The organism is Methylacidimicrobium sp. B4, assembly GCF_017310545.1.
Classification (GTDB): Bacteria; Verrucomicrobiota; Verrucomicrobiia; order Methylacidiphilales; family Methylacidiphilaceae; genus Methylacidimicrobium.
The window spans coordinates 1913441-2142855 of sequence record NZ_CP066203.1; the positions used below are offsets into that span (position 1 = coordinate 1913441).

Here is a 229415-nt window from a genome sequence, read left to right on the forward strand (position 1 = left end):
CGCTCCGCTTCGGGATGGACCGAGAGATGGGGGGCTTGGCTCCCGGACGCCGAGCCGATCTGGTGCTGCTCGACGACCAAGGGCGGGTGCGGAATACCTGGCTCGGCGGGGAGCTGCTGGTCGAGGAGGGTGAGAGTACCCCATGCCTGGAGAAGTCCCTGGCCGCACGCTACCGCTATCCCCGCTCGGCCTACCGGACGGTGCGCTTACCGAGGCGAAGGCTCTGCTCGCCGCGCTTGCCGGAAGGGATGAAGCGTTTCCACCTTCTCGGGATCGAGCCGCCGGGCATCCTCGTCCGCCATCGGGTGGTGGTGGCTTCCGGTGCCGAGATCTCCCAACGGCTCAAGAAAGAAGACCTCTGCTGGCTCGCCGTGCTCGAGCGCCACGGGAAGACTGCGGAAATCGCCTGGGGTCTCTTGGAAGGATTCGGCCTGCGGCATGGGGCCGTGGCGTCGACGGTGGGCCATGATGCACACAATCTCCTTGTCGCGGGGAAGCGCGTGGAGGAGATGGAATTGGCCGCCCGCACCTTGGAGAGCGCCCAAGGAGGGGTCTGCGTCGTCCTCGGAGAGCGCATCCTGGCGCTGGTCGAGCTTCCTGTCGCGGGACTCCTCTCCGACCGGAGGATCGACGAGGTCGCCGAGGCGATGCGGCGATTGAAGGCCGCTTGGGGCGAGGTCGGCTGCCAGCTCCCCTACATGGGCTTCAACTTGCTCTCGCTCTCGGTGATCCCCGAGATCCGGCTGACCAACAAGGGGCTCGTCCTGGTGCCCGAAATGCGCCTCGTTCCTCTCTGGGAAGAGATCCGCGAGAAGAGCGGGCGCCGCAATCGCCGGGGCGATCAGGCGGTGCCGAAGCCGACGCCCAGCTCGGCGAGCCAGCGCCGGTAGGCGATGGCAAGGCGGTCGGAAGGAAGGTGGAGCTCCACCTGGAGATCGAGCGGAAGGAGCTCGGGCCGCTGCGACTCGACGACCGGTCGGTCCTGGGCGAAGACCCGCTCCTGGTGGGCGCGGATCTCCTCGGCGGTAGCGCCTTTTTCCGGGTCCCAGAAGTGCCACATCCAGAGAGCGCTTTCCCGCGGCCCGATCGGGTGGACCGCGGCGAGGATCCCATACCTCTTCTTCCCCTCCCCGGTCTTTTGGAAACGAGCGACCAGGGGTCGAAGAATCTCGTAGGTGTAGGAGACGGTCTGTGCCTGGCCGCTCCCGTCGGGATCGGGTTGCCAGACAGGAATGTCGGCGGCGATCCATCCGCCTTCCGGCCTGCGTTCGACGCGGTAGGCGGGAATCTCCGGCCGCCTCGGATCGCCCAGGATGCCCTGGTGGACGATCGGCAGGTGGCCCACGTCGAGAAAGTTCTCGAGGAGGCGGGGAGCCGAGGCGTTCACCCCATAGGGGCCGCAGCGGGTCTTGGCGAGGGAAAGATCATCCCATTCCGGGAAGGATGGGGGATTGCCTGGGCAAGTGCCGAGGGAGACCCAGATGGCACCGTAGCGTTCCATGGCCGGGAAGGGAAGGATGTGGGCGCGCTGCGGTGGGCGGACTCCCGGGTGGGCCGGGATCGCCACGCACTGGCCCTCTTCAGAGTAAATCCAACCGTGATAGGGGCAGTGCAGGCAGCTCTGCGCCACCTTGCCCAGCGAGAGGCGGGCACCCCGGTGGAGGCAGAGATCGGGCCAGGCATGAATGCCATTCGTTCCACGCCAGAGAACCAGCTCTTGCCCCAGCAGGGAGGCGGCCAGCACCTCTCCCTCGGGTAGCTCTTCCGAAGCCGCGATCGGGTGCCACTCGTCGAGGAGAGCGTCTCTCATCGTGACCTTCCATAGCAGCTTGCGTACCAAGGGAGCGAGTTGACCCCGGCGCTCCATCCCGTTGCGCATGCAAAGCTCCTTTGCCTTGCCGTTCGCGCACGGGAAAAGCCGGCAGAGGAGAAGGGAAGATCCGCAAACGATCGGTCTGCTCCGCCGTTGCTAGGCCCGCCACGAAAGGAGTAAAGCCCGTTCGCTCTCTTGCCAAAAGGCGGGGAGCTCCTTCCCTGGGCGTGGTGAAGAATTCTTGTTGCGCGGCGGGGGCTTGCGCGAAGGAGCCGTCTTCTTGGGTCGCGGCGGTGAAGCGTGTTCGTTCCGCGGGGACAAAGGAGCGATCTTGGGAAGGTAGGGATCGAGCTTGTGCGCTTCGGCATCGAGCTTGGCGGCTTGGGTCCCATTCCCCTCGACGTGGTAGACGAGTGCCTGGTTGAGCAGAAGAATGGCGAGCAGCCTCTTTTGCTGTTCCACGATCTTGCCCGCGCCCCGTCCGGCTTGGATATAGGCTAGCCAGGAATTGAAGGTCGTGTCGGTTTGCGCTTGGCTCAGCGCGCCGCGCTGAATGCTGATCGCCCGGGCAATCGTCTTGTGGGCCTCCGCATATCTTTTTTGCAGCGTGTAGACGACTGCCAAGTTGTTGTAGCGCACCGCGACTCGGAAGGCGAATCCCAACATCGATGAGGCCGACTGGAGCTTCTTGGTCGGAGTGAGCTCTCCACCCGCCTGGAGCGAGGCACCGATCCTCACCTCCTTTTGCGCAATGGCTTCGGCCTCGGAGAGCTGCCCGGCGGCGATCCGCTCCCCGACGGCTTTGCCTTCTCCAGCAGGACCGAAGAGAATCTGAGGAGCTGCGAGGAGAGGAGCCGCCTTCCTGCTCCCTTCCGCCGTATGGGCGGCGTAGAGGAGTCCCTTGCCCACCAGCAGGGCGAGCGCGAAAAGGAGAAGGGATCGGCGCGGACCAACGCAAAGGGTAGCAAGGAGCCCGCGTGCCGGAGCACGGGGAAAAGAGCCCTGGAACCAAGAAGGCACCGGAAGCTTCGCTCGATTCGTGATCTTACCGGTTTCAGCTCGAAGGAGACAAGGCCAATTCCCGTCCAGGCGTTACACGTCTTGAGCCGTCGGCAAGAGGATAGAGACCGCTTCAAGCGAGCCTCGCATGGTACCAGGCACCGCTCTGGTTCACGCGAATGGGCATGCCGAAGGCGGTGCTCAAGGCGACATCAGTGAGCGTCTTGGCCTTCTTGCCCTGCTGCACCATCCTGCCATCCCGCAGCAGCAGGACTTGATCGATTTCCGGCAGGATCTCCTCGATATGATGGGTTATGAGCAAAAGGGTCGTGCCGGCCTGGGCCAAGGAGCTCAAGCTTTCCAGGAAGCGTCGGCGGCTGACGAGATCGAGGCCTTCGCAGGGTTCGTCGAGCAGCAAGGCCCGGGGGCGGTGGACCAGGGAGCGGGCGATCAGCACCCGCCTCGCCTCGCCGCTCGAGAGAGTGGCCATCTCGCGGCCGACAAGATGACCCGCGCCGAGCAGGTCGAGCGCCTGGAGCGCCCGTTGACGCATCTCCTCGGTAACGGAATGGTTGGGGCCCAACCCGCGTGCGGCAAAGAAGCCGGAGACCACCGCCTCGAGAGCTTCCAAAGGCGGATCGACCGTAAGATCGCGCTCGAGCGCGGGCGAGACGATGCCGAGCAGTCCCCGCAGCTCTGCCACGTTCCAACGGTCGCGGCCCAAGACCCGCACTCGGGCCCGACCATCGTCGCAGGCAGAGGGATAGATCTCGCGCGCAATCAGCTTCACCAATGTCGACTTGCCGGAGCCGTTGGGCCCGAGGATGGCCGTATGTCGGCCGATCGGCAGTCGCAGGCTGAGCCGGTCGAGGATCCACCGCTCACCGCGCCTCACGCTGGCTTCCTCGATCTCAAGCAACGGGCTCTCGAAAGCCCCAGCGGGGAACGGTTCCTGATGGGTCATGCGGCCATTCTCTTGGCGGACGGCAAGGCTCGCAAGCCTTGGGCTCAAGACGTGCTCGGCCCCAGAAAAGCACCCACTCGACCGGGCGCAGGCGTAGGCGTGGCTCCAAAGGAGCATCCGTCCCTCGTGCTCCGGCTGGCTGCTCGACTAGAAAAGGAGGAATGCCAAAGTCACCGGAGTCCAATGGTCGCGATCCTTTCCTGGTTGCGCAGAGCTTGGCCTGAATGCGGCAAGCCCACTCCGATCGTCGACTCAAGCCCAATCTTCCCGCTTTCCCAGCAAGCGCCGTATCGTCCACGAAGAGAGAAGGAGGTTCCTATGCCCACGACATCTCTTGGAGCCCATACGGTAAAGGATTGTCGTGGTGAAAGTGCTCTCCTCCTCGACCCGAAAAATCGACCTTGTGGACAAGGTGGAGATCGATCGCGAGGCGGGCGCTCGCCTCCCCGGCCGTAGTCCTTCTGGTGGTTGGCAAAAAAGGTTCAACCGCTTGTCTATTGGAGCATCAGGGTGGTTCTCCTGGCAGCTAGCCGCCATTTCTCACGAAGGCCGACCAAGACGGGAAGCAAAAAAGCCGGCAAAAGAGCATAGGAAAGGCCGCCTTTCCCTGGCATACAGTGCGTGAACGAGACGTAATTACAACCAGGAATGAAAATGGCCGTTCCGGACAGAGGGGATCCAAGGGACTTTCGGGTTTACCGCGCGTTTTTCGCGTCGGGGGAAAGCGGGATTTCCCTAGGTCGGGTTTCGTCGAGCGATGGGGGTGCGATCCTCTGACGAGAAGCGGATCGGAAGATCGGTTTGTTAAGACGGCTGGAGCGTTGCTTCCGGGATCGACGCCATCGACCCAGGCCTTCCTTTCTTGCGCGAAAGCTCGCGCTGGTGAGAAATGGCGGATAGCCAGCTCTCTGGCTCGCAACGCCGTCCTCAATGACGCCACCCCAGAGAATGAGCAGATGGATTCCGGTGCATCGCCGATGGGTCGCGGCGTTCTGGGGCATGGCGAGCGTCGCTTTCGCCGCCGCTGTCCCCCATGGTTGGACCCACAGTGCGCGGCTCGCCTCCAACTCGGCGATGATCTTGTCAGTGATTTCGAAAGAGAGGCTTGTCCGGTCCTGGCCGGAACGGGGGCGAGCGGCTGAACCTGACATCGCGGCTCTCCGCGACCAGCGCCGCGAGCCTCTCTCGCGACCTCCAACCCGTCACGGCAGACCCGGTAAAACTTTCCCTCTGGGGGGAGTTGCGGGGTCTCCCCGCAGATGAGGGTGCGCTGGCGACCTTGGCGCCGGCCAGGGAGCAGGCCTTCCCCAAAGGGCCGCTCAAGTTCCTGATTTCCAGTCGGCTGCAGATGTGATAAAACCTCTGCTGAATTCTATGTAAGAAGAGGAAACCTCACGAAAGATGACCTCGATTAGCGCCCAACGGACCCGTGCCCTTGATCTCCTGAAAACCCGGGGAATGCTCCGGCTGAAGGATTTCGTTGCGGAAGGGATCGGACCGGAGACGCTGGCCCGTCTCATGCGGGAGAAGGCGGTCGTGCGTCCAGCCCGGGGCCTTTATCAGCTCCTAGACGCGCAGATCGAGGCCGCCCACATGCTCGCCGAAGCCGCGGTCCTGGTTCCCAAGGGTGTCGTCTGCCTGACCTCGGCGCTCCAGTTCCATGAACTGACGCTGCAGATGCCGTCTGCCGTATGGATGGCAATCGAACGGACCGCTTGGCGGCCCAGAATCGATTATCCGCGAATCCGCTTTGTGCGTTTCACCGGGGCAGCGCTGACCGAGGGCATTACCCGCCACCGCATTGAGAGTACCAACGTCCCCATCACGGATCCGGCCAGGACGGTCGTGGACTGCTTCCGCTATCGGGCCAAGGTCGGTCTCGACGTCGCGATGGAAGGGCTGCGCGAGGGCCTTCGCCGTCGCCGCTGCACGCCCGACGAACTCTGGCGTTACGCGCGGAAGGCTCGAGTCTGGTCGGTGATGCGCCCCTACGTCGAAGCGATGGCAGCCGATGCCACGTAAACCTCGAAATGTCGGCGCATCAGTACGGGCGCGACTCCTCGATCGGGCGCGCGTCCAGCGGTCTGACTTTCAGATTTTGCTGACGCGCTACGCGCTCGAGCGTCTGCTGTACAGGCTGAGCATTTCAGGGCATCGCGACCGCTTCGTCCTCAAAGGCGCAATGCTCTTTGTAACCTGGGTTGCCGATCTGTTCCGGTCGACCCGCGATCTCGATCTACTCGGCTACGGGGACAATGAAGCCAAGGCGATCGCTGAGACTTTCCGCGCCATCTGTGCCCAGCCGGTCACCGATGACGGTGTCGTATTCGATGTCGCCGGGCTGGAGGCAGCGCCGATCCGTGAGGAGGGAGAATATGGCGGCGTGAGGGTGCGCGCGAGCGCTACTATCGATGGTGCGCGGATCCCGATCCGGGTCGATATCGGCTTCGGCGATGCCATCACCCCGGCACCGGTCGAAATCGATTACCCCGCTTTGCTGGACGCACCCGCGCCGCATCTTCGGGCCTATCCCGTCGAGACGGTCGTGGCGGAGAAGTTCGAGGCGTTGGTTACGCTCGGTATGGCCAACAGTCGTCTCAAGGATTTCTACGACCTTTGGCTGATCGCGCAGACATTCGAGTTTCATGAGTCAACTCTTGTAGAAGCTGTGCGATGCACGTTCGAACGGCGTGCGACGAAGCTGCCGGTCGATATCCCGATCGGCCTGAGCGATGAATTCGCGGAGGCATGGGGCGCTCAATGGCAAACCTTCCTGGGGCGTGAGCGCATGACTGCCGTACCTGGCGCGTTTTCCGCCGTCATCGCCGATCTAGGGGCCTTCCTGATTCCGTTAGCAGGTGCGGCCGAAGACGGGCGGGTGTGGCTTCCTGGCGGACCATGGTTGCAACCAGCTTCTTCGACTGATGCAAATGAAATGAAAAGCGAGTGAACACGCTGCCAAGCCTCTTCGCTGTTTCCCGTGGGTAGAGGGGGAAGATCGGGCTGCAGCTTTCCGGCTTTGAGAAACGCGGCAATTCTCCGGGAGCGGAAGCTCCGAAAGCCTCCGGCCATCCGCCGCCAAGGAGGATCAAGGAAGTCGAAGTGTCCTTGACGGCTTCCTCTCTCCCCAACAATCCGGCGAAGACGGATGGCAAGAACCCCGCTTCTTGCCATCCCTTAACGGAAAATCTGGTCCCCTTACCCACTCAATTCAGCGAGGAGCCATCAACTTCAACCGTTTCTTCTACAAGTACACGCCGCCGCCGAAGCTGGAAGACATCGACCGGGAGTTGAAGCGCGTGGAGGCCGAGATCGCCGCCTTGCGTGGCGAGGTGACCGAATGAGCCATCCCGCAACCGACCCAGACTCCCTGCTGACCGAGATTCGCGCCTTGATCGAAGAGGCGCGCATCCAGGTTTCCCGGGCAGCCAATTCCGCGCTCACGCTCACATACTGGCGTGTCGGTCGGCGCATTGGCGTTGAAATCCTGGGCGGCGAGCGTGCCGCCTATGGAAGCCGGATTATCGAATCGCTGGCGCGACAATTGGAATCCGAGTACGGGCAGGGGTTCGGCGAGAAGAACCTTCGCCGCATGGTGCAGTTTGCCGAGGTGTTCCCGGAGGAGGCAATTGTCGTATCGCTGATACGAGAATTGACCTGGACACATTTTCTGGCTCTGCTGCCCCTGAAAGACCCGCTCGCCCGCGAGTTCTACGCCGAAATGTGCCGCGTGGAACGCTGGAGCGTTCGCACACTGCGGCAGAAAATCGACGGCATGCTCTTCGAGCGTACCGCGCTGTCGAAGAACAGCGAGGAAGTCGTCCGGCAGGAACTGGCCGCCTTGCGCGACGGTCGCATGACGCCGGACATGGTGTTCCGCGACCCCTACCTGCTCGACTTTCTTGGCCTTTCCGGCTCGTACAGAGAGAAAGACCTGGAAGCCGCCATTCTGCGCGAGATGGAGTCTTTCCTACTCGAAATGGGCAGCGGCTTCTGTTTCGTCGAACGCCAGAAGCGCATCAGCGTCGGCAAGGATGATTTCTATCTCGATCTGCTGTTCTATCACCGGCACCTGCACCGGCTGGTGGCCGTGGAACTCAAGCTCGAATCCTTCCAGCCCAGCCACAAGGGGCAGATGGAGCTTTACCTGCGCTGGCTGGACAAGCATGAACGCGCCGCCGACGAGGAACCGCCTATCGGCCTCATCCTATGCGCGAGCGCCGATGCCGAGCAGGTGGAGCTCTTGCAACTGGACGAAGCCTCCATCCGGGTGGCGGAATACCTGGTTCAATTGCCGCCGGTCGAGGTGCTGCGCGAGCGCCTGCATCGCGCCATTGCGCATGCCCAGGAGCGTGTCGCGGCGCTGGCGGCCCCGAAAGGAGACCCGGCATGAGCCACTACAAACCGTATCCGGCCTACAAGGATTCCGGGGTGGAGTGGATTGGGGAGGTGCCGGAGCATTGGGAGATTGCCCCGATCAAGCGGTTAGGAAAGCTCAAAGGCGGAAGCGGATTTCCACCGGAGATGCAAGGACGGCTTGGTAATGAACTTCCGTTCTTCAAAGTTGGCGACTTAGGGAAATCTCTCGACGGGGTACCGCTTGGGGAAGCAAAACACACAATTAGCCGGGAAGAAGCAGTGAAAATAGGTGCCACGATCTTCCAGAAGAATACTCTCGCTTGGGCAAAGATGGGAGCCGCATTGTCGCTGAATCGGCGACGAATTCTTCTATCAGATTGCTGCCTCGACAACAACATGAAGCCTCTTCGCTGTTTCAAGTGGGTAGAGTCGGAAGATCACCGGCCCTTCCGAATCCAGTTGCAGCGCCGCAGCGAAAAGCTTGTTTGCGTCCATCCCGCAAGCATCCACGAGGCAGCCCGGTCTGGCCATCCGCCCTCAAGGAGGATCGACGAAGTCGAAGCGTCCTTGACGGACTGCAGCCTCCTCTCTGCCCACAGATCCGTCGAAGACGGAGGGCAAAAACCCCGCTTCTTGCCATCCCTTAACGGAAATCCGCTCTCCCCTTACCCACTCAATTCAGCGAGGAGCCAGTACATCTAGGGTTTAACCTTGCGCCCCGGCGGACCATTCAGACGCTCTGCTCGTTCACGTCCGCCGAGCTTGAGCGTTGGGTGCGCGGGGGAGCATCAGCTCCGATCCAGCGCCCCACTTACCAATGACCAAGCGAGATGAGGAGGCATGGCTGAGAACCAGTTCCCAATGCAGATGGGTCGCGGGATCACGTTCTTCGGGCACTGCGATATGCCCGTGACCCTGGAGGATGTCCAAGCTCTCGACGCCGATTCCTCGGCCGGCTACGAGTGGCGAGTCGGGCTACCGAAACGCACGCTCGAAGAAGGGGCCATCTCGCTGGCCGGGGCCGCGAGCGTGTTGAGCGGGGAACAGGAGTTCCCGGCCTTAGCGAAGCCTCCAGACGCAGAGCGCTTGCGTCTTCTGGTCCAGTTGGCCTGGATTTGCTCGGCCTGCATCCACGACCGCCAGTTCGCTGCCTGCCTCTCCGGCATCTGCGCGCCGCCTAGCCAGATCGACGTTGTCGATGAGCAGCAGTTCACCAATCCATGGCAGCGCACGACGCAGGCCAGCGCCGCGATCGACTGCGCGAAGCACGACCGCGGGCGCGAACGGATGCGGCAGCAAGGGTGGGACATCGTGACGGTCCGGTTCATTGAGATTCGAGCGGAGGCGGCGTCAGTGCAGCGAACAGCGCAAGGATGATGGAGGGCGACGGTGAAGCGCGAGGAGTTGCGGGAATTGCATTACATCGCGCCTATGGTTAACGTATGTTCCATCCTTCAGCGCGGAATCCTGTCAAACAGAAGGGCCTCGAGGATTGACCATGCTTCGGTGGCGATGCCGGAAGTCCAGGCTCGACGAGCCAACGTTGTCGTCGCCGGCAGCCGAAGGCTGCATGAGTATGTAAACCTGTACGTATGCGCCAGGAATCCGATGCTTTACAGTCGGCAAGAACAGCACCTCGACCTCTGCGTACTCCAGATAAGCACGGATGTGCTGGACCTTCCAGACGTGGTCGTGACGGACAGAAATGCGTCGAGCGTCTACGTTCGGTACGCGGCTGCGCCTGCTGGTCTCAGCATCGTAGTTCGAGAGTGGACCTTTGCCGAGTACTGGACAGAGCCGGATCCCACTGTCCAATTGAGGAAGAAATCCGCCAAGTGCGCCGAAGTTCTGGTTCCGGACAGGGTGGACCCACGGTTCATCCTGGGCGCCTATGTCTCGTGCCAGGTCGCAGCGGACAAGCTGAAGAGCCTAGGAACCCGAATCGGCATCAGCATCCATCCGCACATGTTCTTCCAATAGGCAGGGCGTCATGGTGAACGTGCTCATCGATGACATCTTCAAGTCCAAGGCGCAGACCTTGGTGAACACGGTCAACTGCGTGGGTGTCATGGGCAAAGGGATCGCTCTCGAATTTAAGAAGCGATTTCCCGAGATGTATGAGGACTACGTGCGCCGTTGCAAAGCCAAGGAGGTTAAGCTGGGGCAGCCCTATCTCTACCGTTCCCTTCTGCCGCCGTGGATCTTGAACTTTCCGACAAAGGATCATTGGCGCTCGGTGTCCAGGCTGGAGGATATCCTCGATGGTCTTGACTACCTCAAGCGGCATCTTCAGGAATGGGGAATCACCTCGCTAGCCGTTCCGCCTCTTGGATGTGGTCACGGTCGTCTGGAATGGCGGGTTGTAGGACCTGCACTCTACCAGCATCTCAAGCGCCTGCACATTCCCGTGGAACTCTATGCCCCATGTGAGACGCCGCACGAGGAGCTGCAGGCGACCTTCCTCGAGCAGAGGCTCATCGAGAAAATGGCGGCGGCAAGCAGCGATCGGGCGAGCCTCATGAAACCAGCGTGGATCGCGCTCGTGAAGATCCTGCAGGCGATCGAGGCCGAGCGTTACCATTATCCCGTCGGCAGGACCTCGTTTCAGAAGATTGCGTACTTTGCCACGGAATCGGGAATCCCTACCGGGCTTTCCTACCAACGCGGTAGCTATGGCCCGTACGCACCTGAGCTCAAGACGCTGGTGACGCGTCTGGTGAACAACGGCCTCATCCGAGAGGAGCGTCTGGGACGGATGTTCGCCGTGAAGACGGGACCAACCTTTGCAGATGCGTGCCGCGCCTGCGAAGGGGAGTGGTTGGAATGGAAGGATACGATTGAGGCGCTTGCCGATCTCTTCCTGCGGATGGATACGCGGCAGGCGGAGCTTGCTGCGACGGTTCATTTCGCGGCAAAGGATGTCGCGGCAAAGAACCCCGAGGGGCCGAGCGAATTGGACGTGCTGCATGAGGTGATGCGGTGGAAGCAGAAGCGGCGTCCAGCTCTGGAGGCGACGGAGATCGCCGCAGCCATCCGGGGCCTTGGCATGCTGGGCTGGTTAAAGGTGAGGTCGAGCTCGGAGTTGCCGGTGAGCGAGGAGATGGTGCTCGGCCTCTAGCGCCGACCGTCAGTCCTTGGCGACGATCTGCCGATCAAGGCCGTTTTCCTGCAGCGGGCGAGAGGCCACTTCCCGATGAGATCGTCGACTCAGGCCCAATCCTCCCGTTTTCCCAGCAAGCGCCATATTGTCCACGAAGAGGGAAGGAGGTTCCTATGCCCACGAATCTCTTGGAGCCCATATCAAGGTTTATCGTCGTAAAAGCGCTCTCCTACTCGAACGGGAAAATCGACCTTGTGGAGAAGCTGGAGATCGATCGCGAGGCGGGCGCTCGCCAATATTGGATCTTCGACCGCTCCGAGCAAATGCTCCCTCTCTACCGCTTTTCCGAGAATGGGGAGGAGCCAGCGGCCCTCCTCAGCTTCGACCAAAGGGGGCTCCGCCGCTCCTCCCGGAATGCTCCTTGGAGCTGCCAAAGGTTCGGCAGGCCTTGAGGATCGGATGGGAGGCTCAGCGTCCTCCCCGGCCGTAGCCACTCCGGGGAACGGCTCACTCCCCGGCGGGAGCCCGGGGCACGGCTTCCCTCGCTTTGTCGACCACAAAGACCGCTTCCCGCAGCGCTTGGGAGGCGTCCTCCCGGCTGTAGCTCTCGGTCGGGATGAAGTCGATGTCTCCGGAGAACGAGAGCTCCCGCTCCTTCCGCAGCCGGGCGGAGATCCGCGCGAGCTCTTCCAGGTGCTCCTGAATGGGCCCGGCCAGGGATGCTCGATGCGCCCGCAGGAGCCGCGAGACATCGTGTACGTGGGGAGGCTCGATTCCCGCCTGGCGGAGGACGGCCTTCAAGGCGAGCTCGACGGCTTCCTGCGCCTCGCGGACCACATCGGAGTAGTCCTCGCGCTCGAGCAGATGCGCTAAGAACGCGATCCGTGCCTCGGCCTTCCGAAGGTAGCTCTGAGCCAAGGATTCGCTGGTCATCGCCCCTAACCGCCATTTCTCACCAACGCGAGCTTTCGCGCAAGAAAGGAAGGGCCGAGTCGATTGCGAGGATGTTCGGCGAGGAAAGGGTCTTCGTGAGTGGGGATGGAGCAAGATTTTTGCTCGATTTGGCTTAATGCGAGCTCTATAAAGGGCAAAAATCCGCTTTGGGAACAAGGCTCCGCCCGATGGGAGGCTCTACTGCAGGGGGAAGCGCTCTGGTTTTCAGGGATGCTCAGCAACGCAGCATCTGGAAGACGTGGGTGAAGAGGTGCTTCCAAGGATAGGCGCTGCTCATCGACAAGAGGACGCGTCGGACGCTGACACGGACCAGCGTGCCGATCTTGACGAGCTTGAGCCGGAGGGTGTCGACCTGGGCGTTGGCCCACTCCGTTCCTTGCAGAGCCAGCCGTCGCAGCGCTTCGACCAGGGCATAGGCCAAAGCCGAAAAGTAGAGGCGAAGCTGATTGCTGGCCATTTGCGCGGTCGAGAGGCGCTCGGCAAAGAGGTAGAGCTGTTTTCCCGGTAGGGACGCTCCTTGCGGAACGCCCCCCGGACAGATCCGTGCAAGCCCGATTCAGGCACACGGCTCCCACCTTGGGTGCTTGACGGCGAAGCGACGCTCGGGCCAAGGATGCAGAATACGCGGTGGTGGCAGCCAGGCATCAACGAGTTTGGGCATTTGCTTCCAGGTCAACTGACCGCGCTGGCCACGCCGTGACAACGCGCGCTTCCAGAGCTGTGCAATGCGAACCCGAAACAGCCGCAGCGCCGGATAGTTCGTCGGCACTGCGTGGTATGCATAAAAGCCCCTGACCACCTGCGCCAGCCATTTTCCTTGATCAGGAATCGGCTGGTGCCGCCTTCGCTGCAATTCCTCTTTCACGCGCTGTATCGTGCGCTGCAGACGGTCGCGGCGGGTTCTTCGCAGAAGTTGGAAGCCACCCGTGCGCTTCTGGCCACAGATCATGGTAAAGCCGAGAAAGTTGAAGGTCTCCGGTTTGCCCCGACCACGTTCTTTTCGATTGAGAGCCGCAAAACGGCCAAACCGAATGATCCGTGTCTTGTCCGGATGCAGTTGCAGCGAGAATGCCTTCGACCGCGTCCCCATCTCCGCCAGAAACCGCTGGGCATCGGCTTCATACTCAAAGCCGAGGACACTATCATCGGCGTAGCGCACTACGATCATGTCCCCGCGGGCGTGGCGTTTCCGCCACTGTTGCGCCCAGAGATCGAACACGTAATGCAAATAGACGTTGGCCAACAGGGGCGACACCGTCGCACCCTGAGGCGTGCCTGCTTCGCTCTCCGTGACAACCTCCGCCTCCAGTACTCCCGCCTTCAGCCATTTGCGGATCAGACGGAGGATGCGCTCGTCGCCGATTCGATGCTCCAGGAAACGAATAAGCCATTCATGACTCACCGTGTCGAAAAAGCTTCGATAATCTGCGTCGAGTATCCAGTTCACCTTCCGTCGTTGAATGCCGGTTGCCAAAGCATCCAGCGCATCGTGCTGACTGCGCTTCGGCCGGAATCCATACGAGAACCCGAGGAAATCTTCCTCGTAGATCGCATTCAGCACCGCCACCACCGCCCGCTGGAGGAGCTTATCCTCCAACGACGCGATGCCCAACGGCCGCTGCCGCCCATCCGGCTTTGGAATGTACTTCCTCCGGCTGGGCAGTGCCCGGTACGCGCCCCGACGAACCCGATCATGCAGACCTTGCAGATTGCTCTCCAGGTTTGCCTCGTAGTCCGACCATCTCACCCCGTCCACTCCGGGAGCCGCGTTGCGCTTGAGTGCGTAAAACGACTGACGGAGTAGATCGACGCTGATATGGTGGAGCAGCGCAGTGAACCGTTCCTTCTTCCTCGCCTTTGCTACTTGCCGTACACGCTCCAGCGCCTGTGACACGCGAACCCGGCCCTGAGTCCGGTCCGTGCTTTGCTGATGCGTGTTCCCCTCGGTCCTCGCCCTTGGCTCCACCGGCTCCGCCGCCGGTTTCCCGGCCTTGTTCGTCGGCTTCTCAGCTACTATGGCGAGGTCAGACTTCTTGGGTCCGTTCATCATCGGCTTTGGCTCCTCACCTTCCCGATGCGGACCGGTAGTGCTTGCCGGTCAGGCCCAAGATCTCCCGGTTCCCGTACGAAGAGCGTGCGCACATGCCAGGTTCTAAAGACCACGCCGAACCGATCGAAGGCTCGCGTTATCGCCTCCGGCCGTGTTGCCTTCCACGTCAAAGACCGTGTCAGCGTTCGGAACATAAACCATTTTCGCGGCTCCATGGCTGGCCTGTGCGTACCCTTGTCAACGCTTCACCGTTGTCCTCACGGTCAACGGCGCATGACTCAGGGCCACTGTGATTCGCTATTTCTTCAGTGTAGTGGACTTGCACCACCTACTCTTCGCCGGTTTTGCCGGCGCACCCTTGATCCGATTCTCCATCTCTCCGCGCGCGCAGTAGAGCTTCTCGTAGAGGGCCTGGGCGGGCCACTCCTCGGTGGAGAGAGAGGTGACGACAAAGCGCGGATTCTTTCCTTTCTCCAAGTACTCAGCTTTGGAGACCACTCGGCGCTCCCTCGACCAGCTACTCAAGGTGCGATAGGCAAACTCGGAAAAGACGCGAGCCGGTTTGCCCGTGGACTCGTGCAGACGACGGGCCTGCTTCATCGACGCCTCAATGGGTCGGCACAAGCGCTCGTTGCGAATCAGGCCGAAGAGGAAGTCGACCTGATTGGCTTCGCACCAGGCCATGATCTCTTCCCGGCAGAAGCCCGAGTCGGCCCGGAGCACGATCTTGACCTCGGGCCAATGGGTGCGGAGTTGTCCCACGATCCGGATGATCTCGGCAAGGGATCCCTCCGCCGCATCCTGGTTCGATGGCCGAAGCCGCACGCCGAGGAGCTGATCTTCGGCGAAGATGTAGAGCGGCAAATAACAATACGCATCATAATAGCCATGGAAGAAGCGCTCGGGCTGATGGCCGTAAAGAGGGATGTCGGTCGCATCCAGATCGAGCACCACCTCCTTGGGAGCCTGGGGATGCGATTCAAGGTAGAGATCGACCAACAGCCGGTCGATCGCTTCGGCCGAGTAGTCGATCTTGTGGTAGCGTTCGCTTCGACCTACCAGTTCCAGGCGGTTGAGCGTACTCTTGCCCGCCAGATCCGCTTCCAGATCCCTTTTACCGCTTAGGAGAGCCACCAAAGGATCGGTACGCAGCTGCTCGTGGTCATTGAGATCCTCGTAGCCCAGCGCAATCCCGAAGATGCGCTGCGCTAGCATCTCCCGCACCCGATGCACAATGCGCCCCGGATGGCGTCGATCCCGGAAGCAACGCTCCAGCCGTCTTAACAACCCGATCTTCCGATCCGCTTCTCGTAAGAGGATCGCGCCCCCATCACTCGAAACCCGACCCGCGGTAAATCCCGCTTCCACCCGACGCGAAAAATGGGCTGTAAATCCAAAAGTCTCTTGGCTACACTCTGTCATCGAAGGCCGCTTTCCTTCCTGGTTGTAATTACGTATCGTTCACGCACTTTATACCAGGGAAAGGCGGCCTTTCCTATGCTCTTTTGCAGGCTTTTTGCTTCCCGTTTTGGTCGGCCTTCGTGAGAAATGGCGGCTAAATCTCGATCGGCTCCCCTGGGCGATGCCCCGGCTGGAGCTCCCAATACCAGGCGTTGCCGCTCCAGATCCGCCGCGCCCCATTTCGCGCCAGCCGCTCCTTCATCCGCAGCAAGGCCTCTGCGAGCACCCCTTGCGGATCCCAGAGGATCCTCGCATCCTCCGTCATGTCGAAGAGGATGGGGCTTCCCGCGGCAAGCTCCGCAGGGGTCTTGAAGATGGGTGACCACTCGGTGAGCACCCCGAGCGCCCGCGCCTCCTCGAGAGCGGGGGAGAGCTCCTGCTCGATCGGCTCCCATTCGGCAACCCGCGCCATCCTCCCGTGGGGAAGAGGCTCGGCGACGATCAGGAAGTCGATGTCGGAGTCGGGGCGCATCTTCCCGCGGCCCACCGACCCGAAGACGGCCAGGGCGAGGAGCCGCGGCCCGTAGGCGAGGCGGACGGCCTCCAGGAGCCGCTGCACTAGATCCTCGAAGCGGTGCGGGAAGTGGGGATCCAGGACCGTCTCCATCCTCTCGTATCCTGACACGAGCCTATCAGCTTGACGCAGACCGCCACAATCCCTAGATTTTGATCATGACCGGCACCGCCCTCACGCTCCGCGCCTTCCCCGATCTCTTCCCGGACGAGGACGCCGCGCGGGGGTGGTTTGAGCGCGCCCGCTGGCCGGACGGCCCGATCTGCCCGGTGTGCGGATGCGTCAACCGCGCCTGCTGGCTGCGGACGATCCGCCGCTGGCAATGCACCGCCTGCCACCGGCAGTTCTCAGTCACCGCTGGCACGCCGATGCACCGCACCCACTTGTCCGTCAACCACAGCCAACGGGAGTACGCCCGCACCGACTCCGCGGCCGGCCACCGCGTCCACGTCAACCGCGTTGAATCCTTCAACGGGCTCCTGGGACGCGCCGTGGTCGGCCTCTTCCATTTCGTCTCGCCCAAGCATCTCGGACGCTACGCCGGCGAAGCCGCCTTCCGTTGGAACCGCAAGGCCGACGCCTGCCTGGAGCGCATGGCGATGCTGGTCCGGGGCGGCGTTGGGCGCACGCTGCCTTACCGCTTTCTCACGGGAACCGCCTGATGGCCCGCACCAAGCCCGAGCATCCGCCCGTCCATCGGACCGACCTGCTGCCGTCGAACCTGACGGCCAGCAAAGAGGCGGCCGTGCGCGCGCTGCTTAGAGCCTACCGCCGGGGTGCGGTGCTGCTGGGCCGGGAAGAGTGGCGGCTCTTCTTCGAGACGGGCCGCTTGGAGAAGAACCACGACGTGGACAAGGTCACCTTCGCCGCCGTCATCGGCGCGGCCAACCGCGTCCAGATGGCCCGCTGGCAGGTCGTCGGGCAGCTCCAGGGCTGGATCGGCAACCGGGCCAACGAGTTCCGCGAGACGGTCAACCGGAGCACGCTGGCACCCGCCACCAAGCAGATGCTCCACGCCATCAACGGCCTGGGCGCGTGGTTCTGGCGCGGCGAGGTGGCGAGGAGAGACACGGGCGAGGTGATTCCGGTTTCCGTGCGACGGCTGGCGCGCGCCATGATGCGCCACTGCATGGCGCGGCATCGCCGCCCGGACCTCTCGCGCATCTCCATGCGCCTCGACCACCGCGCGGGGAGCATCGCCCGCCCCATCCAGGCGACGCAGCGCGGTAAGGTCGGCTGGTGGGTGAGCCTCTCCACGCTCGAGAAGGGGCGCAAGATCGCCATCCCGCTGCTTACCTACGACTACCATGCCACGCGTCCTGGCCGCGTGACCAACGGCATCCAGGTGAACGAGCGCGAGGGTCGCCTGAGCTTCGGCGTGGTGACCGACATGGGCGAGGTCTGCGCCAAAAGCCGCGCCGCCTACGACGGCCACGGCGCGCTGGCGCTTGATTTTGGGCTGTCCACGCTCTTGGCCACATCCGATGGCCGGCTGCTCGGCCAGGGCTGGCTCAAGCGGCTCAAGCGGTACGACGCGCTGCTTGCCGTGATCGCGGCCAGCCAGCAGCGTGCCGGACGCAGGCCGCGGGAGAGCCAGCGGTATCGGGCGCTGGTGGAGGACGTGCGCGGCTTCCTTCGCACCGAGGTCGGCCGCGTGCTCAACCGCCTTGTCGAGCAGGGCAAGCCCAAGGAGTTGGTGCTGGAGCGGCTCGACTTCCGCCACTCCGACCTCTCGAAGCGGCTCAACGCGATCCTGCGCAACTGCGGACGCTCGATCGTCCAGGAGAAGTTGCGCGACCTGGAGGAGCGCTTCGGAATCCCCTCCGCCGAGGTCAACGCCGCATACACCTCTCAGGCATGTTCCCGTTGCGGCTATGTGGACAAGCGGAACCGCCGCGACCAGAAGACCTTCGTCTGCCTTTGGTGCGGTCACCAAATGCACGCCGACCTCAATGCGGCGGCCAACATCGAAGCGCGCCGTGCGCGCCCCAATGGCTGGCTCTTCCAGGGGAAGGCTGCGGTCCTTGCCGAGCTCGTGCGCGAGTTCGGGGAGCGACCTGTCCGGGCGCTGAGCCTGGGCAGAACCGGGAGCCGGGGTGCCCCCGCCGACCCACGATCCACCAATCCCTACTTCGGTGGAGTGCCGTTGCCCGTGGTGAGGTCATCCGAACGCCGCGAGGCGTCCATGAAATCGCCCGATACTCCAGCCCTTGTGGCTGCCTGAGTCAACGCGATAGTACCCTCCTGACACAGCTCTTCCTCGCCGGCGAGGAAATGGCGGCTAGACAACGAGTTGTCGAAAAGCGAAGATTGGCTTTGCGATGACCGGTGTCCAAAGGCAGGCGGAAGCAGAAGGCGAATTCCTCTTTGCTCCGCGTCCGGTCCACTCCTCATCCCCCTCTGACAGGAAAGGGGCGGCTTGCGCCTTGGGAATCCGCTCATGAATGCTTCCGAAGCCACGATGGCGGTCTTCCTCGATTTGGAGAACGTCGCGCTGGGCGCCCGAGAGGCGGCCTGTCCCAAGTTCGATATTCAGAAGGTGCTCGAGCGCCTCTTGCTCAAAGGGCAGATCGTGGTCAAGAAGGCCTACTGCGACTTTGAGCGCTACAAGGAGTTCAAGCGGGCTCTGCATGAGGCGGCCTTCGAGCTAATCGAGATCCCGCACTTGAGCCAATCGGGGAAGAACTCGGCCGATATCCGCATGGTGGTGGATGCGCTCGACCTCTGCTACACCAAGGGCCACGTCGACACCTTTGTCATCATCAGTGGCGATTCGGATTTCTCCCCCCTGGTCAGCAAATTGCGGGAAAACGCCAAGACGGTCATTGGGATCGGCGTGAAGAACTCCACCTCCGACCTCTTCCTCAACAACTGCGATGAATTTCTCTATTACGACGATCTCTGTCGCAATGCCAAGGAAGCCCACGCAGCCTCCGAGCCCCAGGAGAAGAAGCCCCGAGGCCGGGGGAAAGCCGCAAAGCCAACAGCCGATAAGGCGTTGGAGATGGTCGTGGAGACGCTGGAAGCCCTGGTGCAAGAGCGAGGCGAGGACGAGCGAATCTGGGGATCGATGATCAAGCAGGCGATCAAGCGCCGCAATCCCGGCTTCAATGAGCGCGCCTACTCCTTTCGGTCCTTTAACGATCTTCTGCTCGAAGCCCAGAAGAGGGGGCTGCTGAAGCTCCAGCCCGATGAAAAATCCGGAGGGTACCTCGTCTATCCCTCCGAAGAGCATGGGTCCTAGAGCCTCTGCTCTTGATCCCATCCTTTGGGTGGGCTCGGCCTTTGGCCGCGATTGACGGGAGGAGGGTGCCGCGCGATCATGGGCCTGCGTCTCGCAGAGCGTCCTCCGTCGCTTCCGGGCACGATCGGCCCGCCCTTCGAGATGAGGAAGGTTCGCCCATGATATCGAAGCATGGCGACATGACGCCGGTTGTCGATCTGACCCGCGAAAAGGGTACGGGCCCCATTCGGACGCGCCGCCCGCTCTACGTCGATCTTCTGCCCCCTTGCCGAGCCGCCTGCCCCGCTGGAGAGGACATCCAGGGCTGGCTTGCGCTGGCTCAGGCCGGGAACTATCGGCAAGCCTGGGAGCTCCTCGTCCAGGAGAACCCTCTTCCCGCCGTTCACGGGCGGGTCTGCTACCACCCTTGCGAGAGCCATTGCAATCGGGGTGACTACGACGCCCCGGTCTCGATTCACGCGGTCGAGCGCTTCCTCGGGGATCTCGCTTCCGCCGAGGGCTGGCCCTTTCCGCCATCCGCCGCACCGACCGGAAAGCGGGTGCTGGTCGTCGGAGCGGGCCCCTGTGGGCTCTCGGCCTCCTACCATCTCGCCCGCCTCGGCCATGCGGTCGAAGTCCACGAGGCGGGCCCCTTGGCCGGAGGGATGATGCACTTCGGGATCCCCGCCTACCGGCTTCCCCGCGCGGTTCTGGCCAAGGAAGTCGAGCGGGTCGAGCGGATGGGGGTCCGCTTCGTCTTGGGTCACAAGGTCGAGGACCTCCTCTCTGAAAAGGAAGCGGGCGGTTTCGACGCGGTCCTGGTCGCCATCGGCGCCCAGGTCGGCAAGCATGTCGAGATCCCCGCCCGTGATGCGGCGCGCGTGCTCGATGCGGTCTCCCTGCTGCACCAAGTAGCCGGAGAGGAGCGTCCCTTGCTCGGACGGCGGGTCGTGATCTACGGCGGGGGCAATGTGGCCATGGATGCGGCGCGGACGGCCAAGCGGCTGGGGGCCGAAGAGGCGCTCATCGTCTACCGGCGGGACCGCGCCCATATGCCGGCCCACGCCTTCGAGGCCGACGAGGCTCTTTCCGAAGGGATCCGAATCCGGTGGCTCACGACGATCCGGGAGATCGCGGGTGAGGAGCTCGTCGTCGAGCGGATGGAGCTCGGGCCCGACGGCCGGCCCCGGCCGACCGGCCACTACGACACGTTGCGGGCCGACGCGGTCGTGCTGGCGATCGGGCAGGAGACCGACAGCCGCTTCCTCCGGCGGGTTCCCGGGATCGCCTTCGGGAAGGACGGGGCGGTGATCGTGGATCAGAACCAGATGTCCGGATATCCCGGCATCTTCGCCGGGGGCGACGCGGTTCCGGGCGATCAGACCGTTACGGTCGCCGTTGGCCAGGGCAAGAGAGCGGCCCGGTCGATCGACGGCTGGCTGCGCGGGAGCGGGTACGCCGAGCCGGCCCCTCCGCCGGGCGTCTCCTTTGCGATGCTCCATCTTCCGGTCTATCGCGATGTGGCGCCGGGCCAGCAGCCCGAGCTGCCGCTGGCCGCGCGGACGAGCGATTTCGCGGAGGTGGTGGCGGGGCTCTCCGAACTCCAGGCTCGCCGAGAGGCCGAGCGCTGCTTCTCCTGCGGAATCTGCTTCGAGTGCGACAACTGCTTCGCGGCCTGCCCGGAGGAGGCGATCCTCAAGCTGGGCCCGGGCCTGCGCTACCGCTTCCTCTATGAGAAGTGCACGGGCTGTGCGGTCTGCTTCGAGCAGTGTCCCTGCCATGCGATCGAGATGGTCCCCGAGCCCGGGCCTGCGGGAGGCCGGGCATGACCGCGCGAACCGCGAGGACGCGGCGGACGATGGACGGCAACACGGCCGCCGCCGATGTCGCCTACCGGACGAGCGAGGTCTGCGCGATCTACCCGATCACCCCGTCCTCGACGATGGCGGAGCTCGCCGACCAGTGGGCGGCCGAGGGACGCAAGAACCTCTGGGGGAGTGTTCCGGTCGTCCAGGAGATGCAGAGCGAAGGGGGGGCGGCGGGGACCGTCCACGGAGCCCTCCAAGGCGGAGCACTGACGACCACCTTCACCGCCTCCCAAGGCCTCCTCCTCATGATCCCGAACATGTTCAAGATCGCGGGCGAGCTCACCCCGACGGTCTTCCACGTCGCGGCGCGGTCGGTCGCCACCCATGCGCTTTCGATCTTCGGCGACCACTCCGATGTGATGGCGGTGCGCATGACGGGCTTTGCGCTCCTCGGCTCGGCCTCCGTCCAGGAAGCTCAGGACAGCGCCCTGATCGCCCTGGCGGCCTCCCTCGAAAGCCGGGTGCCCTTCCTCCACTTCTTCGACGGCTTTCGCACCTCGCACGAGGTGAACACCCTCGAGCCGCTGGCCGACGAGCCGCTCCGGGCGCTGATCCCAGACGAGCTCATCCGCGCGCACCGGAGCCGGGCGCTCAATCCGGAGCATCCGTGCATCCGGGGCACCGCCCATAACCCCGATACCTTCTTCCAGGCCCGGGAGGCGGCGAGCCCCTTCTACGCCGCCCTGCCCGGAATCCTCCGTTCGGTCCTCGACCGCTTCGCCGAGCAGACCGGCCGCCGCTACCGCCTCTTCGAGTATGACGGCCCGGAGGACGCCGAGCGCGTGATCGTCCTGATGGGCTCGGCCTCGGAAACCGCCCGGGAGACCGCCGCCGCCCTCCGCCGGCAAGGAGAGAAGGTGGGCGTCCTCCAGGTTCGCCTCTTCCGCCCCTTTGCCGTTGACGACTTCCTTTCCTCGCTCCCGCCGAGCTGCCGGGCCCTTGCGGTGCTCGAGCGGACGAAGGAGCCCGGGGCACCGGGGGAGCCGCTCTTCCTCGATGTGCTGGGAAGCCTCGCGGAAGCCTATTCCCAAGGGAAGCGGCCTCACCTCCCCCGGGTCATCGGCGGCCGCTATGGCCTCTCCTCGAAGGATTTCACCCCCGCGATGGCGAAGGCGGTCTTCGACGAGCTCCGGAGCCCCGCGCCCAAGAGCCGTTTTACCGTCGGCATTACCGATGACCTTTCCCAATCGAGCCTCGAGGTCGACCCCGGCTACTCGATCGAGCCGGGCTCGGTCGTTCGCGCTCTCTTCTACGGCCTGGGCGGCGACGGAACGGTCGGGGCCAACAAGCATTCGATCCAGATCATCGCCGAGGAGGCCGGCCTCCATGCCCAGGGCTACTTCGTCTACGACTCCCACAAGTCGGGGGCGCTGACGGTCTCCCACCTCCGGTTCGGGCCCGAGCCGATCCATTCCCCCTACCTGGTCTCCTCGGCGAGGGTGGTGGCCTGCCACTGGTTCCCCTTCCTCGAGCGGGTCGACATCCTCTGCTCGGCGGCTCCGGGGGCGGTCTTCCTCCTCAACAGCCCTTACGGGCCGGAAGCGGTCTGGGATCATCTTCCCCGCTCGGTCCAGCGGCAGATCCTGGAGAAGCGGCTCCGCCTCCATGTGATCGATGCCTCCCGGATCGCCCGGGAGGCGGGCCTCAAGGGGAGGACCAACACGGTCCTTCAGACCGCCTTCTTTGCCCTCGCGGGCATCCTCCCGCGCGAGGCGGCGGTGGAGCAGGTCCGTCAATCGATCCGGCGGGCCTACGGCAGCAAGGGGGAAAAGGTCGTCGCCGAGAACCTCCAGGCGGTCGACCATGCGCTTGCCAACCTCCACGAGGTGGTCGTTCCCGAGGAGGCGACGAGCGCCTTCGATCGGCGGCCTCTGGTGCCGGCAGAAGCCCCCGAGTTCGTCAGGCTCGTGACGGGCCCGATGCTGGCCGGGCGGGGGGATGAGATCCCCGTCAGCCTCTTTCCCGCGGACGGAACCTATCCTTCGGGGACCGCCGCCTTGGAAAAGCGGAACGTGGCCGACTTCGTGCCGGTCTGGGAGCCCACGATCTGCGTCCAGTGCGGCCAGTGCGGCTTCGTCTGCCCCCACAGCGTCATCCGGGTCAAGTATTATGACGAAGCCCGGCTCGACGGGAGCCCCCGCTCCTTCCCTTCCGCCCCGATCAACCTCCGGGGATACCCCGGGGTCCGTTTCACCCTCCAGGTCTACGTCGAGGACTGCACCGGCTGCGGGCTCTGCGTCGATGTCTGCCCCGCCTATAGCCCGAGCAGGCCGGGGCTCAAGGCGATCCACATGGAGGCCAAGCAGCCAATCCTGGAGGGCGAGCGCGAGAGCATCGCCTTCTTCGAGCGGCTCCCGGTCAACGATCGCTCCGAGGTCGACTTCTCGAGCGTGCGCGGAGTCCAGTTCCTGGAGCCCCTCTTCGAGTTTTCCGGCGCTTGCGCCGGCTGCGGGGAGACCCCCTACCTCAAGCTCCTCTCCCAGCTCTTCGGAGACCGGCTCCTGATTGCGAATGCGACCGGCTGCTCCTCGATCTACGGGGGAAACCTTCCCGTCACCCCGTGGGCCAAGAACGGCGAGGGGAGGGGACCCGCCTGGTCGAACTCCCTCTTCGAGGACAACGCCGAGTTCGGCCTCGGATTCCGGCTGGCGGCCGACCAGCTCCGGGGCCGGGCCGAAGGGCTGCTCCGCGGACTGGCGAGCTCGGTTGGCGAGGAGTTGACCCAGGAGATCCTCTCGGCTCCGCAGCTCCGGGAATCGGAGATCCGCGCTCAGCGCCAGCGGCTCGAAGCTCTCCGCAGCAGGCTTGCACCGCTGGCCCCGGCGAGCCCCCAGGCCCGCGAGCTCCTCTCGGTGATGGATCACCTGGTCCGCCGCTCCATCTGGCTCGTCGGCGGGGATGGCTGGGCCTACGACATCGGCTTCGGGGGCCTCGACCATGTGCTCGCCACCGGCCGGAACCTCAACGTGCTCGTCCTCGATACCGAGGTCTATTCCAACACGGGGGGCCAGGCCTCCAAGGCGACTCCGCTCGGAGCGGTGGCCAAGTTCGCCGCCGCGGGAAAGCGGGTGCCCCGGAAGGACCTGGTCCTGCAGGCGATCGCCTACGGCAACGTCTATGTGGCCCAGGTGGCGATGGGGGCCAACCCGCAGCAGACGCTCCTCGCCTTCCGGGAAGCCGAGGCCTACGAGGGTCCCTCGCTGATCCTCGCCTACAGCCACTGCATCGCCCACGGGATCGAGATGGAGCGGGGATTGCGCCAGCAGGATGCCGCAGTCGCCTGCGGCTACTGGCCCCTCCTTCGCTTCAATCCCGCGATGCGCGCGATCGGCGAAAACCCCTTCCGCCTCGACTCTCCGCGGCCGACGCTCCCCTTTCGGCAGTACGCTTACCCGGAGCTCCGCTACCGGGCGCTCGCGATGAGCCGTCCCGCCGAGGCGGAAGAGCTGGCGAACCGCGCCCAGTCCCTCATCCTCGAGAAATACGGGATCTACGAGCAGCTCGCCGGCTTCCGGGAAGGGAAAGCCCCAGTTCCCGCACGCGCCCCGGCCCCCGTCGCCTCGGAGGAGACCCGATGAACCTCGCGACCCGCTACATGGGCCTTTCCCTCCAGAACCCGCTGATCGCGTCGGCCTCTCCCCTGACCGGGGAGCTAGACGCGATCCGCCGGCTGGAAGATGCGGAGGCGGGGGCGGTGGTCCTCCCCTCGATCTTCGAGGAGCAGATCCGGGCCGAGCAGGAACGCTGGGAGCGGCTCACCGCCGCGGGAACCGAGAGCTTCCCCGAGGCGCTCACCTACTTTCCCGATCCGTCCGCCTACCGGGTGGGGCCCGACCGCTACCTTGAGCTGATCCGGGAGGCGGTGGAGGCAGTGGACATCCCGATCGTGGCCAGCCTCAACGGGGTGACGAGCGAGGGGTGGATCTCCTACGCCCAAGGGATCGAGGAGGCGGGGGCCGACGGCCTCGAGCTCAACATCTACTTCCTTGCCACCGATCTTTCCGAGGAGGGCCAGGCCGTGGAAGAGCGCTACCTCCAGATCGTCCGGACGGTCCGGGCGGAAGTTTCGCTCCCGCTTGCGGTCAAGCTCCTCCCGGCGTTCAGCTCCCTCGGGAACATGGCTCGCCGCCTGATCGAGGCGGGAGCCCAGGCGCTCGTCCTCTTCAACCGCTTCTACCAGCCCGAGATCGACCTCGCCGCGCTTCGCCTCGTCGATGACCTGGTCTTGAGCCACCGGAGCCAGACGCGCCTCCCCCTCTTCTGGATTCGCCACCTCCGCGGCCAGATCGACGGCTCCCTGGCCGCGAGCAGCGGGGTCGAGAGTGCCCGGGAGGCGATTCAATATCTCCTTGCGGGAGCCGATGTCGTGATGACCACCTCCGCCCTCCTGCGGGAGGGGATTCCGCACATGAAGCGCTTGGTGGGCGGCCTCCGCGACTGGATGGAAGAGCACGGATTCGTCTCCGTGGACGCGATCCGGGGGCTCTTGAGCCGGGAGCATCTGGCCAAGACCGAACCGGCGGCCCGCGCCCGCTACATCGACATCCTCCAGCGTTATCCGGCGGAGCAGGGGCTGTGGGATTGAACGGAGCGGTTGATGCGACGGCCAGGCACGGTCAGTGCTGGCCGACCAGCTCCTTGATCGACTGGAGCATCTGGATGAGCACCTGCTGGGCGTCTCCGTAGACCATCCGGCAGTTGTCGGCCAGAAAGAGCGGGTTCTCGACCCCCGCGTAGCCCTTCCCCTGGCCGCGCTTGATCACGTAGACCTGACGGGCCTTGTCGACGTCGAGGATCGGCATCCCATAGATCGGCGAGCCCTTCTCGGTCCGGGCCGCGGGATTGATGATGTCGTTGGCCCCCACCACCAGAGCCACGTCGGTCGCGGGAAACTCCTCGTTGATCTCCTCGAGGCCGACGATCATCTCGTAGGGGACCCCCGCTTCGGCCAGCAGCACGTCCATGTGGCCCGGCATCCGGCCCGCCACCGGGTGGATCGCGAACTTGACGTCCGCTCCTTCCTCCTGGAGCCGCTTGGCCAGCTCGTAGAGCTTCTGCTGGGCGTGGGCGGCGGCCAGCCCGTAGCCCGGAACAAAGATCACCTTGCGGGCATAGCAGAGAGTCGCCGCTGCATCCTCGGTGCTGATCGGCTTGAGCTGGCCGGTGACCTGGCTCGCCTCTTGCCCCGCATCGCCGAAGTTGCTGAAGAGGATGTTCCCGAGCGAGCGGTTCATGGCACGCGCCATGAGCAGGGTCAGCAGGCTGCCCGCCGCTCCCACGACCGTCCCGGCGATCATGAGCGCCGGATGGTTGAGGACGAACCCCTCGAAGCCGACCGCGATCCCCGTGCAGGCGTTGCAGAGCGAGATGACGACCGGCATGTCGGCTCCGCCAATGGGGAGCGTGATCAGCGCCCCGAAGAGAAGAGAGAAGCTGAAGAAGAGCAGGAGGAGATCCGGATTGGGGAGGAGAGCCGGCATTGCGGTGCCCGAGGCGACCGCCACCAGAAGCACGAGCCCGTTGCCGAGCTGGAGGAAGCGGGGCCGCCAGGGCTTGCGCAGCCTTCCCTCGAGCTTGGCCCACGCGATGAGCGACCCCGAGAACGAGAAGGAGCCGATGAAGCCCCCGGCGATCGCGATCGCAAGCCGGACGTTGCTCACGTCCGGGTGTGCGAGCAGCTCGATCCCCGCGATCGCGGCGGCCGCCGCTCCCCCCATCCCGTTGTAGAGGGCCACCATCTGCGGCATCGCGGTCAGCGGAACGCGCTCGCCCCGCCACCAGGACCAGCCGACTCCCAGGAGAAGCGCAAGACCGGCGAGTAAAAGGTTGACCGGCAGATGGGCCCGGGCCTCCCCGCCGACGCCGAAGACGTAGAGGAAGCTTGCCAGCGTCACGACGAGCATTCCGATTCCCGCAAGCACGATCCCGGAGCTCGCCGTGGCGGGCGAGGACATCCGCTTGAGCCCGTAGATGAGCAGGAAGGCCGTGACCAGGTCACAGAACTGCAGAAGGAACTCCATCGCTACCTCTTTCGCTCCGGCTGGCCTTTCGCCGCCTTTCCGGAATGGAACATCCGGAGCATCCGGACGGTGACCACGTATCCTCCGGCGGCGTTCGCCGCCCCGAAGAGCACCCCGAGGAAGCCGATCGCCTGCTCCGCGAGGGTCGTTGCGTGGAGCAGCGCGTAGAGCGCTCCCACGACCACGATGCCGTGGATGAAGTTGGAGCCCGACATGAGCGGGGTGTGGAGGATCGCGGGCACCCGTGAAATCACCTCGTAGCCGGCAAAGGCGGCCAGGAGGAAGAGGTAGATCGCCAGAAACCCGGTGAGCGCGGTTGGTCCATCCATGGATAGGTTCTCCGATTCGAGTAGGAGGCTCTTATGTGCCCGGCTGGGTGGAGGGCTGGGCGCATCGCTCCCGGCTTTCCGTAGTCGCGGGGGCTTCCTCCGACTGGTTTCTCCCGAGGTGCCGGGAGGCTTGCCGCTGGAACATGCCGGGAAGTCTAGTGAGGCCAGTGGGGCTTCGCCAACTACAAAGAGCGCGGAGCGCAAAGGAAAGGGCCACGCGGGCTACGCAACGGCGGATGACGATGGGGAAGCCTCGATTCCCGCGGATGGGGAAGCGAGATGCCTCTCCCTTTCGGAAGTCGAGGGGGCACCGGATCCCTCGCGAGGCTTCTCGGCCTCGATCCACTTCACGATGTCGAGGTAGACGTTCTCCTCCGCGAGCAGGGAAAAGCCCGCCGTCCGGACGGTGCCCACGGTCTCCCGATTGAGAGCGGGACCCACGAGGCGGGAGAGGGGGGTCATCCCGTCCAGGAGAATGCCCACGGGGCCGATCCGGCTTCGCACATGCTCGAAAAGGAAGAAGCGGCCTCCCGGTTGGAGCACCCGGTAGATCTCTCGAAGGCCGGCCAAGGGATCGGGAACCGAGCAGAAGGTGCAGACGGCCAGCGCCTCCTCGAAGGAGGCATCGGCGAAGGGAAGGTGCTGGACATCGGCTTCGCGCAGATCGATCTTGCCCGCATAGCGGCCCGCCTTGACCGAAGCCTGGGCGAGCATGGCGGGGCTGATGTCCACCGCCGTCACCGACAGCCCGCTCGGCAGGTAGGCGAAGTCATTCCCGGTTCCGGCGCCGACGAAGAGGAGCTTGCCTTCCAGTCGCGCGAAGAGCCGGCGCTTCTCCGGGCCGAAGCGCTGGTCGTCGGCCCAGGTGAGCCGGTCGAAGAATCGGCTCGCCGCATCCCACTTGCTTCGCGTCGAGGAGCGGGCCTTCTCGAGCGATTCTCCAGAAGGACCGTTGACGGGCCCACGCAGGATCCGGTCGTAGAGATGGACACCTGCTACCACGATCGCTCCGAAGAGGGCCCCGACGCCCAGGGCGCCGGGCCAGGTTGGGGAGCCGGCTCCCATCGAGTCGCGCATGGCAAAGAGCATTCCCCCATACATTCCGATCCATGCTCCCGGAACCATGGTCTGGAACATGCCAAGCAGGGGCCCGAGAACGAGCCCGAGCAAAAGGTGGATCGCCATGCCCAGGGCCATGCCGAGCACCATCGCGAGCACCATGTCGAAGCCGGGTCCCACCAGCCCCCGGACGGCTCCGGCCACGATCGTCCCGGTGAGCATGCCCGCCAGGTAATCTCCGAGCGGGAAGAGGGAGGAGCGGCTCAAGCTCTGGTCATCCTTCGGCACGGCGCGGGGCGTTTTGGGCAGAGTCAATGCCTCATTCTCTTTCCGACGTCCCTTTCGGACAAGGCGGAAAAGCAACCATGGGGAGAAGCGCGAGGGCGGGTCAGGGAGGCCTTTGAGAAGATACGGCTCCGCCATCGCCCCATCTCAATCGGTTCTGCTTGTCTCCCTCTCGCGATTCCGGATATGACAGCTCGGTTGCAAGGCGGGCGGACCAAGAGGAGGAACTTCGCATGAACCCATTTTCCGGCATTCTCTCGACCCGGCGCTCGCTGGGTCCCTTGCTTCTCCGCTTGGGCCTGGCAATCGTCTTTTTCCCCCATGGGGCGCAGAACGTCCTCGGCTGGTTCGGGGGCAAGGGGCTCTCGGGCAGCACGGCCTTCCTCCATCAGGCTCTCCATGTTCCCATGGTCTACGCCCAGGCCGCGGTCTGGACCCAGCTCTTGGCGCCGCTTGCGCTCGCTCTAGGGTGCTTCACCCGGCTCGCCGCGTTCGCCCTCGGAGGGACGATGGCGGTGGCCGCCCTCCTCGTTCATCTCCCGTACGGATTCTTCATGAACTGGTTCGGGACCCAGGCCGGAGAGGGGTTCGAGTTCCATATCCTGGCGATCTCGGGCTGCCTCTGCCTGCTCTTTACCGGGGGAGGCTCCCTCTCCCTCGACCACCGCGTCTCAGGCGAGCTCTGAGCGGGGGCTCCTCCCTTCCTCGACGGGCTCGACATGGACCGTGACCGAGGCCTGCGGCACGGTCCGCCGGACCACCGCCTCCATCCGGTCGCAGAGCTCGTGCGCCTCCCGGACGGCGAGCGATCCCGGAAGGACCAAGGTGAACTCGACGAAGACCGTCCGGCCCGCCCTCCGGCTGCGCAGCCCCTGGACCTGCGCGAACGGCGGGCCTTCCCGGGCGAGGCTCGCCTCGATCGCGGCCACGGTCGCGGGCGAGAGACCCTCGTCGATCAGCCCGCCAAGCGAGTCGCGCACGAGCCGGTAGCCGGTCCAGAGAATATTCCCCGCCAGGAGCAGGCCGAGCAGCGGATCGAGCCGCCAGAGACCGGTGAGCTTGGCCGCGGCCAGCCCGAGGACCATCCCGAGGGAAGTGACGACGTCGGTCCAGAGATGGATGCCATCGGCCGAGAGGGCGGGGGAGCTCTCCTTCCGTGCCCGGGCCAGGAGATACCATCCCAAGGCGCCATTGACCACCGTCGATCCGGCCGAAAGCGCGATCCCCTCGGTCAGCCGCGGAAGCGGCTCAGGCGAGAAGAGCCGCCGGAAAGCGCCCAGGAGGATCAGCACCGCCGCCACCGCGATCAGCCCTCCCTCGAAGCCCGCCGAGAGATACTCGGCCTTCGTATGGCCGTAGGGGTGGTTGCGATCGGGAGGGGCCGAGGAGACGCGCAGGGCCAGGCTGGCCGCCGCGGCTCCGGCGACGTTGACGACCGACTCGAGGGCATCGGAGTAGAGAGCGACCGAGCCCGTCAACCGGTAGGCCAGGAACTTGACGGCGAGGACCAGCAGTCCTACCCCCAGGCTGAGCGCTCCGGCGGCCGTCGCCGTCATTCCGCTACGCTAGCTCCACCATCGCCTTTCGGCAAGCCGGGCGGACCCGGTCAGGCGGCGACGGCGCAGAGGCCCTGCTTCTCGGCGAGCCGGCGGAAGGGACCGTCGGCTTCCAGCAGGTCGGCGTAGGTGCCGCGCTGCACGATCCGGCCCCCGTCCAGGACGAGGATCCAGTCCGAGGAAGCCAAGGTCGAGAGCCGGTGGGCGATCACCACGACGGTCCGCCCCTGCTCCAGCGACTCGATCGAGCTTTGGATCTGCCTCTCGCTATGCGAGTCGAGGTTCGAGGTCGCCTCGTCGAGGATCAGGATGGGCGCGTTCCGGATGAACGCCCGGGCGATCGAGAGCCGCTGGCGCTGTCCCCCGGAGAGCCGCACCCCGCGCTCGCCGATCTTGGTGTGATAGCCGTGCGGGAGCTGGGAGAGGAACTCGTGCGCCCCGGCCATCCGGGCCGCCTCCTCGATCTGCTCGGGGGTGGCGTGCGGGTTGCCGATCGCGATGTTCTCGGCCGCAGTCAGGTTGAAGATCACGACGTCCTGGCTCACCAGCGAAAAGAGTCCCCGGGCATCCTGGAGCTTGAGCTCCCGCAGGTCCTGCCCGTCGATCCGGATCGCTCCCTCGACCGGGTCGTAGAACCGGAGGAGAAGGCTCGTGATCGTGCTCTTGCCCGCCCCGCTCGGACCCGCGATCCCGACCTTCGCCCCCCGCGGGACGGTGAAGGAGACATCCTCGAGCACGAGCCGGTTCCCGTAGTGGAAGGAGACATGATCGAAAACGACCCCCTCGCGAAACTCCCGGACCGGGATGGGATGCTTGGCTTCCTGGACGCTCGCGGGCGTTTCGAGCAGCTCGCTCAGCCGCCGCGCGCTCATCGCCCCTTCCTGGATCTTCACGTTGGCGTCGGCCAGCCGCCGGATCGGGGCGAAGAAGAGGAGGGCGCCGTTGGCGACCACCGCCATGTTGGCGATGCTCACGTGCTGCCAGACGACCGTCAGGATGAGGAGCGAGAGCGCCAGGCTTGCGATCACGTCGATCGAGGGGCTGACCAGCGAGCTCGAGGTGTTCATCTTCGCGTTCTGCCGCGCCAGGTCGTTGGCCTGCTTCCGGAACCGGTCGGCGTTCCGCTTTTCCAGGGAGAACGCCTTGATCACATGCACCCCCGCCACCGATTCCAGCAGGAGGTTGTTCTGCTCGACCGCGGTCGAGACGATCTTGGCGGCACTCTGGCGGACCCTCCCCGAGAGCATCAGCGCCGGGATGATGCAGACCGGGATGAGCAGCCCCGCAACCAGGGTGAGCCGCCCGTCGATCGCCGCGCACGAGATGAGGATGGCCAGCAGGGTGAAGGGGTCCTTCGCGACGTCGGTGAAGAGGATGCTGATCGACTGGTAGAACCCCTGCGTGTCGTTGAGGATCCGCACCGAGAGGTCCCCCGTCGTCGACCGGTGGTAGAAGTCCATCGAAAGCGTGTGGAGCTTTTCCAGGACGGCGGTCTGGAGGTCGGCCACGATGCGCCCGGCGGCCAGGTTCATGAAGTAGGCGTTGGCGAGCCGGAAGAGCCCACGCACCAGCGCGACCCCCGGCAGGAGCAGGAGGCCCCCAAGGATGCGCTTCCCGTCGAGCTCCGCTCCCATCTTGGGCATCCACTGCCGCAGGATCTCGGTGATCGATTGCCGGGAGTGGTGGGGATCCGCTGGTGCGCCCAGCCCGGGCGCACCCAGGAAGTTGTCGATCGCGGCCTTGAGCACGAAGAGGTAGGTGCCGTTGATCGAGGCGAAGACCAGGCCCGTGAGCACGCCCGCGGCCAGGACCTTCCAATGCTTGCGCAGGAAGGGCGCCGAGAATTGCAGAACCTTCCAGAGCTCCCGCATGTGTCCTCCTTTATCGAGTCCTCCGAACGGCGAAGCAAGCGGGATTTCTTGCGGCGGTTCCTTGGCGCCGGGCTAGGCTCTTCCGTAGCGGTCCTCGAAGCGGACGATGTCGTCCTCTCCCACGTAGTCGCCACACTGCACCTCGATGATCACCAGGTCGATGAGCCCCGGGTTCTCCAGCCGGTGGGTGACTCCCGCCGGGATGTAGGTCGACTCGTTCGGGCGGATGAGCCGCTCGCTCTCCCCCTGGGTCACCTGGGCCGTCCCCGAGACGACGACCCAGTGCTCGCTCCGGTGGTGGTGCATCTGGAGCGAGAGCGCCCGTCCCGGCCGGACGACGATCCGCTTGATCGCAAAGCGCGAACCCTGCTCGAGGACGGTGTAGGTCCCCCACGGCCGGTGGACCGTCCGGTGGAGGAGATGGGCGGGGTGTCCCCGCCGCCGCAGCTCGGCCACCACCGCCTCGACCTCCTGGTCCCGGTCCTTGGCGGCGACCAAGAGCGCATCGGGGGTGTCGACCACGAGCAGGTCGCGGACGCCCAGGACCGCCGTCAGGCGGTCGGGCGCATGGACCACGCACCCCTCGGCCTCCCGGAGGAGCCCCTCCCCGACGACCCGGTTCCCCTGGGCGTCGGCGGGAAGGAGGCTCGCGTAGCTCGACCAGGAACCGACGTCGCTCCAGGAAAAGGAAGCCGGCACGACCGCCACCTTCCGGGCCTTTTCCAGGACCGCGTAATCGACCGAGACCGACGGGAGCGAGCCAAACTCCTTGGGGAGCTCGACGATCTCCTCCTTTTCCTGCGCCCCGCAAAGAGAGGCCTCGACCCCCTGGGCGATCTCCGGGGCCGCCTCGGCCAGAGCGGCGAGGAAGGAGTCGGCCCGGAAGCAGAAGATTCCCGCGTTCCAGAAATGGCGGCCCGAGGCCGCAAAGGCTTCCGCCCGCTCCCGGTCGGGCTTCTCGATGAACCGGGCGACCGAGTGGCCGAGCGGAGCCCCCTTGGAGATCTCCTCTCCCCGCTCGACGTAGCCATATCCCGTGTGCGGGCCCTGCGGCACGATCCCGAAGGTGACCAAGTACCCGAGCCGGGCGAGCTCGGTCGCCCGGGCCACCGCCTCCCCGAACCCGGGTCCCTCCTCGATCAAGTGATCGGCCGGCAGGACGAGCAGCGTCGTCCCGGGCCCAAAGCGCTCCTGGAGCCACCGCGCCGCCGCTCCGATCGCCGGCGCCGTGTTCCTTCCCACCGGCTCCAGAAGATAGCGGAGCGGAGCCCCTTCCCCCTCTCGCGCGGCGATGTCCCTGGCTTGGAAGTAGTAGTCCCGGTGGATCACAGTCAGGGGATCGGCCGCCCCGGGAAGGGAGCGGGCCTGGGCGATCGCCCGGGCAAAGAGGGAGCGGCCGCCCGGGAGCTCAAGAAATGGCTTGGGCCTCCCCTTGCGGGAAAGCGGCCAGAGGCGGGTTCCGGCCCCGCCCGCCAGGATGACCGGAACGAGCGGTTCAGGGGTGCTCATGTGGGTGGCTCCCCTCCGGGCTAACGGGCGACCCGCGTCTTTCCAGCGCCCGGGGGCGCGTCCTTCTAATAAGAGAGTCCGGCGGAAGAGGCAATCGGAATTGTGCGGGCTCGCCTTGCCGGTCGTGGGTCGTGCGATCAACCGGATCGAGGCGCGGTGGGTCGTGCCGACGGGGCAAAACGCGATCCCGGGTTCGAAGGCGATGGGAGGCCTTTGGCAGCCGATCCTCGCCCGCCCCGCCCTGCTAGCCGGCAATTGGGCTGCCTCGGCAGATCCCAGAGCCGCCATCTCTCCGAGCGGCCTCTGGATGAGGAGGCTCAATGTCGGAAGAGGCCCAAGGCCAAGAGAGAGAGCATGAGGGCGACGAGCCAGTAGAACTGAGTCCGTAGCGCCTGCTCCACCCGCTCAAACCGGTGGTGCACGTCCCGGCGAAGCTCCTCGGATTGGGCATTGGCGCGTTCGAAGCGCTGGTCCATTTCCCGGCGAACCTCCTCGAATCGGGCATCGACTCGCTCAAACCGCTGATCGGTCGCATTTCGGAGCTCCTCGAATCGGGCGTCGACCCGCTCAAACCGCTGGCCCATTTCACTGTTGAGCTCCTCGAATCGGGCGTCGACCCGTTCGAACTTCTGGCTCGTTTCGGTTCGGAGCGCGCTCAGTTGGCCGTCGACCTGCTGGAAGCGCTGATCAGTCGCATTTCGGAGCTCTTCGAACCGGCTATCGACTCGCTCAAACCGCTGGCCCATTTCACTGTTGAGCTCCTCGAATCGGGCGTCGACCCGTTCGAACTTCTGGCTCGTTTCGGTTCGGAGCGCGCTCAGTTGGCCATCGACCTGCTGGAAGCGCTGATCGGTCGCATTTCGGAGCTCCTCGAATCGGGCGTCGACTCGCTCAAACCGCTGGCCCATTTCACTGTTGAGCTCCTCGAATCGGGCGTCGACCCGTTCGAACTTCTGGCTCGTTTCGGTTCGGAGCGCATTGAGTTGGCCGTCGACCTGCTGGAAGCGCTGATCGGTGGTGTTTCGGAGCTCCTCGAATCGGGCGTCGACCCGCTCAAACCGCTGATCGGTCGCATTTCGGAGCTCTTCGAACCGGCTATCGACTCGCTCAAACCGCTGGCCCATTTCACTGTTGAGCTCCTCGAATCGGGCGTCGACCCGCTCGAACCGCTGGCCCGTCTCTCTCCGGAGCTCATCGAGCTGCTGGCCGACCTCGCGCCGAAAGCCATCGAGCTTGGCTTCGATCGCCCCAAGGCGCTGCTCGACCGTCCCCAAGCGCTTGTCGATCTGCTCGTAGGCCCCTTCCAAGTGGGCGATCCGCGTCTTGAGGGTGTCGGTGGCGACGGGCATTCCGGGAAAGAGTAGCCTCTTGCCCAATGGCGGGCAAGGATGCGGGGAGGCTTGCTCCACGGATAAGGCCTCGGAAAGCCCCGAGGCGCGACCGGTGACGCAACCGGAGGCGCTTCGGGCGAGGATGGGCGAGAAACTTGACTGATCCTCTGGGTTGGGCGATAAGGAAACTCCCCCTCCCAGGAGGCTCTCGAGCGAGCGGAGCGGGCGGCTCTGCCTTGAGGTCGGCTACGCGATCACGCGGAAGATGGATGAATGCAAAATCAAGAACCAACGGGAATGGGATGAGGAAAACAAAGAGACGCTCACCATTGCGGACGCTTCTGGCGACAGCCCTCTCTGCGGCGCTGGCGCTGGGATGGGTTTCGGCTCAGGCGACCGTGGTTGCGCCCCTCCAGCTGCCGGGGCATGGGAGCGTGGTCGCCGGTAGCGCCTCGACGACAGGGAACTATGGGGCTGGTGGCACCGGACACATCATGGTCGGAGCGGCCAACACGGTCATCAACTGGGGCAATAGCGGCGGGACGATCGGGACTGGCCAGCCCGGGGGCTTCAATATCGGGGGAAGCGGGCATCTGGTCATCACCAATCCCGGCCAAGCGCTGCTCAACGTCGACGTGACGGGCAGCCCTTCGCAGATCTTGGGCATGCTCAATGCGAACGGCCCGGTCTTTGTCGCCAATGCCAATGGCATCACTGTCGGGAGTGGGGCGATGATTGTCGCTCCCGCGGGGATCAACCTGATCGCGGCAACCGTTGACGAGCAGCTCTTCGCCAGCACGGGGCAGCTGCCGATCCGCTTTGCCGCCTCTGGGCCATTGACCGTAGCCGGGAATCTCGTGGCCGCGGGAGGACCCGGGAGCTCGATCTTTCTCGCGGGCTCGGGTGCGGTGAACATCCTGCCGATCCCCAACGGGGCGGCACACTACTTCAAGCCCGGGACCAACGTGACGGTCGTCGGTGGGGTGGGCGGGACGCTCAATACGGCTACCGGCATCTTTACGCCGGCGGATGGCGCGGGAAGTGCCACCCCCTCGGCTTCCAGCCCGACGACGGTGACCCTCAACCTGGGCACCTCGGCGCACCCGTATGATCTGCGTCTCAGCGGTCCCAACGGTGCCACGCCGACGGTCGGAACGCTAGTCCTTGCCAATGGGAATATCGTCAACAACGGGGTGCTCACCAACAGCACCGGGAATGTCGTCCCGTACCTCCAGTGGACGGGAACGCTCACCAACAACGGGACGCTCCAGGCCCAGGTGGATGCCGCCGGGGTGGCCGGGCTGACCACCTTCTACGGCAACACCCCCTCGCTTCGCCCCTACGGTTCGCTTGTGAACAACGGGACGATCGCCACCAACAGCTCCGCTCCGTTGTACATCCGCCTCCCCGGGTCGGTGACCAACAGCAGTGGTGCCACCATCTCCAACGTGGGCGGCGATGTCCGGATCGATTCGGGCTACGGCTTCGCCAATCTGGCCTCGGGAGGCATCGTGAACCATGGATCGATCGTTGCTCTGGATAATGTCACCTTGATCGCGACCAACAACACGGGGAGCGGGCTCTATCCGATGGGCGGAGTCTATAGCGACGGGTCGATTCGAATCCTGGACAGTGCGGCGCACGCGAACGCGGCGCTGACGGTCGGGAGTACGACCGGCAACGCCTTCCTGGGTGGGACCGTGACGACGCCGAACGATGCGGCCGGATTGGCGAATGTCTATCTCTTCTCCGGAGCGAAGCCGCCAGCGACGTTCACGCTCGGAACGAATCTCAAGACCAACGCTGCGCAGTTCACTGGCGGCAGCCTGACGGGTGGGGGGACGCTCACGACCAACACCCTCTTCCTCGATGACTTCGTGGGGAACGTGAACAATGTGACCTCGCCGACCAACGATCTGGCCAACGGGTTCCACGTGGCCAACGGGTCGTCTGGGAACACAAACCTGATCGTTAGCTTGCCGACGACGAGCCAGGGGGCGATCGGGCGTCAGGTGGTGAATCTGAACGTGGCAGGGAATGCCACTCTCTTTTCCCATACCACCTCGACCTTCGTAAACGGGAGTGGTTCGACGGGAACCCTCCCGACCGAGGCGAACGTGGGCAGTAGCCTGCTCGTTCAGGCGAGCGGCAACCTGACGGTGAACCCGAGTGCATCTGGGCCTTTGAACTACGCGTTCTCCAGCGGCGCACTGGGCACTCACGGGTTCGTCTTCCCGGGTGGGATCGTGCTGATCGCGGGGAACACGCTCTCCTTGAACACGGTGGTCGACAACGGCTATGCGCCGACGGTGGGCGCGGGCCAGGGGATCTTCTTCCAGGCCCCGAAGATCATCACGACTGGGGCGCCGGTGATCACCAATGGCAACGCCTGGGTCAACTTCAGCACGCAGCCCTCGATCGTGCCGGCGATCTACGGGGTGGCCGCCGTCTCGGGCTCGACGACCAACTTCACGATCGTGCCCGATGCCTCCGCCTTCCATATCCGCCCGTACACGCCCTAAGGGTGTAGCCAAAAGGGATTGGGGATTCGGGGAAGGGGGGCTTTGGGCCCCCCTTCCTGCTCTCTGGGGCGCCGGCGGAGCCCGCGCTCCTCTAACAGGGGAGGGCAAGGAAGCGGCTGAGGCGCTAGCCGCCATTGCTCACGAAGGCCGACCAGAACGGGAAGCCAGAAAGCCGGCCAAAGAGCCTAGGAAAGGCCGCCTTTCCCTGGTATGCAGGGCGTGAACGAGACGTAATTACAACCAGGAGCAGAAGCGGCCGTTCCGGACAGAGGGGATCCAAGGGACTTTTGGGTGTACCGCCCATGTTTCGCGTCGGGGGAAAGCGGGATTGCCCTAGCTCGGGTTTCCTGCGATGGGGGTGCGATCCTCTGACGAGCAGCCGATCGGAAGATCGGTTGGTGAAGACAGCGGGAGCGCCGCTTCCGGGATCGACGCCGTCCGGGGCGCATAGTGCATCCGCTGCGGGAGATGCGGGTGCCGCGCATCTTCGGGAGGGCGCTGGGCTACCGAGGATCTCAATGACCCCGAGCAGCTTGCGTACCGATCCTCGGGTGGCTCTCCTAAGCGGCAAACGGGATCGGGAAGCGGATCTGGCGGGCAAGAGCACCCTCAAACCGCCTGGAACGGGTCGGTCGAAGCGAACGCTGCCACCAGATCGATTTCCTCGGCTGAAGCGATCGACCGGCTTTCGGTCGATCTCTCCCTTGAATCGCATCCCCAGGCTCCCAAGGAGGTGGTGCTCGGGTCGGATGCGACCGGCATCCCTCTTGACGGACAAGAGCCCGAGCGCTTCTTCCTTGGGGTTTCCGATGCGTATTGTGATTTGCCGCTCTCGATCTTCGCCCAAGATCAGCTCCTCGGCGTGCGGCTTCGGAGATCGAACCCGGATGCGGCGGAGGGATCCCTTGACCGAGATCCTCCGGATTGGGGTACCACTCCGCACCCATGGGCCCCGAGGGCAAGATCGTGCTCCGGGCCGACTCGGGGCTTCTGCCGGGAAGAGATCATGGCCTGGGGCGAAGCCAATCCGGTCGACTTCCTCTTTGGCCTGATTCGCAGCGAGCGCTTGTACCCTCCCATTGAGGCATGGATGGAGCAAGCCCATCGTCTGCACGAGTCCACGGGCAAGCCGGCTCGCGTCTTTTCCGAGTTTGCCGATCGCCCCTTGAGCCGCTGGTCGAGGGAGCGCCCAACTGCTCTCCAAAGCCGAGTAGTTGGAGAAAGGAAAGAATCCGCGCTTTGTCGTCCCCTCTCTTTCCACCGAGGAGGGGCCCGCCCAGGCCCAGGTCGACCCCCTCCGGCTCAAGCGCTGCAAGATCGGCACGCTGCCCTGTCAGCGTCCGACGCGTCCTCTTGTCGATGAGCAGCGCCTATCCTGGGAAGCCGCTCTTCCCCCAGGTCTTCCGGATGCTGCGTTGCAGAGCATCCACAAAAACCAGAGCGGTTCCCCCGGCAGCAGCGCCTCCCATCGGGCGGAGCCTTGCTCCCCAAGCGGATTTTTGCCCTGTACCGAGCTCGCAATCCGCCAAATCGAGCAACCATCTTGCTCGATCCCCGCGCACGAAGACCCTTTCCCCGCCGAAGTTCCTCGCCATCGACCCGGGCCTTCCGTTCTTCCGCGAAAGCTCGCGTTAGTGAGAAAAGGCGGCCAGGGCGAGCGCGATACCGGAAACGCCTTCCCGGGCGGGATCGCGCGCATTGCGGGGAAGACGCTGACCGGGAACACCATGGTCGACAACGGTCGGCCTCGAGCGTGGGGGCCGGCAGGGGATCTTCTTCCAGGCCCCCCCACCGTGATTCCGGCTCCGGTGATCCCCGGCGGCAATGCGTGCGTCCGCTGCAGCACGGCCCCTACGGCCCTTCCCACGATCTCCGCGGGCGATCTCTGCCGTGCACTTCTCGCCGGTCGCCTGGAGGGTCGTGACCCATCCCGCATCTTATCGCATCGGCTCCTGGGAGGCGAAGGGGGTGGCCAAGCCGATCTACCGTTTCCGGGAAAGGGAGGCTCTGGGCTCCTCTTCCTTCTTCCCGGGCGCCGGCGGAGCCCGGGATCCTGTTGCGCAGGGATGCCCCAGGAAGCCGCTCAGTCCTCAATCGAGAACTGCCTCTCCAAGGGGCTTCCCGGCCTCCCTCCGGTTGCGTCCCTCACGGGCGGCGGGCGCGCATGGGCGGAGCGTTCGTTCGCAAAGAGGCCCCAGAGGGCCCCGGGCAAGCTGCCCCGGAGGTAACCGAACGCGTTCGAGGCAACGGTGGATCGAATTTTTTCGCAAAACCAACTTGACGCATCCCCCGAAGTTACCCGATAACAGGCACCACGATGACCCTCGAGTGAGAGGTCGGGGTGGCTGTGCCAAGCGGCATGCGACCAAGGAATGAGACAGAATGATGGGACGAGGCATTCCAAAGCTTACAACCAAGGGGAATATGAAGAGGAAAACAAAGAGTTATCTCTCGGCACTGCGGACGCTGCTGGCGACAGCGGCCTTTGCGGGGCTGGGATTGGTTTCGGCTCGGGCGACGGTCTTTGGACCGCTCCAGCTGCCGGGACATGGGACGGCGTCGGGCGCGGGGGTATCCTCCGTGGGTCCCATCGTCAGCGGAACGCAGACGATCGGCTTGAATGCGGGCAACACGGTGATCAACTGGGCCGCCAGTGGAGGCACGATTAACACAAGCCAGCCGGGGGGGTTCAACATCGGCCAAAGTGCAACGTTGCACTTCTCGGGAGGTTTTGCTCCGCGGGCCGTCCTCAACGTGGACGTGAGCGGAAGTCCCTCGCAGATCTTTGGAACCTTGACTGGTGCGTTCAACTACTCGATCTTCGTGGCCAATGCGAACGGGATCACGGTGGGACCGAACGCGGTCATTTCGGCTCCGGCGGGCTTGGGCCTGATTGCGGCGAGCGTCAACACGGCGCAGTTCCTGATCAACGGCAACATCCCGGTGAGCTTTGCCAGCTCGGGTCCCTTGACTGTGCAGGGCAACCTGCAAGGGGTGGGTGGCTTCGTCCTGCTTGCGGGCTCGGGAGCGGTGAACGTCTCGCCGACCCAGAGTGTTTTCGGCACGACGTTCGCAACCAACAACGTGACAGTGATCGGCGGGGTGGGTGGGACCATTGTCCCGGCGTATAACATCGCCCCGACGTACACCCCCTCCGACGGTGCGGGGAGCCTGACGCCTTCGGCGACCACTCCGACGACCGTGACGCTCAACCTGGGTACCTCGGCGTTCGCGTATAACATGACGGGCCTGACGGTTCTGGCTAACGGGAACATCGTCAACAACGGTGTGCTTGGTGGAGTGTCCAACGCGCTCGGAACGGGTAACGGCAACGGTGGCGTATCCACGCTTCAGTGGACGGGAACGCTCACCAACAACGGGACGATCAATGCGGAGTTGGATAGCTACTTCGTCGGGGGCCAGGTCAACTTCCAGGGCAATACCTCGAGCTATCTTGCCTATGGCGGCTTGGTGAACAACGGGACGATCGCCACCAATAGCGGTAGCACGCTCTATGTCGATCTGCCGGGGACGATCATCAACAACGCGGGTGCGACGATCTCCAACGTGGGCGGATCGGTTAGCCTCTACGCGGGCGACGTGGACCTTCCGCTCTTCACTGGAGTGGGTGGTGCGGTGATCAACCATGGCTCGATCGTTGCATATCAGACCGTGGATCTCGAGGCTTCCAACTCGAACGGGACGGGGCCGAATCCGGGAGGTGGGGTCTTTAGCAATGGGTCGATCCAGTTCCTGAGCCCGAGCGCCCACAACAATTCCGAACTGTTTGTGGAAAGCTACACCGGCAACGCCTTCCTGGGCGGGACGGTGACGACTCCGAACGATCCGGCCGGCTTGTATCAGGCGGTTTTCCAATCCGGGCCGAATCCGGCTAACCTGTTCACGCTCGGAACCAACGTCACAGCGTACTATTCCTACTTCTATGGCGGGAGCCTGACGGGTCCGGGAACGCTCACGACGGCCAACCTCTACCTGGATGACTTCACGGGCAACGTGAACAACGTGACCTCGCCGACCAACTACTTGGCGAACGGGTTCCACGTGGCCAACGGGTCGTTTGGGAACACGAACATCACCATTGACTTGGCAACGACGAGCGAGGGAGCGGTCGGGCGTCAGGTGGTCAACCTGAACGTGGCGGGCAACGCGACGCTCACGTCCCACGACACCTCGACGTTCACGAACTCCTTGCTCGGGGTGACGCTCCTCCCGACCGAGGCGAACGCGGGCAGCAACCTGCTCGTTCAGGCGAGTGGCAACCTGACGGTGAACCCGAGCACGACCGGGCCACTGGATGCCTCTCTCTCGAACGCCGCGTTGGGCGTCAACGGGTTCGTCTTCCCGGGCGGGATCGTGCTGATCGCGGGGAACACGCTGACCTTGAACACGGTGGTCGACAACGGTTATGCGTCGACGGTGGGTGCAGGCCAGGGGATCTTCTTCCAGGCTCCGACCATCGTGACCACGGCTCCGGTGATCACCAGCGGCAATGCGTGGGTCAACTTCAGCACGGCTCCTACGACCGTTCCGGCGATCTACGCGGCGACTCCCGCCGTGAACTTCTCGCCGATCGCCTACACGATCGTGGCGAATCCTTCTGCCTATCACATCCGCCCGTACATGCCCTAAGGGTGTAGCGAAACGGATCTGCGGATTCGGGGAAGGGGGGCTTTGGGCCCCCCTTCCTGCTTTCTGGGGGCGGGTTGGGCGGAGCCCGCTCTGCCTTTCGGAAGCGGCTAAGGCGCCAATCGAGATTGACCCGTCCAAGGGCCTTTCCCTCGGGTCCGGTCGGGGGCTCCCTTGCGGGAGGTAGGCGGGCGACGGAAAATCATCGACAAATCGCCTCGGAAGCCCTAGAGGAGACCCCAGCCTTTTCGCACACGGCATGCCTTGGGTTTCCTACGCCGATCACTTTGAAGATCTCCTCCTCCACCGGTCGCTCGAAGAGGTCTCAGGGGGATTCTACGTCGATCTCGGGCCGGCCGATCCGGTGAAGAACTCGGTCACGAAGCCCTTTTCCGAGCGGGGATGGCGAGGCGTGAACGTCGTCGCCGATCGGAGCCTCTTCGAGAGCTTTTGCGCGGCGCGACCCGGCGATCTCACTCTGCTGGCGAGGTTCGCCTCCGAGCCGGGGGGTGGGCGTTCCGAGGAGGGCCTGATCCTCGAGGGAAAGGGGGGTGCCTTCTCCGGTCTGGACGCCGTCCTGGCCGAAGCTCCGCCCGAAGCCATCCACTTCCTGATCGCAGCGAGCAGGGGATGGGGGGACCGGCTCCTTCGTCGCTTCCCCTTCGCGCTGGCCAAACCGTGGATCGTGCTCCGGAGGGGGAGCGGCTCGGCCGAGGAGCCGAAGGCTGCCGTCGACGGGTTTCTCCTTTCCCAAGGGTATGCGCTTGCGCGTTCGGACGACGGCGGCCGCTTCTACTTGGCGCGAGAGCGGTCGGAGAAGAGAGTGCGGCTGGCGGCCGACCCCGGCGCCGGCGACGATTTCCTCCCCTTCCGCTACGCGGAGGAGATCGAGGGCCTCCGTCGGGAGCGGGCGGAGCTGCTTGGCCTGACGAGGCTCCTTTCGGGAGAGAACGAGCGATTCCATCGGGCGCGAGCCGCAAACCCCCTGCGCCGGCTGGAGCGGGCGCTGCGGGGGGTCTTCCGCAGGAAGGCGGGCGGCGAAGTGGGAGCGCCGCCGATCCTTGAGGCGTCTTCCGCGGACGGAGGCGCGCCGGTTTCCCCTCCGGAAGGCGGAACGGCGGCTCCTGCGGTGGGAGCCCTGGAGGTGCATCGCCTCTCGGGGGTGGGGAGGTACGGCGACCCGATGCCTGAGAAGCCGCGGATCCTGGTCCTGCAGCTCGACCACATCGGGGATTTCGTGACGAGGCTGCCGGCCTTCCGCCTCTTGCGCTCCCTATGGCCCGAGGCCCAAATCGACCTGATTTGTGGCCCCTGGAATCTCCCCCTGGCCAAGCAGAGCGGCTACTTTCAGCGGATCCTTCCCTTCGCGTTTTTTCCTGAGCAATCGGCCCAGTGCCGGCCGGATCCCTCCAGGGTGCGGCAGATCGGATCGGAGTTCGGGGCGGTCGCCGGAAGCCTGGGCGACTATGATCTCGCGATCGACCTGCGGATGGGAACCGAGACGAGAGGGCTCCTGGGCCTTGTCCCAGCCAAGCTTCGGGCCGGTTTTGCGGCTCCCGAGGCGGATGTCTTCCTGGACATTTCCCTGCCGGACCCCCGGGTCTTTGCGCCGGGGGAGAAGAACCGGCAGGGGCTCAATTGGGAGATTTCGGCTCTCTTGCTCGTCCGCGCGGTGGAAGCGGCCCTGATCCCGGCGGCGGCTGCCGCGAAGGCGGAGCGGCCGGGAGGACCACCGGCCCAGCGGCTGGTCGCGGTCGCGCCGGGGTCGGGAAGCACGGCCCGGAAGTGGAGCGTCCTGCACTACGCCGAGGTCTGCCGGAAGCTGACCCAGGAGCACCGATGCTCCATCCTGCTTCTGGGCGGCGCCGGCGACCGGGAGGATGCGGATCGGATCGCGCAGGGCATCCCCTCGGAGCGCTGCCGCAACCTGGTGGGCAAGGTCGCCCTCGCGGATCTGGCCGGATGCCTCTCCGAGGCGCGGGTGCTGGTCGGCAACAACTCGGGTGTGAGCCATATCGCGGCTTCGCTGGCTGGCATCCCGGTGGTGATCCCTTATGCGGGCACGGTCGACTTCCGGGTCTTCCATCCGGTGGGGAAAAAGGTGAGCGTGCTGCGGGTCCCCACCTCCTGCTCCCTCTGTGCTCTCTTGCGGGCGGAGGAGTGCCCTCATGCCCTGGCCTGCCTGGAGAGCATCCCCCCCGAAGCGGTGATCCGGGAAGTGCTCTTTTGGTTGGGAGAGGCGGAGGCGTAACCCGGATGCGGCACCGCATGGAGGGAGGCGACGGCCCGGGGCCGCAGGGGGCCGGAAACGCTGGTTGGGCCGAGGTCCAGGATGCAGAGGAAAGAAGGATGTCGAATCCGCCAGGGAACGCGGGCGCCGCTCGCTCCGGGCCCCGGGAATGGGCTTCGGGCGCCGACCTCCTCGGGATCCTCCCCTGGTTTCCTCTTCCCGAAGAGCTGCCGATCTTCCTGGACGAACCGTTCGAGCGCGGGCTGCACATTCCCTTTGCCTGCTGGCTGATGGCCGCGTTGCGTCCCGTCCGGCTCGTCTACGTGGGGAAAGTGAGCAGCCTCTACCTGGCATTCTGCGAGGCGGCCAAGGCCGCAGGCATGGCGACACGCGCCTGGGCCGTAGATGCGGGAGGCGGCTCGGCGGCCTCCGGGAGCGTGCTGGAGCCCGAGGCCGATGAGGAGCTGCGGCGCTTCCACGACCAGAGCTATCGCGGCTTTTCGGAAGTCCTTTCCCCGGACGAGGCCCGGGCTCCTGTGGAATTCCCTGAGGGGAGCATCGACTTGCTCTGTCTCGGCGGCTCTGGGGCATACGAAACCGTCCGGGAGGAGTTCCGGTGGTGGCTGCCGAAGCTGAGCCCGCGGGCGGTCGTCCTGCTCCCCGGCGCAACCGATTACCGGAGCCAGTGCGGCGCGTGGCGCTTTTGGAAGGAGGTGCGCTCGGCGTATCCGTCGGCTCTCTTCCCCCACGGCCGCGGGCTGGGGGTGCTCCTGAGCGGCCCGGAGCCGCACGACACCTTGCGCGCGCTCGCCCACCTCCGGGAAGCGCAAGCCGCACGGGTGCGCTGGTTCTTTGCCCGGCAAGGGGAGCGGTGCATGCGCGGGATCCTCGAAGGAAGGATGTGGCGCACGCTCTCCTTGGATGCGGAGGCTCTGGTCCGGAAGATTGGGGATGACCCCCTGTGGCGCCTGCTTGGCCGGAGCCGGTTGCTCTCGCGAGGCGCGACCGAAGCGCTGGGGCAGGCTTCTCTGCTTGCCGGTGAGCTGCTGAACGACAGGCTTGCGCTGGCGGAAGGAGAGCCGAAGGCGCGGGCCTTGGAAGCCTCGGTCGAGCGCTTCCTCTCCTCAAGATCCTTCCTCGGCTTTTTGCGCTTGCGACGGTGGATCCCGCTTCCCCGTGCGGACAGGCGCCGGGAGAGCGTTGCGGATGCCCGGCGGGCGTGGCAGAGGAGTGTTCTGGTGGCGCAGCGCTACCGGGAGTTCCTGCGCGCCCGCAGCCCCGAGGAGGCCCCTCGGTGGCGGGACAGCCTGGGATACCCCTTGGAGCCCGGCGTGAGCAAGGAGCGGGTGCGCGAGCGCTATCAGGAGGAGCTCGAGCGGTTCCTCGCGGGCGGCGACCGTCTTCTTGTGCCGTCGCCGCCCGAGCCCGAGCTCTCCGTCGTGCTTGTGCTCTACAATCAGGCCGAGCTGACCTATGCCTGCCTCCGCTCCCTTGCGATCCACCTCTGCCCCTCGGCCGAAGTGGTCGTCGTCGACAACGCCTCCTCCGATCGGACGGGGGAGCTCCTGGAGCGGATCGAGGGGGCCCGGATCTTCCGCAACCGCGAGAACCTCCATTTTCTGCGTGCGGCCAACCAGGGTGCGGCGGCCGCGCGGGGGCGGCTTCTGCTCTTTCTGAACAGCGATGCCCAGATCCTCTCCGGCACGGTCGAAGCCGCTCGGCAGACGATCGAAGGCGACAGGGGTGCGGGAGCCGTCGTCGGACGGCTGGTCAACCTCGACGGGACCCTGCAGGAAGCGGGGGCGTTCTTCCTTCGGGATGGAATTCCCTGCCTCTACGGAGCCGGAGAGAACCCGCAGCAAGGGGCATATCTCTATCGGCGGGAAACCGACTACGGCTCCGGCGCCTTCCTCCTGACGCACACCCCGCTCTTTGGGGAGATGGGGGGCTTCGACGAATGCTTCTCCCCGGCCTACTGCGAGGACTCCGACTACTGCCTGCGCCTTTGGGAGAAGGGCTGGCGGGTCCTCTACGAGCCGGAGGCGGTCGTGCTCCACTGGCTGCACGGGAGCTCCGCGTCAGGCCAGGCCCGGGAATGGGCGGAGCGGAACCGGACGACCTTCGCCAAGCGTCACGAGCTCTTTCTTCGCGATCGGCAGCCCCATCGGCCAGGCTTCCGTCCTTCCCTGGCCTTTCCCCGCCCGAAGATCCGCCTGCTCTACATCGACGACCGGGTGCCCCGGCCGGAGCTGGGGTCGGGATTCCCCCGGTCGAATGCGGTCCTGCGGGCACTGGCGGCCTGGGGAGCGCAGGTCACCCTCTTTCCCATGTCCGGGTGCTCGGAGGAGTGGGAGGAGATCTACTGGAGCGTGCCGCGGGAGGTGGAGGTGCTCCGTGACAGGGATGCCTCCAGCCTGCAAGCCTACCTGGAAGCTCGGGGTGGCGATTCCGACTGCGTCTGGGTCTCTCGGCCTCACAACATGGCCTCTTTCCTGGAGGCCGCCCAAGGCAGGGGCTTCCGTGGGCGGGCACGCCTCGTCTACGATGCCGAAGCCCTCTTTGCGTTCCGGGAGATCCGGGAAGCGGAAATCCTGGGCGGGAAGCCGCTGCCCAAGGAGGAACGATCCGCACAGATCAGCAAGGAGATCGCCTTGGCACGGAGCGCTGACCGGGTCGTGGCGGTATCGGAGGTCGAAGCCCGCGAGTTCCAGAGGCAGGGAATTGCGGATGTACGGGTGATCGGCCATGTCCTGGAGCTTGCCCCCACCGCTTCCCCCTACGAGCAGCGCCAGGATCTGCTCATCGTTGGGGCGGTGCATGCCTTATCCAGCCCCAACGGAGACGCCTTGGTCTGGTTTGCTCGCACGGTGCTGCCCCGGATCCGGGCGGGGTTTCCCGATGCCCCACCCCGGCTCGTGGTCGTCGGCTACGGCACCGATGCTCCGGAGCTTCGGCGCCTTCTGGGCCCGGAGGTCGTAACGGCGGGGACGGTCGCCGACCTGGCTCCGTATTACGAGCGGGCCCGGCTCTTCCTCGCTCCAACGAGGTTCGCCGCGGGCATTCCGCACAAGGCGCACGAGGCGGCGGCGCGCGGGGTCCCGATCGTGGCCAGCGACCTGATCGCCGGGCAGCTCGGTTGGATCACGGGGGAGGAGCTCGTGAGCGCCCCGGTGGACGATCCGGCTGCCTTCGCGGAGGCTTGCCTGAGGCTCTACCGCGATCGCTCGCTCTGGGAGCGGGTCCGGGCCGGCGCTCTGGCCGCCGTGGCTCGGGATTGCGATGCCCAGCGGTTTTCCCAAGGAATCCACGCGCTTCTGGAGGAGCTGGTGGGAGAGGGGAAGCGGCGGTAGTCCGGCTCCGGAAGGAGCCGGGAGAGCCCGAGCCCCGGGTGCAGCGCAACTCCTGCCTACGGGGCCGAACGATTTGGATGCCCAGCCGGCTCCGTAGGCAAGAGCCGCTCGAGCGCGCGCAGGTTCCCGGCGTACATCGCGAGGCTGCGCTCATGGATCCCGGGATCGGGGCGAAGCTCGCGGAAGTGGCCCTGGAGCCAGTCGCGGTAGATCGCCTGGAGATGGGGAACGGCTTCCTCCCCGAGCGGTTCCACCCGGGGAGGAGCCTCGCCACCCGGCTCGGGGGGCCTCTGGCCCTCCATCGGCCGGTAGCCAACTCGGCGCATGTTCTTCGGGCTGCCGATCTCCGTGTTCCCGCCGTAGGCGGTCGCAACGACGGGTTTCCCCAGGGAGAGCATTTCGGCGATCGAGACTCCAAAGCTTGCGTTCGCATGGAGGGAGAGGAGTGCAGTCGAGGCGAGCAGAAGGCCGAGGAATTTCGGCCGCGGGAGCATGAGTTGCAGCAGAAGGATGTCGGGTCTTGCCGAGGCATCGGCGACGAGCCGTCCGAAGTAGCTGGGGTTGCGCTCGACATGGCTCACCTTGAGCAGCAGTAGCCGATCGGAAGACGGGGCGGGAAAGGCGCGGAGGTAGGCCCGGAGCGCCAGCAGCGGGTTCTCGCGGTCGGGATCGGCTAAGAAATCGGCGAGGACCAGGAAGACGCACTTGCCTTCCAAGCCGAGGTCAATGCCGATCGAACGGTCGGCCCTCGTTTCGATCGCATCGACATCGGCATTGAGCCCGGCGACGCGCACCATTTTGCCGGTGGAGCGGCGAAGAGTCGCCGCGTCGAACTCGGACGGGCACCAGATCTCATCCACCAGGGATGCTCCCTCTCGAGCCGCCGCCGGATCTTCCTCGAGCGCTCCGCTCCAGTAGGCGATGCGGAGCTGGGCGAAGCGGCCGATTTCCGGATGGAGTTGCAGGACGGCCCGGAGCTCGCGGCAACGGGCATGCACGATCGCGATCGGCGCGTCGCTTCCGGGCAGGGAAAGGGGAAGAGGGCCACCAAGCTCGGGCGCTCCGCTCGCATCGGGCACGTGGATGGCGCGGTAGGGATAGCCCAGGCGCTCGAGCGCCCGCACCGTGCTTCGAGCCGCCTCGGCAACGCCATTCGCCTGGAGGAAGTGGCCGTAGACGTGGATCCGCGGCTTTTGGTCGACGGAGAGACGAGGCCGGCGTTCCTCCCGGCTTCGCTCCAGCAGCCGGTTACGCAGGCCGCGGGCGACCCAGTAGCGGGTGGCGCGGCGGAGCAGGCCTCGCTTGCGCCGCAGCCACCGTTCCAACGCCCGTCGCAGGTGCGTTTCCCATGGCGGCTCCTGGGTCCACCAGCCGCGTGAGGGGAAGAGCGGGCCGAAGCCGAGGGCCGAGCGCCCCACACTCTCGAACCAGGTAGCCAAATCCTGGACAAAGAAGCCCGATTCACACCGGAAGGTTTCCCGAAGGCCCGGGAGGGCATCGAAGGTGCGGCCGAGGAAGATGGGAAGCCAGGGGTAGGCCTTGTCGGGGAGCAGGAGGAAGTCTCGAAGCGCTTCCTCGAGGTCTCTTCCCTGCAGGCCGGCTTGAACGGCCGCTTGGAAAGCGGGCTGCTGCCGCAGCCAGTCGAGGAGGAAATCGGGGATTGCGGAACCCTCCGAAAGTCCGAGCCGGGACTCCGGCCGATCCTCTCCCTCGGGGGCTTGATCTCGCAACGAGGAGAGATGGTCCCGGATCGGCGCCAAGGCGGCGGACGGGACCTTTCCCGACGAAGCACGACTCTCCCACGCTCTTTCCAACTCCGGCAGATGCCTTTCCCATGGCGGCTCCTGGGTCCACCAGCCGCGTGAGGGGAAGAGCGGGCCGAAGCCGAGGGCCGAGCGCCCGACGCCCTCGAACCAGGCGGCCACATCCTGGACGAAGGAGCCCGATCCGCACCGGAAGGTTTCCCGGAGGCTCGGGAGAGCCTCGAGGGTGCGGCCGAGGAAGATGGGAAGCCAGGGATAGGTCTTGTCAGGAAGGAGGAGGAAGTCTCGAAGCGTCTGCTCGATCTCGCCCGCCCGCCCTGCGTCTCGAGTGATCGGCCCGAAGACCGGCTGCTGCCGCAGCCAGTCGAGGAGGAAATCGGGGATTGCGGAACCCTCCGAAAGTCCGAGCCGGGCGGGGACCCGGCTCCATCGCTCGACCCCTTCAGACCGCAAGGCGAGAAGGTAGCCCTCGATCAGCGCGGATAGGTCGGGAGGGAGGGGCTGGTCGCGGGAGCGGGTGTCCCATTTGGAAAGGATCTCCGGCTTCTTCCAGTCGAAGCCGCTGAAGTGGAAGAAGCGGACCGGCCGGCCATCGGCGCATTGGGGAACCCCCCCTTTTTTCCAGGAGAGCCCGCGATTGGGCAGATTCCAATAGGCGAGGTTGTAGCCGGGATGGCGCAAGATCAGAGTTTTGGGGACGAAACAGGGGACGAAGTTGAGCCACGACTGGTCGTAGCAGGTCCTTTCAAGGCAATCGTAGGTGAGCCTCCGCTCCCACCAGTCCAGGAAGGAGCGGGTTTCGGGCGTCTCCCGCATGGCGAGGAAGCCCCCGTTGTAGCTGCCCGCGCGACGGATAGCCTCCTCCGTTGGCTCAAGGTCGTCCTGGGGAAGCGGCTCGAGCAGATGCGGGGTGAGCAGGAGGGGATGCTGAGAAAGGGCCTCCTGGGCTTCCCGAAGCTCCGAGAGGACCCAGATATCGGCGTCGAGGTAGAAAACCCCATCGAAGCCCTCGGCGAAGAGTCGGCGGAACCCAAACGGCTTGATCGAATTGGTCGCTTCCATAAGGGAGTATCGCACGAAACGGCTGGAGAGATCGGGTATGGCGAGCTCTTCGATCGACCGTTGGCAGGCCAGCCCGTCTGGGAATCCGGCCAGCCCGTCTGCGCAATCGATGAGGAAGAGGTGGCGTTCCCACCCCGGGTTGTGGCGGGCCAAGCCGGCAAAAAGCACCCGCGCATGGGCGATCCGATCCGGAGTGGCCAGGGAGAATACGGCGATCCTCTTCAACTTTTTCCCGTTTGGGATGCTCCTCTCTCACCGGAGCAGAGGTAGACTATCTGATCGGGTCCACTGGCCAAGGTCAAGCGGCTACTTTGCCCTGGATTAGGCTGCGAGCAGGAGCGTCATGGCGTTGCCGTCCCAGCCTTCGGCATCGCCGAGCACGGTAAAGCCAGCAATCTGACAGAGCATCCGCAACGCCGAAGGCCTCGGAAGCCACCACCAAGGGCCGAAATCGTTCATCCTCCACGTCGGATTCTCCCGAGTCAATCCTACCGCACCATCCGCGACGAGGCGTCTCCAATGGCCGGAAACGGCCTCCTGCTCCGAACCGGCCAATGCGGGAATGAAAAGGCAGGCCGCATCCGGAACACGGAATGAACCCTCGGCAAGAGCATACTCTCCGCGGGCGACCAACGAGTGGAGCACGAGGTGCTCTTGGGTGATCCTGTGGAGGGCGCGCAAAAGCCGCAGCGGCTCGGGGATATGATAAAGCACTCCGGAGCAGTGGACCACTTCGAAGAGAGGGGGATTCGGCCCTTCGGCGAGCCGAATGACCTCGGAGCTCAGGCAGGCAACCGGGGGCAGGTTGAGCTGGATCCTCCGCTCCTCGAAAGCGGCCCACCGCGGCTCCTCCGCGGGTGCCACATCGATCATCGTCAGAGCGCGCGCTCCGAGGCGGTGGGCAACGGAGACTCTCTCGTTCACCGTGCCCCAGAGCCCGCCCACGTCGGCAAAGGAGCGGCCAGAGACCACGCGGGCAAGGAAGGCGTCGCGCGGATCGCTTTCTGGCAAAGGCTCAGGCCTCATGGACGCTCGGTTTTCTTCGCGCATCTGCTGGGGAGCTCTTGCTCGCGGAGCACCGCCCGTGAATCGGGCGAATCCTAAATCGAACGGCCGCGCTGGAAAAGCAGGGAATCGAGCGGATCGCAAAAGGGGGATGCCGAACACGGTTCGGCTGGGGGAGCCGAACGGGCTTCCTATCCTCGGAACAAGGCCTTGCGGATGCTCCGCAGCTTCCACTCCCATCGCCGGAGGCGAAGCCCCAGGTGCCAGATCCGGGAGCGTTGGATCCGGGCAAGCTCGTCGCGCGCCTCTCGAAGTTCCTCCTTCTTCTGGTGGAGCTCCACCTCTTTCTGGTGGACCTCCGCCTCCTTCTGGTCAAGGAGCGTCTGAACCCGGTCCCGCTCGCGGCGGGCCGTCTCTCCTTCGCGCCGGAGGACGTCGGTTTGTCGAAAGTTTCCTTGCAGGAGCAACAAGCTTTCGGCAAGCCTCGGGGTGAGATGGGCGATGTAGGGGCTGGTAGCTGCGAGCCAGCTTGCAAAGTGGCTTGACGTGCTAAACATGCCCTCTGCGCTCCTCCGGTACCAGAAGAGGGGTTCCGGGACCACCTCGAGTTGGAGCCCCGCGAGGGCCGCTTTCGCAAAGAACTCCCAGTCCTCAAAAGCGACTCCGTGCTCCTCTCTAAAGCCGCCGATCGCCTCGAAGGCATCCCGCCGGACAAAAGCGTTGGCATCACCGAAGACGTTAAAAACGACACCCAGGGAGAGAGAAGGACCCAAGGGGGCGAAAATATAGTGGTTCCTCCCTTCGCCGCCGAATCGCTCCTTCCCCTCAAAGTCCCGCTGGGTGGCGGTCAGGATCGCCGCGCCCGTGTGCCGCGCGACCCGGACGAAGGTGGAGATTTCGTGGGGCTCGGCCAAGTTGTCGTCGTCCATGAAGAGGAGGAACTCGCCCTTGGCCTCCCGCGCGGCCCGGTTCCGGGCTGCTCCTAGATAGAGATTGGGCTGACGGATGATCCGCCAGTCGCGCTTCGCGAACTCGGGTTCGATCTGAGCGAGGAAGGCTGCGGCTTCCTGGGTGGCGCTGCCGTCGTCGACCAGGACGACCTCGAAGTTCGGGTAGTCCTGGGCCCGGAGCGAGTCGAGCGCCTGGGAGAGAAGGGCGGGGCGATCGTGGTGGACGAGACAGACGGTGACGCGCGGGAGATCGGCCCTTTCGGGATTCTGATCCGAACCGTCCCGCGAGGAAAGCCCTTCCAGCCAGCGGGCCCACTCGTCCCGAACCGCGAACGGATCGACCGGGGGTTGCGGGACCGAAATCCCCCGGAGCCATGCGTCCCGGATCCTGGCGGCCAGCGCGTTGGGGTTGGCGGCAACGAGCCGCTCCCGCTCCGCTTCGGGCAGATCCTCCGCGATTCCTCGCGCTCCAAAATAGAGGAAGGGAATACCCAAGAAGGCGCACTCCCAGGCGGAAAAGGGGACGCCCTGTGCCGTCGAGCTGACTATGGCGAGGCGCTTGCCCTTCCCAAGGTAGCCGAGCGCCTCCGTGCGCTCCATGCGGTCTAACCATTCCCAGGCGAAGGGCCAGCGAGCCGCCCTCCGGGCGAGATAGTCTCTGCCTGGTTCGCTCTCGATTCTGCCAGAGGGGCCCAGGAAGACGATCCGGAGGTTCCCGTGGGGCGATGGCTCCAGTCGCTCAAGGGCGTCGCAAAGGAGCCGAAGCCTCTTGCGGGATTCGAGTGGGCCGAAGAGGACGATCTCCTCCGGGGTGAGGGTTTCCCGGTCTTGGCGCCGCAGAGCCACCAGAGACGCCGGGAAAGGAGGGGGGAGGACGTGGCAGGCTTCGGGGAAGCTCCAGCCATCGGCTTGGAGCGCCCGGAGCAGGGCGCCGCTCGTAGCGACGACGCCATCGGCGAGCCGGGCGCTCTCCCTCTCCAGGAAATCGGCGATGAGGATCTCGTAGTCTTCCACAAGCTCGGCATTGTCGAGGGTGCGGCGCAGGGTCGGGCTGTGGATCGCGACCCCCAGCGGAAGCTGCTCGAAGGCCAAGCCCTGGTGCTTGGCCAGGAGAGCGTAATAGCCCAACCCGCCCCGGTCGCAAAAGAGTACCCGGTCGAATTCGGTCGCATGCTCCCGGAGCCATCGGTAGGTCTTGTAGGCCCTAGACGAGGAGCGCGGCCATGCGAAACAGCGCTCGGAGGGTTCCGGCAACGGAGTCACGCGCACTCCTCGACGGGAGTAAAGTTCCACGAGCCGAGCGAGCTCGATGGCCTCGGGCGGTTGGTCACGGGCGAGCACGACGGTGACTTCCCGACCCGCCTCCGCCAGGGTTTCGGCCAAGGAGGAGACCAAGGAACCGAGGCCACTGCTCGGGCCGAATCCCGCAAGCTCCGTGGTCGCCAAGCAGATTCGGGGGCGAACCTTGCCGGGAGCGGGAGGGTTGGAGAGGGGAAGGGAGTCCATCAGGGCGACCAGGGTGGGGCGCAGGCGGGGAGCTCAGCGCCGCGGACGGCTGCCGCGCAGGCCGTGTCGGAAGGGAACCAGAGGGAAGAGCCCTGCGCGCGGATGCCTGCGTTCATGCTTTCACCGGGGCGGCTAAGCCCGAAAGAGCATCAGCCGCTGGTTCCGCGGATGGTCCCACTCCCCAATGTAGTGGGGATTCCAGCCGTGCCGGGAGCCGAGCTCCTCCATCTCTTTCCGGGTGTAGGCGAAGTAGCCCAGGGAGTGGCTGGCGCGCGGGTTTGGGCTCGGAGCTGCCGCTTCGAAAAAGGTCGCGTAGAAGACCCCGCCTGGGGCCATGACGCGGCGGAGCTGGGCAAGGCAGCGCTCGAGATCGCGCCGGCAGAGGTGGGTCAAGAGCGATTGCGCTAGCGCCCACTCCGGCCGTCGCGAAAAACGGTGGAAGGCGAAAGAGCCCGAGGCGAGAAGCTCCGGCCGCTTCTCCCGGAGGAGGTCAGATCCCAGCTCTCGCTTGCCCGCTTCCAGGAGGAGAGGTTCCTTGTCGATGCCGAGGTAGTGGCCGGGCTCCAGATAGCGGATGAAGCGGATGCCGCCCCGGAGGCAGCCGCAGCCGACGTCGAGCAGCAGATGCTCGGGCCTGAGCCCCTGATCGACCAGGAAGCGGAACTGGAGCTCGCCAATCTCCTCCCAGAGGCCCCCTACGTACTCCTTGGCCCCGAGAGCCCGGATCCCCTCCGTTCCTTCGGGAGGTAGGTCCTGAGGGAGGCCGACCGCTTGACGCCAGAGGCTTCGCAGGGTGGAGATCGCTTGTTCCCCGAAGCGCATGAAGGGTTCTATACCCGGTGGGGGCAAGGGCGAACAAGGGGATTCCGGCCCATCGAGGAGAGCCAAGAAGGCCATGACTTTTCGCTTGCGGCGCCACCGAAGCCAGAGCAGCATTTTCCTCTTATCCGGATGAAATCCAGCGCTGTCCTGGTCTTGGGCATGCATCGCTGTGGGACGAGCGCCCTGACCCGCTGTCTTGGCCTTCTGGGTGTCGAGCTCGGTTCGGAGATCATCCCTCCGGCCGGTGACAATCCGACCGGCTTTTGGGAGGACGGGAGGTTTGTCGCCCTCAATCAGCGGTTGACCCAGCTCGTGGGAGAGGAGGGGGATCGCTGGTGGGAGCATCTCTTGCCTCCGGAAATTCCGCTCTCCTCCCCTGGGGTCTGCTCCTTGATGGCCGAGGCGGTCGAAGAGATCGAGGGGAGGTTTGCCTCTTCCCCGTGGTGGGCCGTGAAGGACCCGAGGACCCTGCGGGCTTTCCCTTTTTGGGAGGAGGTACTGCGCCGAGCGGGGGTGGAAAGGGAGGTGGTGCTCGCCGTCCGCCATCCGCTCGCCTGCGCGCAATCGCTCCTGCAGCGCAACGGTATTCCCGAGGAGAGGTCTCTGCTGCTCTGGACAAGCCAATATCTGGCGCATTGGCCGCGAGTGGGGGCCAGGCCCTTTCTGGCGGTCGATTACGACCGGCTCCTGGAAGAGCCGGAGCGGGAGCTGCGGCGGCTCTGCGGTCGGCTGGGATTGCCCTGGTCCGAGGCGGCATCAGTGGAGGCGCGCAAGTTCCTCCAACCCGGCCTCCGGCATGCCCGGTTTACCCTCCAGGACCTGAGGGATCGGCCCGGTGTTCCGCCTCTGGTTGTGGAGAGCTTTGAGGCGCTCGAGGAGCTTTGCGCCGATCGCGAGCCGAAGGCGGCTTCTACCCGGATGGCGGCTCTGCACGACGAGTTCCGTCGGACGGTTCCGCTGCTGCGCGCTCTGGAGGTGGAGATCGCGGTCGCACGGCGGTCGGAGCGGGAGCCCTTAGTCTTGGCGATGCGCCGGCTTGTCGAGGCGCGCGAAGCGGAGCTGGCCCGATTGCGGGAGGAGCGGACCCGGTCGGAGCGGGAGCTCTTGGACCTTCGCCGGCTCGCGGAGGCAAACGAAGCGGAGCTTGCCCGGTTGCGTGTACTCCTAGGGGAGCGGGAGCGGGAGCTCGCTCAATGGCAGGAGGAGCGGGCGCGGTCGCGGACTTGGCGATGGGTGGACCGGCTGCGCGGTTGGGAGCGCTCCTTTCGCCGGTGGCGCAAGCTGCGATCCGGTCCGGAACGCTGACCCGCGGCGTGGGAGGGTTCGGTGCCCTCCGCGGGCCTTTTGCCCATGGAAGAAGTGAGGCGAACCAGGGGATCGGGTGCCACGAGGAGAGCCGAGACAAGACTTTCCTCTTGCGGTGCTACCGAGGCCAGAGCAGCATGAGCGGATTGTTCCGATGAAATCCCGCGCCGTGCTCGTCTTAGGCATGCACCGCTGTGGGACCAGCGCCCTGACCCGCTGTCTTGGCCTTCTGGGTGTCGAGCTCGGTTCGGAGCTCATCGAGCCGGCTGCGGACAATCCGACCGGCTTTTGGGAGGACGGGAGGTTTCTCTCGATCAATCAGCGGTTGACCCAGCTCTTGGGAGAGGAGGGTCGCTGGTGGGAGTATCTTTTGCCTCCGGAAGTTCCCCTCTCTTCCTCTGGGGTCCGCTCCTTGATCGCCGAGGCGGTCGAAGAGATCGAGCGGAGGTTTGCCCCCTTCCCCCTGTGGGCCCTCAAGGATCCAAGGACCCTGCGGGTGCTTCCGTTTTGGGAGGAGGTGCTCCACCAAGCGGGGGTTGGGGGGGAGGTGGTCCTCGCCGTCCGCCATCCGCTCGCCTGCGCGCACTCGCTTTTGCGGCGCGACGGCATCCCAGAGGACCGCTCCCTGCTGCTCTGGACGAGCCAATATCTTGCGCATTGGCCGCGGCTTGCGGCGAGACCCTTTCTGGCGGTCGATTACGACCGGGTCCTGGAAGAGCCGGAGCGGGAGCTGCGACGGCTCTGCGGCCGGCTGGGATTGCCCTGGTCCAAGGCGGCGCTGGCGGAGGCGCGCACATTCCTCCAGCCCGAGCTCCGGCATAGCCGTTTTGTCCTCCGGGATCTGAGGGAGCGGCCCGATGTTCCCCCTCTGGTCGTGGAGACCTTCGAGGCGCTCGAGGAGCTTTGCGTCCATCCGGAGGCCAAGACGGCTTCCGCCCGGATGGCAGCGCTGCATGCCGAGTTTGGGCGAATGGTTCCGCTCCTGCGCACTCTCGATGGGGAGATGAGCGTCGCGCGCCGGTCGAGGCAGGAGCTCTCAGCCGTGCGTGGGCTCGTAGAGGCGCGCGACCGGGAGCTCGCCCAATTGCACGAGGAGCGGACGGAAGCGGGGAGCTGGCGATGGCTCGACCGGCTGCGGGGGGAGCGATCCTTTCGCGGGTGCCCCAAGCCGCGATGGGCTCCTCCGCTCGCGCTTCGCCAACGAAATGGTGAGAGGAGGTCGGCGGCGCAGGAGGTTGCGCACGGAGACGCGGGCGGGCGAAGGGAAATAGCTTCCGGCGGCGCTCTCTTGGGGCTCTTGCCCTGGCATCCCCTCGCAGCGGAACGCCCCCTCTTCCGTTCCGGGCTCTCGAGCTGGACGGAGCACATCCCCTTTGCGTTCTGGCTGGTGGCGGCTCTTCGGCCGAAGGTCGTGGTCGAGGTCGGGACGACGAGTGGGGATTCCTATCTGGCGTTCTGCCAGGCGATCGAGGCCCTTTCCCTGCCCGCTCGGGCTCATGCGGTCGATGCCTCGAACGAAGAGGAGGGGAGGTGTGGAGGTGGCTGTGATGAGGAGCTCAAGCGATGTCACGACGAGCGCTACGGCCGCTTCTCGCGCCTGCTCTGGATCCAATCTGATGGGGCCGTCTCCTTCTTCTCGGAGGGGAGCATCGACCTCCTCCATCTTGCCGGTTGCCCCCGCTACGAGGTGATGCGGGAGGAATTTTCCCGCTGGCGACCCAAGGTGAGCCGGGGCGGGGTCGTCCTGCTTCCCGGCGTGACGGAATGGCGCAACGGCTGCGGCGTCTGGCGGCTTTGGAACGAGCTGCGGGAGGTTTACCCCTCCTTTCTCTTTCCTCATGCCGGCGGACTCGGGGTGCTGCGGATCGGCCCGGAGGCTCCGGAGGCCATTCGGAGGCTGGTCACTCTTTCCGGCAGCCGGGCCGCGCGGGTGCGCCGGTGCTTTGAGCAGTTGGGGAAGGAGGTCGCCTCCGGATCGGCCGGAGGGGCGGAGCCGCGGGAGCGCGGCCGGGGCTCTTTGGAGCCAAAAAGCCCGCGGGACGAGACCCTCGCAGAGCCCGCATTGATTCTTGAGGCGATTCGAAGAGATCCAGCATGGCGGCTTCTCAGGGGGATGCGCATGCTCTCCCGGCGCTCGGGAGAGCTCTTGACCCGGGCGCATGCGCTCGCCCACGACTTGGCCGACGAAGGGCTGCCGAGCTCCAGCCGGTGGCAAGCGCTGGCGGCGCTCGAGCCGGCGGTGAAAAGCCTTGCGAGCTCTCGGAGCTTTCGGATCTTCGCCGACTTGGCAACGACCTCCCGCCGCTTCGTTCGCGGGGATCGGGAAGGGGTCGCGGCCCAGCTGCGGGACGCCTTGCGGATGAGCTTCCCGGTGCTCCTGCCCGCAGCGGGAGCCGGGGAAGTGCTTCCGTGGCGGGACAGCCTCGGCTTCCCCTTGGGGGTCGGCGGAGAAAAGGGGGCGGTGCTCGAGCGGTATCGGGCCGCCTTGGACGGGTTTCTACAGCGGGGCGATCGGCTAGCGCTGCCTTTGGCCGCGGAGCCGGAGATCTCGATCGTGCTGGTGCTCTTCAATCAAGCGGAGCTGACCTATGCCTGCCTGCGTTCCCTGGCGATCCATCTGGCCCTTCCGGTTGAGGTGATCCTGGTCGATAACGCCTCCACCGACCGGACGGGGGAGCTTCTCCAGCGGGTCAAGGGGGTCCGGCTGCTCCGCAACGGGGAAAACCTCCACTTTCTGCGGGCGGCCAATCAGGGAGCGGCTGCCGCCCGCGGGCGCCTGCTGCTCTTCTTGAACAACGATGCGCAAATTCTTCCGGAGACCGTCGAAGCCGCTCGGGAGGCGCTCGAAAGCGATCCCGCCGTCGGTGCGGTGGGAGGCCGGATCGTCAACCTCGAGGGGCGGCTTCAGGAAGCAGGATCGTTTGTCTGGGGCGATGGGACGCCGCAAGGCTACGGGCGGGGGGATAGCCCGCTGCGGAGGAACTACCTCTTCCGGCGGGAGACCGATTACTGCTCCGGGGCCTTTCTCCTGACCTATGCTGCGCTCTTCCGCGAGATGGGTGGATTGGACGAAGTCTTTGCCCCCGCCTATTTCGAAGAGGCGGACTACTGCCTCCGCCTTTGGGAGAGGGGCAGGCGAGTGCTCTATGAGCCAGAGGCGGTCGTCCTCCACTGGGAGTTTGGAAGCTCGGATGCCAAGAGCGCCTCGGGGCTGATGGAACGGAATCGCCAGCTTTTCGTGGAGCGTCATCGTTCCTTCCTGGAGGGGCGGCCACCCCCTCGGCCGGGTCCGCTTCTGGCGCCGATCGCTCCGCGCGCCCGGGTCCGGCTTCTCTATGTCGACGACCGGGTGCCCCGACCGGAGCTCGGGGCGGGCTATCCGCGGGCCAACGCCATCGTGCGGGAGCTGGTCGGCTGGGGCGCGCAGGTCACCCTCTTCCCGATGAGCGGAGCCTGGGAGGATTGGGAGGAGATCTACTGGAATCTGCCTCGGGAGGTCGAGGTGCTTCGGGGGATGGACGCCTCTGTCCTCCAATCCCACCTGGAAGCTCGGGCCGGCGCGTACGACCTGGCCTGGATTTCCCGACCCTACAATATGGCCCGGCTTTCCGCGATCGACGGAAGGAAGAGGCTTCTGGCCGGGTCGCGGCTGGTGTACGATGCCGAGGCCGTCTTCGCGCTTCGGGAGATTCGGCAAGCCGAGATCGTGCAGGGAAGAGCTGTGCCGGGAGCGGAGGAGCGGCGGCGGATCGGCCAGGAAATTGCCTGGGCTCGGAGCGCCGACCGGGTCGTGGCGGTGTCGGAGGAGGAGGCCCAGGAGTTCCGGCGGCGGGGCATCGACCAAGTTCGGGTAATTGGCCATGCGCTCCCGCCCGCGCCGACGAGAGCCTCCTTCGCGGAGCGGAAGGATTTCCTCTTGGTGGGAGCGGTTCGCGACTGGCAGGGCCCCAACGGCGATGCCCTCCTCTGGTTTGCCCAGAAGGTGTTCCCGAAGGTTCGGGAAGGATTGGCGGCGGCTCCCCCCAGGCTCGTCGTGGTCGGCGACGGGAGCGATTCCCCGGAGCTGCTGCGTCGTCTCGGTCCGGGGACGGTGGGGATCGGGACCGTGGCCGACTTGACTCCCTACTACGAGCGGGCTCGCGTCTTCGTGGCGCCGACCCGGTTTGCCGCGGGCATCCCGATGAAGGCGCACGAGGCGGCCGCACGGGGGGTACCGATGGTCGCGAGCTCGCTCATCGCTCATCAGCTCGGCTGGAGGACGGGGGAGGAGCTCCTGAGCGCCCCGGTGGAGGACGAGGAGGCCTTTGCCGCAGCGTGCCGGAACCTCTACACCGATCCCCTGCTCTGGGAGCGGGTGCGGGCCGGGGCGCTTGCTTCCGTAACTCGGGATTGCGATCCCAAGCGGTTCAGGGAAGCCATTCAGGCGCTGCTCGACGAGCTGGCCGCACCGAAGCTGCCGCGCTAAGGAATCGGCTAGCCTGGGCAGAGCGTCTTCGGGCGGACTTCCCGCGCCTTATCGGACAACCTTCTCCGCTTCTTGCGGCCTGCCCTTCGCTCCGGCTCCCCCTTCCTGCTCCAGCCAGAAGAGCACCTCCTGGACCACGGCCTGCGGCTCGATTCCGGTCAAGCAGGCCTTGGCGTGCGGACAGTGGGTTGCATAACAGGGGGAACAGGAGATCGGAATGTGGAGCAGGCTCACCCGGTTGCCGACCGGATGGGCCATCCTCCAGTCGACGACTCCTGAAAAAACGATCACGGTGGGAATCCCGAGTGCTGCGGCGATGTGGCCCAATCCCGAATCGTTTCCGACGAAGACCTGAGCAGAGGCGAGGAGGCTCGGGATCTCTTCCAAGGAAACCTGCCCGACCAGGTTCCGACAGCGCGAAGGGGAAAGGTTGCGGAGGAGGGCTTCGGATGCCTCGCGTTCCGCGCGGCCACCAACGAGCAGGAGGGGGCAATCGTGTTCGGTCGTCAAGAGGGTGCAGAGGCGGGAGAAATGCTCGAGTGGCCATGCCCGGAGCGGGTCTCCGCAGCCGGGAGCAACGGCGATGAGCCGGGGCATGCCCCCGACTGCGGCCGTCCCTCGCAGAAAATCCGGCAGGCAAGAGCAGGGGTCCTGGAGGGCCGCGCGAATGGCTTCGATGAGGAGCAGTGCGGAGGAGCGACGATGGGTTGGTGCGTGTTCGTTCCCGGACATCTCTCCGTTCGGGAGTGCGATATCGAGGACGACGTCGGCCCCGGCGGCGGCAAAGCCCGCGCGAAGCTTGGCCGGGACATGGGAGAGCAGGAAGCGGGTATCGGGGTCGGTCCGCAGGTCAACGGCCAGGTCGAACTCACCCAGCGAGCGGGTGAGCGTTGCAAGCTGCTCTCCCGCCGAGAGGTTGGGCCCCCGCCACTCTCCGGAGCGCTCGGGGAAGAAGGCGAACGGGATGATCTGCTGGAAGAAGCCGAGCCTCTGTGCCAGGGGAACGTTCCACGGGCCGCAGAGCAGGGTAATTTCCGCATTTGGCCAGGAGCGGCGGAGCATCTCGCTGGCTGCTATCCGGTTGAGGAAGTCCCCGATGTGATCGAGCTGGAGGACCACGATCCGCCGGATCTCCTCCACGCGCCCGCGAAGTCCTTGGATTCCCGAGAGGCGGAGGACCTCGAGGGGGCCGCAGCTTGGCTCGGGCGGCGCGGGTCTCGCCTCCGTTCCGTTGGTAAAGGTCTGGATCGATCCCTCCGCCGTCTCTTCCCGGCGTGCGAAGGTCGTGCGCAGCGCCCGCTCGATTCGGCGCAGCGGCTCGCGCTCCCGTTTCCGATGCAGCCGGTCGACTTCCCGTTGGAGTTGCTCGTTATACCGCTGAAGCTGCTTGACCTGATCTCGGAGCGTGCGGAGCTCCTCTACCTGCGAATATGCCGTGAACTCGTCGAAGACGTTGGGCGGAAGAGCGAGCCGTTCCCGGAGGGCGCTTCGCTCCTTCGCCACGTAGAACCGGTTGAGGCCGTCGAAGTAGGCAAAGAGATAATCCTTGGCCAGCAGGAGAGGCTCCCACTCCTCGTGGGAAGGTTCCTGGCTGTTCGGCTTCGTGGCTTCCACAAGGATGATCCAGGGACGAACGACCTGGAAGGCAAACCCCCGCAATGCGTCGGCTTCCGCTCCCTCGCAGTCGATCTTGAGGAAGTGGATCGTGTCGATCCGGTGCTCCTCGACGATCTCGTCGAGCGTCCGGACGACAACGCTTACGGGCTGAAAAACGGCGCCGAGTCGCTTCCGGTGCTCAAGAGCATACTCCTCGCGAACCGTGCTCAAGCCGGATCCGGAGATCTGCCAGAACGGGAGCTTCCCGCGCCGGGCTCCGGCCGCCACCGGGAGATTGATGTCGCGCGGCCTTGCGGTCGCCAGCTTTTGCCAAAAGTGAGGGTCGGGCTCGAGGTTGATCCCCCTCCACCCATTGTCGTAGAAATGCTTGGTGACCGAGTCGGTTACCGGGTCTCCGGCCCCGACGTCAACGTAGAAGCCGAGCGGAAGGTCGGCAAGCGCCCTTCGGAGGACGACGTCCTCGAAGTTCTCCGCGTAGGAAATCCAGGCCATCCTCTCCTCCCGACTAATGGGCCCGGATCAGCATGGCGGAAGGGAGTGCACGGCCTGGTTGTGCATCGTCTGCACGCAGTGTCCGAAACAACGCATCTTCGGTCGCAGTTCGCTCCACACCGCGGGGGAAGCAGCCGGGAACCTGGGAAGTTCGTACGCTTTCCCGTGGAAAAAACAAGCTCATTTCCCCCGCAACACCGCAACCGCCGTCTCACCATCGGGTGGCGCGCTACGGCAACTGCGTCACGCTCTTCGAACGAGCGACCGGTTGCGCTCTTCGGACGGGAAGGGAGGCGGCCTGGGGGGAGGAGCGGAGCTGGGCGCCGACGCGGGTGATGTTCTGAAGGACCGTGGGGTTGTTCGGCTGGAGGAGGAAGGCCTTGCTGTACGCCTGCAGCGCCTCCCGGCGGCGGCCGAGCTTCTCGCAAGCGACTCCCAGGTTGTTCCACGCCTCGACATTGCCGGGCTCCAGTGCGAGCGCCTTCCGGTAGGCCGTGACCGCTTCCGGGAAACGGTTGAGCTCGGCGGAAACGACGCCGAGGTTGAACCAGGCGATGCCGCTTGGTGCCAAGCGGCAGATCTTTTCAAATGCCGGGAGCGCCTGGGCGGGGTGGTTGAGATGCTCTTCTTCGGTCCCGAGAGCGAACCAGGCGGCCGGATCGGTCGGGCTCAGCTTCACGGAGCGCCGGTAGGCCGCGAGGGCACGCTTGCGATATCCGGCGGCGGCGTAGGCACGGCCGAGCCGCAGCCAGGCATCGCCTCTGCGGCTCTCGATCGAGGCCGCCTTGCGGAGAGGCGGGATGGCCTCCGTGGGCCTGCCGGCGAGAAGGAGGGCTTCGCCCAGCCGACGCCAGCCTTGCGCCGAGCGTGGGGTCGCTCGCGCCTCCTCACGGAGCAGCGCGAGCTTCTGCTCGAGGGCACGGTTTGCGCTGGAGGGGGCCGGGGAGGGGGAGCCCGAACTCCGCTCGAGGGGGAGCAGGGGAGCGAAGAGGGCCAGAAGCAGCGGCAGGCTCCGCCGGTAGGCGGGGGCCAAGAGGCGGCGGTCCATGTTCTCCAGAGTATGCGAGCAGCGGGTGCCCCTGCCAGAAAGAAAGGAGTCGCGGGCCCGGGAAGCGGGGGGGCATCCCGAGTGGCTCGATTCCCAAAAGGGGAAGCGATCCAAGGGGTTTTTGGCTTGCCAGGAAGCACGGGAAGCGATGATCTTTAAGCACTTTTTCTTATGATCTTGCTGCTGCCGCTCCTCCTCGCGCTCCTGGAGGAGCCGACGGCCTTCTATTCCGCCCCGGAGAAGCAGGAGGTCGTCCCCTATGATCAGGCCTCCCTGGCGGCAAAGCCGGTCGTGGTGGAAAGTGGGGGGATCCGCTACGTCGTGACCGGGAATACGCTCCTCTCCGAGGGAAAGATCGCCGACACGCTTCGGGGTGCCAAGGGTCCGGAGGATGCGGTGAGCCGGCTCAAAGCGGTCTACCAAAGGGCGGGATACTTCTTGGTGACGATCCGGGCGGTCGGTAGGGAGAAGCGGGTCGAGCTCGAGGTGATCGAAGGAAAGATCACGGAGGCCCGGGTCGTTCCCTCCCTGCGCTGGTTCTATGGAGGGCTGACCAACCGCCCCTCGGTGAAGACCAGCGATGTGATCCGGCGCACGGCCAATGCGGAAGCCTATGCCGCCCGGCAGCAGGAGCGGCCGAAGGTGAACTTCGAGCCCGGTACCGATTTTGCGAGCTCGGTGATGGAGGTGGAGACCCGGCCGATCGAAAGCTTTGCTCCGAACCCGCTCAACCAGGCGAACCCGTGGAATGCTTCGGTGGGCTTCGGAAATTACGGGAACCGTTTCTCCGCCCGCTACATGAGCGATGCGGCGGTCGCCTATCGTCCGGGATATGGCTTGGAGCTCACCGGCGGATTCACCAACGGCTGGGACGGCCTCAATCCGTACACCGAGGGCGGGATGTTCCAGATGGAGAACGGCGGGCTTTCCTGGGCGACCCCGTGGGGAGTCTACGGTGTCACCTTCGCGAACATGCAGTCGGCCTTTGGGGAGGTAACAGCGCCGCTCTACCCCGAGGTCGCGATGCAGAGCTGGCAGATCTACGGGCAGCAGACGGTCTACGCGAGCGAAAGCTTCCGCTGGACGATGAACGAGCGACTCACCTCGATGAACTTCATTGAGGATGTCTTCCAGGGTGCGATCCGGCTCCTCTCCCAGGATTACGGGACGGCCCAGCTCGGCACCACGCTGAGCCAGAGCTTCCGGACCCTGGGGCTTCCCGCGCAGGTCACCGGAACCGTCTACGGCGTTCGGGGAACGCAGCTCGGGGCCTTCTCCGGCGTGCAAGGCGCGCCGCTGGAGGGACCAGGCGTGCCGACGGCCAACTTCACCTACTACCGGGGCAACTTCAGCTATGCGCAGACGCTGCCCGAGGGGATGCAGCTGGTGCTGACGGGCTATGGGCAGATCTCGGAAAATTCGCTGCCGATCATGGAGTATTTTGTCCTGGGCGGGATGGGGAACCTGGCCGCGTGGTATCCGGGTGTCCTCTACGGAGATACGGGCTACATCACCCGCGCCGCCCTTTCCGCCCCCCCCGTCGAGGCGTGGGGATTCCGGATCGCGGGGCAATTCTTCGCAGAGACCGGCGGGTCCCGCTTCACCTATACGCCCGGTCCCGGCCCGGCTTGGCACTACCTGACCGACGTCGGGCTCGGGCTCGACATGGTCCACCGCTATGGAACGACGATCAGCGCCATGGCGGCCCTGCCGCTGGACGCTTCGATGATCGGACCCACGGACAACCCGCACGGCTACTTTGCGGGCGGACGGGTAGCGGTGCTTTTTGTCTTGCGGCAGAACTTTTAGCTGATTCAATGGAGGGGCATGGCGAGCCGTGTGACGATCTCTGGGAAGGGGAGAATGGTTTCGCAGGGGCGAAGCCGCGGGCGCATTCGTGTCCTGCTCCTGGTTCTGCTGAGCGCGTCGGGCTTGGCCCTTGCGGCGCGAGCCCAATCGAGCGATCCGGTCGTCGCCTCCGTCAACGGGGTCGAGATCCGGCAGTCGGAGGTGAGGAAGGCGTTGTCGGGTGCGGGTATCGCGAACCCGACCCCCGAAGCCGAGCGCAGCGCCATCAATGCGCTGATCCAGCAGGAGCTTCTCGTTCAGGAGGCTTATAAATCGGAGCTCGAGAAGTCGGCGGAGGTGAAGGCGGCGGTGGCCGAGGCCACGCGAAAGATTCTGGCGAACGCAGCACTCCAGCAGCAGCTGGGGCGGAGGAAGCTCGCTGACGAGGAGTTGCGCCGGCGTTATGAGCGCGCGATCGCGACGCTTCCCCGGCGGGAATATCGCCTGCGCCACATTGTGACGGAGACCCGGAGCGAGGCGGCCGTGGTGTTGGACCGGCTGCAGAAGGGGGTCAACTTTTCGATTCTGGCCCGCGGTTCCCTCGACAAGGCGACCGCCGATCGAGGCGGAGAGGTCGGATGGCAGAGTGCCCAAACCCTTCCGACCTCGGCACTCGCCTTGGTCGAGAAGCTCCAGCTCGGGCAGATCGGGGGTCCCATCCTCTCGGGGGCCGGCTGGGAGGTCATCCAGCTCCTGGAATTGCGTCCGGTGAAGGTGCCGAGCTTTGCCGAGGCCAAGCCCCAGCTTCAGCAGCAGCTCCAGCAGGAGACGGCGCAGCAGCTCGTGCAGCAGCTCGCGGCTGGCGCGCAGATCGAGGCATTCCTGGCGCCGCCTCCCGGGGAGCCCGTTGCGGCAACCGCTCACTGAGGGAACGTGGCGGATCCAGCGCAGGCCAGCGGTGGGGGAAGATGGCTTCGCGGGGGGGCTGCGGGGCTGCTTGCGATCCTGCTCTGCGTAGCTGGCTGCGCCCATCAGGATGCGGTACAGGTCCGGCATCTGACGACCGCCCGGTATCTTCCCTCCCGTTACGTTCAGGTCTACCGGAAGGCGCCCGAGGGCCCGTATGAGAAGATCGCGGTGCTCGAAGCGAGCGGCCAGCCGGAAACCCCGAAGAGCCAGCTCCTGGGATCGATCCTGGAGAAGGCGCGGGAGCTGGGTGCGGAGGCGGTGATCGTGGAGGACAAGAGCCAGCCGATCGGCAATCCCTTGGTCATGAATCCGACCGGAGGAATGTACACGGTCAATCCCGGGATGCAGATGATCCCCCGTCTTCGGGCCACGGCGATCCGGTTTGCGACGGAACCCGCTTCCTGAGGAAGACCGGTCCGGGTTCCTCCGGGCGCAGATCCAGCGGTCCCAGGCAAGGGACGGCCGCTATCGGGATGGGGAATCGCCAGAGGCGCAACCGGCCCGGGGAGGGAAGACCCCCTTCCGCGCGGTTCGCAAGGCCCGCTCCAACGACCGAAGGAGACGACGGACTCGGCACGCCCGGCGGAATCCCAGGAAGCGGACAAGCCAGCGGACGTGGGGCTCCGCCGCTTCCACAAGCGCCCGTTCGCTCCACAGGTCCAGCGAATGCGCCTCTTGGGAGAGCGGTTCCACAAGCTCCGGGGCGAGCCGGTCGAGCACCCGGAGGATCCGGGCATATTCTCCCTGGGCCGCCGCCTGGCGCGGTCGGGTCCATTCGCCCAGAAGTTGCAGCTCCCGGGTGGCGTCCTGGACCATCTGAGCGCGCCAGCGGAGGGCTTCGGGGATGTTCGAGGAGGTGAGGCTCTCGAGGTGGCAGACCCGGTAGACGGCACCGGGGGTGGGGGTATAGCGGAAGCGCAAGCCCGCTCGGATGGCCCGCCAGTAGATCTGATAATCGTCGTAGTAGTCGGTGGGAAGGTTCTTCCAGCCGCCCAGGGCGAGAAGCTTCGCCCGGCGCCAGAGGAGGGCGCCGTTTTGGGGAAACTGCGAGGAGAGCCAGGTGCGGGGAAGATCCTGGGGATCGTCGATCGGTTGGAGAAGGCGGGATGCGACACGTCCCTGGCTCCACCGCTCGAGGAGGTAGGGGGAAAAGAGGACGTCCGCATCGGCCAGGCTTCCGGCCTCGGCGATCTGGGTGGCGATCTTTTCTGGCAAGAGATAGTCGTCGTGATCGAGCCACTGGATCCACTCCCCCGAGGCCTCCTGGAGGAGCTCCTGGCGGGCGAGGCTGCTCCGGCCGGTCCGGGCTTGGAGGAGCCGGATGCGGTCCCCGAAGGCGGCGATTCGGTCCGGGGTCCCATCGCTGGAGCCGTCGTCGAGGACGAGGATCTCCGTCTGGGGCCCGCTTTGGGCCCGGGCGCTCTCGATCGCCGGGACGATCCAGGGCCCCGCGTTGTAGGCGGGGATGGCGATCGTCACGAGGGGGGAGGGGGGGGTCATCCAAGGAGCCGTTCGGGCGGATGGAAAAGGTTAGCGCCGCGAACCAGATTCCGGCAATAACTCCTTCCAGCATGGAGCTCGTCTCGATCGCCATCCTCTCCCCGGCCAACGGGGAGGAAGCCGGAAGGCTGATCGAGGAAGCCCGGAGCCAGAGCTGGGGGAAGAAGGAGATCCTGGTCGTTGATGCTCCGGAGGGGCTCCTCCCACGGGCTCGGGGGGAGTGGATCCAGTGGCTGCGGGAGGGAGAGCGGCTCTCTCCCACCAAGATTGAGGAGCAGCTTGCCCAGGCGGGGAAGCTCCCCCGAGGGGATCTGCTCGCCTCCCCCTATCGGCTGGGGGGGGGAGAGGGCGCTCTGGCTCTTGATCCCCGGAGGGAGCCGCTGAGCTACGTGGCGCGCTTGGGGAGGGCCTTCCCCTTTGTCGGGCCTCTTCTCTGGTCACGGGCAGCGCTCCGCGCCTTCCTCCGTCAGAAGCAGGCGCCTCCTTCGAGGATGAGGATTGGGCTGGGCGAGCGCCCGGGTTGTGACTGCCCGGGAGTCGAAAGGGAGCCGACACGGGCCGAATGGAGCCGGGTCTTGGCGTGGGCGCTCGCTCTTGCTGCGGCCGCGCAGGAGGAGGGAGCGGGGAGGAGACTTTCTCCGGAAGGGGAGCGTCTGCTTTCTCTGCTGGAGGAGGTCGATGCATCCCTGGTGCCAAAGCCAAGGAACCTCCTGGCGCAGGCCAGGCACCAGGCAAACGCGACGAGGGAAGGGTTGCGCCAGATGGAGGCCGGCTTTCGACGGGGAAGGAGGCAGCTCCTCCACCGGATCGGCCTCCGAAAGCGGCCGGGCACGGCGGGCCGAGCCGGGCCGGAGGCGGAGGCCTACGCCGCCTGGCTTGCCGCCTATCAAGCGCTGGACGAGGCGGATCGGGAGGAGATTCGAAAGGAGATCGGCCGATTCCCGAGGAAGCCGCTGCTCTCGGTCCTCCTGCCGGTCTTCAATACCCCGGAGAGGTGGCTCCAGCGGGCGATCGACTCGATCCGGGAGCAGCTCTACCCCCACTGGGAGCTTTGTCTCGCCGATGACGGGTCGACTCTCCCCCATATCCGTCCCTTGCTCGAGCGAAACCGGGAAGGGGATCCGCGGATCCGGGTGGTCTTTCGGGAAGAGTCCGGAGGGATCGCTGCCGCCTCGAATAGCGCGCTTGCCCTCGCGCGGGGAGAATGGATCGTGCTGGTCGATCACGATGATGAGCTGCCCGAGGAGGCGTTTTTCCTGGTCGCCCGCGAGATCCTGCGTGATCCCGAGATTCGGCTCCTCTATTCGGACGAGGACAAGATCGATGAGGCGGGCCGCCCCTTCCACCCCTGCTTCAAGCCCGATTTTTCCTACGACCTTCTGCTTTCGGAAAACTGCATCAACCATCTCGGTGTCTACCAGGCAGAGCTTTTCCATTCCCTGGGAGGCTTTCGGAGCGGCTTCGACGGGAGCCAGGACTACGACTTGGCGCTTCGTTTCGTGGAAAAGCTCGAGGCCCGGCAGATCCGCCACATTCCCCGGGTGCTCTACCACTGGCGGGCGATCGAGACATCAGGAGCGGCTCGGGAGGAGGCGAAGCCCTACGCCTATGAGGCAGCCCGAAAGGCGATCCGGGACCATCTCGAACGGCTAGGAGAGTCCGCGGAGGTGCTCTCGACCCGCATTCCCTGGGGGCATCGGGTGCGGAGGAGGGTTCCGGGAGATCTTTCCGTCAGCCTTCTTCTTGGGTCGGGAAGCGATGAGGAGGGGCTGTGGAAGGCGATCGGGGCGCTTCGGGGCGAGGCCGAGCCGTCGAAATCCGAGCTGCTGGTGATCGGGAGGTCGAAGCACGGACTGCCTCTGCCTAAAGGCGTCCGCGTTCTCGACCCGCCGGAGCTGACCGGTCCCGCTCTCTGGAGCTGGGCCGCGCGGCAGGCGAGGGGAGAGGTCCTGGTCTTCCTCGCGGCTCCGGTCGAGCCTGCGGAGGGCGGCTGGCTTGCGGAGCTGGCCAGTCATGCGGTGAGGCCGGAGGTGGGAGCCGTCGGGGCGCGGATCCTGGCTCCCGATGGAAGGGTGGAGGAAGCGGGAGTCGTAATTGGGCTGGAGGGGAGTGCGGGAGCCGCGTTCCGGGGAGGGAATGGGGAGTCGATCGGCTATTTCGGGCAATCGGTGCTGATCCGGAACCCGTCGGCGGTGAGCGCGGCCTGCCTGGCGACGCGCAGGGCGCTCTTCGCGGAGTGCGGAGGCTTCGATCCGGGCTATCGCCAGGGTCTTTGGGACATCGACTACTGCCTGCGGCTCCGGCAGAAGGGCTACCGGGTCGTCTTTACGCCCTATGCGGAGCTCGTGCGGAGGGAGGAGCCCCCGGAAGTCCTTGCGGAGGACCGGGAGCGCTTCCGGGAGAGGTGGAGGGAGTGGATCGAGCGCGATCCGGCCTACAATCCCAACCTGAGCTTGGAGAGCGGGGGCTACGGCCTGGCCTGGCCGCCGCGGATCCGGCGGCCCTGGAGGCAGTGAGCGGTGGGGAAGGGCTGCGGGGCGGAGGCAGGCATCCTCAGCTCTTGGTCTTGGCGGCCCGCTCGATTCCGGAGCGGATCAGGTCGGCCGCCTCGGTGGGCTCGGCCCAGCGCAGGAGCTTCACCCACTTGTCCTCTTCGAGATCCTTGTAGTGCTGGAAGAAGTGGGCGACCGTCTTGAGGAAGATCTCCGGCAGGTCCCGATAGCTTGCGACGCGCGCATAGAAGGGATGGAGCTTGTCGATGGGAACGGCGATGATCTTCTCGTCGATCCCATGCTCGTCCTCCATGAGCAGGGCACCGATCGGGCGGGCGGGAATGACGACACCCGGGGAGACCGCGGCATGGGAGACGACCATGCAGTCGAGCGGATCCCCATCCTCCGAAAGCGTGTGGGGGATGAAGCCGTAGTTGGCCGGGTAGAACATGGCCGTGTGGAGGAAGCGATCGACGAACATCGCACCAGATTTCTTGTCGATCTCATATTTGACCGGCGTGCCTCCTTGCGGGATCTCGATGATGGCGTTGATCTCGTGGGGAGGATTGGCACCGATCGGGATGCGGGAGATATCCATGGGGACCTTATGCTGTTATCCTTTTCTGGAGAGGGCGAACTCCATTGGGTTCGGCCTTGGTTGGCGGGCTATTGTTCATAGATCGGCCGCGATGTCGAGCGCGGCGACACCATCCGCTCCCTTCGCGTACACCCCCGGATTGCCTTTTCTGTCCAGAGCGAGGACAATCTCTTCCCAGGCAAGGACGATGCTCCAGCGCAGCGAAGCCGTTCCTCGGTTGACCGTTGGCGACCTCCCTTCCCCGCTTCGGGAAGGGCTCCACCGGCTGGCGGCGCGGTTCCGGCTCCGGGGCATTCGCCTGGTCGTTTTCGGCTCCTTTGCCCGGGGAGAGGCGCGTCCCTGGTCCGATCTCGATCTTGGGTTCTTGTGGGAGGGAGCGAGGCGGCCGGAAGAGGAAGCGGAGCTCTTCCGCGCGGTTGCAGAGCTTCCGACGATCCGCCGGATCGATCTGGTGGATCTGGGAGCGGCGGGCGAAACCTTGCAGAGGGAAGCCGCAAGGGAAGGGATTCCGCTCTGAGGGCTCCCGAGGAAAGCGGGCGGGAAGAGAAGCGGCTCGCGGAGCTGGAGAAGGCGCTTGCCCGTTGGAAGGAAGCGCTATCGGCTCCTCCCAAGCGAAATGGCTCGGGATTCGGCGATTCTTCGCTTCGCGCTCGCCTACGAGCTGGGGTGGAAGGCGGTGGCCGCAATGGCCCGACGGGCGGGGTTGGAGGCGCCCGGCCCGCGGGCGGCGTTCGAGGCCGCGTTCTCGCTCGGCTGGACATTTGACGAGGAGCTCTGGGAGCGGATCCTGCGGGCGAGGAGCTCTATCGGCAGCTCCCGGAGCTCTGGGAGGGATTCGCGGAGCTTTGCGCCTTCCTCGGTGCGCACGACATGGTGCGGCGTTGCGTTGGTCTGCGGAAAGGCGGCAGAATGGCAAGGTCGTATGGGCAAGCAAGAACCTCTGGCTGCTGGCCTCGGGCCGGGACGGCGGGAAGAAGCGGACGCGGAGCTCAACGCCTCCCTGCGCAACCTCGCCGGCCGCTATGGAGAAGTCGTGCGCCAGCGGCTGGGGGAGGCGCTCGTTTCGGTGGTCCTCTTTGGTTCCGTCGCCCGCGGAGAGGCGAACCGCAATTCGGACATCGACCTTTTGCTGGTCATCGAGGGGCTTCCGCAGGGCCGGTTCGCCCGGATGGCTCAGCTCGAGGGGATTGCGGAGGAGCTCGAAGAAGAGCGGGAAGGGTTTTGGCGGCGGGGAGCCTACACCGATTTTAGCGTGCTCGCGTTGACTCCGGCGGAGGCACGCAAGACGCGGCCGATCTACCTGGATATGGTCGAGGATGGGATCCTGCTCTGGGACCGGGAAGGATTCTTTGCGGGAGTTCTTGACCAGCTGCGTGAGCGGCTGAAGGCGCTCGGCTCCCAGCGGCTACGGAAGGGGCGGACGCGCTATTGGGTGCTCGCGCCGACGATCCGGCCGGGGGAAACGGTGGAACTGTGAGCGGGAGGAAATCGCCAGGAGCCACATTGGGCTGGCGGCGGAAATCCTGAGAGAAGCCCGCTCTCTCGGCGGGAGGAGGCTCTGGCATCTGGCCGTGCGCCGCGCGCAGGAGGCGGTCGAGCTGGCGCTCAAGGGAGCCCTACGGCTTGCGGGTGTGGAAGTGCCTCATGTCCACGATGTGGGAATCTTCTTGAAGGAAGCGGATGGTCGATTCCCCGAGAGTTTTGCCCAGGAGATCGAGCGGCTTGCTTCGATCTCCCGGCGGCTTCGGGCCGAGCGGGAGTCGTCCGGCTGTCCCTTCCCGCTCGGGCAGGCCAACGGCTGGCTAGCGGCTGCTCTCACGGTCCGCCCAGAGCACTGCCGCTTCGTAACGCGCGAAGATCGGATCCGCGCTCAAGAGCGTGAGCTTTTCCCGAAGGGCCTGGGCAACGAGCATCCGGTCGAAAGGATCCCTGTGGTGCGGGGGCAGGCTGCCAGCGAGCAGCGCGTGCTCATGCTCAATGGAGAGGGGACGAAGCTTCTCTCGGCCCATCCGTTCCGCGAGATAGGCCGAGGGCGGCGAGGGGAGCCGGAGCTTTCCGATCGCGATCTTGATCGAGATTTCCCAAGCGCTTGCGGCGGAGAGGTAGAGCGCGTGGGCCGGATCGAGGAGAAGATCCCTCACCTGCGGATTCAAGCGTTCCGGCTCGGCTTCCATCCAGAGCCAGCATTGGGTGTCCAGGAGGATCTTCATGGCTCGAAGGCCCGAAGGACCTCCTCGGGGAGAGGGGCGTCGAAATCGGGGGCGATCCAAATCCTGCCCTTGTCGAGCCCGAGGCGGCGCGGGGCGTGATCGATGTCCAAGGGGACGATCTTGGCGATCGGAACTTTGCCCCGCAGGACGAGAACCTCTTCGCCCCCCGCTACTTTTCGCAATAGCCGAGAGAGGTGGGTCTTTGCTTCATGGACGGTCACGGTCTGCATGGGACTGATATGACTAAGTGCCATGACTTAGTCAATGATCTATTCTCCGTTACGCTCAAAGGAATGGTGTGTTCGAGAACGCTCTCTCCCGCCCAAGTACGGAAACGGGTGCGCTCCGCCTGGGGCGAGCAGCATTGCCCGCGCAGAGCGCGTTTGCCAGGATCGTCGTGCTCGCGCTAGAATAGTAACTCAACGAATCAACCAAGGAGAACGCAATGGCAATGGGGACGGAAGACAAGGCGCAGGCGGCAAAGACAAACCTGGTTCCAGTCGATCCGCGCGTTGCGGCATTCCTCTCCGGACCCAAGCGGCTCCTGATTGGAGGGAAGTGGGTCGAGGCGGCATCGGGGAAGACCTTCGCCACGGTCAACCCGGCGACCGAGGAGAGGCTCGCCGAGGTCGCCGAGGCGGATGCGGAGGATGTGAACCGGGCCGTGCGGGCCGCGCGGGCCGCCTTCGAGAGGGGGCCGTGGGCGAGGATGGCGCCCGCGGAACGGGCGAAGCTGCTCTGGAAGCTTGCGGACCGGATGGAGGAGCATCTGGAGGAGCTGGCGCAGCTCGAGTCGCTCGACAACGGGAAGCCCTTGACGGTCGCGCGGGTCGCCGATCTGCCGCTGGCGATCGATCTCTTCCGGTATATGGCGGGATGGGCGACCAAGATCGAGGGGAATACGATTCCTTTGGGGCTGGCCGAGCCCGGGAGCTACCTGGCCTACACGGTCCGGGAGCCGGTGGGGGTCGTGGGGCAGATCATCCCCTGGAACTTCCCGCTGCTGATGGCGGCCTGGAAGCTGGGTCCGGCGCTCGCCTGCGGCTGCACGATCGTGCTCAAGCCGGCGGAGCAGACGCCTCTTTCGGCCTTGCGATTGGGCGAGCTGATCGAGGAAGTGGGCTTTCCCGAGGGGGTCGTCAACATCCTGACCGGGTTCGGGGAGACGGCGGGAGCGGCCTTGGCCGCCCACCCCGATGTCGACAAGGTCGCCTTCACGGGGTCGACCGAGGTGGGGAAATCCATTGTCGGAGCGGCTGCGGGGAATCTCAAGAAGCTGAGCCTCGAGCTGGGGGGGAAGTCACCCAACATCATCTTTGCCGACGCCAACCTCGAGGAAGCGGTGGCTGGGGCCGCGATGGCGATCTTCTTCAATCATGGGCAGTGCTGCTGCGCGGGGAGCCGGCTCTACGTGGAGGCGCCGGTGGCGGACGAGGTGGCCGAGCGGATCGCCCAGGAGGCCCAGAAGATCCGGGTCGGTCCCGGGATGGCGCTCGACACCGAGATGGGGCCGCTCGTCTCCCAGGAGCAGTACGACCGGGTCTGGGGGTACATCCGGAGCGGGACCGAGGAGGGAGCCAAGGCCAAGGCGGCGGACTTGGGCTTCGGAGGGAGGGGCTACTTCGTGCCTCCGACGCTCTTCACCGACGTTCGGCCGGAGATGAAGATCGTGCGGGAGGAGATCTTCGGGCCGGTCGTCTGTGCGAGCTCCTTTGCGACGGAGGAAGAGATCCCGGCAGTGGCCAACGCGACGATCTACGGGTTGGCGGCGGGCATCTGGACCCGGGATGTCGGCAAGGCCCACCGGCTGGCGAGCCGGCTGCGGGCGGGGACGGTCTGGATCAACTGCTACAATGTCTTCGATGCCGCCCTTCCGTTCGGAGGGTACAAGCAGTCGGGCTGGGGCCGGGAGATGGGCCACGCGGTGCTGGAAAGCTACACCGAGCTCAAGTCGGTCTGCGTGCGGATGAGCCCGAGCGAGCGGAGCGCTTAGGGCGCCGCCGGGGCTCTTTCGCGGGCGAGGACCGTGAAGTGGATCTCGACCTGATCCTTGATTCGCACGGTGCCCGCGGCGAACCGGATCGGCTCGATGCCAAAGTCGCTCTGGCGCACCTTGGCGGTTCCGGCGGCGCGGATCGCCCCGGGGGCAGGGGTGATGCGGACGGGGAAGCAGATCCGCCTGACGGTGCCGTGCAGGGCGAGGTCGCCGCTCAGGAGGATTTGGGGCGCCGTCGGGGCCGGGGAGGCCCCGGTCGAGGTGAAATGGATCTCGGGGTAGCGGTCGACGTCGAGCACCCGTTTGCCCCGCATGGTCGACTGAACCTCCTTCCGCTCCTGGAGTGGATCCTCGGGATCGACGACGGTCAAGGAGCTGGCCGGCAAGCTCACATCGGCCTCGAGGGAGGGGACCGAGGAGGGGACGTAGTCGATCGTGCCGGTGAGCTTCCAGGAGACGATCTCGTGGTCATGGCCAAAAACGCCGAGCAGCCCACCGCGGATGACGAGCACCTCGACCTTGCTCCGGGCGGGGTCGACTTGGTAGACGGTGGCGGAGAGAGGGGAGAGGGGAAGCAGGAGGAGCCCGAGGAAAAGCGGGGAGAGTCGCCAAGGGAAGCGCATGCGGGGAGCCGGACGGGTAGTGGAGAGCATGCGGCTTTCCCGCAGGCTTGGAAAGCGCCTTTTCCCGCCTGAGCCTCTTTTCGCTCAGGGGAGGGAGCCATTGCCCGCCGCGTTCTGGCGAAAGGAGCGGAAGAAGCCTTCCGCACGGGACATCCAGGGCTTGCTCAGCCGCTTGATCCGGGCGGCCTGGGAGTAGGAGAGGCCGAGCCGGAGCATCCGCCGGTCCCGCGCGGGGAGGACCGGCCAGATCCACTCACCGTAGCGGGAGAGCTGCCGGTCCGCCTCGGAGGGATCGAGCTGCTTGTAGGCTCCCAGGCGCTGGAAGAAGCCGATGCCGGCCGCCTCGGCGAGCTTGGAGGTCATGCGCCCTTCGCGCACGAGCCAGGCGAGCATCGCCTCGGTCTCCCGGTTGTGGGCGGGCAGAAGCTCGCGCATCTTGGATGAGGTCCAGGAGAAGCGTCTGCCCATCCGGTAGACCGCACCCGGGGAGGGGGTGAACCCAAAGCGGAGCCCCTTTTGGAGGGCGCGCGCGTAGAGCTCGTAGTCGTCCACGAGGTGGCCCGGGGTCCAGCCGCCGATCTGGAGGAGCGCCTCGCGCCGCCAGAGCTGGGCGCCGACCTGGGGGAACCAGAAGGCGAGCCAGAGGTAGAAGGGATCGGGGGGGTCGGGAAAGTGGGCAATCCACGGGGCGCCGGGGCCGTCCTCTCCCCACTGCTCGATCAAGGAAGGGGAGAGGAGGACATCGGCCGAGGGCTCCCCCGCTTCGCGGAGCTGGGTTTCGATCTTGGGGGGGAGAAGGTAGTCGTCGCTATCGAGCCACTGGATCCACTCCCCCCGGGCGACCGCGAGGATCGCGTTGCGGGCGTTCGAGGGGCCCGAGTTGCCCGGGAGCGCAAGAACGATGACGCGTTCGCCGAACCCCTCGAGGATCTCCCGGGTCCGGTCGGTCGAGCCGTCGTCGGCGACGATCACTTCCTTGTTGGGCCAGCTCTGCGCGAGGGCACTCTCGACCGCCTGCGCGATCCACTCTTCCCGGTTGTAGGCGGGGATCCCGATCGTGACGAGGGGAGCGGTCATGCGGGGGGGAGACGGCGGAGGGCCGCCGAGAAGCGTTCGGCCTGGGAGAAGCCGAGTCCACCCAGGAGGAGGCGGTAGAGCGGGCTGGGGGGGGTCCGCATCCAGCCGCGAGCGGAAGCCTCGGCGAAGAAGCGTTCGGCTTCCTCGGCTTGGCCGCTGCGGGCGAGCCAGCGGGCGACCAGGAAAAAGGCGTCGCCGGCGGAGTGGTGGAGAGCTGCGGTCCAACCCTCCTTCTCGTCGAGCCATCGAGCCATTTCGGTAAGGACGCCCCCCTTTTGATGAGCAAAGCTCCGGGTCCGTTCTGCGGAGAAGGGCCCGCGCCGGATCCGCCAGACGGCTCCCGGGGAGGGAGTCAGCCGGAAGCGGAGGCCGTGGCGCAGGGCCCGGCCGACGAGCTCGTAGTCATCAAAGAGCGGTGCCCGGTCGCTCCAGCCGCCGAGCTCTTGAAGGGCATCCCGGCGCCAGAGATAGCCGCCGGTCTGCGGCAGCTCCCCGGCAAACCAGCCGCCAAGGAGAGCCGCTTCCGGGCAGCGGGCCTGGGTGCGCAAGGTTTCTCCACCCTCGTCGAAGAGGCAGGGAGCGTAGAGGACATCTGCGTCGGTACCTCCGCTCGCCTCCCCAAGCTGGGTGGCGATCTTCTGCGGAAGAAGGACGTCGTCCTGGTCGAGCCACTGGATCCACTCTCCCCGGGCGGCCTCGAGGAGCGCGTTGCGGGCGGCGGCTCGCCCCCGGTTGGGCTGGGCCAGGAGGCGGATCCGGGGAAGGAAGGGCGCGAGGCGCTCTCGGGTCGGGTCGGTCGAGCCGTCGTCTACGACGAGCACTTCCTTCTCAGGCCAGGATTGGGCGAGCGCGCTCTCGACCGCTGCGGCAACCGTGCCGGCGCCGTCGTGCGCGGGGATGCCAATCGAGACGAACGGGGAGGCCACCAACGACGAGCCTGCCGATCGGGAGGGCGATCGTCAAGATCCAGGGGAAGGGAAAAGGGCGGACCTGGGTCCGCCCTTCCGGAGGAGGGCACAACCAGGTTCAGGGTCGCCCGGTCCAGCGCCGATCCAGGTCTTCCGCGATCCACGGAGGGATCGCGAAGAGGAGGGCGATCACCGGAGCCGCCCCCGCGGTCTTCAAGGCCAGCAGCGGGGTGAGCGCCGGGTGGCCGGGGGTCATCAGCACGACCGCGAGCTGCCCGATCCAGGCGAGCCCGACGAAGGCGGGCAGGAGGAGGTAGGGCCAGCGTACCGTGCGCCGGGCGAGCAGGACATAGGCGAGGCTCGCCTCCGCCAGCACGCCCAGGAGAGCCAGGCTGCGGGGATAGCCTTCGGTGATCCACTGCCTCACGAAGGTCCCGTCGGCGCCGGGCCAGCGGAAGAGGTCGTAGAAGAAGGCGGCGACCGCCGGAAGCGAGACGAGCAGCAGGGTCAAGGCGGCCAGCCAAGTCCACTGGGCGACCCGGGCGGCCAAGCCTCCGGGAACCGAAGTGTTGGGGCGCGTACTGAGTCGGGCTGCTTCCTGCGTCGCTTTGTTCGTGTCGTATGCGGCAATCATGGGCACTCCTTTATAAGGGTATCGCGAAATCCGCGAACCGTGATGACTACATTATGCTATCTTATGTACCGCGCAAGAAAAAAATACTATACGCTTAGCTTATGGTATGAGCAATGCGATCGAGCTTTCTCGCGCTCCAGAAGGGAGAGTGCCTTTCGGGGGACAAATCCCGCCGATGAGAAGGCGGGATCGAAAAAGAAAAAAGGCAAGAAAAACCGGTTGACACTCGGCGGCGATCGGCGCAACAAGGATTTGCTGTGAGAAAAGCGGGAATCCTGCTCGCCATCCTGGCGGCGTGCCATCTTGCGGGGGGCCACTGGCTCCTTTGGCAAGGTGCCGCCTGGGCCGGGATGCTCGTGCGCTATGCACAGAGCTATGGAGTCGAAGCGGGACTCACGATGACCTTCGACGGGAAGCATCCCTGCCACATCTGCAAGAATGTGGTCAAAGGAAAGAGCAAGGAGGATCAGAGCTCGCGGACCGAGCGGTCCCAGGATGACTCCGGGCTCTTTTTCCTTGCGGAGGATTCCGTCCTGGCCCCCCTGCTTCTCTCTCCGGAAACGCCGTTGCTCGACCAGCCCCGCCTGACGAGCCGAACGGATCCTCCCCATTCTCCCCCTCCCCGACCTCTCGCGTAACCATCGTGCCGGTCACGGCAAGGTGCGCCGGAACGGATCCAGGCTCGCTAGCCCTTACCAGTAGGCGAGCGTAGCCGCGGGTTCCGGCGCCAGGAAACGCGGATGTCAACGTGTGGGAGGAAGGGTGCAAAAGAAGTTGCTGCGGCCCGATGAGGCTGCGCGGATGCTGAGTGTGAGCCGCTGGACGATCTACCGCTGGGTGGGCGAAGGGCGGCTCGGAGGAACGCGGGTGGGCCCCGGATCGCTGCGGGTCTTCGCGGAGTCGGTCGAGGGGCTGATTTATCGCAACCGGATCGGGGGAGGCGGAGGAGCTTCGGGAGCCGCAATTGCTGCCGGGGCTCCGCGGAACGGAAAGGGGCTGCCCGAGCGCGGGCTCGAGTGGAGTGAGGAACCTTCGTCCGAAACCGAGGCTGCGGCTCGGGCGGAAGCTACCGGTGACGAAGCCCCGGAGGGGAAGCCAGCCGGGAGCCAGAACGGGCTCTGCTCTGGCAGGGGGAGAGGCCCCTGCCTGGCGCTGGCGGCGGGCCTGCTGCTCCTGCTCCATCCGCTCTGGGCCGCGACCCTTCCTTCCGATCCGCTCGACCCGTCGGCGGATGTCTCGGATTCCACGGGAAGCCCCGGGACGGGGGCGGCGGCGCCACTGGCGCAGCCCAAGCCCGAGTCGACCTTGTCGACCGTGACGGTGAAGGGGGCGTACGACACCCCTCAGATGCTGCCGACCGCCTCTCCGACCGACTCGGTCTACGGGCTCCCGATGGATGTCATGGATATCCCGCGGCAGGTGACCCCGATCAACAAGACGCTCATGGAGGTCGCGGGGGTCAATGCGCAGGGGGGGTACATGAACCCGATCAGCTTTGCGATGATCAACCCGACCGCCTTCGGGGGTGTCGATGCCTGGATCTCTCCGGCACCCTACATCCGCGGAGACGCGGCCCTCCCGTTCATCAACGGGATGTCGATGAGCGTCTACAATGTGGAGATGGTCAACTCGGGGCTCCCCTGGAACTGGAACATGATCGAGTCGATGGACATGGTCGAGGGCCCCGGGAACGCGGTCTTCGGGGCGGGCCAGGAGTCCTCGGGCTATGTCAACTATACGACCAAGCAGCCCTACTTCGACAAGTTCCGGGGCAACGCCTGGGCTTCGATGGGGATGTATCAGCAGTACATGTGGGGAGGGGATATGGGCGGGCCGGTCGACAAGGAGCACAAGCTCGCCTACCGGGTGAGCTACATGGGGATCGAGAGCGGGAGCTGGTACCAGACGGTCCACAACGACCAGCAGAACCTCTACATGGCCCTGGGCTGGAAGCCGGTCGACAACTACTCGGCCGATCTCTATGTCGATGCCGACTTTGCCTCCTTCTCCCCGATCGGCTACGCGGGCTTCAACCGGCCGACCAACGCGCTCTTCCAGAGCGGGGGCACGCTCGACTACATCGGCGCCCTTTCACCCTCCCAGTGGGGGAGCGTGCCCTACTTCCAGAACTACTGGGCCGCCAACCCGGGGGCCGGGGTCGCACCCTCTCCCTTGGGGTTTGGGAGCTACGGGGTCGGCTTGGGTCCGGTCAACCGGCGGCAGCTCCTGATGAGCCCCTACGCGCAGCAGACGGGATACCAGGGAATGACCCAGCTGATCCAGAAGGTCCACGTCGATGAGGGGTTCGACCTGGTGAACAACACGCTCGTCTGGTACACCCGCCACGATGCGGTTCAGCCCTCCTACTTCTACGACGAGGCGGTGATGGGCGACTACGAGGTCGACAACCGGACCGAGTGTCGGCTCGCCTTCGACACTCCGATCGGCGGAGGAGAGTCGGGCAAAGAAGGGGAGAAGGAGGGTTTCGGGATCTCCCACAACATCGACACCGGCCTCGAATGGGTCTACCAGCGGAACCAGGACTACGTCTCGACCGCGCTGATCAATGCGCCCAACATGTTCAGCATGAGCCAGAATCCATTGCTCTGGGATGTCCGCAACACCCCCTATTTCCAGGCGGCGATCCTGAACCCGAACGCGCCCGGGGGCGGAGAGTGGCCGATTCCAGGAAGCCCCGCCGGCTACTATTTCGAGCCGCTCAACGGGACGACGGGAACGACCGACTCTCAGTATTGGTCGATCGCTCCGTTCTGGCAGCACGACATCAAGTTCGGCGAGAAGCTGAGCCTCCAGTATGGGCTTCGGGCGACGACCTACTTCATCAACGCCCAGACCCCTCCCGGCACCCCCTCGATGCTCTACACCCAGTTGCAGACGTCGATGATCGACCCGCTCTTCTCGATCGGGCCGGTCTACAAGCCCTTCCCCTGGCTGAGCCTCTACGGCAACTTCAACTACGAGTATGTGACCGCGACAGCCGACATGGGCGGCTTCGTTCCCACGCAGACCTCGCAGCAGATGCACCTGCTCAACGAGCTCGGGGAGGTGGGGGCCAAGCTGAGCCTGCTCCACGACAAGCTCTACATGTCCTTCGCCTTCTTTCACCAGAACCTCTACATGGACCAGATCGGGTTCCAGCCCAACCCGGGCCTGCTCCAGGGGTTTGAGTACAACATGACCTACCAGCCCAACCGCCACTGGTGGTTCCGGGCGGGCTACGCCTACATGCACGGCACCTGGAACTTTTCGTCCCTTCCCTACGGTCCGGCCCAGACCCAGAGCTATTCGACCGGCTATGCCTACCGGAACAACCTGCCGCTCGACGACAATGGAACCGGAGTCGCGCCGAACAACGTGGCGGGGATCCCCGGGGTCTACAACTGGATCGGGCTGCCCAACCAGACCGCCAACGCGATGGTCACCTACCGGACCGACTTCGGCCTGAGCCTGACCGCCTCAGCCCTGGTGATGAGCAGCTATCCGCTCTTCTACAACTACTCGGCGGTGGTGCCGACCCAGTATGTGACCAACCTGAGCGCGACCTACCAGAGGAACAACTGGAGCCTGACCGTCTACCTCTGGAATACCCTCAACTCGGTCTACTGGCTGCCCTACGCCAGCGGGCTCGCTTCCGACGTTGCGTCCAACTCGGACTATGTCGCCGCAGGCTGGCCATTCTGGGTGCAGGGACAGCTCAGCTACCAGTTTTAACCTTCTCGAGGAGGTCTGTCGCCGAATGCGGGGAAAAAGGCTTTACTTCCGCCTGGGCTTCGTTCCCTTATTTGGGGGCATCGCGGGCCTTTGTGAAAGTGATCTCGTTGCGGTGGCTCCTGGCGGGGCTGGCGGCCTTAGCCGGGGGTTTGGTTCCCTTCGTGGGTTCGGCGGCGCCGATCCGCCCGTTTTCGACGGTGCTCATCGACCCCGGCCATGGAGGGACGGATAACGGGGGAACGAGCCGGCCGCTTCCGGGCGGAAGGCTTCTGGAAAAGGATCTCGCGCTCGATACGGCCCGGAGGGTGGCCAGGCTTTTGAAGGCGGACGGCTTCCGGGTCGTGATGACGCGGACCGACGACCGGTTCGTCGATCTCGACGAGCGGGTGAGGGTCGCCAACCGGCTCGGGCCGGGGACGGTGGTGGTCAGCATCCACTACAACGCCGTTGGGGATCGGAGCGTGCGGGGAGCGGAGACCTACTTCTGGCATGCCGACAGCCACGGACTCGCCACGCGCATCGAGCACTACCTGGCGGGTGTCGTCGGCTCGTCGGGTCGCGGGGTGGTCCGCCGGAGGCTGCGGCTGACCCGTAATCCGGCGATCCCCGCGGTTCTCGCCGAATGCGCCTACCTGACCAATGCGCGCGAGGCGGGGCTGGTCGCGCAGCCGCAGGTGCGGGAGCGGATCGCCCGGGCGATTGCGGAGGGGATCGTGGAGGAGTCGCGCTTGGGAGACCAAGGGATCGCGGCTGTTCCGGAGATCTGGGCGCCGCTCTCCCGAGGCTCGGAAGCCCGCACGGTTTCGAAGCACTCGCGCAAGAAGCGGCATGGCAAGCATCGGACGAAGGCGGTCAGCGCAGTCGGAGGGGCCTGGCCTCCTCCCTCCCAGGAGTTTCCTCCGGAGGGATTCGCTTGGCGGGGCGCGGCGTTTGACCCGATCGCTTGATCCGACGGAGGACGGCGGAATGAACGAGGATGAGCTTCTCCTGGGGCCTCTGTGCCTCGTTGCCTTTGCCCTGGCGGGTGCGACGCATGGCACTCTCTTTGTCATCGGAAAGCTCGCGCACTCTCGCGGCATTCTCGGGGCGGGATGGGCCTTCTTTGCCCTTCAGGGGCTGATGGGCATGGCATTGCTGGGCTCGCGTTCTCTCGGGCCGGGTGGGAAGATCTTCGTGGCGGGGAGCTTGCTGGGCTTCGCCCTTCTCCCCTCCCTGGCTTGGGCGTGGGCCCGGCGCGCAGAGGCAGAGCGGGGAGCGAAAGCACGATCGGCCGCTCCGTGAATCCCGCTGGCCGGAAGAGGATCGCCCGGGGCCGAAGGAAACCGTCTCCCTCTGGGCGGGGGGACGGAGTGGGTCGTGTCCCAGGACAAGGGCTCTGAGCAGCGCGGGTTACCCTTCGGCCGGGACCGTTTGCGCGGGGGTAGGAGGCGGAGGCGGCTTGGGGACAGGGGCCGCTTCCACCTTCTCTAAGGCCTTGCGCGCCGCCTCGTCGGCGGCCCGGATCTGCTTGGCGAGGGAAGGACCCGCCTCCGCGAGGATTTGGTGGATGCCCGCGTTCCATCCCGCCATGAGGGAGGAGGTGCTCCGCTCCCGGAGCGGGACACGGCGGGCGATGGTCTCTTCCCAGAGAGGGATGCCCCCGGGGGATTGAACCAGAAGGAAGCGGAGTGCAATCACCGCCGCTGGCGGGCGTCCGGGACGAAAGTCCCCGTAGAGCTGGCGGACGGAAATTTCCGCGAAGGAATGGGTCATGACCGCGCTCCCGCCGGCAACGACCGCTTGGAAGAGACCGGAGCTTTGAAGAATGTCGCTGACTGCGCTTCGGATCAGCAGCTCAGGAGAGGCGAGGAAATGGGCATAAGGGTCGCGTTCATAGCGGTAGTCCGAGGCCCGGTAGACGAAATCCTCACCGGCAAACGCGGCGACCACGCGGACGGAGCGGACCACGAGGGTGAGGTGGGAGCCTCCCTCCTTCGCCGAAGAGCCGGTGGACGGAGCGAAGCTGAAGCTTTCCGAAGGGAGGCGGGCCGGCCGGCTCATGCAGCCGAAAAAGGGAAGGCAGAGGGAGAGGAAGAAGAGCCGGCGGGTGGCGAGGATACGCGGATTCATCGATCCGGTCCTTGGAGGCTCGAGGGCCGGGGAGGGGGCTGGCCAAAGAGGAAGCCAGCCGGATAGCGCCGGAGATCCTGGATCATCTCGTTGAGGTTGTTCGACGTATCCCGAAGTTGCAAGAGCGTGCGGTCGGTCGCCTCGAAGAGCTGCGGGAGGTTGCCCGAGGCCAAGGTCGTGGTCGTCTCATCGAGCAGGATCTTGATCTGGCCGTTGGTGTGGCGGAGCTCCCCAAGCAGGCCGTTGGCGCTCGCGCCCAGGCTGGGGAAGTCGATCGCAGCGAGCTTTTCCAGCACGGTTTCGACCTGCTGCACGATATCCTTGAACTGGCCGGGAGCCGAGGGGATGTAGTAGTGCTTCGGCTCCCACGGGACAGAACGGGGGGGATGGCGCTTGGGATCGACATATTCGAGGGCGACGACGCTCGTCCCCGTGATTCCCTGGCCTTGGATGCGTGCCCGCAATCCATGGTCGATCTCGGCTCGCAGCTGCCGCTCCTGCTCTGCCCAGGTGGCTTTCCCGAGCACGCCCGGGTTGACCTCCCCTACGACAACGACATAGTGAGAGGGATACTGCGGATAGACGATCCAGCTAAAGGAGATCTGGCTGACCTTGCCGATCGGCACCCCGTCCAGCAGGACGGGAGAGCCGACGGATAGGCCCGTCGCACCGCCGGTGACGTAGGTCTCGAAATAGAAGTGCTCCTGGAACGCATCCCGCAGCCCGAAGGCCAGCAGCCCCCCGACGAGGAGTCCCGCGGCGGCGAGCACGAAGAGTCCGATCTTGAAATCTCTGATCTTGCGGCTCATGGGGTCGCAGCGCCCTCTGGAGATTCTCCCTCCCGGCGGAAGAAGTGCTGGACTAGCGGAATCGTCGAGGTGTCCCGCAAGGCTCTCGGATCGCCCTCGGCAATGATCCTCTTGCTGCGGCCATCCAGGAGGATGACGCGGTCGGCGATCCCGAAGATGCTCGCCAATTCATGGGTGACCATTACAAAGGTGATCGAAAAGTCTTTGGCAAGCCTTTTGATCAGATTGTCCAGGTCGGCGGAGCTCACCGGATCGAGGCCGGCCGAGGGCTCGTCGAGGAAGACGATGACCGGATCGAGCGCCATCGCCCGGGCGATGGCCGCCCGCTTGCGCATCCCGCCGCTTAGCTCCGAAGGCATCTTTTCGATGGCGCTCGAGAGGCCGACCTGGGCGAGCTTGGCTTCCGCGACCGCATTGCGCACCGCGAGGGGAAGCTCGGTGAAGACATCGAGGGGGACCCGGACGTTTTCGCGCACGGTCATGGAGCCAAAAAGGGCACCATTCTGATACATGACCCCGAACCGGAGCAGGAGCTCGGTTCGTTCCTCGCCTTCGAGGGTGACCAGGTTCTTCCCCTCGATCCGCACCTCTCCCGCGCGTGGGGGGTAGAGACCGATCATGTGCTTGAGCAGCGTGCTCTTGCCCGAGCCCGAGCCACCGAGGATGGCGAAGATCTCCCCCCGGTTCACGGAAAAGGAGATCCCTTGAAGGATGACCGTTTCTCCATAGCCCGCGCGGAGGTTGCGGACCTCGATGACCGGACCGGAAGCGACCGTCATAGGTCGAGGAGGTAGAGGAGGACGGAGAAGAGGGCATCGGCGACGATGATGAGGAGGATTCCTGTCACGACCGCTCCCGTGGCCGAGGCTCCGACGGCCGCCGGCCCTTCTCGGGTCCGCAGGCCGAGGAAGCAGCCGCTGGCGGCGATGAGCAGGCCGAAGACCGCCCCTTTGATGACCCCGATCAGGATGTCCTCGATCCGGACGGCCGAATCCATCTGGTGGTAGACGGCTTCCAGCGGATAGCCCAAGGCGACCATGACCAGGACTCCACCGAGGACGCCGATGAACATCGAGTAGATCGTCAACAGGGGGGTGACGACGATGCCCGCGAGCACGCGCTGGATGACGAGGAAGCGGACGGGATCGATCCCCATGGTCTTCAGGGCGTCGAGCTCCTCGTTGACCTTCATCGTGCCGAGCTCGGCGGCAAAGGCCGAGCCGGAGCGGCCGGCCAGCAGGATCGCCGTCATGATCGGACCCATCTCCCGAGTCATGAGGAGGCCGATCATGTTCGCGATGAAAATCTGGGCGCCGAAGGTGGCGAGCGGTCGGGCCGATTCGAAGGCGATGACCAGGCCGATCAGGAAGCTGATCAGGGAGACGATGGGAAGGGCGTCGACCCCCGCCGATTCGAAGACGCGAAGAAACTCCCGGGGCCGGAAGATGCGCGGACGGAACGCGGCGCCCAAGCCGCGCGTCAGCCGCCCGACGAAGGCCACCGCGTCGGTCGCGAGGGTCACCTCCTCGATCGCGGTATGCCCGATCGTACCAATCAGGCCCGCGTCCCCTTCTTCCGGCCTGCCTTCCTTGGGCTCGGATGCTGCTGGGGGATTCCAGGTGCTCTCCCATTCCGGAGGGAGCCCTTCGATCCGCACCTCCGCCTTGAGCCGAGCCTCGGCTTGGCGACGAAGGATCTGGAGAAAAGCGATCCCGGCGCTATCCCACCGGGTGACTGCCGCAGCTTCAATATGGAGCAAGCGAAACGGGAGCCGCCCCAAGCGCCGCTGGAGGGGTTTCCAGAAGCGGGAGACGGTCTCGGTATCGAGCGGGCCCGAAAGCCGCAACCGGAGGTTGTCCGGGCCCTCTGGGACGATCTCGAAGCGAAAGGTCCTTGCCGGCTCCGACAACGTTTTCTCCGCCATCAGGTTGACCTTACATCACGGGCCAGGGGCGCAAAAGAGGAGAAAACGGGGGGCCGAACTTCCTTGGGGCGAGGGGGTAGGGGAGAGCGCATCGCGGAGGAAGAATAAGACGAAAGAGCTTTTGACATCCTCCCCGGCCTAAATTCCGGAGATTCCTACGGCGCTCAATCCGGGCTTGAACCGGAATGAGCCGCTTCGGCGGGTTCCTGCTGCTGGCGACTCGATGCCGCTCACTTCACAGGCGATCCGGGCGTGCCCCGCCCTTAGAACATGGATCGCGCCGACCAAATCGGCGTTTTCCTCAAAACCGCACTCCCCACACATGAACCGGGCTTGCGTCCGACGGTTGTCCGCCGACCCATGGCCGCAACACGGACAGGTCCGGCTCGTGTTCTGCGGCGGCACGACAAGGAGCCAGCCGCCTCTCCACTCCATCTTGTACTCCAGCTGCCGCCGGAACTCGAACCAGCCTTGGTCGAGGATGGACTTGTTGAGTCCAGACTTGGCCCGAACATTCCTTCCCGGCGCATCCGCCGTGCCCGAAGCCGACTGGGACATGTTCCGCACCTGCAAGTCCTCGATGCACACCATCGCGTGGTTTTTGCTGATCGTGGTCGTGACTTTGTGCAGGGAGTCGCGGCGGGCATTGCCGATGCGGGAATGAATCTTCTGGATTCGGGCCTTGGCCTTCTTCCAGTTGTTGCTGCACTTGATCTTGCGGCTCATGGCCTGCTGCGCCTTGCACAGGGCGGTTTCATGCCGCTTGAAGCTGTTGAGCGGCGCATAGAACGTGCCATCCGAAAGCGTGGCGAACCGCGCCACGCCCATGTCGATGCCGACCGCGCCGCCCTTCGGGATGGGTTGCTCGACTTCGCGCTCGGTCTGGATGCTCACGTACCACTTGCCGCAGGACTGGCTGACGGTGACGTTCTTCACCGTCCCAAGCGCCTCCCGGCTGAGGCGGACCCGCAGCCAGCCCAGCTTGGGCAGGAACAGGCGGCTATTCGCCTGGTCGAGCTTGATCTGTTTCGGGTCGGGGTAACGGAAGCGATCCGACTGGCCCTTCTTCTTGAAGCGCGGGAAGTCGGCCCGCTGGGCAAAAAAGTTACTGTAGGCCCGCTCCAAATCCTTGAGCGCCTGTGGCAAGGGATGAACGGGCGCATCGGCCAGCCAAGGCGCGACACGCCCGGAAGGCATGGGATCGCCGTTACGCCATTTCGTAAGTTCCTTGCACAGCCCGGCGTAACCGAGCCTCTTCTCTCCGGCATCGTAACGTGCCATCTGCAAGCTCAACGCCTCGTTGAACACAACCCGACACGAGCCAGCGAAGCGGCGCATTTGCCGCTCTTGCTGGCCGTCTGGCCGCAGTTGGTACTTAAAGGCTTGCAGCCGCCGCATTGCGCTCAATCATACGGGCGTATCATGATCGATGCAAACGTTCCTTGGTCTCCGTGGAATGTCCAGTGACGAGTCCATCCAGCAACAGACACCCAGCCAAAGCTAAGGAGGACCGCGCTATCCTTCCCCGCCCGGAAGGGCGGGGCTTGTCGCGCACCCGGTCAAGGGGATAGTGTTCGCCTACCAGGAGTCATAAGGAGGGAGAATGGCCGGAAGGCTGCTCGAGGAGTTCAGGCAGTTTGCGCTCAAGGGAAACGCGATCGACATGGCGGTCGGCGTGGTGGTAGGGACCGCATTCAACAAGATTGTCGATTCGATGGTAAACGATCTCTTCCTGCCGCCTCTGGGGATTGCCGTCGGCGGGGTCGATTTCAAGGATCTCCTCTGGGTGCTCAAGCCGGCGGTCACCGCGGGGGGAAAGGTCGTGAGCCCCGAGGTGGCGATCCGCTACGGGCAGTTCGTGAACGCGGTGATCCAGTTCCTGATCATCGCCTGGAGCGTCTTCCTGGCGGTCAAGGTGATGACGAAGCTCGGCACGCTTACGCTCCGCCAAGGCCCAAAGCCGCCCGCGGGAGAGGCGCAGGCTCCCGCGGGCGCCGAGCCTCCGGCGGGCTGAGAGTGGCCTTTTACGCGTACCAGTGGATCTGGTTCGCCTCGAGCGGGACGAAGAGGTCTGGATGGAAGGGCCGGACGCGCGGCGTGTAGTCGCCCGCCGGTCTTCCGGCGGGAACGGTGGCCCGAAAGAGAAAGGCGTTGATGGCTCCCGCGAGCGGCTCCGCCCGCTCCATCGGAAGGCAGAAGGGTTTCCCCCCCTCTCCGGTGGCCGGGTCGGCAAAGAGCTCCACCTGGACCCATTGGGGCGAGATCTCGTCGAGGTAGACGGGCAGCGTGAAGTGGTGCCCGGTCTCCCCCGTCTCGACCGAAAGGGGACCGAAGCGAACCTCCTTCCAATGGAGGGCGATCTCGCGGAGCCGCTCCTCGATCTCTTGTGCTCGAGCGCCGTTCTTGGCGGAACGCTTGAGATAGGCGACGTTGAGCGGGTGGTAGTACTCCCCGGTGTACTGGCGGACCATCCGGTTGGTGGAGAAGTAGCCGGTGAGCTCGGCGACGCTCTCGCGCATCTTGCCAATCCAGCGGGTGGGGATGCCTCGGGAGTCGCGCTCGTAGAAGGCGGGAGCGACCTCCTGCTCCAATAGGCGATAGAGCTGCTCCGCCTCGGCCGCGTCCCAGGCGGGATCCTCCCCATGCTCCCGGCCGTCGCCGAGCGCCCATCCCAGCTCCGGGCGGTAGGCCTCGACCCACCAGCCGTCGAGCTCGGAAAGGTTGAGGCCGCCGTTGGCCAGGAGCTTCATGCCGCTGGTCCCGCTCGCCTCCCAGGGTCTTCTCGGATTGTTGATCCAGAGGTCGACGCCAGAGACGAGCTCCTTGGCCATGCGCATGTCGTAGTCATCGAGGAAGACGATGCGGCCGCTCACCTCCGGCTGCTCGGCGAAGGCATTCCAGCGGCGGATCAGCTCCTTGCCGAAGCCGTCGGCGGGATGCGCCTTGCCGGCGATCGCCAGCTGCATCGGTGCGGAGGGGTTCGAGAGAATCCGGAGCAGCCGGCCCGGATCGTGGAGAAGGAGGTCGGGACGCTTATAGGTGGCAAATCGCCGGGCGAAGCCCAACGTCAGCGTGTTCGGTTCGAAGACGCAGGAGCAGCTGCTCATCTCCTCGGCCTCTTTCCCTAAAAGGGAGCAGTGGCATTTTCGCCGTCTCCGGATCGAGAGGATGAGATTCATCCGGCTCCTCATCCGGAACTCCCAGAGATCGAGATCGCTCGCCTGCCGGTAGCGCTCTTCCAGGACCTCGGTGGTCTGCCGCCAGCGGTTGGGTCCGCAGATCTTGCCCCACAACTCGTCGGATTCGGCGGAATGCCAGGTTGGAACGTGGATGCCGTTGGTGACATGGCCGACCGGCACCTCTTCCTGCGGCCACCGGGGGAAGAGGGGTTGAAAGATCCTGCGGCTGACCTCCCCGTGGAGGCGGCTCACGCCATTGACGGCGGCCGATCCCCGGATCGCGAGGTAGGCCATGTTGAACGGCTCGTCCGCCCCGTCCCCAAGCCGCCCCAGCCGGAGGATCTCCTCGACCGAGATCCCGCACTCCCCGGCGAAACAGGCGAGGTAATGACGGACCAGGCCGGGAAAGAAGGAGTCGAAGCCCGCCGGTACCGGCGTATGGGTCGTGAAGAGGTTTCCCGCCCGGGTCGCCCGAAGGGAGACCGCGAAGGACTGGCCGGTCTGCTGGGCGAAGGTGCGGGCCCGTTCGAGGACGGCGAAGGCCGCGTGGCCCTCGTTGAGGTGGCAGAGATGGCAGTCGTTTCCGAGCTGCTGCAGGACGCGCCATCCCCCGATCCCGAGCGTGATCTCCTGGAGCAGGCGCATCTCCGGCCCCCCGCCGTAGAGCGATCCCGTGATCGTCCGGTCGGCGGGAGCGTTGACGGGGTCGTTGCTGTCGAGCAGGTAGAGGGGCACCCGCCCCACGGTCGCCTGCCAGACGCGCAGAACGAGCTCGCGCCCGGGCAGTGCCACCGACACGCGAAGCCACTCCCCGCTGGGGTCCCGGACCGGGACGACCGGGAGAAGCGTCGGGTCGTTGTAGGGGAAGTACTCCATCTGATGGCCGTCCGCCGCAATGCCCTGGCGGAAGTATCCTTGCTGGTAGAGGAGGCCGATGCCGATCATCGGGATCCCCAGGTCGCTCGCCGCCTTGAGGCAGTCGCCGGCGAGGATGCCTAACCCGCCGGAGTAGATGGGCAGCGCTTCGCCGAGGCCGAACTCCATGCTGAAGTAGGCGACGCGCCCCAGGCCATGGAGGCTATGGGTCGCGTCGAACCAGGTCGGGCACTCCAGGTAGGCCTTTCGCTTCGCAAGCTGCTTCTGGAGCTCCTCGAGAAAGACGGGGTTTCCGCGGAGCTGCTCCAATCGGGTCTCCGAGACGCTCTCCAGGAGGAACCAGGGGTTGGTGGTCTCTCCCCAGAGCTTGGCATCCATCATCTGCCAGATCTTCTCGGATCCGGCGTGCGAGAGCCAGAGCAGGTCGGCGGCAAGGTCCTCCAATCCGGCGAGCTCAGACGGCAGCTGGCGAGCGAAGTAGTGGGTGAGGGCCATAATGGTCCCGTTTTACCGCCTGGGTGCGGGAGAGGCGACAGAAATGGAGTGCGTTTCTTTTGCTCCTCCTTTCTGCCATGATCGCGCAGGACGCGGGGAAAGGAAGGCAGAACATGAGCGAGGTTGTCGTCGGGGTCGAGGGGTTGCGGAAGGAGTTTTCGCCCGGCCAACCGGTGGTGAGCGGGCTCTCCTTTTCCCTGCGCCGGGGAGAGGCGCTCGGGCTGCTGGGACCCAACGGGGCGGGGAAGACGACCGTCGTCCATCTCCTGCTCGGCCTGACCACTCCCACCGCGGGCAAGGTCGAGATCTTCGGCCTGCCGGTGCCCAGGATGCGGGTTCCGATCCTCGAGCGGGCCAACTTTGCCTCGGCGTATGCGCTCCTCCCCTCGAACCTGACCGTTCGCCAGAACCTGATGGTCTTCGCCCGGATCTACGGGGTCGCCCGGCCGCGGGAGAAGATCGCCGGGCTCTTGTCGGATCTGGAGATCGGCCCGCTGGGCGATCGGGTCGCCGGAGAGCTCTCCGCGGGCGAGGCGGCGCGGGTGAGCCTCTGCAAGGCGCTGCTCAACGATCCGGAGCTCCTGCTCCTCGACGAGCCGACGGCGGGGCTCGATCCCGACATCGCGGACAAGGTTCGCCGACTGCTTCGTCGGCTCCAGGTCGAGCGGGGAATCGCCATGCTCTATACCTCGCACAACATGCGCGAGGTGGAAGAGGTCTGCGACCGGGTCCTCTTTCTGCGGCGAGGACGCCTTCTTGCCGAGGGGAGCCCGGCCGAAGTGCTGCAGCGCTTCCGCTGCGAGGACCTGGAGACCCTCTTCATTCAATTGGCTCGGGAAGAAGAGGAGACCCTTCCCGAAGAGCCCGGAGGGAATCACGGTGGGAGCGGATAGGATCCGGTGCGATCGGTTGCAGGCCCGAGGGAAACCCGGATGAACCCTCGGCGCGTCGGAGCCCTGGTTCTCCGCTATACCTACGTCTACCAACGGAGCCTCCTGCGGCTGCTGGAGATCTTCTTCTGGCCGGCCATCGACCTGCTCGTCTGGGGCTTCCTGACTCTCTACCTGCAGCAGGAGGGGCGGGTGCTTCCCGCGGGGATCGCGTTCCTCGTGGGAGCGGTGATCTTTTGGGACATCATCTTCCGCTCGCAACAGGGAATCACGCTCTCCTTCCTCGAGGACATCTGGTCGCGTAACCTGCTCAATCTCTTTGCAGCTCCGGTGCGCGTCACCGAGTTCGTGGGGGCGACCTGCCTGGTGGGGATCCTGAAGACGTTGGTGGTGGGGGCCTATCTGGGTCTGCTCGCCTTTTGCCTCTATCGGTTCAATCTGCTCGCGATCGGCCCGGCGCTCCTTCCGCTCTTCGCCAATCTCCTCTTGATGGGCTGGTCGCTCGGGATCGCGACGACCGGGCTTTTGCTTCGCTGGGGCCAGGCCGCGGAAGCGCTCGCGTGGGCGATCCCCTTTGCGATCCAGCCCTTTGCGGCCGTCTTCTACCCGGTCAGCACCCTTCCGTCTTGGTTGCGACCGCTGAGCTGGGCGATCCCCGCAACCCATGCCTTCGAGGGGATGCGGCTCGCCCTCCGCGGGCGTTCCGCCTGGGGAGAGCTCGCCTACGCGACCCTCCTCAACCTGGTCTACCTGGCTCTGGCCGGCGCCTGGTTCGGCCTTCTCTTCACGGCGGCGCGGCGGAAGGGGCTGCTGGCGAAGATCGGAACCCAGTAACGGGCGGGAAGTTTCGGGAGAAGGCCATGGTCCGGATTGCCGTCGAGGGAGCCGATCCGAGGTTCGACCGGGGAGGGCTCGCGGGATGCGCCCTGTCGCTGCTGGAGGCCGGGCTACGGGCGGTCGATCCCGCGGAAGCGATCCGCCGCGCGGTGCGGAGGGAGGGCGAGAGCCTCTGGGCGGGCGGGCGGGAATTCCCGCTCGCCGGGGGAAAGGTGCTCCTGCTCGCCGCGGGCAAGGCGGCCGGGGGAATGGCCGCGGCGCTCGAGGAGCTTCTCCAGGGACGGCTGTCGGGCGGGCTTGTGACCGTGCCCCCGGGGGCCCTCCTTCCCCCGCTCGCCCTCCCGGTGCGGGAGGCGGGCCATCCGCTTCCCGACGAGGCGAGCCGCTCCTGCGCGGAGGAGGTGGCCCGGCGGCTCCAAGGAGCGAGACCCGAGGACCTCGTGGTGGTCGCTCTCTCGGGAGGGGCCTCTGCGCTCTGGAGCCTGCCGGCAGCCGGGCTCGAGCTTGCCGATCTGCAGGAGACGACCCGGCTCCTGCAGCGGAGCGGGGCCCCGATCGAGGAGGTCAACATCGTCCGGAAGCATCTCGACCTCCTCAAGGGAGGTGGCATCCCGCTTCTGGCCCCCAAGACCCGACTCCTCGGCTTGATCCTTTCCGACGTGGTCGGAGACCGGATCGACATGGTCGCTTCCGGCCCCACCATGCCCGATCCTTCGCGCTTCTCCGATGCGTGGCGAGTGCTCCAGCGGAGGGATCTCTGCGACCGGGTTCCGGTCGCGGTACGGGACCGGCTGATCGCCGGCCTGGCCGGAACGCTCCCGGAGACTCCGAAACCGGGCCATCCCGCTTTTGCCCGGGTCGAGAACCTCTGTGTCGGGAGCGCGCAGGATGCGGTTGCGGCGATCCTCCGCTCGGCCCGGGAGCAAGGCTTTGCTGCGGCCTGCCTCACAAGCTCCCTCCAAGGAGAATCGGCCCCGGCGGGCCTCCTTCTCGGAAACATCCTCCGGGAGGAAGCCCTCTACGGCCGTCCCCTTCCGCGTCCTTGCCTGCTCCTGGCCGCCGGAGAGACGACGGTTCGTGTGACGGGAACGGGGCGGGGCGGACGGAACCTCGAGCTCGGTCTGGCTGCCGCCTCTTGTCTGGCGGGGCTGGGGCGGAGGGTGCTGCTGGCCTCCCTGGCGAGCGACGGGAGTGATGGGAGCAGCGAGGCGGCCGGAGTTCTGGTGGACGGAGAGAGCGGGATGCGTGCGGAATCCGCCGGACTCGATCCGGCCACCCTGCTGGCAAGCAACGATTCGCTCGCCTTCTTTCAGGCCGCAGGCGGCCTGCTGCGGACCGGGCCGACCGGGACCAACGTCAACGACTTCAGCCTGCTGCTGGCCCGGTAGCGTGTCCGAAAGCTATTCGGGCAGCGCCGGGGAGTCGGGACGATCGCCCTGCAGCCAGCTGAAGGCGGCCGCGGCCCCAAGAGCCACGATCCAGCCTCCAAAGAGGAGAAAGAGAAGCAAGAGGCCGCAAGAGGTTGCCACTCCTGTGGCCAAAGCGGCAATCAAATTAATAATCATAATAGTACCAGTTCTTCTCGTTGTGCATCTTGCCTGATAATGCTCGCGTGACGATGCGATGCTTATAAGCAAACAAAATAGGCATGTCCAGACAAAAAGATATTTCGATGGCTTCTTTGGCAAGCCTCCAAGTCAGTGGCCTTCGCACGGAGTTTCCTCTATCCTCGGGGAGGGCCCTTCGGCGAACGAGCGGGCAATTCCTGGAGAAGCACGGGTGTCCATGGATGATGAGACCTTGCGGGATCAGACGCGCGAAGTCGTAGTGGATGCTCTCCGGGAAGCGGAGAGGGAGGACAGGTGGCTGCTCTACCTCTCGTTCTCGATCATCCTCATGGCCGTGCTGGGAACGATCGTGGGCACCGTATCGGAGGAGGAGGTGACCAGGATGATCCTCTTGCGCAACGAGGCGGTGCTCTTGCAGAACAAGGCGACCGATGCGTGGGGCTATTTCCAAGGGAAGGTCCTTCGGGAAAGCCTCTACCAGGTGGCCAACCGGCTCAAGCCGGATCCCTTCTTCCTGCGGGAGAGTGCGCGCTTCGAGCAGGAGAAGGCGCTGGGCAAGCAGCAGGCCGAGGAGTGGGAACGGGAGGTCGCGGCCCGAATGGCCGAAAGCGAGCGGGCGCTCCACCGGCACCATCTCCTCCGGGTAGCGACGGTCCTCCTCCAGCTGGCGACCGCCGTGGGATCGGTGGCCGCCCTGGTCAAGCGGAAGAGCGCCTGGTTTCTCTCTCTGGGGATCGCTCTGGGGGGCGCCCTGCTCTTTCTCTGGGGATCTCGGTGAGGGGCGAGGCGTTCGGGCAAGGAGGAGCTCGGAGGTGCGGCCCGCGCGGGCTCGCGGCCATCGTCCTCTGTCTCTGGCTGGCGGGGATCGTCCGCGCCCCGGGAGCTGTCGACCTCGGGGAGGCGCGGAGCTTCCCGGAAGGGGGGCGGTGGATCTATCTGCACCGCGCTCCCGACATCGTCGGCTACCAGGATTCGTCCTTGTCGAAGGGCCAGGAAGAGGGGGAAAGCGACATTGCCTGCCTGCTCGTCCTCCCCTCTTCGGAGGACGGCCTCAGGCCCCGGGAAGCTCTCGACCGGCTTCTGCAGGACGCCTACCTCTCCTATTACAACGAGATGGTCGCCTCCCGGGCTCCCTATTTCCGCCGGCAGAAGCTCTCCTTCTTCCTGATCCGTCCGGGCTCCCTCCCAGACGAGCAGGGTCATTTCGCGGGCGGAGAGGTGACGGCGGCGGGCACGGTGGGCCTCGCCGAGATGGCGGCGGCGGTCTTCCCCAAGCAGGTCTCCCGGCGGCAGGTGAGGATCGTCTGGGGCCGGGGGGAAGGGGAAGCGGTCGGCTTCGCCGATGCGTCGGGTGGGGAGGCAGAAGGGGCCGGGGAGGGTGCCCGACGCCGCAAGACGCTCCTGGCCCTGCGCGAGGCGATCGACGCCCGCTCGCCAGCGAGCCTGGAGAAGATCCTGGCCGCTGAACCGCGCTACCCCATCGATTACGGCGGCCCCGATTCGGCGCTCGTGGAGGCGACGCGGCGCGATCCCGAGCTCGCCCAGCTCCTGGTCGACCGCTACGGAGCCGATCCGACTCGCCAAGCCTCCGCTCTGGTCGCGGCACTCCCCTCGGCTGCGGACCCGGCGGCGATCGTCGCCATGCTCCAGGGCTTCTTCAAGCGCGGTCTCCGGGTCAATGCCGCCGCGGACACGGGGGAGACGCTGCTTCACCGGTGCGTGGCCTTGCAGTATCGGTCCGTCGCGACCTTCCTGCTGCTGCAGGGCGCCAACCCGAATGTGCAGGACCGGAGGGGAATGACCCCGCTCATGCTCGCGGTGGAACGGCGGGACCTGGAGATGGCCAAGCTGCTCCTGGAGCATGGCGCCGATGCGCACACGGTGAGGAACGGGAGCGGGGAAACCGCCGCGGAGATGGCTCGCCACCTGCCAGAGCCCGCGTTGGCGAAGCTGCTGGAAGAGAGCCCCTGAAAACGCGGGCGGAACTATTCGTGGTGCCGCTGCTCGCGCCAAGCCGCCCGGTGGTGGAGGATCCAGTCGAGCAGCGCCTTCTCGAAGCCGATGTCACGACCCCGCTTCTCGCTCTCGAGCCATTTGTGCCTCAGGATCTCCTCCCGCTCCTCGAGATATTCCCGATAGAGGGCGGAATTCGTCAGCAGGGATTCCTCTTCCCCCGGGGACAAGTCTCTTTCGGAAAAGCGATCCATGGAGCTCGCTGCGACCCTTCTGCTTGGGCTTGCCAACGCCAGGCGCCTCACGTCAAAGCCCCTCCTGGTTGAGAGGGAGATCGAGGATGGGGAGAAGCCCGTCCGGCTCCGCAAAGCTGCAGCGTCTGCTTCCGTAATGGCAGGAAGCGGCATCATGGATCGCGCTCTGGCGCGCTCTCGCTCTCAGCGACTCTCTCTCCGCTGGCAGCCGATGCGCTGCTCGCTCCGCCCCGGATGTGCCAAGGAGGGTTCTGGCCTTCTGCCGGCAATGACCCGCTTGGGGCAATCGCTCGACCCAGCGCGCTGTCGCGTTTCGGCATCGATCTGCGCAAACCAATTCCTCGAGCTCCTCGTGTTCCCGAATCCGAAGGAAGGCGGCAGGCCTTCCCCCGCGCCACAAATTGTGCGGGCGATTAGAACTATGAGGCGGATAGGCTGTCAAGGATTTTCTTTGCAGCAGCGCGAAACGCCTGGCTCGAAGGCCGGTCCGGCTCGGCGAGCACGATCGGCGCCCCCAGGTCGCCCGACTCCCGGATCGCGATCTCCAAGGGGATCTCTCCCAGGAAGGGGACGCCGATCCGCTCGGCTTCGCGTCGCCCGCCGCCCGACCCGAAGATGTCGTAGCGGTTTTGATCGTTGGGACAGAGAAAGTAGCTCATGTTCTCGAGGACGCCGAGGAGCGGCACGTTGACCTTCTCGAACATCCCGACCGCCTTCCGGGCGTCGATCAAGGCGACCTCCTGCGGGGTCGTGACGACGACCGCTCCCGAGAGGCGGACGGTCTGGACGATCGTCAGCTGGATGTCCCCGGTTCCGGGTGGAAGGTCGAGGACGAGGACGTCGAGATCGCCCCAATCGACGTTCCGAAGGAACTCCTGGGTGTAGCGGGTCACGAGCGGTCCGCGGAGGACCGCCGGCTGATTGGTGTCGAGCAAGAGGCCCATGCTCATGACCCGCAAGCCGAATCGCTCGATCGGGACAAGACGCTGCTCGGGCGTGACCCGCGGCGATTCCTGGGTGCCAAGCATGAGCGGGATGCTGGGCCCGTAGATGTCGCAGTCGCAGAGGCCGACCGCCGGGGCCCCCTCCTTCTGGAGGGCGATCGCCAGGTTGGCCGCAACCGTCGACTTGCCGACGCCGCCCTTCCCGCTCGCCACCGCGATGATGTGGCGGACTGGGGAAGGGGCGGCCTCCCGGGTGCGGCCCGCAGCGGTTCCGGCGGTCGCGATGGCTACGTCTACTCGTGCGACCCCCGGAAGCCCGGAAAGGCGCTCCCGCACCTGCTCCTCGATCTGTGCGGGGATGTGGGGATCGGTCGTCGTCAGCTCCATCCGGAGGGAGATCGCCCCGTTCTCGACGGCGACCTCCTTGACGAGGCCGAAGGAGACGATATCGCGGCTGAATCCGGGGTACTTGACCCCTCGGAGCTGCTGACGGACCGCTTCGGGGGTAATGGGCTCTGGCATAGGATCTTATCGATGTTTCTGGATCTCGCGGGGAAGGGGGAAGCGTGCAAAGACGGGCAATCCACGCATCGCTATTGACCTGGAACGGCCCAAGTCCGTATGAAAGGCCCTGCTTCCTACTCGCATATGGAGCAACTCATCCGCTTTTCGTTCAGCTTCCTGATTTTACTATCGACTCTGCCCCGCGCCTTGCAAGCCGCGGCTGCGGTCGACCTGGGCGTCGATGTGTTGGCGAAGCGCCAATTTCGCGAGCTCCAGGGAAAGCGAGTCGGGCTGATCACCAATGCCTCGGGAGTCAACAAGAACGGCGTTTCGACCTTGGATCTTCTGCTCCATGCCCCGGGAGTGCGTCTGACGGCCATCTTCGCCCCGGAGCATGGTCTGTACGGAACGACCTGGGCGGGAGAGAAGGTCGATTCCCTTCGGGACCCCAGAAGCGGCCTGCCGATCTATTCCCTCTTTGGAGATACCCGGAAGCCGACTCCCGAGATGCTCCGGGAGGTCGATATCCTGGTCTACGATGTTCAGGACATTGGCTGCCGGAGCTACACCTACATCAGCACGCTCGGGCTCGCGATGGAGGCGGCTGGAGAAAACGGCAAGGAGTTTTGCGTCCTCGACCGCCCGGACCCGCTCGGAGGCGTGCGGAGCGAGGGGATGCCGCTCGAATCGCGCTTCCGCTCCTTCGTCGGCGAGTGGGACGTTCCTTATGTCTATGGGTTGACCGCCGGAGAGCTGGCGCAGATGATCGCCGGGGAGCAGTGGATCAGCAAGCGGCCCCGACTGACGGTCGTGACCATGAACGGCTGGCGCCGCGAGATGCTCTGGGAGGATACGGGCCTGCTCTGGATCCCCCCTTCACCCAACATTCCCGAGCCCGAGAGTGCCTTCTTCTATGTGCTGACCGGGCTGCTCGGGGAGATGAGCGGCGTAAACAATGGCGTCGGTACCCCGCTCCCCTTCGCCCTGGTCGGCTCTTCGGCACTCGATCCCTATGCCTTCGCTCGGACCCTCGGCCAGCGTGGCATCTCGGGGCTGGTCTTCCGGCCGGCCCGGTACCGGCTCTTTGGCAAGGAGGCGCGCAACCCAGTCTACGGCGGGGTGCAGATCCACCTCCGGGATCCGCGGAGCGTGCCGCTGATCCCGACGGCGCTCACGCTCCTGGAAGAGGTAAACAAGGCGCTCAACGGCTCTCCGATCGCGGGAATGCGGGCGGAGGACTCCGCGATGTTCGACAAGCTCTGCGGTGGCGACTCGGTCCGGCTGGCGCTCCAGCAGGGGAAGTCGATCCAGGAGGTGTGGGAGAGCTGGGAGCCCTACCTCGAGGAATATCGGGTGCGCCGTCAAAAATATCTTCTCTACCCGGAGGTCTCCGCGCATGCTCCGCTTGGAGCAACGGGGAGCGGGCGCCTTCCCGCGGATGCGGGGGAGCCGGTCATTCCGAAGGCGCAACCGGTCCCCGCAAAGGCAAAGGAGCGGTGAGCCATCCCTTCCAGATCGTATTTAGCAAGGCGAGCCTGGCCGAGCTTGCCGCGCTTCCCAAGGACATCCAGCTTCAGGTGCTCGCCGAATTCGAGGTCCTGCCGCGCGAGCTCCAGGAGGGCGCGTCGGAGAAGCTCGGAACGCTCGAGCGGGAGGGGCAGAAGCTGCGCCGCTTCCGCTGCCGGGATTACCGGATCTATTTTGCCCTGACCAGTGGCGGGGTTCAGGTCTACCGGATCCTCCACAAGAACACGCTCGCCGACTTTCTCTTTCGGAGCAACCTGCCCTTGGCCGAGGATGAGGAGCTGCAGAAGAGCCCCGCCTTCTGGCGGATGATCGACGGGCGGGAAAGCTAGCTTCCCCCGGACGAGGCTTGTGTCGCCCAAATCGGATTTCGTTGTCGTCCATTTCGGAAGATCGGCTCCGCCAAGTCGGATGGTAAGACCGCCTCCCAGGCAGGATCGCAAACGGTTCTGATCTCCTCGGAACGACCGACTTTCGTGGCCCCGGAGGGCGTCCGTCCGCATTTGCGCTGCAGCCACGAGAAGACACCCGCTTCCTCTACCCGGCGATCTGGAGCTGGGCGATCTTCGAGGCCACATGGGCGCTGCTCGTGTGCAGCTCCTTCATCTCTGCCGCGCTGAGCGGCAGCTCGACGATCTTCTCGACCCCCTCCCGACCGAGGATGACCGGCACTCCGACGAACTGGCCGGTGATGCCATATTGCCCGCTGCACCAGGCGGAGCAGGGCAGGAGTCGCCTCTGGTCGCGCACGATGCTTTCGACCATCTGGGTGATGGCCGCCGCCGGGGCGTAGTAGGCGCTCCCCTTCTTGAGGTGGCGGACGATCTCGGCTCCGCCATCCCGGGTTCGGGCCACGAGCTTCTCGATCTGCTCTTGGGAGAGCAGGGCCTCGATCGAAACCCCGTTGACCGTGGCAAACCGAGGAAGGGGCAGCATGTCATCCCCGTGGCCCCCGAGAACCATGGCGTCGACGTCGGCTTGGGCGACTCCCAGCTCCATCGCGATGAAATGGCGGAAGCGGCTCGAGTCGAGGATGCCCCCCATGCCAAGGATGCGCTCCTTGGGAGTGCCCACTTTCACCGCCGTCAGATGGGTGAGGATATCGACCGGATTGGTCACCACGATCACGATCGCCTGGGGTGCCTGCTCGCGGAGGTGATCGGCGACCGAGGCCACGATGCCGGCGTTCCGCTCCAGAAGGTCGTCGCGGCTCATCCCCGGCTGCCGGGCGATCCCGCTGGTGACGACGACGAGCGCCGATCCGGAGAGATCCTTGGGATCGTTCGTCCCGACGACGCGGGATTCAAATCCCAGGATCGGGGCGGATTCCATCATGTCGAGGGCTTTTCCTTGCGGAAGGCCCTCGACGATGTCGTAGAGGACGACCTCGCCCAGGTTCCGCTCGATGAGCCGCTGCGCCGTGGTGGAGCCGACAAATCCCGCACCAATGACCGCGATCTTCATGCCGGGTCCTTTTTGGCTCCTCGACGGCATTTAGGAAAGAACTTCCGTGAGGAAGGCCGCTCCCCAGCGCACCGTTGCCGGGATGGGACGGCGAGGGGACCTTCTCCGGGAGAAGCGATCCTCTTTGGCACGAGTCGTGCTTCCTTGGCCTTAGCCATTGCCTGTTCTCCTCGCTGGGGGAGGGTGGCCCGATCGGTCGCACTCCCCCAGCACTCCGCGCCGGGAGCAGCCCCCGAAGAGGGATGGGGAGATGGCATTCTCGCTTGCCATTCGGAGCCGAAAAGGAAAAAAAGCCTCCAGCGCCTTGGAGAAGCCATGCGCGGGGAGCGGTTGCGCATTGCGGCTTCCGGCTGCGGGGAGATGAGGTTGAGCGCCGGGGAAGTGATCGATCTTTCCTATCCGTTCGACGATCGGACCGTCTACTGGCCGACCGAGACGGGATTCCACTACTGGTATGAGCAGCACGGGCGGGTGGCCGGGAGGGGCCACTTCTATGCGGCCGGCAAGTTTTCCGCGCCCGAGCATGGTGGCACCCACATGGATGCTCCGCTCCACTTCTCGGAGGGAGGAGCTTCCGCCGATCGGGTTCCGCTGACCCACTGCATCGGCCCCGCCTGCCTGATCGACTTTCGGGAGCGAGCGGAGGAGGACCCCGACAGCGCGCTCTCGGTCTCTGACATCGAGAGGGACGAGGCACGGCACGGCCCGCTGCCCGAGGGAGCGATTGTGGTCGCCCACTCGGGCTGGGGGAGCTACTGGCCGGACAAGAAGCGCTACCTGGGAAGCGACCGGTGGGGGGAGGTGCAGAACCTCCATTTCCCGGGCTTCTCACCCGAAGCGGTCTCCTTCCTTCTCCGCGAGCGGAAGGTGGCGGCGCTGGCGATCGATACGGCGAGCCTCGATCCGGGCCGCGCCGTCGATTTTCCCGCTCATCAGATCTGGCTCGGGGCGGGGAGGCCGGGCTTCGAGAATCTCGCCCATCTCGAGAGGCTCCCCCCGCGGGGAGCGACGCTCTATGGCATCCCGATGAAGATCGCGGGGGGGAGCGGGGCCCCGGCCCGGGTCTTTGCCGTCGTTGCGTGATCGGGGCATGGACGAGAATGCCTCAGCCCAAGCCGAGAGAGAGGTATTGGGGCTCGAGATATTCGGCGACGGGCCTATCAGCTTGACGCAGACCGTCACAATCCCTAGATTTTGATCATGACCGGCACCGCCCTCACGCTCCGCGCCTTCCACGATCTCTTCCCGGACGAGGACGCCGCGCGGGCGTGGTTTGAGCGCGCCCGCTGGCCGGACGGCCCGATCTGCCCGGTGTGCGGATGCGTCAACCGCGCCTCCTGGCTGCGGACGATCCGCCGCTGGCAATGCACCGCCTGCAACCGGCAGTTCTCGGTCACCGCTGGCACGCCGATGCACCGCACCCACCTGCCGATGCTCACCTGGGCGCAGGCCATCTACCTCATCGTCGCGTCGAGCAAGGGCATCTCCGCCGTGAAGCTCTCGGAGATGCTGGGCGTATCCTACGAGACGGCGTGGCACCTCGGCCACCGCATCCGCGCCATGATGGCCGAGGATAGCCCATTGCTGTCCAACCTCGCCGAGATCGACAAGACCCATGCCGGAGCGCCGCCGCAAAAGCGCGCCAAGCCGGAACGCGAGGGCGGCGTTGGGCGCACGCTGCCTTACCGCTTTCTCCCAGGAACCGCCTGATGGCCCGCACCAAGCCCGAGCATCCGCCCGTCCATCGGACCGACCTGTTGCCGTCGAACCTGACGGCCAGCAAAGAGGCGGCCGTGCGCGCGCTGCTTAGAGCCTACCGCCGGGGTGCGGTGCTGCTGGGCCGGGAACAGTGGCGGCTCTTCTTTCAGACGGGCCGCTTTGAGAAGAACCACGACGTGGACAAGGTCACCTTCGCCGCCGTCATCGGCGCGGCCAACCGCGTCCAGATGGCCCGCTGGCAGGTCGTCGGGCAGCTCCAGGGCTGGATCCGCAACCGGGCCAATGAGTTTCGAGACCTGGTCAACCACAGCACGCTGACACCCGCCACCAAGCAGATGCTCCACGCCATCAACGGCCTGGGCGCGTGGTTCCGGCGCGGCGAGGTGGCGAGGAGAGAGACGGGCGAGGTGATTCCGGTTTCCGTGCGACGGCTGGCGCGCGCCATGATGCGCCACTGCATGGCGCGGCATCGCCGCCCGGACCTCTCGCGCATCTCCATGCGCCTCGACCACCGCGCAGGGAGCATCGCCCGCCCCATCCAGGCGACGCAGGGTGGCAGGGTCGGCTGGTGGGTGAGCCTCTCCACGCTCGAGAAGGGGCGCAAGATCGCCATCCCGCTGCTTACCTACGACTACCATGCCAAGCGTCCTGGCCGCGTGACCAACGGCATCCAGGTGAACGAGCGCGAGGGTCGCCTGAGCTTCGGCGTGGTGACCGACATGGGCGAGGTCTGCGCCAAAAGCCGCGCCGCCTACGACGGCCACGGCGCGCTGGCGCTTGATTTTGGGCTGTCCACGCTCTTGGCCACATCCGACGGCCGGCTGCTCGGCCAGGGCTGGCTCAAGCGGCTCAAGCGGTACGACGCGCTGCTTGCCTTGATCGCGGCCAGCCAGCAGCGTGCCGGACGCAGGCCACGCGAGAGCCAGCGGTATCGGGCGCTGGTGGAGGATGTGCGCGGCTTCCTTCGCACCGAGGTCGGCCGCGTGCTCAACCGCCTTGTCGAGCAGGGCAAGCCCAAGGAGTTGGTGCTGGAGCGGCTCGACTTCCGCCACTCCGACCTCTCAAGGCGGCTCAACGCGATCCTGCGCAACTGCGGACGCTCGATCGTCCAGGAGAAGTTGCGCGACCTGGAGGAGCGCTTCGGAATCCCCTCCGCCGAGGTCAACGCCGCATACACCTCTCAGGCATGTTCCGGTTGCGGCTATGTGGACAAGCGGAACCGCCGCGACCAGAAGACCTTCGTCTGCCTTTGGTGCGGTCACCAAATGCACGCCGACCTCAATGCGGCGGCCAACATCGAAGCGCGCCGTGCGCGCCCCAATGGTTGGCTCTTCCAGGGGAAGGCTGCGGTCCTTGCCGAGCTCGTGCGCGAGTTCGGGGAGCGACCTGTCCGGGCGCTGAGCCTGGGCAGAACCGGGAGCCGGGGTGCCCCCGCCGACCCACGATCCACCAATCCCTACTTCGGTGGAGTGCCGTTGCCCGTGGTGAGGTCATCCGAACGCCGCGAGGCGTCCATGAAATCGCCCGATACTCCAGCCCTTGTGGCTGCCTGAGTCAACGCGATAGTACCCTTCGGCGAGACCCCACTTGCCCCCCTCGCGGCCCAGGCCCGATTCGCGGACCCCGCCAAAGGGAGCCTGGGCGGTCGAAGGGAGGGCGTCATTGACGCCGATGATTCCGTAGGGGATCTCCTCGGCGAAGCGGAAGGCCCGACCGAGGTCGCGGGTCCACAGGTAGGCGGCCAGGCCCGCCCGGCCGCGGCGGGCGGCGGCCAGCGCCTCCTCCTCGCTCTCGAAGAGGCAGAGGGGGGCGACCGGGCCGAAGGTCTCCTCCTCCAGGATGCGGGCATCAGGAGGCACTTCGGTGAGGAGGGTCGGAGGAAAGAAGAGGCCGCAGGTCGGACCTCCGAGCAGGGTTCTGGCTCCCCGGCTCCGGGCGTCCGCCACGAGCTCCGCGACCTTGGCCAAGCCCTGCGCGTTCACGAGCGGACCCACTTGGGTTGCCTCCTCGAGGGGATCTCCCGACCGGAGCGAGGCGACCTTCTCGGTGAAGAGGCGCAGGAAGGCGGGAGCGATCTCCTTCTGGAGGTAGAAGGCGTTTGCCGCAACACAGCTCTGCCCGCCATTCCGGAACTTGGCGGTGATCGCCCCGTCGGCCGCCTTCCCAAGATCGGCATCGGCAAAGACGAGGAAGGGGGCGCCACCGCCGAGCTCGAGGCTCACCCGCTTGAGAGTTGCCGCACTCCGCGGGTAGAGCCGCTTTCCTACGGGAGTGCTTCCCGTAAAGGTGAGCTTGCGGATGCGGGGATCATCCAGCAAGGGCTCAGAGAGGGCTTCGGGATCGGAGCTGGGGAGGACCTGGAAGGTCGCGGGCCATCCCCCGGACTCTTCCCAGAGCTTGGCCAGAAAGAGGGCGGTGAGCGGGCTCGCCTCGGCGGGCTTGAGCACGAAGGGGCAGCCGGCGGCGAGCGCGGGGGCCACCTTCCGGGTCACCATCGCGGCGGGGAAGTTCCACGGGGTGATCCCGTAGACGGGCCCGACGGGCGCGTAGCGGATGAAAATGCGCTTCTGCGGGTGCTGGCTCGGAACGGTCTCTCCGTAGATCCGCTTGGCCTCTTCGGCATACCAGTCGAGGAAGCTGGCCGCGTAGAGAATCTCCCGCCTGCCCTCGGCGAGGGGCTTGCCCATCTCCTGAGCCATCGTTCGGGCGAGCGCCTCCGCATGGGAGAGGATCGCCTCGCGCCACTTCCGGAGGAGGTCGGAACGGAGGTAAGGGGTTGCCGATCGCCACGCGGGGAAGATCTGCGCCGCCGCCTCGATTGCGGCTCGGGCCTCCTTCGCATTGCAGTCGGCGATCTCCGCGAGCAGGGTGCCGGTCGCCGGGCTTCTCACCGGGAAGGTCCGCGCGGTCTCGATCCAGGAGCCGGCGACAAACGCCTGGGAGAGATCGGCAAGGGATGGATCCATAGGGGCTCCGGGCGGAAAGGGAGAGGGTAGCTTCCCCGCAAGCGTAGAGGAAAATGGCTCGCTCGGCGAGCGCAAAGCCGCCGCCTAGCTCTCCGCCGGTGCTCGGGAGGAAGCGGGCCGGTGGAGGTGGGCATAGGCGGGCCGCGTCTGGAGGCGATGGTCGCCGACCGCTCCGCCCACGGTGAAGTGATAGAGGCTCTGCCACGGGAGCCCGCGAATGCCGACGAGCTCGTGGAGGCCATCGTCGAAGTAGCAGCCGATCCCGGTTCCGCGGAGCCCTGCCGCTTCGGCACCCAGGTAGAGGAACTGGCCGATGAGCCCGCATTCCCAGAAGAGGCGCGGATAGAGCCAGGGATGATCGTGGATGCGGGAGAGGTCGGCAAGCATGGCCAGGGCAAAGCAGCCTCCGGAAGCGATGGTCTGAAAGCAGCTGATCTTGGCCACCAGCTCCCGGAAGTCGCCCTCCACGAGGCGGAAGAAGGGAAATGCTCGTGGAACGCCGGGTGGCGGCTGCCAGGCGAACTCTGGGCGCAGCTCGTGGCGGAGAGAGGCTTCGTGGGCGGCCGAGCGGAGGAGGAGGTAGAGTCCAGGGACCAAGCCCTCGACCCGATGGACGAAGACAACGAGGGAGACCCGAGGGTGCCAGGGAAGAACGGCGAAGGGAAAGGCGGCTGGCCCGGGCAGGAGCTGGGAGAGGATGTGCAGAAAAGCCTCCCGGGAGATCGAGGTCTTTCCGTCCATCGCCATTGCGCTCCGCCGCCGGCGGACGAGAGCGCCCGCCCCTTGGGAGGAGGGCGGCGAGACGTGCGAGGAGGAGAGGGCCGCGGCCCCTTCCTCTCCCGACCATCCACCGGGGTAGAGGGTGGAGGCGATCGCCCCTTCCAGGAGCGGCCAGGGGAGGTGGTCTGTCGAAAGGCGGTTGGGATGCCCCAGCGGAGGCTCGTCCCGCAGGGCGCTGAGCAGCGTATCGGGAAGGCGAAAGGCCCGGGTCTGCGCATCCAGGCGGGTCTCCCGGCCTGGAGAGATGGCCAGCACGCAGTCGGCGTGCTCCGCTTCCGGCCCTCGCTGGCTTTCGGTCGCGAGGATCCGCGCCAGCTCGGGCGACCCCACCGCCGGCAGGATGGACGCCTGCCATCCCCGCATCCTGGCGGAAAGCGCGAGGGCGCCAATCGCATGCCCCAGGTCATGGTGGCAATAGCGGTAGGCCCGCTCGCCATATTTCCACGCCTCGCGCCAGTAGATCGAGGTGAGCGCCACCAGGAAGGTTCCCGGAGGAAAGCGGGCGACGATCTCCTCCCATGGGCCGGATTCGAGCCAGCGGCGAGCCTCGAGGCTGTGCTGGAGGGGGGAGTAGTGGAAGACCCCGGCGCTCGGGTTCCCGGGGAGCGGGGGAAGAAGGAGGTAGGCTTCGGTCGGATGGAGGTTTCCGCTCGAAGGATTGACGCGCAGCGACCAGGGTGGGGAGTGGGGAGCCTGCTTCCAAGCCGAAAGGGCGAGGCTCTCGAAGAGGAAGCGGCTCAGAGACTCCCAGGAAAGCGGTATGGCCTCCGGGGCCTCGTCGAAGAGACGGTCGTAGGGGGGGCCCGCTTCTTCAGAAGGGAGAGGGAGCGGGATCTCCGGGCTGCCCTCGAAGCGGCGGAAGGGGTCGGGCTGGGTCTCCCAGTCGAGGAAGCCTGGTCCATCCGCATAGCCCGAAAAGGAGTGCTTGGAGGCGGCATGGTAGGCGAGGATCGAGGAGCCCATCGGATCGCTTCCAAAGTTGGGGAGAAGGGCCCAAAAAGCAATCGACTCGTTCCTCGGGCCCGGTGGCGCGCGGGCCTACCGGGAGACCTTCCGCCAATGAAGCCGCTCGAGCATCCCGGAGGGGATCAGGCTCTTGATGAGGCTTGAGCGGCCATGGCGGCGGAGCTCCTGGTCGAGAACTTCCTGGCTCGTCAACCAGTTGACCATCAGGACGCGCCGCTCCCCTTCGAAGAGCCGGTGCCCATGAAAGGAGCGGTCGGAGCGGCGAAAGAGAAGGAGCGTCCCCCACTCGGGAGAGAGCTCGACGGCCACATCGTCGATGTTCGAGCTGCGCAGCAGCCGGAGCCGCCCGCTATCCGCTTCCCAGCGGCTGTTGAGATAGAGCAAGAGGGTAAGGATCTTGGTCTCCGAATCGGTGTGAACCTGACCGTCGCGCGGCCCGCAGCGACCTCGGACGGTCACCAAGGCGGGCTTCCCTTCCAACGGCACCGCGAACTTTTGGGAGACGGCGTCGCGGAAGGAAGGGGCTTGGAGATCCTCCAGGAGGGCGGCGAAGAGTGGACCGTAGCGAAGCACCTGGACCGGAAAGACGCCCGGCTTGTCGATCGCGGGAAACTCCTTTTCGAAGGACGCCCGAAGATCGGCGGGCAGGAAATCCCGGACGAGGACATGCTCGAAGGGATCGGCGACCAAGGGCGCCGAAGTGAATGCCTCGAAGCGGACAAGGTTGGGCATGCGGTCCGTCCCTTCCTCGCGCCCGTAATCGGCTGGCACTCGGGCAGCGATCAGGGAAGATCGTAATTCCACCCCCCGGAAGGGGGCCAATGAAATTTCGTTCCTGTAGGATCAAGGGAATGGAAGGGGACGGAGAAGAAGGGCGAGAGCCGGCTCTCCTCTGGCCAACGACGGTCGAGGAGCTGGTTATTCTCCAGGAGAGCCTCGGCCAAGCAGAAGAGGAAATGTGGAAGCCGCCCGCCCGGCCGCTTCTGGTCGCCGGATGCTTCCTGTGCTTTTCGCGGGGAAGGCGGGGCCCCGGGCATGCGGGGGAGGCGGGTTGGGCTGCGGCGGCGCTCGTCCAGTCGGGCAGGCTGCTGGGTGCAGGAGTGGCCAGAGGGGTGGCAAGCGTCCCTTACGAGCCGGGGCTCCTGGCGCTGCGGGAGGGCTCGCTGCTCGAAGAAGCGATCCGAAGGCTCCCGGATCGGCCGGAGCTCCTGCTGGTCGACGCGACCGGCCGTGACCATCCACGGGGAGCCGGCCTGGCGCTCCATCTCGGGGCCAAGCTCGGCCTTCCCTCGGTGGGAGTGACCCGCAACCCGCTCTTGGCTTGCGGAAGGCCGCCGGGGGAGCCCCGCGGATCGCTCTCGGCTCTCTGGTTGGGAGGAAGCGTCGTCGCCTATTGGGTGCGGACCCAGGAGGGCAAGGCACCGCTGGTGGCCCATGCGGGCTGGAGGACGGAGCCAGAGGCGGCCGCGGAGCTTCTCTTGGCGCTGAGCCCTCGCTACCGCACGCCTGAGCCCTTGCGGCAGGCGCGCAGGCTCGCGCGCGAGGCGCGAGCCCTGGAGGGGAGCCGCGGAGGGAGGGACTAAGGGAGCTTCCCTTGCCCACGACCATCCTCTTCTTCGGTCAATGTCCGGATCCCGGGAAGCATGGGAAGGCGCATTCCGTGGTCGAGGCCGCCGATTTGATTTGGCCGTTGCGAAGCAGCAAGCTTTCCCGGATGGGACGGTGGAAGGCTTGCCAGGGGAAGAGCCCGACGCTAGGTTGTTCGCATGAGTCAGGAGTTCTCGATGAAAGAGCTCTTCGGCACGTTCCTGGGAGACGGCGATGAGGCCAATGCCTTCCGTTTTAACGAAATAGAGGCCAAGCTCGCCTTACACGGCCGGGTCATCTTCGATTTTGATGGTGTCACGAACATGAACGAATCGTTTGCCCACGCGCTTTTCGGCAATCTGGCCGAGGACCATCCCGACGATCTGGTCGATCGGGTCCGGTTCAAGAATTGCTCTCCATTGATTCGGGGCTTCCTCGTCTCGGCCGTTGCGCACGGGATCGAGCGAGGAAAGCGGCTGGCACGCTCGGAGAAAGAGGGAAAGCCGCGCGAGGCCCTGCCAACGGTGGAGGCTTGCGGGGAACCCGCCTTCGGTCCGTGAGCCGGCTGTGGGGTTCGAACCCACGACCCGCAGTTTACAAAACTGCTGCTCTGCCGCTGAGCTAAGCCGGCGAAGAGATGGGGAACGCCTTGATCGTAGGTTGGCGGCGGGGCGATGTCAAATGGCCGCACCTCTCGCGGCTACCCGCCAGGTACTCGGGGAAACCCGGTATGGAAAAGGGAGGGAAACCCCTACCGCAGGTATCGGCCGAATTTCACCAAGGGCTTTTGACAAGCCGTTCGGGATTTAGCTAAAGTGTACCATTCTTGCAATTGCGCTGATTGGGGAAAGAGGAATGGAAAAAAACGGGGAGAGACCGAAGAGGAGAAAGAAGAAGAAAGACGATCCCTCCCCCTCCCCTGAAGCGAAGCCTTCGTCCCCGAAGCCGCAATCCTTGGCGCACAGCCTCTTTTCGAGCTGGCTGTCGCGTTTCCCTTGCCGCCGGATCCACGAGTAAGGCCAGGCTGGGTCCATAGTGGCCGGCGGCCACGCGGCGGAACGCCGATTTGCTCTTGCGTCGGAGCGGGGATCGCGTTTTGGATGCGTTCATGACCCGGCTTTCGCCCTCGGAGAAGGAGGAGCAGCGGCGGCTGCTTCGGTTGAGGCTGGCCGCACGGAGCCAAGAGGAGCGAGCGGCCGCAAGCCTGCGGCTCGCGGACCGGCTGCCGTGCCTTCCCGAGTGGGGAGCGGTCCGGCGCGTGGCACTCTACGCCTCGCTTTCCAGCGAGCCGGACACCGATCTTCTCTTCCCGCGAGCTCGGGCGGAGGGCAAGCGGGTCTTCTATCCCTTCTTTCGGGGTGCCGGCCGGAGCCTCGGTTTCGCCGAGGTCGACGCGGTCGAATCGCTGCGGCCGGGTCCGCTCCGGTTTCGGGAGCCTCCTCCGTCGGGAGGGGACGGGAAGGTCGAGGTCGATCTCTTGCTCATTCCCGGGCTCGGGTTCGACCGGGAGGGGATGAGGTTGGGGCGGGGGAGCGGCTATTACGACCGGACGCTGGCGGAGACCCGTGCCCAGATCCTGCGGGTCGGTTACTTCTTTTCCTGGCAGGAGCTCTCCAAGGTGGCTGCAGAAGGGCACGACGAGCGGCTTGACGTCGTGATCACGGAAAAGGAGACGATTCGGATTCGGACGGAGTAACCAGCCAGGGAGAGGGCGATGGCGGGGGAGTTTCTCACGGGTCGGGTGGCGATCGTCACCGGTGGAAGCAGCGGCATCGGGAGGGCGGTGGCGCTCGGGCTTTCGGGACAGGGCGCGTCGGTCGTGGTGGCCGCGCGGAGGGGGGAGGCGTGTGAAGCGGTAGCACGGCTTTGCGGGGAGACGGGAGGAGAGGGGATCGCGATCCCGACCGACGTGCGGCGGGAGGAGGAGTGCGAGCGGCTGGTCGAGCGAGCCGCGGCCTGGCGGGGAAGGCTCGACATCCTGGTCAACAGTGCGGGCATCGGACGGTTCGCTCCGGTCGCCTCGCTTTCGACGGCTGATCTGCGAGAGATGGTCGATACCAATCTCCATGGGACGTTCTGGTGCAGCCGGGCGGCTTTCCCAAGGATCGCGTCTGCGGGAGGGGGCCTGATCTGCAACATTGCCTCGCTCGCGGGCGTGGACGCTTGGGCCGGGACCGGCGGGTATAGCGCAACGAAGTTTGGCATCGTCGGGCTGACGCGCGCCCTGGCCGACGAGGGGAGGGAAAAGGGGGTGAAGGCGGTCGCGATCTGCCCCGCTCTGGTCGCGACACCGATGACGGGCGTATCGGGAGCCGATTACCTCCAGCCGGAGGACATCGCGGAAACGGTGCTCTACCTCCTCCGGCTCTCTCCGGCCGCCTGGCCGGGCGAGATCGTCCTCGGGCGACGGGGTGCGGAATAGGCTCGGGCGCTCTCCGGGGCAAAAAGCGGTGGCGCTTTTGGTCGGGCGAGGTAATCTCGGGCGTAGATGCCTTCTTCCAAGCTCGATCCACTGACTGAAGAGCCGGGCGAGGAACAAAGTGGAGCCTTCCAGGCGAACACGCGGGTCGTCCTGGCGCTCTGCCTGGCGGCACTGGGCATCTGGACCACCCGGGGCTTCCTGGTCTCCATGTCCTGGGCGCTGGTCATTGCCGTTGCGTCCTGGCCCCTCTATCGCTGGCTCCGGTTGCGCGCGCCCCAATGGATGCGCGGAATCGTCCTGCCGCTGATCTTCACCCTCGTCATCGGCGTCGCGCTGATCGGGCCGCTGACCTACGCGGCAATCAAGCTCGGGGAAGAGGCGCGGATCTTGGCGCGCTGGCTGACTTCGATTCAGAAATCGGGGCTGCCGGCCCCGGACTGGCTCAACCGGATCCCGGCGGTCGGGACCTGGCTCTTCTCGACCTGGAACTCCTCTTTGGGGAGTCCCGGCGCGGCGGAGATGACTCTCGGGCACCTGGACCCGGCTTTCATTCTGCGCTGGACGCGAACGCTAGGGGTCCAGATGCTGCGGCGGGCGGAGGTGCTCGCCTTTACCTTGCTGACCCTCTTTTTCCTCTATCGGGACGGCGAAGCCTTGGGGAAGCAGGCGCTCCGGTTTGCCCGGCGGCTGGTGGGCAGCGTGGGGGTCGAGTACGCGCGCCACTGCGTCTCCGCGATTCGAGCGACGGTCAACGGGTTGGTGCTGGTGAGCATTGGGGAAGGGATCCTGCTGGGAGTCGCCTATGCGGTGGCCGGCATTACCGATCCGGTCACGCTCGGGGGCCTCACCGGAATCCTGGCCATGGTCCCCTTCCTGGCTCCGCTGGTCTTTGGAGGGGTGAGCATCATGCTCTACGCCCAAGGAAGTGTGCTCACCGCCATCGGGATCTTTCTCTTCGGCTCCCTCGTTCTCTTCGTCGCGGACCACTTTATTCGACCGGGGCTGATCGGGGGAGCCGCCCATCTTCCCTTCTTCTGGGTGCTGCTCGGCACGCTCGGGGGGATCACGAGCTTCGGCCTCTTGGGGCTCTTCCTCGGGCCTACGGTGATTGCCGCCCTTCTGGCGGCCTGGTACGACTTTATCGGCCGAGCGGCGGAGGAGTAGGGAGGGGCGCCTCCTCGTGCTCCCCCACGAGAACCGGCTCCGCATAAAAGGTAAATCCCGTGGTCTCGACGATGCGGACGGGGAGGAGCTCTCCCCGCCAGCGCTCCTCGGCCCGGACGAGGACGAGGTGGTTGCCGCGCGTCCTCCCCTGGAAGCGATGGGCCGACTTCCGGCTCTCTCCCTCGACGAGGATCTCGACCTCCCGGTTGACGATCTGCTTTGCCTTGCGCAGGGCAATCTCGTCCTGGAGGGCGAGCAGATCGTGGTTGCGGCGCAGCTTCTCCTCTTCTCCGATCGAGTCGGCGCGTGCGGCGGCGCTCGTTCCGGGGCGGGGGGAGTAGCGGAAGATGAAGGCTTGGTCGAATTGGACCGATTCGACGAGCTTCCGGGTCTGGGCGAAGTCCTCCTCTTCCTCTCCCGGGAAACCGACAATGAGGTCGGTCGTCAAGGTCGCCTCGGGAAGGGCCGAGCGAATCCGATCGACCAGCTCCAGATAGCGCGAGCGGGTGTATCCCCGTCCCATCGCCCGCAGGATCCGGTCGCTGCCCGATTGCGCCGGCAGGTGGACATGCTCGCAGAGAGGGGGCAGGTCCCGCAGCGCGGCGATCAGATCCTCGCGAAAGCCGATCGGGTGTGGGGAGGTGAAACGAACGCGGGCGATGCCAGGAATCGAGCAGACGCGCTCGAGGAGCTGGACGAAGGGGGAGCGGCCCTGGCGGCTCGGGAGCTCCCGGCGGCCGTAGAGGTTGACGATCTGGCCCAGGAGCGTTACCTCGCGGACCCCCTGTTCAGCCAGGGATCGGACCTCCTTCTCGATCTCCTCCATCGGGCGGGCCCGTTCGGGGCCTCGTGTCACCGGGACGATGCAGAAGGCGCAGCGCATGTTGCAGCCCTGCATGATCGAGACGAACGCGGAGGCTTTCCGCGTGAACGGGAGATGGTCGCGTACCTGGTTTTGGGAGCCCGCTTCGGCCCCGATGTCGACGATCCGGGGGGGCTCCTCGGGCGAACTCGCCGAGGAAGGGGCGCGCGCCGCGCGAATCCGCTCGACCCGGTCCGGGGCCTCGTGGAGCTTCTGGGTGCCCAGGACCAGGTCGACCTCGGGAAACTCCTGCAGGAGCTCTCCGCCCCGGCGCTGGGCCATGCAGCCGAGAAAGCCCAAGACAAGGCCGGGGTTTTCGCGCTTGCGGGCGCGCAAGGAGTCCATCTTCCCGCAGGCTTTGTCCTCGGCCATGTCGCGGACCGAGCAGGTGTTGAGCAGGATCACGTCGGCTTCCTCCTCCGAGCGGGCGATCCGGTAGCCACGGGCGACGAAGCGGGAAAGCACCGCTTCCGAGTCCCGCACGTTCATCTGGCATCCGTAGGTTTTTACGAAGACGGCGGGAGCCGTCGGGTCTTGCGGCCTTCTCTCGTTCATCGGGTTCGCCCGGTTGCCATTCGCTCGGAGGGAGCTTCCGCTCCTCCTTGGGTTGCCAATCCGAGCCGGCGAGCATACAAGGATGAGGCGAAGGTGTCGCGTCAAGTGATCGTTGTCGAGGCTCGTCATTATCGGACGGGGGAAGTCGTTGCCATCGAGCTGGAACCTCCGTTCTATCGCCGGATCGTGCCCGTCCGCCGCGATCCGCGGCACCTCCCCTGGATCGCTCCCGGGCTGGTCGACATCCAGGTCAACGGGTTTGGCGGAGTCGATCTCAATGGCCCTCCGATCGATCGCGAGGGATGGCGACGGCTCTGCCGAAGCTTGTGGACCCACGGCTGTACCCACTTTCTGGCGACGGTGATCACCCGTCCGGCCGATTCCTACCGGGAGCTGCTTCCGGCGCTTGGCGAGCTCTGGGCGGAGGAGCCCGCGAACTGCGTCGGCTTTCACCTGGAAGGTCCGTTCCTGCGTCCGGAAGAGGGGTATGTCGGCGTTCATGATCCGCAGTGGATGCTGCCCGCCGACCCGGAATGGCTTTCCTGGGCGCAGAAGGCCTGTGGGGGAGGCTGCCGCATGATCACGACGGCTCCCGAGGCTTCGGAGCGGGGGCTCGATCTGGTGCGAGCGGCCGTGCAGGGGGGCGTTCGAGTCGCCATCGGACATTCGGCCGCCATGGGAGCCGCTCTGGAGCGAGCGATCGAAGCGGGCGCCTCGCTCTGGACTCACCTCGGCAACGGCCTGCCCCATCTGCTGCCGAAGTGGGAAAACCCGCTCGTTCACGCCCTCGGGTCGACCCTCCCTTACGCGAGCGTGATCCCCGACGGGATTCATCTGCCGCCGCATGCCTTTCGGGCGGTGGCGCGAGCCTTGGGGGATCGGCTCATCCTGATCACCGACGCGATCGCCGCAGCGGGGATGGGGGCGGGCTCCTACCGGCTGGGGGACCGCCAGGTCGATGTGGACGAGGCAGGAAGGGCGGTCGACCGGGCTTCCGGCAGGCTGGCCGGCTCGACGCTCAGCCCGTTCGCTGGAGTGTTTCGGGCGGCGGCCTGCCTCGACCGTCCGTGGGCCGAATGTTGGGAGGCCTTCTCGGTGCGGCCGGCGCGGTGGCTCTCGCTTCGGCACGGCTTGGAGGAGGGGGCGGAAGCGAGCTTTTGCTTGCTTGCCGACGAGCCGGAGCCGCGCCTTTTGAGGACATTCCTTCGGGGGGAAGCGGTATTTTCGGACCAGGAGCGACCATGACGAGCGAAGAGGAGAGACAAAGCCTTGCGGAGAGGTCCGGCCTGCTGCCGGAGGAGATCTTGCGGATCGAGGAGGCTCTCGGGCGCCCTCCCAATGCCGAGGAGCTCGCTCTCTTCTCGGTCCTCTGGAGCGAGCACTGCTGCTACAAGAATTCGAAACGGGAGCTTCGGAAGTTCCCCACGCAAGGTCCGGGGGTTCTCATCCGGGCGGGCGAGGAGAATGCGGGAGCCTTGGACATCGGCGACGGCTGGGCGGTGGTCTTCAAGATCGAGTCCCACAATCATCCGAGTGCCGTAGAGCCGTTCCAGGGAGCGGCTACCGGGGTCGGCGGGATCCTGCGGGATATCTACACGATGGGAGCGCGGCCGATCTGCTTCCTGGATTCCCTGCGCCTGGGAGAGATCCGCGGAGGAGGCCCGACCGCGCAGAACAACCGGCGGCTCTTGCGGGGCATCGTCGGCGGGATCGCCCATTACGGCAACTGCGTGGGGATTCCGACGGTCGGCGGGGAGCTGACCTTTGACCCCTCCTACAACGGCAACCCCCTGGTCAATGTCTTTTGCGCGGGTGTGGTGCGCCAGGACCGGATCCAGAAGGGGTCGGCCTCAGGGGTGGGCAATCCCGTCTTTGTCGCGGGCTCCCTCACGGGCCGGGATGGCCTCAAGGGGGCGGCCTTCGCTTCGCGGCTGCTCAGCACCGACTCCCGCGAGGATCGGCCCGCGGTCCAGGTCGGCGATCCCTTCATGGGCAAGATCCTGATGGAAGCCTGCCTCGAGCTTTTCGCCCGCAAGGGGGCGGTGGTCGGCGTCCAGGATATGGGAGCGGCTGGAATCGGCTGCTCGACCAGCGAAACGGCGGCCCGGGGAGAGACGGGCATGGAGATCGACCTCGACCAGGTGCCGCTTCGGGAGCCGGGGATGGATGCGGCGGAGATCCTCCTCTCGGAGTCGCAGGAGCGGATGCTGCTGATTCTCCAGAAGGGGAGAGAAGGGGAAGCCGAGGAGGTCTTTGCCAAATGGGGGGTGCCGCTCCGCCGGATCGGGACCGTGAGCGGCGATGGTCTGCTCCGTTACCGGAGGAACGGGAAGGTCGCGGCGGAGCTGCCCGCTCGGCTGCTGACGGAGGAGGCCCCCGTCTATGAGCGGGAGGCGAAGATCGCGAGCATCGCTTCGCCTCGTCCTCCCGCCAAGCCGCCGCTTTCCCTGGCGGAGTGTCGGACGCCCTGGAAGGCGCTCGCGACCCTCCCCTCCCTGGCGTCCAAGGAGTGGGTCTGGCGCCAGTATGACTGGATGGTTGGAATCGGCACGGTGATGGGCCCGGGACAATCAGATGCGGCGGTCCTCCGGGTGCGGCTGGATGGAAAGACGAAGTATTTGGCCGCTACGGTGGACGGAAACGCCCGGTATACGTTGCTCGATCCGTACCGGGGCGGGCTTGCGGCGGTCGCCGAGGCGGTACGCAATCTCGCGGTGAGTGGTGCACGGCCGCTGGGCATCACCGATAATCTCAACTTTGGCGATCCCTACCGCCCGGAGGCGTTCGGGCAGCTGCGGGGTGCGGTCGAGGGAATCGCAGAGGGCTGCCGGAGCTTCGGGCTCCCCGTCACTGGCGGCAACGTGAGTCTCTACAATGAGTCTCCCTCGGGCGCGATTCTCCCCTCGCCCGTGGTCGCCGCCGTCGGCGCGATCGACCGGGAGGAAGAGATCACCCCTCTGGGCTTTCAGCGGGAGGGAGACCTGCTCTTCCTCCTCGGGGGCTGGGGGAGCGGGGTTTCGGGATCGATCTACGCCTGGGAAGCTCTCGGATGGAGGGAGGGAGCCGCTCCCGAGGTCCGCCTGCCGGAGGAGCGGGCGCTTTCGTCGGTGCTCCGAGCGCTCGGAGCCCGGGGGATCCTCGTGAGCGCGCACGATCTTTCTGATGGGGGGCTGGCGATCGCCCTCTTGGAATCTGCTCTGGCCGGGCAAGGGCGCCTGGGGGCAGAAGTCACGCTGCCGGCCTCGCCGAGCCCGGAAGAGCTTCTCTTCGGGGAGAGTCAGGGAAGGGTGCTCGTCACGGTCGCTCCCGAGGAGGACCGGGCGGTGGAAGAGGAGTGCGTGCGCCGGGGGATCGAGGCGCTTCAGATCGGACGGGTCGCGGGCCCCCGCTTCCGGCTCGAGCGCGGTACCGAGCGGCTGGAGATCGAGGTCGAGGAGCTCGAGCGGCTCTGGCGAGGAGCCCTGCCGGGTCTCATGGACCCCGAAGCCGAGTTCGAATAGGCGGGGAAGGTGGGGAATTACTCCGCCTGGATCGCCTTCACGGGTTCCTCCCGGTCTCCCGGAGTCGGCGCCAGGTAGTCGAGGAGGGTCGAGATCACCGCGCGAAGGCGGTGGCGATGGACGATCTGGTCGATGAGCCCCTTCTCATAGAGGAACTCCGCGGTTTGAAAGCCCTTGGGGAGCTCCTGGTGGGTCGTTTCCCGGATGACCCGGGCTCCCGCAAAGCCGATCATCGCTCGAGGTTCGGCCAGGATGATGTCTCCCAGAGAGGCAAAGCTCGCCGTCACCCCCGCCATGGTGGGGTTGGTCAGAATCGAGAGAAAGGGCATTCGGGCCCGCTTGAGACGGACGAGGGCAGCGCTGGTCTTGGCCATTTGGAGGAGGCTCAGCATGCCCTCGTACATCCGGGCGCCCCCGGAGGCCGAGACGATGACGACGGGCTTCTTCTCCCGGGCGCCGCGCTCGATCGCCCGGGTGATCTTTTCCCCCACGACCGAGCCCATGCTCCCGCCCAGGAACTGGAAGTCCATCACGGCAAGGGAGATCGGCTTTCCTTCGATGCGTCCCATCCCGCAGATCACCGCATCGGAGAGCCCGCTCTTCTGCTGGTAATGGGCGAGGCGGTCGGCATAGCTCCGCACGCCCTGGAAACGAAGGGTGTCGACCGAGAGGAGAGCGGCGTCGGCCTCGGCGAAGCTCCCGGGGTCGAGCAGGAGGGCGATGCGCTCCCGGGCGGAGAGGGGAAAGTGGTGCTGGCAGTGCTTGCAGACCCGCTGATGCTGTTCCAGCTCCTTGGTGTAGAGCATCTGCTCGCACTGCGGGCATTTCTCCCAAAGCCCCTCGGGGATGTCACGCTTGGGCCCGGAGGGGATGCGGGGTGCTCGATGGCGATCATGGCTCTTGTTCATGAACAATGGGGGGATTTGGCTAGCGCTAGGATCGCGCGACGGCCAGGACGCACACCGTCCCGGCCCCGTTCTCCCAGAGTCGTGCCGCGCACTCCCGTGCTGTCGCTCCCGTCGTAATTACGTCATCGATCAATAGCAGATGTTTCCCCACCGGGTCAAAATTCCTTTGCGGTTGGAACGCCCCCGCAAGGTTGCGGGCGCGCTCGATGCCAGGCAGGCCCGCCTGCGCCGAGGTCGGGCGGACCCGGCGCAGCGCCTTGCGGACGGGAATGCCCTGCCGGTTGCCGAGGACGCGGGCGATCTCCTCGGCTTGATTGAAGCCGCGCGAACGCTCGCGAACCGGATGGAGGGGAACCGGAACCAGGGCGTCCCAGCGGAGGGACGCCGCATAGGTGCGGAACCCGGTTTCGAGCAGGTCGGCAAGCCAGGGAACCCGGTCGATCTGCCTCTTGTACTTGAGTCCCAGGACCGCCTCTTTCACCGCGCCGGAATAGCGGTAGGAAGCCCGGGCCCAGAGGAACGGCGGAGGGCTTTCCCGACAGCGCGGGCAGAGGAGAGCTCCGGGAGCGGAGCAGCGGCGACAGAATGGGGGAAGGTGCTCCCGGAGCGGTCCTTCCTCCGAGCGCGGGGGAAAGACGAGGGCGAGCAGCTCTTCCGCTAGGCGACCCGCCCCCGCCGCCGCGGTCCAAAGACGATCCACAAGAGGACTCCGAAGAGGGTGAGGATCAAGGGGCTCCACAGTCCGCCCGGCGACCCGCCGGGACGAGCCGCCAGTCCGTAGAGGAGGGCAACCCAGGCGGCATGGATTCCAACCGGCATCCAAAGAGCGCCGGTGACGAGATAGGCCGTGGCGAGAGCCGCTCCGACGGCGAAAAGGAGAAGGCCCTGGGCGTCAATCCAGGAAAAGGAGAGGATGGGCGCCAGGTGCGCCTGGAGGAGCTCCCAGCCGGAGAAGGCGGTGGGCGATCCTTTCCAGGCCTCCGGGGAGGAGCGCAGGTAGTGCGCGAGGCAGAAGAGGAGGGAGCTGGCGAGGATCGCGGGCAGACGGCCGAGGCCGCGCAGCAGGATGGAGAAAAAGATCCCGCGGAAGAGGAGCTCCTCGGTGAGGCCGATCAGCAGGCCCCGTCCCGTCCAGGCTCCCAAGGAAGCCGGGTCCCAGCGGAGCCCGACCTGGTGCCCGGAAGAGGCCGGGAGAAGCAGGGGGAAGAGGCAGGCGAGTCCGGAAGCGAGGCCGAGCAGGCATCCCCAGAGGAACGGGCGGAGTACGGGCCGGGTGAGGCCAACGTCGCTCCAGGAATGGATGCCCAAGGGCTTCCGGAAGAGGAGGAGCAGGAGAAGGGCCGAAAGCTCGAGGACACGCCGGAAGTATCGTCCGGGTGGGGCCGGATAGACCGGGCTCAGGAGTGCATAAACGGCGGGGCTCAACAGGGCGGCGGCCAGGAAGATCGCCACCAGGTAGGCGAGGAAGGCGGGAAGCGGAGAGGAAAAGCGCTCGGTCGCAGGCATCGACGACCGTGAGCATTCGGGGAAGGGAGGATCTCCCGCAAGCAGAATGGCGGAAATTTGAAGCCGATCGGCCGGGCGGAAGGGATAAGTGGTGCGCCCAAACGAAAGGCAGCGGCTCTCCTTTTGCATTTTTTCTACTGCGCGCACCGCTGCCTCCACCTATGCTTCGAGGAAAGGTGACGACGACACCGCTGGAGTTCGAGAAGACGATTTGGGAGATGGAGCGCACGCTGGAAACCCTGAAGGCACGAGCCAAGGAGAATCCGGTCGATCTGGAAGAAGAGGTTGCCACGCTGGAAAGGAAGCTGGGAGAGGCGCGCCGCTCGGTCTACGCCAGCTTGACCGCTTGGCAGCGTGTGCAAATCGCGCGACACCCCCAGCGGCCGTACACGCTCGATTTCTTGGAGCGGCTGGCTCCGGGTTTCCTTGAGCTCGGGGGAGACCGCGCCTTCGGCAACGATCCGGCGATGGTCGCGGGCCTGGCCACCTTCGGCGGGCGAAAGGCGGCGTTTGTCGGCCAGCAGAAGGGGCGGAATCTCAAGGAGAACCTGCGCCGCAACTTCGGCTGTCCTCATCCGGAGGGCTATCGCAAGGCGCTTCGCGTGATGCGGCTGGCGGCTACCTTCGGACTACCGATCGTGGCGTTCATCGACACGCCCGGAGCCTACCCGGGGGTAGGGGCGGAGGAGAGGCACATCGGTCAGGCGATTGCCGAAAACTTGGCCGAGATGTCGGTGCTGCCGGTACCCATCGTGGCGGTCGTCTTGGCCGAAGGAGGAAGCGGCGGAGCCCTCGGGATTGGCGTGGCCGACCGGATCCTCATGCTCGAAAATGCCTATTACTCGGTCATTTCTCCGGAGGGGTGCGCGGCGATCCTCTGGGAGAGCCGAGCCCATGCACCGCAAGCGGCGGAGGCGCTGCGGCTGACCGCCCAGGATCTCCATCAGATGGGGCTGATCGACGAGATCGTGCCTGAGCCGGAGGGGGGAAGCCATCGGGATTGGGAGAAGGCCGCGCAGCTGTTGGAAACGGTGCTGGCGCGCACGCTCGAGGAGATCTGCACCCGGGATCGGGAACTGCTCCTCCGCGAGCGGTACGAGAAGATTCGCCGGTACGGCGTCTGGGAAGAAAAGAGCGAATAGTCGTTCGGTATAGACGCCGACGGCCGAAGGAAAAGGCTTCCTGTCCATCATCGGCGTCTCTTCGTTTGGAGGGAAAGATGCGTTTTGCGATCGTAGCCAGCACCTACCATCCCGAATATTGCGATGCGTTGGTTGCGGGGGCAGAGGCGGAGCTCGGCGGGCATGAGCTGACCCTCTGCCGGGTGCCGGGAAGCTTCGAGATCCCGCTCCAGGTGCAGCGATTCGCCCGGACCGGGGAATACGACGCGATCCTGGCCTTCGGCGTGGTCTGGCAGGGAGAGACCGCGCATGCGCAGGAGATCTTGCGCGCAGTAACCGATGCGCTCATGAGGGTTGCCCTCGAGGAGGACGTGCCGGTCGTTCACGAGGTCCTCTCCGTAAAGACGGAAGCCGAGGCCCGGGAGAGAACGACGGGCGAGCTCTCCCGGGGAAGGGAAGGAGCTCGCGCCGCCTTGGCCATGGCCGAGCTCGGCCGGAGGATCTAACCGGGCTTGAGGGTGGGATTCGGAATGGGGGAGAAAAAAGGGAAGAGCTCGCCGCGGAGGACGGCCCGGGTGCGGGCCGTGCAATTTTTGTACCAGTGGGGGATCCGGCAGCAGCCTGCCCCTTCGCGGAAGAGCCTGGATGAGTTTTGGGCGCTGAGCCCCGCGAGCGGAGCGGTCCGCCCCTTTGCCGAAGACCTGATCCTGGGTACGATCGATCATCTCTCCCTCCTCGATGAGCGCATCGAGAGGTATCTGGAGAACTGGCAGTTCGGCCGATTGGCGGCTGTCGATCGGAGCATCCTCCGGGTGGCTCTTTACGAGCTCCTGTATCGCGGCGAGATCCCGCCGGTGGTCTCGGTGAACGAAGCAGTGGAGGTAGCGAAGCAGCTGAGCAGCGAGGAATCGGGGAAATTCATCAACGGGATCCTCGACCGCGCGCTGCGCGACCTGAACCGCCCGCTTCGGGCGGCGCAGGATGGGGAGAGCGAGGGATGAAGAGCTTTTGGCGAAAGCTGGTCGAACGGTTTACGCCGGCGGGAGGCGAGAAGGTCGACTGGGAGGCCCTGCTGCTCGAGGCCGACCTGGGGCTCGCCCTGACCGAGAGGTTGACCCGGCTCCTGGAGGATGAGGGGCTTCAGCGGAAGCCGCGGGAAGCGGAGGAACGGATCCGCGGGGAGCTGCGACGGATTCTCGCGGCGGAAGAGCCGGAGATGGCGAGCGCGGGGAGGCCCGAGGTCATCCTGCTCGTGGGAGTCAACGGTGGAGGGAAGACGACCACGGCGGCCAAGCTCGCGTTCCGCTACGGACAGGAGGGCAAGCGGGTCATGCTGGCGGCGGCGGATACGTTTCGGGCGGCGGCGGTCGAGCAGCTCGAGACGTGGGCGCGGCGGACCGGCTCTCTTTTCGTGGCCGGAAGCCCGGGAGCGGATCCAGCGAGCGTCGCCTACCGGGCGCATGCGCAGGCCGAGGAGGAGAAGGCGCACCTTCTCATCGTCGATACGGCGGGCCGCCTCGCCACCAAGAGCAACCTGATGCTCGAGGCGGGGAAGATCCGGCGCACGCTCGCCAAGCGGGACCCCGAGGCCCCGCATCGCGTCTGGCTGGTGGTCGACGGCACGGTCGGAACCAATGCGCTCTCGCAGGCAACCGAGTTTCATCGAGCCGTCGGGCTTTCGGGGCTGATCGTGACCAAGCTCGACGGCTCCGCCAAAGGGGGGATGATCGCGGCGGTCAAGGAGGAGCTGGGGATCCCGACGGTTTTCGTGGGAACCGGAGAGAAGGTCGAGGACCTTGCGCCCTTCGATCCCGACCGGTATGTCAGCACGTTTTTCGGAGGCTGATCTCCGTTGGATGCGGAGGGCCATCGCCCTCGCGCGCAGGGGGCTCGGCAGGGTCAGCCCCAATCCGGCGGTCGGGGCGGTCCTGGTCCGGGAAGGAAGGGTGCTCGGCGAAGGATTTCATCACGGCGCCGGCCTGCCCCACGCGGAGGTCGAGGCGATCGAGGATGCCGCTCGGCGGGGGAACGCCCCGAAGGGCGCGACCCTCTGCGTGACGCTCGAGCCCTGTTCCACGACGGGGCGGACTCCACCCTGCGTCGATCGGATCATCCGGGAGGGGATCGCCCGCGTCGTGGTGGGCATGGTCGATCCGAATCCCCTCCACCGGGGACGGGGTCTTTCCCTGCTCTCCGGGCGGGGAATCGAGGTGAGCCAGGGCCTGCTCGAGGAGGAGGTGCGGGAGCTCAACCGGGGCTTCGTTCGCTGGATCACCAGCGGCAGGCCTTGGGTCGTGCAGAAGAGTGCGACCTCCTTGGACGGAAGGATCGGGACCCGGCCCGGGGATAGCCGATGGTTGAGCAGTCCGGCGTCATTGCGGATGGCGCACCGGCTCCGGTGGGAGGCGGACGCGATCCTCATTGGGGCCGAAACCGCCCGCCGGGACGATCCGAAGCTGACCGTCCGCGTGCCCGGGCGAAAAGGGAAGCGGCAGCCATGGCGGGTCGTCATCAGCCGAAGCGGCCAGCTGCCCGCAAGCCTCCGCCTGCTGAGCGACTCCGCCCGGGAAAGAACCCTGATCTTTCAAAACTTTCCTCTGCCGCTGGTCCTCGAAGAGCTTGGCCGGCGAGGAGTCCTGCAGGCCTTGGTCGAGGGAGGCGGAAAGCTCGCCGGCAGCCTTCTGGCCGAAGGCTTGATCGACGAGGTGGCCCTCTTTCTCTGCCCGACGATCCTCGGGGAGGGGGCTCTCTCGGTCGATCCGCCGCGCCCGGGCTTGGGCGAGCATTTCCAGTTGAGGGAATGCCTCCGGTTGGGCGACGATCTCTTTTTGCGCGGGATTCGGAGGGATTCCGAAGGGGTGGACGCGGCGCGCGGCAAGACGGGATGGGGAACTACCGGGAAGGAGAGCCAGTGAGGGAAAAGCGCGAATCGGAAATCGGAGGCCTGCTCCTTTCGGAAGACGTCATCCGCGAGCGGGTGAGAACGCTCGGGACCGAGATCGGGGCTGCGTATTCCGCCGGATCCTTCGTTCTGCTGGGGCTCCTCAACGGGAGCCTTCTCTTCACGGCCGATCTCTTGCGGGAGCTTCCACCGGAAACCGAGGTGGTATTCTGGCGGGTCAAGAGCTACCGGGGAACCGTCTCCACGGGAATCCCCGAAGGAGTGGAAGCGGAGGGAGGGGAGTTCATCGGGCGGACCGTCCTGGTGGTCGACGACATCCTCGATAGCGGCTGCACCTTGTCAGCGGTGGAAAGGCGGCTGCGCGAGCTGGGTGCTTGCGCCGTGGATCATTGCGTCCTCCTCTCGAAGCAGAGGCCGCGCCTTCCCGGCACGCCGCTTCCCCGCTGGATCGGCTTCGAGATTCCGGACCGGTTCGTCGTCGGTTACGGGCTCGATTACAATGGGCGCTACCGGGGCTTGCGTTCGATCCGGGTGCTGGCGGAAGGGGACGCGATCCGGGAAGGATAGGAGAAGAGCCTCGGCAGGATGCCGGGCGCTGAGCCCGTGGCCCGCCAATCGCAGCTCGGCCTGCGCTTCGCGTTTGCCTCGGTCGCTGGATGGAGAGCGCGGGCGATCCCGGCAAAGCTTGTGGCCAGGCAGAGCGAGATGTTGTATGGGACTCTCCAGGGAGAGCGTTGGGTAAAGGATGAGCCTCAAGTTTCGTCGGCTGCGGCTGCAGAACTGGAAGAACTTCCTCCAAGTCGAGGTCGAGATCGGGGATCGGCTCTTCCTGGTCGGGCCGAACGCTTCGGGAAAGTCGAATTTTCTCGATGCGTTTCGCTTCCTTCGGGATCTTGCGCTGCCCGGAGGCGGCTTTCGGGTAGCCATCGACCATCGCGGGGGCGTGAGCGCGATCCGCTGCTTGGCCGCCCGCCGCTATCCGGACGTCGAAATCCAGGCATCTCTTCAGGCCTCCGACGGAGCCCTTTGGGAATACCAGCTCGCCTTCAACCAGGACAAGCAGCGCCGTCCCGCCGTGCGCAAAGAACGGGTCGAGCGCGACCGAAAGGTGCTCCTCGACCGCCCCAACGACGAGGACAAGGAGGATGCCGAGCGGCTGACGCAAACCTATCTCGAGCAGGTCAACGTCAATCAGCCCTTCCGCGAGATCGCCTCATTATTCGCTTCGATCCGCTACTTGCACATCGTGCCGCAGCTCGTGCGGGAGCCCGACCGCTCGGTGGGGAGGACGAACGACCCGTTCGGCGGAGATTTTCTTGAGCAGATCGCCAAGACCCAGGAGAAGACCCGCAATTCTCGGCTGCGGAAGATCCTGAAAGCTCTCAAGGTCGCCGTCCCCCAGCTCGTCGAGATCAAGATGGAGCGGGACGCGAAAGGGACGCCCCACCTCCGCGGCAAGCATGAGCACTGGAGGCCGCAGGGGGCTTGGCAAGCGGAGAATCAGTTTTCCGATGGGACCTTGAGGCTGATGGGGCTCCTCTGGGCGATTCTCGAAAAAGGGGGGCCTCTGCTGCTCGAGGAGCCCGAACTTTCCCTGAATCCGGCAATTGTTCGCGTCTTGCCGCAAACGTTCGCTCGGGTGCAACGACAGACGGGGCGGCAGATCTTCCTGAGCACCCATTCCCCAGACTTGCTCTCGGATGAAGGCATCGGTCTCGATGAGGTGCTCGTGCTTCGTCCTTCCCCCGAGGGTACCGAGGCAACGCTGGCGACCCGATTTTCGGAGATCCCCGCCCTGCTCGAAGGAGGAAGCAACCTCGCCGAAGCGACTCTTCCGAAGACGCGACCCAGCGACCCGGAACAGCTCGCCTTGGGCCTCGATCTTGAATGATGCCAGTCGGGAGCCTCATCTCCGCTGCGGTTGAGGGCCGTGTCGATGAGGCCGTCGTCAAGAAGCTGATCGTGCACGTCGGAGCAATTCCGGGCGATGTTCACGTCAAATATGGGAAGACGAAGCTCCGAGAGCGAATCGCCGGCTACTGCAATGCGGCCCGCCACACGCCTTGGATGGTGCTCGTCGATCTCGACCAGGAAGCCGATTGCGCTCCCTTGTTGCGGAAGCATTGGCTTCCTGAGCCTGAGCCCCAGTTGTGCTTTCGGGTGGCCGTGCGTGCGGTAGAATCCTGGCTGCTGGCCGATGCGCTCGGCCTCTCTCGATTCCTGGGAATCGCTTCGGCCAAGATCCCGTCAGACCCAGAGGCGCTGCCGGACCCCAAGGCTGCTCTGGTGGTGCTCGCTGGCGGTTCGAGAAAGCGAGAGATCCGGGAGGATATGGTCCCCCGTGTGGGAAGCGGACGAAAATCCGGACCGCTCTATCCGTCGCGTATGATCGAGCTTGTTCATCGCCACTGGCAGCCGGACCGAGCGGCCCAGCGCTCGGAGAGCCTTCGGCGCACGATCGAGCGATTGAGGCGACTCTGATCTCTTTTGCTACCGGGCTCGAGGCCCATCCGGCTGTTGTGTCGTTTGGCTCTTCCTCTTCTTCCCAAAGGGGGAAGCGATTCCTAAAAGAACGAAGGCTCCGGAAAGCCAGACGATCCAGTCGCCCGCAAGGCGGTAGAGGGTCGGGCGCGGGCGGTGCCACTGGGCGACGCCGAGGAGAACGCCTTCGCCCGCTTCGGCTTTGCCGCTCGCCTCCGGCAGGGAGGCCACGACGGCCCCGTTTTGATTGAGGAAGGCGGTGATCCCGGTGTTGCCACAGCGAAGGAGGGGGAGATCGAGCTCGATCGTCCGCAGGACTGCGTTGGCCAGATGCTGGCGTGCGCCCGGGGTCCCGGTGAACCAGCCGTCATTGGTGATGTTCACCAGGAGGTCGGGGTTGTCGCGGGCGACGCGGCAAGCATAGTCGGGGAAAGTGTCCTCGAAGCAGATCAGCGGGGCGATCCGTACCGAGGGGTCGTGCATCGGGAAGACGACGGGAGCATCCCCCGGGGAGAACTCGAGCTCGAAGGGGACAAGGTTCCGGAGGACCGGGAGCTGGTTGCCGAACGGAACGAACTCGCCGAAGGGGACGAGCCGGTTCTTGGCGTAGGCCTGGAGCGATTGCCCCCGGGGCGAGAAGAGGAGGGCGTCGTTGAAGAGCCGCTCACCCTGGATGCGCGGCGTGCCCAGGAGGAGCCAGGAATCGGAGGAGCCCACCCAGGCGAGGAGGGGGATGCGAAGGGAAGGCGTGGAGAGGAGATCGGCGCCGATCGGGCTTTCCGGCCAGACGATCAATTGGGGCCTTGCCTGGTCGGCGGTTTCGGTGAGGGAGATCTCGCGGGTAATCGCTTCCTGGGGATCAAACGGGTGCTCCACGCTCTGAGGAACGGCGGGTTGGACCAGGGCGTAGCGGAGTGTCTGGGCGACTTCCGTCGGGGTCGTAAGGAGGACGGAAAGGCCGTAGGAAGCGACCCCGGTCAGCAGGAGGAGACCGGCGGCAAGGTCGAAATGGAGCGCCCGCTTCTGCTCGCCGCGGATTTCGGCGCGGAAGCGGAGCCCCGTGAAGAAGAGAAGCCCGTTGCCGAAGACGAGGAGCCACGAAAGGAGAAGCCCTCCGCCGAGACGAGCCGCCTGGGCGAAGACGAGGGTCTGGTACTGGGAAACGCCCAGGCTATTCCAAGGGAACCCACCTCCCAGCCAGCCCCGGATCCATTCGAGGACGACCCAGGCCGAAGCCAAGGAGGCGGAGGCCAAGAGGTTTTCTTTGGGATGAAACGGGGCGTGGCCCGAGGTCCAGCGGCCGGCCAGGGAGAGCCAGAGCCCGGGATAGAGAGAGAGGTAGAGGACGAGCCCGACCGTCCCGGCAACCGTGACCTTTCCAATCCACCAGAGGGTAGCCCCGAAGAAGAGGAGCCCCAGAAGATAGCCCGCGGCCGCCCGCTCCCGCCAGTGCTCGAGGATTCGGGAAGCGGCCATCGCGGGGAGCAGGGCGACCCAGGCCAGCCCCGACCATGGCCAAGGAGGAAAGCAGGACGCGAGGAGGAGCCCCGAGAAGAGGCAGAGGGCGATCGCGGAGGTGACGCGGAGGGTGGATCGCCTTCGGCGCGTGCGGGCCGAAGGGAGCGAAGAGGAGGTGGGAAGGGAGGGAAGCGGGTCCACGGACGGGAAGGGAGGCTCCCGATCCTTCTATCGTCTTTGATCGCCTTTGGCGATAGGAAGACAAGGGGTTTTCCCCCTTCGGCGGGAGGAAGCGCCAGCGGAGCAAGGATCTGCTTCTGGGAACGGCTGGGGAGAAAGCCGGGAAATTTGCGATCGAGGCTTTTTTTTCCGGGAGCGCTATGCTATCGGCGATTGCCGAAAGGGAACCGCCACCACTTTTATGCTCAAACTCTTCCGCTCTCACTCGGGCTTTCTCGTGCTCATCCTGGGGCTCATCGGCCTTTCCTTTCTCCTCTTTTATAATGTCCCCGCCCTGAGCCGGTTGCGTGGGGGGGCCCTGGGGAAGATTGCCGGAGAGGGGGTTACCCTGGAAACGTTTCGCCTCTCGCGGCAGGCGGCGGAAATGGAGCTGGCCCTCTTTTCCGGAGGCAGAGTGCCTCGTCGGGGAGGGATGGATCGCCTCCTGAACGAAATTGCGTGGGGACGGCTGGTCTTCCTGGCGGAGGCGAAGCGGCTCCACTGCGTGGTACCCGACGACGTGGTGGTTCGGGCGATCGAGGCGCTCCCCTTCCTGCAAAAGGACGGTCAGTATAGCGAGGAGCTCTACAACCAGTTCGTGAACGGGTTTCTCGGCGGTCACGGAATCAAAGGCGAACGGTTCGTGGAGATCGTTCGGGAGAGCCTCCTCATCGATCAGGTCAAGCTTTCGCTTGTGGCTCCCATCCAGGTGGGACCGGGAGAGGTGGAGAGGCTCTACCGGTCGGAGTTCGGCCCGGCCAAGCTGACGGTCGTTCGGCTGTCGCTGGAGCAGTTCCTCCCGTCGGTCACGGTGACCCCGGAGCAGGTCGACGCGGAGCTCCGGCTGCACGGGTCGGATCCTTCGCTGCGGATTCCCGAGCAGCGGAAGATCGCCTTCGTCGAGTTTGCGCTCCCGCCGGAACAGAGCAAGCTTCCCGAGAAGGAAAAGAAGGAAGCGGAGGAGAAGCTCTTGCAGCGGGCGGAGGATTTTGCGGTGACCGTGAGCCGGGAAGTGGCCAAGAAGAAGGCCTTTTGGGAAAAGGCGCAGCAGCAGGGGCTTGCCGTCCAGGAAATCGGATCGGTCTCCGAGGAGAATCCTCCCGATCTGCCCGGGGGAGAGGGGCCCGCCCTCGCCGAGGCCGCCTTCGCCCTTTCCGAGGAGAATCCGATCAGCGACCCGATCCGAACGCCCGGGGGCTTTCGGGTGCTGGTGCTTACGGAAGTGGAGCCGAGCCGATCCCGGCCGCAGGCGGAGATCCGCGAAATCCTGCAACGGAGGCTGGCCGAGCGGCTTGCGTTCGGGAAGCTTCTCGAGCAGGGAAAGGAGACGGCGCAGAGCCTCCGGAAGGAGCTTGCGGCAGGCAAGTCATTTGCGGATCTCGTGCGGGAGAGGAAGCTGGCGGCGGAAAGCTTGACTCATTTCGTTCCCGCCGAGCCGTCCAAGGAGCTGCGGGACGGAGCGGAGATCGCGCTCGTGAGCCATCTCCTGGATCCTGGGGACCTCAGCCCGTTCACTCCGGTCCCGGGCGGCGGAATTCTTGTCTACCTGGAGTCACGGGAGCTTCCGGCTGTCCCGGAAAGCAAGGAGCTCCGGCACCAGATTGAGGAAGGGCTGCGGGAAAGTCGCGAGCAGGAATTTTTGGAGGAGTGGCTGACGGAAGAGAATCGAAAGCCGGGATACCAGTTGCCCAAGAGCTTGGCGAGCATGGGTCAGGAGGAACCTTGACCCGCGTTCGCGGCCTCCGCTCCTTGGGGCGGGGTGTCTCTTTGCGAACGGGCCGCCTCCGGCAGAGTGGGCCAGGCCCGGAGCCGAGCATCAGAAGTGGGAACTCCTGACGACGATGGAAAAGCAGGGAAAGGCGGGACGGCTCCTTCGCTTCCTCTTTGTGGGAGGCTCCATTGGTGGAATCGCGCTGACCGCCTATCTGACCGCGCTTTCCTGGTGGGGTAAGCTTCCCCCGGGCTGCAGCGCCGACGGAGGCTGCGGTACGGTCTTGACCAGCAGCTGGGCGAAGCTTTTCGGGCAGCCGGTAAGCTTGTACGGATTGGGCCTCTATGGTGCGCTTGCGGCTCTCTCGCTCTCGGGTTGGACGGCTTTCCGGCGAGGAGCCGCCCTCCTTCTCCTCCTCTTCGGGCTGCTCTGGAGCGCTCTCTTCGTCTACGTTTCGCTTTTCGTGCTTGGGGCGACCTGCCCCTACTGCCTGACCTCGGCGGGACTCCTTTTGACCCTGTTCGTCCTGCTTTTGCTCACACCGGGGCCCCAGCCGGATCGCCGCTTCTGGTTCGCCCTGCTGCCCGCCGTGCTGTTGGCTGGTGGGGGCGGCGTGGCCCTCTTTCACGTCTCATCGCTCCGGAGGGAAGGTGCGGCGCGCGCGGCAATGGTCGCCCAGCAGGAGGGGGAGGATCTGGCTTGGCTGGAGGCGCTGGCAACGCACCTGACCAAGAGCGGGGCGAAGTTCTACGGAGCGACTTGGTGCAATCATTGCCGGCTGCAGCGCGCGCTCTTCGGGAAGGCCGAGGCGCTCCTTCCCTTCGTCGATTGCGCGCCTGAAGGCCGAGGCGGTCCGATGGCCGCTCCGTGCCAGGAGATGGGTGTTCGGACCTTTCCCACCTGGACGATCGGCAATCGAAAGTACGAGGGGATCTTGATGCCCGAAACCTTGGCGGAGCTGACGGGCTTCCGCCCGCGCCCGGGCGGGAAGGGAGCTCCGCTGATCGGGCCCTGAGAGAGGCGGTTAAAACTTCCAGGCGAAGGTGCCTTGGAGCCAGAAGGGGAGGCCGGCCACGATACCGCCATAGTCGTTGGTTCGATCGGGCATGGAGCCGATGGCGTAGGGGAGCCAGTAGGGCTCGTTGGTCAGGTTGTAGATCCAGAGGGAGACTTCCCATTTTGGCTGGGAGTAGAAGATGCGGGCATTGATCAGGTATTGCCAGGGGATGGCGGTTGCGTAGTTGTAGCCGAGGAACTGCTGGCTCATGACGAGAGCGCTCAAGGTCGCGCCGAAGCCCGAGTCGGCCTGGTAGGTCACCATGGCGTTGACGACCTGCTGGGGCCAGCCGATGAAGGGGTAGCTGCCGGGAGGGAAGCTGGCATTGTTGTTGAGCGGGAGGTTGGCCTGGAGGGCGAGGGCGGTGGAGTAGGTTTGCGACATGGGCGGGCCGTAGGGCAAGCCGGACCAATCTTCGACTCCGCGGGCGAAGAAGTAGCCCGCACGCATCCACCAGTGGCGATCGGGCTGGTAGGTGAGGTTGGCTTCCAGGCCGGTAACGGTTGCCGGGGTGGGCGAGACATTGACGAAGTTGAAGAGGGGAATCTGCTGGGAGAAGCCCGCAAGCGAGGCATAGAGCCTGTTGTTCAGGAGGCTCCACTTGAAGCCTCCCTCGAAGAGCTGCTCCTGCAGGTCGAAGGAGCTGGAGGGGAGGCCGCTCGGGTAGACGTTGAATCCTCCGACCGCGCCCACGTTGGCGACATACATCCAGTTGTAGGTGAAGTAGGCGGTCCACCAGGGGAAAATCTTGTACAGGGCGCTGGCATTGATCATGGGAAGCTCCTGGATGGTTTGTGCCTGGACGAAGAGCTCGGGCGGGGTTCCTGGTGGGGTCTGGCTGGAGACGAAGTAGGTGGTGGCCCGGGCTCCAACGAGGAGGGAGAGCTTGTCGGTGATCTGGAGATCGTGCTGATAGAAGGGGGCAAGGGTCCAGTAGTTGGAGTCGGTCGTTCCGGCACTTCCATTGAGCGGCTCGAAGTAGACGCCGGGCATTCCCGGGATCGGCCACTCCCCGCCTCCCGGGGCGCGGGGATTGCGGATCAGGGATTGGAAGAAGGCCGTCTGGGTGAGGTTCCAGCTCGTGGGGTTGGTGCGGAGGATATCCCAGGCGTTTGCGCTGCCGAACCACATTTGGGATTCGTAATCGAGGTTGTGCTCGAATCCCCACTCGACGCCGGTGTCAATCTGGTGTTGGAGCAGAAGCTTGCCGAGGAGCTTGCTTTCCCGGGAGCTGCTTTCCTCGGATTGGCCCAACGGGGTGGCGAACTGGGCGAGGAGCTCGGTGCGGTTGTCGATCTCGTAATCTCCCATGGCGACTTCGGTATAGTAGGAGGCTGGCGCAACCACCGCGTTGCGCCCGTAGTAGGCGAAGGTGTTGTTGCGGAGCTGGAGGCCCTCTCCGAGCTGGAGCCGCTGGACGAGCTGGAGGAAACCCGTGTAGGCACGGCCTTCGGACTCGGGGTTGTTGGCGATCATTCTTCGGCTGATCGGCTCCAGGGGCCCCGCATAGCTGGCGAAGCCGGGGTTATTGACCGTCCCGATCTGGACTTGGGAGAGGGGCAGGGAGCCGGTGTTGTAGAGCCCATCTTGGATGAGAGCGCTGGTCGGCCGGTTCATCCACGACATCATTGGCGTGAAATCGTAGGTGCCGAAATCGGAGTAGAAGTCGACCGAGTAGTTGTCGGTGGGGCGGGCGCCGAGAGCAAGGTAGACATTCTGCTGGTCATTATGAACGTCGGGCTGGTAGTAGCTTCCGTTCTCGATGCCCATGTAGCTCAGCCGATAGGCGACCTTCTGCTCCTTGTCGATCGGACCGCCGATGTCGGCTCCCCACATGTAGTTTTGATACATGCCCGTGGTATCCCACACCTGCCCGCGGAAGCGGTCGAAATAGGGCTGCTTGGTGATGTAGTTGACCGTACCGCCGGCCGCCTGCTCTTGGCCAAAGACGGCGGTGGCCGGCCCCTCGGTGATGTCCTCGGACTCGACCATGTTCCAATTGAAGGGGGTCAGGGGCATGCCCGCTTGGAGAGCGGTAAACTGGATGCCATTGATGTAGGGCTGTGCGGCCATGCCGCGGACGGAGGGGGCGGCCATCATGCCGCCGCTGTTTTCGCTGATGGCACCCGGGATCAGGAAAGCGGTGCTCAAGGGATCGAGGTAGCCTTGGGCGGTCATGCCCGAGGAGCGCATCAGGGTCTGGTTGACCGGGGTGACCTGCCGCGGGGTGTCGAGGACCGAGAGGTCGAGGCCGTAGACCGAGGAGCTGTCGGTCGGCAGGACGTCCGAGGCGGGAGGAGGTGCCGCCGTCACGGAGACTTCGGGGAGCGTGGTCGTGGTTTCCATGGCGGGCGTGGACGACTCGAATGGAGCTCCGTATCCCGCGCTCTCGTAAAGGAGGAGGAGTGAAAGGAGCGCGGCGGAGACGGGGCGAATGCCCCCGCCTCCTCGGCGGGATGGAGGCGAGGAAGGTCCTGCGCTCCGCCGGTGAGGCCTCATGTGGGCCAAGAGTAGAAGAAAGAGGTGAGAATCCGCTATCGCGCTCTTGCGAATTTTTGATGGAAGATTGCGCGGAGGCACGCTTTCCCGGTGCGTCGGCCTCTGCCCGCGTCTTGGGGAAACGCTATGTCGCCAGCAGGCGCCGGGGCTCGATGCCGAAGAGCGGGGCTAAGCGGAAGAGGCCAAAGATCAGGAAGCCGACGAGCGGCAGGCTCACTGCGACCGGGGCGGGGAGGCGCGCGCCCTGGCCCAGGATGAGGAAGAAGCGATAGATCAGGAAGAAGGCGATCAGGATGAAGATCGCGTGGAAGACGCCCGCGGTCGGGTGCCTCCGATTGAGCCGGGCTCCTTCCGAGAGCCCGAGCAGGAGGAGGACGAAGGCGGAGCAGGGCTCGGCGAAGAGGTTGTAGAATTGAATCTTGTAGGGGGCGAGGGTCCTGGGGGAGAGCTGACCCGGCTTTTCGATCAGCTTCCAGAGCTCGCGGGCATCGAGATCCCGCGGCTTGGTCTGGAGGGCCACCATGCGCTGGGGCGGGGTCTCCCAGGCGGGCAGTGCCAGCTCAGGAAACCGGGTGGAGCTGCGAAAGTTGCCTGTCGCGTCATAGTCGACACGATTGACGTCGGTCAGGACCCAGTGGCCGTCCTTCCATTGCCCCAGGCGGGCAAAGTATTTTCTTTGATCGACCCCGAGTGCGTTCTGCACGATGACCTCGAGGTTGTGTGCCTGCTTCGTCGCAAGGTTGATCTCCTGAAAGTACCAGATCCGGTGTTGGGCTTCCTCCCGAAAGATCATCCCTCGAACCGAGGTTACGACGGAGCGATTGCCTTTGATCTGCTCCATGATCTGGTCCCGCTTGGCCTGGGAGTTGCCGCCGGGACCCAGCTGGACGGCGAGGAGCGCGGCGGTCAGCCCGATGCCTACGACCAGGAAGGGAAGGAAGATGCGGCTCAAGGGGACGGAGCAGCTCTGCATGGCGATGAACTCGCTGTGCCGCTGGAACTGCATCAGGCAATAGAGGGCGGCGAAGAGGGTCGCCGGGGGCGCCACGATGATCAGTGCCGCCGGCAAGAAGGCGGTGTAGTAGGAGACGACGATGGCGGTCGGGGTCTTGTTGGTAATGAAGTCTTCGAGCGAGCCGAAGAGGTCGGCCAGGACCAGGAGCGAAAGGAATCCCAGGATCGAGAAGAGCAGGGGCCTGAGAAAGGAGGAGTAGAGGTAGCGCGAGAGGATCTTCACGGGATTGGGATCGCGCAGGAGGGATGGGTGATCAGGGCGAGGTCAGGCCGACGACCACAAGACCACGGAAGTCCCCCTCTTTGTATCCGACCGCCTGATCCTGGGGGTAGCGTTCGCGGAGCACGGCTCTCACATCGGGCGACAGGGAGGCCGGGTCCCCGTGGCAGGAGAGGCAGAGCGCGGCGACCCGGATCGGCTGGTAGTAGCGGTAGGTCGTCTTGCCCTCGCTCACCACCTTCTGCAGAAGATCTGGCGGGAGCGACTCCTGCCGCGACCCTGCCTCCAGGTAGATCTGGAGAGCTTGCCGTTCAGCCGGGTCGGGTGCATCCGCAGGATTGCGCACAAGGTTGGAGGTGCGCTTGAGCAAAAAAATCGTCCCGGCCGGGCGTGCCTGGTCGCGCACCTCGGACGTGAGCTTTGGTGCTTGGATCTGGCAGACCGAAATGGCATCGACCGGTCCCCCTTTCGTCAGGGCTCGGGTGAGCTCTTCCCGGATTGTCGCCAAGAGCTTCTGCGCCACCGGCCTGGCGATAGCGCGAATCTGCTCGGTCTTCTCAAGCGACGGTTGCAGGACGAGCGGCTGGGCACTGGCTTGGGCCGAAGATCGCTCGGTCCCGAAGAGGAAGAAGAGTGCGAGGAGGACCGGAAGAAGAAGGCTCATACGCGATCCCGAGGAGGGCAAAGGTTGCGGAAAGCTTGCCCCGCTTTGGGGCGCAAGAAAAGAAAAAGGAGTGGAGAACCGTATGCGAAAAGCAACGGGCTCTTGCCTTCGGCGCTCCGGGGAGTCAAAAACGAGGCTACGCTCACGATCGAAAGACCGTTCCGGAAGCGGGGGGAAGAGGAGGATGGGGAAGAGAGGCGCAACCAGCATTCTGATGCTCGTCCTGCTTTGGATGCTTTTCGGGCCGGGGCGCTCCTTCGCCTGGGATCTCCAGGATAGCGTCGTGCAATCGGCCGAGATCATCCGGAGGCTCAAGGCGCTCCCCGAGGAGGAGATTCCCGAGGCGATCTTCCGCGATGCAAAGGGCTTGGCGATTCTGACGGTGATCAAGGCGGGCTTCCTGGTCAGCGCCCGGGGCGGAAGGGGCCTGGTCGTGGCAAGGACGGGCAAGGGTTGGTCGGGGCCGTCGGCCATCGCTACGGGCGGCCTCGGGTTCGGCTTCCAGATCGGTGCCGAGGTGACCGAGTTTGTGCTCGTTCTCAATACCCCGGAGGCGATCCAGGCATTTGCTCGTGGCGGCAACGTGACCCTCGGAGGGGACATCAGCGCGGCCGCCGGACCCGTGGGCCGCACGGCCGAGGGAGCGGTCACTCCTTTTGCGGCTGTCTATACCTATAGCCGCAGCCAGGGGCTCTTCGGAGGGCTGTCGCTCGAAGGGACGGTGATCGCCGAAGCCCCGGAGACCAATCGGGAGTACTACGGGCGGGAGGTCAACCCGGAGGATATCCTCGCGGGAAAGGCTCGCCCGCCGGCAAAGGCCGGGATCCTTGCCAAAGCGCTGGAGAGGCCGTATAGGAGTGATGCTGCCGAGAAACGGACCCCAGGAGAGCCGTACGGCGCCGGGCGAAGCTCCGAGCGCGCCGTTGCCGCGCGAGTAGGGATTGTGGAAGCTCGCCTCCCGAAGGGAAGATCTTCGCGCAAACCGGGAATCTGGCGCACAGGGGGGGCTGCCTCGGACGAGGAATCAAAGAGGGGCAGGACCAGATGTTGAAGCAACGGCCTTTCGCGCATGGGCGAGGATGCCTTGGCCGAAGGCGCCTTGCGGCAAGCTTCTCGATTGCGGAGGCGCTCTTGTGGATCTGCGAGGTTCTCGCCATTCTCGGCTTTTCGGCCTTGCTCCCCTGTCGCGCCGAGGATCTGCTCGAGGTCTTCCGGCAGGCGGCGAGAACGGATCCGATCCTGGCGCGGGAGAAGGACCTCCTTACTGCCAATGCGGCGGGAGTCTCGGTGGCCCGCTGGGCGCTCGGACCCAAGATGCAGGCCTATGGGGGAGCGGGGGTAGCGAGCCTCAACCTCTCCTTTGGGAACGTCTTCAGCCTTGCGACCGGCACCACGGCTGAATATTACACGGTACTCCTGACCCAGCCCCTGCTGGACGGGCAGAGCATTGCGGCGTTGCGGGTGGCGAAATCGCAAGCGCAGGCGCAACATGCGATGGTTCTCTATCAGCAGCAACAGTTGATCCTTCGAATCGTTCAGGCCTACCTGAATGTCCTCCTGGCCGAAGCCAACCAGCGGGTTGCGGTCGAACAGCGCGATTTGTTCGAGAGCGTCTGGAAGCAGGCGAGCGCCTTTCTTGCGGTGGGCCGGGGCGATGTCATCGCCGCCTCGGAAGCGAAGGCCCGATTCGATGCCTCGCTATCGTCCTTGACGACGGCGACCAATGCGATTGCGATCGCCCGAAAAGCCTTGGAACGGCTGACCCATTCGCCGGTGGGAAAGCTCGTGGACGTCGGGGCGGTCAAGCCGCTTGGGCCGCAACCGGACCAGATCGATATCTGGACGAAAACCGCGGTCGACAACCAGCCGCTTCTCCATCAAGCCCGCTCCCTGCTGACGGCGGCGGTCGGGCAGATCGAGCAGAATCGGCGCGCGCAATGGCCCGTGCTTTCTATCGTGGGATCGTCGGCAGCGCTCGGGGTGAACGCCGCACCGCTCGACATCCAGAGCCAAGCGGGCTTTCTCACTCTTTCGATGCCCTTCTTCGATGGCCAGATCGGCGCACGGGTCAAGCAAGCCAAGGCCCAGGCGCGGGCGAGTCAACGCTATCTCGATAATACCGTCGACCAGGTCAGGCTCGATACGGAGGAGGCCTTCCTGAACCTGCAGAGCAGCGTTCCTCAGCTTCAGAGCTCGGTGACCGCCGTCGAGTCCGCGAAAACGAGCCTCGAGGGGACACGGAAGGGCTATGAGATCGGAACCCGCTCGATCGTCGACCTATTGACCGTGATCAGCGACTATGCCAGCGCGCGGAGGGACTACTATGTGGCTCTCTACAGCCATCTTCTCAATCGGGTGCAATTGAAGGGAGCGGCCGGGGTCTTGACGATGGAGGATGTCCGGGCGTTGAACGAGCTGCTCCAGAAGCCGTAAAGGGGGTATGGGATGGCGGAGAATCCAGTAAAGGAAAAGGCGGAGGCCCCGAGCCGAAAACGAGTGCTTGGGCTGGCTCTGGTCGGTGTCGTCCTCCTGGCGGCTGCCGCCGGCCTCTTCCTCTGGCTCCGCGCGGAGCGGGAGGGCAAGGAGTGGCTCACCTTCTACGGGAACATCGACATTCGCGAGATCCAGCTCGCCTTCTATGATGAGGGCCGAATCGAGCGGATGTTCGTTCAGGAGGGAGACCGGATCAAGAAGGGGCAGGTGCTGGCGGAGCTGGACATCTCGCGCCTGGACGATGCGGTGCGCAAGGCCGAGGCGACCGTACGGGTCGATCAGGCGGCGCTTGAGAATGCCGACATTACCTATCGGCGGACGGAGGCGCTGGCCAAGGATCTCTATGTATCGCTCCAGGACCGGGACAACGCGATTGCCGCCGTGAAGGAGGCGCGGGACCGGCTCAAGGCCGACGAAGCCGCACTTGTCCTGGCCCGGAGGCAGCTGCATGACGGGAGGCTTGTGGCGCCCAAGGACGGGGTGATCGAAGTACGGATCCTGGAGCCCGGGGATATGATCACGCCTCAGGCTCCGGTCTTTACGGTCGCCCTCGACAATCCGGTCTGGGCCCGCATCTACGTCCCGGAGCCCGATCTTGGCAAGATCTTCCCCGGGATGCGGGCGGAGATCTATACCGATAGCTACCCGGGACGGGCATTTCCCGGGTGGATCGGGTATATTTCGCCGACGGCGGAGTTTACGCCCAAGAACGTCGAAACCCCTCAGCTGCGGACGAGGCTCGTCTACGAGGTGCGGGTCTATGCCTGCAACCCGGATTACCGACTTCGGCTGGGAATGCCGACGACCGTGAAGATCCGGAGAAATCAGCCCTATCCACCGCCTCCCCCTCCCTGCGGCTTGGAATGAATACCGTTGGGAGATCGAGCGGCTTACCCTGCGTATCCGTCGAGGGGATTTCCAAGAGCTTTGGGAAAGGGGAGAAGGTGGTACCCGCTCTCGATCGGGTCTCGATCGAGATTGCTTCCGGGCAGATCACGGGACTGGTCGGCCCGGACGGGGCTGGAAAGACCACCCTTCTGCGCATCGTCACGGGCCTTCTCCGGCCGGACGAGGGGCGAGTCACGGTCCTGGGATTGGATGCGACCCGGCAGCCGCAGGAGCTCGCCGCGCAGCTTGGCTATATGCCGCAGCGCTTTGGCCTCTACGAGGATCTGAGCGTTTCGGAGAATCTCAACCTTTACGCGGATTTGCAGGGGGCTCCGAAGCCGGACCGTGCGGCTCGGTTTGCGGAGCTTCTGCACATGGCGGGCTTGGCTCCCTTCACCGATCGGTTGGCCGGTAATCTTTCCGGAGGCATGAAGCAGAAGCTGGGGCTTGTCTGCACGCTCGTGGGGAGCCCGCGTCTTCTTCTTTTGGATGAGCCGACTGTGGGGGTCGACCCGCTTTCGCGGCGCGAGCTCTGGGCCATCCTCTTCCGGTTGCGAGACGAGAAGGGCCTCTCGATCTTCGTGAGCACTTCTTATCTCGAGGAGGCCGAGCGCTGCCAGCGGGTCATTCTCCTCTCCAAAGGAAAGCTCTTGAGCGCGGGCGATCCCGCGGAGATCGCCACCCGGGCGGCGGGAAGGACGTTCGTTGTCTGGTCGGACGCGCTTTCTCCCCGCCCTCTGCATTCCCGGCTCGCGCGGCTCCCGGGAATCCTGAGCGCCTCGATCGAGGGGAAAGGCGTGCGCGTATTGGTGAAGGTGGAAGGAAGGCCGATTGCGGAACTGCTGGCCGAAGGCCTCTTGGAGGGGTGCCACGAGGAGCCGGTCTCTCCCCGGTTTTCGGATGCGTTCCTGACCTCCCTCGATGAGGCGGGAGAGGGCCGGGGGGAAGCAAAGGCTCAGGGCGCCGCGACCGTCGACACGAGCGATCGGATCGGTGAGGACAGGATCGTCGTGCAGGATCTTTCCCGGTTCTTTGGACGCTTCGAGGCCGTCAAGAAGATTGGCTTTCGTGTCCGAGCGGGGGAGGTCTTCGGGCTTCTCGGACCCAATGGTGCCGGAAAATCGACGACCTTTCGGATGCTCTGCGGCCTGCTCCCCCCTTCTTCCGGCTTGGCGCGGGTGGCGGGAGTCGATCTGCGGACCGGTGCTCCTTCCGCGCGGGCCCGGATCGGCTATGTGGCGCAAAAGTTCTCCCTCTACGGCGCTCTGACGGTGCGGCAGAACATGCGATTTTTCGCCAGGGCCTATGGTCTTTCGCCGCAGCGCCAACGGGAGCGGATCGGGTGGGCGGAAACGGAGTTCCAGCTCGATTCCTACCGCAATGCGAATGCAGAATCGCTTCCGCTGGGCTTCCAGCAGAGGCTCGCTCTCGCTTGCGCGCTCCTGCACGAGCCGGAGATCCTCTTCCTGGATGAGCCGACTTCGGGAATGGATCCCTTTGCTCGAGAAGAGCTCTGGCTTCGGATCGGGGAGATGGCGCAGCGGGGGGTGACGGTGCTGGTGACGACGCATCATCTCGAAGAGGCGGAGTTCTGTGATCGGCTGATCATCATCGCCGAAGGGAGGATTCTGGCGGAAGGTTCCCCGGACCAGATCAAGGAGCCGTTCCGGACGGAGGAGAGGCCGGAGCCTTCCATGGAAGAGGCTTTCATCCGGCTCATCGAAAGGAGCAGGGAGGAGAGATGAGCCCCCGGGTTTCCCGCTTTCTCGCCCTCTGGCGGAAGGAGTGGATTCAGATTGGGAGGGATCCGGCGAGCATCGGGATCGGCGTGCTTCTGCCCGCGATCCTGCTCTTGGTCTTCGGCTACGGGATTTCCCTGGACGCTCAGCGCCTGCCCATCGGTGTCGTCGTCGAAAAGCCCAACCCGCTGACGGCGAGCTTCACGGGAGGGCTCGAGCAGTCGCGCTACTTCTCGCCCCATCCTTATGGGAGCATTGGAGAAGGGGAAGATGCGCTGCGTCAGAGAGAGGTGGATGCGATTCTCTGGCTTTGGGGGGATTTCACCCGGCGAGGACTGCGCGAGGGCAACGCCCCGCTTTCCCTGATTGTCAACGGAGTCGATGCCAATACGGCCCGGCTGCTGGAAGGATATTTCCAAGGCGTCTGGAGCCAGTGGCTCGAATGGGAGACGAAGACCTCCGGACAACCCATCCTCACGCCCGTCGATGTCGAGGCGCGGGTCTGGTTCAATCCCGCGCTCGAAAGCCGCCACTACCTGGCACCGGGTGTCATCGTGATCAACATGACCCTGGTTGGAGCGCTCTTGACCGCGCTGGTCATTGCCCGGGAGTGGGAGAGGGGGACGATGGAAGCCCTTCTCTCTACGCCGGTCTCGGTGGCGGAGATCCTCTGGAGCAAGATTGGCCCCTACTTTGTCCTCGGGATGGGCGGGATGGCGGCTTGCGTGGTCATCGCGGTCGGCCTCTTTGGCGCGCCCCTCGTCGGCTCGCCGTGGGTCCTTTTCCTGGCGGCCTCGCTTTTCCTTCTCTCTTCTCTCGGGATGGGCCTGCTGATCTCCACTGCGTTCCGGAGCACCTTCCTGGCGAGCATGGTCGCGGTCGTTTCCACCTTTCTTCCCGCCTTCATCCTCTCTGGCTTCATCTTCGACATCGGTTCGATGCCCGGGCCGATTCGGGCTTTCACCTATCTCTTTGCCGCCCGCTACTTCGTTGCCTTGCTCCAGACGGTTTTCCTCGCGGGAGATGTCTGGAGTGTCCTTCTGCCGAACCTGGTCGCTCTCGTCCTGATGGCGGCTTTCTTCCTCGGAATTGCCTGGCGGATGTCGCGGCGAAGCTTGGAATAGAAAGAGGAAGCATGGTTCAGCGAATCTTCGGGCTGATCGTCAAGGAGCTCCTGGCGCTCTTTCAAGACAAGCGGAGCCGGTTCGTGGTGATCGGGCCCCCGCTGATTCAGCTGATCATCTTCGGTTACGCCGCCACCTTTGACGTCAACCGTGTCGCCTACGCGGTCTACGACGAGGAAAATAGCGGTGCCTCGCGCGACCTGCTCGCCCGCTTCGAGGGTTCTCGCGTCTTCCGCTGCACCGGGCGCATTCATTCGGATGAGGAGCTCGCCAAGGTGATCGACCGGAAGCAGGCGCTGCTGGTGCTTCACGTCGGGAGGAATTTCAGCCGGGATCTCTTCACCGCTCCTCCCGCTCGGCTGCAGGCGATCGTTGACGGCAGAAACTCGAATACCGCCGGAATCCTGCTCGGTTACGTCAACCAGATCGTTCTGGATTTTAACGCGAGCTGGCTCCCCTTACACGGGATCAAGCCGCCTCCCGCCGTCCTTCAGCCACGCTCCTGGTTCAATCCGAACCTGGAATCCCGTTGGTTCATCGTTCCGGGGCTGCTGGCAACCCTGACACTGGTGGTGTCGATCATGAGCGTCGGCCTTTCCGTCGCCCGCGAACGCGAGGCGGGGACCCTCGATCAGCTCCTGGTGACTCCCATGAGGTCGTGGGAGATCGTCGTGGGCAAGGTGGTGCCCGGCCTCTTCGTGGCCATGGGGGAGGTGACTTTGATCTTCCTGGCCGCAATCCTCTGGTTTCGGATTCCCTTTGTCGGGAATCTTTTGGCCCTTTACGTCGGCTTGGCCTTCTACAGCCTGGCGACGATCGGCGTGGGCCTGACGATCTCCTCTCTGTCGATGACGCAGCAGCAGGCTCTTCTCGGCAGCTTTTTCTTCCTCAGCCCGGCGATCGTGCTTTCCGGCTTCTCGACGCCGATCCGAAACATGCCCGAGGTCGTGCAGTGGCTCACCCTTCTCAACCCGTTGCGGTACGCTCTGGTCGTCGTCCGGCGCGTCTTCCTGGAGGGGGCCGGCTTCGCCGAAGTCTGGACCGAGTATATCCCGATGGCGCTGATCGCCCTGGCTACGCTGCTCGGAGCCTGGTGGGTCTTTCGCCGGAGGGTCGGATAGGGTCCAGCCGGTCCGCTCGATAGGGATAATTAATATTCCGGCGCCGGGGCCTCGGTGTAGATCTTGGCGAGCAGATCGGAGCAGAGATTCTCGAGCTCGACGCCGAAGGCTTCCACCCGACGGGTGTAGATGCTGTGCGCGACCAGGCAGGGGACTGCGATCGCTAGACCCGCTAATGTGGTGTGCAGTGCCTCCGAGATCCCGTGGGCGATCGCCGCTCCCTGCGTGGCGATTCCGTGGCTCCCCACGTTACCGAAGATCGTGATCAATCCCGAGAGCGTTCCCAAGAGGCCGAGTAGAGGTCCAATGCCAGTGATGATCTCCAGGATGACGAGTCCCCGTTCCAGTTGGGCGATCTCCGCGCGTGCCTTTACCTGGAGGGCCTCGGTGTTCTCGAACTTCGACCAGGTGATGTTTTGCAGGCAGGAGCGCGATAAGCGGCTGAGCACGGTCTTCTCGTTCTGGCAGAGCTTTTCCACGCGCTCGGGACTCTCTCCCCAACCGAGCTCCTGAATGGCCCGGGCGAGTGGAGAGGGGATGATCCGCGCGCGACGAAGGGCAAAGCCTCGTTCCAGGATCACCGCCAAGCCGATGATCGAGCAGAGGACGACCGGATAGATGAAGATGCCGGCGGCGTCGATAAAGCGGCCGATGGAGCCGAACACGTCAGAGATGTCCGCGTAATAGAGCATTCTCTTACCTCATGGTGGAATTCGTCTTGCGCCCGTCTCGGGCAGGAGGGCACGCTTCCGGGGAAGTGTGCCCGCAACCATGCGGTTGCAAGCCGGCAAGACTGCTGCCGCAACCCATGTAGCATGCTCCATGCCCGGAGGCTAGCCGAAAATCACAAGCTTTCGCGGGGTCGGACGACTCCCCGTGGCGTGCCGAAGAACAATGCCGCGGAAGCCATGGGGCTAGTAGATCGTAAAGGTGATCTCCTCCCAGAATCCCCCTCCCAGTTGGGTTTTCATGCCTTCGGAAAAGGGTTCGAAGGGGGCGGAAAGCCGGACCGAATCGCTCGAGATCGTCCGAAGCACCTCGGTGCGTCCATCCTCGGAGACGATCTGCAGGTTGCGGATGGTGCCGTCAGCCTGGACATAGAAGCGCACCTGGACCGCTCCGAGGGCGAGCAGGGCCATGTTCTGCTCGACTTCCAGATACCAGCGCGAGCCGATGGCGCGGTACATCCGGGCCTTGTAGCGGCCGAGCTCTGTTTCCCGGGTGGCGGGAGAGGCGGGCCCGATCTCGGCGGTGCGCCCGCCGGCGAGCTGCATCCGGTGCCTCGGCAGGGAGGCCGGGGAGGGCGGCGGAGCGGGAGGGGGGGTGGCTTCGGGCTCGGGCTTCTGCTCGGGTCGCTGCTGACTCTCCTGGTTCGGATCCTGGGTGCGCGGACGCTTGGCTTCGGGCTGGGAGGACTCCTCGGCGAGCTTCTCCCCTTGCTTTTGGCTTGCGGCCTCATCGGGCTTTTTCGGCTTCTCGGGAGAAAGCGGGAGGAGCGGCTTGGCGTCCGGGAGATCCCGCGGGAAAACGTCGGGTCGGCGGGGGTCGGCGACTTTCGGGGCCTCCGCTTCCTCCTTGACGATCTTTTTCTCTTCCTGCCTTGGCTTCTCCGTCGGCTTCTCGGTCGCGGCCTTCGGCTGCTCCGTGGGCTTCTGAACCGGAGTGGGCTTTGATGGGGGAGACTGCGGCGATGGCTGGCTTTGCGGGCTCGGGCGGGTAGGACGTGACGGGCCGGAAGGATGGGGTGGCGACGGACGGCTCCCCGGCTGGTCCTGGTAGGTCATCGAGGCGCGCGGGTGTCCCTTCATCTGAGGGATGGGCGAATCCTTCTGCGTGTTGGACTGCTCGCTGCGCAGAGCCGTGTTCCGTTCCGACTGCAACGGAGTTCGCGGGTCGACCTTGTCGCTCTTTTGCCACTCCTCGGTGGGCATGAACGTGTCGGGCGAGACCATTTGGAGCATGGTCAGGCTGGGGGGAGGGGGGCTCGGGGGAGGGGACGAGGGGAAGAGCCGGAGCTTGATGCCCGAGGTGAAGAGAAAGGTCAATAGAAGATGCAAGAGCAGGGAGAGGATCAGGAACCCGCCGATTCGAGATCGCGTCTTTGTCCGCATCGAGCGACACTATACCATCCGGGCTCCCGCTTGCCTACGATAAGAGGGTCTTCTCGCGGCTTGGGCTACCGGACCGGGCGCATCGTACCGCATCGAAGCTCGCCGGCAAAGAGCGCTTTCCAAGGAGGGGGATTAGCGTAAATTTTTCCCTCGGGCGCCTCGTGCGGAAGTAACAAGCCGCTCCTCCTGGTTTGACAGAAGAAAAATCGGATGCGTATGGTGATCGGCGCTTTTCAGATGCGAGGAAGGATCCCCGCCGGGGTACGGAGATGATTTTGAAGCTGAGCGACCAGAAGTGGCAGGAGCATGTGGCGGATCGGCTGGGCGTCGTTGCGGCGTTCCAGGAGACGCTCGAGCAGATCGACCGGGAGGTCGCGCGCCAGGCGGAAGAGATGGACCCTTGGATCCGTCCGCACTTTCACTCCCTCCTTGCGAGCCGAGGAAAGCGCCTGCGCCCTCTCTTGGTCGTGCTCGCTGCGGGTGTGAGCGGCGGCGTGCGGGCCGATCACATCGCCTTGGCCGTGGTTGTCGAGATGATTCACGTGGCGACGCTGGTTCATGATGACATCCTCGACGGAGCCCTCATCCGGCGAGGAGAGCCAACGGCGACCTCGCGATGGGGGAACGAGGTGTCGGTCTTGTTGGGCGACACGCTCTTCGCACACGCCCTCCGGATTTGCGCCAGGCTGCCGGAAGGTTCGGTGGAGCGGGTAGCGACCGCGGTCTGCACCGTCTGCTCTGGCGAGATCCTGCAGACGCAGAGGCGGTTCGATTGGGATCTTCGGGAGGAAGATTACTTCCGGATCATCGAGCGGAAGACCGGGGAGCTCTTCCGCATGCCCTGCGAAGTCAGCGCCTGGCTCAACGGGGTGCCGGACGATGCGAGCCGTGCCTTGGGGCGTTATGGCATGGCGCTCGGAATCGCCTATCAGATTTACGATGACTGCCTCGATCTCCTGGGAAAGGAAGAGGTCACGGGAAAGACTTTGGGCACCGATTGGGGAGGAGGAAAGCCGACGCTGCCGATTCTCTACCTGCTCGACTCCAAGAACGGGACTTGGCGGAACGAGTTGATCGATGCCTTTCATCGTGGAAGCTTTACCAGCCGGGAGGATCTGTTGCCGCTTCTCGCCGATAACGGAGTTTTGCCCAGGACGCAGAGCAAGGTGGAGGGAATCCTCCGCGGTGCCCGAAACGAGCTGGCGGCGCTCGCTCCGGGGGATTCCAAGCAAGCGCTGGAAGAGGTCGTGGATCTCCTCGGCAGCCAGGTGGACCGCCTGATCGAAGGGATGTTGGCGGGGCATCGGGCTCCGGACGCGTTCCCGAGCGGAACCGACGGAGAGGACCGAGTGAAAGTGAGGGAAAACGAATGAAGCGAACATATCAACCTTCGAAACGGTGCCGCGTGCGGCAGCACGGGTTTCTCGAACGGACCCGCTCACGCACCGGGCGAATCGTGCTCCGGCGCCGCCGGGCAAAAGGCCGATATCGGCTTGTTCCCAAGAGTGTAGAGCGCAAGTTCGCCCGCCACACGGGTGCCTAGCCGAATACCGGTCGATCTCCTTCCCACGAAGACGATCCGAAAGCGGCGCGCTATCCGCCTTTTCTTCGCGTCGGGAAGACGCCTGAACGATGCTGCCCTACTCCTGCTTGTCCTGCCGCGAGATCCGGAGCTCGAAGGCGACGCATTTTTCGCCACGCCGCGGAAGATCGGCAATGCCGTCGTCCGGAATCGAGTTCGACGGCGAATGCGCGAGGCATTTCGGCGCTGGATCTGTCAGGCCGACGATCCTTGGGTGTATGGTTGGATCGCCCGGCGATCCGCAGCTTCACTCGACTTCTGGCGACTAAAAGAGAAAATGGTGAGGTTGTCGGCACGGGCTCGGGAAAGGTGAAGCGAGGCATTCATTGGGTCTTGGCGATCTATCGCGGGGTGCTGACCCCGTTGCGACAGACGTTCGGATTGTACGGCTGTTGTCGACACGTGCCCACCTGTTCGGAATATTGCCGGCAGGCTGTAGAGAGGCACGGCTACGGGGCTGGGCTTCTGCTCAGCCTCCGTCGCATCCTCCGGTGCCATCCGTGGGGCACCTCGGGGTGGGATCCCGTTCCCGGGTGCGAGCGGACGCTTCCCAGGACGGAGAGGTGTGGCACCGGAGCGGAGGAGGCTCTGCCGGCAGCGCCCCGGGAGGGCGACCGCATTGTTGCCCTGCCAGCGGCTGGTTCTGAGCTGCCCGAGCGAATGGGGAGGGAGACGCGAGAGGCCCGCTAGAGGAAACTCGGCGGATCGGGAAAGGAGACGATGGATCGAAAGGGATGGCTCGGGCTGATCTTGTGCGTGATCGGCCTCTTCGCGTGGCAATGGTATGTGATCTCTCACTACGGGCCGCGCCACGCGCCAAAAACGACGCAGGCGACGGAACCCGTGGAGGGGCTCAAGCTGCCCACGACCGGGTCGGGAGAGGGGGCGAACGGAGGGGTCGGGGAGATTGGGCCCGGAGAGCCGTTGTCGAGCCGGGGGTCTCTCCCTCCGGAGGAGACGGCGGTGCTCGAAAATGCGGAGATCAAAGTCCTCTTTACGTCCTGGGGAGGGGCCATCCGCTCGATCGAGCTCAAGACCCAGCGTGCTCATGGAGAGGAGATGCTCGTGCTCAATCGCTTTGGCCGCGAACCCATATTGAATTTGACCATAGGGGACGAGGGAGACTCCTTGGCCGCGTATCGCTGCGACCGGGAAGGCAAGGACGTCGTCTTCTCCCGAACGCTCCCGAACGGCGTGGAGCTCCGGCGGCGCTATCGGCTGAGTGGGGAGCATGAGGTTCGGCTCGAGCAGCAGTGGGCCAATCCGGCGACTCGGGAGATCGCCCTTCCCCGATGGAAGCTCTGCGTCGGACTGGGCGAGCCGATCCATCGGCAGGACCCTCCGGCCAGCGTTGCGGCAAACTGGCTTTCCGTTCAAGGGAAGCTCGGTCGAATCAGCCTTCCGGACTTTGGCTCTGCGGGCTTCCTGGGCATGCAATGGAGGGGGCCTCGCTCGCTGATCGATAGCCCGAAGGAGCCCATGCGCTGGGTTGCGGTAAAAAGCCAGTTCTATGCGACGATCCTGCTTCCTCCAGGAACTCTCCCTCCCGACCGTCTTGTCTGCGTTCGCGAACCGCTGCTCGACTTTCCCGGGGGAGGCAAGGGCCAGCCTCCCGCGGGCTTGAAAGCTTGGGCGTCCTTTCCCGACATCGTTCTTCCGCCCGGCTCCTCGCTTGCGACGACGTTTGCGGTCTTTGCCGGACCCAAGGAATATAGCCTGCTCAAGAACCTGGGATCGGGGACCGACCGGATCATGGATTACGGCTTCTGGGGTTGGATCGTGAAGCCCCTCCTCTGGTGCATGGTCCACTTGCATCAGATTCTTCCGAACTACGGAGTCGTCATCATCGTCTTCACGCTCTGCATCAAGGCGGTCTTCTGGCCGCTCCAATCGGCGGCGAACCGGCACATGAAGGAGATGCAGGCGCTCAGCCCCCGGATGAAGGAGCTGCAGGCCAAGTACAAGGACCAGCCCGACAAGATACAGGCGGAGACGATGAGGCTCTACCGCGAGTTCGGGGTGAATCCGGTCGGAGGCTGCCTGCCCGTAGTCGTACAGGTGCCCATTTTCATCGGCTTCTACACGATGCTGCAAAGCGCGGTGGAGCTGCGGCATCAATCCTTCTTGTGGATCCACGATCTGACTCGGCCTGACACGGTGGCGACCCTGCCGGGCATCGGCCTGGACATCAACCCCTTGCCGCTCATCATGGTGGGGACGCAGATCATTCTCGCCCGGATGAGCTCGCCTCCCGCCGAGAATCCTCAGACGCGCATGATGCAGTGGATGCCCGTCTTCTTCCTTGTCTTCTTCTACAACTTCGCCGCAGCGTTGCCGCTCTACTGGACGGTGAATAACCTCGTTTCGATGGGACAGACCTATTGGAATCTGCGGAAGCCGGTGCCGACGCTCCATCGGGTCAAGAAGCAGAAGGCATCGGGGATTTCGCTCCGGAAATGAGCGCGTAGGGAACCACAGGGGACCGCATGGAATCCCCGAAGCAATTCGACTTCCTGGTCATCGGTAGTGGGCTGGCGGGACTCTTCTATGCGCTCGAGGCATCGAAGGCCGGGACAGTGGCAATTCTGACCAAGGGCGCCGCGCGGGAGTCGAACACCCTGCATGCGCAAGGCGGCGTCGCTTGCGTCGCCTCGGCGACCGATACCTTCGATCTGCACATTCAAGACACGCTCAATGCCGGGGGTGGACTGTGCAAGGAAGCGGTTGTCCGCAGGATCGTCGAGGATGGGCCCGACAGAATCCGGGACTTGGCTCGATTGGGAGTCCGCTTTGCCACTCGTCCAGGGGAGGAAGGCGAAATCTGGGATCTGGGGAAAGAGGGGGGCCATAGCCGCCGCCGGATCTTTCACGTGGACGATGCCACGGGCAAGGAAATCGAGCAGGTCCTGCTGCAAGCGGTTTCGGCCAATCCCCGAATTCAGCTCTTGGAGGAGCATCAGGCGGTCGATCTGATCACGCTCGGAAAGCTGGGCTATTCCTCCGAGAACCGGTGCGTTGGCTGTTATGTGCTTGACCGTGCCTCGGGCAGGGTCGAGGTCTTCTGCGCTCACCATACCTTGCTTGCGACGGGCGGCTGCGGAAAGGTCTACCTCTATACCTCCAATCCGGATGTGGCTACCGGGGATGGGGTGGCCATGGCCTTCCGGGCCGGGGTGCCGGTCGCCAACATGGAGTTCATTCAGTTCCATCCCACCTGCCTCTATCACCCGCGGGCGAAGAGCTTCCTGATCAGCGAGGCCTTGCGAGGAGAGGGAGCTCTGCTCGTGAACCACCAGGGAGACCGATTTTTGCCCGATGTCGATCCCCGGGGGGAGCTTGCGCCGCGGGACATCGTGGCGCGTGCGATCGATGCGGAAATCAAGCGGAGCGGGCATCCCTGCGTCTATCTCGATATCCGTCAGAAGGGGAAGGAGTTCCTTCTGGGGAGGTTTCCAACGATCTACTCCGCCTGCCTTCGCTACGGCATCGACATGGCCGCGGATCTCATTCCTGTCGTGCCGGCGGCCCATTACCAGTGTGGAGGGGTGGTCACGGACATCGACGGGCGGACGGAGCTACCGGGTCTCTGGGCGGCGGGGGAAGTGGCATGCACAGGCTTGCACGGGGCCAATCGGCTGGCGAGCAACAGCCTCCTGGAGGCGGTCGTCATCTCCTATCGCGCGGCCCGAGCGAGCAGCATCGGGAAGCCGCCTTCGCGGAAGGTCACCATTCCCCTGTGGGATGAGGGATCGGCGGCCGATCCGGACGAGCTCGTCGTCGTGGCGCACAATTGGCGGGAGATTCGCGAGCTCATGTGGGATTACGTCGGAATCGTCCGCACCAGGAAGCGGCTACGTCGCGCCGGGGTTCGCCTCCGGAACCTGGCGAGGGAGATCCGGGAGTACTACTGGAGTTATCGTCTCAATGCGGACTTGATCGACCTGCGGAATCTTGCCCTCGTTGCATCCTTGATCGTCGACTCGGCGCTCGAGCGCCGGGAGAGCCGCGGGCTACACTACATTCTCGATTTTCCCGGACCCGACGATACGCGCCCCCCCGCGGATACGATCCTTCGATTCTCCGAGGCTCCGATCGACTGAGCGAGCTTCCTCTTGCTCCGAGCCCGCGGAGGAAAATCCGAGGGGCGGTTTCGTCGGATTCATTGCGGCTTCGGTGGAATCCCCTCCGAACCCGGGCGAGAGCGAACTTCCAAGTCGACCCAGGAAAAGCGGGCCGAATCAAAACCCTCGATTCGGCTTGCGCCGAGCCAGCCGCCGTTGGATGGAGCGGGAGGGGCGTAGAAGGGAGAGGAATCGCGCAGGGCCGGGCGTCCGGAGAAGAGCCATCGGAACGCATCCTGCAAGGTTCGTTCCCGCTGGAGGCGAACGGAGAACGAGGGTGCCCTCTCGCTCGCGGAGGAGCCTGGCCCTTCCTCCTCCGCATCCATGACCCATCTTCGCCCGGAATAGAACACCAGGCTCGGCTCCGTATAGCCGTTCGCCCGGAAAACGGTGTCTTGCGGAAGGCTTTTCCATAGGGGGCGGAGGGCGAGCGCTGGCTCGACCGTTCGCAAGCTGGCTCCCAGCAGCCAGAAGCACCCTGCGAGGGCGAAGGGGGAAACGATGCCCAGACCGAGGGGGAGAAGCCGGGACGGCCGAGGCCTGGGCGAGCTCGTGCCATCGGAGAAAAGGGTCGCCTTTGCTGCGAGCGCCAGCAAGCAGAGGGAGAAGAAAATCCCGCCGAGTGCCCAAAGGGCGAGCCGGAGCGCCGCCAAGCGCGGCTCCCACGGGCGCGTGAGCGTCGCCAAGAGAGCAAGGCAGCCCCCAAGGAACCCGATGCTCCAGACGAACCAGAAAATGGTCAGGCGCAGCGGCCGAGATCGGGTCGGCGTTGTCGCCGCTTGCCCTAAGAGAAGAAAGAACGCGGGAAATCCGGGCAGAAGATAATGGGGGAGCTGGGTCGCGTAGGGGGTGAAGAGGAGAAAGGGAGCGAAAAACCAGGCGACGAGGAAGGCGGAGCGGGAGGAGTAGCGCTCCCGAAGCGAGACCAGAATCCAGCCGAGAAAGGCTGACCAGGGAAAAAGGCTCACGAGAGAGGAAACGAGGTAGTAGCCCCAGAAATGGGGTCGGCCGTCGAAGGCCTCCACGCCTCGGCGGAGCACATGCTCGCCCATCCCCTGAGTCCAAAAGGCACCGTGCGTCAAGAGCAGAGCGGGGATCCCCCAGAGAGCCACGATCCCCGTCGCGACCAGTGCGCCTTTGAAAAGATGGAGTCGGCCCCAGGGAGCCGATTGTCTCCAGAGAATGAGGCGCCAGAGAACAACGGTCATCAGGGGCACGGCCCAGGCGATCGGGCCCTTCGCAAGGAAGCCGAGCCCGAGGGAGATCCAGAGCGTCCAAAACCAGCACGATTTCCCCCCCTCCAGAAGCCGAAGAATCGCCCATTGGGCCAGGGTGGTCGCTACAACCATCGGCATGTCGGCAACGGCAAGGCGACCGTGAATCAAGACCTGAAGGCAAGTGGAGGCCGACAGGGCGGCCACGACTCCGCCGCGAAGCCCGTAAAAGGATCTCCCGATCCGGAAAAGGAGGAGGCAGAGAAGTGCGTCGAGGGCGATCGATGGCATGCGAGCCCCGAGCTCGTTCTCGCCGAAGGCGCGGAAGCTGATCCCCATGAGCCAGTAAATCAGCGGAGGCTTGTCGAGCCGATAAGCGCCGTTGAAGTAGGGCACCCACCATTCCCCGCGCTCGGCCATCTCCCGAGCGGCTTCGGCGAAGCGGGGCTCATCGCGGTCGATCAGGGGAAGAAGAGCGGAGCCGGAAATGCAGAGCAAAAACGCGAGGAGCGGGAGAAGCAGGGAAAGCCACCGGGCCAAAAAAAGCTCGTCCCCGGAACGGAAAACGACCGAGGATCGGGCGCCGGGCAATGGGCCGAAGGAGTCGCTCACGACGGGACTATCCCATGGAGTTCGGATGAGATCTTGTCAAATCTCCGGGCAGATGTTGATTGCGAAAAGCTCGAAGAAGGAAGCCAGCGCCCCCGGGAAGCGAATTTTTCAGGAAAATGGCTTGCCAATCGGAGTGGCTTTCAGCATATTCGTTCTCCTTCGCCGGAAATTCGGCGGCTCCGCGCGAAAAGGCGCGGAAGACGATCTTTGAAAATGGTTTCGCCAAAGCGAAACAGAATTGAATTGTGCGGGACGCCCAAATTTCGCAAAGAGCTTTGTGACGCTGCCCGGACTCCGGTAACGGAGGCCGGGATAGCAATCCCGGCTTGACCGGGAAAGTCAGCATCATCTCTTCATCACGGAGAGTTTGATTCTGGCTCAGAGCGAACGCTGGCGGCGTGGATAAGACATGCAAGTCGCACGAAGCTTGTCTTCTAGCAATAGGAGGCAAGTTCAGTGGCGAACGGGTGAGTAACGCGTGGGAATCTACTCCGAAGTGGGGAATAGCCCGGCGAAAGCCGGGGTAATTCCGCATGTGGTCTAGCCTAGCTAGATTAAAGCGGGGGACCTGAAAGGGCCTCGCGCTTCTGAATGAGCCCGCGTCCTATCAGCTAGTTGGCGGGGTAAAGGCCCACCAAGGCTATGACGGGTAGCTGGTCTGAGAGGATGGCCAGCCACACTGGGACTGAGACACGGCCCAGACACCTACGGGTGGCAGCAGTCGAGAATTTTTCACAATGGGCGAAAGCCTGATGGAGCGACGCCGCGTGGAGGAGGAAGGCCTTCGGGTTGTAAACTCCTGTCACCGCAGAACAAGGCTCCCCTGCTGAATAAGCAGGAGAGCTTGATAGTATGCGGAGAGGAAGGGACGGCTAACTCTGTGCCAGCAGCCGCGGTAATACAGAGGTCCCGAGCGTTGCTCGGATTTACTGGGCGTAAAGGGTGTGTAGGAGGTTAGGAAAGTCGAATGTGAAATCCCTCTGCCTAACGGAGGAACTGCGTTCGAAACTGCCTGGCTAGAGGTTCGGATGGGGAAGCGGAACTCTCGGTGTAGCAGTGAAATGCGTAGATATCGAGAGGAACACCGGTGGCGAAGGCGGCTTCCTGGACGAAACCTGACTCTGAAACACGAAAGCTAGGGGAGCAAACGGGATTAGATACCCCGGTAGTCCTAGCCGTAAACGGTGTGCGTTAGGTGTCGGCGGATTCGACCCCGCCGGTGCCGAAGCTAACGCATTAAACGCACCGCCTGAGGAGTACGGTCGCAAGGCTAAAACTCAAAGAAATTGACGGGGGCCCGCACAAGCGGTGGAGCATGTGGCTTAATTCGATGCAACGCGAAGAACCTTACCTGGCCTTGACATGCAGCGTTCAGTCCCGGAAACGGGATGGCCCGCAAGGGCGAGCTGCACAGGTGCTGCATGGCTGTCGTCAGCTCGTGTCGTGAGATGTTGGGTTAAGTCCCCCAACGAGCGCAACCCCTGTGTCCTGTTGCCGAAAGGCTCTCTAGACAGACTGCCCCCTTCAAGGGGGAGGAAGGTGGGGACGACGTCAAGTCAGGATGGCCCTTATGGCCAGGGCTGCACACGTGCTACAATGCTCGGTACAAAGGGACGCAAGACCGCGAGGTGTAGCAAATCCCCAAAACCGAGCCCAGTTCAGATTGAAGGCTGCAACTCGCCTTCATGAAGCCGGAATCGCTAGTAATGGCGCATCAGCTACGGCGCCGTGAATACGTTCCCGGGCCTTGTACACACCGCCCGTCACATCCTGAAAGCTGGCTGCACCCGAAGCCGTTCCTTTGAGCGTCGAAGGTGTGACTAGTGATTGGGATGAAGTCGTAACAAGGTAGCCGTAGGGGAACCTGCGGCTGGATCACCTCCTTTCTAAGGAGTAGGTCCGGGTCGGAGAAGGGCATCAGCCGTTCGACGACTTTCCGGACTAGGTCGACTTCCCTCGAAAGGAAACTCGAGAGGGAAGCGGGATTCCGCAAGGAGTTCCATGGGCGTCACGCACAATTCAATTCTGCTTCGTGAGAAGTCATCCGCCGCTTGATGGCGCCAGGTATGCTCGTCCGTAGGAAGGGGGCATAGCTCAGTTGGTAGAGCGACAGCTTTGCACGCTGTAGGTCAGGGGTTCGAATCCCCTTGCCTCCAGGGTGCAGCAACCTTCGTTCGTTACTGCCCAGGGGCCTGTAGCTCAGTTGGTTAGAGCATGCGCTTGATAAGCGCAGGGTCACTGGTTCGAGCCCAGTCAGGCCCAGCGATCGGGATGGCAGCGGCATGGAGGCGGGAGCTCATGACGGGCGCTGGCCTTCATGCCCTTGCCATTGAGGCGAAGCCGTTCTTTGAAAACTGCAGGCAACAGAAGAGAAGCCATTATAGCTTCTGCCGGTGTCTTGAAGAGACCTGCGCGTAAGCGCAGACGCTCCAAAGAGACGGCGACGAAAAAGCTACAAAGGGCGCATGGTGGATGCCTTGGCGCTGAACGGCGACGAAGGACGTGGCTACCTACGATAAGCCTCGGGGAGCGGGAAGCACGCTATGATCCGGGGATCTCCGAATGGGGTAACCCGACGCGAGTAATGTCGCGCCGCTTCCGGTTGAATGCATAGGCCGGAAGAGCAAACCCGCCGAAGTGAAACATCTCAGTAAGCGGAGGAAAAGAAAGCGAATGCGATTCCGTAAGTAGTGGCGAGCGAAAGCGGAACAGCCCAAACCGGACGGCTTGCCGTCCGGGGTTGTAGGACCACCAAATGGGTAGTTGTGCGGTTAGGTGAAGCGGATGGAAAGTCGCCTCAAAGAAGGTGAGAGGCCTGTAACCGAAAACCAAGCAACGCTCGGTGGTATCCTGAGTAACGCGATGCACGTGAAACTTCGCGTGAAGCTACGCCGACCACGGCGTAAGGCTAAATACGTGTCAGCGACCGATAGTGAACCAGTACCGCGAGGGAAAGGTGAAAAGAACCCCGGCGAGGGGAGTGAAATAGATCTGAAACCATGTGCCTACAAGGTGTCAGAGCCCGAAAGGGTGATGGCGTGCCTTTTGCTTAATGAGTCTGCGAGTTACTGTTTGTGGCAAGTCTAAGTCCTGATGGGACGGAGGCGAAGCGAAAGCGAGTCCGAATAGGGCGGTCAGCCGCAAGTAGTAGACCCGAAGGGGAGGTGATCTACCCATGGTCAGGATGAAGTCACTTTAACCGGTGATGAAGGTCCGAACGGGTGACGGTTGAAAACGTCTCCGATGAACTGTGGGTAGGAGCGAAAGACTAATCAAACCCCCTGATAGCTGGTTCTCCCCGAAATAGATTTAGGTCTAGCCTCGTGTGCTGACCTGCGGGGGTAAAGCACTGGATGGACTAGGGCCCACACCAGGGTACCGAATCTAACCAAACTCTGAATACCGCAGGGTGCAACACGGGAGTAAGACGGTGAGGGATAAGCTTCATCGTCGAGAGGGAAACAACCCAGATCGCCGGCTAAGGTGCCCAAATGCAGCTAAGTGAAAAGGATGTTGGGTTTCGAAGACAGTGAGGATGTTGGCTTAGAGGCAGCCACCATTTAAACAGTGCGTAATAGCTGACTCACCGAGAGATCCGGCGCCGAAAATGATTGGCGATAAGCTGCATACCGAAGCCGCGGATTTTCTTCGGTTCCGATCGAAGGGAGTGGTAGGGGAGCGTTCCAAGTGCTGTGAAGCGGAAGGGGAACCGACCGTGGAGCGCTTGGAAGTGAGGATGCAGACATGAGTAGCGATAAGATCGGTGAAAATCCGATCCGCCGTAAACCCAAGGTTTCCTGGGGAAGGTTCGTCCGCCCAGGGTTAGTCGGGAACTAAGCTGAGGCCGATGGGCGTAAGCGATGTCGAGCTGGTTAATATTCCAGCACCGCCGACATTTAAGCGTGGGGGACGCATCGTCGGAGAAGGGCGAGGTGATGAATGCCCTTGTCCCGCAAGGGGACCGAAAGGAGCAATCCTGACGGGATCCTTCAAAGACGGTGCCAAGAAAAGCCCACGTGTAGACTAAGGCGCCCGTACCGTAAACCGACACAGGTGGGTGAGTAGAGTATACTCAGGCGCGTGAGTTAAATCTCTTTAAGGAACTCGGCAAGTTAGCCCCGTAACTTCGGAAGAAGGGGCGCCCCGTAAGGGGCCGCAGTGAACAGCGTCAACCGACTGTTTAACAAAAACACAGCACTCTGCCAAGTCGCGAAGACGACGTATAGGGTGTGACACGTGACCAATGCTGGAAGATTACGGCAAGGGGTCAGCTTGGCTTCGGCCAGGCGAAGCTCTGAACCCAAGTCCCAGCGAATGTCGGCCGTAACTATAACGGTCCTAAGGTAGCGAAATTCCTTGTCGGGTAAGTTCCGACCTGCACGAATCGTGTAACGAGTTGACGACTGTCTCAAAGAGAGGCTCAGCGAAGTTGTAGTGGCGGTGAAGATGCCGCCTACCCGCAGTAGGACGGAAAGACCCCGTGCACCTTTACTGTAAGCTGTTACTGGATCTTTGCTATGGATGCTCAGCGTAAGTGGGAGACAGCGAAGCCTTCCTTTTGGGGAAGGTGGAGTCGCCAATGAGACACCACACTTCCATTGTGGGGATTCTAACCATGGACCCTGAATCGGGTCTTGGGACAATGGCAGCGGGTCAGTTTGACTGGGGCGGTCTCCTCCTAAAAGGTAACGGAGGAGTTCTAAGGTTCCCTCAGCACGGTTGGCAATCGTGCGTCGAGCGTATGGGTAGAAGGGAGCTTGACTGCGAGACCGACAGGTCGAGCAGGTACGAAAGTAGGACCAAGTGATCCGGTGGTAGAATGTGGAATTGCCATCGCTCATCGGACAAAAGGTACGCCGGGGATAACAGGCTGATCGGGCCCAAGAGTCCATATCGACGGCCCGGTTTGGCACCTCGATGTCGGCTCATCGCATCCTGGGGCTGGAGAAGGTCCCAAGGGTCCGGCTGTTCGCCGGTTAAAGCGGTACGCGAGCTGGGTTCAGAACGTCGTGAGACAGTTCGGTCCTTATCCACTGTGGGCGCAGGAGACTTGAGGGATTCACTCCCTAGTACGAGAGGACCGGGAGTGACGGACCGCTGGTGTTCCGGTTGTGTCGTCAGACGCAGCGCCGGGTAGCTATGTCCGGAAAGGATAAGCGCTGAAAGCATCTAAGCGCCAAGCCTTCCCCAAGATGAGGTCTCCCCATCAAGGTCGTGGTAGACCACCACGTTGATAGGCCGCACGTCGAAGCGCAGCAATGCGTGCAGCGAAGCGGTACTAATTACCTGATTGGCTTTTCGTCGCGGCAGGGCTATGCGGCTAATCTTCTGTTTGCCTGTAGTTTTCAGGGAACGGCTGTCGCCAGGCGTCTGCGAAGCGGCAATGACCGGCAGAGGCCTGGTGATCGTAGAGACGTGGAACCACCCGTTCCCATCCCGAACACGGAAGTGAAACGCGTCATCGCCGATGGTAGTGCGCCGGTAGGGCGTGCGAGAGTAGGTCATTGCCAGGTTCGCCCCCCTTCCGCTCCTCGGAGTGGAAGGGGGGCTTTTTGCTTGGGAAGCGACCGGGCGGGCTTGGCCTGCGGTGCGTTCGGGTGTCGGGAAGCCGGCTGCCCGGTAGGCTGGGCGGGAGGCGGAGGGATCGGCGGTAGGGAACCGCTGGCGGTCAGTCGTCCTCGGGGCGGCGGGTGGCAGGGGCATCCCCGATCGAGGGTGAGGAAGAAGGGCCGAGGGGGCGGCGAGCGAGGACGATATTGTACGCGTTGCCGAAGACGAATGCCTTCGAAGTGCTCCAAATGATCCGTTCCAGGTGGACCATTGTGCGCATCCGGAGCCGAAACTTCCAGAGCAGGAGGCGGCGGATGAAGCTCCAGGTCAGGCCCCAGGCCCAAAACGGGAGTTGGCGGTAGCGGATCGGGGCGAACCCGAGTTGGCGCATCTTGAGGACAAGGAGATTGGCGCCGAAGAAGTTGTAGTGCCAATTCTCAAAGAACGCCGTAACGTTTCGGTAGTCCTGCTCTCGGCGACAACCATCCAGGGACCCGGGAGAGAGAATCAAGAGTCGGCCTCCCGGCTTGAGCAGTCGCCAGCAGCGCGCCAGCCAGGCATCCAGATCCTTCGTATACCCGATCGATTCCAAAGAGTAGATGGCGTCGAAGGTGCATTCCGGGAGGCTCAGGTCGTCGAAGTCGGCGACGGTCGCCTTTACACGCCCCTCGAAGCTCTTGGATTTCCGTCGGCAGATCTCCGCTTGCACAGGAGAGTTGGTGACGCAGAGCACTTCGATGGCGCAACGACCGGCAAGGTAGCGGGCGGCCGCGCCCGAACCGCATCCTAGGTCCAGGAGGCGCATTCCGGGCTCCGGCTCCAGGAGGGTGTAGACGGCCTGGTAAGGAGGCGCGAAGATCGTGGGAGGAAAGACGCAGGTGCAGTAGTTCTCGTTCTCGCCGAGATAGAGACGAAAGACATCGTCGTAGGTGCGATTCTGATCGTCGTGCTGGAGAAGGTTGTCGAGCCTGGGTGTCCACTCGACCAGCTGCCGCCGTTCGAACTCGTTGAGCTCATGGCCGATCTCTTCGGCGCTCTTGAGGTGAGTGACGAGAAGGAAGAGTAGGCAATGGAACAGGGTATAGGCGGCAAAGAGCGCAGCGACGAGTCCGGCGGCCAGCAGCACGATTGAAACGGGGGTCACGGCTGTTGGGCGTTCGGAGCATTGGAGGCTTGGGCGGAGGGGGGCTGCGGGGCAGCGAGAGTCGTGGCTTGGTTCGGAACCGACGTAGACCGGGGCTTGCCGCCGGAAAGGGAGGCCTTGGGCTTCTCGGGGAGGTATTTTGCTACCCACCAGCGGGATTGCCCGCCTTGCGTGGCCGAAAGGACGGCTGCGGCGGGACCGACGAACGTAATGGCCGGGCCACTGGCCAGGGCACCGAGCATGAGGGCGTTCTGGGTGGCCGCGGCGGCGCCGGCGGTTACTCCACCGGCGGTGGCTCCGTAGTCTTGATAGGTGAGGATCGCATCCCCATGCATCCTTTTGGCCGCCTTGGCGACGTCCTGGAGGAGATCTCCTTTGCGGAGCGCGCTTCGGCGATCGTGAATGACGCCGATGATCTGATAAGGGCGAGGTGGCTGGCCGTCACTCCAGAGATCGATTCCGTTCACCTTGCGGAGAACGGCTCCCTTCCCCACCATCCTGGTGCCATTCTCCACAGGGATGTACGTCGTGTTGGCGCAAGCGGTCAGGAAGACAAGGCAGGGGAGGAAACAAAGAGCATGGCCGGCGGAAGCCCTGATCCACGCCAGAAAGGCTTTCATAAGGAGTTGAGAGGCATCGTCGTCATCTCGCTTTCATTGTACCCGACTTTGCGCCTCTTGGCAGGTAGCGGATCACCCACCAGCGGGATTGGCCGGTTCCAGCCGAAGAGAGGCCTCCGGCGGCCGCCCCGCCGTATGCGGCACTCGTAGCGATTCCCGTGCCGAATTGGGACGAGTTACCCATGTTGCCCGATGCGCCGCTCACCGCGGCCACTCCGGCGCTCGAGGTCGCTGCGTAACCTTGGTATTCGAGGATGCCCTGTCCGCCCATTTGTTTTGCCTTTCTGGTGACATCCTTGAGGATCGAGTCGCGGAAGAAGCCGCTTCGGCTGTCGTAGACGACCCCAATCACCTCGTACTTGCGAGGAGGGGTGCCGTCGCTCCAGACGTCGATCCCGTTGACGATCCGTCGGGCCGCAATGCCCTTCCCTTGCTGTTCGTTGGCGCCAACGAAGGGATAATATCGCGTCTGCGTGCATGCACCAAGGAGGAGGACACCGCTGGCCGCGAGAAGGGAGCGGACGTAGGTTAGGCGAATCGGTGGGTTTCGGGGAGTGGCTCGTGGATGAGGTCTCATTTGTTCTTGTCGTCTCCCCGTTGAGCCTTTCGGCCGGAGCCAACGGGTGCTGGCGCACGAAGGCGCTCCAGGGATAGTCGAGAGGGAACGCCCTGTCAACCGGAGGATGAACCCAGAAGTAGATCTATAGGGCCGGAAGGAGGTTGCCCGGGGGAGAACGCGTGTCGGCAGCGGCTCCCTATGGGGCCGCTGCGTTCGTGCTCATCGGTCCGGGCGTAGGCTGCGGTGTGGCGGAAGATGGCGTCTTCGAGGAGGCCGTGTTGTCGTCAGCCTTCTCCGGGAGATACTTGGCGGCCCACCAGCGCGAGGTGCCCCCTTGGGCGGCACCGAGGGCGATGACGGCCGGTCCGGCGACGAGCAGGCCCGGGCCGGTTGCTGCGACGAGCGAGCCTACCCAGATCATGTTGCCCGCGGCCGCACCGGCTGCGGCAGTGGCGCCTCCCATCTGCAAGGAGTAGTCGTGATATTCGAGGATCGCGTCCGCCCCCATCTTCTTCGCCACCTTGGCCAGATCGTCTTGCAATGTGCTCTTCCGGAGGCCGCTTCGGTTGTCGTGGATGACGCCGACGATCTGGTAAGGTCGGGGAGGGAGGCCATCGGTCCAGAAGTCGATGCCTTTGACCCGATGGAGACTGGCTCCCTTGCCGACGGTGCGGGCTCCCCCTTGGTAAGGAATATAGGTCGTGGTCGCGCAAGCGGTGAAGAAGAGCGGGAGAAGCAGGCAGCCGGGGCAGAGGAGATGCCGGACGTTCATGAATGATGGGCTGATCCTGGGTCCTGATCCTTTGCCGGGCGGACTTTCGGCGGCTTCGTCTCGCTGGAAGAAGAAGCTTGGTAACGAAAGACCCACCAGCGGGAAGCGCCCGCCCATCCTCCTCCGAGTCCTGCCGAGGCGGGCCCTGCGAAGGCGAGCCAGGAGGAAGCGGTCGGGCCGTATGCTTGCGGCAGCTGGTCGGCATTGCTGCCGAAGCCGCTGGCGGAAGCGGCGAAGGAGCTCATGGCGGTCGAGTAGGCTTTGTACTCGATGACGCCCTGAGCCCCCATCTTCTTTGCCTTCTTGACCACGTCCTTGAGGAGTGCGGCATGCAGGACGCCGCTCCGATGATCGTGGATCACGCCCACGATCGTGTAGCGGCGGGTCGGGAGGCCATCGCTCCAGACCTCGATCCCGTCGATTACCCGCTCGCCGCCCCCTCCTTTGCCCAACTGCGTGTTCGCCCCGACGTAGGGATAGTAGTGGGTCTGGGCGCAGCCTCCCAGCAAGACAAGGGCCGCCGCGCGCAGAAGGGCATGGATCGGGAAGAGGCGGGCGGACTGGCAGTGCGGCTTGAGCGTCACGTTAACGGGGACCCCCTTCTGCCCTACGCAGCGATCTCGGCTTTTCATGCAACAAGGAAGAGGCGGTGGGAGGTCTTATATCGTTCAGAAAGAGTAAAGAATACTCGCACCCCCTCTGTCAACTACCTTGGCCTGCGGCCCGAAAACGGGAAAAAAGTGGCAATCCGTCAAAGAATCTCTTTGCCAACGCCGATCCACGGAGTGAACTAACCAGATGCATCGGGAAGGACGGAGAAACGATGAGTAAGGTGCCCGTTACGGTTGCGTATGGGGATGGGATCGGCCCGGAGATCATGGCGGCGACGCTGGCGGTTCTGGAGGCGGCGGGTGCCGAGCTGGAGCTGGAGACGATCGAGATCGGAAAGGAGGTCTACCTCCGGGGGAACTCGAGCGGGATTGAGACGAAATCTTGGGAGAGCTTGCAGCGGACCAAGGTCTTCTTGAAAGCGCCGATCACGACACCGCAGGGTGGAGGATACAAGAGCCTCAATGTCACGGTGCGAAAGGCGCTGGGACTTTACGCCAATATCCGTCCCTGCATGTCCTATGTCCCCTTCGTAGAAAGCAAGCATCCCGGCCTGGATGTCGTGATCGTCCGGGAGAACGAGGAGGATCTTTATGGCGGGATCGAGCACCGGCAGAGCGTCGACTCCTTCCAGTGCCTCAAGATCATGACGCGACCGGGGACCGAGCGGCTCATCCGCTATGCGTTCGAGTACGCCCGCTCCTACCGGAGGAAGAAGGTCACCTGCTTCACGAAGGACAACATCATGAAGCTGACCGACGGGATGTTCCACAGGGTCTTCGAGGAAGTCGGCGCGCAATATCCCGAGATCGAGAAAGAGCATTGGATCGTGGACATCGGGGCGGCCAAGCTTGCCGATACTCCGCAGATCTTCGACCTCGTCGTCGTCCCGAATCTCTATGGCGACATTCTGTCGGATGTCGTCGCCCAGATCGCCGGTTCCGTTGGGCTGGCGGGCTCCTCCAACATCGGCGCCCGATACGCCATGTTCGAGGCGATCCATGGCTCCGCTCCTCGTCGAGCCGGGCAAAACCTGGCGAATCCCTCCGGGCTTCTCCTGGCGGCGGTGCAAATGCTCCTCCACATCGGGCAGCGAGGCGTGGCCGAGCGGGTGCACAACGCCTGGTTGCGCACGCTTGAGGAAGGAGTCCATACCTACGATATTTTTCGTGCCGGGAAGAGCCGCCAAAAGGTGGGCACCAGGGAGTTCGGGTTGGCGGTGATCGCCAATCTCGGAGCAGTGCCGGAGACGCTCGCTCCGGTCCAATACGGGGAGGACGGGCTCAACCCTCGATCCGATTTTCCCTACCACCGTCCCGAAGAAAGAAAGGTCCTGGTCGGCGTCGACATCTTCGCCGAGTTTTCGGGAAGAGTCGAGGAGCTGGCTGCGGCGCTCCGGGAGGTCGGCCGCCAAGCAGTGGCGCTTGAGTCGATCGCAAACCGCGGAATGAGCGTCTGGCCTTTCGGGCTGGGCGAAACGCTGCTTGCGGGACCCTTCCAGTGCCGGCTTCTGGCCAAGGACCGGTCCTTGGGGCTTTCGCAGCGGGCGATCGTCGAGCTTCTCGGGTCGGTCGAGGCCGCGGGAATTGAGTTCACAAAGGCAGAGCTCCTGTATACGTTTAACGGCGCCGAAGGGTTTTCCCGAAGCCAAGGAGCCTAGCCCGTCGGATTTTGCCCGGTGGTGTAACGGTAGCACAGAGGTCTTTGGAGCCTTTAGTCATGGTTCGAATCCATGCCGGGCAGGGGGGAAAGCGCCTTCCCTGGATAGGAGGGCGGTAGTGCGGAAATCAGGTCCTGTTTCACCCTGCTCGCACAAGGGGGATGCTTCGTGTTCAAGCCGGAGGCGAAAAGCGGGTTTCGCTCGGGGAGCTGTCTTTATGGATCGCTAACGAATTCGGGGCCATCGGGCTGTATTTGCGCTCTCTTGCCTTCTCTCGCTCTCGTTCTGGTTCTTCAGGGATTCTCTTCCCTCAGGGCCGATCCCGTCTTTTACCCGGGGGTCGAGGTTGCCGCCCAAGATCTCGTCGAAGGAATGAACGAGGAGGATCCCGGTAAAGACTGGCTTGGCCGTTGGCGCCGGATGACGATCGAGACGCGCGAAAAGCAGACGCACTGGTTGACGCCGCTCGTCACGGAAACCCCTCGCTTGGAGCAGCGTATCCGCTATGACGTCTACGACGAAACCTTGCCGAACGGAAACAAGAAGTGGAATTTCGGGGCCGGCAAGGGAGTCAACTTCATCATCGCTCCGACGATGGAGGCGGCAGTGGCTTTACCGCAGTATCTCTACTATCCGGGAGCCGGAGGCCTGGACGGATTCCGGGGAGAAAGCTTCATGATCAAGAATCGCATCATGGCTTCTCCGGAGGGCCAGAAGAACTACGTCTTTTCCGTCATGCTCGAATCGCTTACGCCGACCGGGACGCTGCCGGGAGCCGCCGAGCATTGGATCTGGACGCCAATTGTGACCTTTGGCAAAGGCTGGGGAAACTTCGACTTTATGGTGAACCTGGGGACCTCCTGGGCCGACGCGGACAACAAGCAACTGGGCACTCCGCTCGTCTGGGGCTTGGCCTTGCAGTATCGGTTCGGAGTGATCTGCCCCACGATTGAGTTGAATTCGCACCCATCGATAAGCCAATTCTTTTTTTTCGGCCAGCCGGGACTCTTCCTGACCCCCGAGCTCTTGATCGGGCGCTTCCACTTCCGCGATAACTACTCGCTCTATTTCGGCTTTGGCTACCAGATGGCGCTCGATGCCGCGACGGTGGAGGAGCAGTATGCGAATGCGCTCGTCGTCAAGTTCCATCTTCTCTTTTGAGAGACGACAGGTGCCCACAAGACTTTGCTCACAACTTCGGCCCACCCCTCGGGTTTAACGTTAGGAAAGGGCTTGTGCTGGATGCACGGGTCACCTGGGGGCTTTCGAAGTCGGCGGTCCTGGATCCTCGAATCGAAAAGAACTTGCCAAGTTGGCGTGCGAATTGCTTATCGGAGTCTGCCTTTGCTCAACCGCCGGATGCTCGCCTTCCCTCCTTCATGAGCCTGCGAGGATCCCATCTCTTCCGACAGGCTAGCATGTCGGCTCAGGGCAACCGCTCCGCGGCCTCACTCCGCCTTGTGCTTCTGGTTGTGGGTTGGATTCTTGCCCTTTATTCGCGGTCCGCTCACGCCGATCCGATTTTCTATCCAGGCGAGGAGATCGCGGCGCAAGACCTGGTGGAAAGCATGAATGACCAGCCTCCCGGCCCAAGCTGGTTCGAGCAGTGGTACCACATGACTGCAGCGACCAAGCAGCGCCAGGCGAACTGGATGACTCCCCTGGTTACGACGACCGCGCGGCTCGAGCAGCGGATTCGGTACGACGTCTACGACGAGACGAAGGGAAACGGGAACAAGGAGTACAATTTCGGGAGCGGCAAGGGCGTGAGCCTCATTGTGACTCCCACCGACGAATTCACCTTTTCTCTCCCGAACTATATCGACGAACCCGGGGTGCCGAGCGCGACGGGATTTCAGGGTGAAGTGCTCCAACTCCGGCATCGACTCATGGCCTCTCCGGAAAACCAGAAGAACTACGTCTTTTCGGTCCAGCTTGCCGCGCTCACTCCGACGGGGTTGATTCCGGATAAGCAGAACCACTGGGTCTGGACGCCAATGATCCTTTTCGGAAAGGGATGGGGCAATTTCACCTTCATGATCAATCTCGGCACCCAGTGGGCCGACGGAGACAATCAGCAGCTTTCCGCTCCGATTATCTGGAATGCGGCGTTCGAATACCGGTTCGGCTATCTCACTCCCTGCGTGGAGCTGAACAGCCAACCGAGCGTCACCCGCTTCCTGGCCTTCGGGTCGCCGGGACTCTTCGTCACGCCGGAGCTTTTGATCGGCCGCTTCCCGATGACCGAGGAGCTTCGCTACTACTTTGGAATCGGCTACCAGATTGCTCTCGATCACGCTACGATCGAGTCGAAGTATGCGAACGCCCTCATCGCGAAGTTCCATATTCTTTTTTAAGGGGAGGATGAGGGACGAATGAGGAGGCTCCTCCGGCTGGGATCCATTGCTCTCGGGCTGGCTTTTTTGGGCCTGCCGCACTCCTCGGCTGGCCCTTCGCCTCGCGCAACGGTGGAAGCATGCCTGGAAAACAGCGACCTGGTCGGCGCCGGGGAGGCGACACGGGAGTGGGTGCGGGCACAACCGGATGCCGCAGCATCCTGGAAGAAGCTCGGCTGGTTCGAGCTCATGGAGAATCGCCTTCCGGAAGCGCGCACCCATCTTCATCAGGCGCTTCGGCTCGACCCGTCGGATCGGGAGACCAAGGCGCTCCTCTCCCTTGCCTGGTATCGGACGGGAGAGCTGAGCCAGTCCTCGGCAGATCTCGACGCTCTCGGCCTCGATGCGCTGGCCGAGCTCGTTGCAACGCTTGAGCCCGGAGCCTATACGGTGAGCGGAGCGACTTCGGTCCGGATCGGCCTGCTCCCGGGCTCCTTGCGGCCGAAGTTCCCGGTGCGGGTCAACGGAAAGGAGGCCCAATTCTACCTCGACACCCGCGGTGGGATGAGCGCCATCAACGACACTGTGGCGCGCGCGGCGAAGGTCGAGCGGCAGCGGAGCAACTTCCTTCAGTTCTGGTTCTGGGCCGCCGGGAAATGGACGGTCAAGAATCGTTTCGGGCGGATGGAAAGGCTTGATTTAGGACCGATGCAAGTCGGACGGGTTCCCGTGCTCTTGCCGAACTGGAAGGGGTTGGTGGACGGCTTGCTCGGGACCGATTTCCTTTCCCATTTCCAGACGGTGGTCGATTACCCGCGGAAGGAGCTCCTTCTCCGCAAAGCCGAGCCGGGATCAGCAAAAGATCCGCGTCCGGAGAAAGGCTACGAGGATGGGCGGATCGTCCTCCCCTTCTTTTGGACGCCCGGAGGGCAGATCGTGCTGCAAGGACAGGTCAATGGCAGGGACGTGATCTTTCTATTGGATACCGTCGCCGCCGGGAGGCCGATTACGCTCTCCCGGAGATTGATCCACCGGGCCCACCTTCCCGCGCACGGCGGCTACATCATCAGCCTTCGGCGAGCGGGTCTTTTTCCCCGGGTTTATACGGAGTTCCGGGAATTGCAGATCGGACCGATCGTGCAGAGCGATCAGAAGGCGGACATCGGCACGATGTACGACTTTCCGCCCTCCATCGATCATATGCAGGGGTTTCCGATCGATGGCATCCTGGGGAATGCCTTCTTCCAGTCCTATCGGCTAACCTTGGATTTCCATCGCATGCGTGTCATGCTCGAGCCCTCGAAGCGTATTGGAGCGATGCAGGACCGGGTGCGCACCGCGAACCCGGTTGCGGAGCGGTAGCTCGGAATCGAGAGGCGGAGGAGGATGGAGCGGGAGGGAGCGTCCCAAGGGCGCCGTGGCCCATGGAGGACGAGCACCTGGAAGTGGACGGCGCGAGCGGCGGTTTCTGCGATCCTCCTTGGATGGATCGCCACGCGGGTGGATTGGCGACAGATCGGCAAGCTGGCGGCATCGGCGAGACCAAGCTGGCTCGGGATGGCCGTCCTCTTTGCCGGGCTGTCGACGCCCATCACTTCGGTTCGCTGGCGCATCCTGCTTCAGGTGTTGGAGCTCCCCCTTTCCTTTGGGCAGGCGCTGGCGTTGGGGTTCGTTGGAAAGTTCTTCAACGCGATCCTGCCGGGTTCGACCAGCGGCGATTTCGTCCGGATCTACTATGCGACGCGCGCTTTCCCAGGAAAGGGAGCCATGGCCGGATTCTCGGTCCTCTACGATCGCTTTCTCGAAGGGGTCGTGCTTCTCGTGCTGGGCTCGCTGCTCGCGGCAGCCTTTTATCCGCAACTGGCCGCCCGTGCGGTGCTTCGGAATGCGGCCCTCGCGCTCTTTCTCTTGACGCTCGCTACCTTGGCCCTGGTCCCCATTCTCCTCCACTACCTTGCGCGCGGACGGCTCCGGCTTCCGGGCCTTGGGAAGACGGCAGCGCGCTTCGAAAAAGCGTTGCAAGAGATCCTGACGGCGGTTCAGCTCTATCGGAAGGCCGCGCGGGCCAATTCGATCGCCGCCGGGCTCTCAGTCCTGGCGCACGGGAGCTCTGCGGCCTTGCTCTGGGCGCTCATGCAGGCCCTCCGCCTGGAGCTGCCGTTCTGGCTCCTGGTGACGACGATGGTCGTCGTGAATGTGGCGGTCGCACTACCGGTCAGCATTTCGGGACTGGGGATTCGGGAAGGGGCGCTTCTCTACCTTCTCGGCTCCTTCGGAGTGAGCCGAGAAGAGGCGGTGGCCTTCTCCCTGCTCCTGTTTGCCGTGGGGCTCGTCTGGAGCCTGGTCGGCGGAATCGTCTATCTCTATTATCGAGCGAACCCCGCGGACGCGGAATGTGGGAGAAGGCACAATCGGTAAGCTTTTTTGGGTGTTAGGGTTTGCCATGGTCCTGGCCGGTTGCTCACCGAAGGAGCCGCAGAGCGAGCCTGTGATTGGGCTGATCACCGATTTCGGGCTACGCGACCCCTACGTGGCGGAGGTGAAGGGGGTCATCTATTCGATCCATCCGAGCGCCCGGGTCGTGGATCTGCTCCATGAGGTCGAGCCCTTCCAGATCTGGCAGGCGGCTTATCTGGTCGAGGAGTCTGCACGGGAGTTCCCGAAGGGGTCGATTTTTCTTGCCGTAGTGGATCCGGGCGTGGGAACCGTGCGGCCGCCGATCCTGCTCGAGACTCGCTCGGGCAAGTTTTTTTTTGCGCCCGATAACGGGATCCTCTCGCTCGTGGTCGAGCGGGAAGGGATGCGGCGGGCCTGGAAGCTCGACAAGCCCGCGTTTTATCGAGCGGGAACGCCTTCGCGCACCTTTCACGGGAGGGACATCTTCGGGCCGGGAGCCGCCCACTTGGCTGCCGGCGTCGATCCGGAGCAACTCGGCTCCCGAATCGAGAAGATGGAGTCCCTCAACCTGACGCCGGCTGGCGTTCTCGGCCAGGGCGTTCAGGGACAGGTGATTTCGATCGACCGTTTCGGCAATGTGATTACCAATATTCCTCGCGATCTCTCTTCCCGCTTGCAGGAAGGGATCCTGCTGCGGATCTCCGTCGGGGATCAGACGATTCGCGCACCCCTTGTCGGGACCTACGCGGACATTCCGTCCGGAAAGCTGGGAGCTCTGTTCAACAGCTCGGGCTACCTCGAGCTCGTCATGAACAAGAGCTCGGCGGCCCGCCTGATCCAGATCACGGAAGGAGCCCGGATCCTGGTGCGGCCGTAGATGCCGCGGCCCGCTCGCCCGCCACGCTTGTGCCGCACGGGAGACCCTGCTATCTTCCCCATGCTCATGGCTCAGATAAGAAATATCGCGATCATCGCGCACGTCGATCACGGAAAGACGACTCTCGTCGATCAGCTCCTCCGGCAGTCCGGTACGTTCCGAAGCAATCAGGCGGTAGCCGAACGGGTCATGGACTCGATGGACTTGGAAAAGGAGAAGGGAATCACGATCCGGGCCAAGAACGCCTCCTTCCATTACAAGGACTATAAGATCAATCTGGTCGATACGCCCGGCCATGCCGATTTCGGAGGCGAGGTGGAGCGAAGCCTTCGCATGGTGGACGGGGTTCTCTTGCTCGTCGACGCGGTGGAGGGACCGCAGGCGCAGACGAAGTTCGTTCTCAAGAAGGCGCTGGCCGCCGGTCTTTCCCCGATCGTTCTTCTCAACAAGGTCGATCGGGAGAACGCCAGGCCCGACGAAATTCTTGATCAGGTGTTCGAGCTCTTCCTGGAGCTCGAGGCGACCGACGAGCAGCTCGACTTCCCCGCTCTCTACGCGTCAGGCAAGGCGGGCTTTGCCTGTCGCGAATGGCGCGGCGTGGAGGAGGCGCAAAAGCTCGGGATGGAGCCGCTGTTTGAAACGATCCTGGAGAAAGTCCCCCCTCCGAAGACCGATGCCACCGCTCACTTCTCGCTCCTGGTCGCCAATCTCGATTACAGCGACTACCTCGGGCAGCTCTCCATCGGGAAGGTCTACGGAGGACGAATCCGGGTGGGAGATCCCGTGGTCTGCCTTCCGCGAGAAGGAGACCCGCGCAAGGCGCGCGTGACCCAGCTCCTCGGCTATCATGGCCTGCAGCGCCAGGAACTCGAGGAGGCGATCGCCGGAGATATCGTTGCCGTGGCCGGGCTCGAAGAGGTGGAAATCGGCGACACTCTCTGCGACCAGGAGGATCGGCAGCCACTGCCGCGGATCGAGGTCGATCCGCCCACGGTCCGGATGCGCCTGCTCGTCAACAACTCTCCTCTGTCGGGTCGCGAAGGGAAGTTTCTCACGGCTCGACATCTTCGGGATCGGCTCCTTCGAGAAATCCGCACCAATGTGGGGCTGCAGGTGGGAGACAATGGCACGGGCTCCTTCGAAGTCAGCGGCCGAGGCGAGATGCAGATCGCGGTCCTCGTGGAGCAGATGCGGCGGGAGGGCTTCGAGCTCATGGTCTCGCGGCCCGAGGTGATCTACCGAAAGGACGAGACGGGCCGCGTCCTGGAGCCGCTCGAGACGCTTTACGTCGATCTGCCTCAGGCCTCGTTGGGTTCTCTCCTGGAATCCCTGGCTCGACGCGGGGCGGAGGTGGAAAACATGCGCCATCTGCGGGATACGGTTTTCGTGGAAGCCGTGATTCCGACGCGCGGGCTGCTCGGCTTCGAGACCGAGCTGGTCAACTTGACCCGAGGAGAGGGGATCGCGAGCCATCTCTTTCGCGAGTACGGCCTCAAGAGAGGGGAGATCATTCTTCGAGGGAACGGTGTCCTGGTTTCGATGGAGAAGGGAACGACGACCTCGTTCGCCCTGGAGAACCTCCAGGAGCGGGGGTTGCTCTTCGTGGGCCCTGGGGAAGAGGTCTACGAGGGGATGATCGTTGGGGAGAATGCGCGGCCCGACGACCTGCTGGTGAATCCCTGCAAGGCCAAGCACCTGACCAACATGCGCTCCCAGGGAGATGGCAAGGGAATCCTGTTGGAGGCGCCGCGGAGCCTGAGCCTGGAGCAGGCGATCGAGTACATTGGTCCCGACGAGTATGTCGAGGTGACTCCGAGCAAGCTTCGGCTGCGCAAGAAGATCCTGAGCGCAATCGAGAGGCGGAGAGCCGAAGCCACGGCGAGCGCGTCGTAGCGCTCTCTCGCCGGCTCGCCCCGGAGAGGAGCATGGAAGCCGTGATCGTGGTCGACATGCTCATCGACTTCGTTCGAGGAAAGCTCTCCACAGGTCGGGAGAGGTCGGTGATCGAGCCGCTGGCGCGGCTCCTTTCCGCCGCACGGAAGGCTGGAAGACCCGTGGTCTATGTGGGCGATGCGCATCTTCCCCATGATTTCGAGATGCGGGTTTGGGGAGAGCACGCGATGCGGGGAAGCGATGGAGCCCGCATCGTCGCGGAGCTCGCTCCGGAACGGGACGATTACCTTCTCGAGAAGCGGAGCTACAGCGCTTTCTTCGAGACTGGGCTCGATTCGCTGCTCCGTTCACGGGGAGTGGATGCGGTCGTCCTGACGGGGCTCCACACGCATATCTGCATCCGCCACTCCGCCGCCGATGCATTTTTCCGGGGGTACCGGATCGTCGTCCCGATCGATTGCGTGACCGCTTTTACGGAGGCAGAACAGGGGTCAGGCCTGGAGTACCTCCATCGCATCTACGGGGCGGAGTTGACCACCGGCGCTCAGTGGGCACAACGTCTTGGTTCCGGACCGGATGCGCACCCGTCTCCTTGAGGCCGGAGCTGAGGCCGAAGCCTCGGCTATTTCCAGAAGAGCACGAGAAGCCCCAGGAGCAGGGGCAGATAGGCGATCGAGGCGAAGAAGAGGGCGCGTGCCGTGGCCCGATCGGGTCCGTTGTGGAACCGAATCGCCGTCCAGAGGAAGAGGGATCCAAGCACCGTCGCTCCCAGGGAGTAGGGAAGGGAGGTCGTTCCCGCCGCCATCGGCCAGAGACTGACGAGAAGGAGAACCGAGGTAAAAAAGACTGTCTGGGAGGTGAGCTTTCGTCCAGTCGCATCGACTACGACGAGCATCCGGAAGCCAGCCCGTTCGTAGTCGTTGCGGTAGAGCCAGGCGATGGCAAAGAAATGGGGCATTTGCCAGAGAAAGAGCAGGGCGAGGAGGAAAAGGGCGGTCTCGTCCACGGCATTCTTGGCGCTCACATATCCGATGACCGGAGGCAGCCCACCCGAGATCGCACCCACCCAGGTGTTCCACGGGCTGAGCAGCTTGAGCGGGGTGTAGACGCAAACGTAGGTTGCCAGGGTGGCGGCGGCAACCAGCGCGGCAAGGAAGTTCGTGAACAGGGCGAGATAGGCGACCCCGGCGGCGGCGGAAGCCACGGCGGCTCCCGCCGCATGAAGTCCGTCGACGCGGCCCGCAGCAATCGGACGATTCCGGGTTCGAGCCATCTGTGCGTCCTGACGGCGCTCGATCACCTCGTTGAGAACGGCCGCGGCGGCTGCCACGAGTGCCGTCCCCACAACCGCGTGGAGCGCCCGGAGGCCGTCGATCGGATGGCCAGATCCGAGGCAATAGCCGATCAAGGTCGTCAGGAGGACGAGGAGGGTCAGCCGGAACTTGATCAGCTCCGAAACCTCCTGCCACCAGCGAATCGGAGCCGGCAGCATCCGCGGCGCCGATACGGCGAGAGCTTGCCGCGCGTCGGACGGAAGCGAAGGAGAAGCCGGATTATGGACGACGTCTTTCACCGGAACCCAGGCGAAGCCTCTAGACCGGGCATTCCTTTCCTGTACCGCCGATCGGGCTCTTTCGACCGGCAAGAGCCTCCTTGCTGGCGAGCCAGCGATGGCGATAGGCGATTCCCGTGCCCAGGACCGCGAGAAGGAAGAGGCCGGCACCCAGCAGGACGTGAAGCGAGGTCGGCACGACCGATTTTCCGCTCCAGATCACGAACGCACCGAGTGCGACTTGCACGACGGTGAGAGCCAGGAACCAGGCCATCGTTCGGCGGAGCGCGCCTGGCCGATCCTTGCCGGCGACGCCGGAAGCGATCGCCAGGGCGAAGAGGAAGATCAGGAGCGCCAACCCGCGATGGACCAGCTGCAAGTGAATCTGGAAAAGCGAGGTGGGCGCGATGCTTCGCGCCATTCGCTGCGCGTTGATTTGCGCGAGGTCGGCCTCGGTGATGTGCGGCCAGAGATGGCCGTAGGCGGTCGGGAAATCGGGGATGGAGAGCCAGGCATGTGCATGGCGCATAGCGGCGGCGACGAGGAGCTGCAGGTAGAGAAGCAGGCAGAGGCTCAGCAGGGCGCCGGGAATCCAGGAGGGCAGGTGCGAAGAGGCGGATTTCCGGGGAAAGTTCCCGCCGCCGGGATGCCACAGTGGGGCCGAGGTCGCGAGCCAGATGACCGCGACCAGAGCGAGAAAGCCCTGAGCGAGGGCGGCATGAAGAATGCCCAGTCGATCAGCTACCCAGACGACACGGAGTCCTCCCACTACGCCTTGCAGGACGACCAGAAGCAGGGCAGACGCCCCCGCCCACCGGAGCCACGACCGGCCTTCCCGCAGCCAGATCCAACCAACCAGCACGATCGTAAGCAAGCCGACCGCCGACGCGGCCAAGCGATGGCTATGCTCGTAGAGCACGCCCCCCGCCCAGCGAGCGAAGGGGAGGGAGAACATGTTGTAGCCGAAGCTGGTCGGCCAATCGGGAACCGACATCCCCGACTCGGTGCTCGTCACGAGCGCCCCGACGCCGATCAGCACAAGCGTCGCGACGACCAGAACACCGGCAAACCAGTGAAGGGCTTGAGAGGGGGAAAGACGTTGCGTTTCCAAGGAAAGCAATCCTTACCCCTTCTACCTACTCCGATTCTTTGGTAGCTGTCACGCCCGATCTGATCGAGGGATGGCTTACGGGAACCCCCGGGGGAAAGACGGAAAATCCCCGCAAGGGGAAAATGCTCGCAGCGGAGCCTTGTCGAGCGCCCCGGCCGAAAAAGAGCCTCGCGTCGCAAAAGGGACTCCTGGCTATACTGATCGCGGGAGCCATCATGATCAAGGGACCGGAATGGGCGCAGCGGATTCTCGACGAAGTGCACAAGACCGTGCTCGGTCAGGACAAGGTCATCGAAAGGCTGCTGATCGCCCTTCTTTCGGGCGGCCATGTCCTGATCGAAGGCATGCCGGGATTGGCGAAGACGCTCCTGGTGAAGAGCCTCTCCGCGGCGGTGGGGGTGCAATTCGAGCGGATTCAGTTTACTCCGGATCTTCTTCCCAGCGATGTCGTCGGAACGATGGTCTTCCAGCCGCAGGAGAGCAGATTCTACCCCCATCTCGGCCCGATTTTTGCCAATATCGTCTTAGCCGATGAAATCAATCGGGCGCCGGCGAAGGTGCAGAGCGCCCTGCTGGAAGCGATGCAAGAGAGACAGGTGACCCTGGGAGGTGCTGCTCACCGCCTCCCCGATCCCTTTCTTGTGCTGGCGACGCAGAATCCCATCGAGCAAGAGGGGACCTATCCCCTGCCGGAGGCGCAAGCGGACCGGTTTCTCTTCAAGGTCCTGGTGGATTATCCGTCGGCAGACGAAGAGCGCTCGATGTTGCGGCTGTGGGGGAGGCTAACGGAGACGCCCGAGGTTTCCGGGGTCTCCTCCGCCGAGGAGATCCGCCAGCTTCGGTCCCAGATCGATCAAGTCTATGTGAGCCCGGCGATCGAACGCTACATCCTGGAGCTGGTGCGGTCGAGCCGGCGCGAGGAGCTCGTTGGCGGCCAAAAGCTTCTTTCCTACGGAGCGTCGCCGCGTGCATCCCTGGCCCTCTTTCTGGCCGGACGCACGATGGCCTGGTTGCGGGGGCACGATTATGTGAGTCCCGGGTTCATCCGGGAGATTTTTCCCGATGTCCTCCGCCACCGGGTCGGCTTGAGCTATGAAGCGGAAGCTCAAGGAATCCAGGTGGGGCGGGTCCTGGATCAATTGCTCGAATGCACCGCGGTCCCCGAGGCGGATCAGGGGGAGGCGTAGAGCGGCCATTTGTGGACTCGCCCAAGGATCTTTCCCGGATTGTCGCGGCATGCGGGCTTTTGCGTCGCCTGGAATGGCGGGTGCGCCGCTCCTCGAGATCCCTCCTCGAAGGCGGCTATCGCTCGGCCTTCCGGGGAAAGGGCATGGAATTCGAGCAAGTGGTTCGTTACGAGTTCGGCGATGACGTGCGGGACATCGATTGGAATGTTACGGCGAGAAAGGGAGAGCCCTATCGCAAGAAGTTCGTGGAAGAGCGTGAGCTCTCGATCCTTCTCCTGGTCGAGGATAGCCCGTCGCTCTGCTTTGGCTCTGAGGGCAGGACCAAGCGGGAGGTGGCCTTGGAGGCTGCCGGCTTTCTGGCGGTGCTCTCTGCCGACAATCGCGATCGCGTAGCCATTCTGCACGTCTACGCCGGCGGCTACGCTCTCTATCCCTCGAAGCGGCAACGCCGCGGAATCCTGGGCTCGCTCTTGCGGCTTTTGAGCAGCCGTCCTCCCGAGCGGTGGCCTCTGCCGGAGCTGGAGATCCCATGGAGAGTGGTGCATTCGGCCTTGGTGCGGGGCGGGATTCTGGTTTGGGTCGGGGATTTTGCGGGAGAGACCAGGCCTGCGGATTGGGCGGGATTGCGATCGAAATTCGAGCTGGTGGGCGTGCGGATCGACGATCCCTGGGAGAGGAGGCTGCCGGACATGGGTGTGGTGGATGTTGTGGATCCGACCTCCGGAGAATTCCTTTCCCTGGACACCTCTTCGCGCGGCGTTCGCCGGCGCCAGGAAGAGTGGCTCCGGGAGCGGGAGCAGCGGTGGAGGGAGCTCTTTCCCTCCACACGATCGGCGTGCGTGCTGAGCACCGACCGTCCGGTCGCCTCGGGGCTCGCGCAATTCCTGCTTGCGCGCAGGCGCGAAATGCCCCTTGCTTAGCCGGGATGGCTCGATTGCGGTGAGGAGCGGATCGGGCATTCCCCTTTCGATCATGGGTCATCTGCGACTGGGACACCCCTTCTTCCTGTTCCTCCTCGCGCTTCTCCCGCTGCTGATCTGGGCGAGAAGCCGAAGGAAATCGCCCGTCTGGATGCTTCCGTTCTCCGGAAGATGGAAAGGCAAAGGCGAGGCTCGATCCGAGAAGGCAGCGATCCTCTGCGCGTACGGAGGGCTCCTGTTGGCGATCTTCGCTCTGGCGCAGCCGCTCAAGGAGATGGGGATCTTTCAGATTCCGCGCGAAGGCTACGACATCCTGCTCGTTCTCGACCTCTCCGGGAGCATGCTGGCCGAGGATTACGAGCGGGGCGGTCGAACGGTGAGCCGGTTCGAGGCGGTCCAGGGCGTGGTGAAGTCTTTTCTGGACAAGCGCGTCGGCGACCGGATCGGCCTGGTGGCCTTTTCCGGGAGGGCGTATACCGTGAGCCCTTTGACCTTTGACCATCGATGGCTCGATCGGCAAATCGATCGATTGGAAGTGGGAATGATCGAGGATGGGACGGCGATCGGGGATGCGGTCGGGCTCGCCCTTACGCGCTTGATCGGAAAAGGAGCGACCGAGGCGGGGAAGAGAAAGGGCAGGTTTTTGATTCTGCTGACCGACGGAGGGAATAATTGCGGAACGCTCTCCCCGGATGAGGCGATCGATCTGGCGGCCCAGAAGAGGGTTCCGATTTTTACGATCGGGGCCGGACGCCTGGGCGATGCGGGCGCTTCGGTCCTTGACGAGGGAGGGCAGACCGTGGGGACGGAAATCGCACCTTCGGACCTCGACGAAGCGCTGCTGCGCCGGATGGCGCAGCAGACCGGCGGGCGCTACTTTCGGGCGCTGGATGAGGGAACGATTCGGGAGGCCTTTGCCGCGATCGATGCGGAAAAGAAGGTTTCCTTCTCTGATCGTCCCGGGCGGATGACGGAAGACCTCTATCCCTACTTCCTGGCACCCGCCCTTCTGCTGTGGGGGCTGGCCCTCTTCCTGGCTCGCCGCCGTCTGCTTGCGTGACGGGGTCGCGATCGGCCGCTGGTTGCTCCTATCGCCCGGCGGAGGGATCTTCGACGACGATCGGCCGCGCTGCTGCCTTGGCGACCGCCCCTTCCGGGAGATAACCGCTCCAGGCCAGGCCCGGATGGATCAGAGACCCTCGGCCGAGGATGGATCCGGGATTGAGGACCGCGTTGCATCCGACCTGTGCGCGGTCTCCCAGGATGGCGCCGAACTTGCGGAGGCCGGTGGAGAAGAGGGTCTGTCCGAGACGGACTCGCACCTCGTCGCCGCGGAGGCGCAGATTCGAGAGGATCGCCCCCGCACCCAGATGGGCGTGAGCTCCCAGGATGGAATCGCCCACGTAGTTGAAGTGAGGAACTTGAGCGCCATTGAAGAGGAGCGCATTCTTGAGCTCGCAAGAATTGCCGAGGACGCAGCGGTTCCCGACGATGACGTCCTGGCGCACGAAGGCTCCCGGTCGAATCGTGCAGCCTTCGCCGATCCAGGCCGGTCCGAGAAGCACGGCTCCAGCCTCGACGACGCATCCTTTTTCGATCCGAACCCGGGGGCCGACCGTGGCTCGCGGAGAGACCTCCCCCAAGATGGCCGGCTCCAGCCGTTCTTCCAAGTAGCGCGCAATGTGAGGCAGCACCTCCCAGACCCGAGTGATTCCCAGGAAGAGAGAGGCGTGGCCCGTCTCGGAGAGATCCAGGAGAGATTCCGGCGCAAAAGGGGAAGACCGTGCGTCCATGGGCGCTCCCTATGAGATTTTTCGACCCTCGGGCAAGCAGAATCGCTCACAACGCGCGACGATCCAGGAAATCCCGTGAGAAAGCCAGGGAAAAACGGGTTGACGAGTGGTAAGAAATGGAGGAAAGTGGAGCGCAACGGGGGAGTGGGTGCCCCGATGAGCGCAAATTATACCGATGCCTTTGAGCATGCCTTCGATGATAAGGGACGGATCACTATCCCCTCGGAATGGAGGCAGGAGGGTTACGAGGCGCGCCTCTTTGCCTTTCCATCCCGTTCGAAGTGTCTCAAGGTCTACCCCGAGAGCTGGCTTGGCCGGCTCCGAGAACGCGTAACCGGCCTATCCTTTCAGGATCCCTTGCGGCAGCAGCTCGAGGCCTTGGCTCGCATCGCTCAGATGGTGGGCTGGGACCAGCAGGGGAGGATGGGGGTCAAGGAGCGCCTGCGTCGCCAGGCCGGGTTGCACCGCGAGGCGGTGCTCGCGGGCTGCTTCGATCATTTTGAAATCTGGAGCGCTGAGGCGTGGCGGGCGCTGCAGCTCGGACCGACGACCTTGGAAGACGTGATGGAAAAGACGGGCTTTTGAGATGTGGAGTGGAGCGGGTGTGGGAAGAAGGGAGAATCATGCGCAATTCTCTGCCGGAAGAGGAGGTCATGGACGGACGGCGACATGAGCCGGTCCTGCGAGGCGAGCTGTTGGAGGCAACTGCACCGAAAGAAGGGGAGCGTTGGATCGACGGCACCTTCGGGTTTGGGGGACATGCGACCGCATTGTTGGAGCGCGGCTGCCTCGTCCTGGCGATGGATCGTGACCCAGAGGCCGCGCAACGGGCGGATCTCCTTCGGAAAGACTGGGGCGATCGGTTTCGCTTCATTCCGGGCAATTTTGCCGCCATGGCAGAGGTTGCCGGAGAGGCCGGTTGGGAGTCGGTGGACGGGGTCCTCCTCGATCTGGGGATCTCGTCGGGACAACTGGACGACCCGTCCAGAGGCTTCAGCTTCCGCTGGGATGCGCCGCTCGACATGCGGATGGATCCATCGGGGATGCGGACCGCGGGCGATCTCTTGCACGAGCTCGATGAGGCGGATCTGGCGCGGCTCTTTGCCGTAGCGACCTACCCGGGTGAGAGCCGGCGGCTGGCTCGTGCCGTGGTGCGCGCTCGCGGAGCACGGCGTCTGCAGACGACGGGGGACCTCGTGGCGGCGATCGGGGCGGCTCGACCGTCCCGGAAACGCATTCATCCGGCGACTCGGGCCTTCCTGGCTCTCCGGATGGCGGTCAACGACGAGCTAGGCTCTCTGGAGCGAGCGTTGCCGGCGGCACTGCGCCTGCTGGGTCCCGGGGGAAGGCTGGCGGTCATCAGCTTCCATTCGGAGGAAGATCGCCGGGTCAAGCAGTTTCTTCGGGAGCACGTGAGGCGAGAGCCCGCGGCGCGATCCGGAGTCGAGGAGAAGCATTCCCCCATGGAGGGGTTTGTGCGGCAGGCGCGGTTCCTTCCCTCGAAAGAGGAGATTGTGAGGAATCCACGCTCGCGGAGCGCCCGCTTACGGGTGGGCTGGAAGGAAAGCAGGAGGGATGGATGAGTGGAAACCAGATGAGGCATCTCGAGCCGTTCCCGTTGAGCACGCTCGGGGGGTGGATTGTTGCGGTTCTGTTTCTCGCGGGAGTCGGCATTGCTTTTCTTTCCTTCAAGAACCAGGTCGCCCGACTCTCCCTCGAAGTCGCGCGTGCGGAAAAGGACCTGAGCCAGTGGAAAAAGCGGAACATGCGGGTGCAGGTGGGGATTGCCCGAGCGAGCTCTGCCGTGGAGCTGGAACGAAGAATCGCCGCTTGGCGCCTCGGCCTGGTCAAGACGAGCGAGCTCGAAGTGGTCCGCATGGAGGAAGGGAAACGTTCTGATGCCCTTGCGGACACGACGAAGAGAGAACGACCACTGCCGTGAAAACCCGTCAACGATCCCTATGGGTCCTGGTCCTGCTCGCCTTCGGCTTCACGGTGGTTTCGCACCGGCTCATCCAGCTCCAGCTCGTCGAGCACCCGAAGTATGCACGGTTGGCGATGCTCAACCACTGCGCCCGAGTCGAGCTTCCGGCCCATCGAGGCATGATCGTCGATGTTCATGGAACTCCGCTCGCTCAGAGCCAGGCCGTCTACGAGGTGCGCCTCGACGGAAAGAACCTCCTCGATCCAGAGAGCGCCCTTCCGAGGCTGGAAAACCTGCTCGGTCTGGAGCCGGGAACGATTTCCCGCAGTTTCCGCCCGGGCGAGAGATATCGGCTGCTGGCGAAGCGGGCGGGGGAGGAAGTCGTTCAGAAGCTGAACGGCTTCGAGCAGGAAAAGCTGCGGGAGTGGCGTGCGCAGGGCAAGAACCCGGAACCCTTCCTTCTTTTCCATGAGGATTTCCTCCGCGTGTATCCCAACGGGCGAGAGGGTGCCGCTCTCGTCGGGCTGATGGACGCGGAAGGCAAGGGAGTTGCGGGAGTCGAGCGCGCCTTTGACCGACAGCTTCGCGGCTCCCCGGGGGAGCGGTGGATTGAAAAGGATGTCCTGGGCAGGGAAATTCCGGTATATCGTGGCTTCAACGCGGCTCCCGTCGACGGCGCGACGGTTCGACTGACCATCGACCTGACGATCCAGCACATTCTGGAGAAAGGACTGGACGATCTCGATCGGGAGTATCGGCCCAAGGCGATCTGCTCGCTCGTGATGCGGCCCTCCACGGGGGAAGTGCTGGCCATGGCCGTCCGGCCGACCTTCGATCCCAACGACGGAGAGCATGTGCGGCCGGAGCTGCTTCGCAACCGGTGCCTGACCGATCCTGTGGAGCCCGGCTCCATCTTCAAGATCGTCACGCTCGCGGGCGTCTTGGAAGAAAAGCAGGTGACTCTCAACTCGCTTCTCAACTGCGAGAATGGTGCGTTTTCCTACGCCGGGTACGTATTGCACGACAGCCATCCCTATGGGACCCTCACCGTTCGGGAAGTGACCGCCAAATCGAGCAACATCGGTTTCGCCAAGCTGGGGATCGGCCTGGGTTCGGCCCGGCTCTATCGCTTCGCCCGCGCTTTTGGGATCGGCTCCCCCACGGGGATCTTGCCATCGCAGGGAGAGTCGGGGGGGCTCCTCCGTCCTCCGTGGCAGTGGTCGAAGCTTTCCATCAGCCGGATTCCCATGGGACAGGAGGTGATGGTCACCCCGATCCAGATGACGCAGGCGATGGCGGTCATCGCCAATGGGGGGCTTTTCATGAAGCCCCAGCTGGTCCGGGGGTGGATCTCCCCCGAAGGCAGGCCCACCGCGTACGTCGCGCCACAGCAGGTGCGCCGCGTCATTTCGGAGAAGACGGCGCGCTGGGTCTCGCTCGCCCTCGCCAGCGTGGTCGCCAAAGGGGGTACCGGGACGAAGGCGGCCGTGCCCGGCTATACGGTGGCGGGAAAGACAGGGACAGCGCAAAAGGCGGTCGGCGGGAGCTACGGTCACAACCGTTACGTCTCTTCTTTCATCGGCTATCTGCCGGAGGAGGATCCCCAGTTCGTGCTCCTCATCATGGTGGATGAGCCCAAAGGGGGACACTACTACGGCGGAGAGGTGGCCGCCCCCGCGTTCAGCTCGATGGCTGCCCAGATTGCCGAAGCCTTGGGTGTCGTGCCCAGGAGCGCGCCGGCACGGGCGGCACACGTAGGATCGTTGTGACGCTGCGGGACCTGCTGGTTGCTGTCGAGCCTTGCGAGGTGGCAGGGAAGGCGGATCCCTTGGTTCTCGGTCTCTGCTACGATTCGCGGATCGCAAAGCCCGGAGATCTGTTTTTTGCTTGGCAGGGTTCAAAGGTTGACGGACATCAGTTCCTCGCGGATGTGATGCGCAAGGGAGTGGTCGCCATCGTGGGGGAAAGGAATCCAGCGACGCTCTCCCTCAGTATCCCCTACGTTCGCGTCGACAACGCACGCGAGGCGCTGGCTCGGATGGCGGATCGCTTTTTTGGCCATCCGAGCGGCTCGATGGAGCTCGTGGGCATTACGGGGACAAACGGAAAGACGACGACCGCTTTCCTCATCCATCATATTCTCGAATCGATGGGCCGAAAGACCGGTCTCCTCGGCACGGTTCGCTATTCGCTTGGGGGCCGGACCCTGCCGGCGCGCCGGACCACACCCGAAGGAAGCGACTTGCAGAAGCTGCTCGCCGAAATGCGGGAGATTGGTTGCCGGGCCGCCGTCCTGGAGGTGTCTTCCCACGCGCTGGCGCAGGGGAGGGTGGCCGGTCTGGATTTCGCGGTCGGAGTCTTCACCAACCTGAGCTCGGACCATCTGGATTTCCACGGGAGCCTCCAAAGCTACGGAGCGGCCAAGGCGTTGCTCTTCGAGCAGCTCGCCGCTTCGGACGACCCTGCAGCCGCGGTGCTCAACGCGGACGATCCCGCTTGGCGCGCCCTTGGTTCGAGCGCTCGACGGCCGAAGAGGATGTTCTTCTACAGCATGCGGGGTGCGCCCGAAGCCGATTTCCGGGCAAAGGACCTTCGCATGGACGCTTCCGGAAGCTCCTTTCTCTTGACTTATCCAGGGGGATCCCTTTCCGTCGCCATTCCGCTGCTGGGATCCTTCAATGTCGAAAACGCGTTGGGTGCCTTTGCCACCGCATTTGCTCTTGGCGTCTCTCCCCACGAGAGCGCCGGGGTGCTGGCGAGCTTTCCTGGGGTGCCGGGCCGGATGGAACGTTTCTGCTCCGCCGACGGAGTGGTCGCCGTGGTCGATTATGCCCATACGGAGGACGCGCTGCGGAAGACGCTGGCGGTTCTCCGGGAGCTGGCTCCGAAACGGCTCGGGCTCGTCGTCGGCTGCGGAGGAGACCGGGACCGGACAAAGCGGCCGAAGATGGCTGCCGCGGCCTGCAAGCTGGCCGATCGGGTGTTCTTCACCTCCGACAATCCACGAAGCGAATCGATCGAGCGGATCTTCGCGGACATGTCGGAAGGGGTTCCTGCCGGTCGTCACCCGGTCTGGATCCCGGATCGTCGGCTCGCGATCGAGCAGGCTCTGTGCGGGGCCGAACCGGGCGACCTGGTCTGTGTCGCCGGCAAGGGACATGAAACGACGCAGGAGGTGCAAGGCGTCTTCCATCCCTTCGACGATCGGAGCTTGGTAAGCAAGGTCTTGTCGGCGAGAGGATAGAACCATATGGAGCCTTGCTCTCTTGGGAGGATCGAGGAGTGGAGCGGCGGATGCCGCAAGCGCGGAGATGCGGGAATCATGCTTTCGCGGGTGCATACCGACTCGCGGACCGTTCAGCCCGGCGACTGTTTCTGGGCTCTTTCGGGAGCAAGCTTCGATGGCCATGATTTCGTAGAGGAGGCCTTTCGCCGAGGCGCTCGCGCGGCCGTCGTCGCTCGGCCGATCGATGGTCTTTCGGTTCCCGCCGATGCGGGCCTCGTGGTCGTCGCGGACACGCTGGCGGCCCTGCAGCAGTTCGCCCATCGGTACCGCCGCGCTCTCCCCGCAAAAATTGTTGCGGTGAGCGGCAGCAGCGGGAAGACGACGACCAAGGAGCTGATCCTGAACGTCTTGAGGAGCCGCTTTCCCGTGATCGGAAACGCGGGGAATCGAAATAATCAAATCGGCTTGCCCTTGGCGATTCTCGATTTTCCCCCGGAGATCGCCTTCGGCATCCTCGAAATGGGAACGAACCATCCCGGGGAAATCGCTTGCCTTGCCGCCATTGCCGCTCCGGACATCGGCGTTCTCACGAACATCGGCTTGGCCCATATCGGATTTTTCGGAAGCGATGAGGCCATTGCCGAGGAGAAGACCGCCCTTTTGGCGGCTCTCCCTCCGGACGGATGGGCCGTTCTCCCAGATGGGGACCCATGGATTCGCCGCAGGGTCGGTCGCTGCCGGGCGAGGGTGCTCTGGGTCGGCTCAGGCCCCGAGGCATCTTGGCGGGCGCGGCAAATCAAGATGCGGGAAGCCGGGATCCACTTCCTGCTTCAAGGGGATGGGGAGGAGTTGCCGGTGCAGCTGCGGACGGCCTCCCGGGCGGTCGTCACGGACGCTCTGCTGGCGGCGGGAGTGGGAAGCTTGGCCGGGTTGCCGGCCCGGGAGATCGCTCAGGCATTGGAAGGTGCGGTCTACCCGGGACATCGAATGGAGATTCGCACTCTTCCGGATGGTTGGGTCATCGATGACAGCTACAACGCCAATCCGGATTCGGCGCTGGCGGCCCTCCAAGCCCTGATGGAATTTCCGAAGGGCGAGCGCAAAGGGGCCGTCCTCGGCTCCATGGGAGAGCTCGGGGCCCAATCAACCGAGCTGCATGAACGATTGGGACGAAGCGCGGGTGAGCTGCCGATCGCGTTTCTGATTGCGGTGGGACCCGAGGCGGAAAGCCTGGCTCGAGGAGCGGCGGCCGGAGGCCTTCCGGAGGAACGGATCTGCCGATGCGCTACCGCCGACGAGGCGGTGCGGGAGTTACACGCCTTGCGGCGGGCGGGCGATGTGATCTTGGTGAAAGGCTCCCGATTTCTTGGGCTCGAGCGCGTGGTGGAAGCGCTGATGTAGCGGTGGCGAAGAAGAACGATGAGGGAACGGGAGGCGACCGCAAGGGCGGAACGAAAGGAGTTTCGAGGTGCTCTACTACCTACACTTGCTCTCAGGAAGCTTTATCGGGTTTAATGTATTCCGCTACATCACGTTCCGATCGGTCGGCGCGGCGCTGACGGCTCTCTTCATCTCTTGGATCTTCGGGCGTCCCACGATCGGCATGCTCCGGCGCCTCAAGATGGGTCAGCCGATTCGAGGGAAGGAAGAAGTGAGGCATTTGGCCGATCTGCACGGAGCCAAGGCGGGAACCCCCACGATGGGAGGATTGCTGATTCTCTCGGCACTCCTCGGAAGCTGTCTGCTCTGGGCCGTCCCAACGAATCGCTTTCTCTGGATCTGCCTCGGCGGGACAACCGCGCTCGGGGCTCTGGGCTTCTGGGACGACTATCTCAAGGTGGTGCAGAAAAAGTCGGCCGGCATTCCTGGACGCGTCAAGCTCCTGGTCCAGGCTGCCGTCGCGCTGGTCGCCGGCGTGCTCCTCCTCGGGAATCCCGAGACGGGACGGGAAGCGAGCAAGGTAGCGGTGCCGTTCTTGAAATCGATCTCTCGAATCGAGCTCGGATGGGCGGCCTTGCCCTTCTTCCTTCTCGTCGTGATGGGCTCCTCGAATGCGGTGAATCTCACCGACGGCCTCGACGGGCTGGCGATCGGCTGCTCGATCGGAGTCGCACTCGTCTTCGCCGTCTTCTCCTACGTGGCTGGGCGTCCGGATTGGAGCTCCTACCTCTTCGTGCCCCATGTGCGGGGTGCGGACGAGCTGGCCGTCTTCTGCGCGGCGCTTCTCGGAGCCAGCATCGGATTCCTCTGGTACAACTGCCATCCGGCCGAAGTCTTCATGGGCGACACCGGTTCCTTGGCGCTCGGCGGGGCTTTCGGACTGCTCTCGATTTCGATCGGACAAGAGCTTCTCCTGGTCGTCGCCGGCGGCATCTTCGTGCTCGAGGCGCTTTCGGTCATGATCCAGGTCGCGTCGTTTCGATTGACCGGAAAGAGGGTATTCGCCATGGCCCCCTTGCATCACCACTTCGAGCTCAAGGGCTGGGGAGAATCGAGGGTGACGGTCCGTTTCTGGATATTGAGCCTGCTTTGCGGGCTTCTGGCTCTTTCGAGCCTGAAGTTGAGGTGAGGGCATCCGAGGAGAAAACGGCGAATGAGAAGGAAAGTTCGATCGTCGGCCAGGGTGCTGCGCTGGAAGGCTTCGGGTCTCCCGAGCGGAGTGGCGGCAGCTCCCTCCCCGGGAGCATCGGATCTCGTGCAGCAAGAGCTCCCGCTCAAGGAAAGTACGGCGGGACTGCGGGTGATCACGGTCATCCTCGCCGTCATGCTCCTTCACGTGCTCTTCATCGGAGGCATCGCCCTCTACAATCTCCTGGGCGGGGGAGGAAAATCGGCTCGAGGCGGAAGCGCGGGACCGAAGAGCCCGGCGGTCCTCGATGAGTCGCGCGAGCGACCGGTGCAAAAGCCGCGGGAGGAAGTGTCGGCAACGGTCGCGCCCCCGTCCTCGCCCTCCGTGCGTTCCCGCCGGGGCGGAGGGAAGGGGCAGGGCGAGGCTTCTCCGTTGTCGAACGCCGAGGAGACGGGGCGGAAGAAGGGAGGCAAGAGGCGGCTCCGGCGGGTCTCCGCCGAAGAGGACGGGGAGGAAGCCAACCCCTCGAAGATGGCTCCTGCGAACCGGCAGCGGACGGAGGAAGCTCGCGATGCGGCGCAGACGTCCTTGCCTGCCCGATTGCAGGACCCGTCGGCGGAGCCGTCCGCTTCCGCTGCGGGTGGTTCCGGCGTTTACCACGTGGTCCGCGGCGATACCCTCTGGCGGATCGCTCGCCGCTTCCACGTCGGGCTCGACGATCTGATGACCCTCAACCGGCTGACTCTCGCCAGCAAGCTCCACATCGGACAGGAGCTTCGGATCCCTGCGGCGAAGGCGAGCCGTGCTCGCCGCAGCGGCGAAGCTGCGGGCGGATAAGGGACGGGAAGGGGGACGAAAGGATAAGGGGGTGAGGGAAAGAAAGCTTCACCGCTGGGTCGGATACGCGCTGATCCTCGTTGCCTTCGCGCTCATGGGACTCGGCTTGATCGCCCTGTACAGTGCGGCCGGTCGCTTCGTGGGCGAGAGGGATACCTCGCTCCTTCCCCTGGTCGAGAGGCAGCTCTGCTGGATCGGGATGGGGATCGGTGCGGGTGCGCTCCTGACGCGCATCGACTATCATTGGTTCTTGAAGCATTCCTGGGCGCTGCTCGGCGTCGGGCTCTTTCTCCTCGTGCTCTGCTTTCTTCCCGGAGTTGGCCATACCGTGCACGGATCCTCCCGCTGGATCTCCCTTGGTCCTTTGACCTTGCAACCCTCGGAGCTCATCAAATGGTTCCTCTGCCTCTTCGCCGCGGCACAGTTAGGCAAGCCGGTTCGCCGGCCAGGGGAGAGATGGCGGCGCTACGCGGCGGTCCTGGCCGTGACGGTGGCATTCGCCGGGCTGCTGCTCCTTGCCCGCGATCTGGGAAGTGCGGCTCTTTACCTCGCCCTGGCCATGGTAGTTCTGGTAATTGGGGGGATGCCGCTCTGGCTCATTGGACCGGGCTGCCTGACGGCCGCAGGCGTGATTCTCGGAGTGGCTTTGAGCATTCCTGAGCGGAGGGCTCGATTGCTCGCCTTCTGGAACATGGATAGCGATAAGCAGGGCAAGGCCTATCAGGTCTGGCAGGCGCTCGTGGCTCTCGGCTCCGGAGGGGTCACGGGCCTTGGGTTGGGGAACAGCCGGCAGAAGATGTATTATCTCCCGGAAGCCACGACCGATTTCATCTTTCCGATTCTTGGGGAAGAGCTCGGACTTTGGGTAACGCTGGGCGTGGTGCTGGCCTACCTTGTGCTTGCCCTCTGTGGGGGGTGGATCGCGCTTTTCGCTCCCGACGGCGAAGGCCTCTTGCTTGGCATGGGGCTGGTCACGCTGATCGCCGTCCAGGCAATCGCGAACCTGGGAGTCGTTACGGGCCTCCTGCCGAACAAAGGCCTCCCTTTACCCTTCATCAGCTATGGCGGCTCGAATATCCTCTTTTGCCTGATGGCGCTGGGCACCCTTCTCAACATCCATCGGCAGGGAGGGAAAGGATCGGCCTTTTCGGTGGAGTCCCAAGGCGCGCAGCGCAGCGTCCGACTATGAGCAAGCAACGCGTCGTCATCGCCTGTGGCGGCACGGGCGGGCACCTCTTGCCGGGCCTTGCCGTCGCCGAAGAATTGCGGCGACGGGGCAAGGAGATTTGCCTGCTTCTTTCCGAAAAGCGAATCGACCGGACTGCCTTGGAGGGAGAGGGTGACTTCCCTTGGGAAACCCTTCCGACCATGGGATGGCCCGGAGCCCTTTCGGCGAGAACGCCGGCATTTTTTGGGAAGCTCGCGCTCAGCTGGTGGAACTGCCGGGCTCTCTTCCGCCGGTTGGCCCCGGAGGCGGTTCTCGGGATGGGGGGCTTTTTGAGCGCAGTCCCCATTCTGATCGCCAGGGGGCAGCGCATCCCGACCTTGCTTCACGAATCGAACGCCGTCCCCGGCCTGGTCACCCGCCTCTTTTGTCGCAAGGTCGACCGGCTCCTCCTCGGTTTCGAGGGCTGTCAGGAGCGTTTGCCGGGAGTCCCCTCGGTCGTGACGGGAACTCCGCTTCGCGCGAGGCTCCAGAGGGTTCCACGGGGCGAGGCGGCGGAGGCGCTCGGGCTTGCGTCCAATTGCTCGACCATTCTTGTCCTGGGGGGGAGCCAGGGCGCGCGGGCCTTGAATCGTCTCTTGCGAGAAGCGGCACCCGCCTTGGCCCAGGCCGTGAACCCGGTCCAGATTCTCCATCTTTCCGGTCCGGCGGAGCGCGAGGCTTGCTTGTCGGCCTACCGGGCACAGCGGATTCCCGCGCTCGTCGAGGGCTTCTCCCATCGAATGGATCTCTTTTACAGCCTGGCGGATGTCGCGGTGGCTCGCTCCGGAGCCGCAACCCTGGCGGAAGTCGCCTTCTATGGCCTGCCGACCATCCTTGTCCCCTTTCCCTTCGCCGCCGACGATCATCAACGCATCAACGCGAAAGCTTTCGTGGCGGCGGGAGCGAGTTTGGCCTACGATCAGGCCGCTTTGTCCGGAGAGACGTTGGCCCAGGCGCTCGGGGAGATCTTGAGCGACGAGAGGAGGCGGCGAGCGATGGGCGCCGCGGCGGCGGGCTTGGCGCGACCGGACGCGGCCAGGATGGTCGCGGAGGAGGTGGAGCAATGCATGCAACAGTGACGGGTTCCTGGACCGGCTGCCTGAGCCGGCCGGCCCGAATTCATCTTGTCGGCGTGGCGGGCTCCGGGGTGGGGCCGCTCGCCCGCCTCCTGCTGCTTCAGGGACATCATGTCTCCGGATCGGATCGGCGCAGGACTCCCGCCGTCGCGGATCTCGAGGGGCTGGGACTGCACTTCTCCTTCGGTCACGACGGTGATCTTCCCGATGGGGTCGAGCTTCTGGTCTATTCGTCGGCCGTTCGGGAGGACAACCCCGAGCGCCGGGTTGCCGCCGCCCGGGGGATTCCGACCGCGCGAAGAGCCGATCTGCTCCAGGAGCTTTGCCGGGCGAAGAAGTCCATCGTCATTGCGGGAATGCACGGAAAGACGACGACGACGGCCCTCCTCGCCCACATCCTGCGCCGGAGCGGATGGGAGCCCTCCTACTACGTCGGAGGCGATGCGCCTGTTCTGGGCGCGAGCTCGGATTGGGGCCGAGGGGACTATATGGTCGTCGAGGGCGACGAGAGCGACGGCACGCTCGCTTCCTTTGAGCCCTCGCATGCCGTGCTGTTGAACGTGGAGGAGGAGCATCTGGATTTTTATCCGGGCATGGAAGCCATCCTCAATGTCTTTGCGGCCTTCCTCGACCGCTGCGTGGGCAAGATCGTCTATTGCTCGGATGATCGGCATGCTTCGGCGCTTTGCGCCCGGCGAAGGAATGCGGTGAGCTACGGCCTGGGCTCCGAGGGTCGGTACCGCGCCGAGCGGGTCGAGCTAGGGCCCTTCGAGAGCACGTTTCTCCTGGTCGTCGGCGGAGAGCCGCTCGGCGAGGTCCGCGTGCCGCTCCCGGGAAGGCAAAATGTCCAGAACGCTCTGGCCGGAATCGCCCTGAGCCTGGAGCTCGGGCTTCCTTTTGCCGATATTGCTCTGGCCATGGCGGGCTTCCGGGGCGTCAAGCGGCGCTTCGAGGTGCTCTTCGCCGGCCCTTCTTTTCTGGTTGTCGATGACTACGCGCATCATCCCACGGAGATTCGCGCCACGCTTGCTGCCGCCCGGGGGGCAGGCCGGCAGCGGGTGGTGGCCCTTTTTCAGCCCCATCGCTATTCCCGGGCGCATGGGCTAAAACGGGAATTCGCGACGGCCTTTCGAGGGGCGGATCTGGTCCTGGTAACGGATATCTATGGCGCGGGTGAGCCGCCGATCGAAGGGGTAAGCTCGGAGCGGCTGGCGCGAATGATCGCCGAGGGCAGCGCAGTGCAGGCGCTCTCGGCCCGCAGCGTCTCGGAGGCCAAGAAGGTAGCGGCCGCGAGCCTCCGCCCGGGCGACCTCTTCCTGGCGCTGGGAGCCGGCGATGTGCACCGGGTGGCTCGAGCGCTCGCTACGCAATGCTCCCTTTACGAGGAGCTGCGGCGATCCCTTTCGCCATCGGCTCTGCTCTCCCTCTCGGAAAGCCTGGGCGCTCATACGGCCTCCGGTTTGGGAGGGCCTGCAGAACTCTGGTGTGAGCCGGCAAGCCGGGAAGACCTCTGTCGCGCAGTTGAGCTTGCCGATCGCCAGAGGCTACCCCTCACGGTCATCGGCAGCGGTGCGGGCTGCTTGATTGGCGATGGAGGGGTGCGCGGCCTCTGCGTGAGCCTGCGCCATCCTGCCTTCTGCCAAGTGATCGCCGACTCGGGACCGGGACGGGTCACGGTCGGTGGCGGGGCTCTCCTGGGTCAAGTCGCCACCGAAACCGCTCGCCAAGGAGTAGAGGGATTTTCCTTTCTCGCGGACGCCACTGGCACGATCGGCGCTTTGCTGGCCCGTGGGGCGTGCGCGCTGAAGCAGCGCCTCCTCGATCGCCTCGAGGAGGTGGTTCTGGTCGATCGAAAGGGAGAGTGGCGGACCCTTTGTCGAGGGGAAAGCGATGCCTGGCCGGAAGACGGAGCCTGGGGCCCGCTCGGCATCATTGTCGGCATGAAGCTGCGGCCCATTCCTTTCCGGAAGGGGGAAGCTCCTTGGGCGCCGCTTTCGGACTCCGGGAGGGATGCGGCTTTCGGGATGAGCGACCGCTGGCTCGACCGAGTCTTCCGGGATCCGGGGGGAGAGGGGATTCGCCAGCTTTGGAAGGGATTGGGCCCGGATCCGATCGAGATCGGAGGGGCTTGGAGCGAGCCGTTGGTTCCGAACCGGATTTGGTTGCGGGAGGGAGCGAGGACCGCGGATGTGCTCGCCCTCGTGGAGGAAATTCGAAAGCGCTTGCGGGAAGGGAATGGTGTCGAGCTGGTTCCCGACCTTGTCATCGTCGGAGAGGAGGAGTGGTGAACCAGGAGCTTCGGGTGGCGATACTGGAAGGGGGTCCTTCGCACGAAAGGGAAGTTTCCTTGCGAACGGGAGAGGCCGTGACGGCCGCTTTGCGGCAATTGGGCTACCCGGTCGAGGAGATCGATCCGCGGGATGGGGACGTCCTCCTTCCGGAAGGCACCGACATCGTCTTTCTCTGCTTGCATGGAACCTTCGGGGAGGACGGACAGGTCCAGAGGCTGCTCCTGCGACGGGGGCTCCCGTTCACGGGCAGCGGTGCCGACGCGAGCGAGCGGGCCTTCGATAAGTCGTGGAGCAAGGAAATCTTCCGAAAAGCCGGCGTTCCCACTCCGGATTGGACCCTGGCGCGCTCATCGGTCGAGCTCCCGCTTGCCCTTCCTTTCGTGATCAAGCCGGCGCGGCAGGGGTCGAGCATCGGGGTCAGCCGGGTTTTCGAGGAGAAGGACTATCCGGAAGCCCTCGCGCGGGCGACGGCCGAAGATCATCTCGTGGTGGCGGAAGCCTATATCGAGGGACGAGAGCTCACAGTGGGCATCCTGGGGGAAAACGTCCTGCCGATCGTCGAGATCCGGCCCAAGGCGGGCTTTTACGATTACCGCAACAAGTACACATCCGGGGCTAGCGAATATCTCTGTCCGGCCCCTCTCCCGTCCGACGCGGCCCAATCGGTCGCCGCAATCGCCCGCGCTGCCTATCGATCGCTCGGTTGCTCGGTCTACGGGAGGGTGGATGTGCTTCTGGACGGAGCCGGGAATCCCTGGGTTCTGGAGGTGAACACGATTCCCGGAATGACGGAGACCAGCCTCTTCCCGAAAGCGGCCCAGGCGGCCGGAATCGACTTTCCGCAGCTCTGCGAAGAGGTCCTCCAGCTTTCGTGGATCGAACGGAACCGTCAATCGAGATGAACCACTTCCGCAAGCCCAACCGGAGAAGGCCCTCGACCCGGAGCGTCCTGCAGACGAAGGCGGGAGCGCAGCAGCGAAGGCGACTCTTCCTGCGGCGCATCGCCTCGCTTGTGCTGATCCTGGCAGGCCTGGTCAGCATCGCCGGCGGGGGTTACTACGTGGGAACCCGATTGGCGCTCCCGTTTTTGTCGACAGACTCGCGCTTTGCCTTGCAGGAAGTCGTGCTCGAGGGCACCGAACGCCTTCCTCGCAAGGAGATCCTGGCCGCTTCCGGGCTGCGCCTGGGTCAAAACCTGCTGAGCATCTCGCTGCCGGAAGTCTACAAGGCCGTTTCGTCGCTCCCCTATGTGCAGCGAGCGTCGGTTCGCCGGGAGCTTCCCAATCGCATTGAGATTACCATTGAGGAGCGGGTCCCGCTCGCAAAAGTCTGGACCAAGGCCAAGCGATTTTCCGGCCAGAGCTTGTGCGTCGATTTCCAAGGGGTGGTCTTCGTAGCGCGCAGGGGTGAGGTCGTTGCCCTTCTCCCCGAGCTCGAAGGCGTGCCGTCCGATGATCTGGAGATCGGGAATCGGTTGCATACACCGGAATGTCGGGCGGCGCTGCACCTGCTCCGCCTGTTGCAAGGGACCCCTTCCTTGCGCAATCTCCTGGATCCGGCGAGCCTCGACGTCTCGGGTCATCTCTGCCTGAGGGTTGTCACCCGAGATGGGGTGGGCATCGTCTTGCGTCTGGACCATCTGGAGAGACAGATGAAGAGGCTGCAAAAGATTTATGTTTTTTCGCAGAGCCGCGGTCGCAAGGTGGCTTCCGTCGATCTGACGCCGGAGCAGAATGTTCCGGTGATTTTCGAGTATTAGGAGAGCTTCGATGTTCGGCCACAAATCTCGGTCGGTCCTCGTCGGGCTGGAGGCGGGAACCAGCAAGATCAAGGCGGCCGTCGCGGAGCTCAATGGCCAAGGATCCCTGATTCTCCTCGGAGTGTCCGAGAGCCCTTCGACGCATATTCGGAAGTGCGAGATCACCGACTTCGAGATGACGCAGAAAGCGATCCACCAGGCGATCCTGGACGCGGAGGCAAAAATGGACGTCTCGATCGGAGAGGTCTACCTGGCGATCTCGGGCGCTCATATTCGCTCCTTCCAAAGCCGCCTTGCCCTCGATTTGGGGCAGGAAGGGGGGATGATCGAGGAGGGCCATTTGCGCGAGCTGCGCGAGCTGGTGCGGCAGCAAGTCCTGCCGCAGGGGCAGATCTTGCTCCATTATCTTCTGCAGACCTACATCCTGGACGACGGAACAGCGACGGCGAATCCCGTCGGCCTCTTCTCCCGCCGCCTCATGGCGGACTATCACCTGGTTTCCGGGATCGCAACGCGTCTCCAGACTACGGTTCACTGCGTGAAGGAGCTCTCGCTTCGGGTGAAGGGGTATGCCCTGTCGAGCTACGCGACCGCCCAGGCGCTCCTGACCCCGGAGCAGAAGAGCTTCGGATCGGTCGTCATCAACTGCGGAGCGGGAATCACCGATTACATCGTCTACCGGAATGGGTTTGTCGCCCATTCGGGAACGCTCGGGGTAGGAGGGGACCACCTGACCAACGATCTCGCGGTCGCCCTGAAGATTCCGTTTCCCCGAGCCGAGGAGCTCAAGAAGGCTCATGGCACGGTGGATTTGCGGGAAGAAGTGGCGTATCGCCGTGTCGGCCTGACGGCCGAGGGACCCTACGAGCAGCGATTCGCCCCGATGTCCTTGATCGCGGAAGTGCTTCAGGCGCGGCAGGCGGAGATCTTCGAGATCATTCGGGAAGACTTGGAAGATCAGCCGTTCTGGGAGGGCTTCTCGGGAACGATCTTCTTGACGGGCGGAGGATCCCGGCTCGACGGCATCCAGAAATTGGCGACAAGGATCTTCGACCGGCCCGTGGAGGCCGCAAAGCCACTCGCCTTCGGCGGAGAGGTCTCCTGCGAGGGGAGGGAGGATTGGACGACCGTGCTGGGTCTGCTACGCTATGCGCGGATCGTGGAAATGCAGGAGAGCGGGGGCGGTCGATGGGACCGTATGGGTCGGTCGCTACGTCGATTCCTTTCAGGGATCCGGTTCTTTTAGATGGGGCTCCGTGTCGATTCTTGTGGGAGACCTCCGCGTGAGAGAGCCGGAAACTCATTGATGGACCCCTGAAAACGATCGAGGAGAGAGGATGAGCGCGCGCATCGTGGGAGCGGGGGCGGTGGGGATCGATGTGGTCGACGAGTGGATCCTGCTCTCGGATGGCCCGACGGGGAGCCTTGCCTGCGACGGGGAGGCTTCCGCGGTCGAGGGGTCGCTCGCGTTGGAAAAGCTCCTCCTTGCCCCCGACCTCGCGAGCGGGCTCGGCTGCTTCGGCGGCCGCGATCTTGCTTGGCGGATGGTGGGGCAGGAAAATCAGAGGCTCGAAGCGCTGCTCAAGGACTGTTCCCGCTTGTTGATCGTGACCGGGCTTGCCGGAGCAACCGGCGCCACGGTCACGGAAGCCCTCGCCCTGAAAGCCGTGGAGCGGGAGATCTCGACTACGGTTTTTGCGATCCTCCCCTTTCCTTTCGAGACGGAGGAGCGACAGGCAGCGGCGCAGGCGACCCGTGACGCGCTCCCGGCCGAGGCTTCCCTCTTCCTTTTTCCACCACCGACGCCCTCAGAAGAGCCCACCCCGGACGTCACCGCGGTGCGGCGAAGGTTGCGCGAATTCCAGAGTGCGCTCGCCCAATGGGTCGATGTCTGGTCGGGGATGGCTCGCGGGGTCGTTTCCCCTGCCCATTGGGGAGGCAGGGCGGAGACTTCTCCATTTACCGTCGCCGGGGCGATCGAGGATTGCCAGCTTTTCGCCGGAGCCGGACCGCGGCTCGACCTCTCCCTGCTGGGATTCCTGGAGGCGAGCGGATTCCGGCAAGCGGCCGAGAAGGCCGATCGTTGCCTGGCTTCCATTGAGGCACACGACGAGGTTTCTGGCGGGGAGGAGGAGCTCGCCAACCGCCTGCAAAAATTTCTCCCGAAGCGAGCACACCTCGACGTTCTCCGTCGAACCGCGGCTCGCTCGACAGAAAGCCGGATCTTGCTTCTCGTGGGACGAGACGCTTCCCGGCATCCGAAGGCGGTGTACCCGGAGCGGGATGAGCGGGAGCCGGCCCCGGAGCCGGAGCGAGCTCCGATCCGGCGCGTCTTGGCGGAACCGGAGGGGCGGCTTGTCCCTGCCTCCCAGGACGGCACCCCCTTTGCGAAAACCGCAGCTACCCTGCACAAAGGCGAAAATCTCGATATTCCTGCGTTCCGGCGGAGGAAGAGGGAGCCGGGCCTGGCGAGGGAATGATTTTCGAAGGACGGAAAGCCGGTTTGGACCTTGCTTGCAGAGATGGGGGATCGTGCCAGAGAGGGGAGCGCGGCGGATTGAGTATGGGAAGCAATCGGTGGCGAGACGCAGGGAGGGAAGGGGGGCTGCCGTCTTTCGAGAAGCCGGTCCGCCAAAAACGACTCGAAAAAGGTCTTTCGCAAAAAGAAGTGGCCGGCCGGGTCGGGATCACTCGGCAGGCTCTTCATTCGATCGAAACGGGCCGCTACGTGCCGAATACCTTGGTTGCGATCCGGCTTGCCCGGACGCTCGGAAGCCGGGTGGAGGAACTCTTTCCCTGCTGGGAGGGGATCGATCTTCCTTTTTCGCCGGGTCCGTTTCCCCAGGTGGAAGGCGGCAGGCGCGTGGTCTTGGCGGATGTGCGTGGCCGTCTGATCCCTTACCCGGTGGAGCGGCTCGAAGAGGGCTCCGGCACCTTCGTGGCAGCGGACGCGCTCCTCCCAGGGGGAGATCGGGGGGGCCAGTGGACTCTTCTCTCCTCCTCCACCGCCATTCAGAGAAGCGCCCTGTTCCTTGGCTGCGACCCGGGCATCGGCCTTCTCGTCGAGAAAATCGCCACCGTGAGCCGGGATCGACTCCGCTGGATCTCCTGCGCCAGCGAAACGGCGGCGGCCGCGCTTGGCGCCGGGCAGGCGCATCTGGCGGGCTGCCATCTTCCCGGAGGGGAGCTGCGCAACAACCGGGTGCTCGCCCGGGAAGCCTTGCAGGGATTCGGCGGAATCTTGATTCGCTTCGCGCAGTGGGAGGAAGGACTGGCTGTGGCGCGAGGGAACCCGCTGGGCATTCGCTCGGTGGAGGACCTGGCTCATCCCGGCTTGCGGTTCCTCAATCGGGACGCCGGATCCGGGAGCCGGGCTCTTCTGGACGACCTGCTCCGCAAGCGGGGGATTCCCGGAAGTGCGATTCCGGGATATGAGAAATCGGCCCGCAACCCGGTGGCGGCCGCGCGCGCCGTGGCTTTCGGGGTGGCGGATGCCTCCTGGACCAACCGCGCTTGCGCGCAGGCGGAGAACGTGGAGTTCATTCCCCTGGGAGCCAGTGAGTTTGATTGGATCGTTCCCATGGATCAAGTCGATCATCCCATGGTCGCCCTGTTGCTCGATCTCCTCTGCGAGGCGCGCATGCAGGCCGAGTTCGCCGCGCTTCCCGGATATGACGTGAGCCGGATGGGCACGGTTGCGGCGAGGTTCGCGAAGGAACGGCAGGCGGCAAGTTAGGCAGAAGCGATTGTGCCTGCTTCCCCGCTCGTGTCTTGCGCTTCCCAGAGCTGGCAGTAGAGACCTCCTCGAGCCAGGAGGTCGTCATGCCGGCCCGACTCGGAAAATCGCCCTTCGTCCAGCACGTAGATCCAATCCATCTCCCTGGCTAGGCGAAGCCGGTGGGTGACCAGCAAGGTTGTCCGGTGGGCGGAGAGCAGATGCAGGCTCTTGAGGATTTCCGCCTCGACCGCGGGGTCGAGGGAGCCGGTCGGTTCGTCAAGCAGGAGAATCGGGGCCTGCCGCAAGAAGGCGCGGGCGATCCCGATCCGTTGTCGTTGCCCGCCACTCAAGGTCTGTCCATGCTCGCCGACCAGCGTCTGGTACTTCTGCGGCAGCTGCTCGATGAACTCATCGGCTTGCGCGCCTTGCGCCGCCTTCTTGATTTCCTCGAACGAAGCGGCGGGCCGCCCCAAGGCGATGTTTTCCAGGATGGTCCCGGGGAAGAGTACCGTATCCTGGAGGACGATCCCCAGATTCGCGCGCAGGGATCGCTTCTTCACCATCCGGATGTCTGTTCCATCGATCCGGATCGTTCCAGCGGAAGGCTCGAAGAAGCGCGGAATCAGAGCCAGAAGCGTGCTCTTTCCGCTGCCGGTCGGACCCACGATGGCAACGCGCTGGCCCGGTGCGAGGTGGAAGGAGAGGTCCTGGAGAACCGGCCGGCGCCCTTCATAGGAAAATTGGACATGATCGAAGGCGATTTCTCCGCGAGGGCGCGGCAGATCGGTCGCCCCAGCCAGGTCGGGGATCGTGTCGTCTGTTTGCAGGACCTCGAAGACGCGGGACAGGCGCGCTGCGGCATCCTCGAGAGCCCATGCGGTGTACGACAACTGCTCGAGCGGTTGGTAGAGCAGGGCGAGGTAGCTGAAAAAGACCCACAGTTCGCCCACGGTCAGGCGCCCCTGGGCGACTTGCAGCGCGCCCACGAAGAGTACCAGGGCGGCTCCGAAGGCGGTGATCCCGGTGGCTGCCAAGGAGGAGAGGCTGTTGGTCCAGAGGAATCGGAGGTTGGTCTGGCGGCTCTCCTCCACATGACGGCGGAAGGTCGAGAGGGTGCTCTCCTCGCTGCCGTAGGCTTGAAGCAGCTGAATGTTCGCCAGACCCTCGACTGCCTGGGCAAGCACCCGGCTCTCCCTGTCTTGGAGCTCTCCGCTTTGCCGGCGGATCCTCTCCGCAAAATGGCCAATCACAAACCAGAGGAACGGAAGGATGCCGAGAGCGCACGCTGCCAAGAGAGGATTCATCCGAAAAAGGACGATGGCGGCGCCGATCAGCGTGGCACTCGACCCCAGGACCGTACCAAGACCCCTTTGGAAGAGCGTCTGAATCGCCTGCGCGTCATAGGCAACCCGGTACGCCAAGTCGGCTTGGATGCGGCTCCGGTGATAGGGGAGGGGAAGGTTCTGCAAATACCCGAAAAGGTCGGTGCGCAGGAGGGCCAAAGCCCGCAATCCACAGTGATACAGGAGCGAGTTGGCCCAGAGGTTGAGGCCTCCGTGCAACAGGGAAAACCCGACGAGAGCCACGGCGGCACCGAGTGCGGTTTCCGGCAACGAAAGCGTCCAGCCCAGGAAGTGGCTTGTCCCGGGGTGCGAAAGGAGGGCGTGGTCGATGAGCCACTGCACGGGCCAAGGGCGTAGCAGGCTTGCCGCCACGGTGAGGAGAAGCAGGAAGGAAGCGAGCAGGGAGGCGGCGGCGACTCCGGAAAAGTAGGGGAGGCAGCCGCGGTAGCTCAAGAAGCCTCCTTTCCGTTCGTCTTGCGGCATGCCGCGTGTTGCAGGTCCTGATGGAACCGAGCCTCGGACGGTCGAATTCGGAGTCATGCGTTACCGTCCCTGGGCCGGGGGGGGATGAAGGAGGAGTCGGACCGTGAGCCGAAGGGCCGCCAGGGGACCGGGTGCAGGTCCAGGAGCTGGCCCGCGATGGCCACGATCTCCGCGAGCCCGCGCCGAAGCCGGAGCCCTTCCCGAGCCCAGAGGATGAACACCGGGGCCGCCCCCGCAAGCAAAAGCAGGGCGGACCGGCCGAAGGCGGCAACGGCGGCAGCCAGGACGAGGCTGCCACCCATCCCACTCAGCACGGCGAGAGGGCTCGGGCGCAGCAGGGTGGCCACCCGAATCACTCTTCTCCGTTGCGGGTAGATCTCGGTCAGCGTCCGCAGTTGCACGTGCCACCACGGCCCCGCGAAGACGTGGAGATCCCAGCTGCTCCAGCCGGCGTCGAGGGCGTAGGCATAGCCCTTCTCCGTCAGGACGGACTGGATCTGAGTCAGCAGGTCCATGCGCTCGATGCCGGTTTCGCTCCAGAGGGCGACTCCCTCTCCGGAGAAGGTCGTACGGATCGGGGGTGGCGGTCCCGAGGATGGCGAGGCCGGCGGAACCGGCTTCCCGCGAAGCCAGGCCAGTTGTCGGGAAATGCCGCGGGCGAGCGGCTGCAAGTAAGCCAAGGCGAAAAGAAGGAGCCGATTGGCGCGCGTGGCGAAGGGACGGGCAATCTCTCCCCGGAGCCCGTAGATCGCTGCCGGGATCAGGCTGGCCGAAAGCAGGAGCATCGGAGCGAGGAGGGCGGGCCAGCCAAGGCAGAACGGGAGCGCGAAAAGTCCGAGGATCAGCCATTCGACGCTGGAGAAAACGGCGGCCCAAGAAACCTCCGCGCGGGAGTAGAGGCACTGGAAGAGGCCGCTGGCGAAGGGGCCATGGAAGACCCGCGGGGGAACAAGGGAGGGGTGCGGAGCCCCCGGCGAATAGATCTGCCCTTTCCAGAACGCGGCCCCGTCCGCGCGGAAGCGACCAAGATGGCGGAAGCGCAGGAGGGCTTCGGCCTTCCCGTAGCCGGCCTGCTGCCGCAGGTAGGCCCAGACGGTCGATCGCCGGTGGTGCCAGACGAGCGCGCCGGGGGCAAAGCCGAGACGCTCCCCGCGATCGAGGAGCCTCCAGCAGAGGTCGACATCATCTCCGGCGACGCGAAATTCGGGAAGGAATCCTCCCACCGCTTCCAGAGCCGATCGCCGAAAGGCCATGTTGCAGCCGGGGAGATGCTCCGCCAGTCGATCGGTCAGCAGGACATGGGTCGGGGCACCGGGTGCCGCCGCGAGGGAGGCTTGGAGCGCCGTGGTCGGCGGAGGAGCGAGGTTTGGTCCCCCCACACCCGCCAGATCGTCCGATTGGACGGCGCGGGCCAGAAAATAGAGCCAATCCTGGTCGGCGATGCAGTCGGCATCGGTGAAGGCGATGATCTCTCCTTCCGCCGCTTCGATGCCTCGATTTCGCGCGATCGCCAAGCCGAGATTCTCCTGGCAGAGGACCCGGATTCCCTCGAAGCTCGCGAGCAGCTCCCGGGAGCCGTCGGTCGAGCCGTCGTCGACGACGATGATCTCGAAATCGGGGTAGTGCAGCCGGTGCAGGGAACGAAGGCAGTCGCCGAGGAATTTCTCGCCGTTGAAGTTGCAGACCACGACGGAAACCTTCGGAGCGTGCGGGAGGGGGAAGCGCCGAAAGAGGGGCTCTTTCCAGGAGCGAAAGAGAGCCTGCACCCGATGGAAGCTTGGCTTCGGGCTTCGATCCTTCCGCACCAATCCGAACGCCCAATCCGTGATTTCCAAGCCTCCCGTGAACCATTCATCGGTCCAGGAGAAGAGGACGGTTCCGGCCAAGCCCGAGTGGAAAACCATTTCGACGTGGGCGGCGAGGAGCTCGGCCTGCTCGGATTCTGTATGGCGCAGGGTGTCCATGCCGAACTCGGTGACCAGCAGAGGCTTCTCACCCGAAAGATTCTGGAGGCGGGCCAAATAGGCGCTCAGGTCCGCAGGCCGGTGAAGATACAGGTTGAAGGCGACGAAATCGACCGAGGGGGGGCGGAGGTATTCGGTCGGGGGATAATTCGCATAGCTGACGAGAGCTCCGGGATCCTCTTCCCGTACGATCTCCGTCAAGAAATCGAGATGGCGCTCGATCCGCCCGGCTCCGGCCCACCGGACCAGATCGGGAGGCATCTCGTTGTCGACCAGGTAGGCGAAGATTGCCGGGTGTCCCGCTCTCTCTCGCACCGATCTTCGGACATGCTCGCGGATTCTGCGCAGAATGCGCCAATCCTTCCAAAAAAGGGTGCGCTCAACCCAGGGGATCGTGATCAAGACGCGCAACTCGTGGTCGAGCGCGGAATCGAGCAGGTCGAGCGGAGGAAGGTGGTAGACCCGGAGCAGGTTGCAGCCGCATTCCCGGATGCGCGAGAAATCGTCCCGAATCGCCACCTCCTCGGGAAAAGGGGTTCCGTCGCTCGAACGAGAAGCGAACGGCCCATAGGTCACCCCCTGGACGGGAAACTTCTTCCCCTCTTCGAAGAAAAACTTCCCACGAATCTGGATGCGGGTGAGCTCCATACGCGGCAAGGAACGGCGCACCACGGAGTTGTGGGACCGCTAACCGGCTCTTGCGCAGGATCCTAGCGGGTTGCCGGGAAGGTTGGCAAGGCTGCGCGCCTTCTTCTCTGCGACGCCTGCTCTTTACGGAAGGGAAGCGGCGGGAGTAAACAGGGACCGTGCGGAACGAAAGCGAGCTTGCCCGGTCGGGGCTCCGGCTCATCCACCGAGGCAAGGTCCGGGATCTCTATTCCTGGCGGGACGAGCTTTGGCTCGTGGCCTCGGACCGGATCTCGGCATTCGACTGCATCCTGCCCACGCCGATTCCCGGCAAGGGGAAGATTCTCACGCAGGTGAGCCGTGGCTGGTTTGCTCTCTTGGCGCCGCTCTGTCCCCATCACGTCTTGGGCTACGACCTCCCGCCGGAGGTTCCTTTTCCGGAATGGACGGGACGGCTTACCCGAGCCAAGCCCTGCCGCCCGCTCCCTATCGAGTGCGTGGTGCGCGGCTACCTGGCGGGCTCCGCCTGGAAGGAGTATCGGAGCACGGGAAGGGTGGCGGGTCAGCCGCTTCCTCCGGGACTGCGCGAGGGGGATCCGCTTCCGGAGGCGCTCTTCACCCCGACGACCAAGGCGGAGGTCGGTCATGACCTGCCGCTGACGCCATCCGAAGCGGAAAGGCGGATCGGAGCGGAGCTCTATGCCCGGGTCTCCTCGCTCTCCTTGGGGCTCTACGGCGCAGGAAGGGACTACGCGGCGGAGCGGGGGATCCTCGTGGCGGACACGAAATTCGAGTTCGGGATATGGGGAGAGGAGCTTCTCCTGATCGACGAGGTGCTGACCCCTGACAGCTCGCGGTTCTGGCCTCGGTCGGACTATCGACCTGGCGGGGCGCAGCCCAGCTTCGACAAGCAGTTCGTTCGAGACTACCTCGACTCCCTTGCCTGGGACAAACGGCCGCCCGCTCCCGAGTTGCCGGAGCCGATCGTGACGCAGACGCAAGCCAAGTACCGGGAGGCGTTGCAGCGGCTCTTCCCAGACCTGGCAAAGGAGCTCTCCCCTCAGGGCGAAGCGATCGGATAGGATGGCTCGTGTGGCGCGGTGCCCGGATGCGCCGCGGCACACTCTCCGCGTCCGATCCCTCGGTGGAACGATTCCGCTTGCATTGACCGATCTGGCGCATCGAGAGAATAGTGCCGCCGGGGCGAGACAATTTGGAGGCGCCCCGGTTCAATCCGTTGGCCGCCTTGCTTTGGGAAGCGAGTGTAGCGAGGGAAATGCCTCCCGGCAGCCTATACAGCGTGAAGAGGAAGAGGACGCATTGCTCAGGGTCGCACCGTGGCATTGCGGCGCTTGCCGGGATGCTCCTTGGCCCGATTCTCGCTGCTGGACCCGCCTTCGCGCAGACGGAACCTGGTATGGAAAAGGCGCGGTTGGCTCACCCGGCTCAAGCGCTCCCGCCCTATCAGCAGCCCGTCCAAGGGCGTCCCGCGCCCGGCAACGCCCCTCCGCTCGAGACGCTGCTGGAGGCGGTTTCTCCGATCGCCGCCAAACGGTCGGATCCGAAGGCGCTCGACCTGGCCGCCTGCTACCAGATGGCGGCGGTCCGCTGGGACCAGCTCAAGATCGACTACCAGACCCTGCGCGCGCAGCAGGCGGTAGTGACGCAAACCCTATCGGCGTTCTTCCCGCAGTTTTCCTGGGAAAATTTTCAAAGCTTCCAGAACACGACGGGGGTCATTCCCACGGTCAGCGGAGTGGCCGTGGGAACCTCCCAGGGCTACTTCTCCTTCAACGGGATCAACACGACCTGGCTTCTCTTCGATAGCCTGAGGCAGCAGAACCGGGTGGCCGCGGCTCGGGCGGATGCGGCCGCCCAATCCTACACGCTGCAGCGGGACTACCAGATGCTCTACCTCAATGTCGCCCAGGCGTTCTATCAGGAGCTCAACTATGAGGGGAGCGTCTCTATCCTCGAAGATCAGATCGCCGCTCTGCAGGGCCTCGTGACCGAGCTCGAATATCGGCTCAAGATCGGAAGGTCCCGACCCGCCGATGTCTTCCAGGCCCAAGCGAATCTCGCCGCGGCGGTCGCCCAGCGGGAGGGATATATCGGCTTGATGAATCAGTACAAGGCGACCCTCAACTACTACCTGGGCATTGGCCTGGAGAAGATCGACCTCAAGGAGACGCAGCCCTTTCCCGGGTCGCAGGCCTTGGAAGACTACCTGGTCCACGTGGGAAGCCGTCCGGACGTTCTCGCGCAGCTTCAGCTCCTGCGGGCGCAGAAGGCGGCGCTCGCGGTTGCCATTGGGAACTTTGGCCCACGGGCGGGGCTATCGGGGAGCTACTTCTTGAGCCATCAGCCGGATTCACCGGTGCTCTGGACGGTCAACATCGTGGCGACGATGCCGCTTTTTACCGGGGGACTCCTCACGTCCACCGTCCGGGAGGAGCGGGCGCTCGTCCATGTCGCCGAGCTCCAGGTGGAGAATTTGAAGCGGACCGCCGACCAGAACCTTCGGATCGCCTTTGCTCTGTTCAACGCAGCGGTGGAGCAGGTCCTCCAGTATCGCGAGCAGGTCGAGGTCTCGGCACTCTACTATGCGGCGCAGCGAGACGACTTCCAGCGCGGGGTCGCCCAGCTCCTCGATGTCCTCGTGGCCCTGAACACCTATCAGCAGTCGCGCCTCTCCCTGCATCAGAACGAGATGAACGCCCGGTATCAATTGGTGAACCTCTTCGTCCAGGCGGGCCTGACCCCGACCAACATCGAGGCCACGGGCCTTCCCGTGCAGAACATCCTTCGCACCGGCCCGCCCGTGGGTCCAGGCAACCCGCCGGCGCTCAAGGCTTCCCTACCGTAGTGGATCATGAACGCAAGCGGGGGAGGAAGCATCGGCCTCTGGAGAGGGGCGAAACAGAAGCGCGAGAAGCAGGCGCTTGGCGTCGGAGCCCTCTGCCTGCTCAGCCTGCTTCCCTGGCCGGTCTTGGCGCAATCGCAGGAGAAGGCGGAACACGAGCGACCGGGCTGGCCCCTTCGTGCGCTCCCGGCTCAGGCGCAGCCGGAGCCCGGCCGCCCCGCCGTTTCGAACATGCCTTCCTTTGACATGCTGCTGCAAGCCGTCTCTCCCATTGCCGCAAAACGGGAGGATCCCAAGGCGATCGACCTGTCAGAATGCTACCGGCTGGCGGCGATCCGCTGGGATCAGCTGAAGATCGATGATCAGACCGTCCGCGCCCAGCAGGCGGTGGTGGCCCAGGCCCAGTCGGCCTTCGCACCACAATTTTCCTGGCAGAACGAGCAGAGCTTTCAGAACACCACGGGGGTCATTCCGGTCGTTGGTGGGGTTGCCGTGGGACAATCGGGCGGCTACTTCTCCTTCAACTCGATCAACTCGACCTGGCTCCTCTTCGATAGCATGCGTCAGCAGAACCGGGTGGCCGCGGCCCGGGCGACCGCTTCGGCGCAGACCTACACGATGGCGTGGGACTACCAGAACCTCTACTTGAACGTCGCGCAGGGGTTTTATCAGGAGCTCAATTACGAAGGCAGCGTCAGGATCCTCGAAGATCAGATCGCCATTTTGCGCGACCTCGTCAACGAGCTCCAGTATCGATTCAAGGTGGGCCGGTCTCGTCCCGCTGACGTCTTTCAAGGGCAGGCGAACCTGGCGGCTGCGGTCGCTGCGCGCGAAGGTTACGTCGGGTTGATGAACCAGTACAAGGCGGTGCTCAACTACTACCTGGGGATCGGTCCGGAGAGGATCGACCTCAAGGAGAGCCAAGCGTTTCCCGGACCGCAAACCCTGGAAGACTACCTGGCGCATGTGGGGAGCCGACCGGACATCCTGGCCCAGGTGCAGCTCCTGCGCTCCCAGAAAGCGACGCTGGCGGTCGCCATCGGCGAGTTCGGCCCTCGCACGGCCCTCACCGGCACCTACTTCTTGAGCCACCAGCCCGATTCGCCGGTCGTCTGGAACACCAATATCGTGACGACGATGCCGCTCTTTACGGGCGGGCTCTATACCGGGTATGTCCGCCAGGAGCGGGCGCTCGTTCACTCGGCCGAGCTCCAGGTAGAGAATTTGAAGCGCACGGCCGATCAGAGCCTCCGGATCGCCTTCGCCCTGTTCAACGCGGCGGTAGGGCAGGTGCTCCAGTACCGGGAGCAGGTCGAGGTTGCGGCGCTCTACTTCGCCGCCCAGCGGCACGACTTTCAGCGGGGGGTGGCGCAGCTCCTCGATGTGCTGGTGGCCCTCAATACCTACCAGCAGGCCAGGCTGTCGCTTCATCAGAACGAGATGAACGCCCGGTATCAACTGGTGAATCTCTTCGTTCAGGCGGGACTGGCCGAAGGAAACTGGAATCGCACGGGACTTCCGCTTCATGATATGCTCCAGACAAGCTCACCCTCCGGCCCTGGCGTACCGCCGGTAATGCCGGTGTCGGCTCCGCAATAGGCGATCTTTCCCTTCTTGCGACAGGGAATGATCGGGAGGAATCACGACGCCCGGAACATGGGCGTGATATCTGCCTCCCGCGGAGCAAAAAAGGCCGGAAGCAAAAACGTGGTGGAGGAAGAATCCGAAGACATTGCGCTCATGGCGAAGATCGCCAAGGGCGACGATGAGGCCTTCCGAAGGCTCATCGAGCGCCATGAGCTTGCCGTTTTCGGCGCCGCGGTCAAGATGCTGCAAGACCGCTTCGTCGCAGAAGAGATCACGCAAAAGGTCTTCCTGCGCGTCTATTGGGCGGCCACGCGGTATCGACCGACCGCGAAGTTCCGCACCTGGCTCTTCACGATCTTGCGGCGGCTTGTCCTGAACGAGCTGCGCCGTTGCTCCTCCTCCGCACTCGTTTTTACCGGCGAGGATCCATGGGAGGGGGCTCCCTCCGCCTCTCCCCGCTCTCCCGCGGATCTGCTCGAGGACAAGGAGCGGCTTGAGCTGGTCGAGCGCGCCATCGCCTCCCTGCCTCCGAAGCAGCGGCTCGCGGTGGTCTTAAAGAGCTACGACGATCTCTCCTACGAGGAGATCGGACGGGTCCTCGGGCTCTCGCTGAGCGCGACCCGCGCCCTGCTCTTTCGCGCTCGGGAAAGCTTGCGCAAGACCTTGTCGTTCCTCAGGGAAAGCCGTTGAGCGAAGCCATCCGGGTGGCGGGTGCCTCGTTTTCCCTCCTTTCCCTCGGGGAAGGAACGGGTTAGACTGGTTTCATGCCGGCCAAACGATGCTTCCTTCCCCTTTCGATCCTCTTTGCCGTCTTCTGCTCATGCCTCGCTTTGTCCTCCCCAGGCGTGCGGGCGGCAAGCCGGGCCCCTGTCTCCTCCGAAGGCGCTCCGGCGGGGATGGCCCTATGGAAGACCTACCCGGAGGGAGGAGGGTATTTCCAGCAGCGCCAGGACGCGCCGATCATCGTCATTCCGGGCCCTCCTCGACTGCCGGTTCCGGCGGCTCCCGAAGGAGCGGTGGGTCAACATGGGAGAATACCGCGACAGAAGGTCGTGCCTTCTTTCATTCCGAACGAGGCGATGGAGACCGGAGCCTTTTCCGGCGGCCTGTAGCGGGCATCCGTCGGTCGTAGGCAGGCGCCCCGATCCTCCGCGACATCCGCTCGCTTGGGCGGTTCCATCCTTTGAGATCCACAGGCACGCGGCTGTGGCATCGCGAGACAGATCCTCCCCGGGAAGAGGCATCGGGCCACTGACTGCAAGGGATGGGATATCCAGATGACTCTCTCCGATCTCTCCATTCGTCGGCCTGTCTTCGCGTGGATGCTCATGGCCGGACTCCTCATCTTCGGGGCGATCTCCCTCGGCCGGCTCGGAGTGAGCGATCTCCCGGAGATCGACTTCCCCGTATTGACGATCAACCTCCAGTGGGCGGGCGCAGCACCCGAAATCATGGAGACGGCGATCGTCGATCCCATCGAGGAAGCCGTGATCTCCGCCCAGGGGCTGCGGAACATCACTTCCTTCATCGAGCAGGGACAGGCGTCGATCATCCTCGAGTTCGACCTCGGGCGACCGATCGACGCGGCCCTGACCGAGGTCCAATCGAAGGTCAGCTCGGTCAAGCTCCCCTACGATACGACGACGCAGGCGGCGACGCAGACCGTCCAGCCCGTCGCGCAGCCGATCCTCACCAAGGACAATCCGGAAGAGCAGCCGATCCTGATCCTTTCGGTATCGGGGAAGGACAAGACGCTGCATGACCTGGTGACCTACGTCGATCTGGTCCTGCACGATGAGTTCCAGATCGTCCCCGGGGTCGGGGAGATCGTGCTGGCCGGCTACAACGTCCGCAACCTGCGGGTCTGGGTCGACAACGAGAAGCTCAAGCCGCTCCAGCTCACCCTGCTCGACGTGCAGACGGCACTGCAGCAGGAGCAGGTGGAGGTTGCGGCCGGCTACCTCGAAAACTCCCGGCGGGAGATGAACGTCCGGGCGATGGGGGAAGGGCTGACCCCGGAAGCGGTAGGCGACATCCAGATCAAGAGACGAGGAACCGAGCTCGTCTATCGGTCCCCCATTCACATCAAGGATATCGGGCGGGTGGAGGATGGGCTCGATGATATTCGGCGGATCGCCGTCACTGGCGGCCATCCGGTCGTGGGACTCGGCATCAAGAAGCAACCGGGGGCTAATTCGGTGGCGGTCGCGCGGGCGGTCAAGCAGAAGCTCGAGGAAGTCAAGCGTCATCTGCCGCCGGGATTCGAGGTCAGGGTCGCCTATGACCGGACGCACCATATCGAGGAGGCGATCCAGGAGACCCTCTTTACCCTGCTCCTGTCGGCCCTGGTGACGGCCTTCGTCTGCTATCTTTTCTTGGGGACATGGAGCTCTACCCTCAATGTCCTCCTCTCGATTCCCACCTCGGTGCTCGGGACCTTCATCATCCTCTACTTTCTGGGCTTCACCCTCAACTTCTTCACCCTTCTCGGCCTCTCCCTGGCGATCGGCATCATCGTCGACGACGCGATCATGGTCCTGGAGAACATCGTCCGCCACAGGGAAATGGGCCAGGGCAGGGTGCGCGCCGCCCAGATCGGTGCCCGGGAAATTACCTTCGCGGCCGTCGCCGCCACGGTGGCGATCGTGGCCATCTTCCTGCCGGTCGCCTTCATGCGCGGGATCGTCGGGAAATACTTCTATCAATTCGGGGTCACCATCACCGCCGCCGTCGCGCTCTCCCTCCTCGAGGCGATTACCCTGACTCCGATGCGCTGCTCGCAGCTGCTCGAGGATCCGAGCCATCGCCGGAGGCTTGCGTGGCTCATGGACCAGATCTTTCACGGGCTTTCGCGGATCTACCGGTTCTTCCTGCGCATCTGCGTCGATCACTCCTGGCTCATCCTGCTGGCGGCGGCGGCCCTCTTCGCCCTCTCCCTGCGCTTCCTTGCGCTGCTTCCCAAGGAGCTGATCCCCGCGCAAGACGAATCCTCGTTCCTCGTGCGCATCCAGACGCCGGTCGGCTCCTCGATCCATTACACGCAAAAGAAGCTAGAAGAGTGCGAGGCGATCATCGCGACCCACCCGGAGGTGGAGCGGGCCTTTGGAGAGGTCGGCGGATTCATTCAACGCACGGGGGCGAGCGATGGCAACCTGATCGATGCCCAGGTCAACGTGGGCACAGTCTATGTGACGCTCAAGCCCAAGGGAGAGCGAAAGCTGACCCAGCAAGAGATCGGGGATCGGCTGCGGACGGAGCTCACCAAGCTCGGGGGCCTCAAGGTGGCCCTCCAGGATCTCTCGATCCGGGGATTCACCACGGGGCGCGGGTTCCCGATCGAGTTCTCGGTGCGCGGGCGCGACTACAAGGTGCTCCGGGAGCAGGTCGCCAAGATCACCGACCAGATGCGAAAATCGGGCGACTTCGTCGATCTTGATTCCGATTTCCGGGACGGAATGCCGGAGGTGCGCGTCTTCCCCGACCGCTTCGCCGCCAACGCCTGTGCCATGCCGATTCAAAACATCGCCAACACAGTGGCCGTCGCGATCGGAGGCGTGGCCCAGAGCCAGTTCACCAACGGAGATCGGCGCTACGACATCCGGGTCCGCCTGGAGGGGGGAGAGCGCGTGAAGCCCGAGGATATCCAGAAGCTCTTTGTCCGGACCAACTCGAACGAGTATATGCCGATCACCTCGGTGGCTCATTTCGAGACCGTCCCGACCTATCAGACGCTCGGACGACGGATGCGGGAGAGGGCGATCACGGTCTTTGCCAACGTCGCTCCCGGGAAGTCGCAGGCAGCGGCTCTGGCCGAAGCGCGGAAGATCGCCAACAAGGAGGTCCTCCGCGGCTACCGGGTCTACTGGAGCGGCGGGGCCGCCGCCTTCGAGGAGACCTTCGGCAGCCTCGAGTTCGCTCTCTGGGTGGGGATCGTGATCGCCTACATGGTGCTCGCTTCTCAGTTCAACAGCTTCATCCATCCCTTGACCGTCTTGCTGGCACTCCCCTTTAGCTTGAGCGGGGCGCTGCTCGCGCTCTCTCTCACGCACCAGTCGATCAATCTCTACAGCATGATCGGCCTGGTCCTGCTGATGGGCATCGCAAAGAAGAACTCGATCCTGCTCGTCGAATTTGCGAACCAGAAGCGGCAGCGTGACGGCCTTCCGGTTCGGGAAGCGCTCCTGGAAGCGGGGCCGATCCGCCTCCGTCCGATTCTGATGACCTCCGTCGCGACGCTGGCGGCAGCCCTCCCACCGGCTCTGGCGATCGGACCGGGCTCCGAGAGCCGGATCCCCATGGCGATCACGATCCTGGGAGGGGTGAGCGTTTCCACCTTCTTTACGCTCTTCGTGGTCCCGGCGGCCTATCGCGTGCTGGCCCGCCTGGAACGACCACCGCGGCGGCCTCCTTCTCCGGACCGGGAGAGGCCGGCTCGGGTGGTCTGGGAGCCTGCGGAGGCCCCGCAGAGCCCGGACGGCATTCCATGAACGTGCCCGAGCTTGCGATCCGTCGACCGGTTGCCGCATGGATGCTCATGGCATCCCTGGTCTTTTTCGGCATTCTCTGCCTCTTTTCCCTCGGGATCAGCCGGCTTCCGGATGTGACCTACCCGGTCTTGACCGTCGTCGCCCAGTGGCCCGGCGCCTCTCCCGAGGTCATGGAAGCCGAGGTCGTCGACCCGTTGGAAGAGGTGCTCATGTCGGTGCAGGGGATCCGGGACGTCACGAGCACGATCATGCAGGGTGTCGCGCGGATTCAGCTCGATTTTCGCTTGGACCGGGATATCGACGCGGCCCTGCAGGAGACCAATTCCAGGATCCGGTCGGTGCAGCTCCCCTACAACGTGGATCCCCCCGTGATCTTCAAGGTCAATCAGAACGACTCCCCGATCCTCTGGCTTGCGGTCACCTGGGATCGGCCGTTGAAGGACATCATCCGCTATGTGGATACGCGCGTTCGCGACAAGTTTTCCTTGGTACAGGGGGTCGGCGACATCCAGCTCGGCGGGTGGACGGATCGGAGCTTTCGCGTCTGGCTTGATCGGAACAAGCTGGCGCAATATCAGGTCGCTCCCAACGACGTCCTCAACCTCTTCCGGGCCGAATACCAGGAGACCGCTTCCGGCTACCTGGAAGGTGCGAACAACGAGATCAACGTCCGGGTGATGGGCGAGGTGCGGTCGCCGGAGGAGATGGGGGGGTTAGCACTCAACCATCGAGGAGGGTCGGGGGGGGCGAACCTTCCGCCCTTGACCGGCATTGCCTCCGCCCAGGGCGGAATGGCGGGGGCTGCGGGGACGACCAGCTATGCGACGAACACGCTCAGCAATGTGCGGGGCCCGGCCGACTCGTTCACCCCGCTGGCGCAGGTTGCGCGGCCTGAGGACGGTCTCATGGATCCGCGCCGCTTCGCGCGGAGCGACGGAGTTCCCTCCGTCGGCTTGGGTCTGCAAAAGCTGCGCGGGTACAACGAGATCGAAGTGGCCAACTCGGCCAAGCGGATCATGGCGGAGATCAAGCCCGACCTGCCGTCCGGAATGACGATCGGTACCCGTTACGACTCTGCGGTCTTCACGGCCGAGGCGATCCGGGAGACCGCCTTCACCCTTCTCTTTTCCATTGGCGTGACCACCCTCGTCTGCCTCGCCTTTCTGGGCTCCTTTCGGACCACGGTGAACGTGCTCTTCTCGATCCCGATCTCGATTCTCGGGAGCTTCATCTTCTGCCGGGCGATGGGCTTTACCCTCAATTTCTTTACGCTTCTAGCACTCTCGATGGCGGTCGGCATCGTGATCGACGATTCGATCATGGTCCTGGAGAATATCACCCGCCACCACCGGCTCGGTAAGAGCCCGGAGCGCTCCGCCCTCGACGGAACCCGCGAGATCTTCTTCGCAGCCTCCGCTGCCACCTTGACGATCGTTTCGGTCTTTGCCCCGATCGCCTTCCTGGGAGGAGTCGTGGGCAAGTTCCTCTTCCAGTTCGGTGCGGTGATCTCCTGCGCGGTGCTCATCTCCCTCCTGGAGGCGCTCACGCTCGCTCCGATGCGCTGTGCCGAGTTCGTGAGCGGGGCACGTGGGCCCGGACCGGTCGAAAACTGGCTCGAAGGTGTCTATCAGAAGATGGGGAGGGTCTATCGAGGCTTTCTTGGCTTCGCCCTCCGTCGCCGGTGGCTCGTCGTCCTCGCCTCCTTCGCGCTCTTCTTTCTCTCCCTTCGCGTCTTCCCCCTGCTGCACCGCGAGCTCGCTCCGTCGGAGGATCTCGGCATGGCCCTGCTCCGGATCGAAACGCCGGTGGGGAGCTCGCTGGAGTATACGAGCAATCGGGTCCAGAAGCTGGAAGCCTATCTCAAGAGCCAGCCGCCGGTCGCTCACTTCTTCACGACGGTGGGCGGCTATTCCGGGGGCGAGGTGAACCGCGGAGCGATCTTCGTGACGCTCCAGCCGCGGAAGGAGAGGAAAGAGCGACTTCAGGAGATCATCCGCACATGGAGAAAGGAGTTCAAGAAGCCCGTATACGGCGATCTCCACATCAAGGTGATCGATATCAGTCAGAGCGCCTTCAGCAGCAAGCGCGGGACCAATATCGAGCTCTCGCTGCGCGGCTCGGACTACGCCGTGCTTCAGGCACGGGCGGAGACCATCCTCCATCAGATGGAGGCGACGGGCTATTACACCGACCTGGATACCGACTACCGGACGGGAATGCCCGAGCTCGAGGTGATCCCCGATCGGCAAAAAGCCGCGGAATCGAACATCAGCATGCAGACGCTCGCCGATGTGATCGGGACTGCAATCGGAGGGATGCGCCAAGGGCAATATACCAACCGGGAAGACAACCGCCGCTACGACGTGCGCATTCGGCTCGAGCCCGGCCAGTGGCGGGAGCCGGAGGATGTGGCCAACCTTCCCCTCTGGTCGGGCTACGGTGGGGAGATGATCCGGCTCAAGGACATTGCGGAATTGCGCGTGGTGCCGAAGCTGCTCGACATCACTCGGGAAAACCGGAGGCGGGCGATTACCCTCTTCGCGAACGTGAAGCCCGAGGTTTCCCAGGCGAAGGCGCTGGATACCGCCTTGGCAATCTGCCAGAAGGAGCTTCCTCCGGGCTACAGCGTCGAGCCGACCGGGAGCAGCCAGACCGCGAAAGAGACCTTTGCTTCCTTCCCGGTGACCTTCGCCCTGGGAATCCTCCTGGCGTACATGCTCCTGGGCGCTCAGTTCAACAGCTTCCTCTATCCGCTGGTGGTGCTGGTGGCGATTCCCTTTTCCCTGGTCGGTGCCTTTCAGGGCCTCTACCTCACCGGGATGTCGCTCAACATCTACAGCGGGATCGGCATCATTCTCCTCGTAGGTCTCGCCATGAAGAACTCGATCCTCCTGGTTGAGTTTTTCAACAAGAAGCGCTTCGAGGAGCGGCTCCCGCTTCCCGAGGCCCTTCTCGATGCGGCGGCCATCCGGCTCCGGCCCATCTTGATGACCTCCTTCGCGACCATCGCGGCGGCATTGCCTGCCGCATTGGGCGTCGGCCCCGGAGCCGAGGTGCGGAAGCCACTGGCGATCGTCGTGATCAGCGGGATCGTCGTGTCGACCTTCTTCACCCTCTTCGTCGTCCCCTGCGTCTATTCGCTCCTCGATCCGCTAAGCCGTCGCCAGGGCTTGGACGAGGTTGAAGCCGAGCTGGCGGAGTGCATCGAGTAACTCTTGGCAACCGTTTTTTCAACGGCTCAAACCCTCTGCCCGTTGCACAATCGCATTGCTTACGGGACGAGGAGGGATCTGGCGAAGGCGGAGCGCTTTCAAGCCGATGCGCGCAAGCCGGATCCTTCCCTGCTGCAAGTGCAGTAGGCCGCAGGAGCGGGCAATGGCGGATCCCTCGGTCAAGCAGCGGATGACCAAGAGGTGGAGATTCAGCGCCGGAGGCGTTCAGAAGACGACCGAGGAGATCCAGGGCTTTCGGCCGCTCCCCTTGGGACCGACCTTCCGGTCAGCGACAGGGTAGGGATTGGAGTTCCCTGGCCGCCCTCCGCCGCAGGGGCGAGCGGCCATGGCTCTTTCCCGCCCACGGCTCATGGGCAGGACCCCCTGCATCCCATCCTGAAGCAGAGAGGGGTCTTCGAAGCTCCTCGCCTTTGTGGCGGAACGATCCGTTCCGCCATGAGAAGGCGGGAGGACGATGGCAGAGGCCTGTTCTTCTCATTGGCTGATCCTGCGTTGCGCAGCCATCACTCTGACATCGTTCTGTTACAGAAATGTAACAGCATTGTCACAATGAAGGGCAATGCTGCACCCAACGGGTGGATTCTGTACGGAGTCTCACATCTCCTCGCCTTTGTGCCGGGACGACCACGTCTGCCGTGAGAAGGCGGGAGGACGATGGCAGAGGCCTGTTCTTCTCATTGGCTGATCCTGCGTTGCGCAGCCATCACTCTGACATCGTTCTGTTACAGAAATGTAACAGCATTGTCACAACCGTTCTCCCCGCATTTGTGGCATAGAACCTTCGGCAGCCTTTGGAGATGCCGACAGATGAGGCGTTCCTCAATCCGAAGCGGCATGGCGACATCAGGAGATCTTTTGAGGAGGGGGAGGAATGAAAGCCGGGGTATGGAGGCGGAAGGGACGAGATTTTCAGCTGGCTGGGCTTTTGATGGCATCGGCGCTCCTGATCGGAACCGTCCGCGCGGACGAGAGCAATTCCATCCCGGCCCCGACGGCGAGCGGGTCGACGACGGGCGAAACGACGGATAATGGCCAGGGGAGTGACCAGACGCCTGTCAGTGGGAGTGGAAAGGCGAAGCAATCAGGATGGACGGGGATCGTCCAGCAGACCGAGCCCGAAACGAAGAAAAAGAGTCAGAGTAGCGGCGGTGCGGTCAAGATGGAGGAGGTGACCGTCTCGGGAGAGACCGAGTGGATCTCTCCAGAACTGACCTCGGGGGAGCCCGACGCCCCCATCCTTCCCACGGCGGCTCCGGTGGTGTCCACGTTCGGGACGCCAATCAACGTGATGGATGCGCCACGGCAGATCACGCCGGTCAACCAGACGCTGCTCAGGGCGTCGGGAGCCGTCTACCAGGGATATATGGATCCGCTCTCGATTTCCTCCATCCTTCCCACGGCCTACTCGGAGATGGACGGAGGCATGGGCAGCGCCGTGTCGATCCGCGGTCGCCAGGCCCTTCCCTACATCAATGGCATCGAGATGACCCTGCAGAACGATGGCATGCAGAGGATGCCCTGGAGTTGGAACATGGTAGAGAACATGGACATCCAGGAGGGCCCGGCCAACGCGGTTTTCGGCGCGACCCAGGCATCAACTGGAAGTGTGAACTACATTACCAAGCAGCCCTACTTCGACAAGTTCCGGGGCCGGGTCTGGGACACGACCGGCATGTATCAGCAATACCTCTGGGGAGCGGATATGGGCGGTCCGGTCGACAAGGAGGGCAAGCTCGCCTGGCGCTTCTCGTACATGGGTCAGGACCAGGGCAGCTACTACCAGTACATGTACAACCAGCAGCAGAACTTCTACTTCACGGTGGGATGGAAGCCCACCGACAACTACTCGGCCAACTTCTACGGCGACTACGGCATGTATGACTTCTATCCATTGCAAGCCGACTTGATGAACCGGCCGACCGACAACCTGATTCAAAACGGACTCTACAGCACCGGCGTGGTGCCCGGATTTCCCTACACCATCGCGAACGGAGGGCCGGCAACCGGCTCGAAAACAAACCCTTCCTACAACACCTATGCGGGACCTCTCACGCCGGTGAATCGGCGCGCGACAATCTGGACTCCATACGGAGGCGCCCATGCCAACAATGGGTTTGCCCAACTCGTGCAGACGGTACAAGTCAACGACGATCTGCAGATCGTGAATAACTCGCTTCTCTGGTATGCCAAGACCGAGTACCTGGAACCGCAGATCTACGAGGCAGTATACACTCCGGGCGACTATGAGTTCGACAACCGGACGGAGGTCCGGTGGACCTTCGATCCTCTCGCCAGCGAGCCCGATAAGCCAAAGTCCAAGGAGGAAAAAGGGCTCGAGAATGTCTTCGGCAAGCTCCTGCTGAAGAGCTCGGTTGACACCGGCGTAGAGTGGCATTACGAATACCACGACGACTATGTCTCGGAGACCATCCCGGACTATGGCAACGCCTTCAGCGTGGTTAACCCAACGAATCCGGCGCTTGCCAACCCGGCGCTCTTCTACCTCCCGGGAACCAAGCAGTTCGACAGCCACATCAACAATCCACATGCCCCTAATGGAGGGCTCTGGCATATTCCCGGCGCTCCGGCGAACTGGTACTACGAACCACTGATTGGAAGCGCGGGAACGACCTTCGGCCACTATTGGGCCGTTGCGCCCTTTTGGCAGCACAACCTGCAGATCACCGAAAAATTCGCCCTCTATGTCGGCGCTCGCGCTACAGCATACTTCTGGCATTTCACAACCCCTCAGGGGCCTCCGGGAATGCCACAGATCGTGGGCCTGACGACGGCGTCGCTCGACCAGGACTCTTTGGCGCCCTTGATCAACATCAGCCCGACCTATAAGCCCTTCGATTGGATGATGACCTACTTCAACTACAACTGGTCCTACGTGAACAACGTGGCTGTGATGGGTGCGGCGGCTCCAACGTTCCAGTCCGCCTCGTTTCGCCTGTTAAACCAGTTGATCGAAGGCGGTATGAAGTTCAACCTGCTCAATGACAAGCTCTTCATCACCGCTGCCGGCTTCAGCCAGGATCAGGCACTCACCAACCTGGGCCAACCGCCGACCGCCGCGGCAATCAACGGATGGGAGGTGAACCTCGCCTACCAGCCGGATAAGCATTGGTGGCTGCGTGCCGGATACATAGACATGCACGGCGTCGAAAACTGGTCGTTCCTCCCGCACGGCCCCAAAATGCGCCAGGACTATTCGACGGCGATGGCCTTGCAGCAGATGTATGCGCTCAACACGAATGTCGGGCTCCCGTCCGGAATCTACAACATGATCGGCTTCCCGGATCAGTATGCGAGTGCGACGATCACCTACACCTCGGATATTGGTCTGGGGGGAACGTTGCAGGGGATCGTGATGAGCGATCAATACCTCGATTATTTCGGCAGTGCCAAGATACCGACGCAGTATATTGTGAACGCCCAGATCTTTTACGCCCAGCCGAAGTGGGAAGCAAGGGTCTATATCTACAACGTTACCAATAACAACTACTGGCTGCCGTTCGGCCTCGGGTCGGCGGGCGGCCGCACGTTCAACGAGACTTCGATCGTCGCGGGCTGGCCCTTCTGGATCGAAGGGAATGTCGTTTTCAAGTTTTAGTGGGTAGGGCTTGCCTTCGTCCGCAGCTTCCCGCCGTTCCTTGGGAAGTGGGGAGCGATGGTGCTTCAGAAACCCAAGTGCCCTTGCCCCGAATACCGCCCGAAGGGTCGGTCGGTGCTTCTGCTCCTCGGAGAGGCCGAAGGGGCTCGGGGCAGCCACGGTCCCGCCATCGGCGCCCCTTTTTGGAGGGAGAGACGGGGTGGTTCGCCAGTGTCTCGTGGGAAAGGTAGCGCTGCGCCCCTTCGAACGGAGGAGAGCGGGATCCTCGAAGCTCCTCGCCTTTGTGCCGGAACGATCCGTTCCGCCGCGAGAAGGCCGGAGGACGATGGCGGAGGCCTGCTCTTCTCATTGGCTGATCCTGCGTTGCGCAGCCATCACCCTGACACCGTTTTGTCACAGAAATGTAACAGCATTGTCACAATGAAGGGCAATGCTGCACCCAACGGGTGGATTCTGTACGGAGTCTCACATCTCCTCGCCTTTGTGCCGGGACGACCACGTCTGCCGTGAGAAGGCGGGAGGACGATGGCAGAGGCCTGTTCTTCTCATTGGCTGATCCTGCGTTGCGCAGCCATCACCGTGACACCGTTTTGTCACAGAAATGTAACAGCATTGTCACAATGAAGAGCAATGGCGTACCGCACGGCGGGGGTCTGTACAGGGTCTCACATCTCCTCGCCTTTGTGCCGGGACGACCACTTCCTCCGTGAGAAGGCCGGAGGACTATGGCGGAGGCCTGCTCTTCTCATTGGCTGATCATGCGTTGCGCATCCATCACTCTGACATCATTCTGTCACCGAAATGTAACAGCATTGTCACACCCGTTCTCCCCGCATTTGTGGCATAGAACCTTCGGCAGCCTTTGGAGACGCCGACAGATGAGGCGTTCCTCAATCCGAAGCGGCATGCCGACATCAGGAGATCTTTTGTTGAGGGGGAGGAATGAAAGCCAGGGAATGGAGCCGGAAGGGACGAGATTCTCAGATGGCTGGGCTTTTGATGGCATCGGCGCTCCTGATCGGAACCGTCCGCGCGCAAGATCCCTCGGTGGGTCCGGCCCCTCTCGTGAGCGGAGACGAGAGCTCGCCAGCCGCCGGAAGCCTGTCGGGTGGCCCTGGATCCTGGGACCAGAGCGGGGCTGAGGCAGAAGCGTTGGGAAAGGGTGGCGTATTCGGCGGAGGTGCCTCGCAGCAGCCCTTAGAGGATCTCCTGCGCACTCAGCCTCTCCTGGCGGATGCTTCGAGCGCTTCCGGGACCAAAGGCGGAGCTGACCCTGCGGCGTCTTCTTCCTCTTCTCCGTCCTCGGCCGCTCTGGCCAATCCTGGAACTGGTAAGGTCGTGATGCCGGAAACGCTCGTGACTGCCACGAGCGAATCGGTTCTTCCCGGAGACTACGACGTTGGCTCGGTCTACGGGACGCCGCTCAACGTCGTCGACACCCCGCGGAGCGTCCAGGTCATTACCCAGCAGGAGATCCAGTCATCGGCCTTCATTTCCCAAAACGTCATGTCCCTGATGTACATGGCTCCCGGGCTCTTCATGGGTACGACCTTTGGCGAATTCTCCGTTCCCAACATCCGGGGCATGCCAGCGAACAAGTACATCAACGGGATGCTCTCCTTTTTGCCCGGTACCGGCTACGAGGGCGGACCGATGAACATGAATGACTTTGACCAGATCAACATCGTTCAGGGGCCAACGATGCCGAGCTTGCTCTCGATCCGCGCGGCGGGCGGCTATCTCGACGTCCAGACCAAGCGGCCCTACTGGGACGGGTTCCATGGAACGGCGACCGTCATGGAAGGCATGTACGATCAGAACCTCTGGCAGGTGGACGTGGGGGGGCCGATCAACGACAAGCTCGCCTTTCGGTTCAGCTACCTGGGGGACTATTCCGGAAGCTATTACGAAAACGACTACCTGCACAACCAGGCCTTTTACGGGGCGCTCTCCTTCAAGCCGTACGACAACTACGAGATCTTCTTCAACAATTCCTTCTACACGGAAGGCTACAACGAGATTGGCGGCATCAACCGGCCGACCCAGGCGTTGATCTCGGATCACCAGTATCTCTCCGGATATCTGCCGAATACCTATCTTGGCCCGCCGGTTTATATCGATCATCACAAGGTGAACTACAATATCGGTCCGGAGTTGTACGACTACGGAGTATCGGTCCTGCCGCAGAATTACAATACGCTCCACTACGTTCCGCTCTCGGCGATCGGTGGGTATCGCGCCAACATGCTTAACCCGGGATCAGGCGGTTTCGTCGAAAGCGAGCGGGCGCAGATCATCCAAAGGATCAATGTGGATGATGGATTTCAAATCGTAAATAATAGCAACTTTGAATGGTTCACATACAACTACCAGAATCTAACGCCATATAACATCTATACTCCCGGATCCTGGGTCGCGCAGAACAACACCTCGTTCATCCTGAATTTTGACACCCCGATCGGCGGGAGCGGCGAAAAAGGAGAGAAGGAAAGCCTGGTCGACCAGAAGAATCCTCCGCTGAAGGGAGAGGGGTTCCGCATCCATCACACGGTCAACGCGGGATTCGAGGCCGACTATGCCAACATGATCGTCTACGAGGGCGATTTCGAGCAGGTGTTCAACGTCTGGAACATGGGACCATTGGCGAATGCCGTCTATCCATCCTATTTTCAATACAACGTCCCGGGTACACCGCAGTTCAGCAAGTACCTGTATCAAGACGTGCCGATTCCCGGAAGATCCGGCCAGGTCTTCAACCCGGGTAACTTCAGCTCGACCGATTCGGAAACCTGGTACTTGCGGCCCTACTGGCAGCATCAGATCGACTTTGGCGAGCACTTCTCGATCTTTATGGGAGCGAGCGCGTTGGCCTTGCTCTCCACGGCGCAGAACCCGGTGGGGACCCCCGGCACCTACTACGACTTCGGTGAAGCTCTCCACCCAGGAGGACAATACTTTTCCACCGTCATTCCCAACTTCGACTTCAGCCCGCGCTGGAAGCCCAACGAGTGGACAACCGTCTACTTCGATTTCCAGCAGGCCTTCCTGGCCGAAACAGGGGCCTTCTACGGAGTCTCTCCCTTGACCTCCAACTACGACCTTCACCTCCATCAGCGGCTCTACAGCGGGGGGGTCAACTTCAGCCTGCTCAATGGGAAGCTCAACATCTTGACCGCTGCCTTTGACCAGGAGTTCCAGGAATTGGAGTCCTTCAACAAGGTGCTCCTGGTGCCGGTTCCGATCGATGTCGTGGGCGGAACCCTGCAGGTGGCCTATCAGCCGGACCGCCATCTCTGGCTCGTCGCCAATGCGTCGTATATCCTGGGGAGCTTCGACTATGGTTCCCCGCTCACCACGGGCCCGAGCATGGACCAGCCCTATCCGAGCAACTACGTGTTGAACAATCCGGCGAAGTATCCCTTCGACAACTTCGGCTATTTCCCACAGGGGTCATATCCCTATGTGGGCTGGCCCAACTTCCAGACTTCTTTCATGGCAACCTATACGCTCGATTGCGGCCTGGGTTTTTTTGCCTCCTTCAACGCAACCAGCCCTCAGTATCTCGCCTACGACTATCTCACCCGCATTCCCTGGCAGTACACGCTCAATTTGGGCCTGAGCTATACGAGCCCCGATAAGCATTGGGTAGGGAGGCTCTGGATCTGGAACGTCACCGATCAGCACAACTGGATGACCAGCGGGAGCGGCTACGCGACCTCGTTCAACAATTACGATCAACTCATGGTCTCGATGCCGTTCTGGATCCAAGGGCAGCTGAGCTATCAATTTTAGCAAGGGAGGTCTCATGAACTGGACAATTCGAACGGCGGTTCGCGCCACGCGGGTCGCTCTAGGGCTTAGCGTGCTCGTTCTCGGGGGAGTCTTCTCGGAGGCGTTCGGGGCTCCCGCTCCCAAGGCGGCCGGGATACGGAACGTTGCCGTCGCTCCGCAAATGATCCTCGGCGCGAACGGGGAGGGCAAGCGAGCGCAAGAGCTGCTGCAGTCGGGCCATTCGGCCGAGGCGCAGGTGGCAGCGGAAGGCGACCTCCACACCTCGATCGCTCGCTCGGGCTTTAGCTCCTTCGGGCTCATGGTGCCCTACAACAACTTGGGCGTCGTCTATACAGCGGAAGGAAAGTTTGCCGATGCGCACAAGATGTTTTCCCGGGCGATTGGGCTTGGGAAGGCAGCGGTGAGCCAAGGACAGATGGCGTCCGGTTACAGCGGGGGATCGACCTATACGCAGGCAGGAGCGGGCGGGGGAAGAGGGGTCGCGGTGCAGAAGAAGCTTCTCGCCCTCTGCCTCTTCAATAATGGGGTCGCCTACAGGAAAGAAGGGGATCTGGCAAAGGCGGAGCGCTTTCAAGTTGATGCGCGCAGGCTGGATCCCTCCCTGCCGGAGTTGAAATAGGCTGTCGGCACGGGTAATAGTGGGACCCGGGGACCCTTCCGAATCGTGCGTCGCCCCAATTCAGCCGCTGCCAGGTGGATGGTTCCACGGCCGCCCGGAAAAAGCCTCCGGCGGCTCGTGATGCTGATGGCTGCTCTGGTCGGTTGCTTGCCCTGGCCACCCTCTGGTTGGGCCGATGAGCCCAAGGAGAGTCGAGAGACCCTGAGGAAGGCTCTGCTTCCTACCGGCGTGCGGATCGATCTCTCCCCGATCCGGGATCTCCGCCTCGACCCTCTCTCGGTGGGTTCCGGAGAGACCAGGCTGCCGGTCTCCGGCTCCTTTGCGATGGCGAGGAGCCCTGCGGGCGATACGTTGCTCGTCCTCAGCTCAGGGTACAACAAGCGATTCGGGCCCGATGGGAAGGCGATTCCCGAGCTCTCGCACGAATACGTCTTCGTCTTCGACATCTCCCAAGGCCCTCCAGAGCAAAGGGCCGCCATTCCTCTCCCGAGCTCCTTTTGCGGCATCGATTGGAATCCAGACGGGAAGGAGTTCTACGTCTCAGGCGGGGGAGAGGATCAGGTCTACGTTTTTGCAAAAACTGGAGACGGCTGGGCATCGCCCCGTCCCCCGCTTCCCTTGGGGCACGAGAGGGGGAATGGGATCGAAACCCGGCCGCTGGCCGCCGGGCTGCGGGTCGATCCGGAGGGGCAGCTCCTGCTCGTCGCCAACTACGCCAACGACTCGGTCACCCTGATCCAAATCGCCGATGGGAAGAAGGTTGCCGAGCTCGACTTGCGACCGGGGAAGATCGATCCCAAGGAGCGGGGAATCCCCGGCGGGGAGTATCCGATCGATGTCGCTTGGGTGGGAAGGGAGAAGGCGTATGTCGCCAGCCTTCGGGATCGGGAGATCGTGGTCGTCGGGATCAAAGCGGGGAAGATGCGCGTTTTGGGCCGAATTGCCCTCCCGGGCCAGCCGAACCGGATCGTGGTCAACCGCGATCGGAGCCGAGCCTACGCGACCGAGGACAACTCGGACCAGGTTGCCGTGATCGACACGGAGGCCGATCGGCTCATCGAATCGATCCCCTGCGTTTCCGAGCCGCGCGCCGCCCATTCCGAAGAACCGCGCAAGGGAGCCTCTCCCAACAACCTCTGCCTCGATCCATCGGAGAAGCTTCTCTACGTCACCAATGGCGGGATGAACGGCCTCTCGGTGATCGAGCTTGGTTCCGAGGCGCGGGGAATCGCAGGCCGGGCGGAGGAGGGGCGCAAGGAGTCGAGGAGCAGGGTGGTCGCCCTGATCCCGACCGGATGGTACCCGACGGCGGTTGCGAGCAACCCGAGCGGGAGCTGGCTCTACGTGGCGACGGGAAAGAGCGTGGCGGGGCCAAACGACCAGGGTTGCCCCCGCCCTCTTCCCGAGCCTCGCGACTTCTTCCAGAGTTGGAGGTCAAAAAACGAGTATATCCTCCAGAAGGCGCTGGGGCAGCTGCAGAGCTTCCCGCGACCCGATCCGGCGCTCTATCGGGAGCTCTCCGAGCGGGTTTGGCGGAATAACCAGAGGCTCGACCCGGCCCGAGGCGACGAAGCCGTTCTACGAACGCTGCGCCGGCGCATCCGCCATATTCTCTATGTCGTCAAGGAAAACCGCGGCTATGACCAGCTCTTCGGCGACTTGAAGAAGGGAGATGGGGATCCGAGCCTCGCCATCTTGGCTCCCTACTGCCCGAATGAGCGCCGGCTGGCCGAACAATTCGTGCTCTTGGACAACTTCCTCGATAGCGGAGAGGTGAGCGGAGATGGCTGGAACTGGAGCACGGAGGCCCGGGCCACCGACATTACCGAGAAGACGGTTCCCCTCCACTACGCCGGCCGAGGGCCGACCTACGATTTCGAGGGGGAGAACCGGAACATCGCCGTCGGCCTGGCGAGCCAGGAGGAGAGGAAGAGAGCGGATCCCGCACTTCCCGAGGATCCCGATCTCCTCCCCGGAACCCGGAGTGTCGCCGCTCCGGATGGTCCCGAGGGAGAGGTGGGGTTGGGCTACCTCTGGGATGCGGCCTTGCGTCAGGGAATCAGCGTCCGCAACTATGGCTTCTTCGGCGATCTGACCCGATACCATCTCCCCAAGGAGAATCCTTTCTTCGTTCCCCTTTCGCGGCACCCCTTTGCCGAGAAGACGATTCAGTTCATCCCGGACAATCCTACGCTGGCCAAGGTGAGTGACCTCTACTACCGGGGCTTCGACATGAAGTATGCCGACTACTGGCGGTACAAGGAGTGGGAGCGCGAGTTCGATGAGTATGCGAGGAAGGGAAATCTCCCCGCCCTGGAGCTGATCCGGCTTCCCCACGACCATTTCGGCTCCTTCCGGGAGGCGGCGGACAAGGTGGACACGGTCGAGGCGCAGATGGCGGATAACGACTTTGCGGTCGGCCTTCTCGTGGAGAAGATCGCTCGAAGCCGCTACAAGGATGACACGCTCATCTTTGTCGTCGAGGATGATGCGCAGAACGCCGCGGATCATGTCGATGCCCATCGGAGCATCGCCCTTGTGGCGGGCCCCTACGTCAAGCGGGGGGTGACCATCCGCCGGAGGTATACCACCGTGAGCGTTCTGAAGACGATCGAGGAGATTCTCGGCTTTGGCCCGCTCTCCTTTTACGACCAGGGTGCCGAGCCCATGACCGACCTCTTTGATCTGGCGGAGCGAAGTTGGACCTACCAGGCGGTCGTGCCCGACGCCCTGCTCGGGACTAACCTTCCCGTCGACGGCCGGGAACGGATCGGAGCCCCTGGCCGACACGACGCCGCTTTTTGGGAGCGGCTCCTGGGTGATCAGGATTTCTCGGACGCAGACCGGCTCGATCCGGAGCGATTCAATCGCGCCTTGTGGACAGGCTTGAAAGGGAAGGACGCTCCCTGGCCGATTTCTTCCGTAAAGGGCCAGTAGGGCAAAAGCTCTCGCCTCCGAAGGCTCGCGGGAAGGGTAGCGCTGCGCCCCTACGAATGGACAAGAGCGGGATCCCGAAGCTCCTTGCCTTTACGTGCGGCCGACGATTTTTACAGTGAAAAGCCCGGCGAGCGACGGGACGAGTGCGCTCTACACATTGCTCACGAACGTGTTATAACTTAAGGAGAGTAACACCATTTCGTCACACAAATGTCACAGGATTTTCACAACCTTTCCGCCCGGACTTATGGCATAGAGGTTCGGGCGATTTTTAGATCGGCTGGCGGATACCGCATTCCTAAATCCGCATCGGCAAGACGAGGTCGCGACAGTATCTGGAGGCATCGGAGGAGGACGAGGAATGAAACGAGGTGAGTGGAAGAGGAAGAGACGAGGATTTCCGCTATCCGGGTTTTTGATTGCATCGGCGCTCTTGATCGGGACGGTCCACGCGGACGAGAGCGATTCCACCCCGGTCCCGACGGCGAGCGGCTCGGCGACGGGCCAAACCACCGAGAACGGCCAGGGGAATGACCAGACCCCCGTCAGTGGGAGTGGAAAGGCGAAGCAATCGGGATGGACGGGGATCGTCCAGCAGACCGAGCCCGAAACGAAGAAAAAGAGCCAGAGTAGCGGAGGTGCGGTCGAGATGCAGGAGGTGACCGTCTCGGGTGAGTCGGAGTGGACCTCGCCCGACCTGACCTCGGGGGAGCCCAACGCCCCCATCCTGCCCACGACGGCTCCGGTGGTCTCCACATTCGGGACGCCAATCAACGTGATGGATGCGCCGCGGCAGATCACGCCGGTCAACCAGACGCTGCTCCGGGCGTCGGGAGCCCCCTATCAGGGATTTATGGATCCGCTTTCGATCTCCTCCATCCTCCCCACCGCCTACACGCAGTTCAATTGGGGGATGGGTAATGCCGTGACGATCCGCGGTCGGCAGGCCAATCCCTACATCAACGGCATCGAGATGACCATGCAGGACGATGCCGTTCAAATGTTTCCCTTTAGTTGGAACATGGTGGAGAACATGGACATCCAGGAGGGCCCGGCCAACGCGGTCTTTGGGGCGACCCAGGCGTCGAGCGGAAGTGTGAACTACATCACGAAGCAGCCCTACTTCGATCAGTTCCGGGGCCGGGTCTGGGACACGACCGGCATGTATCAGCAATACCTCTGGGGAGCGGATCTGGGCGGTCCGGTCGACAAGGAGGGAAAGCTCGCCTGGCGCTTCTCCTACATGGGTCAGGACCAGGGCAGCTACTACCAGTACATGTACAACCAGCAGCAAAACTTCTACTTCACAGCCGGATGGAAGCCCACCGACAACTACTCGGTCAACTTCTACGGCGACTACGGCATGTATAACTGGTATCCGCAGGCCTTCGACCTCATGAACCGGCCGACCAACAACCTGATTCAAAACGGACTCTATAGCACCGGGGTGGCGCCGGGATTTCCCTACAGTGTCGCGCAGGGAGGACCGGTAACTGGCTCAGCAATCAATCCCCCCTACAATACGTACGCGGGACCGCTGGCGGGGGTGAACCGGCGCGCGACGATCTACAGCCCCTACGGGGGCGGGAACGCCAACAGTGGGATGGCTCAGCTCGTGCAGACGGTGCAAGTCAACGACGATCTCCAGATCGTGAACAATTCGTTGCTCTTGTATACCAAGACCGAGTGGTTGGAGCCGCAGCTCTACTCGGAAATGTATACTCCGGGCGACTATGAGTTTGACAACCGGACGGAGGTCCGGTGGACTTTCGATCCTCTCGCCAGCGAGCCCGAGAAGCCGAAGACCAAGGAGGAAAAAGGGCTCGAGAATGTCTTTGGCAAGCTCCTGCTGAAGAGCTCGGTCGATACCGGCATCGAATGGCACTACCAATACAACGACGACTATTTCTCGACCACCGCCTGGGCCGCTGGGAACTCCTGGAGCATCGTGAACCCGACGAATCCCGCGCTCGCCAACCCGGCGCTCTTCTACCTTCCGGGAACCACGCAGTTCAATAGCTTCGTCAACAATCCGAAAGCCGGCGCGGGCGGCCTCTGGCATGTTCCCGGCGCTCCGGCGAACTACTACTACAGCCCGCTCAGCGGCTCCGGGGGAAGCACTTTTGGCCACTATTGGGAGATTTCGCCATTCTGGCAGCACAATCTGCAGATCACGGACAAATTCGCGCTCTATTTCGGCGTGCGAGCTTCGGCCTACTTTTGGGATTATACGACGCCGCAGGGGCCGGCTGGAATGCCGCAGATCCCAGGGCTGACGACGGCATCGGTCAATGAGGACTCGATCGCGCCCTTGATCAACATCAGCCCGACCTATAAGCCGTTTGACTGGATGACCGCCTACTTCAACTACAACTGGTCTTATGTGAACAATGTGGGCGTGCTCGGCGGTGCGGCACCTAACTTCAACGCCGCTTCGTTTCGGCTCCTGAACCAGTTGATCGAAGGAGGCATCAAGTTCAACCTGCTCAGTGACAAGCTCTTTATTACCGCTGCCGGGTTTACCCAGGAGCAGCAGCTCAACAACATTGCCCTGCCGGCAACCCCCGCGATCATCACCGGATATGAGGTGAACATCGCCTACCAGCCGGATAAGCACTGGTGGGTGCGTGCCGGATACATCGACATGCACGGGGTCGAAGATTGGTCGTCGATCTCGACTGGACCCAGCATGCGGCAGGACTATTCGACGGCATACGCCTTGCAGCAGATGTACGCCCTCAACACGAATGTCGGCCTTCCGTCCGGAGTCTACAACATGATTGGGTTCCCGGAGCAGTATGCGAGTGCGACGATCACCTACACCTCCGACATGGGGTTGGGCGGTACAGTGCAGGGGATCGTGATGAGCGATCAATATCTGGACTACCTGGGAACGGCCAAAATTCCGACGCAGTATATTTTGAATGCTCAGATCTTCTATGCGCGGCCGAAGTGGGAGGCGAGGATCTATATCTACAACTTTACGAATCAGAACTACTGGCTGCCGGCGGGCTTGGGATCGGCGGGAAGCCGCGCCTTCAACGAGAGCGAGATCGTTGCAGGCTGGCCCTTCTGGATCGAAGGGAATGTCGTCTTCAAGTTTTAGTGCCTAGGTTTCCGTTCGGTCGTTGCTCCAAAGGGGAAGGCGGGGCCACCGGCCCCGGCCGTTTCTCGTGAAGTGGGGGAGCGAGCGGTTCGAAAATCCAAACGCGCGCTTGCCCTGAATCCGCAGGCGCGCAATATCAGCTTAAACGCGAGGGGGACGGGGTGACCAATGGGAGATGGGGTGGCTGCGGGCGGAACGTGTGCCGAATCGCCATCGCCCTGCTTGCCGCTGGAATCGTCGGATGGTGCGTGCCGACCGAGGTCTCTGCCGGCTCGGAATCCTGGGAAAGTCGCCTGGTCGACCTGAGGGTCGTAACGAAGAGTGGGAGCGAGCGGGCCCTTCGTGGGATCGTCGTTTCGGCGGATGGCCGGCTGCTTACGGTTTCAGCGGGTCTGGAGGATGCCTCTCGCATTACGGCCAAGCGCTGGAACCTTCGGCCCATCCGCTGCACGGGGTGGCTTGCCGCGGACCCGGGAACGGGTTTGGTGCTCTTGCAGGTGGAAGGGGTCGATCTCTCCGCCGTCCGCATCCTAGCGCCGGACAATTTGCCACCGGAAGGTGGAGAGACCTTTACGGTCCCTCGACCGAGCACGGAGGACCCCAAGGGGGAAGCGGCCTTCCTTCGGATCCCGGCGCCGGAGCTCCCGGCCGGCAGCGGAGAGCTGCTCTGGCTGGGGGGCAAGGTAGAAGAGATCCTGCCGGGGAGCCCGGTCTTCAACGAACGGGATCAGTTCGTCGGCTTGGTACGGATCGTGGATGCCGACAATCACCGCCTGGGAGTGGTGCGTGTGAGCGCGCCGCTGGAGATGCTCGATCGGGCCGACTTGGCGGCGGAGGCGGCGGCCGTGCGGCAGAGCATGGAAAAGCTGGCGGCGCGGGGGCAGGACCCCGCGGTAACCAATAGCCCGGCGTGGCGGGATCTGCAGGGTGCGGTTGGCCCGAAGGAAGCGGAAGCGGCGGCCGATCGGCTCGTCGCGGCCGCTCCCCGGTCCGCGTCGGCCTGGACCGTCGCGGCGTTCGCCTACTTGCAGGGGAGGGCGCTTGAAAAGGCCGAGTTTGCCGCCAAGAAGGTGGTCGCCTTCTTCCCGCAGGATCCGTCGGCGCTGCTGCTCCTCGGGGAGGCCGAAGCGCTCCGGGGCCGCTATGGTCCCGCCATCGACGCCTTTCTGGAGGCCAAGGAGCGGGGAGCTTCGGCAGCGGAGGTTTCGCTGCTCCTTGGGAAGTGCTTTTTCGCGGAGCGGCAGTGGGAGAAGGCGTGCGATGAGTTTCGCGCCTATCTCCGCTTCCGGCCCAGGCATACTTCTGCCTGGCTAGCCCTCGGAGAGGCGCTGCTCAAATCGCAGAGCTGCGAGGAAGCGGCCAAAGCCTATACGCGGGCGGCACGCCTCAATCCCCAGTCGGTTCGCGCCTGGGCGGGGATGGCGGAGAGCTATCGGGTTGCGAAGCGTTGGGAAGACGCGGCTTCCGCCTACACCGAGCTGACCCTGCTCGAGCCGAAGAACAGTGGAGCCTGGTTTAACCTGGGGCTCGCCCTCCTGCACAGCGAGCAGCTCCCTTTTGCCCGCGCGTCCTTCCTTCGGGTCGTTCAGCTCAATCCCAAAGACCGGGAAGGTTGGTTTAACCTTGCGGTGCTGAGCCAGAGGGCCCGGGATGCGCGAACGGCCATTCAAGCCTACCGGAAGGCGCTCGAGATCGATCCGAGCTTCGGCGCGGCCTGGTTTAACCTGGGCGTAGTGCTTCGGGAGATCCGCCGCTACGAAGCGGCGTCCTTGGCCTGGAAGAAGGCCGAGGCCTTTCTTCCCGGCGATGTCCGTCCGGTCGCCAACCTCGCCCTGCTCGAGGAGGCGCTCCACCGTCCTTCGGAGCGGGACCTCGAGCTGCAAAAGCTCGACACCATGGATGCGGGACTCGCCCAGCAGATCCGGTCTCAGATTGCGCTCGGCGCGCGGCAGGCTCAGCAGCAGTAAGGAGAGGGAAGG

At 64.3% G+C, this 229415-nt stretch carries 180 protein-coding genes, 4 tRNA genes, 3 rRNA genes and 3 pseudogenes (1 of these 190 cut by a window edge); 124 read left to right on the forward strand and 66 right to left on the reverse strand.

The window, feature by feature from the left end; genetic code table 11:
* Positions 1-890, forward strand: the 3' end of a protein-coding gene (locus MacB4_RS09050; RefSeq protein ID WP_206863521.1) for an adenine deaminase C-terminal domain-containing protein. The gene continues 994 nt to the left of window position 1, outside the view; only the last 890 of its 1884 coding nucleotides appear in the window; the start codon falls outside the window, past its left edge; the stop codon is at positions 888-890.
* Here MacB4_RS09050 and MacB4_RS09055 read toward each other — a convergent pair.
* From MacB4_RS09055 to MacB4_RS09070, 4 genes and pseudogenes are all read right to left on the reverse strand, one after another.
* Positions 842-1879 (reverse strand): aromatic ring-hydroxylating dioxygenase subunit alpha, encoded by a 1038-nt coding sequence (locus tag MacB4_RS09055; protein ID WP_206863522.1) that lies wholly within the window; start codon positions 1877-1879, stop codon positions 842-844. The two genes, MacB4_RS09050 and MacB4_RS09055, sit on opposite strands and share 49 nt — an antisense overlap.
* Positions 1880-1969: 90 nt before the next feature.
* A complete protein-coding gene (locus MacB4_RS09060; protein WP_206863523.1) occupies positions 1970-2833 on the reverse strand; it encodes a tetratricopeptide repeat protein in 864 nt (287 codons plus the stop codon).
* Positions 2834-2945: 112 nt separating this feature from the next.
* Positions 2946-3776, reverse strand: a complete 831-nt coding sequence (locus MacB4_RS09065; protein WP_206863524.1) for an ABC transporter ATP-binding protein — start codon at positions 3774-3776, stop codon at positions 2946-2948.
* 908 nt (positions 3777-4684) lie between these two features.
* Positions 4685-4927: pseudogene (locus MacB4_RS09070) on the reverse strand (ArdC-like ssDNA-binding domain-containing protein); the annotation flags it as partial.
* Between MacB4_RS09070 and MacB4_RS09075 the strand changes: the two are divergent.
* The 10 genes from MacB4_RS09075 to MacB4_RS09120 all read left to right on the forward strand — a co-directional run bounded on the left by MacB4_RS09075 (position 4882) and on the right by MacB4_RS09120 (position 11687).
* A complete protein-coding gene (locus MacB4_RS09075; RefSeq protein WP_206865046.1) occupies positions 4882-5130 on the forward strand; it encodes a hypothetical protein in 249 nt (82 codons plus the stop codon). The pseudogene MacB4_RS09070 and the gene MacB4_RS09075 sit on opposite strands and share 46 nt — an antisense overlap.
* 47 nt (positions 5131-5177) lie before the next feature.
* The gene (locus MacB4_RS09080) at positions 5178-5798 is read left to right on the forward strand and encodes a type IV toxin-antitoxin system AbiEi family antitoxin domain-containing protein (protein WP_206863525.1); all 621 of its coding nucleotides are present in this window, start codon (positions 5178-5180) and stop codon (positions 5796-5798) included.
* On the forward strand, positions 5788-6726 hold the full coding sequence (locus tag MacB4_RS09085) for a nucleotidyl transferase AbiEii/AbiGii toxin family protein (protein WP_206863526.1): 939 nt from the start codon (positions 5788-5790) through the stop codon (positions 6724-6726). The genes MacB4_RS09080 and MacB4_RS09085 overlap by 11 nt, the downstream gene beginning before the upstream one ends.
* A gap of 217 nt (positions 6727-6943) precedes the next feature.
* Positions 6944-7120, forward strand: a complete 177-nt coding sequence (locus tag MacB4_RS09090; protein WP_206865047.1) for a hypothetical protein — start codon at positions 6944-6946, stop codon at positions 7118-7120.
* Entirely contained in the window at positions 7117-8169 is a 1053-nt protein-coding gene (locus tag MacB4_RS09095; protein WP_206863527.1) for a YhcG family protein, read from the forward strand. Before MacB4_RS09090 ends, MacB4_RS09095 begins: the two co-directional genes overlap by 4 nt.
* Complete coding sequence (locus tag MacB4_RS11280) at positions 8166-8837, forward strand: hypothetical protein (RefSeq protein WP_242529214.1); 672 nt, start codon at positions 8166-8168, stop codon at positions 8835-8837. The genes MacB4_RS09095 and MacB4_RS11280 overlap by 4 nt, the downstream gene beginning before the upstream one ends.
* Before the next feature lie 138 nt (positions 8838-8975).
* On the forward strand, positions 8976-9512 hold the full coding sequence (locus tag MacB4_RS09105) for a hypothetical protein (RefSeq protein WP_206863528.1): 537 nt from the start codon (positions 8976-8978) through the stop codon (positions 9510-9512).
* A gap of 12 nt (positions 9513-9524) precedes the next feature.
* A complete protein-coding gene (locus tag MacB4_RS09110; RefSeq protein ID WP_024808799.1) occupies positions 9525-10115 on the forward strand; it encodes a DUF4433 domain-containing protein in 591 nt (196 codons plus the stop codon).
* Positions 10116-10125: 10 nt separating this feature from the next.
* Positions 10126-11253 (forward strand): macro domain-containing protein, encoded by a 1128-nt coding sequence (locus MacB4_RS09115; protein WP_206863529.1) that lies wholly within the window; start codon positions 10126-10128, stop codon positions 11251-11253.
* A 155-nt stretch (positions 11254-11408) separates the two neighbouring features.
* Positions 11409-11687: a hypothetical protein gene (locus tag MacB4_RS09120; protein WP_206863530.1), complete on the forward strand. Its 279-nt coding sequence runs from the start codon at positions 11409-11411 to the stop codon at positions 11685-11687.
* Between the two features lie 55 nt (positions 11688-11742).
* Here MacB4_RS09120 and MacB4_RS09125 read toward each other — a convergent pair whose 3' ends face one another.
* From MacB4_RS09125 to MacB4_RS09145, 5 genes are all read right to left on the reverse strand, one after another.
* The gene (locus MacB4_RS09125) at positions 11743-12168 is read right to left on the reverse strand and encodes a HEPN domain-containing protein (protein ID WP_206863531.1); all 426 of its coding nucleotides are present in this window, start codon (positions 12166-12168) and stop codon (positions 11743-11745) included.
* Positions 12169-12403: 235 nt separating this feature from the next.
* Complete coding sequence (locus tag MacB4_RS09130; protein ID WP_370569417.1) at positions 12404-12745, reverse strand: transposase; 342 nt, start codon at positions 12743-12745, stop codon at positions 12404-12406.
* Positions 12746-14239 (reverse strand): group II intron reverse transcriptase/maturase, encoded by a 1494-nt coding sequence (gene ltrA / locus MacB4_RS09135; protein ID WP_206863265.1) that lies wholly within the window; start codon positions 14237-14239, stop codon positions 12746-12748.
* 297 nt (positions 14240-14536) lie between these two features.
* Positions 14537-15661, reverse strand: a complete 1125-nt coding sequence (locus MacB4_RS09140; protein WP_242529174.1) for an IS1380 family transposase — start codon at positions 15659-15661, stop codon at positions 14537-14539.
* Between the two features lie 133 nt (positions 15662-15794).
* On the reverse strand, positions 15795-16307 hold the full coding sequence (locus tag MacB4_RS09145; protein WP_206863532.1) for a nucleotidyltransferase domain-containing protein: 513 nt from the start codon (positions 16305-16307) through the stop codon (positions 15795-15797).
* Positions 16308-16372: 65 nt separating this feature from the next.
* On the opposite strand from MacB4_RS09145, the gene MacB4_RS09150 reads away from it, so the two are divergent.
* The 6 genes from MacB4_RS09150 to MacB4_RS09175 all read left to right on the forward strand — a co-directional run bounded on the left by MacB4_RS09150 (position 16373) and on the right by MacB4_RS09175 (position 25890).
* Positions 16373-16876 carry a transposase gene (locus MacB4_RS09150; protein ID WP_206863533.1) on the forward strand — a complete coding sequence of 168 codons (504 nt, stop codon included), beginning with the start codon at positions 16373-16375 and terminating at the stop codon, positions 16874-16876.
* The gene (locus tag MacB4_RS09155) at positions 16876-18438 is read left to right on the forward strand and encodes a zinc ribbon domain-containing protein (RefSeq protein WP_206863534.1); all 1563 of its coding nucleotides are present in this window, start codon (positions 16876-16878) and stop codon (positions 18436-18438) included. The genes MacB4_RS09150 and MacB4_RS09155 overlap by 1 nt, the downstream gene beginning before the upstream one ends.
* Positions 18439-18654: 216 nt before the next feature.
* The gene (locus MacB4_RS09160) at positions 18655-19458 is read left to right on the forward strand and encodes an NYN domain-containing protein (RefSeq protein WP_206863535.1); all 804 of its coding nucleotides are present in this window, start codon (positions 18655-18657) and stop codon (positions 19456-19458) included.
* 158 nt (positions 19459-19616) lie between these two features.
* Positions 19617-21266: an NAD(P)-binding protein gene (locus tag MacB4_RS09165; protein ID WP_206863536.1), complete on the forward strand. Its 1650-nt coding sequence runs from the start codon at positions 19617-19619 to the stop codon at positions 21264-21266.
* Positions 21263-24883, forward strand: a complete 3621-nt coding sequence (gene nifJ, locus MacB4_RS09170; RefSeq protein ID WP_242529215.1) for a pyruvate:ferredoxin (flavodoxin) oxidoreductase — start codon at positions 21263-21265, stop codon at positions 24881-24883. The genes MacB4_RS09165 and nifJ overlap by 4 nt, the downstream gene beginning before the upstream one ends.
* Positions 24880-25890, forward strand: a complete 1011-nt coding sequence (locus MacB4_RS09175) for a dihydroorotate dehydrogenase-like protein (protein ID WP_206863537.1) — start codon at positions 24880-24882, stop codon at positions 25888-25890. The genes nifJ and MacB4_RS09175 overlap by 4 nt, the downstream gene beginning before the upstream one ends.
* 31 nt (positions 25891-25921) lie before the next feature.
* On the opposite strand, the gene MacB4_RS09180 is transcribed toward MacB4_RS09175, so the two are convergent.
* From MacB4_RS09180 to MacB4_RS09190, 3 genes are all read right to left on the reverse strand, one after another.
* Positions 25922-27325, reverse strand: a complete 1404-nt coding sequence (locus tag MacB4_RS09180; protein WP_206863538.1) for an NAD(P)(+) transhydrogenase (Re/Si-specific) subunit beta — start codon at positions 27323-27325, stop codon at positions 25922-25924.
* Between the two features lie 2 nt (positions 27326-27327).
* Positions 27328-27654, reverse strand: coding sequence for an NAD(P) transhydrogenase subunit alpha (locus MacB4_RS09185; protein ID WP_206863539.1), 327 nt, complete (start codon positions 27652-27654; stop codon positions 27328-27330).
* Positions 27655-27876: 222 nt separating this feature from the next.
* Positions 27877-29028, reverse strand: coding sequence for a class I SAM-dependent methyltransferase (locus tag MacB4_RS09190; protein ID WP_242529216.1), 1152 nt, complete (start codon positions 29026-29028; stop codon positions 27877-27879).
* Positions 29029-29231: 203 nt separating this feature from the next.
* On the opposite strand from MacB4_RS09190, the gene MacB4_RS09195 reads away from it, so the two are divergent.
* A complete protein-coding gene (locus tag MacB4_RS09195; RefSeq protein ID WP_206863540.1) occupies positions 29232-29684 on the forward strand; it encodes a DoxX family protein in 453 nt (150 codons plus the stop codon).
* Here the strand turns inward: MacB4_RS09195 and MacB4_RS09200 are convergent.
* The 4 genes from MacB4_RS09200 to MacB4_RS09215 all read right to left on the reverse strand — a co-directional run bounded on the left by MacB4_RS09200 (position 29670) and on the right by MacB4_RS09215 (position 35283).
* Entirely contained in the window at positions 29670-30554 is an 885-nt protein-coding gene (locus MacB4_RS09200; RefSeq protein ID WP_206863541.1) for a cation diffusion facilitator family transporter, read from the reverse strand. The genes MacB4_RS09195 and MacB4_RS09200 overlap by 15 nt on opposite strands.
* Before the next feature lie 50 nt (positions 30555-30604).
* Positions 30605-32425 carry an ABC transporter ATP-binding protein gene (locus MacB4_RS09205; protein ID WP_206863542.1) on the reverse strand — a complete coding sequence of 607 codons (1821 nt, stop codon included), beginning with the start codon at positions 32423-32425 and terminating at the stop codon, positions 30605-30607.
* Between the two features lie 72 nt (positions 32426-32497).
* Positions 32498-33934 carry a mannose-1-phosphate guanylyltransferase/mannose-6-phosphate isomerase gene (locus MacB4_RS09210; RefSeq protein WP_206863543.1) on the reverse strand — a complete coding sequence of 479 codons (1437 nt, stop codon included), beginning with the start codon at positions 33932-33934 and terminating at the stop codon, positions 32498-32500.
* A gap of 317 nt (positions 33935-34251) precedes the next feature.
* Positions 34252-35283, reverse strand: coding sequence for a hypothetical protein (locus MacB4_RS09215; RefSeq protein ID WP_206863544.1), 1032 nt, complete (start codon positions 35281-35283; stop codon positions 34252-34254).
* Between the two features lie 311 nt (positions 35284-35594).
* Here MacB4_RS09215 and MacB4_RS09220 point away from each other — a divergent pair, with 311 nt between their 5' ends.
* From MacB4_RS09220 to MacB4_RS09240, 5 genes are all read left to right on the forward strand, one after another.
* Positions 35595-37787, forward strand: a complete 2193-nt coding sequence (locus tag MacB4_RS09220) for a filamentous hemagglutinin N-terminal domain-containing protein (RefSeq protein WP_206863545.1) — start codon at positions 35595-35597, stop codon at positions 37785-37787.
* 676 nt (positions 37788-38463) lie between these two features.
* Entirely contained in the window at positions 38464-39150 is a 687-nt protein-coding gene (locus MacB4_RS11285) for a transposase (RefSeq protein ID WP_242529382.1), read from the forward strand.
* Positions 39151-40211: 1061 nt separating this feature from the next.
* Positions 40212-42437, forward strand: a complete 2226-nt coding sequence (locus MacB4_RS09230; protein ID WP_206863546.1) for a filamentous hemagglutinin N-terminal domain-containing protein — start codon at positions 40212-40214, stop codon at positions 42435-42437.
* Positions 42438-42693: 256 nt separating this feature from the next.
* Positions 42694-44685, forward strand: a complete 1992-nt coding sequence (locus tag MacB4_RS09235; RefSeq protein WP_206863547.1) for a glycosyltransferase family 9 protein — start codon at positions 42694-42696, stop codon at positions 44683-44685.
* A 98-nt stretch (positions 44686-44783) separates the two neighbouring features.
* Entirely contained in the window at positions 44784-48014 is a 3231-nt protein-coding gene (locus MacB4_RS09240; RefSeq protein WP_206863548.1) for a glycosyltransferase, read from the forward strand.
* Between the two features lie 56 nt (positions 48015-48070).
* Here the strand turns inward: MacB4_RS09240 and MacB4_RS09245 are convergent, their stop codons facing one another.
* The 4 genes from MacB4_RS09245 to MacB4_RS09260 form a co-directional block, all read right to left on the reverse strand.
* Positions 48071-51064 carry a glycosyltransferase gene (locus MacB4_RS09245; protein WP_206863549.1) on the reverse strand — a complete coding sequence of 998 codons (2994 nt, stop codon included), beginning with the start codon at positions 51062-51064 and terminating at the stop codon, positions 48071-48073.
* Between the two features lie 96 nt (positions 51065-51160).
* Positions 51161-51865 (reverse strand): methyltransferase domain-containing protein, encoded by a 705-nt coding sequence (locus tag MacB4_RS09250; protein WP_206863550.1) that lies wholly within the window; start codon positions 51863-51865, stop codon positions 51161-51163.
* A gap of 170 nt (positions 51866-52035) precedes the next feature.
* Positions 52036-54300, reverse strand: coding sequence for a glycosyltransferase (locus MacB4_RS09255; protein WP_206863551.1), 2265 nt, complete (start codon positions 54298-54300; stop codon positions 52036-52038).
* Positions 54301-54432: 132 nt separating this feature from the next.
* Positions 54433-55122: a class I SAM-dependent methyltransferase gene (locus MacB4_RS09260; protein WP_206863552.1), complete on the reverse strand. Its 690-nt coding sequence runs from the start codon at positions 55120-55122 to the stop codon at positions 54433-54435.
* A gap of 129 nt (positions 55123-55251) precedes the next feature.
* Here MacB4_RS09260 and MacB4_RS09265 point away from each other — a divergent pair, with 129 nt between their 5' ends.
* The gene (locus tag MacB4_RS09265; RefSeq protein WP_206863553.1) at positions 55252-56427 is read left to right on the forward strand and encodes a sulfotransferase family protein; all 1176 of its coding nucleotides are present in this window, start codon (positions 55252-55254) and stop codon (positions 56425-56427) included.
* A gap of 154 nt (positions 56428-56581) precedes the next feature.
* Positions 56582-60892 carry a glycosyltransferase gene (locus MacB4_RS09270; RefSeq protein WP_206863554.1) on the forward strand — a complete coding sequence of 1437 codons (4311 nt, stop codon included), beginning with the start codon at positions 56582-56584 and terminating at the stop codon, positions 60890-60892.
* Positions 60893-60940: 48 nt separating this feature from the next.
* Here MacB4_RS09270 and MacB4_RS09275 read toward each other — a convergent pair whose 3' ends face one another.
* Complete coding sequence (locus MacB4_RS09275) at positions 60941-63001, reverse strand: FkbM family methyltransferase (protein WP_206863555.1); 2061 nt, start codon at positions 62999-63001, stop codon at positions 60941-60943.
* Between the two features lie 229 nt (positions 63002-63230).
* A complete protein-coding gene (locus MacB4_RS09280; RefSeq protein WP_206863556.1) occupies positions 63231-64049 on the reverse strand; it encodes a tetratricopeptide repeat protein in 819 nt (272 codons plus the stop codon).
* A 171-nt stretch (positions 64050-64220) separates the two neighbouring features.
* On the opposite strand from MacB4_RS09280, the gene MacB4_RS09285 reads away from it, so the two are divergent.
* Genes MacB4_RS09285 through MacB4_RS09295 form a run of 3 tightly spaced genes read left to right on the forward strand, consistent with a single transcriptional unit; the run spans position 64221 to position 67211 of the window.
* Positions 64221-65858 (forward strand): ShlB/FhaC/HecB family hemolysin secretion/activation protein, encoded by a 1638-nt coding sequence (locus MacB4_RS09285; protein WP_206863557.1) that lies wholly within the window; start codon positions 64221-64223, stop codon positions 65856-65858.
* An 18-nt stretch (positions 65859-65876) separates the two neighbouring features.
* On the forward strand, positions 65877-66764 hold the full coding sequence (locus MacB4_RS09290; RefSeq protein WP_206863558.1) for a peptidyl-prolyl cis-trans isomerase: 888 nt from the start codon (positions 65877-65879) through the stop codon (positions 66762-66764).
* Between the two features lie 6 nt (positions 66765-66770).
* Positions 66771-67211, forward strand: coding sequence for a hypothetical protein (locus tag MacB4_RS09295; protein WP_206863559.1), 441 nt, complete (start codon positions 66771-66773; stop codon positions 67209-67211).
* Positions 67212-67271: 60 nt separating this feature from the next.
* Here MacB4_RS09295 and MacB4_RS09300 read toward each other — a convergent pair whose 3' ends face one another.
* Entirely contained in the window at positions 67272-68306 is a 1035-nt protein-coding gene (locus tag MacB4_RS09300; RefSeq protein ID WP_206863560.1) for a glycosyltransferase family A protein, read from the reverse strand.
* A gap of 20 nt (positions 68307-68326) precedes the next feature.
* On the opposite strand from MacB4_RS09300, the gene MacB4_RS09305 reads away from it, so the two are divergent.
* Positions 68327-70822, forward strand: a complete 2496-nt coding sequence (locus MacB4_RS09305; RefSeq protein WP_206863561.1) for a glycosyltransferase — start codon at positions 68327-68329, stop codon at positions 70820-70822.
* Positions 70823-70859: 37 nt separating this feature from the next.
* Here the strand turns inward: MacB4_RS09305 and ppa are convergent, their stop codons facing one another.
* Entirely contained in the window at positions 70860-71396 is a 537-nt protein-coding gene (gene ppa, locus MacB4_RS09310; protein ID WP_206863562.1) for an inorganic diphosphatase, read from the reverse strand.
* Positions 71397-71583: 187 nt separating this feature from the next.
* Here ppa and MacB4_RS09315 point away from each other — a divergent pair, with 187 nt between their 5' ends.
* From MacB4_RS09315 to MacB4_RS11395, 3 genes and pseudogenes are all read left to right on the forward strand, one after another.
* The gene (locus MacB4_RS09315; RefSeq protein WP_206863563.1) at positions 71584-71913 is read left to right on the forward strand and encodes a nucleotidyltransferase domain-containing protein; all 330 of its coding nucleotides are present in this window, start codon (positions 71584-71586) and stop codon (positions 71911-71913) included.
* Positions 71914-72012: 99 nt separating this feature from the next.
* On the forward strand, positions 72013-72873 hold the full coding sequence (locus MacB4_RS11290; protein ID WP_242529217.1) for a nucleotidyltransferase domain-containing protein: 861 nt from the start codon (positions 72013-72015) through the stop codon (positions 72871-72873).
* 46 nt (positions 72874-72919) lie between these two features.
* Positions 72920-73150, forward strand: a pseudogene (locus MacB4_RS11395) (HEPN domain-containing protein); the annotation flags it as partial.
* A 48-nt stretch (positions 73151-73198) separates the two neighbouring features.
* Here MacB4_RS11395 and MacB4_RS09330 read toward each other — a convergent pair.
* Both MacB4_RS09330 and MacB4_RS09335 read right to left on the reverse strand, forming a co-directional pair.
* Positions 73199-73606, reverse strand: a complete 408-nt coding sequence (locus tag MacB4_RS09330) for a type II toxin-antitoxin system VapC family toxin (protein ID WP_206863564.1) — start codon at positions 73604-73606, stop codon at positions 73199-73201.
* Complete coding sequence (locus MacB4_RS09335; protein ID WP_370569358.1) at positions 73603-73860, reverse strand: type II toxin-antitoxin system Phd/YefM family antitoxin; 258 nt, start codon at positions 73858-73860, stop codon at positions 73603-73605. The genes MacB4_RS09330 and MacB4_RS09335 overlap by 4 nt, the downstream gene beginning before the upstream one ends.
* A 191-nt stretch (positions 73861-74051) precedes the next feature.
* Between MacB4_RS09335 and MacB4_RS09340 the strand changes: the two genes are divergently transcribed.
* Positions 74052-75599, forward strand: a complete 1548-nt coding sequence (locus MacB4_RS09340; protein WP_206863565.1) for an aldehyde dehydrogenase family protein — start codon at positions 74052-74054, stop codon at positions 75597-75599.
* Here MacB4_RS09340 and MacB4_RS09345 read toward each other — a convergent pair.
* From MacB4_RS09345 to MacB4_RS09360, 4 genes are all read right to left on the reverse strand, one after another.
* Positions 75596-76255, reverse strand: coding sequence for a YceI family protein (locus tag MacB4_RS09345; RefSeq protein ID WP_206863566.1), 660 nt, complete (start codon positions 76253-76255; stop codon positions 75596-75598). The genes MacB4_RS09340 and MacB4_RS09345 overlap by 4 nt on opposite strands.
* Before the next feature lie 54 nt (positions 76256-76309).
* A complete protein-coding gene (locus MacB4_RS09350; RefSeq protein ID WP_206863567.1) occupies positions 76310-77302 on the reverse strand; it encodes a glycosyltransferase family 2 protein in 993 nt (330 codons plus the stop codon).
* On the reverse strand, positions 77299-78228 hold the full coding sequence (locus tag MacB4_RS09355; protein WP_206863568.1) for a glycosyltransferase family A protein: 930 nt from the start codon (positions 78226-78228) through the stop codon (positions 77299-77301). The genes MacB4_RS09350 and MacB4_RS09355 overlap by 4 nt, the downstream gene beginning before the upstream one ends.
* A 100-nt stretch (positions 78229-78328) precedes the next feature.
* Positions 78329-78844: a hypothetical protein gene (locus MacB4_RS09360; protein ID WP_206863569.1), complete on the reverse strand. Its 516-nt coding sequence runs from the start codon at positions 78842-78844 to the stop codon at positions 78329-78331.
* 257 nt (positions 78845-79101) lie between these two features.
* On the opposite strand from MacB4_RS09360, the gene MacB4_RS09365 reads away from it, so the two are divergent.
* The 4 genes from MacB4_RS09365 to MacB4_RS09380 all read left to right on the forward strand — a co-directional run bounded on the left by MacB4_RS09365 (position 79102) and on the right by MacB4_RS09380 (position 83857).
* Entirely contained in the window at positions 79102-79482 is a 381-nt protein-coding gene (locus MacB4_RS09365) for a hypothetical protein (RefSeq protein WP_206863570.1), read from the forward strand.
* 124 nt (positions 79483-79606) lie between these two features.
* Entirely contained in the window at positions 79607-82576 is a 2970-nt protein-coding gene (locus MacB4_RS09370; protein WP_206863571.1) for an excisionase family DNA-binding protein, read from the forward strand.
* A 92-nt stretch (positions 82577-82668) separates the two neighbouring features.
* Complete coding sequence (locus MacB4_RS09375) at positions 82669-83523, forward strand: N-acetylmuramoyl-L-alanine amidase (protein WP_242529218.1); 855 nt, start codon at positions 82669-82671, stop codon at positions 83521-83523.
* A gap of 19 nt (positions 83524-83542) precedes the next feature.
* Complete coding sequence (locus MacB4_RS09380; protein ID WP_206863572.1) at positions 83543-83857, forward strand: hypothetical protein; 315 nt, start codon at positions 83543-83545, stop codon at positions 83855-83857.
* Between the two features lie 108 nt (positions 83858-83965).
* Here MacB4_RS09380 and MacB4_RS09385 read toward each other — a convergent pair whose 3' ends face one another.
* The 5 genes from MacB4_RS09385 to MacB4_RS09405 form a co-directional block, all read right to left on the reverse strand.
* Positions 83966-84685: an ABC-type transport auxiliary lipoprotein family protein gene (locus MacB4_RS09385; RefSeq protein WP_206863573.1), complete on the reverse strand. Its 720-nt coding sequence runs from the start codon at positions 84683-84685 to the stop codon at positions 83966-83968.
* Positions 84682-85494: an MlaD family protein gene (locus MacB4_RS09390; protein WP_206863574.1), complete on the reverse strand. Its 813-nt coding sequence runs from the start codon at positions 85492-85494 to the stop codon at positions 84682-84684. Before MacB4_RS09390 ends, MacB4_RS09385 begins: the two co-directional genes overlap by 4 nt.
* Positions 85491-86273 carry an ABC transporter ATP-binding protein gene (locus MacB4_RS09395; protein WP_206863575.1) on the reverse strand — a complete coding sequence of 261 codons (783 nt, stop codon included), beginning with the start codon at positions 86271-86273 and terminating at the stop codon, positions 85491-85493. Before MacB4_RS09395 ends, MacB4_RS09390 begins: the two co-directional genes overlap by 4 nt.
* Positions 86270-87418 (reverse strand): ABC transporter permease, encoded by a 1149-nt coding sequence (locus MacB4_RS09400; protein WP_206863576.1) that lies wholly within the window; start codon positions 87416-87418, stop codon positions 86270-86272. Before MacB4_RS09400 ends, MacB4_RS09395 begins: the two co-directional genes overlap by 4 nt.
* Before the next feature lie 138 nt (positions 87419-87556).
* Positions 87557-88816, reverse strand: a complete 1260-nt coding sequence (locus tag MacB4_RS09405) for an RNA-guided endonuclease TnpB family protein (protein WP_206863577.1) — start codon at positions 88814-88816, stop codon at positions 87557-87559.
* Between the two features lie 205 nt (positions 88817-89021).
* Here MacB4_RS09405 and mscL point away from each other — a divergent pair, with 205 nt between their 5' ends.
* Complete coding sequence (gene mscL, locus MacB4_RS09410; RefSeq protein WP_206863578.1) at positions 89022-89432, forward strand: large conductance mechanosensitive channel protein MscL; 411 nt, start codon at positions 89022-89024, stop codon at positions 89430-89432.
* Positions 89433-89442: 10 nt separating this feature from the next.
* Here the strand turns inward: mscL and glgP are convergent, their stop codons facing one another.
* Positions 89443-91968 (reverse strand): alpha-glucan family phosphorylase, encoded by a 2526-nt coding sequence (gene glgP, locus MacB4_RS09415; RefSeq protein WP_206863579.1) that lies wholly within the window; start codon positions 91966-91968, stop codon positions 89443-89445.
* Positions 91969-92081: 113 nt separating this feature from the next.
* Here glgP and MacB4_RS09420 point away from each other — a divergent pair, with 113 nt between their 5' ends.
* The 3 genes from MacB4_RS09420 to MacB4_RS09430 are packed head-to-tail and all read left to right on the forward strand — an operon-like array spanning position 92082 to position 95083.
* A complete protein-coding gene (locus MacB4_RS09420; protein WP_206863580.1) occupies positions 92082-92861 on the forward strand; it encodes an ABC transporter ATP-binding protein in 780 nt (259 codons plus the stop codon).
* Between the two features lie 39 nt (positions 92862-92900).
* Positions 92901-93692, forward strand: a complete 792-nt coding sequence (locus tag MacB4_RS09425; protein ID WP_206863581.1) for an ABC transporter permease — start codon at positions 92901-92903, stop codon at positions 93690-93692.
* Positions 93693-93718: 26 nt separating this feature from the next.
* The gene (locus MacB4_RS09430) at positions 93719-95083 is read left to right on the forward strand and encodes a glycerate kinase (protein ID WP_206863582.1); all 1365 of its coding nucleotides are present in this window, start codon (positions 93719-93721) and stop codon (positions 95081-95083) included.
* Positions 95084-95095: 12 nt separating this feature from the next.
* On the opposite strand, the gene MacB4_RS09435 is transcribed toward MacB4_RS09430, so the two are convergent.
* Positions 95096-95260: a hypothetical protein gene (locus MacB4_RS09435; RefSeq protein ID WP_206863583.1), complete on the reverse strand. Its 165-nt coding sequence runs from the start codon at positions 95258-95260 to the stop codon at positions 95096-95098.
* A gap of 220 nt (positions 95261-95480) precedes the next feature.
* On the opposite strand from MacB4_RS09435, the gene MacB4_RS09440 reads away from it, so the two are divergent.
* Positions 95481-96041 carry a DUF4337 family protein gene (locus MacB4_RS09440; protein WP_206863584.1) on the forward strand — a complete coding sequence of 187 codons (561 nt, stop codon included), beginning with the start codon at positions 95481-95483 and terminating at the stop codon, positions 96039-96041.
* Entirely contained in the window at positions 96038-97234 is a 1197-nt protein-coding gene (locus tag MacB4_RS09445; RefSeq protein ID WP_206863585.1) for an ankyrin repeat domain-containing protein, read from the forward strand. Before MacB4_RS09440 ends, MacB4_RS09445 begins: the two co-directional genes overlap by 4 nt.
* Before the next feature lie 14 nt (positions 97235-97248).
* Here MacB4_RS09445 and MacB4_RS09450 read toward each other — a convergent pair whose 3' ends face one another.
* Both MacB4_RS09450 and MacB4_RS09455 read right to left on the reverse strand, forming a co-directional pair.
* Complete coding sequence (locus tag MacB4_RS09450; RefSeq protein ID WP_206863586.1) at positions 97249-97470, reverse strand: DUF4032 domain-containing protein; 222 nt, start codon at positions 97468-97470, stop codon at positions 97249-97251.
* 419 nt (positions 97471-97889) lie between these two features.
* Positions 97890-98936, reverse strand: coding sequence for an Mrp/NBP35 family ATP-binding protein (locus MacB4_RS09455; protein WP_206863587.1), 1047 nt, complete (start codon positions 98934-98936; stop codon positions 97890-97892).
* Positions 98937-99062: 126 nt separating this feature from the next.
* Between MacB4_RS09455 and MacB4_RS09460 the strand changes: the two genes are divergently transcribed.
* Both MacB4_RS09460 and MacB4_RS09465 read left to right on the forward strand, forming a co-directional pair.
* The gene (locus MacB4_RS09460) at positions 99063-100418 is read left to right on the forward strand and encodes an exo-beta-N-acetylmuramidase NamZ domain-containing protein (protein WP_206863588.1); all 1356 of its coding nucleotides are present in this window, start codon (positions 99063-99065) and stop codon (positions 100416-100418) included.
* Positions 100415-100774: a type II toxin-antitoxin system RelE/ParE family toxin gene (locus MacB4_RS09465; RefSeq protein ID WP_206863589.1), complete on the forward strand. Its 360-nt coding sequence runs from the start codon at positions 100415-100417 to the stop codon at positions 100772-100774. The genes MacB4_RS09460 and MacB4_RS09465 overlap by 4 nt, the downstream gene beginning before the upstream one ends.
* 205 nt (positions 100775-100979) lie before the next feature.
* Here the strand turns inward: MacB4_RS09465 and mdh are convergent, their stop codons facing one another.
* Positions 100980-101906, reverse strand: coding sequence for a malate dehydrogenase (mdh, locus tag MacB4_RS09470; RefSeq protein WP_206863590.1), 927 nt, complete (start codon positions 101904-101906; stop codon positions 100980-100982).
* A gap of 315 nt (positions 101907-102221) precedes the next feature.
* Here mdh and MacB4_RS09475 point away from each other — a divergent pair, with 315 nt between their 5' ends.
* The 3 genes from MacB4_RS09475 to MacB4_RS09485 all read left to right on the forward strand — a co-directional run bounded on the left by MacB4_RS09475 (position 102222) and on the right by MacB4_RS09485 (position 105178).
* A complete protein-coding gene (locus tag MacB4_RS09475; RefSeq protein WP_242529219.1) occupies positions 102222-102989 on the forward strand; it encodes a cyclase family protein in 768 nt (255 codons plus the stop codon).
* Positions 102990-103106: 117 nt separating this feature from the next.
* Positions 103107-103616: a transposase gene (locus MacB4_RS09480; RefSeq protein WP_206863591.1), complete on the forward strand. Its 510-nt coding sequence runs from the start codon at positions 103107-103109 to the stop codon at positions 103614-103616.
* Complete coding sequence (locus tag MacB4_RS09485; RefSeq protein WP_206863592.1) at positions 103616-105178, forward strand: zinc ribbon domain-containing protein; 1563 nt, start codon at positions 103616-103618, stop codon at positions 105176-105178. Before MacB4_RS09480 ends, MacB4_RS09485 begins: the two co-directional genes overlap by 1 nt.
* On the opposite strand, the gene MacB4_RS09490 is transcribed toward MacB4_RS09485, so the two are convergent.
* The 3 genes from MacB4_RS09490 to MacB4_RS09500 all read right to left on the reverse strand — a co-directional run bounded on the left by MacB4_RS09490 (position 105116) and on the right by MacB4_RS09500 (position 109069).
* A complete protein-coding gene (locus MacB4_RS09490; RefSeq protein ID WP_206863593.1) occupies positions 105116-106591 on the reverse strand; it encodes an NAD-dependent succinate-semialdehyde dehydrogenase in 1476 nt (491 codons plus the stop codon). The genes MacB4_RS09485 and MacB4_RS09490 overlap by 63 nt on opposite strands.
* Before the next feature lie 84 nt (positions 106592-106675).
* Positions 106676-108334, reverse strand: a complete 1659-nt coding sequence (locus MacB4_RS09495) for a SagB/ThcOx family dehydrogenase (RefSeq protein WP_206863594.1) — start codon at positions 108332-108334, stop codon at positions 106676-106678.
* A 75-nt stretch (positions 108335-108409) separates the two neighbouring features.
* Positions 108410-109069 (reverse strand): 2OG-Fe(II) oxygenase, encoded by a 660-nt coding sequence (locus MacB4_RS09500; protein ID WP_206863595.1) that lies wholly within the window; start codon positions 109067-109069, stop codon positions 108410-108412.
* 119 nt (positions 109070-109188) lie between these two features.
* Between MacB4_RS09500 and MacB4_RS09505 the strand changes: the two genes are divergently transcribed.
* Positions 109189-109920: an endonuclease V gene (locus MacB4_RS09505; RefSeq protein ID WP_206863596.1), complete on the forward strand. Its 732-nt coding sequence runs from the start codon at positions 109189-109191 to the stop codon at positions 109918-109920.
* 201 nt (positions 109921-110121) lie between these two features.
* Positions 110122-110484: an STAS-like domain-containing protein gene (locus MacB4_RS09510; protein ID WP_206863597.1), complete on the forward strand. Its 363-nt coding sequence runs from the start codon at positions 110122-110124 to the stop codon at positions 110482-110484.
* On the opposite strand, the gene MacB4_RS09515 is transcribed toward MacB4_RS09510, so the two are convergent.
* Positions 110484-110555, reverse strand: a tRNA-Thr gene (locus tag MacB4_RS09515). The two genes, MacB4_RS09510 and MacB4_RS09515, sit on opposite strands and share 1 nt — an antisense overlap.
* A 477-nt stretch (positions 110556-111032) precedes the next feature.
* On the opposite strand from MacB4_RS09515, the gene MacB4_RS09520 reads away from it, so the two are divergent.
* The 3 genes from MacB4_RS09520 to MacB4_RS09530 all read left to right on the forward strand — a co-directional run bounded on the left by MacB4_RS09520 (position 111033) and on the right by MacB4_RS09530 (position 113510).
* Positions 111033-111620: a 5-formyltetrahydrofolate cyclo-ligase gene (locus tag MacB4_RS09520; RefSeq protein ID WP_206863598.1), complete on the forward strand. Its 588-nt coding sequence runs from the start codon at positions 111033-111035 to the stop codon at positions 111618-111620.
* Positions 111621-111638: 18 nt separating this feature from the next.
* Positions 111639-112346 carry an SDR family oxidoreductase gene (locus MacB4_RS09525; protein ID WP_206863599.1) on the forward strand — a complete coding sequence of 236 codons (708 nt, stop codon included), beginning with the start codon at positions 111639-111641 and terminating at the stop codon, positions 112344-112346.
* A gap of 66 nt (positions 112347-112412) precedes the next feature.
* Positions 112413-113510, forward strand: coding sequence for an AI-2E family transporter (locus MacB4_RS09530; RefSeq protein WP_206863600.1), 1098 nt, complete (start codon positions 112413-112415; stop codon positions 113508-113510).
* On the opposite strand, the gene miaB is transcribed toward MacB4_RS09530, so the two are convergent.
* The gene (gene miaB / locus MacB4_RS09535) at positions 113485-114927 is read right to left on the reverse strand and encodes a tRNA (N6-isopentenyl adenosine(37)-C2)-methylthiotransferase MiaB (protein WP_206863601.1); all 1443 of its coding nucleotides are present in this window, start codon (positions 114925-114927) and stop codon (positions 113485-113487) included. The two genes, MacB4_RS09530 and miaB, sit on opposite strands and share 26 nt — an antisense overlap.
* Before the next feature lie 93 nt (positions 114928-115020).
* Between miaB and MacB4_RS09540 the strand changes: the two genes are divergently transcribed.
* Complete coding sequence (locus tag MacB4_RS09540) at positions 115021-116172, forward strand: N-acetylglucosamine-6-phosphate deacetylase (protein ID WP_206863602.1); 1152 nt, start codon at positions 115021-115023, stop codon at positions 116170-116172.
* Positions 116169-118427: a phosphoribosylformylglycinamidine synthase subunit PurL gene (purL, locus tag MacB4_RS09545; protein ID WP_206863603.1), complete on the forward strand. Its 2259-nt coding sequence runs from the start codon at positions 116169-116171 to the stop codon at positions 118425-118427. The genes MacB4_RS09540 and purL overlap by 4 nt, the downstream gene beginning before the upstream one ends.
* Before the next feature lie 17 nt (positions 118428-118444).
* Here purL and accD read toward each other — a convergent pair whose 3' ends face one another.
* The 3 genes from accD to MacB4_RS09560 are packed head-to-tail and all read right to left on the reverse strand — an operon-like array spanning position 118445 to position 120841.
* Positions 118445-119335, reverse strand: coding sequence for an acetyl-CoA carboxylase, carboxyltransferase subunit beta (gene accD / locus MacB4_RS09550; RefSeq protein ID WP_206863604.1), 891 nt, complete (start codon positions 119333-119335; stop codon positions 118445-118447).
* A gap of 25 nt (positions 119336-119360) precedes the next feature.
* On the reverse strand, positions 119361-120035 hold the full coding sequence (locus tag MacB4_RS09555) for a ComF family protein (RefSeq protein ID WP_206863605.1): 675 nt from the start codon (positions 120033-120035) through the stop codon (positions 119361-119363).
* Complete coding sequence (locus MacB4_RS09560) at positions 119993-120841, reverse strand: CPBP family intramembrane glutamic endopeptidase (RefSeq protein ID WP_206863606.1); 849 nt, start codon at positions 120839-120841, stop codon at positions 119993-119995. Before MacB4_RS09560 ends, MacB4_RS09555 begins: the two co-directional genes overlap by 43 nt.
* A gap of 176 nt (positions 120842-121017) precedes the next feature.
* Here MacB4_RS09560 and MacB4_RS09565 point away from each other — a divergent pair, with 176 nt between their 5' ends.
* From MacB4_RS09565 to MacB4_RS09600, 8 genes are all read left to right on the forward strand, one after another.
* Positions 121018-121983 (forward strand): acetyl-CoA carboxylase carboxyltransferase subunit alpha, encoded by a 966-nt coding sequence (locus MacB4_RS09565; RefSeq protein ID WP_255551657.1) that lies wholly within the window; start codon positions 121018-121020, stop codon positions 121981-121983.
* 77 nt (positions 121984-122060) lie between these two features.
* Positions 122061-122468, forward strand: coding sequence for a 6,7-dimethyl-8-ribityllumazine synthase (ribH, locus tag MacB4_RS09570; protein WP_206863608.1), 408 nt, complete (start codon positions 122061-122063; stop codon positions 122466-122468).
* 24 nt (positions 122469-122492) lie between these two features.
* The gene (nusB, locus tag MacB4_RS09575; RefSeq protein WP_206865024.1) at positions 122493-122963 is read left to right on the forward strand and encodes a transcription antitermination factor NusB; all 471 of its coding nucleotides are present in this window, start codon (positions 122493-122495) and stop codon (positions 122961-122963) included.
* The gene (ftsY, locus tag MacB4_RS09580) at positions 122960-123808 is read left to right on the forward strand and encodes a signal recognition particle-docking protein FtsY (protein ID WP_206863609.1); all 849 of its coding nucleotides are present in this window, start codon (positions 122960-122962) and stop codon (positions 123806-123808) included. Before nusB ends, ftsY begins: the two co-directional genes overlap by 4 nt.
* A 10-nt stretch (positions 123809-123818) precedes the next feature.
* Positions 123819-124877: a bifunctional diaminohydroxyphosphoribosylaminopyrimidine deaminase/5-amino-6-(5-phosphoribosylamino)uracil reductase RibD gene (ribD, locus tag MacB4_RS09585; RefSeq protein WP_206863610.1), complete on the forward strand. Its 1059-nt coding sequence runs from the start codon at positions 123819-123821 to the stop codon at positions 124875-124877.
* A complete protein-coding gene (locus MacB4_RS09590) occupies positions 124874-125431 on the forward strand; it encodes a phosphoribosyltransferase (protein ID WP_242529221.1) in 558 nt (185 codons plus the stop codon). Before ribD ends, MacB4_RS09590 begins: the two co-directional genes overlap by 4 nt.
* A 178-nt stretch (positions 125432-125609) precedes the next feature.
* Positions 125610-126755, forward strand: coding sequence for an AAA family ATPase (locus tag MacB4_RS09595; protein WP_206863612.1), 1146 nt, complete (start codon positions 125610-125612; stop codon positions 126753-126755).
* Positions 126752-127345 (forward strand): hypothetical protein, encoded by a 594-nt coding sequence (locus tag MacB4_RS09600; protein ID WP_206863613.1) that lies wholly within the window; start codon positions 126752-126754, stop codon positions 127343-127345. Before MacB4_RS09595 ends, MacB4_RS09600 begins: the two co-directional genes overlap by 4 nt.
* A 9-nt stretch (positions 127346-127354) precedes the next feature.
* Here MacB4_RS09600 and lnt read toward each other — a convergent pair whose 3' ends face one another.
* The gene (gene lnt / locus MacB4_RS09605; RefSeq protein WP_206863614.1) at positions 127355-129004 is read right to left on the reverse strand and encodes an apolipoprotein N-acyltransferase; all 1650 of its coding nucleotides are present in this window, start codon (positions 129002-129004) and stop codon (positions 127355-127357) included.
* Positions 129005-129224: 220 nt separating this feature from the next.
* Between lnt and MacB4_RS09610 the strand changes: the two genes are divergently transcribed.
* Together MacB4_RS09610 and MacB4_RS09615 are read left to right on the forward strand one after the other, a co-directional pair.
* Complete coding sequence (locus MacB4_RS09610; protein WP_206863615.1) at positions 129225-130748, forward strand: SurA N-terminal domain-containing protein; 1524 nt, start codon at positions 129225-129227, stop codon at positions 130746-130748.
* Positions 130749-130863: 115 nt separating this feature from the next.
* Complete coding sequence (locus MacB4_RS09615) at positions 130864-131748, forward strand: vitamin K epoxide reductase family protein (RefSeq protein WP_206863616.1); 885 nt, start codon at positions 130864-130866, stop codon at positions 131746-131748.
* A 9-nt stretch (positions 131749-131757) separates the two neighbouring features.
* Here MacB4_RS09615 and MacB4_RS09620 read toward each other — a convergent pair whose 3' ends face one another.
* The 3 genes from MacB4_RS09620 to MacB4_RS09630 form a co-directional block, all read right to left on the reverse strand.
* Positions 131758-134136, reverse strand: a complete 2379-nt coding sequence (locus MacB4_RS09620; protein ID WP_206863617.1) for a TonB-dependent siderophore receptor — start codon at positions 134134-134136, stop codon at positions 131758-131760.
* A 277-nt stretch (positions 134137-134413) separates the two neighbouring features.
* On the reverse strand, positions 134414-135526 hold the full coding sequence (locus MacB4_RS09625; protein WP_206863618.1) for an LptF/LptG family permease: 1113 nt from the start codon (positions 135524-135526) through the stop codon (positions 134414-134416).
* A 31-nt stretch (positions 135527-135557) separates the two neighbouring features.
* Positions 135558-136187: a DUF3365 domain-containing protein gene (locus tag MacB4_RS09630; RefSeq protein ID WP_206863619.1), complete on the reverse strand. Its 630-nt coding sequence runs from the start codon at positions 136185-136187 to the stop codon at positions 135558-135560.
* Positions 136188-136371: 184 nt separating this feature from the next.
* On the opposite strand from MacB4_RS09630, the gene MacB4_RS09635 reads away from it, so the two are divergent.
* From MacB4_RS09635 to MacB4_RS09660, 6 genes are all read left to right on the forward strand, one after another.
* Positions 136372-137238, forward strand: a complete 867-nt coding sequence (locus MacB4_RS09635) for a YSC84-related protein (RefSeq protein WP_206863620.1) — start codon at positions 136372-136374, stop codon at positions 137236-137238.
* Complete coding sequence (locus tag MacB4_RS09640) at positions 137232-138620, forward strand: TolC family protein (protein WP_206863621.1); 1389 nt, start codon at positions 137232-137234, stop codon at positions 138618-138620. Before MacB4_RS09635 ends, MacB4_RS09640 begins: the two co-directional genes overlap by 7 nt.
* A gap of 12 nt (positions 138621-138632) precedes the next feature.
* Positions 138633-139547 carry an efflux RND transporter periplasmic adaptor subunit gene (locus MacB4_RS09645; RefSeq protein ID WP_206863622.1) on the forward strand — a complete coding sequence of 305 codons (915 nt, stop codon included), beginning with the start codon at positions 138633-138635 and terminating at the stop codon, positions 139545-139547.
* 77 nt (positions 139548-139624) lie between these two features.
* A complete protein-coding gene (locus tag MacB4_RS09650; RefSeq protein WP_370569360.1) occupies positions 139625-141313 on the forward strand; it encodes an ATP-binding cassette domain-containing protein in 1689 nt (562 codons plus the stop codon).
* Positions 141310-142431 (forward strand): ABC transporter permease, encoded by a 1122-nt coding sequence (locus MacB4_RS09655; protein ID WP_206863624.1) that lies wholly within the window; start codon positions 141310-141312, stop codon positions 142429-142431. Before MacB4_RS09650 ends, MacB4_RS09655 begins: the two co-directional genes overlap by 4 nt.
* An 11-nt stretch (positions 142432-142442) precedes the next feature.
* Positions 142443-143552 carry an ABC transporter permease gene (locus MacB4_RS09660; RefSeq protein WP_206863625.1) on the forward strand — a complete coding sequence of 370 codons (1110 nt, stop codon included), beginning with the start codon at positions 142443-142445 and terminating at the stop codon, positions 143550-143552.
* A gap of 29 nt (positions 143553-143581) precedes the next feature.
* Here the strand turns inward: MacB4_RS09660 and MacB4_RS09665 are convergent, their stop codons facing one another.
* Together MacB4_RS09665 and MacB4_RS09670 are read right to left on the reverse strand one after the other, a co-directional pair.
* Positions 143582-144244, reverse strand: a complete 663-nt coding sequence (locus MacB4_RS09665) for a MotA/TolQ/ExbB proton channel family protein (RefSeq protein ID WP_206863626.1) — start codon at positions 144242-144244, stop codon at positions 143582-143584.
* A 222-nt stretch (positions 144245-144466) separates the two neighbouring features.
* Positions 144467-145663, reverse strand: coding sequence for a hypothetical protein (locus MacB4_RS09670; RefSeq protein ID WP_206863627.1), 1197 nt, complete (start codon positions 145661-145663; stop codon positions 144467-144469).
* Between the two features lie 269 nt (positions 145664-145932).
* On the opposite strand from MacB4_RS09670, the gene MacB4_RS09675 reads away from it, so the two are divergent.
* The 6 genes and pseudogenes from MacB4_RS09675 (at position 145933) to nadB (ending at position 151345) form a co-directional block, all read left to right on the forward strand.
* The gene (locus MacB4_RS09675; RefSeq protein ID WP_242529222.1) at positions 145933-147036 is read left to right on the forward strand and encodes a polyprenyl synthetase family protein; all 1104 of its coding nucleotides are present in this window, start codon (positions 145933-145935) and stop codon (positions 147034-147036) included.
* Positions 147033-147158, forward strand: a pseudogene (rpmH, locus tag MacB4_RS09680) (50S ribosomal protein L34); the annotation flags it as partial. The gene MacB4_RS09675 and the pseudogene rpmH, both read left to right, overlap by 4 nt.
* A 40-nt stretch (positions 147159-147198) precedes the next feature.
* Positions 147199-147558 (forward strand): ribonuclease P protein component, encoded by a 360-nt coding sequence (gene rnpA / locus MacB4_RS11400; protein ID WP_206863628.1) that lies wholly within the window; start codon positions 147199-147201, stop codon positions 147556-147558.
* On the forward strand, positions 147555-147935 hold the full coding sequence (gene yidD, locus MacB4_RS09690) for a membrane protein insertion efficiency factor YidD (RefSeq protein ID WP_206863629.1): 381 nt from the start codon (positions 147555-147557) through the stop codon (positions 147933-147935). Before rnpA ends, yidD begins: the two co-directional genes overlap by 4 nt.
* A gap of 30 nt (positions 147936-147965) precedes the next feature.
* Complete coding sequence (gene yidC / locus MacB4_RS09695; protein ID WP_206863630.1) at positions 147966-149705, forward strand: membrane protein insertase YidC; 1740 nt, start codon at positions 147966-147968, stop codon at positions 149703-149705.
* A gap of 26 nt (positions 149706-149731) precedes the next feature.
* Positions 149732-151345, forward strand: coding sequence for an L-aspartate oxidase (gene nadB, locus MacB4_RS09700; protein WP_206863631.1), 1614 nt, complete (start codon positions 149732-149734; stop codon positions 151343-151345).
* A gap of 59 nt (positions 151346-151404) precedes the next feature.
* Here nadB and MacB4_RS09705 read toward each other — a convergent pair whose 3' ends face one another.
* Entirely contained in the window at positions 151405-153192 is a 1788-nt protein-coding gene (locus tag MacB4_RS09705; protein WP_206863632.1) for a glycosyltransferase family 39 protein, read from the reverse strand.
* 7 nt (positions 153193-153199) lie between these two features.
* The gene (locus MacB4_RS09710) at positions 153200-153541 is read right to left on the reverse strand and encodes a hypothetical protein (RefSeq protein ID WP_206863633.1); all 342 of its coding nucleotides are present in this window, start codon (positions 153539-153541) and stop codon (positions 153200-153202) included.
* A 6-nt stretch (positions 153542-153547) separates the two neighbouring features.
* Between MacB4_RS09710 and MacB4_RS09715 the strand changes: the two genes are divergently transcribed.
* The 5 genes from MacB4_RS09715 (at position 153548) to rrf (ending at position 158705) form a co-directional block, all read left to right on the forward strand.
* Positions 153548-155078, forward strand: a 16S ribosomal RNA gene (locus MacB4_RS09715).
* A gap of 197 nt (positions 155079-155275) precedes the next feature.
* A tRNA-Ala gene (locus MacB4_RS09720) sits at positions 155276-155348 on the forward strand.
* 32 nt (positions 155349-155380) lie between these two features.
* A tRNA-Ile gene (locus MacB4_RS09725) sits at positions 155381-155454 on the forward strand.
* A 183-nt stretch (positions 155455-155637) separates the two neighbouring features.
* Positions 155638-158494: ribosomal RNA gene (locus tag MacB4_RS09730) — 23S ribosomal RNA — on the forward strand.
* A 95-nt stretch (positions 158495-158589) separates the two neighbouring features.
* A 5S ribosomal RNA gene (rrf, locus tag MacB4_RS09735) occupies positions 158590-158705 on the forward strand.
* Together the 16S, 23S and 5S rRNA genes with 2 tRNA genes alongside form the textbook arrangement of a ribosomal RNA operon.
* A gap of 155 nt (positions 158706-158860) precedes the next feature.
* Here the strand turns inward: rrf and MacB4_RS09740 are convergent.
* From MacB4_RS09740 to MacB4_RS09760, 5 genes are all read right to left on the reverse strand, one after another.
* Positions 158861-159886, reverse strand: coding sequence for a methyltransferase domain-containing protein (locus MacB4_RS09740; protein WP_206863634.1), 1026 nt, complete (start codon positions 159884-159886; stop codon positions 158861-158863).
* The gene (locus MacB4_RS09745; protein WP_206863635.1) at positions 159883-160506 is read right to left on the reverse strand and encodes a hypothetical protein; all 624 of its coding nucleotides are present in this window, start codon (positions 160504-160506) and stop codon (positions 159883-159885) included. Before MacB4_RS09745 ends, MacB4_RS09740 begins: the two co-directional genes overlap by 4 nt.
* A gap of 22 nt (positions 160507-160528) precedes the next feature.
* Positions 160529-161083 carry a hypothetical protein gene (locus tag MacB4_RS09750; protein WP_206863636.1) on the reverse strand — a complete coding sequence of 185 codons (555 nt, stop codon included), beginning with the start codon at positions 161081-161083 and terminating at the stop codon, positions 160529-160531.
* Positions 161084-161261: 178 nt separating this feature from the next.
* Positions 161262-161837 carry a hypothetical protein gene (locus MacB4_RS09755; protein WP_242529223.1) on the reverse strand — a complete coding sequence of 192 codons (576 nt, stop codon included), beginning with the start codon at positions 161835-161837 and terminating at the stop codon, positions 161262-161264.
* Complete coding sequence (locus MacB4_RS09760) at positions 161834-162469, reverse strand: hypothetical protein (protein WP_242529224.1); 636 nt, start codon at positions 162467-162469, stop codon at positions 161834-161836. Before MacB4_RS09760 ends, MacB4_RS09755 begins: the two co-directional genes overlap by 4 nt.
* A gap of 191 nt (positions 162470-162660) precedes the next feature.
* Here MacB4_RS09760 and MacB4_RS09765 point away from each other — a divergent pair, with 191 nt between their 5' ends.
* From MacB4_RS09765 to MacB4_RS09805, 9 genes are all read left to right on the forward strand, one after another.
* Positions 162661-164106: an NADP-dependent isocitrate dehydrogenase gene (locus MacB4_RS09765; RefSeq protein WP_206863637.1), complete on the forward strand. Its 1446-nt coding sequence runs from the start codon at positions 162661-162663 to the stop codon at positions 164104-164106.
* A gap of 12 nt (positions 164107-164118) precedes the next feature.
* A tRNA-Gln gene (locus tag MacB4_RS09770) sits at positions 164119-164189 on the forward strand.
* 181 nt (positions 164190-164370) lie between these two features.
* Positions 164371-165267 carry a hypothetical protein gene (locus MacB4_RS09775; RefSeq protein WP_242529225.1) on the forward strand — a complete coding sequence of 299 codons (897 nt, stop codon included), beginning with the start codon at positions 164371-164373 and terminating at the stop codon, positions 165265-165267.
* 218 nt (positions 165268-165485) lie between these two features.
* Positions 165486-166463, forward strand: a complete 978-nt coding sequence (locus MacB4_RS09780; protein WP_242529226.1) for a hypothetical protein — start codon at positions 165486-165488, stop codon at positions 166461-166463.
* A gap of 18 nt (positions 166464-166481) precedes the next feature.
* The gene (locus tag MacB4_RS09785) at positions 166482-167804 is read left to right on the forward strand and encodes an aspartyl protease family protein (RefSeq protein ID WP_206863638.1); all 1323 of its coding nucleotides are present in this window, start codon (positions 166482-166484) and stop codon (positions 167802-167804) included.
* 24 nt (positions 167805-167828) lie between these two features.
* The gene (locus MacB4_RS09790; protein WP_206863639.1) at positions 167829-168860 is read left to right on the forward strand and encodes a lysylphosphatidylglycerol synthase transmembrane domain-containing protein; all 1032 of its coding nucleotides are present in this window, start codon (positions 167829-167831) and stop codon (positions 168858-168860) included.
* Positions 168861-168870: 10 nt separating this feature from the next.
* On the forward strand, positions 168871-169716 hold the full coding sequence (locus MacB4_RS09795; RefSeq protein ID WP_206863640.1) for an S-adenosyl-l-methionine hydroxide adenosyltransferase family protein: 846 nt from the start codon (positions 168871-168873) through the stop codon (positions 169714-169716).
* A 66-nt stretch (positions 169717-169782) separates the two neighbouring features.
* A complete protein-coding gene (gene typA / locus MacB4_RS09800; RefSeq protein ID WP_206863641.1) occupies positions 169783-171609 on the forward strand; it encodes a translational GTPase TypA in 1827 nt (608 codons plus the stop codon).
* A gap of 32 nt (positions 171610-171641) precedes the next feature.
* A complete protein-coding gene (locus tag MacB4_RS09805) occupies positions 171642-172205 on the forward strand; it encodes a cysteine hydrolase family protein (protein WP_206863642.1) in 564 nt (187 codons plus the stop codon).
* Between the two features lie 26 nt (positions 172206-172231).
* Here the strand turns inward: MacB4_RS09805 and cyoE are convergent, their stop codons facing one another.
* Both cyoE and MacB4_RS09815 read right to left on the reverse strand, forming a co-directional pair.
* Positions 172232-173182 carry a heme o synthase gene (cyoE, locus tag MacB4_RS09810; RefSeq protein ID WP_242529227.1) on the reverse strand — a complete coding sequence of 317 codons (951 nt, stop codon included), beginning with the start codon at positions 173180-173182 and terminating at the stop codon, positions 172232-172234.
* A gap of 19 nt (positions 173183-173201) precedes the next feature.
* Entirely contained in the window at positions 173202-174272 is a 1071-nt protein-coding gene (locus tag MacB4_RS09815; RefSeq protein ID WP_242529228.1) for a heme A synthase, read from the reverse strand.
* Between the two features lie 215 nt (positions 174273-174487).
* Between MacB4_RS09815 and MacB4_RS09820 the strand changes: the two genes are divergently transcribed.
* The 3 genes from MacB4_RS09820 to MacB4_RS09830 all read left to right on the forward strand — a co-directional run bounded on the left by MacB4_RS09820 (position 174488) and on the right by MacB4_RS09830 (position 177439).
* Complete coding sequence (locus MacB4_RS09820) at positions 174488-175459, forward strand: MoxR family ATPase (RefSeq protein WP_206863645.1); 972 nt, start codon at positions 174488-174490, stop codon at positions 175457-175459.
* Positions 175460-175602: 143 nt separating this feature from the next.
* Positions 175603-176379 carry a DUF58 domain-containing protein gene (locus MacB4_RS09825; RefSeq protein WP_242529229.1) on the forward strand — a complete coding sequence of 259 codons (777 nt, stop codon included), beginning with the start codon at positions 175603-175605 and terminating at the stop codon, positions 176377-176379.
* Positions 176380-176398: 19 nt separating this feature from the next.
* Positions 176399-177439 (forward strand): VWA domain-containing protein, encoded by a 1041-nt coding sequence (locus tag MacB4_RS09830; RefSeq protein ID WP_242529230.1) that lies wholly within the window; start codon positions 176399-176401, stop codon positions 177437-177439.
* A 28-nt stretch (positions 177440-177467) separates the two neighbouring features.
* Here MacB4_RS09830 and MacB4_RS09835 read toward each other — a convergent pair whose 3' ends face one another.
* On the reverse strand, positions 177468-178172 hold the full coding sequence (locus MacB4_RS09835; RefSeq protein WP_206863647.1) for a UDP-N-acetylglucosamine diphosphorylase: 705 nt from the start codon (positions 178170-178172) through the stop codon (positions 177468-177470).
* 156 nt (positions 178173-178328) lie between these two features.
* On the opposite strand from MacB4_RS09835, the gene MacB4_RS09840 reads away from it, so the two are divergent.
* The 16 genes from MacB4_RS09840 to MacB4_RS09915 all read left to right on the forward strand — a co-directional run bounded on the left by MacB4_RS09840 (position 178329) and on the right by MacB4_RS09915 (position 196797).
* Positions 178329-178757, forward strand: coding sequence for a division/cell wall cluster transcriptional repressor MraZ (locus MacB4_RS09840; RefSeq protein ID WP_206863648.1), 429 nt, complete (start codon positions 178329-178331; stop codon positions 178755-178757).
* Between the two features lie 38 nt (positions 178758-178795).
* Positions 178796-179755, forward strand: a complete 960-nt coding sequence (gene rsmH, locus MacB4_RS09845; RefSeq protein ID WP_206863649.1) for a 16S rRNA (cytosine(1402)-N(4))-methyltransferase RsmH — start codon at positions 178796-178798, stop codon at positions 179753-179755.
* Between the two features lie 11 nt (positions 179756-179766).
* Positions 179767-180114 (forward strand): hypothetical protein, encoded by a 348-nt coding sequence (locus tag MacB4_RS09850; protein WP_206863650.1) that lies wholly within the window; start codon positions 179767-179769, stop codon positions 180112-180114.
* Positions 180111-181865, forward strand: a complete 1755-nt coding sequence (locus tag MacB4_RS09855) for a penicillin-binding protein 2 (protein ID WP_206863651.1) — start codon at positions 180111-180113, stop codon at positions 181863-181865. Before MacB4_RS09850 ends, MacB4_RS09855 begins: the two co-directional genes overlap by 4 nt.
* Positions 181862-183340, forward strand: a complete 1479-nt coding sequence (locus MacB4_RS09860) for a UDP-N-acetylmuramoyl-L-alanyl-D-glutamate--2,6-diaminopimelate ligase (RefSeq protein ID WP_206863652.1) — start codon at positions 181862-181864, stop codon at positions 183338-183340. The genes MacB4_RS09855 and MacB4_RS09860 overlap by 4 nt, the downstream gene beginning before the upstream one ends.
* A 6-nt stretch (positions 183341-183346) precedes the next feature.
* Positions 183347-184723: a UDP-N-acetylmuramoyl-tripeptide--D-alanyl-D-alanine ligase gene (murF, locus tag MacB4_RS09865; protein ID WP_206863653.1), complete on the forward strand. Its 1377-nt coding sequence runs from the start codon at positions 183347-183349 to the stop codon at positions 184721-184723.
* Between the two features lie 67 nt (positions 184724-184790).
* Positions 184791-185891, forward strand: a complete 1101-nt coding sequence (gene mraY, locus MacB4_RS09870; RefSeq protein WP_206863654.1) for a phospho-N-acetylmuramoyl-pentapeptide-transferase — start codon at positions 184791-184793, stop codon at positions 185889-185891.
* A gap of 24 nt (positions 185892-185915) precedes the next feature.
* A complete protein-coding gene (locus MacB4_RS09875; protein WP_206863655.1) occupies positions 185916-186728 on the forward strand; it encodes a LysM domain-containing protein in 813 nt (270 codons plus the stop codon).
* A 31-nt stretch (positions 186729-186759) separates the two neighbouring features.
* The gene (locus MacB4_RS09880; protein WP_206863656.1) at positions 186760-187917 is read left to right on the forward strand and encodes an FtsW/RodA/SpoVE family cell cycle protein; all 1158 of its coding nucleotides are present in this window, start codon (positions 186760-186762) and stop codon (positions 187915-187917) included.
* On the forward strand, positions 187914-189014 hold the full coding sequence (gene murG, locus MacB4_RS09885) for an undecaprenyldiphospho-muramoylpentapeptide beta-N-acetylglucosaminyltransferase (protein WP_206863657.1): 1101 nt from the start codon (positions 187914-187916) through the stop codon (positions 189012-189014). Before MacB4_RS09880 ends, murG begins: the two co-directional genes overlap by 4 nt.
* Positions 188999-191299: a UDP-N-acetylmuramate--L-alanine ligase gene (gene murC / locus MacB4_RS09890; RefSeq protein WP_206863658.1), complete on the forward strand. Its 2301-nt coding sequence runs from the start codon at positions 188999-189001 to the stop codon at positions 191297-191299. Before murG ends, murC begins: the two co-directional genes overlap by 16 nt.
* Complete coding sequence (locus MacB4_RS09895) at positions 191296-192204, forward strand: D-alanine--D-alanine ligase (RefSeq protein WP_206863659.1); 909 nt, start codon at positions 191296-191298, stop codon at positions 192202-192204. The genes murC and MacB4_RS09895 overlap by 4 nt, the downstream gene beginning before the upstream one ends.
* Complete coding sequence (locus tag MacB4_RS09900) at positions 192201-193061, forward strand: cell division protein FtsQ/DivIB (RefSeq protein WP_206863660.1); 861 nt, start codon at positions 192201-192203, stop codon at positions 193059-193061. Before MacB4_RS09895 ends, MacB4_RS09900 begins: the two co-directional genes overlap by 4 nt.
* A gap of 10 nt (positions 193062-193071) precedes the next feature.
* Positions 193072-194307 (forward strand): cell division protein FtsA, encoded by a 1236-nt coding sequence (ftsA, locus tag MacB4_RS09905; RefSeq protein ID WP_206863661.1) that lies wholly within the window; start codon positions 193072-193074, stop codon positions 194305-194307.
* A 91-nt stretch (positions 194308-194398) separates the two neighbouring features.
* On the forward strand, positions 194399-195541 hold the full coding sequence (locus tag MacB4_RS09910; protein WP_206863662.1) for a hypothetical protein: 1143 nt from the start codon (positions 194399-194401) through the stop codon (positions 195539-195541).
* Positions 195542-195624: 83 nt separating this feature from the next.
* Positions 195625-196797, forward strand: coding sequence for a substrate-binding domain-containing protein (locus MacB4_RS09915; protein ID WP_206863663.1), 1173 nt, complete (start codon positions 195625-195627; stop codon positions 196795-196797).
* On the opposite strand, the gene MacB4_RS09920 is transcribed toward MacB4_RS09915, so the two are convergent.
* Together MacB4_RS09920 and MacB4_RS09925 are read right to left on the reverse strand one after the other, a co-directional pair.
* Complete coding sequence (locus tag MacB4_RS09920; RefSeq protein ID WP_206863664.1) at positions 196794-198575, reverse strand: ABC transporter ATP-binding protein; 1782 nt, start codon at positions 198573-198575, stop codon at positions 196794-196796. The two genes, MacB4_RS09915 and MacB4_RS09920, sit on opposite strands and share 4 nt — an antisense overlap.
* A gap of 83 nt (positions 198576-198658) precedes the next feature.
* Positions 198659-201217, reverse strand: coding sequence for a glycosyltransferase (locus tag MacB4_RS09925; protein WP_206863665.1), 2559 nt, complete (start codon positions 201215-201217; stop codon positions 198659-198661).
* A 158-nt stretch (positions 201218-201375) separates the two neighbouring features.
* On the opposite strand from MacB4_RS09925, the gene MacB4_RS09930 reads away from it, so the two are divergent.
* From MacB4_RS09930 to MacB4_RS09995, 14 genes are all read left to right on the forward strand, one after another.
* Positions 201376-202278: a phosphoribosylaminoimidazolesuccinocarboxamide synthase gene (locus tag MacB4_RS09930; RefSeq protein ID WP_206863666.1), complete on the forward strand. Its 903-nt coding sequence runs from the start codon at positions 201376-201378 to the stop codon at positions 202276-202278.
* Positions 202279-202613: 335 nt separating this feature from the next.
* The gene (locus MacB4_RS09935) at positions 202614-204062 is read left to right on the forward strand and encodes a TolC family protein (protein ID WP_242529232.1); all 1449 of its coding nucleotides are present in this window, start codon (positions 202614-202616) and stop codon (positions 204060-204062) included.
* 6 nt (positions 204063-204068) lie between these two features.
* Complete coding sequence (locus MacB4_RS09940; RefSeq protein ID WP_206863667.1) at positions 204069-205658, forward strand: TolC family protein; 1590 nt, start codon at positions 204069-204071, stop codon at positions 205656-205658.
* A 57-nt stretch (positions 205659-205715) separates the two neighbouring features.
* Positions 205716-206336 (forward strand): RNA polymerase sigma factor, encoded by a 621-nt coding sequence (locus tag MacB4_RS09945; protein WP_206863668.1) that lies wholly within the window; start codon positions 205716-205718, stop codon positions 206334-206336.
* 74 nt (positions 206337-206410) lie between these two features.
* Positions 206411-206758: a hypothetical protein gene (locus tag MacB4_RS09950; protein ID WP_206863669.1), complete on the forward strand. Its 348-nt coding sequence runs from the start codon at positions 206411-206413 to the stop codon at positions 206756-206758.
* A 165-nt stretch (positions 206759-206923) separates the two neighbouring features.
* Complete coding sequence (locus MacB4_RS09955) at positions 206924-210133, forward strand: efflux RND transporter permease subunit (RefSeq protein ID WP_206863670.1); 3210 nt, start codon at positions 206924-206926, stop codon at positions 210131-210133.
* Positions 210130-213345 carry an efflux RND transporter permease subunit gene (locus MacB4_RS09960; RefSeq protein ID WP_206863671.1) on the forward strand — a complete coding sequence of 1072 codons (3216 nt, stop codon included), beginning with the start codon at positions 210130-210132 and terminating at the stop codon, positions 213343-213345. Before MacB4_RS09955 ends, MacB4_RS09960 begins: the two co-directional genes overlap by 4 nt.
* Before the next feature lie 163 nt (positions 213346-213508).
* Complete coding sequence (locus tag MacB4_RS09965) at positions 213509-213646, forward strand: hypothetical protein (RefSeq protein WP_206863672.1); 138 nt, start codon at positions 213509-213511, stop codon at positions 213644-213646.
* Positions 213647-214237: 591 nt separating this feature from the next.
* Positions 214238-216982 (forward strand): TonB-dependent receptor, encoded by a 2745-nt coding sequence (locus MacB4_RS09970; RefSeq protein WP_206863673.1) that lies wholly within the window; start codon positions 214238-214240, stop codon positions 216980-216982.
* Positions 216983-218338: 1356 nt separating this feature from the next.
* Positions 218339-220774, forward strand: coding sequence for a TonB-dependent receptor plug domain-containing protein (locus MacB4_RS09975; RefSeq protein WP_242529233.1), 2436 nt, complete (start codon positions 218339-218341; stop codon positions 220772-220774).
* Between the two features lie 13 nt (positions 220775-220787).
* Positions 220788-221393, forward strand: a complete 606-nt coding sequence (locus MacB4_RS09980) for a tetratricopeptide repeat protein (RefSeq protein ID WP_242529234.1) — start codon at positions 220788-220790, stop codon at positions 221391-221393.
* Between the two features lie 120 nt (positions 221394-221513).
* Positions 221514-224330, forward strand: a complete 2817-nt coding sequence (locus MacB4_RS09985; RefSeq protein ID WP_242529235.1) for a bifunctional YncE family protein/alkaline phosphatase family protein — start codon at positions 221514-221516, stop codon at positions 224328-224330.
* 361 nt (positions 224331-224691) lie between these two features.
* The gene (locus tag MacB4_RS09990) at positions 224692-227436 is read left to right on the forward strand and encodes a TonB-dependent siderophore receptor (protein WP_206863675.1); all 2745 of its coding nucleotides are present in this window, start codon (positions 224692-224694) and stop codon (positions 227434-227436) included.
* Between the two features lie 197 nt (positions 227437-227633).
* Positions 227634-229403: a tetratricopeptide repeat protein gene (locus MacB4_RS09995; protein WP_206863676.1), complete on the forward strand. Its 1770-nt coding sequence runs from the start codon at positions 227634-227636 to the stop codon at positions 229401-229403.
* The last annotated feature ends 12 nt before the right edge of the window (positions 229404-229415 follow it).

What these genes read in the sequence shown, in the direction of transcription:
- MacB4_RS09475 (WP_242529219.1), top strand. Translation starts at nt 102,222, where the DNA reads ATGCGCGGGGAGCGGTTGCGCATTGCGGCTTCCGGCTGCGGGGAGATG.
- MacB4_RS09450 (WP_206863586.1), bottom strand. Translation starts at nt 97,470, where the DNA reads ATGGATCGCTTTTCCGAAAGAGACTTGTCCCCGGGGGAAGAGGAATCC.
- MacB4_RS09255 (WP_206863551.1), bottom strand. Translation starts at nt 54,300, where the DNA reads ATGGACTCCCTTCCCCTCTCCAACCCTCCCGCTCCCGGCAAGGTTCGC.
- MacB4_RS09835 (WP_206863647.1), bottom strand. Translation starts at nt 178,172, where the DNA reads ATGGACGCACGGTCTTCCCCTTTTGCGCCGGAATCTCTCCTGGATCTC.
- MacB4_RS09150 (WP_206863533.1), top strand. Translation starts at nt 16,373, where the DNA reads ATGACCGGCACCGCCCTCACGCTCCGCGCCTTCCCCGATCTCTTCCCG.
- nusB (WP_206865024.1), top strand. Translation starts at nt 122,493, where the DNA reads ATGGGGGAGAAAAAAGGGAAGAGCTCGCCGCGGAGGACGGCCCGGGTG.
- MacB4_RS09750 (WP_206863636.1), bottom strand. Translation starts at nt 161,083, where the DNA reads ATGAGACCTCATCCACGAGCCACTCCCCGAAACCCACCGATTCGCCTA.
- MacB4_RS09495 (WP_206863594.1), bottom strand. Translation starts at nt 108,334, where the DNA reads ATGGGCTCCTCGATCCTCGCCTACCATGCCGCCTCCAAGCACTCCTTT.
- MacB4_RS09350 (WP_206863567.1), bottom strand. Translation starts at nt 77,302, where the DNA reads ATGACCGCTCCCCTCGTCACGATCGGGATCCCCGCCTACAACCGGGAA.
- MacB4_RS09505 (WP_206863596.1), top strand. Translation starts at nt 109,189, where the DNA reads ATGGAAGGGGACGGAGAAGAAGGGCGAGAGCCGGCTCTCCTCTGGCCA.
- MacB4_RS09380 (WP_206863572.1), top strand. Translation starts at nt 83,543, where the DNA reads ATGAACGAGGATGAGCTTCTCCTGGGGCCTCTGTGCCTCGTTGCCTTT.
- MacB4_RS09510 (WP_206863597.1), top strand. Translation starts at nt 110,122, where the DNA reads ATGAAAGAGCTCTTCGGCACGTTCCTGGGAGACGGCGATGAGGCCAAT.
- MacB4_RS09940 (WP_206863667.1), top strand. Translation starts at nt 204,069, where the DNA reads ATGAACGCAAGCGGGGGAGGAAGCATCGGCCTCTGGAGAGGGGCGAAA.
- rsmH (WP_206863649.1), top strand. Translation starts at nt 178,796, where the DNA reads ATGCGCAATTCTCTGCCGGAAGAGGAGGTCATGGACGGACGGCGACAT.
- MacB4_RS09960 (WP_206863671.1), top strand. Translation starts at nt 210,130, where the DNA reads ATGAACGTGCCCGAGCTTGCGATCCGTCGACCGGTTGCCGCATGGATG.
- MacB4_RS09175 (WP_206863537.1), top strand. Translation starts at nt 24,880, where the DNA reads ATGAACCTCGCGACCCGCTACATGGGCCTTTCCCTCCAGAACCCGCTG.
- ppa (WP_206863562.1), bottom strand. Translation starts at nt 71,396, where the DNA reads ATGGATATCTCCCGCATCCCGATCGGTGCCAATCCTCCCCACGAGATC.
- MacB4_RS09520 (WP_206863598.1), top strand. Translation starts at nt 111,033, where the DNA reads ATGACCCGGCTTTCGCCCTCGGAGAAGGAGGAGCAGCGGCGGCTGCTT.
- MacB4_RS09655 (WP_206863624.1), top strand. Translation starts at nt 141,310, where the DNA reads ATGAGCCCCCGGGTTTCCCGCTTTCTCGCCCTCTGGCGGAAGGAGTGG.
- MacB4_RS09500 (WP_206863595.1), bottom strand. Translation starts at nt 109,069, where the DNA reads ATGCCCAACCTTGTCCGCTTCGAGGCATTCACTTCGGCGCCCTTGGTC.
- MacB4_RS09455 (WP_206863587.1), bottom strand. Translation starts at nt 98,936, where the DNA reads ATGCCAGAGCCCATTACCCCCGAAGCGGTCCGTCAGCAGCTCCGAGGG.
- MacB4_RS09760 (WP_242529224.1), bottom strand. Translation starts at nt 162,469, where the DNA reads ATGAAAAGCCGAGATCGCTGCGTAGGGCAGAAGGGGGTCCCCGTTAAC.
- MacB4_RS09390 (WP_206863574.1), bottom strand. Translation starts at nt 85,494, where the DNA reads ATGAGCCGCAAGATCAGAGATTTCAAGATCGGACTCTTCGTGCTCGCC.
- MacB4_RS09260 (WP_206863552.1), bottom strand. Translation starts at nt 55,122, where the DNA reads ATGCGCTTCGGGGAACAAGCGATCTCCACCCTGCGAAGCCTCTGGCGT.
- MacB4_RS09125 (WP_206863531.1), bottom strand. Translation starts at nt 12,168, where the DNA reads ATGACCAGCGAATCCTTGGCTCAGAGCTACCTTCGGAAGGCCGAGGCA.
- MacB4_RS09985 (WP_242529235.1), top strand. Translation starts at nt 221,514, where the DNA reads ATGCTGATGGCTGCTCTGGTCGGTTGCTTGCCCTGGCCACCCTCTGGT.
- MacB4_RS09745 (WP_206863635.1), bottom strand. Translation starts at nt 160,506, where the DNA reads ATGAAAGCCTTTCTGGCGTGGATCAGGGCTTCCGCCGGCCATGCTCTT.
- MacB4_RS09330 (WP_206863564.1), bottom strand. Translation starts at nt 73,606, where the DNA reads ATGAAGATCCTCCTGGACACCCAATGCTGGCTCTGGATGGAAGCCGAG.
- MacB4_RS09205 (WP_206863542.1), bottom strand. Translation starts at nt 32,425, where the DNA reads ATGCGGGAGCTCTGGAAGGTTCTGCAATTCTCGGCGCCCTTCCTGCGC.
- MacB4_RS11290 (WP_242529217.1), top strand. Translation starts at nt 72,013, where the DNA reads ATGGCTCGGGATTCGGCGATTCTTCGCTTCGCGCTCGCCTACGAGCTG.
- MacB4_RS09200 (WP_206863541.1), bottom strand. Translation starts at nt 30,554, where the DNA reads ATGACGGCGACGGCCGCCGGAGCGCTCAGCCTGGGGGTAGGACTGCTG.
- glgP (WP_206863579.1), bottom strand. Translation starts at nt 91,968, where the DNA reads ATGGCCCTCACCCACTACTTCGCTCGCCAGCTGCCGTCTGAGCTCGCC.
- MacB4_RS09270 (WP_206863554.1), top strand. Translation starts at nt 56,582, where the DNA reads ATGAAATCCCGCGCCGTGCTCGTCTTAGGCATGCACCGCTGTGGGACC.
- MacB4_RS09290 (WP_206863558.1), top strand. Translation starts at nt 65,877, where the DNA reads ATGGCGAGCCGTGTGACGATCTCTGGGAAGGGGAGAATGGTTTCGCAG.
- MacB4_RS09230 (WP_206863546.1), top strand. Translation starts at nt 40,212, where the DNA reads ATGAAGAGGAAAACAAAGAGTTATCTCTCGGCACTGCGGACGCTGCTG.
- MacB4_RS09275 (WP_206863555.1), bottom strand. Translation starts at nt 63,001, where the DNA reads ATGGCCTGGATTTCCTACGCGGAGAACTTCGAGGACGTCGTCCTCCGA.
- MacB4_RS09120 (WP_206863530.1), top strand. Translation starts at nt 11,409, where the DNA reads ATGCCCACGAATCTCTTGGAGCCCATATCAAGGTTTATCGTCGTAAAA.
- MacB4_RS09360 (WP_206863569.1), bottom strand. Translation starts at nt 78,844, where the DNA reads ATGATTGCCGCATACGACACGAACAAAGCGACGCAGGAAGCAGCCCGA.
- MacB4_RS09430 (WP_206863582.1), top strand. Translation starts at nt 93,719, where the DNA reads ATGGTCCGGATTGCCGTCGAGGGAGCCGATCCGAGGTTCGACCGGGGA.
- MacB4_RS09240 (WP_206863548.1), top strand. Translation starts at nt 44,784, where the DNA reads ATGTCGAATCCGCCAGGGAACGCGGGCGCCGCTCGCTCCGGGCCCCGG.
- MacB4_RS09115 (WP_206863529.1), top strand. Translation starts at nt 10,126, where the DNA reads ATGGTGAACGTGCTCATCGATGACATCTTCAAGTCCAAGGCGCAGACC.
- MacB4_RS09490 (WP_206863593.1), bottom strand. Translation starts at nt 106,591, where the DNA reads ATGGATCCATCCCTTGCCGATCTCTCCCAGGCGTTTGTCGCCGGCTCC.
- MacB4_RS09250 (WP_206863550.1), bottom strand. Translation starts at nt 51,865, where the DNA reads ATGAGGCCTGAGCCTTTGCCAGAAAGCGATCCGCGCGACGCCTTCCTT.
- MacB4_RS09610 (WP_206863615.1), top strand. Translation starts at nt 129,225, where the DNA reads ATGCTCAAACTCTTCCGCTCTCACTCGGGCTTTCTCGTGCTCATCCTG.
- MacB4_RS09970 (WP_206863673.1), top strand. Translation starts at nt 214,238, where the DNA reads ATGAAAGCCGGGGTATGGAGGCGGAAGGGACGAGATTTTCAGCTGGCT.
- MacB4_RS09065 (WP_206863524.1), bottom strand. Translation starts at nt 3,776, where the DNA reads ATGACCCATCAGGAACCGTTCCCCGCTGGGGCTTTCGAGAGCCCGTTG.
- MacB4_RS09790 (WP_206863639.1), top strand. Translation starts at nt 167,829, where the DNA reads ATGGAGCGGGAGGGAGCGTCCCAAGGGCGCCGTGGCCCATGGAGGACG.
- MacB4_RS09400 (WP_206863576.1), bottom strand. Translation starts at nt 87,418, where the DNA reads ATGGCGGAGAAAACGTTGTCGGAGCCGGCAAGGACCTTTCGCTTCGAG.
- MacB4_RS09085 (WP_206863526.1), top strand. Translation starts at nt 5,788, where the DNA reads ATGCCACGTAAACCTCGAAATGTCGGCGCATCAGTACGGGCGCGACTC.
- MacB4_RS09280 (WP_206863556.1), bottom strand. Translation starts at nt 64,049, where the DNA reads ATGGACCGCCGCCTCTTGGCCCCCGCCTACCGGCGGAGCCTGCCGCTG.
- MacB4_RS09055 (WP_206863522.1), bottom strand. Translation starts at nt 1,879, where the DNA reads ATGCGCAACGGGATGGAGCGCCGGGGTCAACTCGCTCCCTTGGTACGC.
- MacB4_RS09850 (WP_206863650.1), top strand. Translation starts at nt 179,767, where the DNA reads ATGAGGCATCTCGAGCCGTTCCCGTTGAGCACGCTCGGGGGGTGGATT.
- MacB4_RS09485 (WP_206863592.1), top strand. Translation starts at nt 103,616, where the DNA reads ATGGCCCGCACCAAGCCCGAGCATCCGCCCGTCCATCGGACCGACCTG.
- murF (WP_206863653.1), top strand. Translation starts at nt 183,347, where the DNA reads ATGGAGCCTTGCTCTCTTGGGAGGATCGAGGAGTGGAGCGGCGGATGC.
- mdh (WP_206863590.1), bottom strand. Translation starts at nt 101,906, where the DNA reads ATGAAGATCGCGGTCATTGGTGCGGGATTTGTCGGCTCCACCACGGCG.
- MacB4_RS09675 (WP_242529222.1), top strand. Translation starts at nt 145,933, where the DNA reads ATGATTTTGAAGCTGAGCGACCAGAAGTGGCAGGAGCATGTGGCGGAT.
- typA (WP_206863641.1), top strand. Translation starts at nt 169,783, where the DNA reads ATGGCTCAGATAAGAAATATCGCGATCATCGCGCACGTCGATCACGGA.
- MacB4_RS09155 (WP_206863534.1), top strand. Translation starts at nt 16,876, where the DNA reads ATGGCCCGCACCAAGCCCGAGCATCCGCCCGTCCATCGGACCGACCTG.
- MacB4_RS09620 (WP_206863617.1), bottom strand. Translation starts at nt 134,136, where the DNA reads ATGGAAACCACGACCACGCTCCCCGAAGTCTCCGTGACGGCGGCACCT.
- MacB4_RS09460 (WP_206863588.1), top strand. Translation starts at nt 99,063, where the DNA reads ATGGAGCAACTCATCCGCTTTTCGTTCAGCTTCCTGATTTTACTATCG.
- MacB4_RS09595 (WP_206863612.1), top strand. Translation starts at nt 125,610, where the DNA reads ATGAGCCTCAAGTTTCGTCGGCTGCGGCTGCAGAACTGGAAGAACTTC.
- ltrA (WP_206863265.1), bottom strand. Translation starts at nt 14,239, where the DNA reads ATGATGAACGGACCCAAGAAGTCTGACCTCGCCATAGTAGCTGAGAAG.
- MacB4_RS09765 (WP_206863637.1), top strand. Translation starts at nt 162,661, where the DNA reads ATGAGTAAGGTGCCCGTTACGGTTGCGTATGGGGATGGGATCGGCCCG.
- yidC (WP_206863630.1), top strand. Translation starts at nt 147,966, where the DNA reads ATGGATCGAAAGGGATGGCTCGGGCTGATCTTGTGCGTGATCGGCCTC.
- MacB4_RS09145 (WP_206863532.1), bottom strand. Translation starts at nt 16,307, where the DNA reads ATGGAGACGGTCCTGGATCCCCACTTCCCGCACCGCTTCGAGGATCTA.
- miaB (WP_206863601.1), bottom strand. Translation starts at nt 114,927, where the DNA reads ATGAACGAGAGAAGGCCGCAAGACCCGACGGCTCCCGCCGTCTTCGTA.
- ribH (WP_206863608.1), top strand. Translation starts at nt 122,061, where the DNA reads ATGCGTTTTGCGATCGTAGCCAGCACCTACCATCCCGAATATTGCGAT.
- MacB4_RS09405 (WP_206863577.1), bottom strand. Translation starts at nt 88,816, where the DNA reads ATGCGGCGGCTGCAAGCCTTTAAGTACCAACTGCGGCCAGACGGCCAG.
- MacB4_RS09305 (WP_206863561.1), top strand. Translation starts at nt 68,327, where the DNA reads ATGGAAAAGGTTAGCGCCGCGAACCAGATTCCGGCAATAACTCCTTCC.
- MacB4_RS09095 (WP_206863527.1), top strand. Translation starts at nt 7,117, where the DNA reads ATGAGCCATCCCGCAACCGACCCAGACTCCCTGCTGACCGAGATTCGC.
- MacB4_RS09395 (WP_206863575.1), bottom strand. Translation starts at nt 86,273, where the DNA reads ATGACGGTCGCTTCCGGTCCGGTCATCGAGGTCCGCAACCTCCGCGCG.
- MacB4_RS09945 (WP_206863668.1), top strand. Translation starts at nt 205,716, where the DNA reads ATGGGCGTGATATCTGCCTCCCGCGGAGCAAAAAAGGCCGGAAGCAAA.
- MacB4_RS09180 (WP_206863538.1), bottom strand. Translation starts at nt 27,325, where the DNA reads ATGGAGTTCCTTCTGCAGTTCTGTGACCTGGTCACGGCCTTCCTGCTC.
- MacB4_RS09640 (WP_206863621.1), top strand. Translation starts at nt 137,232, where the DNA reads ATGTTGAAGCAACGGCCTTTCGCGCATGGGCGAGGATGCCTTGGCCGA.
- MacB4_RS09420 (WP_206863580.1), top strand. Translation starts at nt 92,082, where the DNA reads ATGAGCGAGGTTGTCGTCGGGGTCGAGGGGTTGCGGAAGGAGTTTTCG.
- MacB4_RS09990 (WP_206863675.1), top strand. Translation starts at nt 224,692, where the DNA reads ATGAAACGAGGTGAGTGGAAGAGGAAGAGACGAGGATTTCCGCTATCC.
- MacB4_RS09755 (WP_242529223.1), bottom strand. Translation starts at nt 161,837, where the DNA reads ATGAACGTCCGGCATCTCCTCTGCCCCGGCTGCCTGCTTCTCCCGCTC.
- MacB4_RS09340 (WP_206863565.1), top strand. Translation starts at nt 74,052, where the DNA reads ATGGCAATGGGGACGGAAGACAAGGCGCAGGCGGCAAAGACAAACCTG.
- MacB4_RS09785 (WP_206863638.1), top strand. Translation starts at nt 166,482, where the DNA reads ATGAGGAGGCTCCTCCGGCTGGGATCCATTGCTCTCGGGCTGGCTTTT.
- MacB4_RS09710 (WP_206863633.1), bottom strand. Translation starts at nt 153,541, where the DNA reads ATGATGCTGACTTTCCCGGTCAAGCCGGGATTGCTATCCCGGCCTCCG.
- MacB4_RS09185 (WP_206863539.1), bottom strand. Translation starts at nt 27,654, where the DNA reads ATGGATGGACCAACCGCGCTCACCGGGTTTCTGGCGATCTACCTCTTC.
- MacB4_RS09530 (WP_206863600.1), top strand. Translation starts at nt 112,413, where the DNA reads ATGCCTTCTTCCAAGCTCGATCCACTGACTGAAGAGCCGGGCGAGGAA.
- MacB4_RS09805 (WP_206863642.1), top strand. Translation starts at nt 171,642, where the DNA reads ATGGAAGCCGTGATCGTGGTCGACATGCTCATCGACTTCGTTCGAGGA.
- MacB4_RS09600 (WP_206863613.1), top strand. Translation starts at nt 126,752, where the DNA reads ATGATGCCAGTCGGGAGCCTCATCTCCGCTGCGGTTGAGGGCCGTGTC.
- MacB4_RS09615 (WP_206863616.1), top strand. Translation starts at nt 130,864, where the DNA reads ATGGAAAAGCAGGGAAAGGCGGGACGGCTCCTTCGCTTCCTCTTTGTG.
- MacB4_RS09210 (WP_206863543.1), bottom strand. Translation starts at nt 33,934, where the DNA reads ATGAGCACCCCTGAACCGCTCGTTCCGGTCATCCTGGCGGGCGGGGCC.
- MacB4_RS09140 (WP_242529174.1), bottom strand. Translation starts at nt 15,661, where the DNA reads ATGACAGAGTGTAGCCAAGAGACTTTTGGATTTACAGCCCATTTTTCG.
- MacB4_RS09900 (WP_206863660.1), top strand. Translation starts at nt 192,201, where the DNA reads ATGAACCACTTCCGCAAGCCCAACCGGAGAAGGCCCTCGACCCGGAGC.
- MacB4_RS09780 (WP_242529226.1), top strand. Translation starts at nt 165,486, where the DNA reads ATGAGCCTGCGAGGATCCCATCTCTTCCGACAGGCTAGCATGTCGGCT.
- MacB4_RS09300 (WP_206863560.1), bottom strand. Translation starts at nt 68,306, where the DNA reads ATGACCCCCCCCTCCCCCCTCGTGACGATCGCCATCCCCGCCTACAAC.
- MacB4_RS09235 (WP_206863547.1), top strand. Translation starts at nt 42,694, where the DNA reads ATGCCTTGGGTTTCCTACGCCGATCACTTTGAAGATCTCCTCCTCCAC.
- MacB4_RS09660 (WP_206863625.1), top strand. Translation starts at nt 142,443, where the DNA reads ATGGTTCAGCGAATCTTCGGGCTGATCGTCAAGGAGCTCCTGGCGCTC.
- MacB4_RS09875 (WP_206863655.1), top strand. Translation starts at nt 185,916, where the DNA reads ATGAGAAGGAAAGTTCGATCGTCGGCCAGGGTGCTGCGCTGGAAGGCT.
- MacB4_RS09480 (WP_206863591.1), top strand. Translation starts at nt 103,107, where the DNA reads ATGACCGGCACCGCCCTCACGCTCCGCGCCTTCCACGATCTCTTCCCG.
- ftsY (WP_206863609.1), top strand. Translation starts at nt 122,960, where the DNA reads ATGAAGAGCTTTTGGCGAAAGCTGGTCGAACGGTTTACGCCGGCGGGA.
- MacB4_RS09435 (WP_206863583.1), bottom strand. Translation starts at nt 95,260, where the DNA reads ATGATTATTAATTTGATTGCCGCTTTGGCCACAGGAGTGGCAACCTCT.
- MacB4_RS09820 (WP_206863645.1), top strand. Translation starts at nt 174,488, where the DNA reads ATGATCAAGGGACCGGAATGGGCGCAGCGGATTCTCGACGAAGTGCAC.
- MacB4_RS09160 (WP_206863535.1), top strand. Translation starts at nt 18,655, where the DNA reads ATGAATGCTTCCGAAGCCACGATGGCGGTCTTCCTCGATTTGGAGAAC.
- MacB4_RS09965 (WP_206863672.1), top strand. Translation starts at nt 213,509, where the DNA reads ATGGCGGATCCCTCGGTCAAGCAGCGGATGACCAAGAGGTGGAGATTC.
- MacB4_RS09645 (WP_206863622.1), top strand. Translation starts at nt 138,633, where the DNA reads ATGGCGGAGAATCCAGTAAAGGAAAAGGCGGAGGCCCCGAGCCGAAAA.
- MacB4_RS09440 (WP_206863584.1), top strand. Translation starts at nt 95,481, where the DNA reads ATGGATGATGAGACCTTGCGGGATCAGACGCGCGAAGTCGTAGTGGAT.
- MacB4_RS09915 (WP_206863663.1), top strand. Translation starts at nt 195,625, where the DNA reads ATGGGAAGCAATCGGTGGCGAGACGCAGGGAGGGAAGGGGGGCTGCCG.
- murC (WP_206863658.1), top strand. Translation starts at nt 188,999, where the DNA reads ATGCATGCAACAGTGACGGGTTCCTGGACCGGCTGCCTGAGCCGGCCG.
- ribD (WP_206863610.1), top strand. Translation starts at nt 123,819, where the DNA reads ATGCGGAGGGCCATCGCCCTCGCGCGCAGGGGGCTCGGCAGGGTCAGC.
- MacB4_RS09425 (WP_206863581.1), top strand. Translation starts at nt 92,901, where the DNA reads ATGAACCCTCGGCGCGTCGGAGCCCTGGTTCTCCGCTATACCTACGTC.
- MacB4_RS09560 (WP_206863606.1), bottom strand. Translation starts at nt 120,841, where the DNA reads ATGCCTGCGACCGAGCGCTTTTCCTCTCCGCTTCCCGCCTTCCTCGCC.
- MacB4_RS09195 (WP_206863540.1), top strand. Translation starts at nt 29,232, where the DNA reads ATGAACCCATTTTCCGGCATTCTCTCGACCCGGCGCTCGCTGGGTCCC.
- MacB4_RS09285 (WP_206863557.1), top strand. Translation starts at nt 64,221, where the DNA reads ATGATCTTGCTGCTGCCGCTCCTCCTCGCGCTCCTGGAGGAGCCGACG.
- accD (WP_206863604.1), bottom strand. Translation starts at nt 119,335, where the DNA reads ATGAACAAGAGCCATGATCGCCATCGAGCACCCCGCATCCCCTCCGGG.
- purL (WP_206863603.1), top strand. Translation starts at nt 116,169, where the DNA reads ATGACGAGCGAAGAGGAGAGACAAAGCCTTGCGGAGAGGTCCGGCCTG.
- MacB4_RS09955 (WP_206863670.1), top strand. Translation starts at nt 206,924, where the DNA reads ATGACTCTCTCCGATCTCTCCATTCGTCGGCCTGTCTTCGCGTGGATG.
- nifJ (WP_242529215.1), top strand. Translation starts at nt 21,263, where the DNA reads ATGACCGCGCGAACCGCGAGGACGCGGCGGACGATGGACGGCAACACG.
- MacB4_RS09215 (WP_206863544.1), bottom strand. Translation starts at nt 35,283, where the DNA reads ATGCCCGTCGCCACCGACACCCTCAAGACGCGGATCGCCCACTTGGAA.
- MacB4_RS09840 (WP_206863648.1), top strand. Translation starts at nt 178,329, where the DNA reads ATGAGCGCAAATTATACCGATGCCTTTGAGCATGCCTTCGATGATAAG.
- MacB4_RS09165 (WP_206863536.1), top strand. Translation starts at nt 19,617, where the DNA reads ATGATATCGAAGCATGGCGACATGACGCCGGTTGTCGATCTGACCCGC.
- MacB4_RS09630 (WP_206863619.1), bottom strand. Translation starts at nt 136,187, where the DNA reads ATGAGCCTTCTTCTTCCGGTCCTCCTCGCACTCTTCTTCCTCTTCGGG.
- MacB4_RS09670 (WP_206863627.1), bottom strand. Translation starts at nt 145,663, where the DNA reads ATGCGGACAAAGACGCGATCTCGAATCGGCGGGTTCCTGATCCTCTCC.
- MacB4_RS09935 (WP_242529232.1), top strand. Translation starts at nt 202,614, where the DNA reads ATGGAAAAGGCGCGGTTGGCTCACCCGGCTCAAGCGCTCCCGCCCTAT.
- nadB (WP_206863631.1), top strand. Translation starts at nt 149,732, where the DNA reads ATGGAATCCCCGAAGCAATTCGACTTCCTGGTCATCGGTAGTGGGCTG.
- murG (WP_206863657.1), top strand. Translation starts at nt 187,914, where the DNA reads ATGAGCAAGCAACGCGTCGTCATCGCCTGTGGCGGCACGGGCGGGCAC.
- MacB4_RS09925 (WP_206863665.1), bottom strand. Translation starts at nt 201,217, where the DNA reads ATGGAGCTCACCCGCATCCAGATTCGTGGGAAGTTTTTCTTCGAAGAG.
- MacB4_RS09105 (WP_206863528.1), top strand. Translation starts at nt 8,976, where the DNA reads ATGGCTGAGAACCAGTTCCCAATGCAGATGGGTCGCGGGATCACGTTC.
- MacB4_RS09665 (WP_206863626.1), bottom strand. Translation starts at nt 144,244, where the DNA reads ATGCTCTATTACGCGGACATCTCTGACGTGTTCGGCTCCATCGGCCGC.
- MacB4_RS09950 (WP_206863669.1), top strand. Translation starts at nt 206,411, where the DNA reads ATGCCGGCCAAACGATGCTTCCTTCCCCTTTCGATCCTCTTTGCCGTC.
- MacB4_RS09080 (WP_206863525.1), top strand. Translation starts at nt 5,178, where the DNA reads ATGACCTCGATTAGCGCCCAACGGACCCGTGCCCTTGATCTCCTGAAA.
- MacB4_RS09335 (WP_370569358.1), bottom strand. Translation starts at nt 73,860, where the DNA reads ATGGCACTTAGTCATATCAGTCCCATGCAGACCGTGACCGTCCATGAA.
- mscL (WP_206863578.1), top strand. Translation starts at nt 89,022, where the DNA reads ATGGCCGGAAGGCTGCTCGAGGAGTTCAGGCAGTTTGCGCTCAAGGGA.
- ftsA (WP_206863661.1), top strand. Translation starts at nt 193,072, where the DNA reads ATGTTCGGCCACAAATCTCGGTCGGTCCTCGTCGGGCTGGAGGCGGGA.
- MacB4_RS09635 (WP_206863620.1), top strand. Translation starts at nt 136,372, where the DNA reads ATGGGGAAGAGAGGCGCAACCAGCATTCTGATGCTCGTCCTGCTTTGG.
- MacB4_RS09265 (WP_206863553.1), top strand. Translation starts at nt 55,252, where the DNA reads ATGAAATCCAGCGCTGTCCTGGTCTTGGGCATGCATCGCTGTGGGACG.
- MacB4_RS09525 (WP_206863599.1), top strand. Translation starts at nt 111,639, where the DNA reads ATGGCGGGGGAGTTTCTCACGGGTCGGGTGGCGATCGTCACCGGTGGA.
- MacB4_RS09315 (WP_206863563.1), top strand. Translation starts at nt 71,584, where the DNA reads ATGCTCCAGCGCAGCGAAGCCGTTCCTCGGTTGACCGTTGGCGACCTC.
- MacB4_RS11280 (WP_242529214.1), top strand. Translation starts at nt 8,166, where the DNA reads ATGAGCCACTACAAACCGTATCCGGCCTACAAGGATTCCGGGGTGGAG.
- MacB4_RS09980 (WP_242529234.1), top strand. Translation starts at nt 220,788, where the DNA reads ATGAACTGGACAATTCGAACGGCGGTTCGCGCCACGCGGGTCGCTCTA.
- MacB4_RS09345 (WP_206863566.1), bottom strand. Translation starts at nt 76,255, where the DNA reads ATGCTCTCCACTACCCGTCCGGCTCCCCGCATGCGCTTCCCTTGGCGA.
- MacB4_RS09910 (WP_206863662.1), top strand. Translation starts at nt 194,399, where the DNA reads ATGAGCGCGCGCATCGTGGGAGCGGGGGCGGTGGGGATCGATGTGGTC.
- MacB4_RS09825 (WP_242529229.1), top strand. Translation starts at nt 175,603, where the DNA reads ATGGAATTCGAGCAAGTGGTTCGTTACGAGTTCGGCGATGACGTGCGG.
- MacB4_RS09385 (WP_206863573.1), bottom strand. Translation starts at nt 84,685, where the DNA reads ATGAATCCGCGTATCCTCGCCACCCGCCGGCTCTTCTTCCTCTCCCTC.